This is a genomic window from Caulobacter sp. AVps18 (genome assembly GCF_058681425.1).
In genome coordinates, this window is sequence record NZ_CM178737.1 from 3,120,048 (window position 1) to 3,345,662 (window position 225,615).

The following is a 225,615-nucleotide window of genomic DNA, read 5'->3' on the forward strand; positions in this document are numbered from 1 at the left end:
CTGCGCTGCAGAAAGGTGCGGGTCGAAACGACCTGTTGGGAGCGGACTGGCTGCCATCGCACTTTGTCGATCTGAACGACGAGATCCGGGATTTCGCGGATACCGCTGCCATCATGACCAATCTCGACCTGATCATCACCTCCTGTACGGGACCAGCCCATCTGGCCGGTGCGCTCGGGCGACCGACCTGGACGGTAATCCCGTTCTCGCCTGACTGGCGATGGATGGAACAGCGGGAGGACACGCCCTGGTATCCCACCATGCGGCTGTTCCGACAGGATCGGCGGGGCGATTGGACCGGGGTGGTTCAGCGGCTGGCAGCGGCGCTCAGTCGCCGGTCCATGGAATGAACGGCACGATGCGCTGCGTCGCGATGTCCGGTTGTACCAAGATCCGGGCGCGCTGGTTCAGGCGCGCGGCAAGCTGGCTGAAGCCGCTGGCGGCGCTGACCCCCACGACGTCCGCTTCGCTGAGCACATGGAAATCCTGCAGATAGTCCAGATCGGGCCAAGGAGGCGCTACATCGGCCAGCGTCACCGGCGCAAATTCGGCAAAGTCGCCGCGCACCGCTTCCAGATCGTCGCTCGCCAGATACAGGACCGGCCGCTCGAGCTTTGGCCATAGGTCGTGCAGCCACTCCACATAGCGATCGGTTCGCGTAACCGGATACCCATATTGAACGAAATCGCCGCGACGAATGTGCAGCGCCACGACCGTTCGACCACCGTCGCGCAGCGCTTTTACGGCTGGCTCGATCTTTGGCAGCCATTCCCTGCGCGGCTTCAGCCAGTGCTGTACGCGATCCCGGAACCGCTCGGGATAGTCGAACAGGAACAGCGGCGAGAGCACATCGCGGTCGGCGCGCGGCTCACCTTTTCCGTCAACCAGGTCGTTCAGCGCGTGCCGCGCAAATAGCCAGGGCGGCAGCGCTCCGCTGGGCTTTGGATCGTCCACGTCGAAATAGAGCCCCCCAACCCAGTCCGGTGTTTCCAGGACCAGGCCGTAGCGCTCGGCATAGAGCCGCAGCATCACATATTCGAGGACGTTGTGCGCGAACCGCCCCCGCGTGCCGAGCGTGCTCGATCCGATGCGTGGCCGGGCCGGATCGGGGTTCGCACAGCGCTCCACCGTCTGCCCCTGCTCATCCAGGGTGGCCCGCAGAGCGGCGAGCGACCGTGTCGTGAACAGCCAGCAATTTTCGCTCGGAATTCCGCTCAGACGCTGTGCCGCCGACGCATGTTCGCCGGTGGCCAGATCAAGTGCCGCCAGTGCCGTGCGACATTCGGCGGCATAGATCCGCCCGCCCAGCGGAGTCGTCGACAGGTTCGTGAATACACTACGCGCTTCTGCCAGCCGACCCTGGGCGACCATCGTCGTATGCAGCAATTCGATGCAAAGGCTGACCTCCGTACCGGGCAGCGGCAGGGACCGAAGCAGCGCCGCCTCCGCCTCCGCGTGATGGCCTAACTCCACCAACATCGCCGCGTGGCGGGTGCGCGCGATCGGCAGGTTCAGTTGCTCCGAGCGCGCATAGGCCGTCAACGCCGCCGCAGCGTTCCCGCTGGCGTAGAGAGCGTTGCCGTAATTATACCAGGCCTCCCGGCTGTCGGGCGCAATCGATAGCGCCGTCTTAAACGCGGCAACCCCGGCCGCCTCCTCGCCCTTGCCGAGCAGGCTGTTACCCAGGGCCATATAGGCCCCCGGTCCCTCCATGCCCTTGGCGATGGCGAGGCGCTGGCTCATGATCGCCTCGTCGACCCGCTCCATCTGGCGAAGGACGATGCCGCGCTGGTAATGGGCTTCGCCATGACCGGGATCGAGGGTGATGGCGCGGTCGAGAAGTTGCAGCGCGCGCGCATGGCCGGCGCTGCCACTCTCCAGCGCGGTGCTGCCAAGCACCTGCCAGGCCAGTGCCACAGCGGGATCGAAAGCCACCGCGGCCCGCAAATGCGCTGCCGCCTGATCACTTTCACCGCGCGTCTTCAAAAATGTCGCAAAGTTCAACCGCGCATCGGACATCTCCGGGCGCAGCCTTAACGCCCTTTCGAACAGCGCCCGCGCTTCCGCATGACGTTCCGCGCCCTTGTGCACCAGCGCCAGCAGATGCAGCGCGTCCGTCTGATCGGGATCAGCGTTCAGGATATGGCGATAGATCGCCTCGGCTTCGCCAGGCCTGCCTCCGCGATATCGGGCAAGACCTTCGGCCAGCAGGTTGTCCACTGTCGGCATCGAAGCGGGCGCGGCGTCAGATATTGGCCTCGTCCGTCAAATCGATCGCGCTGTGCCGGAACGGAATCCAGTCCTTGTGATCGGCACGATACTGAAGGCCATAGGGGGAGTGCAGGAACACCCGTTCGAACTGCGGACTTTCGCGCAGCGTGCGGTCGATATCGACCAGGGGCGAGGCCGAGAACACCCTTTCCCACATCTCGCCACGTGCCACGTCACGTTCGGCAGCCTTGACATAGTCGCGCGCTGCCTCGCTCAGGCCCCAGCATTGCTCGACCATATCATAGTAGCCCATATGCGCTTCCCTCCGCGTGGCGTTGAAATCAGGCGGTGGCAGGCACTGGAAGTGCGCCGACGGCTAGCGCCTTGGCCTGATCGATGTCGGCTTCGCTCATGCCGTCCGCCAGAGCGTCCAACATCGCATGCGCATCGTCGCGCTGTCCACCAGCGTCGAGCCCTTCAATGGTGCGCCACAGCCAGCCATAGGCCCGACCTCGTTCAGCGGGTGCGACGCGGCCCTCGACGACCAACCGGGCGAACGCGATGGACGCGCCGGCGCTACCCTTCTCTGCAGCGAGTTCAAACAGGCGAGCAGCCTCGGCATCGTCGCGAGGGACGCCATTTCCGGCAGCATAGAGCGCGCCCAGATTGAACCAGGCCAGGGCATTGCCGGTCTCGGATGCGCGCTGGAACCAAAGGGCTGCCTCTCCCGCGTCGCGCGCGGGATTGGTCCTCTCGAGATAAAGGAGCCCGAGATTGACCTGCGCTGCATCGCTGCCCGCAGTTGCCGCCTTGCGATACCAGATAGTCCCTTCTGCAATGTTGCGCTGGCAACCAATGCCATTGGCGTAAAGCAGTCCCAGGTTGAACTGCGCGGAGACATTGCCCCGCTCGGCCGCCTTGATGAAGCAGGTGATGGCCGCGGCATAGTCATGCTGGCCCGCAAGGCCGTTGGCATGAATGAGGCCCAGATTGAACTGCGCATTGGCCTCGCCTGCGTCCGCAGCTTTCTTATACCATAGGATCGCTTCAGCTATGTCGCGTTCGCAGCCATAGGCATTGGCGTGCATCAGGCCCATGTTGAACATGGCGACGACATGTCCCTGCTCAGCGGCCTTGCGGAACCAGCCAAGCGCAGCCGTCAGATCTTGCCTGGCCTCATGCCCCCGGGCATGCAGTACGCCCAGACTGAACTGGGCATCCACATTGCCCTGCGCCGCTGCGGCCCGATACCAGGACAGCGCAGCATCCAGATCCTGCACACCATAGGCGGCGTCTGCATAGACGCTTCCCAAACGCAGCTGCGCCGATACCACGTCTCGGGCAGCGGCAGCCTCCAGCAATGCCAGGCCTCTGGCGACATCGCGCTCAAGGCCCAAACCATTGGGGTGCAGCAGGCTCAGATTCGCTTGGGCGACCTGACCATGAGTCTGGGCCGCGATGCGTTGCCAGCGCATAAGGCTGCCGTCCGGAGCAGGGGCGGCGCTGCCAGTGATGTAGGCCATGCCCAGTTCGCTCTGCGCCTCGCCATGTCCCTGCTGTGCCGCGCGGCTCAGCCAGAACACGGCGTCACCAAGGTCTTGAACCAGCCCGACGCCATGGAGACAGAGAATGCCCATCCGATACTCGGCCTCGGCCACGCCCTGCAGCGCCAAGGGGCGCAGGTGCAGAAGGGCATTCTGGACCTCACCGGCATCGAGTGCAGCAAGGCCACTCGCCAGATCGGGCATGACGAAGATCCGCGCGCTCGCAAAGCGCGAAGGCAGCAGCCGCATCGCCAAACGCCTGGCCGCAGGCGGAAGCCTGGTGCGTCGCAAGCGGCGCGCGATACCTAGCGCCGGCAGGACAAAAGGGATGGATGGCCTGATCACGGTTCCCGCATGCTTTCGTCGACGGTGCGTGTAATCGGGCGTGTGAGATAGGATAGCACGCTGCGCTTGCCGATCTTGATCTCGGCCGTCAGCGGCATTCCGGGGGTCATCCGAAACTGTGTCGGTACATCGCGCAGTCCCTCTGCAGAGACGGTGATGCGCACACGGTAGAAACTTCCCTGCGGCGCTTCCGACGATGTCCGTTCGTTGGTGAAGGAATCGCCGCTTATCGTGGAGATCTTGCCCGTCAGCATCCCATGCTCCTGATAGGGGTAGGCATCGAGCTTGATCTGTACGGTATCGCCCACGGCCACGCGTGACAGCTGGCTGGCCTCGACGGCGGCTTCTACCTCCAGCTTGGCGTCGGCGGGCACGAGTCGAAACAGCGGCTCTGCGCTGTTGATGACCGACCCTACAGAGCGTGGTGCCACTTCCAGAACCACCGCGTCCACAGGCGTGCGGAGTTGCACCATGTCCTTGATGCGCTGCGCCTTGGTCAGCTGCTCCTGGAGACTATCGCGCTCGTTACGTTTCACGACCAGTTCCTGCACGATGTCTGTATCCCACCCACGGCTGAAGACGTCGCGCTCGGCACGCAACGCAGCCAGTCCATGTTGGGTCTCGATCCTGCTGTTTTCGGACGCAATCAGGTTTGATTCGACGCCGATGCGGGCGTCGCGCGCGGCGAGAGCGCTCAGTTTGCTGCCATATCCGCGCTGTACGAGCTCGGTGCGCATGGCTTCTACTTCTTGCGACAGGGCCAGCCGACTACGAAAATTCTCGGATTCCCGATCACGAGCGGAGATACCGGCCTTGGCTGCGTTCATGCGCTCCTGAAAACTGGAGATTTGGGCGGCGTACTTCGTACTCCGTTCCAACCAGATCGCCTGCTCAAGCTGCTGATACGGCGTCGCACCCTGCGCGGGAATGACATAGCGGCGCCCAGCCTGCTCGGCCTCCAGTCGCGCGATGGTGGCGTTCAGGCTATCCACCTTCGTCTGGATCTGGCCTATGTTGGCCAGAGCGAACGTGGGATCGAGGTGCGCCAGCACCGTATTGGCCTTCACCACATCGCCGACCCTGACGTCGATGCTCTTGATCGTCGCAGATTCAAAAGGCTGCACCACGATGGTCGGGGCCGCCGTGACGATTTTGCCGCGCGCCGAGACGATCCGGTCGAGTGTGGCAAAGGTCGCCCACAACAGGCCCACGACAACCAGAGCGCCCATCATCCAAAGCGTCATGCTCGCGAGGCGAGGTTCGGGTTCGGCATCGATCGTTGTGACAACCGGCAGGAACTGATTGTTCGTGAGCGCCGGGCTGTTGCCAGGTCGGGGGATGGGGGCAAGCTGGTTCATGCGGCGTCCCGACTATCGTCGAGCTCCACGGCGTGGCGGTTCTGCTGGTTCCAGAGATTGCGATAGATGGCGCAGCGGCGCATCAGTTCGGCATGGGTGCCGATGTCGTCGACCCGCCCTTGGTCGATCACCATGATCTTGTCAGCCGACGCCAGGGACGACAGGCGGTGCGATACGATCACCAGCGTGCGCCCCCGCGCGATATTCGCCAGGTTGAACTGGATAATCGCCTCGCTCTCGGCGTCCAGCGCGCTCGTCGCCTCGTCCAGGATGAGAATCGGCGGATCGCGCAGCAAGGCGCGGGCGATGGCCAGGCGCTGGCGCTGGCCGCCGGAGAGGTTGGACGAACCTTCCTCGAGCCGGGTGTTGAGACCCGCCGGAAGGCGTTCCACAAATTCGTCCGCACCTGCCATACGCAACGCCCGCAGCACGTCGCTGGTGGTGGCGCTGGGCCGACCGATCACGATGTTTTCACGGATCGTACCCGTGAACAGGAAGCTCTCCTGCAACACCACACCCATCGACGAACGAAGGTGGTTCAGGTCCACTTCGCGCAGGTCGTGCCCGTCAATCTTGATCAGGCCTTCGTCAACGGTATGCAGCCCCTGCAACAAGCGGGTCACCGTGGTCTTGCCCGATCCGCTTTTGCCGACGATACCAAATATCGTGCCTGCGGGAATTTCGAAGCTCACGCCATCCAGCGCGGGCGTGGCCGCGCCATTGTAGCTGAAACGCACCTTGTCGAACGTGATGGTGCCATCCATTGGCCCCTGAATGCCTTCACCGCTCTTACGGTCCTCGCTGGGATGATTCATGATCGTACCGAGCATGTTCACCGACAGGGATACCTCCTGAAGCTGTTGAAGAAGCTGGGATATCTGCACTAACGGATGGGTCACGCGCCAGCTCAGCATGTTGAAGGCGATCAGACCGCCGACCAGCATCTGGCCGTTCAGCACCAGATAAGCTCCGCCGCCGATCACCGCGATCTGCATCAGCTTTTCCAGCGGCGTCGTCAGCGCGTTGAGCAGGATAGCGAGCTTGGCGACATTGAACCGGGTGCGGATCGTGCGATCGACGCGGGCATCCCATTCCTGTCCCTGATAGGCATCGAGCGCCAGCGCCTTGACGGTGCGCATGCCCTGTACCGACTCGACCAGGAACGACTGCTGCTCGGCCTCCACTTCATAGACTTCGCGCAGCCGTGAACGGATGATCGGAATCGTCATCAGCGAACAGCCGCAGATCGCTGCCGTGAACGCCAGCACCACACAGGCCAACAACGGGCTGTAGAAAAACAGCAGCGGCACGAAAAGCAGCAGCATCACCATATCCAGCAGTGACGCAAAAAGTTGTCCTGTAAGGAAGCTGCGAATTCGGTCGCTTTGCGCCATATTCTTCAAGATCATGCCGGACGCATTGCGTTCGAAATATTCGATCGGCAGGCTGGTTAGCTTGCGGAATATCCTGACATTGACGTGGGCGTCGATCTTGCTCGTGGCAAATAGGGTCACATATTGCCGAAGATAGTTGAATGCAGTGTCGAAAAACACGACGAACAACATGCCGACAGTCAGCACCACAAGCGTGTCGACGCTGCGATAGAGCAAGACACGATCAATCACGAGTTGCGTGAACACCGGCAGCGCCAGCGCCATGATTCCCATCAGAAGCGACGCGACCGCAATATCGCGAAACAGCCGCTTGTGACGGCGTATCTCTGGTAAAAACCAGGCGAGGTTGAATGGCCGTTCGGGGTCCGACGCCTCAAACCGGCGCTTCACGAAAATGACGGTGCCGTCCCAGGCTTGCGTGAAGCGCGCTTCGTCCAGCACCAGCGCGTCGGCACCGTCGGCTATCGGATCCTGCAATGTCAGCAGTTGGGTGCCGCCGCGCTCGGCCACGCCCGTCGCCACCATGATATTGCCGTTGCTCAAGCGCACCAGCATGGGGAAAGCGTCGCCCATCCGGAACAGGTCGGTCCAGTCAAGCGTGCTCACCTTGGCGCGCAGGCCGATCGCAGTGGCGATTGCGATGAGCTGCGCGTTAGACACCTCTGCATTGCCGATCACATGATCGTGCAGCAGTTGTTCCAGCGATAGATGCAGGCCGTTGAAGCGCCCGACCGCGATCAGCCCCCGCAACCCGGTATGGGCGCAGGCAAGGTCAGGATCGGTCGAGCGGGGGTCGCCGATGTCCTTTGGCGCGGGCTGACTCACCACTCGATCCGAAGCTGGGCGGTAATGGCGTGACCGGTGCGGTTTTTAGCCAGCTCGGCGTCGTAGGCCGCAGCAAGGCGGAACCTGCCAGGCAACTGCGCACCAATACCGACGCCCAGCAAAGCGGCGTCCCGGCCGGGCGTACCGGCTTCGACCACGAAGGACTGGCCGGCGAGCGACTGGGTGAGCGCGTAGCGCGGATCCTTAAACTCGTGGCGCCAGCTTGCATGCGCCTCCGGTTGGATCACGGTGCCACCCGAAGTGGCCAGATCGGCCCGCAAGCGCGCGCCAAAGCCCGCAGCCATGCGGGTATAGCGCTTGTTGCGAACCGTCAGTGCGAAGACGTCGGCACCCTGTTCGATGAAATCATCGACCTTCACCGTGTCATAGCGGACAAACCCGATCGGTTCGATCGAGAGCTTGCCGGCATCAATTTGATAGCCGATGTCCAGCGCTGCACTGGTGTTGTTACCGTCGACATCCGCAGTCGCGGTGCGGCTCAGCGCGCCCACATTCACCGAGCGGCTGCTATCGAAATTGTTGAAGGTTCCGCCGAACTGGCCATTCACCGATAGCGCATCCTTCTGGATGCCCAGATAGGCACCGGCGTAATAGCTCTTCAGATCTGCCCGCCCACCGCCATCCGCGCTGCGTACGTTTCCGTCACCAAATCCGCCCGCTACGCCGCCACGCAGCCCGCCGGCGGAGGCAAAGCCGATACCCAGAACGCCACCCGCGATCCGGCTGCGAAAGCCCGGGTTGTTGTCGCCGTCACTGGTCCGCGCGGTGTTGCCGAACGCGCGACCCCAGGCCTGCAGCCCGTCGGTTGCCTCAGCAAATTGCGATCGCCGCGCGCTAATCTGATTTGTGAACACATGGCCGGCCTCGACTGCCGCCAGCGGCAGGTTGGCATTGCCCTGGCCAGACAGCGAGGCAAGCGCAGGGGCAATGGCGGTCGCGCTCAGCGGAACGATCGCGCTGACCAACGGTCGCGACGCCGTAGTGCCAGCCAGGACCACGGCGTCGATCGCACTGCCTGTCGCCGCTTGATTGCGGGTCAACCCGGCGTAGTTCGCATAAGAGGCCGGCGCGACGTACAGATCCACACTGTTGGTCGCATACACAGGGACAATTCGCGTGCCCGTCGGCAGACCGTCGGTCGGCTGCGTCACCGTGGCGAAGGTGCCAAATACGCCGCCCTCTGCCTGGATAATGCCTTGCAGGCGTTGGCCCAGCGTCAGGTTGTAGCTGTTGGTTCCAGGCGTCTCGCCCGCCGAATAGGTGATTCCGCGAAGCACCGGGGTCAGGATCGCGCCATTCGCGATGGTATAGCTGTTGCCCGCGCCCGTCACGATCACGCGGGAATAGTTGCCCGCGCCATTCCCGGTACCCGGACCGTCGATCTCGATCACCAGATTGCTGCCCGTCGCCTGCGACACTGGCGCGGCGAAATGCAACGTACCTGGCGAGTTGCCGGGGCGCAGCGTGCCGGAAACCGTGGTCGCGCCGGAGATTGTGCCACTGCCCCGCAGCACACCGTTGCTTGCAACGTTGACCAGAGCGGCGACGGTGCCGTCGACGGAAAGCTGGCCGTTCTGCACGATAACGCCGCCGCCCGTCACGCTGCCACTGACCCGGGCGGTGCCGCCGGCGTTGACGACAAACTGGCCGCTGCCATTGTTGATGATCGGTGCCGTAAAGTTCGTCGCACCGGTCGTGGTCACGACCAATGTACCATTGTTGGTAATGGAGCTGCCGACGGTGCCACCGCTCGACCCAGCAATAACAAACGGGGTAGTTGAAGCGGCAGTGTTCACGATCTGACCGGTTAGCGCAAAGCCTTGCCCGTTATTGTTCAGGGTTCCGCCGTTGGTCGTGACCTGTAGCTGCGCGACGAGGGGACTGGCTGCCGTGCCGAGGGCTCCAGGATCAGCGGGACGCAAAGTGCCGCCATCGAAGGTAACGATACGGGTAGCCCCCAGGTTGGTGCCCTGGCCGGCCTCATCCTGCGTCGTGAAAAAGGGCCGGGTGGCGTCGATCACGGCCCCCAGATTGTCAGGTTCGTTCCCAGCGCAGGAAGCGCATCGGATGACCGAAACCAAATCTACGTTCTGTGCGGCACCGGAAGAATTCGCCACGAAGCGCAACGTCGTGTTGGTGTCGAAGGCTTGGGTGTTGAAGCTATAACTGGTCCAGTCGATTGGACCTGCCTCGTCACCCGAATATTCGAAAACTTTCACATCGCCGAAATAGGCTGCGAACCCCTGTCCGCCTTCGCTGCGATATTGGAAGGCCACCTGGTATCGATCGCCGGTTGCCGTCGACAAATTCTGGCTGAAGGGAGCCGGTGAGAACAGGAACTCGACGCTCGAATTGGTGCCGTTCGCCCCCGGTCCGACACGGACGGACGAGGGGTCGGTGCTTACCCATCCATCGAACTCGACTTCGTCGCTGCCCGCTACCGGACGATAGACCTCGAAATCACCGTTGCGCACGATGTTGCTAACAGGTTCGCCATCGGCAGCCTTCGCTTCGCTCGACATCACCGTGATGGCCGACATGGCCGAGCACAGTAAAAGGCTCGCCCGGCGCACACGTTTACCGGAAAAAATGGCAGTCCTCAGACCTGTTTGAGGTGAACGATGCACAACAAAACCCCGCTAATTGGCCTTCGACCGGATGCGTGCCTCGCATAGCCTATCATGACCCAACCATCCACCAGAACCGAACCGGTTTTTGGATGGGATCAGCTACTCCAGTCCTGCCTTGAGTCAGCCATCCGGATTTTTATCCAGTGTCAAGTATGGGTTGGCGGGCAACAGGCTTGCTGTCCCGATCAATGGATCGCGGATGGCTGATAATGTCTCTTCGACAGGGGCTGGCCGAACCGCGTTTGCCCGGCCTTTGCAAGACTGCCGAGCGTTGTAAAGTCGGAGGCAGTGTACGTAGGTCTCGTCGGGACGGGACGGGACGGGACGGCCGATCCGCTCTCTAGGATCGTGCGCGAACAGAGGTAATATCGCGGAATGATTGATCCCGCGCCTCATGTTCAGCCCAGCAGGGCCGAGATACTCGCCTTTGCCCGAGACGCCCTCGATCAGGACCCCGGCAATGCCTATGCGTGGAGCTTGCTGGGGGTTTCGATGCGCGGTGCCGGGCGTCTGTCGGACGCCATTGCGGCCCATTGGCGCGGACTGGAACTGGACCCGCACGACGGCAATATCTGGTCGAACCTCGGCAATGCCCTGATGGACGCCGGTCGCCTGGACGAGTCACTGGTCGCCCATGCGCAGGCGACGACATTGGACCCTGGCAATGCGTTGTTTCGCTTCAACCGTCTGGTCGCGCAACGGCGCGCGGGCGATTTCCACGGCTCGCTCGAATCATTGGCCGTGATGGAAGGGCTCGATCCCGACAAAACCGCCGTTGCCTGGGAGCGCGCCCTCGTAAGGCTTCAGTTGGGCGACTATGCGACGGGGTTCCAGGACTATGGTGCTCGCCGCCACCTATCGAGCTTCCGGATAAGTTCCCTGCCCGGAGAGGAATGGGATGGTCGGCCGCTGAACGGTCGCCGCATTTTTCTGGCCACGGAACAAGGCTTTGGCGATGCGCTGCTGGTGGCTCGCTATGTCGCGCAGGTGAAGGCGTTGGGCGGCTACGTAATCTACCAGTACCACCCGGAACTGCGGCAGGTGCTCGACGGGCTGCCGGCGGACGAGTTTCATGTGCGCGGCGCCCCGTTTCCTGACTATGATGTATGGTTGTTCCAGATGGATCTGCCCGTCGTACTGGGCGCGCGAATCGACAATGTGCCGCCGCCGGTTTCACTCCATGTGCCGGAGGCATCCCGCGCCAAGATGGCTGCACTGATCGGTGCCAGCCGCCCCGGCATCCTGCGTGTCGGGATCGTCTGGTCCGGCCGCGTGACCTTTGGCGAGAACAGCCTGCGCGCCACCAGCCTGGAGGCGTTCATGCGGCTGGCGGAAGTGCCCTCGGTGCGCCTGTACAGCCTCCAGAAGGATGTCCCTTCGGCCGAGCTGGATGATGCAGACGCCCAGCGCCTCGTCACGCCGCTTGGCCCCCACCTCGACGATTTCGCTGACACCGCCGCCGCGATCGAGCTGCTTGATCTGGTCGTGATGACGGATAGCTCGGTGGCGCATCTCACCGCATCGCTGGGCAAGCCGGTCTGGAATCTCGTTCAGCACGTTCCGTACTGGATTTACGGCGACAGGAAGGACAGCACGCCTTGGTATCCGACAATGCGGCTGTTCCGTCAGGGCGCGGACCGCGATTGGAACAAGGTATTCAAGCGTGTCGCCGAAGCGCTTCACCGCGAAGCATGGCTGCGCGGGGTCTAGCTGAAGTGCGATGGAGAGCCCGGACAGGCTGAAGGGGAGGGGACCTCTGCGCCGCGCACCCCCGCTTGGCCAGGCCAATATCGCCCGCTATAAACAAGAGGCGATGAGGAAAAGGCATAAGCGTTGACGGACCAGCGGGACCGATCCGCCAGCGCCTTTTCCCAGGGGCTTGCCCATGGCAGCGCCGGTCGGCACGAACAGGCGCGGGACTGTTTCGAAGAAGCCGTCAGGCACAACTCAGACAATGCTGCGGCTCGTCTCAATCTGGCCCTGGCGCTCCGCCATTTGGGCCAGAAACCGGAAGCCGCCGAGATGCTCCGGGCTATCCTCGACCATCTTCCCGATCAACCCGACGTGCTGCTCTGCCTCGCGGAGATGCTGGGTGAAATGGCCTGCTTTTCAGAGGCGCTCACGCATCTTTCGCGTCTGAAGGAGGTCGCGCCGTGTCATGTCGGTCTCGACGAAGCGCTCGGCCTGGCTCTGTTGCGTACCGACGCCCCAGATCAAGCGGAGTTCCCGCTGCGACGCGCCATAGTCCAGAATCCCGCTGGCGCGCCCCTGCTCAACAATCTTGGCGCCGCCTTCATGGCCCAGCGCCGTCCCGCTGACGCGGAGCGCCTCTATCGCCGCGCAGCGGTCGTGGACGAAGGGACGCCAGCCTATCGAAAAAATCTGGGGGTCAGCCAACTGCTGCAAGGCAAGCTAGCCGCAGGGTTCCGCAATTATGAGGCGCGACGCGAACAAAAGGTCTGGAGCTGGAACCGGGATTTTTCAGGCAAGCCCGAATGGCGCGGCGACGCCATCGCCGGCCGTACGATCCTGGTCTATTTTGAGCAGGGCCTGGGGGATACCGTACAATTCGCCCGATACTTCCTGGTCCTCAAGGCCATGGGCGCGCAGACGATCTTCCTGTGCCAGCCGGAACTCGTGACACTGCTAGCCCGCGTGCCGGGCATCGACCGGTTGATCACTGTCGGCGATCCACTGCCGGACTTTGATTGTCACACCTCGCTCATGAGTCTGCCCAACCGGCTAGGCACAACTGTCGCGACCATTCCCGGTGGAATTCCGTACCTTTCCGCTGACCCCGATCTTGCGCGATGGTGGGCCAGTCGCATGCCAGGTGAGGGCCTTCGCGTGGGCATCCATTGGCAAGCGCGCGGGCCGGAGCGGTCCATCCCCTCCACGGCGCTGGCGCTGCTGGCGGCGATCCCGGATGTCCGCCTTTACAGCCTCCAACCGGAAACCGGGACCAGCCGCAACCTGTTGAGCGAGATGGGCATAGTCTTGCTGGAAGATATCGCACCAGGGCGCACTAGCTTTGAAGACACCGCAGCGTTGCTCGCCAATCTCGATCTCGCCGTGTGCTGCGATTCATCCGTGGCGCACATTGCCGGTGCGATGGGTGCCGCTGTGATGATGATTCTGCCCTGGTTGGGGGACTGGCGCTGGATGATGGATCGCGATGCAACACCTTGGTATCCGCACACGCGTTTGTTCCGCAGTCCATCCGGTGGTGACTGGGACACGCCGATCCGCGCCGCCGTATCGGCGATCGGGGCGGTGAAACACTGAGTCCTAAGTCCTTGGGACATTCGGAAATCTGCATCAGCCGCTCGCTCCGATAGGAGCCTGCCCCCCGAACGAGCGGTGTTTGACGGTCCACCGGTTTCCCATCCAGTTCGAGGATGAGTATCGGTCGTAGATTCAGCGGCGATCTTGGCCGCAACAGCCGCTTTGAGCTGTAATTCGTGAGACTGATGCGCATCCGTATCGAGTGGGAATAGGTCAATGGTCACCCGCTTGATCCCTAGACGACGGTGAAGACCTCACGTCGGCCCGGCGGAGTCGCGTAGTCCACCAGGGTGATGATCTGGGGTTTGGCTTCCAGCATCGCGACGCTGTTGGCACCGGGGTGTGGGGTGAACCCGGGCTCTTGCGGCAGCGCCTGGATCGTCTTGTTCAGGCGCTTGATCAGCTCGAAGTCGCGAACCTCGGTGGCATGGGCGGACATAGACAGGCTGTAGGGCCCTGCCGCGCCGCCGCCGATCGCGATCGAGAGGCGAGGGTCGCGACTGATGTTGGCGAACTTCTGACTGTCGGTGGCGACCACGAAGTAAAGGGCCAGTTCGCGGCGGAAATAGTTCACCAGCGTGACCTGTGGCCAACCGTCGGGCCGGTTCGTCCCCAGAGCCATCAGATGGCGGCTGTCGAGGACCGAGATGATCCGCGCCTGAAGGTCAGCTTGATCGACGCCCTGCGGATTCGCGCTCGAGGGCGAGGGCTTGAGAGACATCAGGGTCTTCCTTTCTGGGGGCATGGGTCAGGATGCTGGCCGTACAGGCCGGCGTGCGCGCAGGGTGCGGACCAGACCAAACCAGCCGCCACTGGCGAGTGCGACGAGCAGGGCGCTGGCCAACAGGCTGGGTGAGGGGGGCGCGACCTTGAAAATGACGTCCAGGCTCGGCACAGCGAAGATCAGCGCCAGGAAGCCCGCTGCGGCCGAGGTGATCAGCCAGTAGATCTTGCGGTGCGGCGCGAACAGACGGCCCCCGGACGAGGAGGCGTCGGCCAGGGCCAGGGTCAGGTTGCCGGCGACAAGGGTCAGGAAAGCCGCGCCTCTGGCCTGCTCTTCCGGATGATGACCGAGCGACCACAGATAGACACCCAGCACGCCGGCCAGGACGCCGCAGCCCTGCAACAGGGCCAGGCCAAGTTGTCGGGGGCCGAAAAGCGGCTCGTCACGCGGTCTGGGCGGATGCTTCATCGCTTCAGGGCCGCCCGGTTCGGCCTCGAACACCATGGCGCAGACCGGGTCGATGACCAGTTCCAGAAACACCACGTGCATGGGGTAGAGCAGGGGCGGCAGGCCCATGACGATCGGGATTAGCGCCACGCCAGCGATCGGAACGTGAATGGCGGTGATATAGACCAGCGCCTTGCGCAGATTGACGAAGATCCGTCGGCCCAGTCGCACGCCGCCGACGATCGAGGCGAAGCTGTCATCGAGAATGACCAGGTCGGCCGCCTCGCGGGCCACGTCGGTGCCCTTCTGACCCATGGCGATGCCGATATGCGCGGCCTCAAGGGCGGGCGCGTCATTGACGCCGTCGCCGGTCATGGCGACGACATGGCCGCCGGCCTTGAGAACCTGGACGATGCGCAGCTTCTGCTCGGGCATGATGCGCGCAAAGACCCGGGTCCGCGCGAGGCGCTGTGCCAGGGCGGTGTCGTCCAGAGTGGCCATTTCGTCGCCGAGCAAAACGCCGCCCGTGACATCCAGGCCCGCCACCTTGGCGATGGCCAGGGCCGTCGAGGGGTGATCGCCCGTGATCATCAGCACCGAGATCCCGGCCTCGCGCGCCTCCTTCAGGGCTGTGGGCACGTCTGCCCGGACGGGGTCAAGAAAGCCGACCAGCCCTGCCAACGCGAAAGGCGCGTCGCCCGGGTCATCGGGAAAAGCGGTCTTCGTCTGGCAAGAGGCCACGCCCAGAACCCGCAGGCCCTGAACGGCGAATGCTTCGACAACGGCGGTCAAGCGCATGATCTGGTCGTCGGGCAAGCGGCAAAGCCTGAAGATGGCCTCGGGCGCGCCCTTGGCAGCGGCTACCCACTCACCGCCTGGCGCTGACCAGACCTGGATCATGGCCATCATTTCAGGACGTAGCGGCCAGGTCCTGCTCGGCTCAACTTCGGCGGTGGGCGAAGCCGCGCTGTCCGGAGTCAGGAGCGCCCGGACAGCCTTGTCCATCGGATCGACCGGGCGGACCGCGCAGGCCCGCCCGGCAATCTCCAGCAGTTCCTTCGCAGAGCCGCCGGGCGCGGAATCCAGTTCGACGAGGCAGTCGCCGGCCTCCGTCCATAGTCGGGCGACCCGCATCCTGTTTTCGGTCAGGGTGCCCGTCTTGTCGACGCAAAGGAAAGAAGCGCCGCCCAGCGCCTCGATCGCGGCGCTGCGACGGACCAGCACGTTTTTCCGGGCCAGCCTCCCGGCGCCCAACGCCAGGAAAACAGCCAGGACCATCGGGAACTCCTCGGGGATCAGGGCGATGGCGACGGTGATCCCGGCCAGCACGCCGCCAATCCAGTCCTGGCGCAGCAGTCCGTAGGCGATGGTGATGAGGCCGCAGAAGGCTATGGCGGCCAGGCCCAGAAGCGTGACCAGTCGTCCGGCCGTCTTCTGCAGTGGCGTCTGCTGATGGACGATGGTCGCCAGCGAGACCCCGATCTTGCCGAGGGCTGTCTGGGGACCCGTCTTGGCGATCTGCGCCACGGCCTGTCCGCGAACCACCAATGTCCCGGAAAACAGATAAGGCCCTGCCTCGGCGCCGGGCTGGGTCTCGGCATCGGCGGCTTCCCCATCGGTCAAGGGCTGTTTGGAAACCGGCGCGGACTCGCCCGTCAGCGCAGACTCGTCGACACTCAGCACATCACCGGCCAGCAGAGCGCCATCGGCGGGCAAGCGCTCGCCTTCGCCGACCAGCACGATGTCGCCCGGGACAAGCTCGGATGCGGCCAGGCGCGCCTCGACCCCATCGCGGATCACCCGGGCGTGCGGCTGCGAGAGGTCCCTCAGCGCCGCCAGCGCGCGCTCACTGCGGGCTTCCTGCAAGATCACCAGGCCGATGGTGGCGACGGCCCCCGCCATCAGGAAGAGGCCCTCGCCCAGGTCCCCAAGCACCAGATAGAGGCCAGCGGCACCGATCAACAAGAGGAACATCGGCTCGCGCAGGGTATCGAGGATGATCCGCGCCAGGCCTCGGGCCGAGGCCTGCGGCAGGGCATTGGGACCAAACTCGGACAGGCGCTTTTCGGCCTCGATTTTGGTCAGTCCGCTCAGGATGTCGCGCGTCATCGTGCAGGTCCGATCCGCCGGCGGGCGCCGGCCCTGGAGGCTAGTGCGACAGAAGGACGGGGCACGGCGGGCGCGCCAGAATAGGCAGGGTGGTGCCGCACAGCAGGAGTTCCTGAGCGCCAAGGGCGGCGCATTCATGCGGTGACGTCGTCATGCCGCTTGCCTGGGACTGGGTTCCTGGGAGGTGAGCTCGGCGGTGACCGGTCGCCCGGGACCAAGGTCGTGCCGTTCGCCATCGACCCAGAGCGCCATCGCAGCTCCGGACTCCAGCGTCGCCTCCAACTGACGGGCCCCGGGCTCGATCCTGATCCGGATATGGCGGCCGCGCCATTGGACGGGAAAGGTCAGGCTCTGCCATGCGGTGGGCAAGCGGGGTTCGAATGACAGGCCGTCGTCGTGCAAACCCAGCCCCGCCAATCCAAGGACGGTGATCATCCAGACCCCGCCCTGGGCGGCAGTATGAAGACCGCCGGCGATGGCCACATGGGTGTCGCCAAGATCGATCGCAGAGGACTGCCGCAGATAGGCCAACGCCTTGTCGGCCTGTCCCAGTCGAGCGGCGACCAGACCATGCAAGGCGCGGCTGAGCGAACTCCCGTGGCCGCATCTGGTCTCATAGTAGGCGAAGTTGGTCTGTGCGGCTTTGCGCGTGAACTGGTCCGGCAGCAGCGCCATCAGGGCCACGACGTCGGCCTGTTTGATCACCTGGGACCGGGCGGTGCGATCGCGTCCCAGCACCACATCCATAGGTACGGATCGCCCGGCATAGGCGGCCAGATCGATGTCCTCCAGATCAAAGAAACCCCGAAACTGTTCCGTCAGGCCTGTCACCGGGTCCTCACCCGTGGCCATTGTGTCAGCGACACGGGACCAGTTGCTCATCTCGATCTGCGTCAGATCAAGCCGACCCGAGAGCGCCGTCCAGTCCACAGGCCACCGTGCGGAGAACAGGGCTGCGACCTCCAGGGCCCGGCGGATGTTCCAGCGCGCCATGAGGTTGGTGTAGGCGTTGTCATCGACGCCTTCGTGATACTCGTCAGGCCCGATCACGCCCCGGATATGGTGCAGGCCGTCCGTGCCCGGAGCGGCGCGGCTAACCCAGAAGCGCGCCGTCTCAAGTAGAATCTCTGCCCCGGCTTCGCGCAGGAACGGCTCATCATCTGTCGCCCGCCAGTATTGCCAGACGGCATAGGCGACGTCGGCGCTGATGTGCTGTTCCTGCTGACCAGTGAGGATATGGAGGACGCGTCGATCTGGGCCGACCCACTGCGCGGGGGTCATTTCCTCGCCGGTGTCGGCCGACTCCCAGGCATAGAGCGCGCCGCGCCAGCCCATGGCCGCAGCCTTGGCTCGCGCCGCATCCAGGGTGTGGAAGCGGTACATCAACAGGGCCCGCGCCGCGCTTGGCCAGGTGAAGGTGTAGAAGGGCAGCAGGAAGATCTCGGTGTCCCAGAAGGTGTGGCCCATATAGTCCTCACCGGTCAGGGCTCGCGCGCCGATGGAGATGTGCTCGTCCGCGGGGTTGGCTGCGCCGTTCAGGTGGTGAAGCGCAAAGCGTAGAGCCTGCTGGGCGGTGGGGTCGCCGTCGATCTGCACATCGCTCAAGGCCCAGCGCTCGGCCCAGGCGGCGGTATGGTCTGCGATCAGGCCCTGAAAGCCACATCGGACGGCTCCGGCCAGGATTGACTGCGCCACCTCGCCGGCATTCGCGTCCGGGGCGGCTGTGTCCGTGCGGACAAAAGTGACGATCCGCTTGAAATCGATCTGCTGTCCTGGCGCGGCCTTCCAGGTCCAGCGCCGATGGAAGGGGCCCAGAGCTTCGCCCTCCAGCGTCTTGCCGTCGATCACCAGAGACATCGTCGAGGCGATCACCAGTCGCTTGGCCGTACGCCGCGTACGCCACACGCCCAGCTCCGGCTCCAGCTTTTCCGTGACGAGCCCCAGGTCCAGCCCCTCGAAGTCGGCCTCCAGCGTGACCACCGCTTGGCCTGCCTCTATGCAAAGTCGCAGGCCCTGCAGTCCAATCTCTCGCTGGCTCAGCGATACGAGGCGCAGCGACTGCAAATGCAGGCGCAGCCCCTGGGCTCCGACATGGCGACAGTCGCTCGCCACGAGGCCGCGCCTCATGTCGAGCGTCATGCCATGCTCAGAGACGTCCTCTGGGTCGTGGTTCAGGATCCCGGCGGCGGTGGTAAGCCGAATGCGCAGCCAATCGGGGGCAGGGGCCAGGGCTGAAACCGACCCCTCCACTGAGCTAGTGTCGAACAGCCCTGCGACATAGGTCCGGCCCGGGGCGACCCGGCCTTCGGGGCGGTTCAGGCCAGGGACGCCCCTCACGCCCAGAAAGCCGTTGCTGATCGTCAGGCGTGTCTCGCGGCTGCTCTGGCGAACAGGGTCGCAGCCCGTCTCTTCCCATAGCCAGGCCGGATCAGTCGTGGGCGTGAACGTATCGGTCATGTCTCGAGGCCCGATCCTGCAGAGCGAACACGAATTCGGCCCTGCTTGAGGCCGCTCAGGCTGATCTCATCAAGGCTTGAGACCACCAGGTCAGCGCCTGCGGCGGCGAGTGGTTCCGCATCGTTCAATCGCGCGACGCCCAGCGCCGTCATGCCGGCGGCCCGCGCCGCCATGATCCCGGCCGTCGCGTCCTCGATCACCAGGCATTGATCGGGGGCGACGCCCAGTTCGGCCGCTGCGAGTCGGAAGATCTCGGGGTCCGGCTTTCCCCGCGCCAGGTCGCGGCCGCAGATCTCTGCTGCAAAGGCGTCGGCGAGGCTGCCGCCCTCCGGCAAGGAGACCGCCCGGAGCATGGCGCTCGCGTTTTTGGAGGCCGATGCGACGGCCATCGGAAGGCCGAGGCGCGCCAGGGCCGCCACCAATCTCAGGGCGTCAGGAAAGGCGCGCACACCGCCCCCTGCGATCAGGGCTTCGAGGCGGCCCTGCTTGGCTTTGGCATAGGCGCTCGCCTGGTTTTCCCAGTTGGCCACGCCCAGGGCTCCAAGCGCGGCTCTCGCTCCATCCAGGCGAGACTTTCCAGCCACTTTGGCCTGATAGAGCGCGGTCGTAAACTTCACCGGATCGCCAAAGCCCGTCAGCGCTTCCCGCCAGGCCCGCTCATGTGGCGAAGCCAGCAGCACACCGTCGACGTCGAAAATGAAACCGGTCAGCTTGCTGGGTTCGGGCCCAACGATGGGGTGGGGCGGCAATCCCCGGGCTGTAGGCGGGGGTGCCATGCGGTCCTTCAGGCCGCCGCCCGGCAGTAGGGCCGGGTGTTTTGCAGAACGCGAAAACGCCGGGCCCCGTCGAACACCATCAAACCTTCTGCCTGAACCTGGCTGACCATCCGGGAGACGGTTTCGATCGTCAGGCCCAGATAGTCGGCAATGTCCTGGCGGCTCATGGACAGCCGGGTCCAGGCCCCTCGCGCCGGGGCGCCGATCTCCAAAAGGAAGCCCGACACTCGCTCAAAGGCGCTCGTTCGGGTGAGAAGCATCATGTGATCCTCGGCCCGCTGAAGTTCGAGCCCCGTGGCGAGCCAGCTCATCCGCTCAATGCGGGCACCGTCTTCGCCGTAGTATTTGAGCGCCGAGCGCTGGATGACGAGCACCTGGGCCGCGTCCAGGGCTTCTGCCGAGGATCGGTGTTGGCTGCCGATTTCGAGGCCGAAGAAGTCGCCGGGGAAATAGAAGCCACCCACTTGCCGGCGTCCGTCTTCAAGCAGGCGTGTCCGGCGAACCGAACCCGCCAGCACTCGATAGAGAAGATCGGCGTCTTCCTCCTGGGCATAGATTTCCTCGCCGGCATCAAAGCGCAGGTGCACGCCGATGGTCTCGAACGGGTCTTGCGGGGTGTGACCGGCGATCGGGACAGGCGCGCGATCGGGCGTGAGGGTGCAGAGGGTCATCCGGCGTCTCCTGGTGCGCCGTCATGGTTATGGCGTCTGGGGGATCGGTGACATTGGTGACAATACTTAGGGTACCGCCGCCTATGGCGTCGGTTGAACCGCCAGGATCGAAGCGCTCACCCGCTGGAGAAGGTCGTCTGCGGCGTCCTGGCGCATTGGGGCGACAATGCCGCCCAGGTGCTCATGTCCCAGGACCCGAAGGCCAGTCACCGCCGCCAAATGCAGATCGAACACGCTCATCAGGGCGTTGAGGGCCCCGGTGGTGTCGACCCAGTGTTCCGTCGCGCCAGAGGTCGAGAAGGTCATCAAGGTCTTGCCGACCAGTAGAGGATCGCCGCCATGGGGCCCGGGCTGGTAGCCGAATCCCATGCTCAGCACCCGATCAACATAGCCCTTGAGAATGGCTGGTGGGGCATTGAACCAGAAGGGGTAAACGAACACGAAACTGTCGACATCGGCCAGGCGCGCACGCTCGGCGGTGACGTCAGCCGCCATGGTCCAGCCTTGCGGCGTTGGGAGTTCGGCAGCCTTCAGGCACGGATCGAAATCCATCGTATAGAGGTCCCGCAGCAGGACCTCCGCGCCTGACGCCTCGAGCGTTTCGACACAGGTGCGGGCAATCGCGGCGCAGAAGCTCGCGGGATTGGGATGGGCGAGGATGACGGCGGTCGTCATGACGAGATCTCCATGGGCCGGACGGGAGAGGGGCCAACCCTAGCGACATAGAGGCGTCTCACCTTGATCCGGATCATGTGTCTTCGAGATCGTGGCGCGGGAGAGGTCCTGCCGACCCCATCTACGGGAAATTGCGGATGTCGGCTTTGATCAGGGTGGCCGACAATGAGCTGTGCCGCTGTGGGAGGTCTCCATGCCCGTCTCAGATCCGGAGTTCCAGATTGCTGGAAGCGCCTATCGAGAGGCTGTTCACGACCTGCGCAACATCTTCTCGGTGATCGTTTCTGCCTGCCGCCTGTTGAGCAGGGACGGCGACTTCGAACGCGGCGAAGATCTGGTGGCGGCTTTTGAAGACGCGGCCCTTCGAGGCAACCTGCTGACGGCGGACCTGCTGGCGTGCGACGCATGCGCGGTGGTTCACGCCCTGGAGACGGCCTTTGCCCACGGCACGGGCCCTGGCCACATTGAGCGGCCCGCCAAATAGGCTTGCGGAAATAGCCGCATCAGACGACGCCAGCCTCGAGCGCCGCCGCCCTGGTTGGGCCCTGAGCCCCCACTGCCGTGGCCGCGACCAAGCGCGTTCTTGGGTTTTCCGGCGAGCTTACGGCCGCACCTCCAAACCAGATAACTGGGGGCGGCCATGACCGCCCGGCCGGCTACTTCATGGGGTCGGATGAGAGAACCAGGCGTGAGCCCTTGCCGGCTTGCGCCGTTATGACGATCCGGGCGTCGAGCGCCAGGGCACCTTGGCCGTTGACCAGCAGAGGATTGATGTCGAGCTCCAGAATATCGGGCAGCTCGATGGCGATCGCCGACAGCGCTTTCAGCACGGCAGCTACGGCCGGGATATCGGCAGGCGGCTCGTCGCGATAGCCCGCCAGAAGCCGTGAAATGCGGGTGCGTCCGATCATGGCGCGCGCCAGTTCATCATCAAGGGGCGGCAGGCCGAGCGCCTTGTCGCGCAGGACCTCGACGGCCTTGCCACCAGCCCCGACCATGATCACCGGACCGAAGGTGGCGTCGTTGGCGATGCCGACGATAAGTTCATGGCTTCCCGCGCGCACGGCCATGGTTTCGACGGCGAAGCCCTGGATGGCAAATTCCGGATGCTCCTGGCCGATACGCTCCGCCATGGCCCTTGCCGCAGCCACGGCGTCCTCGGCGCTGGCGAGGTCGAGGATTACGCCGCCGACGTCCGACTTATGGCTGATCTGCGCAGAGACGATCTTGATGGCAAAAGGCGCCTTGAGGCCCTTGCAGGCCTCGCCGACATCGTCGGCGGTGGTGGCGAAGCGGGTCGCGACCACGGGAACGCCATAAGCTGCGAGTATCGCCTTGGCCTCGACCTCATTGAGCAGGGTACGGCCTTCGGCGCGTGCGGCGGCGATCAGCTTCTGGGCCGTGATCGGGTCGCCGGCTCTTTCGACATGACCGGTCGGCGCATCCGTCAGGCGTGCGCGGGCCTCTTGCGCCGCGATCAGATACCCAAACCCGCGGATCGCGGCGTCAGGCGTGTCGAACAGTGGTATCCCGGCCGCAGCAAAAGTCGGGCTGACGGCCTGTCGATTGGTGTCGCCCAGCCAACAGGCCAGGATCGGTTTGGCCGAGCCGCGCGCCGGGATCCTTGCCAGGCCGGCCACCAGGTCCTTGGCGATTTCGTCGGGGGCGGAGAGGGCGGTAGGACAGTTGATCAGCAGCACCGCATCGACCCCTGCATCTTCGAGTACAATGTCGAGCGCGACGCGATATCGGTCGGCATGGGCGTCGCCCATCACATCGACCGGATGGCCGTGCGACCAGCCATCGGGAAGTACAGCATTGAGTCTGGAGAGCGTCTCTGGCGACAGCTCGGCTGGTCTGGCTCCGGTGGCGGTCATGGCGTCGAGCGCCAGTATGCCCGCTCCCCCGCCATTGGTGACGATCGCCAACCGGGACCCGGGTAGCGAAGGGCGTGACGACAGGGCGGTGGCGGCGTCGAGCAGGTCACTCAGCGACTCGACCATGACGATACCCGCGCGCTCGAATGCGGCAACGTTTACGTCATAGGCTCCTGCCAGCGCGCCGGTGTGGGAAAGCGCCGCCTTGCCGGCCGCTGCGGTCTGGCCGGCTTTCAAGGCGATTACCGGCTTGATCCGCGCCGCCGCTGCCGCTGCCGACATGAATCTGGCGGGGTTGGTCACGCCCTCGACGTACATCAAGATAGCGTCGGTGTGGGGGTCTGCGGCGAACAGATCGATGAGGTCGCCCAGATCGACCTCGGCCATGTCGCCCACCGAGACGATCCCGGAAAAGCCTATGTTCCGTGTCGAGGCCCAGTCGACAATGCCGCTGATCAGCGCCCCGCTCTGGGAGATCATGGCCAGGCCCCCGGGCGCTGCCGCGCCGCGTGCGAAGGAGGCGTTGAGCTGGACCGGCGGCACCAGCAGGCCCAGACCGTTTGGGCCGATGATCCTCAGACCTGAAGGTTTTGCCGCCGCCAGCATCGCCTCGCGCAGGCCATTGGCGTGGGTGATCCCGGCGGAAATCACCACAGCCACCTTCACTCCGCGCGCGGCCAGCTGGGCGATGACCTCGGGGACGGCGTGGCCCGGCGTGATCACCACGGCCAAGTCGGGAACCGAAGGCAAACTGGCGATGGTGGGCGACCACAGGGCTCCGGCGATCGCCACCTGACGGGGATTGACGACGTGTACAGTCCCGGCGAAGCCACCCAGCATCAGGTTGGAAATCACCACCTGTCCCACAGAGCCGGGACGGTCCGAACCGCCGATGACGGCCACGGCGTTCGGCGATAGCAGCTTTGACAGGTTGTGCAGGGACATGGTGGCCTTGGGGCGGCGTACGCACGGGGCGCGGAAGCGACAACACCCTACCTGAAGCAGGCTCGGCGCGGCTATCCGTAGAGTCCCTTGATCGCTGGCCGCAGGACTGTTCCCGTTTGCGCCCGGCGCTCTAGGCGCGCATGGTCGATCTCTGGTGCGCTGTCAGGGGCGTCCCGTCTGCGTCGCGCGCCAGCGCCGTCTGACGGAGGGCCCATGCCAGATATCCGTCATCAAACCCAGATCGTCGCGCAGGGCTACGGTGTCGCGTTCTTCGCGGTCGTGCTGGCGGCTCTGGTCGGCTGGGTGCTGGAAGTCGGGTTCGGGCTTCGTGCGTCCTACCTGCTGTTCATGGTTCCCGTCGTGGCAGCAGCGGCCTTGGGCGGGGTCGGCGCCGGCGTTTGCGCTGCTATCCTGGGCCTGTTGGCGAGCGTGCTGATCAGGGACGGACTGTCGCCACAAGGCGAAGGCCTGATCGAACCGATCAGCTTCGTGATCGCCGCCGGGGGCGTAATCTTCATCGGAAGCCGCATCGAGCGTCTTCGCCAGCGCGCTACGGCCAGCGAGCGCGGTGCCGAGCTTCGCGCCCAGGACGCGGCCAGGGTGGCTCGCGAGCTTAGCCTCTTGATCGACGGCGCAACGGAATACGCGATCTACATGCTCGATCCGCAAGGCCGCGTGGTGATCTGGAACGCGGGCGCAGCGCGCCTGAAGGGCTGGACGGAGGAGGAAGCGATCGGTCTGGACCTTTCGACATTCTATCCAGAGGACGCTCGCCAGTCTGGAAAGCCTCAGGCCGATCTGGAGCGAGCCCGGTCGCAGGGCAAGTTCGAGGAGGAGGACTGGCGGCTGCGAAAGGATGGCTCGGAGTTTCTGGCCCATGTCTCGATCACAGCCCTGCTGGACGAGGCCGGCGCGCTGCAGGGGTTCGCAAAGGTCCTGCGCGACATCACCGACCAGAGGGCCAGTGAGCAATCCTTGAGCGCCGGCGCCAGCCACCTGCGATCCATCCTTGCGACGGTCCCGGACGCCATGATCGTCATCGACCAGGGCGGATCCATTCTGTCGTTCAGCGCTGCGGCGGAGCGATTGTTTGGAAGCTCCGAAGCCGAGATGCTGGGCCTCAATGTCAGCTGCCTGATGCCGCAGCCGGACCGCGGACGGCATGACGGCTATCTCGAACGTTACGTAAGAACGAGCGAGCGTCGGATTATCGGCATCGGCATCGGCCGCGTCGTGGTCGGCATGCGGCGGGATGGATCCACCTTTCCGATGGAGCTGTCGGTCGGCGAGGCCGTCGGGAACGGGCAGAAGGTGTTTACCGGCTTCATTCGGGATCTCACCGAAAAGCAGCAAATCCAGGCTCGGGTGGAAGAACTGCAGGGCGAACTCATTCATGTCGCCCGGGTCAGCGGCATGGGGGCCATGGCCTCGACCCTGGCCCATGAGCTGAACCAGCCGATCACCGCCGTCACCAACTATGTCCAGGCGGTGCGGGATCTGCTCGCCACGCCCGATCCGGACGACATGCCGATGATCCGCGAGGCTCTGGACGACGCCGCCGGCCAGGCCCTTCGGGCCGGACACATCGTCAGGCGACTGCGCGATTTCGTCGCGAGGGGCGAGGTCGACAAGACCGCCGAGGATGTCGAGGCCCTGATGCGGGAGGCCGCAGCCCTGTGGCTGATGGGCGCAAGGGAAAGCGGCGTGGCGCTCGAGTTCGCGCTCGATCCGGACATCGGTGCCGTCCTTGTGGACAAGGTGCAGATCCAGCAGGTGCTGATCAATCTGGCGCGCAACGCAACCGAGGCGATGGGGGATCGGCCCGACCGGCGATTGTGGCTAAGTGGCGAACTGGACGGTGAGGGTTTCGTGAGGATCACCGTCGCGGACAATGGACCCGGCGTGCCGCCGGCCGTCGCCGAAGGGCTGTTCACCGCCTTTGTCAGCACAAAGAGCGATGGCATGGGCCTGGGGCTGTCGATCTGCCGCACCATTGTCGAGGCCAACGGTGGCCGCATCGGGTTTGACGCGCGTCCCGGTGGGGGCGCGCAGTTTCACTTCACGCTGGTCAGAGCAGAGCTGGAGCCCGTCGATGGCCGGTAGCCGAATGATCCATATCATCGATGACGACGAGGCCATCCGGCGTTCGGCCGGCTTCATGCTCAAGACATCGGGCTATGCGGTGACGTGCTTCGCGTCGGGCGTCGCCTTCCTGCGTGACGCCAAGACAGTCGAGCCGGGGTGCGTGCTTCTGGATGTACGGATGCCGGACATTGACGGCCTGGAGGTGCAGCGGCGATTGGCCGAAAGCGGCGTGGCCATGCCTGTCGTGGTTCTGACCGGCCATGGCGACGTTTCCATCGCCGTAAAGGCGATCAAGGCCGGCGCGGTCGACTTCATTGAAAAGCCGTTCGAGAAGAGCGTTTTGTTGAGCGCCATCGTGGCGGCCTTCGAGCGGCTCGACGACGTCGGTGGACGGTCAGCCCGTGCCACCGATGCTGCAGTCGCCATCGCGGCCCTGACGGCTCGCGAGCAAGACGTCCTCAGAGGCCTGGCTCAGGGCCTGCCCAACAAGACCATCGCCTTCGATCTTGGCATCTCCCCCAGGACGGTTGAGGTCCATCGCGCCAATCTGATGACCAAGCTTCAGGTCCACAGCCTGTCTGAGGCCCTGCGGATCGCCTTCGCCGCAGGCCTCCATGGGGCGGACTAGGACCTATACGTAGCGACGGCCTAGACCCCGCCGTGTGACAAGGCCTTCAGCGTTACCTTTGGTAGGCCGCGTCCGACAGGCCCTGAAATGACACACGATTTGATATCGTCCCAGCGGGGGCGTCCACACGTGTTGCTGGTCGAGGATGACCACGGGGTCCGACGTTCGCTTCAGTTGCTACTGCGCGGCCGGGGCCTTGATGTTGTTGCCTATGCCTCCGGCGCAACCCTGCTTGCCGACCCCCGCGCGCTGTCAGCCGCCTGTCTGGTGGCCGACTACAGGATGCCGGGGCTGAGCGGCTTCGACGTGCTGCAAGGGCTGCGTGATCTGGGCTGGAGGGGTCAGGCGCTGCTGATCACGGGCTTTCACGCCGCCGAGCTCGTGGCGCGCGCTCACCAGGCCGGCTTCGCCGATGTGCTCGAAAAGCCACTGGTGGACAGCGTGCTGATCGAGGCCGTGGAGCGGCTGGCTCGACCGACTGAGCCTGTTGTCTAGGTAATTGCCCCAAATAGCGCGCGAGACGGCCCGGCGATATCCAGGATGCGGCCACACGGCGGCGCTGAGGCTTCGGCGATCGCACCTTTGGAGCAATGCCATGGACAAGACCATGAGGACCGCCTTTGCCCGGTCGTTCGGTCGCCCGCCGGGGCCACTACACAGAACCCTATGCCAACTTCAGGATCGGGCCGGATGAAGACGCTCCATGTCGCAACGCAGGCAACTGGCCTGGTGTTGGCTAGCTTGATCGGAGCCAGCGCACTGGCTGGTCCGCAGGTTCAACGGGAGCCGCCCGTGATCTCCGGCGGTCAACGGATCGCGGAGCGCAACTGCGGCGGCTGTCATGCTGTGGCAGCAGGCGACAGCAAGCTCCCCGCCGCACCACCCTTCCGCACGCTGCAGGATCGCTATCGGCCCGGTGGCCTCGACGCCATCTTGCAGGAGGGCATGTTGCGACCCAGCCGCATGCCTGAGGAAGGTTCACCGCCGTCTCACCCGCGCATGCCGATGGCCGATCTCGACGATGACGAGGTGGCTCAGCTCAAGGCCTATCTCAGAAGCCTCGATCTGCGCTCTTCAGGCGTTCAACAACCGGGCCCCTAAAGGCTCGACACCGGGCGAAGACCTGTTTCACCGCGCAAGCGGCCCGAACTCGCCTTCGCGCCGGAAGCGCACTGGAGACGCCATGAATTCGCACCTGATCCGATCGTCCGCACCGGTCGCCGTCAAGGATCCGGTCTGTGGCATGCGTGTGGATCCGGCAACCGCGCGTCACCATGTCGAGGCACGCGGCGAAACGGTCTATTTCTGCTCAGCCAAGTGTCTGGGCAAGTTTGTCGCCGATCCTGAAGGCTACCAGGCCAAGCGTGCGCCCCCTCCGGCCAAGGTGTCGGACGGAACGCTCTACACCTGCCCGATGCACCCGCAGATCCGCCAGGCCGGTCCTGGCGTCTGTCCAATCTGCGGCATGGCACTGAAGCCTGTGACGGTGACGGCCGACAGCGGCCCAAACCCCGAACTGGCCGACATGACCCGGCGGTTCTGGATCGGTCTGGCCCTGGCCTTGCCCGTCTTTGTCCTGGAGATGGGCGCTCATATCATGGGTCACGGCCGGTGGGTTCCCGCCCAGACCTCCAACTGGATCCAGTTCGCGCTTTCGACCCCGGTGGTGCTGTGGGCGGGCTGGCCCTTCTTCACCCGTGGCTGGACATCGTTGGCGACGGGCAAGCTCAACATGTTCACCCTGGTCGCCATGGGGGTGGGCGTCGCGTACGGCTACAGCCTGGTCGGCTTGTTCCTGCCCAGCCTCTTCCCGCCCGCCATCCGCGACGCCATGGGGGGCGTGCCGGTCTATTTTGAAGCCGCCGCAGTGATCACCGTCCTGGTGCTGCTGGGCCAGGTGCTGGAGTTGCGGGCCCGCGAGCGGACGTCCGGTGCGATCAAGGCCCTGCTGGACCTCGCGCCCAAGACCGCGAGGCGGATCACCGCCGACGGGGCGGATGAAGAGGTGACGCTGGATCAGGTGGTGGCAGGCGATCGACTGCGCGTGCGTCCCGGCCAGAAAATCCCCGTGGACGGCGAACTGATCGAGGGCCGGGTGTCGATCGACGAGTCGCTGGTCACGGGCGAGTCGATGCCCGTCACCAAGCAGGCCGGGGCCAAGGTGATCGCCGGCTCGATCAACAAGACCGGGTCCTTTGTCATGCGGGCCGAAAAGGTCGGGGCCGAGACCCTGCTGTCACGCATCGTCCAGATGGTCGCCGAGGCCCAGCGTAGCCGGGCCCCGATCCAGCGCATGGCCGATCAGGTCTCTGCCTGGTTCGTGCCGGCGGTGATTGGCGCGGCCTTGATCGCTGCGGTGGTTTGGTCGCTCGTCGGACCCGAACCGCGTTTGGCCTATGCGCTGGTGGCGGCGGTGTCGGTGATGATCATCGCGTGCCCCTGCGCCCTTGGGCTGGCGACGCCGATGTCGATCATGGTCGGGATCGGCCGGGGCGCGCAGATCGGCGTCCTGATCAAGAACGCCGAGGCGCTGGAGCGCTTCGAGAAGATCGACACCCTGGTCATCGACAAGACCGGCACCCTGACCGAGGGACGCCCGGCGGTGACGGCGATCAAGCCAGTGGCGGGTTTCGACGACGTCGAACTGCTGCGCCTCGCCGCCAGTCTGGAGCGCAGCAGCGAGCACCCCTTGGCCGATGCCATCCTGCGGGCCGCCAAGGATCGCCAGATGGTGCTCTCTGAGGCCTCGGAATTTGATTCACCGGTCGGGAAGGGCGTTGTCGGCGTAGTCGATGGCCGGCGTGTAGCCCTGGGCGGCGCCCGCTTGATGGCCGAACAGGGCGTGGATCTCTCGCCGCTGGAGGCCGTGGCCGACGCCCTGCGCAAGGACGGGACGACAACCATCTTTGCGGCCGTCGACGGCAGGCTGGGCGGTGTCCTGGGGATCGCCGATCCGATCAAGGCCACGACGGCCGAGGCTGTCCGCGACTTGAAGGCCGAGGGTGTACGGCTGGTGATGATGACGGGCGACAACCGCACGACGGCCCTGGCCGTGGCCGCCAGGCTGGGCATTGACGAGGTCGAGGCCGAAGTGCTGCCGGAAGACAAGGCCAACGTCGTGCAAAGGCTGCGCGCTGCGGGGCGTTCAGTCGCCATGGCCGGCGACGGTGTCAATGATGCGCCGGCCCTGGCCGCCGCCGAAGTGGGCATCGCCATGGGCGCCGGCGCCGATGTCGCCATCGAGAGCGCCGGCGTGACGCTGTTGCAAGGCGACCTGCAGGGGATTGTCCGGGCCCGGCGGCTATCGCGGGCCGTGATGCACAATATCCGCCAGAACCTTGTTTTTGCCTTCGCTTACAACGTCGCGGGCATTCCGATCGCGGCGGGCGTTCTCTATCCGACCTTCGGATGGTTGCTGTCTCCGGCCATAGCCGCCCTGGCCATGGCCCTGTCCTCGGTCAGCGTGATTGGTAACGCCCTGCGCCTGCGCACGGTGAAACTCGGCGTATCAGAGGCCTCGCGATAGCCTGGCCTCGCTGGGCCAATCCCTGCCCATCCAAGGGCCTGTGCTTTCCAGCCTCGTCACCTCCCGGATAGGGGAAAATCCGCGCCGTGTGCCTGCCGAAGTCGGGCACCGTGACATCTGTGCGCGCTCGTCGAGCGCATACAGGGCCTTCAGGGGCGGAACCTTTGCAAGGTTCGTTGTGTCGCTGCCTCGCCCCGCCGATGATGGCCGCGATAGTGGCGGTGACAGGCGGGGCGGGCGATGTTGAAGCGATGGGTGGCTATGGGTCTGGCGGGCCTTTTCCTGCTGATGGTGCCGGCAAGCCTTTGGGCGGGGGAACTTGACGAAGCGGCGCTTAAAGCCATCGACCGCAGTGTCGAGCAATGGCGGCTCGATTCCCACGTTCCGGGTCTGGTCTATGGCGTCGTCAAGGATGGCCGGCTGATCGTGGTCAGAGGGCAGGGCGTCCAGGACACGACGTCGAAACGTCCGGTGGACGCCCGGTCGCTGTTTCGCATCGCCTCGATGAGCAAGGCGTTCACCGCCCTGGCGATCCTGAAGCTGCGCGACGAGGGCAAGCTGTCGCTGGACGCGACGGCCGAGACCTACCTGCCCGAGATGCGCGGCTGGACCTATCCCAGCGGCGACAGTCGCAAGATCCGGGTGCGCGATCTGCTCAACCATACCGCCGGCTTCGTGACCGACGACCCCTGGGGCGACCGCCAGCAACCGCTGCCGGAAGCCGACTTCACCCGGATGCTGAAAGCCGGAGTGCCCTTCGCCCGGCCGCCTGGCATGGCGATGGAATACTCCAATTTCGGCTATGCCGCTCTGGGCCGCATTGTCAGCAACGTCTCTGGCAGACCTTACTAGGACTATGTGCGCGACAGCATCCTGACGCCGCTTGGCATGGCCTCGACCGGCTACGACATCGCCAAATCGCCGCCTGAGCGGCGCGCCATCGGCTATCGCTGGCAGGATGACGCCTGGCTTCGCGAACCCGACATGGCTGACGGCGTGTTCGGGGCCATGGGCGGGATCGAGACAAGCGCTGAAGACTATGGGCGCTGGATCGCCTTCCTGCTGTCGGCCTGGCCACCCCGTGATGCAGCCGATACCGGCCCCGTCGCTCGGGCCACTGTGCGCGAGATCGTCGAGGGCTCAAATTTTCCCAGGGGCCTTATGCGGGCGACGTCGGCCGGCGGCGCACCCTGCCGGACGGCTCGCACCTATGGCATGGGCTGGTGGGTGGTCGACGACTGCGACCTGGGCCGGGTACTGACCCACGGCGGCGGCTATCCGGGCTACGGCTCGAACATCGTGATGCTGCCCGACAGGGGGATCGGCGTCTTCGTGCTGACCAACCGCACCTATGCAGGTCCGTCAGCCCTGGCCTTGAAGATCGCTCTGGCCTTGCAGGCGACCCAGGCCTTTCCTGAACGGACGGCTCCGGCCAGCCCGGGCGTCGCGGCGGGCTATGAGATGGCGCGTGCGGTCTGGGCGGCAGGATCGATCTCTGTCGCCGACAAGGGGCTGGCGATGAACATGCTTCTGGACCGCGACGCGCCACACTGGGCGCGCGAGCTGTCGCGCCTCAAGGCCGAGGTCGGAGCCTGTACGGCGACTGAGGGCGTGGTGCCGGTGACGGCGATGCAGGGCGCCTTCACCTGGACCTGCGAACACGGCCGTATCCTGGGTAGCTTCCTGCTGGCCCCGACCCAAGCTCCAAGCCTGCAGAAGCTGGACTTCGAGGTTGCCCGGCCATGATCCAGGCCGGGATGGCGGTTGCCTGTCGTCTCGGCGCCTAAAGCAGCGCCGCGCGCATCGCCGCGAAGAAGCCTTCGCGGTCGATGGCCTTGATGACCCGGGCGTTAGGCGGTTTGCGCTTCAGGGCCGGGTCGGCCAGTTCGATATCGGGCAGGATGCCGTGCGAAACGCTGAGATAGCCGCGCGTCAGCTCGCCCACGGTCTCGACATCGACCACGGCCTGCTCGGCCTCGAGGATCAGGCTCTCGTCCAGGGCCAGGGCGCAGGTGAGGGCGTCTGGATGCAGGCTGCCGTTCAGGCCCTCAGTCTCCTGGGCGAAGGCCAGGGAGGCGCGATTGACGGCGGTGAAGAACCGGGCACGGGTTGTTCCCAGGGCGTCGAGGGCCGCCAACTGCTCCAGATCCAGCAGGCCGTCCTTCAGGGTCAGCGTCCAGGTGACGATCGTTAGATTGAAGCCGGCATTGATCACGATCCTGGCGGCTTCTGGATCGGCATAGAAATTGTACTCGGCCGCCGGCGTCACATTGCCCACGCCATTGTCGGTGCCGCCCATCACCCAAAGATGCTTGACCGCCGTGGCGATGCGCGGCTCGCGCAGATAGGCCAGGGCGATATTGGTCAGGGGTGCCTGGGCGATCAGCGTGATCTCGCCGGGCGCGTCCATCACACGGCGCACGATCTCATCGACGGCGTGCCCCGCGGCGGGACGCTGTGCGGCGCGTGCAAAGCCGCTGTCGCTCATGCCGTCGGCCCCGAACACATAGGCGGCATCCAAGGGCGCGCGCGAAAAGGGGGCCTGGCCGCCCAGATAGACCGGAACCCCGCCGGCCCTGTCGCAGGCCTCCAGTGTGACCAGGGCGTTCTCGGCGTGCTGGACGAAGCCCACATTGCCGTGGGCGATGGTGATGGCCTCAACGCTGACGCCGGGGCGGGTGAGGGCGAGCATCAGGGAGAAGACGTCATCCCCGGCGGTGTCGGTATCGATGATCAGGCGCATGGGCCGATTTGACCTGATCCGGGGCGGAGGACCAGAGGGCGCACCGCCGGATTTCTCGGCGTTGGACGACGCGCGTGAAAAAATGCCGGGGATTGATTCAGAACATCTTGTGAACAGAACAAAAGCGGAATATGGAACAAACAAGCAACGACTATGGAGGTTCCTGTGATCCGTTTAGCGCGTGAGTCTTTGGCCCTTGTGTCCGTGGCCAGCTTCGTCTGGATGATGTGCTCGGTCGCCCAGTTGGTGGCCTGAGTCGAGACAGCGGAGACCGGCCATGGCGAACGATGAAGGGCAGGGGTTCGTCCATCTTCGGGTTCGCTCGGCCTATTCGCTGCTGGAAGGGGCCATCAAGGCTGATGTGATCGGCAAACTGGCCGAGGCAGCGGGCATGCCGGCCGCAGGTCTGACCGACCGGGCCAATCTTTTCGGGGCACTAGAATATTCGTCCTATGCCAAGGACGCCGGAATACAGCCGCTGATCGGCTGCGCCCTGCCGGTGTCAGGCGTTGGAGCCGGGCCGACCGAGCGCTGGGCGCGGGCACCGACCATTACCTTGCTGGCCCAGAACGAGCGGGGCTATCTCAATCTCTCCGAGCTCTCGTCGATTGCCTATCTTGAGAGCGGCGAGCTGGCCGAGCCGATTGTGCCCTGGTCCAGGGTGGTCCAGCACGCCGAGGGGCTGATCCTGCTGTCGGGGGGAACTGATGGACCGGTCGATGCCCTGTTTGCGTCTGGCAAGACGGGCGAGGCCACTCAGGCCCTTGCCGAGATGAGCCGGGTGTTCGGCGACCGCTTCTATGTCGAGCTCCAGCGCCATGGCCTGCCGCGCCAGGCCGCCGCCGAGCCGGGCCTGGTCAACTGGGCCTACGAGCACGACGTGCCTCTGGTGGCCACCAACGACGTCTATTTCGCCAAGCGCGAGCTTTACGACGCCCACGACGCCTTGCTGTGCATTTCCGACGGGGCCTTCGTGGGGCAGGACGAGCGGCGGCGGGTGACGCCCGAGCACTGGTTCAAGCCGGCCGCTGACATGCGCAAGCTGTTCGCCGACCTGCCCGAGGCCTGTGACAACACCCTCGATATCGCCCGGCGCTGCGCCTTCCTGGTCAAGAAGCGCGATCCCATCCTGCCCAGCTTCCCCACGACCGGTGGCCGCAGCGAGCCGGAGGAGCTGGAGCACCAGGCGCGCGAGGGGCTGCGGGCCCGCCTCGACGGGCTGGAGCTGGCGGTCGAGGAGCAGGTCTATTGGGACCGGCTGGATTTCGAGCTGGGCATCATCAAGAAGATGGGCTTTCCCGGCTACTTCCTGATCGTGTCGGACTTCATCAAGTGGGCCAAGTCGCACGGCATTCCCGTCGGCCCCGGGCGGGGCTCGGGCGCGGGGTCGCTGGTGGCCTGGGTGCTGACCATCACCGACCTTGATCCGCTGCGCTTTGGCCTGCTGTTCGAGCGCTTCCTCAATCCCGAGCGGGTCTCCATGCCCGACTTCGACATCGACTTCTGCCAGGAGCGTCGGGAAGAGGTCATCGTCTATGTGCAGGAGAAGTATGGTCGGGACCGTGTAGCCCAGATCATCACCTTCGGCAGCCTGCAGGCCCGCGCCGTGCTGCGCGACGTCGGCCGGGTGATGCAGCTGCCGTTGGGCCTGGTGGACCGGCTCTGCAAGATGGTGCCCAACAACCCGGCCGCGCCCGTCACCCTGGCCCAGGCGATCGAGATCGAGCCGCGGCTGAAACAGGCCAAAAAGGAAGACGGCAACGTCTCGGCCTGTCTGGACGTGGCCCTGCAGCTGGAGGGGCTATTCCGCAACGCCTCGACCCACGCCGCCGGCGTGGTGATCGGCGACCGGCCCCTGACCCAGCTGACCCCGCTCTACAAGGATCCACGCTCGGATCTGCCGGCCACCCAGTTCAACATGAAATGGGTCGAGAGCGCCGGCCTGGTGAAGTTCGACTTCCTGGGGCTCAAGACCCTCACCGTGCTGGATCGCGCGGTGAAGCATCTGAAGAAGCGCGGCGCTGAGGTGGACCTGGGCCGGCTGCCCTTCGACGACGCCAAGACCTACGAACTGCTCGCCTCGGGCCAGACCGTTGGTGTGTTCCAGCTGGAAAGCCAGGGCATGCGTGACACCCTGCGCAAGATGCGCTGCGGCTCGATCGAGGAGATCACCGCGCTGATCTCGCTGTATCGACCCGGCCCGATGGACAACATCGACACCTTCGTCGACTGCAAGTTCGGCCGCAAACCCGTCGACACCCTGCACCCGTCGCTTGAGGCTGTGCTCAAGGAGACTTACGGCGTCATCGTCTATCAGGAACAGGTGATGCAGATCGCCCAGATCCTGGCGGGCTATAGCCTGGGCGAGGCTGACCTTCTGCGCCGGGCCATGGGCAAGAAGAAAAAGGAGGAGATGGATCTCCAGAAGATCCGTTTCGTCTCGGGGGCCAAGGAGAAGAATGTTCCCGAGGAGCAGTCGGGGTCGATCTTTGAACTGGTGGCCAAGTTCGCCGGCTACGGCTTCAACAAGAGCCACGCGGCCGCCTATGCCCTGATCGCCTATCAGACCGCCTGGCTGAAGGCCAATACGCCGGTCGAGTTCCTCGCCGCGTCGATGAGCCTGGATATTTCCAACACCGACAAGCTGGCTGTCTTCCATCAGGACGCCCGCCGGTTCGGGATCACGGTGCGGGCACCCGACGTCAATCGCTCGGGAGCCGACTTCGAGGTCGAAAACGGTGAGGTGCTCTATGCTCTGGGCGCCGTGCGCAATGTCGGCCTGGAGGCGATGAAGCATCTGGTCGCCGTGCGCGAGGAGGGCGGGCCGTTCCGCGACATCTTCGACTTCGTCGAGCGGGTCGATCCCAAGCAGGTCAACAAGCGGGCCATCGAAAACCTGGCCCGGGCAGGGGCCTTTGACAGTTTCCACAAGAACCGGGCCCAGATCCTGGCCTCGTCCGACGTCCTGATCAGTCACAGCCAGAGCGTGGCGGCCGACCGCCAGGGCGGGCAGCACGCGCTGTTCGGCGCCGATCCGGCTGCAGGCCGTCCGCGTCTGAAAAAGACCGATCCCTGGAACCAGGTTGATCTGCTGGATGAGGAACTGGCCGCTGTCGGCTTCTACCTGACCGGCCATCCGCTGGAGGACATGGTGGGCATGCTGCGCCGCAAGCGCACGGCCATGCTGACCGAGGTGATCCCCCAGGCCGAGGCCGGTATGGAAGCCTTCCGGATGTGCGGCGTGGTACGTCGACGCCAGGAGCGGGCGTCACAGAGCGGCGAACGCTTTGCCTTCGTGTCGCTGTCCGACCCGACCGGTGAATATGAGGTGCTGTTCCCGCCCGAAGCCCTGCGCAAGTGCCGCGAGGTGCTGGAACCCGGCAAGTCGGTGGCCATCAAGGTTCGGGCGAAGGCGCGTGACGGCGAGGTGCGGTTCTTCGGCGACGATGCTGAGCCCATTGAAAAGGCCATCGAAAACGTGGTGGCGGGATTGCGGGTTCATCTCTCGCCCTCGGCCACCGAGATCGAGGCCCTGCGCAAGCGTCTGGAGCCGGCCGTCTCGCAGCGGGGCGGCGAGGTCAGCCTGATCGCGGCCATCGGTGGCGGCCGGGAGATCGAACTGAAGCTGCCCGGCCGCTACACCCTCGATGCCGCTTTGCGCGGGGCCCTTAAGACTGCGCCTGGTGTCGCCCTGCTTGAGGACGTCTAGGCGCGGCCGGTCCCGTAGCCTTCAAACTGGAGAAGACCATGGCCTTGCATCAGGGCGGCTGTCAGTGCGGCAAGGTTCGCTTCGAGGTCGAAGTTGGGCTTGAAGACGTAATCACCTGCAACTGCTCGCGCTGCGGTCGGCTGGGGTCGATCCTGGCCTTCGCGCCAGAGGAGGACTTCAGGCTGGTGTCGGGGGAAGACGCCCTGACCGACTATCGCTTCAACACCGGCAAGATCGCCCACCTGTTCTGCGCCGACTGCGGGATCGAATCCTTCGGACGCGGGGAGGGGCCGGGCGGCGTGCGGATGGCGGCGATCAATGTGCGCTGCCTGGACGATGTCGATGTTTTTGCGCTGTCACCGACCCCGGTGAACGGCAAGGCGTTCTGATGAGACACGCGCCGAGACTGTGAGGAGCTCAGTCGCAGCCTTGTCGATGGCAAACCGGGCTGGATCGATCGTCAGCCGGCCTTCGTCATCACGCCCTCAGGTCAGGTCAAGCTCAACGCCATGAGGTCAGAATGGATGCCCGTGCAATACCCCCGGCGGCCCTTCGCGACGCCAACGCTGTAGAACTGGCGCGCGTCTGGATCGCGGAGCAGGGGCTGCATTGCTCGCTCAAGTTTGGGCTATACGCCCATGACGGGGTGGATCGGGAGATCTCAGCCTGGGGGATCATTCTGGCGGACCTTGCGGGTCATATCGCCGATGCGCTCAGCGCCGAAGGCATGGGCGCCAAGGCCGCCTTGTTTGAGTCTATCGTCGAGCGCTTCAACGAAGAGGTTTCTGCGCCATCCTCCGAGCGGACGGGCAAGGTTGGTTCCGAGGCCAACTAGGCTGCTGCATCCGCCAGGCGGGGGCAATCTTCCGCCTGAGACCATCTGCAAGGGCCAAGCTATCCGGGCTGACGCCCTGCATAGGGCGCAAATTGCGTCTCTAGCGGCTGGATCCGGCCGACAAGGCTTGCATTTTGATCCGTTCGCGCCTATCTGCCGCGCCATTCCACACGTGGACGTTCGGTTGCTTCGGGGAGAAATCCCGGGGTCACCGTTCCGGTCCCGCTCCGAAATCGTTCGGAACGGGGGTGTCCGCGGAGGTTCAACCGGAAAAAGGATACAGGCCCGATGGCTCTTCCCGAATTCTCCATGCGTCAGCTCCTGGAAGCTGGTGCCCACTTCGGTCACCAGACGCACCGCTGGAACCCGAAGATGGACCGCTACATCTTTGGTTCGCGCTCGAACATCCACATCATCGACCTGTCGCAGTCGATTCCGCTCCTGCACCAGGCTCTGGTGAAGGTGCGTGAAGTCGCCGCCGCCGGCGGTCGCGTGCTGTTCGTCGGCACCAAGCGTCAGGCTTCGGATCCCGTCGCCACCGCTGCCAAGCGCTGCGCCCAGTACTATGTGAACCACCGTTGGCTCGGCGGCACGCTGACCAACTGGCGCACCGTCTCGGGCTCGATCGCTCGCCTGCGCGAACTCGAAGGCATCATGAGCGGCGAAGGCCAGGGTCGTTCCAAGAAGGAACTGCTGCAGCTGACCCGCGAGCGCGACAAGCTGGAGCTGTCGCTGGGCGGCATCAAGGACATGGGCGGTATCCCCGACATCATGTTCGTGATCGACACCAACAAGGAAGCGATCGCGATCCTCGAAGCCCGCAAGCTGAACATCCCGGTCATTGCGATCCTGGATACCAACTGCGATCCGGACGGCATCACCTATCCGATCCCGGGCAACGACGACGCCGCCCGCGCCCTGCAGCTGTATTGCGACCTGATCGCTGACGCCGTCCTCGACGGTCTGGCCGCCGGCCAGGCCTCGTCGGGCGTCGATCTGGGCGCCTCGGTGGCTCCGATGGAACCGACCCTGGCTCGCGAACTGACCCCCGAGCCGGTGGCTGAAGCCGCCGCCCCGGAAGCCGCTCAGGAAGCGACCGCCGAATCGATCGAAGCCGTCGCCGAAGAGCCGGCCGCGAGCTGATTTTCCAGCTTCCGGTTTTCGGACCGGTTGTTGTGACCCTGACATGCGACCGGGCTATCAAGCCCGGTCGTAATTTTGTTTCCCGCGTTTCTCCTGGCGAGCCGGCTTCGGCGGCGGTGGGGAGCGCTCTGATGTTAGATGGAGGAACTCATGGCTGAAGTGACCGCTGCGCTGGTGAAAGAGCTGCGCGAAAAGTCCGGCGTCGGCATGATGGACTGCAAGAAGGCCCTGGTCGAAAACAACGGCGACATCGACGCGTCCATCGACTGGCTGCGCGCCAAGGGCCTGTCCAAGGCCGCCAAGAAGGCTGACCGCGTCGCCGCTGAAGGCCTCGTCGGCATCGCCGTGCGCAATGATGGTGCCGGCATGACCGCGTCGGCCGTCGAAGTGAACGCCGAAACCGACTTCCTGGGCCGCAATGAACTGTTCCAGAACGCCGTCCGCAAGATCGCGGCTGTTGGCCTGGACAGCGAATGCGTCGAGGCCATCAATTCGGCCAAGACCGCCGATGGCGAAGTCGTGTCTGACGTGCTGACCAACCTGATCGCCACCATCGGCGAGAACATGCTGCTGCGTCGCTCGGCCCAGTTCACCGTCGCCCAGGGCGCGGTGTCCTCGTACATCCACAACGCGACCGCGCCCGACCTGGGCCGCATCGGCGTTCTGGTGGCCATCGAAGGCGCCGGCGACCAGGCCAAGATCCTGGAGCTGGGCCGCAAGATCGCCATGCACGTGGCCGCCACCGCGCCGCTCTCGCTGTCGCCGGACGATCTGGACCAGGCCGCGATCGAAAAGGAACGCGCCATCTTCACCGAGCAGGCGCTGGAATCGGGCAAGCCCGCCGCCGTCGTCGAGAAGATGGTTGAAGGCCGTATCCGCAAGTTCCTGGAAGAAGTCGTGCTGCTGAAGCAAGCCTTCGTCATGAACCCGGATCAGACCGTCGAGCAGCTGGTCGCCGAGACCGGCAAGGAATTGGGCGCGCCGCTCACCGTGAAGGGCTTCGTTCGTCTTGCCCTGGGTGAAGGCGTCGAGAAGGCCCCGGAAGGTGACTTCGCCGCTGAAGTCGCCGCCATGGCCGGCCAGGCCTAAGACCCGAGATCCGGGCGTCGCTTTGCGGCGGTCCGGCTCTCAAGCCTTTAAGGGCGCGGTGCGTTTGACGCGCGCCGCGCCCTTCTTGCGCCTTATTGGAACGCGTTTCGCCATTGAACGAGCGGATGTGCGTCTGATCGAAGGTTTGTGAAGTCTTCCGCCCGTCGGACAGGCTTCGATGCAAAACTGATCCCACTTTTGACGAACGCGCACTATGTTGCGTGCCGACGACTCAGGAAGAGCCCGGTCCCATGTCCGCACCCCGCACCATCACGTCGAAGCCTTTCCGCCGCGTGCTCCTGAAGGTTTCGGGTGAAGTGCTGATGGGCGATACGCCCTACGGCATCGATACCAACACCGTGCAGTCGGTGGCTGAGGACATCGCCGAGATCGTCAAGTCAGGCGTTGAACTGTGCCTGGTGATCGGCGGGGGCAATATTTTCCGCGGCATGGCCGGCGCGGCCAGGGGCATGGAGCGATCCAGCGCCGACTATATGGGCATGCTGGCCACGGTCATGAACGCCCTGGCCATGCAGGACGCGCTGGAGCGCATCGGTGTCTCCACCCGCGTGCAGTCGGCTATCCCGATGGCCACGGTCTGCGAGCCTTACATCCGCCGCCGCGCCCAGCGTCATCTGGAAAAGGGCCGGGTGGTGATCTTCGCCGCAGGCACCGGCAATCCGTTCTTCACCACTGACACCGCCGCCGCCCTGCGCGCCGCCGAGATGCAGTGCGACGCCCTGTTCAAGGGCACCAGCGTCGATGGCGTCTATACCGCCGATCCCAAGAAGGATCCGACTGCCGAGCGCTATGACCGTCTGACCTATATGGATGTGCTGGCCAAGGACCTGCGGGTGATGGATGCTTCTGCCGTCGCCCTGATGCGTGACAGCAATATCCCCATCGTGGTGTTCTCCATCAAGGGACGCGGCAATCTGCTGAACGTCCTGAGAGGCGAGGGCACCTTTACCGTCGTCGCACAAGACGCCGCCGCCTAAGACCAGCGAAGAGAGCCCACGCCATGGCCGCCGCCGAAAAGCCCGTCCTGTCCCGCTACAAGGATCGCATGGACAAGTCCGTGCTCGCCCTGAAGGAAGATTTCGCCGGTTTGCGGACCGGCCGCGCCTCGTCCAGCCTGCTCGACCAGATCGTGGTCAACGCCTATGGCTCGATGGTGCAGCTGAACACGGTCGCCTCGATCAGCGTGCCGGAGCCTCGCCAGATCAACGTCAATATCTGGGACAAGGGTGTTGTCTCGGCTGTCGAGAAGGCCATCCGCAATTCCGACCTGGGCCTCAACCCCGTGGTCGAGGGCAACAACCTGCGTATCCCGATCCCGCCGCTGACCGAAGATCGCCGCAAGGATCTGGTCAAGATCGCAGGCAAGTATGCCGAGGCCCAGAAGGTGGCCGTGCGCAACATCCGTCGCGACGCCAATGACGACCTGAAGAAGGCCGAGAAGGCCAGCGTCATCAGCGAGGACGAGCTGAAGAAGATGGAGACGGAGGTCCAGAAGATGACCGACGCGGCCATCAAGCAGGTCGACGAGGCCTTGAAAATCAAAGAACAAGAGATCATGCAGGTTTGATCGTCCGACCGGGGTTCGGGGGAGACGGTAGGGAAGGCTTGAAGCGAATGTCGCCGACGACCGGCCTGCAGGATGTATCGGCGCGCGCTGGGGGCGAGGCGCCGAGCCACCCCCTGCACGTGGCCATCATCATGGACGGGAACGGCCGCTGGGCGAAGCGACGTGGCATGCCGCGCGCGCTGGGCCACCGTGCGGGCGTCAATGCGCTCAAGCGCACGGTCGAAGGCGCGCCAGACCTGGGCGTCGGCGTCCTGACGGTGTTCGGCTTCTCCACCGAAAACTGGCGTCGGCCTGCTCAGGAAGTTTCCGAGCTGATGGGTCTGCTGAAGGCCTATGTCGAATCAGACCTGGAGCGCCTCGCGCGTGAGGGCGTCCGGGTTCGGATCATTGGTCGCCGGACGGGTCTGGCCCCGGATATCCAGGACATCATCGAGCGGGCCGAGCGCCGCACCGCCGACAACAACAAGTTCATCCTGCAGGTTGCCTTCAACTATGGTGGCCGGGCCGATATCGCCGACGCAGCCCGGGCCTTCGCCGAGGCCGTCGAGCGGGGCGAGGCCAAGGCCGCAGACCTGGACGAGGCCGTCTTCGAGGGACTGTTGTCCACCTCGACCGCGCCGGCGCCCGACCTGATCGTTCGCACCAGCGGAGAGCGGCGGATTTCCAATTTTCTGCTCTGGGAATGCGCCTATGCCGAGCTCGTCTTCCAGGACGTGCTGTGGCCTGACTATGGACCTGAAGCGCTTGCGGCGGCCATCGCGGACTATCGCGGCCGCGACCGACGCTATGGAGGCATTGCCGCCGATGACGTCGCCGTCGCCGGCTAAGCGTTTCAACTGGGTCAATCTTCGGGTGCGTGTGGCTTCGGCCACCGTGCTCGTACCCACAGTCGTGGCTGCCGTCTGGTTTGGCGGCGTGTGGTTCCTGGCCCTGATCGCGGTGTGCATTGCGCTTCTGGCCCGCGAGTGGGGTCTGATGAGCGCGCCCAAGGCGCCGATCGGTGTGGCCCTGTCCATCGGCGTGGCTGTTCTGGTCGCGGTCGTGGCGGCTTTCCTGAGACATTACTGGGCGACGTGGCCGCTGCTGGCGGCAGGCGCCCTGGCCGCAGGCCTGATCGCCCGTGGTGCGGTCGAGCGACGGGCCGACGCAGCCTATGGCGTGATCTATATCGCCCCGGCCTGTATCGCCCTGATCTGGCTGCGCCTGCTGCCGGCGGGCCTGAGCTGGACCCTGTTGCTGTTCGCCGTGACCTGGTTTGCCGACATCTTCGCCTTCGTGTTCGGCAGCATTTTCAAGGGGCCCAAGCTGTGGCCCCGGTTCTCGCCCAACAAGACCTGGTCGGGCTTTTTCGGCGGACTGTTCGCGGCCTCTCTGGCGGCTGTCGGCATTGACGCCCTGTCGGCCTGGCTTCCAGCCCTGCCTGACATGAACCTGACATGGCCGATCGCGGCGGTGATCGGGTTCCTGGGCGGCCTGTCGACCATGATGGGCGACCTGTGGGAATCGATGCTCAAGCGCCGGTTCGGCGTGAAGGACTCGGGTGATCTGATCCCGGGTCACGGCGGGTTGCTGGATCGGGTGGACGGCCTGATGTTCGCGGCCATCGTCATCGCCGGCGTGCGGTTCATCTACCTGGCCGGATGGGCCCATTGACGCTCCCCCGCAAGGTCGTGATCCTGGGCTCGACCGGCTCCATCGGCGTTTCCACGCTCAGCCTGTTTCAGGAATCGGGCGCTGCGGTCGAGATCCTGGCCCTGACGGCGGGACGTAATGTCGAGCGGCTGATTGAGCAGGCCAGGCTCTGGCGGCCGCAGGTTGCGGTGATCGACGACGAAAGCCTGCTTGAAGCTCTGCGTGCAGGCCTGGCCGGAACGGGCGTCAAGGCCGCTGCCGGGACGGGCGCCGTGATTGAAGCCGCCGCCATGGGCGCGCAGTGGGTGATGTCGGCCATTGTCGGCGCGGCGGGCCTGGCACCCACCCTGGCCGCCGCACGAACCGGTGCCGTGATCGCCCTGGCCAACAAGGAAAGTCTGGTCTGCGCCGGTCCGGCCTTGCTGCGCATCGCCCGCGAGGCGGGTGGCTCGGTGATCCCCGTCGATTCTGAACATTCGGCGATCTTCCAGGTGCTGCAACCGGCCTGTATCAGCCGGGTGTCGCGGCTGATCCTGACGGCGTCCGGCGGGCCTTTCCGCACCTGGACGCGCGACCAGATGGCCCTGGCCACGCCCGAACAGGCGGTCGCCCATCCCAACTGGTCGATGGGCGCCAAGATTTCGGTCGATTCTGCGACGATGATGAACAAGGGCCTCGAGATGATCGAGGCGTCCTATCTGTTCGACACGCCCGAAGATCGCATCGACGCCGTGATCCATCCGCAGTCCGTGATCCACAGCCTGGTGGAATATGCCGACGGCTCGACCCTGGCGCAGCTGGGGCCGCCCGACATGCGCAGCCCGATCGCCTGCGCCTTCGCCTGGCCCGACAGGCTCCCCTGGCCCGCACCGCGCCTGGATCTGGCGGCCTACGGCCAGCTGACCTTCGAAGCACCCGACCTTGAGCGCTTCCCCTCGATCGCCATCGCCCGTGAGGCCATGCGGCTGGGCGGTGGCGCGCCGGCTGCCATGAACGCCGCTAATGAAGTGGGCGTCGCCGCTTTCCTTGACCGTCAGATCGGCTTTCTGGATATTGCCGCCGCAGTCGCGGAGACCCTGGAAAGCATGAACGGCCTGGGTTCCCTTGACGACGCTGGCGGTGACCCGCTTGAAAGCGCCATGATGACGGATGCCAGCGCCCGCCGCATTGCGGCCGAGGTTGTCGCGCAAAAGCGTCGGCGGAACTGAGTCCGGAGAGCCCAGCCTAGATGATCGATGTCCTGATCTTTGTCGCCTCCACGTTGTTCGTGCTGTCGATCGTCGTGACGATCCACGAGCTCGGGCACTTCTGGGCGGCGCGCGCGTGTGGCGTGGCGATCGACTGCTTCTCGATCGGCTTTGGCCCGGCCATCGCCTCCTGGCGCGACAAGTCTGGCGTCGAGTGGCGGATCGCGTCGATCCCGCTGGGCGGCTATGTGCGCTTTTCGGGCGACGAAAACGCCGCCAGCGTGCCCGATCAGAACGATCTGGCGGGCATGAAGCGCGCCATTGTCGAGCGCGAGGGCGAGGCGGCGGTAGATCGCTACTTCCATTTCAAGCCGGTCTGGCAGCGGGCGATCATTGCCGCCGCCGGCCCGATGGCCAATTTCGCCCTGGCCATCGTCATCATGGCCGCCTTCCTGCTGCTGATTGGCAAGCCTCAGGGCGTGGCCACGGTCCGCAACGTCATGCCCGGCACCGCCGCCGAGGCCGCAGGCTTCCGCCCGGGCGACGTATTCGTCTCGGCCGACCGCGTGGCGGTCAAGAGCGCCCAGGATCTGAGTGCCTACGTGTCTCTGCGCGCCAACATGCCGATCAATTTCCTGATCGAGCGCGACGGTGCCCGTATGAACCTGATCGCCACCCCGCGCTTCGTAGAGGTGAAGGATGAGATTCGAGGTCGCGTTAAGGAAGGCCGGCTGGGCGTTGAGAACGTCAGCGTCACGCGCTTCCAGAAGTCGACGCTGATCCGCGCCGTGCCTGACGCAGTTGTCGATGTCTGGGGCATGCTCAAGACCATCGCCTTCTATCTGGGACGCCTGGTCACGGGGCAGGTGCCTGCTGATCAGATCAGTGGCCTGATCGGCATCGGCCACACCGCCGGCGCGGTGACCAAGGCCAGCGTCGCCGATGCGCCCGATACCCAGACCCTGCTGCTACGTCTGGTTATCAGCCAGATGCTGCTGATCGCCAGCCTGTCGGTCAGCATCGGCTTCATGAATCTGCTGCCAATCCCGGTGCTCGATGGTGGTCATCTGGTGATGTACGCCTATGAAGCGCTGTTTCGCCGGCCTCTGCGCGCTGAATTCCAGGCGGCGGGCTTCCGGGCGGGGCTTGCGCTGCTGCTGGGTTTCATGCTGTTCGCGGCGTGGAACGACCTCAACCGATACGACGTGTTCAAATTCATCGGCGGTCTGTTCACGTGAACGCCCGCTCTTCGTCCATGAATGGTCCCATGAACAATCTTCGCGCCCACAGCGCCGCGTTCGCCACCGGTATGGCGCTTCTTCTCGGCTCCACCGCGCTGGTTGCGCCGCAGGCCGCGTTCGCGCAGGCCGCCGCGCCATCGGGCGTGGTGCAGCGGATCGTCATCCAGGGTAACGAGCGGATCGAGCAGGGGACCGTGATCTCCTATCTCCCGATCCAGCTGGGCGACACGGTCGACGCCGCGCGCCTCGACCTGGCGCTGAAGACCCTGGCCCGCACCGACCTGTTCGCCGACGTGAAGATCGAGATGCTGTCGGGCGACCTGATCGTGAAGGTCGTTGAGAACCCGATCATCAACCAGGTGGTCTTCGAGGGCAATTCGTCGCTCAAGGAAGACAAGCTGAAGGACGAAGTCCAGATCCGCCCGCGCGGCATCTTCACCCGCGCCAAGGTCCAGGCCGACGTCCAGCGTATCATCGAGCTGTATCGCCGCTCGGGCCGCATCTCGGCCACCGTGACGCCCAAGGTGGTGGAACTGCCGCAAAAGCGCGTCGACCTGGTGTTCGAGATCAATGAAGGCCCGAAGAGCGGCGTCCTGGGGATCAACTTCCTTGGCAATTCGGAATATTCGGACAACGAACTGCGCGATGTGATCGTGACCAAGGAGTCGCACTGGTACAAGTTCCTGACCAGCAACGACAATTACGACCCTGACCGGATCGAGTACGACCGCGAGCAGCTGCGCAAGCACTATCGCAATCGCGGCTATTTCGACTTCCGCGTCGTCTCGTCGGTGGCTGAACTGGCGCCGGACAAGAACGGTTTTGCGGTCAGCTACACCCTTGAAGAGGGCCCCAAGTACAAGTTCGGCAAGATCACGGTCGACACTGAGCTTAAGAAGCTGGACGGCACGCTGCTGGCCCAGATCCTGCCCATCCGCACCGGCCAGCTGTATGAAGACGAGCGGATCGAACAGGCCACGGACGCCCTGACTTTCGCTGCCGGTGCCGCCGGCTTCGCCTTCGTGGACGTGCGTCCGCGTTATGTGCCCAACCGCGAGACCAATACGGTCGATGTGGTGTTCCAGGTCCGCGAAGGGCCGCGTGTCTATGTCGATCGCATCGACATCGTCGGCAACACCCGGACCCTGGATTACGTCCTGCGCCGCGAACTGGAAGTCGCCGAGGGCGACGCCTACAACCGTGTGCTCGTCGACCGGTCCAAGAACAACATCCGTCGCCTGGGCTTCTTCAAGGAAGTCGAGATCGAGGAAATCCCCGGTGGCGCGCCCGACCGCACCGCCTTGCGGGTCAAGGTCGAGGAGCAGCCGACGGGCGAGCTGTCGTTCAGCGCGGGCTACAGCTCGGTCGACAAGCTCGTGCTCGACGTGGGCATCACCGAGCGGAACTTCCGCGGGCGTGGCCAGAACATGCGGGGCCGGATTTCGGTGGGCTCGCTGCGTCAGCAGATCGACTTTGCCTTCACCGAGCCACGCTTCCTGAGCCGTAACCTCGTGGCCGGCGTCGATATCTATTCGTTCCGTTATGACCTGAGCGATTTCGCCGCCTATGACACCAGCTCGGTGGGCGGCAATGTTCGCATCGGCTTCCCGCTGACCCAGAACGCCTCGATGAGCATGCGCTATACGCTGCGTCGCGATGAGGTGAGCGTGTCAGACAATCTCTGCACCAGCGGTTCGGTCTCGCAGATCCTTTGCCTTCAGCGTGGCGCCTACATGACCTCGCTGATTGGCTACGGCCTTCGGATCGACAAGCGCAACGACCCCATCCAGCCTACGCGCGGCTGGTTCGCCGACCTGAACCAGGATCTGGCGGGCTTCGGCGGCGACGTGAACTACCTCAAAACCGAAGCCGACGGCGGCTGGTACTGGGGCTTCAACAAGGACTTCATCTTCAGCGCCACCGGTTCGGCCGGCTATATCGAGGGCTGGGGCGGCGACAACGTGCGCATCAACGACCGCTTCTACAAGGGCGGCACCAGCTTCCGGGGCTTCGAGACGGCCGGTATCGGTCCGCGCGATACCTCGACGGCCAGCAATTCGATGGGCGCCAAGCTCTATGCGATCGGGTCCTTCGAGCTGACCGTTCCGACCCTGTTGCCGGAACAGTACGGCATCAAGGCCGCACTGTTCAGCGACGTCGGCACCGCCGGTCTGCTGGACGATGTCGATCGCCAGTCCTCGACCGGTGTGTTCGATCCCAACATCGCCGACAATCTGGGGCTCCGCGCATCGGCGGGCGTCAGCATCGACTGGAAATCACCCATGGGGCCGATCCGGTTCGATTTCAGCAAGATCCTCTCCAAGGAAGACTATGACCGGACCGAAACGTTCCGGTTCTCCACCTCCACAAGGTTCTAATGATCATGAATTCGAAGTTCCTGACCGCGACCGCTTCCAGCCTCGTCGCGCTTGCCATGGCGTCCAGCGCCATGGCCCAGACCGCTCCCGCCGCTGCTCCGGCGGCTCCGGCCATCACGCATGGCCCCGCCACTCCCGGCGTCTGCATCCTGTCCAGCCAGCGCGCCGTCGGTGCCTCGCAGGTGGGTCAGGCCGTGGATGCGCGCCTGAAGGTCATCATCCAGCAGGTCAATGCCGAGCTGACCGGCGAGCGCACCGCGCTCGACAATGAAGCCAAGGCCCTCGACGCCAAGCGCGCCACCCTTGACCAGGGCTCGCTGGAGCAGCAGGCTGCGGCCCTGCAGGTCAAGGCCAACGCCTGGCAGCGCAAGGGTCAGCAGCGCCAGAAGGAAGTTGAAGCCACCGAGCAGAAGGCGCTGTCGCGCGTCTATCAAGAGCTCGATCCGGCCATCAAGCAGGTCTATCAGCAGCGCACCTGCGGCCTTCTGGTCGACCGCGAGTCGGTTCTGCTGGCCAATCCGGCCATGGACATCACCGATGCCGTCGTCGTGGCCCTGAACGCCCGCATCAAGACCCTGACCTTTGATCGCGAACGTCTGGACCAGGCTCTGCCGGGCGCTCAAGCTCTGCAGCCGACCAAGAAATAAGCGAGTCGCTGGCCCGGGCCCTAGCCCGGGCCGCTCGCCCCAAGAGGACCTGATGCCGGACCCACGCTTCTTCGACGACCTGGGTCCGGTGTCGCTCCGCGAGCTGGCGCGCCTGTCATCCGCCACCCTGGCTGACCCGGCGGTTTCCGAACGGTCCATCGACCACGTTGCCCCGCTCGACGGGGCCGGTGAGGGGGCCGTGGCTTTCTTTTCCGATCCCAAGCGCCGCGAGGCTGCCGCCGCCACCAAGGCCGGCGCGTGCTTCGTCAGGCCTGAGCATGCCGACCTGCTCGGGCCGGGCTGCGCGGCGCTGCTGACCGCCCATCCGCAAGCCGCTTGGGCCGCTGCTGCCGGTCGACTGCACGCCCAGCGCCGTCATGATCCCGCAGCGCCGTTGATCCATCCCGACAGCCAGGTCGAAGCCGGTGCCCGGCTGTCGCCCGGCGTGGCCATCGGCCAAGGGGCCCGGGTCGGTCGCGGAACCGCGATCGCGCCCGGCGTGGTCATCGGCCCCGGCGTCTCCATTGGTCGCGACTGCGTCATCGGTGCCAACGCCGTGATCGGCTTTGCCCTGATTGGTGACCGGGTGTCGATCCACGCCGGTGCCGTGATCGGCGAGGCGGGATTCGGGGCGGCGGCAGGACCGCGTGGCGTTGTTGATCTGCCGCAGCTGGGGCGGGTGGTGATCCAGGACGGCGTGACCATCGGGGCCAACAGCTGCGTGGATCGAGGCGCCTTTGACGATACGACCATCGGCGAGAACACCAAGATCGACAATCTGGTCCACGTCGCCCACAACGTCCGTGTGGGGCGAAACTGCGTGCTGGCGGCCTATACCGGAATTTCGGGCAGCACCGTCGTCGGCGACGGGGTGGCGTTTGGCGGCAAGGCCGGCGTCGCCGATCACCTGACCATCGGCTCGGGCGCCAGCATCGGCGCCTCGGCCTCGGTGTTCAAGCCCGTGCCGGCGGGCGAAACATGGACTGGATTTCCGGCGCGGCCGCTGAAGCGGTGGCTCCGGGAGACCGCATGGCTGTCGCGCATGGCGGGCGGCCGGGGAACAAGGGGCTAAGTATGGGCCAGGACATCGCCGAAACGGCGCAATCTGCAATCGACATCAGTGAGATCCTCGCCAGGATTCCGCACCGCTATCCGTTCCTTCTGGTCGACAGGGCCGAGGACTATCAGCCGCACAAGTCTATCGTCGGCATCAAGTGCGTGACGATGAACGAGCCGTTTTTCCAGGGCCATTTCCCGGGCAATCCGGTGATGCCTGGCGTGCTGATCATCGAGGCCATGGCCCAGACCGGCGCGGTGCTGATGAGCAAGTCGCTGGAAGTCGACACCGAGGGCAAGACCATCTTCTTCATGTCGGTCGACAACGCCCGTTTCCGCAATCCCGTGCGCCCCGGTGACGTGATCCGCATGGAGGTCGAGGTGACGCGCTCGCGCTCGACCATCTTCAAGTTCAAGGGCGTGGCCAAGGTGAACGACAAGGTCGCCGCCGAAGCCGAATTCGCCGCCATGGTCGTGGAGACGCCGACCAAATGACCCAGATCCATCCTACCGCGATTATCGCCCCCGGCGCGAAGCTGGCCCAGGATGTCGAGATCGGGCCGTTCTGCATCGTCGGCGCCGACGTGACGCTGGAAGCCGGCGTGCGGCTGATGTCGCATGTGGTGATCGAGGGGGCCTCCACCCTGGGCGAAGGCTGCGTGGTCCACCCCTTCGCCAATTTGGGCGGACCGCCCCAGCACCTTGGGCACAAGGGCGAGCGCACAGAACTTCTGATCGGCCCGCGCAACATCATCCGCGAGCATGTCACCATGCATACCGGCACCGCTTCGGGCAAAGGCGTGACTACTGTCGGTAGCGACGGCCTCTATATGGTCGGTTCGCACATCGCCCATGACTGCGACGTCGGCAATCATGTGGTGATGGCCAAGGGCGCGACCCTGGGCGGGCATGTGGCCATCGGCGACTATGTGTTCATGGGCGGTCTGGCGGCGGCGCACCAGTTCACCCGTATCGGCCGTTACAGCTTCATCGGCGGCCTGGCCGCCGTGACCAAGGACGTCATTCCCTACGGCTCGGTGTGGGGCAACCACGCCCATCTCGAAGGCCTCAACCTTGTCGGTTTGAAGCGTCGTGGCTTCAGCCGCGAGACGATCAACGCCCTGCGCGCCGCCTATCGCCTGATGTTCGCCAACGAAGGCACCTTCCAGGAGCGCCTGGAGGACGTGGCCGAGATCCACGCTGGCAATGCCGAGGTGATGGAGATCGTCGACTTCGTCCGCGCCGACGCCAATCGCCCGCTCTGCCTGCCCGAGCGCGAGGTCTAGGCTCTCCCACATGCGTAAGCTTGGTCTGATCGCCGGCGGGGGCGCGCTGCCCGTCGAACTGGCGGCTCACTGCGAGGCCGCCGGACGTCCCTTCGCGGTGATGCGCCTGCGCAGCTTTGCTGACCCTGTCCTGACCCGATATCCCGGCGACGAGGTTGGGCTGGGCGAGTTTGGCAAGGTGTTCAAGGCTCTGAAGGCGCAGGGCTGCGAGGTGGTCTGCTTCGCCGGCACGGTCGAGCGGCCCGACTTCGCCGCCCTGATCCCCGACCTGCGCGGCGTCACGGTTATTCCCGGCCTGATCAAGGCCGCGCGCCAGGGCGACGACGCCTTGTTGCGTCGCGTTCTGCTGGAGTTCGAGAAAGAAGGCTTTGCCATCGAGGGCGCGCATGAGGTCGTCGGTGAGATGACCCTGCCGCTGGGCCCGCTGGGCGCACACGCTCCGCGCGCCCAAGACGCTTCGGACATCGAGCGTGCTCTGCTGGTGGCCCGCGAGATCGGCAAGCTGGACGTGGGGCAGGGGGCTGTGGTCTGCGAGGGCCTGGTGCTGGCGGTGGAGGCCCAGGAGGGCACCGACGCCATGCTGCGGCGGGTCGCCGACCTGCCTCAGGCTATTCGCGGCAGCGCTGAACAGCGTCGCGGCGTATTGGCCAAGGCCCCCAAGCCCATCCAGGAAACCAGGGTCGATCTGCCCACCATCGGCGTCGCCACCCTGCAACGCGCCGCGCGGGCGGGTCTGGCGGGTGTGGTCGGCGAGGCCGGTCGCCTGCTGGTGGTGGACCGCGAGGCGGTCATCGCCTGCGCCGACGATCTTGGCCTGTTCGTGCTGGGAGTCGAACCCCGGAGCCAGCCGTGAAGCGGCCCCTGGTCGTGATGCTGGTGGCGGCCGAGGCCTCGGGCGATGCGCTCGGCGCAGGCCTGGCCCGGGCGCTGAAGCAGGAACTGGGCGAGGATGCCGTTCGCTTCGTCGGCGTGGGCGGTGCCAAGATGGCGGTGGAGGGCGTGCACAGCCCCTTCGACATCGCCCAGCTGTCGATCATCGGCATCGTTGAGAGCCTGAAGGCCTATCCCCGGGCCATGGCGCGCTTGAAGGATACCCTGGCCCTGGCGGCGCGGGAAAAGCCCGACGTGGCGGTTCTGATCGATAGTTGGGGCTTCAACATCCGCCTGGCCCAGGCGCTGCGGCGCGCCAGTCCCGATCTGCCGCTGGTCAAGTATGTGGCCCCGCAGGTCTGGGCCTATCGCCCGGGGCGGGCACGCGCCCTGGCCAAGGCGGTCGACTTCCTGATGTCGATCCAGCCCATGGACAAGCCGTTCTTCGACGAGGCCCGCCTCGAGAACGTCTTCGTCGGCAATTCGGCCCTGGCCAAGAGCTTCGCCAAGGCCGATCCGGCCCGGCTGCGCGCCGCCATCGGCCTGACGCAAGACGAGCCGATTCTGCTGGTCCTGCCCGGCAGCCGGCCTTCGGAGATCGAGCGGGTCATGCCGGTGTTCGAGGACGCCGTGCGTCGCCTCAAGGACCAGCGCCCCGGTCTGGCCGTCGTGGTGCCGGCCGCGTCGACTGTAGTCGAGGCCGTGAGGGCGCGCGTCGCCGGCTGGCCGTTCCGCGCCCATGTGATCGAGGACGAGGCCCTGAAAGACGACGCCATGGTCGCCGGCACGGTGGCCCTGGCCTGCAGCGGCACGGTCACCACTGAACTGGCCTTGGCCGGATGCCCCATGGTGGTCGGCTATCGCACCGGGGCGATCACCTACGGCCTGCTGAAGCTGCTGTTCAAGCCGCGCTGGGTGACGCTGTTCAATATCGCAGCCGGGCACACGGTCGCACCGGAGCTTCTTCAAGGTGATCTCGAAGGCGCTGCCCTCGCTCGGGAAGTGGCGATGCGCCTTGACGATCCGCTGGCCCGCGCCGCGCAGATCGCGGCCCAGAACGCCGCCTTGGAGCAGATGGGACGCGGCATGCCTGATCCATCGCAGGCTGCAGCCCGGGCCCTGCTGGCCTTCATGGGCCGCGCGCGCCCAGGTCAGGTTTCCTAACCCACCGCGCGATCAAGGGCCTCGAACAGGTGTCTCACGTCGATGGGCTTGCTGACATGGTCGTCCATGCCGGCTGCCAGCAGGTCGGCAACCTGGTGGCTCATGGCACTAGCGGTGAGGGCGATAATCGGCGTGCGCGCCAGACCGCCTTCGGTCTCGCGCCGCCGGATCTCGCCCAGCGCCTTCAGGCCGTCCATCACTGGCATGTGGATGTCCATCAGGATGACGTCCCAGACCTGGTCGCTCCAGGCCTGAACGGCCTTGGCGCCGTCATCTACGATGACTGGATCGACCCCGGCCTGTTGCAGCATGGCGCGCAGCACCAGTTGGTTGACGGGATTGTCCTCGGCGGCCAGGATTTTCAGCGTCGACCGCGCCACCGGCGGCGTCTCAGCCTTGTCCGTCTGCGCGGAGGGTTCGATTTGGGCCAGCGGTTGCAAGGGCAGTTCCACCGTGAAGGTCGAGCCCCGGCCCGGGCGGCTCGTCACGGAGATTGTGCCCCCCATCAGCCCGCACAGTTCGCGGCAGATCGCCAGGCCCAGCCCTGCGCCGCCATGCTGTCGGGTTGTGGAGGCATCCAGTTGTACGAACCGACCAAACAGCTTTTCGTGCTGGTGTTCGGCAAATCCGGGTCCGGTATCGGTCACGAAGATCCGCACGCCGGTCGCACCGGGCGCCGCGCCCAGGGTGATGACACCCCTGGCCGTAAACTTGACGGCGTTGGACAGCAGATTGTGGATCACCTGGCGCAGGCGCCCAGGGTCGCCGCGATAGGCGCTGGCCAGCCCGTCAGAGATCTCGAGCTTCTGGACCAGACCCTTCTCTGTGGCCAGCATGGCGAAGGTCTGCTGGCTGCGGCCAAGCAGTTCGGCCAGGTCGAACGGGATGGACTCCAGCTCCAGCCGCCCAGCCTCGATCTTCGACAGGTCGAGCACGTCGTTGAGGATCGCCGTCAGGGCCTCACCTGATTCGCGCACGACCTTCAGCCGGTCGCGCTGCGCTTCTGACAGGGCGTCCAGTTCCATGACCTGCACCATACCCAGCACGCCGTTCAGCGGGGTACGGATCTCGTGGCTCATCGTGGCCAGGAAGGTGGTCTTGGCCTGGTTGGCAGCCTCGGCCTCGGCTTCCTTGTCGCGGGCCAGACTCAGGGCGGCGGCCATCTCGCGGTCGGCGCGTTCGCTATGGATGGCGTACTGGACCACATAGGTCAGGAAGGCCAGTGAGGCGACCATGGACAGCAGGGCCTGGTCGATGGGTGTGGTGGGGATGGCCAGGACGGCCGACGTCAGAATGATCAGCAGCAGGGCCAGGAATGAAGCGGCCCCGATGCGTCGGGAGATCACATATTCGGCGGTGCTGGAAAGCGCCACGGCGCCGAGCATGGCTGCGCCGGCGACTACAGAGGTGCGTGTGCCGTGCAGCACCAGCGCCACGGGCAGGGTGCAGTAAAGTCCCGTATACAGCACCGTGAAGGCGGCCAGCAGCACCTCGTGCCGAGGCTTGGGTTCGGTCTGTATCCCGACCCAGCGACAGATCAGATAGTTGATAGCGATCAGGAGCGAGACCCCGGCCAGCCAGGCGATCGGCGTCCCGGGGCCCAGCCAGATCGACGACCCGACAGCCGCCAGCAAGGTCATCGGCAGGATCGACATCAGGTCACGCCGGCGATGCCCGACAATGTCGGTCCAGCGCATCGATCCTCGGCCGCTGTTCACTGTGAAGCACTCCTGCACGCATACCGGGATGACATTGTAGTTACTACTGAACCATGAAGCCCGCGTCGCCATCCATTCGGCTTGACTGGCGCTGCTCGCGGTTTGGCGTAGGGTTGCTGCATTCTTCACGGTCCGCAGCCTGGCTGGAGACTGCACGTCTTGGCGATTGATCCTGCAGCGCCGCTCACGCCCGTTCATCCCGTCCTCTCGGCCGTCGGGACGCCGGCTGATTCGGCTGCCGCCCTTCTGGCCCGCGCCCGGGCGGCTCTGACCGAGGGCGTGGCGACCCTGGGCGAGATGATCGACGGGACCAGCGGGGTCGATGATGCCGCCAGAGCGATCGCGAAAAGCTCGACTGGCCAGGCGGCGCACGGCGCAGCGGAGACGCCGACCGTTCCGATTCCAGATCGGCTTGTCGCCGCAGTACGGGCAGTGGTGGCCCAGGCGGCACCGCGTCAGGCGGGTCTCGCGCCTCTGATGGCCGACCTCGTGGTGGCGCTGGACAGGCCCGATACGCCGCCGTCGGTGCGTCAGGCCGCCCGGACCCTGCTCGACCGGGCGGTGCCGGCCGATGCCCCCGTCACGTCCGCCGTCCTGCGCGAGGCCGTGCGGCGCTCGGGGACGTTTCTGGAATCGGATCTGGCGCGCAATCTTGCGCCCGATCGCGCTTCGCCTGCGCCGGCGCCGCCGCGTGACATGAAGGCCGCGCTGCTGGTCTTCAGGGCGGTTGTATCGACCTGGCTGGCCGAGGTGCCGCCCCCGGCGCCGGACGCGCCAGACCCCGGTCCGGCCAAATCGGGCCTCGCCTTGTCGTCCGCTCCGGCCGGGGCTGCGCCTGCCGGGCAAGCAACGACCCATCCGGGGTCTGGGTTGGCTACCGACACCCCGTTTGAGCCCACGACTGTAGCGGCCCGCCCCGGCGGCGGCGCGCCGCCATCGCAGCCGCCGCCAACGCCGCCGCCAACGCCCTCGTTGCAGCCACTGGCGAACAAGCCGGTTTCAGCCCCTGCGTCGAACGCATCGCCCGGCGCTGTATCCACCTCGATGGTGGCCAGCAACGAAGCTGCGCCCTTGGTCTCTGGACCGGATGAGCCTCAGCCGACGCTGCCGGCCCGGTCGCTCGCGCCGCCGCCGCCCGCCTCGCCGCCAATGGCGACGGTCACGGGACCTGCGCCCCCGCCGGGGGCGGCTCCTCCAGCCGCCGCCATGATGCTGATGGTCGGGATGATCGAGGAGGAGCCCCTGGCTGACCTGCCTGCGGCATACGCCGGCAGGCCGAAGCCGGATGATGCGTCCGCGCCGGGGATCAGGCCCGCGTCAAGACCGCCGCCGCCCTATGCCGGCGGTCCAACTACGGCCCAGCCGGTTGCCGCTTCCGACCTGCGAGACGATACCCCGCCGCTTGTTCTGGCACGGCGGCTCCTGGCGGATGTCAGCGGCGCCATCGCCCGTCAGGAACTGCTGCAGGTCGCCTCCCTGCCCGAGGGGCGCGCCGACCCGGAGCGACCGGCCGAGGCACGGCCGACCCGCGTTGTGATCGACCTGCCGTTCCAGACCCCGCAGGGCGTGGCCGTGGCCCAGTTCGAGATCAGCCGCGATAGCGGCGGCGGCGGAGCCTCGGGCGGCGGCGAGGTCGAACGCACATGGCGGGCGCGCTTCTCGCTGGATGTCGAGCCGCTGGGGCCGGTCCATGTGCAGGTGGCCCTGACGGGCGTCCAGACCCGCGTCAGCTTGTGGGCCGAACGTCCTGAGTCGATGGCGCGCCTGCAGGCGGGGGAGGAGACGTTGAGCGCCGCCCTGCGCCAGGCCGAACTGACGCCGGAGGTCGCCTTCCATGCCGGCGTGCCACACACCGCGCCCAGCGCGCCAGGGCGTTTCGTGGATCGCGCCTCGTGACCGGGCCCCTGGGACCCGTGCGGCCCCGCATCGCCGTCGCCCTGCACTATGACGGCGCGGATGCCCCGCGCGTGGTGGCCTCGGGCCAGGGCTGGATCGGCGAGAAGATTGTCGAGACCGCGCGCGAGCACGGCGTGCCCATCGAGGAGAACGCCGCCCTGGCCCAGGCCCTGTCGACGATCGAGATCGACGAGGAAATTCCCGAGGCCCTGTATCGCGCCGTCGCCGAGATCCTCAGCTTTTTGCTAAGGCCCTGAGCCCCGGAAAAGAAAAGGCCCCGTCTTGCGACGGGGCCTTGCTTGATCAGGCAAAGCCGAGGGCTTAGCCGCGGGTTTCGACCGGGGCGTAGTCGCGCTGCGTGGCACCGGTATAGAGCTGGCGCGGGCGGCCGATCTTGCGCGAGGGATCCTCGAACATTTCCTTCCACTGGCTGATCCAGCCCACGGTGCGGGCCAGGGCGAACAGCACGGTGAACATGTTGGTCGGGAAGCCCATCGCCCGCAGGGTGATGCCCGAATAGAAATCGATGTTCGGATAGAGCTTGCGGTCGATGAAGTAGGGATCGCTGAGGGCGACCTTTTCCAGCTCCATGGCCACCTGCAGCAGGGGATCGTTGATGCCCAGCTGTTCCAGGACCTCGTAGCAGGTCTTCTGCATGACCTTGGCGCGTGGGTCGAAGTTCTTGTACACGCGGTGGCCAAAGCCCATCAGCTTGTACTTCTTGTCTTTCACGCCCTGCACATAGGCGGGGATGTTCTCGACCGTGCCGATTTCCTCGAGCATCTCGAGGGCTTCCTGGTTGGCGCCGCCATGCGACGGGCCCCACAGGCAGGCGATGCCGGCGGCGATACAGGCGAACGGGTGAGCGCCCGACGAACCGGCCAGACGGACGGTCGAGGTCGAGGCGTTCTGCTCGTGGTCAGCGTGCAGGATGAAGATGCGGTCCATGGCGCGCGTCAGGACGGGGTTGGGAACCCAGTCCTCGGCCGGCACCGAGAAGCACATGCGCAGGAAGTTTTCCGAATAGCTCAGCTCGTTGCGCGGCGTCACGAACGGACGGCCGACGCTGTACTGGAAGGCGCGCGCGGCGATGGTCGGCATCTTGGCGATCAGGCGATGGGCGCTGATCTCGCGTTGCTTGGGGTCATCGACGTTCAGGCTGTCGGCATAGAAGGCCGACAGGGCACCGACCGCGCCGGTCATGATCGCCATCGGGTGGGCGTCGCGGCGGAAGCCCTGGAAGAAGCTGTCGAACTGGGCGTGCAACATCGTGTGATAGGTGATGTTGTGCTCGAACTTGGCGAATTCGGCGGCCGTGGGCAGTTCGCCGTTCAGCAGCAGGTGGCAGACCTCGAGGAACGAGGACTTTTCGGCCAGTTGGTCGATCGGATAGCCGCGGTGCAGCAAAACGCCGGCATCGCCGTCGATATAGGTGATCTTGCTCTCGCAGGATGCGGTCGAGGTGAAACCCGGATCGAAGGTGAAGTGGTCGCTGTCGCCATAGAACTTCCGGACATCAACAACGTCGGGACCCGTGCTGCCCTTGAGGATCGGCAGGTCGTAGCTCTTGTCGCCGATCGTCAGCGTGGCTTTATCGGTCATGCGGGAAACCCCTTCATCGATGGAACGAGCAGTCCAAGTTTCATTTCGCGAGTGCGTTATAGCGCCTCATGCGCGCACAGCCAGCGCGTCGTCAAGGCGGCCAAGACTCTCTTCGCGACCCAGGGCGGTCATGATCTTGTTGAGGTCGGGCGCCTGCGACCCACCGGTGAGGATGCCGCGCAGCGACGGGCCGAACTTGCCAAAGCCCACGCCCTCGGATTCTGCGAAGGATTTCAACAGTGTACCCAGCTCGTCGACCTCCCAGGTTGGGGTCTGGGCCAGGCGATCGCGCAGGCGTGCCAGCCGCTCGACGGTCTCGGGCAGCAGTTGCTTGACTGTCTTTTCCTCAAGCGTCACCGGGCGGATTTTCAGCGCGAATGCGCAATGCTCGGCCAGTTCGAGGATGGTCTTGGCACCTTCCTTGACCTGCGGGACCACGGCCAGCAGCCGAGCGAGCGCATCGGCCGGCAGGCTGGTACCCTGGGCCTGCAGCGCCTTCAGGGTCAGGTCGGCCAGGCGCGCGTCGTCGGCGACCCGCAGGTGCTGGCTGTTGATGTGGTTCAGCTTGGCCCAGTCCAGTCGGGCGGGCGCCTTGACCACGTCCTTGACGTCGAACCAGTCGATGGCCTGGGCGTCGTTGAACACCTCGTCGTCGCCGTGGCCCCAGCCCAGCCGGGCCAGGTAGTTGCGCAGGCCTTCGGGGATATAGCCCATGTCGGCGAACTCGCCGACCGCCTGGGCACCGTGGCGCTTGGACAGCTTGGCACCGTCGGGGCCGTGGATCAGCGGGATGTGGGCGAAGGCCGGCAGGTCCCAGTCCATCGCCTGATAGATCAGGGTCTGGCGAGCGGCGTTGTTCAGATGGTCGTCGCCCCGGATCACGTGGGTGACGCCCATGTCGTGGTCATCGACCACCACGGCGAGGTTATAGGTCGGCGCACCGTCGGCACGCAGCAGCACCAGGTCATCGAGATCGGTGTTCTTGAACGTTACCGGACCCTTGACCAGGTCATCGACCAGGGTCTCGCCGTCGGCGGGGCCCTTGAAGCGGATCACGTGCGGCGCAGACGGGTCGGCCGGCGGCGGGGCGTCGCGCCAGGGCGAGCGGATGGCGTGGCCTTCGGCGCGGGCCTTCTCGCGGGCGACCTCAAGCTCCTCGACGCTCATCCAGCAGCGATAGGCGCGTCCGCGCTCCAGCAGTTGTTGAACAACCTCGGCATGACGCGGCGCGCGGGTGTGCTGGAACACGGGTTCCTCGTCGGAGGTCAGGCCCAGCCAGTCCAGGCCTTCGAAAATTGCGGCGACGGCGGCCTCGGTCGAGCGCTCACGGTCGGTGTCTTCAACGCGAAGAAGGAACTTCCCACCCGTATGGCGTGCATATAACCAGTTGAACAGCGCGGTGCGTGCGCCGCCGATGTGCAGGAAGCCGGTGGGCGAGGGTGCAAAGCGCGTGACGACGGCGCGGTCGGTGGGGGAGGGGTTCGACATCGAACTCAATGCTGAAAAGCTGGACGCCGCCGAGACGGCCGGGATCGCGCGCCGGGGCGCAGCGTTTGCGGCGCGTCTTAGCACGGCGTTTCGGGCGCGGCCTAGCCCGGCGGCGATGTTCCGCGCCGGGCGCGATCAGGTGGACGCCAATCTGGACCGCTGGGTGCTGTGGAGTCCGGTCTGGTTCGGCTTGGGCGCCGCCGCCTATCTGAACGCGCCGGTCGAACCGCCTCTGGTCCTAATGGCTGGTCTGGCCCTGGTTGCAGCGATTGCGGCGTTGCTGGCGCGCCGGTCGGTTTCGCGCTTCCTGGTGGTCGTGACCGCCCTGCTGGCCTTTGGCGCGGGGGGCGGCCTGGCGGGCAAGATTCGCAGCGACAGGGTGGCCGCGCCGGTCATCGACGGTGAGCGCGCGCCGCGCCGCGTCGAGGGTTTCGTCGTCGATGTGGTCAGTCCCGGAGCCGGCGGGCCGCGCCTGCTGATCGCTCCCGTCTGGATCTCAGGCCTTTCGCCCGAACAAACGCCAAGGCGAATCCGCGTCACCGTCGATCCCTATCAGGTGCCCGATCCCGGAGATCCGATCCGGCTGAGGGCGATTCTGGGTCCGCCGCCGCCGCCCGCTGCGCCAGGTTCCTACGACTTTGCCCGCGACGCCTGGTTCGACGCAGTGGGGGCGGTTGGCTTCTCGCTGGGCGATCTGCAGCCGGTTCGCCTGGAGCCGCCGCCCTGGCGTCTGCGTCTGACCCTGGTGATCAACGCCTTTCGCTGGCGGCTGGCCGAGCGGATCCTGGGCCAGATGGGGCCGCAAAGCGGCGGCATCGGCGCGGCAATGGTCACGGGGCATGAGGCCTGGATCACGCCCGAGCAGACCGAGGCGATGCGTGCGTCGGGCCTGGCGCATATCCTGTCGATCTCGGGCCTGCACATGGCCATCGTCGGCGGCTTCGTGTTTGGCCTGGCCAGGCTGTCCATCGCCGCCTGGCCCTGGCTGGCCCTGCGCGCGCCGGGCAAGAAGATCGCCGCCGTCGCCGGCCTCGCGGCCGTGATCGGCTATCTGGTGATCTCGGGCGCGCCGCCGCCGGCCGAGCGCGCGGCGATTACCGCCTGTGTCGCCTTCGCCGCCATCCTGTTCGACCGTCAGGCTGTCACCCTGCACGGCCTGGCCCTGGCGGCGCTGATCATTCTGGTCATGCAGCCCGAGGCGGCGGGCGCGCCGGGCTTCCAGATGTCGTTCGCCGCCACCGCCGCCCTGATCGCCCTGGCCGAGGCCTGGCCGCGTCCGATCCGGGAACTGGCCGTGCCCTGGCCCATCCGGGCCATCCAGGCCGCCGTCGGCTGGTTGGCGGTCAGCGTCGGGGCCAGCTTTGTGGCAGGCCTGGCGACAGGGCCCTTCGCCATGCAGCACTTCAACCGTGTGGCCGTCTGGGGGCTGCCCGCCAATCTGATCGTCGCGCCGCTGTCGTCGTTCGTCATCATGCCGTTCCTGGCCCTGGGGACGGCCCTGGAGGGGCTGGGCTGGGGCGGGCCGTTCCTGCGGATCGCCGGGTGGGGCGTCGACGCCATGGTCGCCGTGGCCCGGCAGTTCGAATCCCTCGGCGGCCAGGCCGTCGTCGCCAGCGCGCCGTCCTTCACCCTGGTCGTCGCCTTTGTCGGGGTGATGTTGCTTTGCCTGTGGCAGGGACGGCTGAGATGGCTGGGTCTGCCCCTGGCCATGGCCGTGCTGGTCTGGCCCCGTCCGCCGGCTCCGCAGATCTGGGTCGCAGCGGACGGCTCGGCCGCCGCCGTGCGCCGCGAGGGTGACGCCATCGCCCTGCGACCCGACGCCCGCCGGTTCGGCGTGGAGCTGTGGGCGCGCCGTCGTGGTCTGAGCCTGACCGATGGAGGGGATTTCATCTGCGACCGCTGGACCTGCCGTCCCGGACCGGGCGCGGCGGCACCACTGTCGCTGTCCTGGACGCGCAGCAGTCCACAGGGCGAGGCCCTGGCCCTGCTGTGTCGCGACGCCGAGGTCGTGGTTCTGCGCGGCCCGACCCCGCCGTCCATGCCGCGCGCCTGCGCGGGACGGGTAATGCTGACGGCCGGAGACTTCATGGCCGGCGGCGCGGCCGAGCTCTATCGCCGAGACGGCGGCTGGTGGGTGGTCTGGGCCCAGCCCCTGCGGGGCCGGCGGCCGTGGTCTGCGCCCTGAGCGATCAGGGCCCCTGAGCCCCAGGAACCAGCGGTTTATGTACTTCGCGGAGAACCAGACCTTAGAATCCCTCAGGCCAAGCGGCCACGCTGGCCTGCAGGTCGTCGGTTTTCGCCTATCGAAGCCGGAACGCGACAGGCGCGATCCGGCACGGGGCCTTAGTCTTCCGACCGCGCCTTGGCCAGCTTGGGCGGGGCGCGCATAAGGAAGGCGGGGGTGTCGGAGCCGAAGCCGATCACGCGACGGTCATCGTCGTCCTCGCGGCCCCGGACGGGCTGGACGCCACGAACGGGCTGGGCCGGACGGGTGTCGCGCTCGGGGCGCGCATCCCGCTCTGGCCGGGCTTCGCGCTCAGGACGGGCCTCACGCTCTGCGCGTTCGGGACGCGCTTCGCGCTCTGTACGCTCGGGACGCGCTTCGCGCTGGGCGCGCGGCTCGCGTTCGGCGCGGGGTTCGCGCTCGGGGCGGCTGCGTTCGCGGGGCGTGGCGGCGACAGGCGCGGCGTCTGCGGTTTCGACCGGCACGGCGGCCTCGGTACGCGGGGCGCGTTCGGCCTTGTCGCCACGCGGCTTGCGTTCGCGACGACCACGCGGAGCGCGTTCCTCGCGGGCTTCCACGGGAGCGTCGGGAGCTTCGCCCGCCACCACTTCGGCTGCGGCATCCGTCGCAGGAGCCTCGGCTTCGATCTCGCGGACGCGCGATCCACGGCCGCCACGGGCCGAGCGTTCGCCCGACTCGCGCTCGCCGCCGCGATCACGGCTGGGCGGCGCACCGCGACCGCCACGCTTCTTCTCGCCATCGCGATGGACGGTGACCGCCTGCGAGTAGTCGAGCTCGAGCTTTTCTTCGTCCGGAGTCGAGCCGATCAGCTTGACGACCTTGTCGAAACCCTTGTCGTCGGCCGGGGTGACCAGCATGTAGGTGATGCCCGAGCGCCCGGCGCGGCCGGTGCGGCCGATACGGTGCACATAGTCGTCGGCATGGTGCGGGACGTCATAGTTGAAGACGTGGCTGACGGCCGGGATGTCCAGACCGCGCGCGGCGACGTCGGAGGCCACCAGGATCTTCAGCGAGCCGTCGCGGAAGGCCGCAAGGGTCTTCATGCGCTGGCTCTGATCCAGGTCACCGTGGATCGCGGCGGCGTCGAAGCCATGCGAGCGCAGCGACTTGGCGACCACATCGACCTCGGTCTTGCGGTTGCAGAACACGATGCCGGTCTCGATCTGGGCCTTCTCGATCAGGGCCCGCAGCGCCAGGCGCTTGGCCTTGGGATCGGAGGAGGGCACCTTGACCAGCAGCTGGGTGATGTTCTCGTTGGTCGTCGCCGGGCGCGCCGCCTCGATCCGCACGGGATCCTTGAGGAACTGCTTGGTCAGGCGGGTGATTTCCGGCGGCATGGTCGCCGAGAAGAACAGCGTCTGCTTCTTGGGCGGCGTCATCTTGAAGATGCGCTCGATGTCCGGAATGAAGCCCATGTCCAGCATGCGGTCGGCTTCGTCGACGACCAGGAACTGCACGCCGGTCATCAGCAGCTTGCCGCGCTCGAAATGGTCGAGCAGGCGGCCGGGGGTGGCGATCAGCACGTCGACGCCGCGATCCAGCTTCTTTTCCTGGTCGCCGAACGACACGCCGCCGATCAGCAGCGCCCAGGAGAGCTTGGTGCCCTTGGCGTACTTTTCGAAGCTGGAAGCGACCTGGTCGGCCAGTTCGCGGGTCGGCGCGATGACCAGGGCGCGCGGCATGCGCGCCTTGGCGCGGCCGGTCATCAGCTTGTCGATCAGGGGGAGGGTAAAGGCGGCGGTCTTGCCGGTGCCGGTCTGGGCGATGCCCAGAACGTCCTGTCCTGCCAGGGCGACCGGGATCGCTGCGGCTTGAATGGGGGTGGCCGTCGTATAGCCGGTGTCTGCGACCGCTTGCAGGGTCGTGGGCGACAGCCCGAGTTCGGAAAATTCTGTCATGTCATTCTGGCTGAAATTCAGAGCCACCCGGTTTTGGGCGAACGGGTGGCGCGGATTCGCCTGACCTGCTCCGAAGTTTGGGATCAATAGGCGTAAGCTGTGGAAAGTCAATTGAACTCAGGGTTGCGGCCTTGCTAACTCTTGCCCACGTCGTGGAGATCCAGGTGCCTGGTCCGGTGAAAAGAACGTTCTTCGTGACGCTTGTCCTGGCACTGATCACCGGCGGGTCAGCAGCCTTTGCGGCCGTCGAGGTTACGCCCTGTGAGGGGCGCTACCTGGCGGGGAGAGCGATACCCAAACAGGTCGAGCATTGGGTTTGCGCCGATCCCGCCCTCGCAGCACTTGAGCGCGCCGTCTTCAAGACCTTCGTCGATGGCCGCAAGGCCGACGAGTGGAGCACAATCGGCGACGAGGACGATCTCCGGATTGAACTCGAGAAGTGCCGGGACGCTCAATGTGTTCGCTATCGCTACCAGGGCCGTCTTGATGAAGTGGCGCAAGGCACACCTTTCCCATTGTCGCATGGAAAGGCACTTCGCCGTGTTGGCCATGGTCCGCGTGCGACGATCTGGAGCCGCGATTTGGGCGGTGGCTGGCGCCTCTTCAAATTCGAGATCGACAATGGGCCCCTCCCGGAATCGCCTCCGGGCAGCGGTTACGTGCCGGGTTTCTATGAGGGGCTAGAGATGTTCGTCGCCGAGACGGTGGACGGCAAGACGCGCTATCGGCGTTCCGAAGGGCACGGTTTTGACATCGAGATCCGAAAGAATGGATCTTGGACGATCACGCAAATTGGCGAATGTGAGTGCGGCGGCGGCCTCAGCTATACCGGCATCTATCGCTGAGCATCGCTAGCGTCCGGGAGCAGGGCACTCTATATCCGCCCGCACATGACCATCGATCACGACTCCCGCCTTCGGCGGCTTCGGTTCCGCGCCTGGCATCGCGGGTTTCGGGAAGCGGACCTCATCCTGGGGCCGTTTGCGGACAACCGTGCCCAGAACCTGACGCCGGAACAGCTGGATACGCTTGAAGCGCTGCTGGAGAACCCTGATCGCGAGATCTATGCCTGGATCGTCGGTCAGGAGGCCACGCCTGCCGAGTTCGAGACCGACGTGTTGGCCATGATCCGCGAATTCCGGTTCGAGGCCCATGCCGTGCGCCCCATCGGCGACGGCGCGTAAGAGGGTCTCATGGCCTACGACGCCAAGCAGATCGCCAAGGCCGCCGGCGGCCTGACCCTGGCCGGCGCGCCTGAGGGCTTCGACGCCCTGGTGATGGCCGATATCGCCCGTGCGCGCGGCGGGCTGACCGCTTTCGTCGCCCGCGACACCGCCCGCGCCAGCGCCTTCATCGAGGCCCTGAAGTTCTTTGCGCCCGAGATCGAGGCCGTGCTGTTCCCCTCGTGGGACTGCCTGCCCTATGACCGGGTCGGCCCCTCGGCGGGGGTTGCGGCCCAGCGCATGGCCACTCTGTCGCGTCTGGCGCGCGGTCTGGGTACTGCCAAGCCGGCCATGCTGGTGATCGCCGCGCCGGCCCTGCTGCAACGCGTGCCCGACAAGAGCGTGCTGATGCGCGCCAGCTATTCGGCCAAGGTCGGAAACAGCGTCGATATCAAGGACCTGGAGCGCTATTTCGCCGTCAACGGCTATACCCGCGCCTCCACCGTGTCGGAAAAGGGCGAGTTTGCGATCCGGGGCGGCGTCATCGACGTCTATCCCTCGGCCGCCGAAGAGCCCGTGCGGCTGGACCTGTTCGGCGACACGCTGGAGAGCATCCGCGCCTTTGATCCCGAAACCCAGCGCTCGACCAAGCAGCTGAAGGAAATCGATCTGCTGCCGGTCAGTGAGGCCCTGCTGGACGCTGACGGCATCTCGCGGTTCCGCCGGGGCTATGTGGCGACCTTCGGGGCGCCGGGCGACGACGCGCTCTACAACACCGTCAGCGAAGGCGGGCGCCGCGCCGGGCTGGAGCACTGGCTGCCGCTGTTCTACGAGCGCATGGCGACTCTGTTCGACTACCTGCCGGCCGGCGCGCTGGTGGGCGTGGATCACCAGGCCAGCGAGGCCCGCGACGAGCGGCTGGCGATGATCGCCGACGCCTATGACGCCCGCGCCAGCGCCGACCGCAAGGCGGCCTATCGCCCGCTGGACCCCAAGGCCCTGTATCTGACCGCCCCGGAGTGGGACCAGGCGCTGGGCGACCGGCCCCATCGCCAGTTCACGCCCTTCCAGCCCCAGGGCCTGGATGTGGTCGATATGGGTGCCAAGATCGGCCGGGTCTTTGCCGCCGAACGGGCCCAGGACAGCGTCAACCTGTTCGAGGCCACCAGCGACCACGCCAAGGCCCTGGCCGCCGCCGGCAAGCGCGTGCTGTTCGCCTCGTGGTCGGAAGGCTCGTCCGAGCGTCTCGGGACCATGCTGGCCGATCATGGCCTGACCAAGATCCCCTATGCCGCCTACTGGCAGGCCGCCAAGGCGGCCGATCCCAAGACGCCGCAGCGCGCTGTGCTGCCGCTGGACAACGGCTTTGAGACCGAAAACCTGGCGGTCATTTCAGAGACCGACATCCTGGGCGACCGCCTGGCGAGGCCGCGCAAGAAGCGCCGCGCCGCCAATTTCCTGGCCGAAGCCAGCGCCCTGACGCCGGGCGACCTGGTGGTCCATATCGACCATGGCATCGGCCGCTATGCCGGGCTCAAGACGCTGGACGTGCAGGGCGCGCCTCACGACTGCCTTGACCTGCAATATGGCGGCGAGGCCAAGCTCTATCTGCCAGTCGAGAACATCGACCTTTTGACCCGCTACGGGACCGACGGCGAGAACGTGCAGCTGGACAAGCTGGGCGGGGCTGCCTGGCAGGGGCGCAAGGCCAAGGCGAAAGAGCGCCTGCGGGTCATGGCCGAGGGCCTGATCCAGATCGCCGCCGCCCGCCAGCTGAAGTCGGTCGAAGAAACCGACGCGCCGCAAGGCGTGTTCGACGAGTTCTGCGCCCGCTTCCCCTACGAGGAAACCGACGATCAGCTGTCGGCCATCGCCGATGTGCTCAGCGATCTGGGCTCGGGCAGGCCGATGGACCGCCTGATCTGCGGCGACGTGGGCTTCGGCAAGACCGAGGTGGCCCTGCGCGCCGCCTTCGTGGTGGCGATGAGCGGCAAGCAGGTGGCCATCGTCTGCCCGACCACCCTGCTGGCCCGCCAGCACTACAAGACCTTCAAGGAGCGCTTCCAGGGCTGGCCGGTCAAGGTGACGCGCCTGTCGCGCCTGGTCACCGGCAAGGAAGCCGCCGAGACTCGCGAAGGCCTGGCCAATGGCCAGCTGGAGATCGTGGTCGGCACCCACGCCATTCTGTCCAAGCAGGTCTCGTTCAAGGACCTGGGTTTGGTCATCGTCGACGAGGAGCAGCACTTCGGGGTCAAGCACAAGGAGAAGCTGAAAGAGCTTCGCGCCGACGTGCACATGCTGACCCTGACCGCCACGCCCATCCCGCGCACCCTGCAGATGGCGCTTAGCGGCATTCGGGAGATGTCGATCATCGCCACGCCGCCGGTCGATCGCCTGGCGGTGCGCACCTATATCAGCCCGTTCGACCCGGTGACCCTGCGCGAGGCCCTGCTGCGCGAGAAGTATCGCGGCGGCCAGGCCTATTACGTGGTGCCGCGCATCAAGGACCTGGAGGAGATCGAGAAGTTCCTCCGCACCCAGGTGCCCGAGGTGAAGTATGTGGTCGGCCACGGCCAGATGGCTCCGACCCAGCTGGAAGACGTGATGACGGCCTTCTACGAGGGCCAGTACGACGTGCTGCTTGCGACCACTATCGTGGAAAGTGGGCTGGATATTCCGTCGGCCAACACGCTGATCGTCCACCGCGCTGACATGTTCGGCCTGGCGCAGCTGTATCAGATCCGCGGCCGGGTCGGGCGCTCCAAGGCCCGGGCCTATGCCTATCTGACCACGCCCAACGAGAAGACCATCACCCTGTCGGCCGAAAAGCGCTTGCAGGTGCTGCAGTCGCTGGACAGCCTGGGGGCCGGCTTCCAGTTGGCCAGCCACGACCTGGATCAGCGCGGCGGCGGCAATCTGCTGGGCGACGAGCAGAGCGGCCACATCAAGGAAATCGGCGTCGAGCTGTATCAGCAGATGCTGGAAGACGCCGTCGCCGAGCTGCGCCAGCGCCAGGGCGCCGAGGCCCTGCTGGAGGATCGTGGCTGGTCGCCGCAGATCAACACCGGCGCCGCCGTGATGATCCCGGACGAGTATGTGCCGGACCTGAATGTGCGCCTGTCGCTGTATCGCCGCCTGTCGGAAGCCGAAAAGTCCGCCGACCGCGAAGCCCTGGCCGCCGAACTGATCGACCGCTTCGGCCCGCTGCCGCCCGAGACCGACTCCTTGCTCAAGGTCGTGGCCATCAAGGGCCTGTGCCGCGAGGCCAATGTCGCCAAGATCGACGTCGGCCCCAAGGGCGCGGTGGCCAGCTTCCGCAACGACACCTTCGCCAATCCGCTGGCCCTGGTGCAGTTCGTGGCCAAGAACAACATCGTCTGGAAGGTGCGTCCCGACCAGAAGGTGGTGATCAAGGGCGAGTGGGACACGCCGGCCCAGCGGCTGGATGCGGCCGAGAAGATCCTCAGTCAGCTGTCGAAATTGGCAAAGACCTAAATCCCGCTGCGGGCTGTCCGGGCAGGCCGGCAAGGTGCAGACGCACGTTCGGCTGGAAGCGCTGGCGATGAAGTGAAATAACAGTTGAACCGTCCGATTCCCGGGCGGACAGCTTGTATCCATGGCCGACACGACACAGCTCGCGACCGGTAAGCATAACGACATCGCGCGGACGGTGTCCGCCGCGCTCGTGGCGGGCCTGGGGTTCGCGCTTCTGGCCTATGTCTGTGTCGAACTTCCTCGGGCCCACGATCAGGTTACGCCGATCTGGCTGTCGAACGGTTTCGTCGTCGCCTGCCTGTTGTCGGTGGATACGCGCCGCTGGCCCTGGATGCTGGCCGCTGCCTTGGTCGGTGCCCTTGTCGCGGGCGTCCATGCCGGCGATGCTCTTCTGGTAAATCTCGTCCTGGCGCCGGCCAATATTCTTCAAATCTGGCTCTGCGCGTGGGCGACACGGCGCGTTGTGGGGCGTGAGATCGATCTTGGTCGCCCCCGGCACATGATTGTGTTCGTGGCGCTGACCGGCTTGGCCATCCCGTTTCTGGTGGGCGGACTGGCGTCTTTCTTCCATACCTATGCGCGTGGCGGCGATATCTGGGTCAATATGTGGGTCTGGGTGCTGGGCGACAGCCTGGGCATCCTGACCCTGACCCCCTGCATGCTGGTTCTCGTCAAGGCCAGGATGTACCTGGCCGAGCAGGGCCTGTCGCGCGATGGCCTGTTGTCCATGCTGGGCCTGATCGTGGTGAGCCTGCTGGTCTTCACCCAGAACCGCTACCCGCTGCTGTTCCTTGTGCCGCCGATGATGCTTCTGGTCGCTTCGCGGCTGGAGGTGCTGGGCGGGGTCGTCGGCGCGGCCCTCGTGGCCGCCATCGCCATTCTGGCGACCATGGCCGGCACCGGGCCGGTCGTTCTGATCGAGGGCAGTGCCACCGAGCACTCCATTGTGCTGCAGGGGTTCCTGGCGGTGTCGATTTTCGTCAGCCTGCCGGTCGCGGCCTTCCAGCGCCAGCGTCGCTACATCCTCGATCGCATGGCGCGAGCCAGCGAAGCGGTGGCGCGAAGCGAGGCCGGTTATCGCATGCTGACCGAGAACGCGCTGGACCTGATCATCCACAGTGATCTGACCGGCAAGGTCACCTACATGTCGCCCTCTTCGCTGGCCATGCTGGGCTATCGTCCGGAAGACATGATCGGCCATCGGGCGATCGAACTGGTCCACCCCGACGATTTGGATCGCGTCACCCAATTCAGCGTCGACCAGGTCAAGGGCGGCCCGGCGCGGACCGATCGCATCGACTATCGGGCCTTCCGCAAGGACGGGGAGATCGTGTGGCTCGAGTCGCGCCCGACCCTGGCCCGCGACCCCGTCACGGGCCGCAAGATCGGCATTACCGACGTCGTGCGCGATGTCACTGAACGCAAGGCCATGGAGCAGGACCTGCGTGAGGCCCAGGCGCGAGCCGAGGCCGCCGCAGCGGCCAAGGGCGAGTTTCTGGCCAATATGAGCCACGAACTTCGCACCCCGCTGACGGCGGTGATCGGTTTCGCCAACCTGGTTGAGGGACAACCCGAACTCAGCGACGCCACGCGTCGGCATGTGGGGCGGATTATCGACGGCGGCCGTTCGCTGCTGACCACAATCAACGACATCCTGGACTTCTCCAAGCTCGACGCCGGGCTGATGGAGATCAAGCTGCGCCCGGTTTCGGTGGCGGACCTGGTTGGCGAGGTGTTGGACATCTTCTCGGGCCTGGCGGCGTCAAAAGGTCTGACCCTCACGGCCCTTGGCCTGGAGGCCCTGCCTGAAGAGGTGATGCTTGACCCCGAGCGGGTTCGCCAGGTGCTGCTCAATCTGGTCGGAAACGCGATCAAGTTCACCGACCAAGGCGGTGTGGCGGTGGATGTCCGTTATGACGGGGCGATTCAGAGCCTGCATATCGGCGTCACCGATACGGGGCAGGGTATCTCGCCCGAGGACGTGACACTGCTTTTTGCCCGTTTCTCGCAGATCGACGCGTCGATCACGCGCCAGCATGGAGGGGCCGGCCTGGGCCTGGCCATCTCCCGGGGCCTGGTCGAGGCCATGGGCGGAGAGATCGGAGTCGAAAGCCGTCTGGGCGAAGGCTCGCGCTTCGCCCTCAACCTGCCCGCGCCGCCCAGGGTCGAGCCCGCCCCGGACGACGCCCTGACCTTGCCCAGCCTGCCGCCGGGCTGTCGCGTGCTGGTGGTCGACGACAATGCCGCCAATCGCGAACTGGTGCGCACCGTGCTGGAAGCTTTCTCGGTAGACGTCTCCGAAGCGGTTGATGGCGAGGAGGGGGTCCTGGCGGCTGAGGCCGGCATGTTCGACGTGATCCTGATGGACCTGCGTATGCCGGGCCTGGACGGAACCCAGGCGGCCGAGCGCATCAAGGCCGGCCATGGGCCCAGCGCCGGCGCGCCGATCATCGCCTTTTCGGCCGATGTCCGCACCGGGCCGACCGCTGCCGTGTTCGACGGGGCGGTGCCCAAGCCGATGACTGTGGCCTCGCTGGTGGGGACCATCGCCGCAGCGCTGGCGGCCTGACGTCAGGTCGACGACCCGAGAGCCAAGATTGCCCAAAAGGTTGTCATCCCGGACAGCCGTTTTCGGCTCAAATCCAGAGTGATAGCCCTACCCGTCAGGCCTCGGCCGCCGCCAGTTCCTCAGCCAGGCCCATCCACGCGCCTTCGGCGTCGTCCAGCTTGGTCTGGGCGGCCTCGCGACGCTTGGTCAGTTCGGCCAGCTTGGTCGGGTTCTTGTAGAGTTGCGGATCGGCCAATTGAGCGTCGAGCTCGGCCACCTGGCGGGTGGTGCGGGTGACGACCTGCTCAGCAGCCTCGATCTTGCGCTTCAGGGGCTCGATGGCGACCTGCTTGCGCGGCGCTGCGGCGGCGGGCGCGGCGGCCTTGGCCGGTTCCCGCGCCACCTGGGTGGGCTTCACAGACTGTTTGGCCCGGTCCAGTACGAACTTGGCATAGTCGTCCATATCGCCGTCGAAGGGTTTCACGGTGCCGTCGGCGGCCAGCCACAGGCGGTCGGCGACCAGCTCCATCAGCGAGCGGTCGTGGGTGATCAGGATCACCGCCCCCTCATAGTCGTTGAGGGCGTCCAGCAGGGCCCGGCGGCTGTCGATGTCCAGGTGGTTGGTCGGCTCATCGAGGATCAGCATGTGCGGCGCGTCCATCGCCACCATGTTCAGCAGCAGGCGGGCCCGCTCGCCGCCGGACAGGTTGGCGACGGTGGTTTCCTGCTTTTCGAACCCGAGCCCGAACTGGGCCAGCTTGGAGCGGCGCGAGGATTCCGAGGCGTCCGGCATGGCCCGGCGGATGATCTCCAGCGGCGTGTCGACGGGGTCCATGGCCTCGATCTGGTGCTGGTGGAACCAGCCGACCCGCATCTTGCGATCGCGATGGAATTCGCCCGTCTGAACGCCCAGCGCGCCGGCGATCATCTTGGCGAAGGTCGACTTGCCCGCGCCGTTGACGCCCAGCAGACCGATGCGGTCGTCCAGGTCCATGCGCAGGTTGAGGTTCTTGAGGATCGAGCGGCCTTCCTCATAGCCCACATTGGCCCGCTCCAGCCGGATCAGCGGTGGCGGCAGGGGGCGCGGCGGTGAGGGCAGGGTGAAGGGCGCGACGCGCTCTTCGATGGTGGTGGAGACGGGCTCCATCTTGGCCAGGCGCTTCATGCGCGACTGGGCCTGTGCGGCCTTGGAGGCCTTGGCCTTGAAGCGGTCGACGAAGGATTGCAGGTGGGCGCGCTCGGCGTCCTGCTTGGCCTTGGCCGACAGTTGCAGGCGGGCCTTCTCGGCGCGGCGCTTTTCAAAGTCGTCGTAGCCGCCGGTGTAGAGCTCCAGCTTGCCGCCGGCCAGGTGCAGCATGTGGGTACAGCTGTTGTTGAGCAGTTCGCGGTCGTGGCTGACGATCAGGGCGGTGTGTGGATACTTTTGCAGGCGGGCCTCAAGCCACAGGGCGCCTTCCAGGTCGAGATAGTTGGTCGGTTCGTCCAGCAGCAGCATATCGGGTTCGGAGAACAGCGCCGCAGCCAGGGCCACGCGCATTCGCCAGCCGCCCGAGAACTCGGCCATCGGGCGTTGCAGGTCGTCCTGCGAGAAGCCCAGGCCCGACAGGATTTCCGACGCCTTGGCCGGCGCGGCATCGGCGTCGATCTCGATCAGGCGGGACCAGATCTCGCCCATCTCCTCGGGCTCAGCGGTCTCCAGGCGGGTCAGCAGGCTGTGGCGCTCCTCGTCGGCTTCCAGCACCGTGTCGAGCAGGGATACGGGCGTGGCGGGGTGCTCCTGGTCCACCGAACCGATGCGCGCGGCCTTGGGCAGGCTGATCTCGTCGTCGCCGGCGTGAAGTTGGCCCAGGACCAGCTTGAACAGCGTGGACTTGCCCACCCCATTGCGACCGATCAGGCCGACCTTGGCGCCGGGCGGCAAGCTGACGCTGGCGCGGTCGAAGAATTTCCGACCCCAGGCGTTGAAGGTCAGGTCTTTGATCTGAAGCATTTGATTTTGAAGGTACGCGGCGGGTTGGCGGGGAGGGAGCGCCCGGCTATAAGCCCGCAACCTCCCAATTCACAACTTTATGTGTGAGATATCTTCGTGACCGAACGCACCTTCTCGATCATCAAGCCGGACGCCACGCGTCGCAACCTGACCGGCGCCATCAATGCGGTGATCGAGGCCGCTGGCCTGCGCATCGTCGCCCAGCGCCGTATTCAACTGACTGAAGCCCAGGCCAAGACCTTCTACGAAGTCCACGCCGAGCGTCCGTTCTACGGCGAACTGGTCGGCCAGATGATCGCCGAGCCGGTCGTCGTGCAGGTCCTGGAAGCCGAAGGCGCCGTGGCCAAGTATCGCGAAGTCATGGGCGCCACCAACCCGGCCGCCGCTGACGAGGGCACCATCCGCAAGCTGTTCGCCCTGTCGATCGGCGAAAATTCGGTTCACGGTTCGGACAGCCTGGAGAACGCCGCGATCGAGATCGCCCAGTTCTTCAAGGATGAAGACATCGTCGGTTAAAGACCTTTGTGCCGGCAAGTCTTGCCGGTCCTAGTAGAGCTTGAGAAGCGGCGTGGTCCTGGGCCACGCCGCTTTTCTTATGCCATATCGGTCTCATTTGGCGTATGCAGTGCCATCTTAAGCCCCGGCAACGCCGGGGGCAAAATGGATACGGACAACGTGACCGAAAACGGTGAGCAAATAGATCAGCTGCTCAAGACGCGCGATCTTGCCGGCGTCTTGGAGAGCGACGGCTTTCGACAGTTCCTCGACCAGGTTCCCATCGCCATCGCCGTTTCCGAACTGCACCCGGTCGAACGTATCGTCTATGCCAATATCGAATTCGAGCGACTGAGTGGTCACTCCGGTGCCGATCTGGAGGGCAAGGCCTGGGACGCCTTGCTCGGCCACTCGGCAAACGGCGCCGATGACGGCGCGCTCAGCGAGGCCGTCGTCGGAAGCCAGGACTATATCGGTGTGTTTTCCTTTGCACACAGCCAGGGTAGCGAGGCTGTGGATGCTTGGTCCAACATCATTCAGGACCACGCTGCGCAGCCGGTGTTCCGGATGCTCGCTCTGGTCGGCGCGACCAGCCGTGATGCCGATCACGGCGAGTTCGAACAGCGGATGCTGGACAAGGACGTCCTGCTCCGCGAATTGCAGCACCGGGTCGCCAATAATCTACAGATGGTCACTGCCCTGATCCGCATCGAGGCGCGTAATGTGCCCGAGGACGCCAAGGATGAGCGATTCAGCCGCCTGGCCGGCCGGGTGGAGGCGCTGGGGCTGCTCTATCGCTCACTCTCTGAGGAAGGGCAGGCGGAGACCATCGACCTGGGCGTCTATCTGAGCGAGATCGCATCGGCCGTCATGCGGGCCCATGCGATAGAGGGCATCCATCTCAATTTGCAGGTCGATACCTGGCCGGTCTCGATCAATGTGGCGATGCCGACGGGCCTGGTAGTCAACGAGCTGCTCACCAACGCCCTCAAGCATGCGTTCAAAGGCCGAGATGGCGGGACGATAACCCTGCACAGCCTGGTCGATGATGAAGGCTGTCGGGTGGTAGTTTCCGACAACGGTGTCGGCCTTGATCCGGGCCATGTCTGGCCCCGGCCCGGCAAGCTCAGCAATATGATCGTTCAGTCGCTGCGGCAGAATGCCAATGCCAAGGTTGAGGTCGGTGCAGAGCCTGGCGGCGGTATGCGCGTGACGATCATCTTTGCCCGCGCAGACGCGTTGTCCTGATGCCGGGCCAGGTTATTGCCCGGGCTGCCTAAACCGCCAGGCGCGCTGGTCGTGCCGAGCCGGGTCCAAAGCGCTTCCAGGCGACATAAGCCGCGATGGCCAGGATTACGGCACCGATCGCCAGGGCAGCGCCGGTGGCTGGATCGGTCTGGAAAATGTGCAGGTTGCGCGCCGCCAGATAGCCGGGTGCCAGCATCGAGATCACCCACAGCGGCGCGGTCGCGGCGCTGGCGGCCTGGAACGCCCACGGGCGTGCGCGCGACATGCCCGCGACGATCGGAATGAAAGGCCGCACCGGTCCCATGAAGCGCGCGGCCGCAATGGCGATGACGCCATGACGACGCGACATCAGGCGGGCGCGGGCGAACAGACGGCGGTGGCCGGCCAGCAGGCCTCGGGCCAGTCGACGCGCGCCCAGGCCGCGGCCCAGCATGTAGGAGATCGCGTCCCCCACGATGGCGCCGGCGCTGCACCACAGTATGGCCTCGGCAGGGTTCAGCACGCCCTGGGCGATCAGGGCCCCCGCCATGACCATCACCGCGACGATCGGGATCAGCAGGCCGACCAGCAGCAGCGCCTCCAGCAGCGTCAGGGCGAACAGGACCAGGCCCGCCCAGAGGCTGTTCTGGGCGATCATTTCGGTGATTTGGGGCAGGAGCGATTCCATAGTCCCCATCATGCTCTGGAAAAGTGACAACACTCTGATCGTGCGTGGTTACCAGAAGGTGCGCGACAATCGGCCCCACCTCTGTACCCACTTGGGTGGGTGTGTCGCCGGGCGCAAGGAGCGGACTTGAAAGACTATGCACGACACGACATCGCTCTGGCGGCCGTGCTTTCGGGCGTGGCGGGCTATGTCGACGCCATTGGCTTCCTGAAGCTGGGCGGGTTCTTCGTCTCGTTCATGAGCGGGAATTCGACCCGGCTGGGCGTGGGGCTGGCCACGGGCCACATCGCGGCGGCGCTGACGGCCTTTGGTCTGATCGCCCTGTTCGTTGCGGGCGTGGTGCTGGGGGCCCTGGTCGCCCGTCGGGCCGGCGAGGATCGGCGTTCGGTGGTGCTGGCGCTGGAGGCGCTTTTGCTCGCTAGCGCGGCCCTGCTGATCATGGCCGGCTTCGACGGTGCGGGCGTTGCGGCCATGGTGCTGGCGATGGGGGCTGAGAATTCCGTCTTTCACCGCAACGGCGATGTCGGGGTGGGGCTGACCTATATGACAGGAGCCCTGGTCAAGGCGGGGCACCGCATCGCCGCGGCCCTGACCGGCGGCGACCGCTGGGCCTGGGGACCTTACGTGCTGCTGTGGGCGGGGCTGACCGTGGGCGGCGCGCTGGGGGCCCTGGCCTATCTGAGGCTGGGCGTGCTGGCGCTGTGGGGCGCGGCGGCGGTCGTGGCCGTGCTGACCTTGGCGCGCTTTGTCCAAGAGCGACGGCTAGTTTAGCGTCCTGACGAAATCGGCCAGTGTGGCCGCATAGAGCCGATGCTCCTGCTCCAGAACGCGCAGGGCCAGGGCGTGTTCGTCGTCGCCCGGCAGGATCGGCACGGGGGCCTGACCCAGGATCGGGCCTTCGTCGACCCCGGCTGTCACCAGATGCACCGTGCAGCCGGCCTCGGCCTCGCCGGCCGCAAGGGCGCGGGCGTGGGTGTCGAGGCCGGGGAATTTCGGCAGCAGCGAGGGGTGGATGTTCAGCATCCGGCCGGCCCAGGCGTCCACCAGGAAGGGCGTCAGGATGCGCATATAGCCGGCCAGGGCGATGACCTGGATCTCGCGCGCGCGCAGGGCCGCGTCGATGGCACGCTCGTGGGCGTCGCGGTCCTTCCCGAACGCCTTCTGGTCGACGCAGAGGGCTTCGATCCCGGCCTCGGCTGCCGTGGCCAGACCGCCGGCGTCCGGCTTGTTGGCCAGCACCAGGCTGATCTCGAACGGGCAGTCATCGGCCTGGGCCGCGCGGACCAGGGCGTCCATATTGGAGCCCCGGCCCGAGATCAGGACGGCGACCTTGGTCTTAGAGGTCATTTAGCCGGCGACCAACTGGCCGCAGATGAAGGCATCTTCACCCGCGTTCAGCAGAGCGGCCAGCACCGGCTCGGCGTCCGAGGCGGCCACCACCAGGATGAAGCCGACGCCGCAGTTGAAGGTGCGGCGCAGTTCGTGGTCGGAAATGCCGCCCACGTCCTGCAGCCAGGCGAACACGGGGGGCAGGGGCCAGGCGTTCCAGTCGAACTCGGGCACCAGGCCCTTGGCGATGCAGCGCGGCGGATTTTCGATCAGGCCACCGCCGGTGATGTGGGCACCGCCCTTGACGCGGCCCGACTGCAACAGGGGCAGGATCGACTTCACATAGATGCGGGTCGGAGCCATCAGGGCCTGCGCCAGGGTCTTGCCGGCCTCAAACGGGCAGGGGGCGTCCCAGGCCAGGCCCGAACGCTCGACCACGCGACGCACCAAGCTGTAGCCGTTGGAGTGCGGACCCGAGGAGCCGATGCCGATGATCATGTCGCCGGCCCTCTGGCGGTCCAGCTTGGGCAGGACGCCGTCACGCTCGACCGCGCCGACCGAGAAGCCGGCCAGATCGTATTCGCCGTCGCTGTACATGCCCGGCATTTCGGCCGTTTCACCGCCCACCAGGGCCGCGCCGGCCAGCTTGCAGCCCTCGGCAATGCCGGTGACGACGCTCTTGGCCGTCTCGATGTCCAGCTTGCCGGTGGCGAAATAGTCAAGGAACAGCAGGGGTTCTGCGCCCTGGGCCAGCAGGTCGTTGACGCACATGGCCACCAGGTCGATCCCGACCGTGGCGTGCATCCCGGCATCGATGGCGATGCGCAGCTTGGTGCCGACGCCGTCGGTGGTGGAAACCAGCAGCGGATCGTCGTAGCCGGCCGCCTTCAGGTCGAACAGGGCCCCGAAGCCGCCGAGGCTGCCGTCGGCACCAGGCCGGCGGGTCGCCTTGGCCAGGGGCTTGATCGCCTCGACCAGGGCATTGCCCGCATCAATGTCTACGCCCGACTGGGCATAGGTAAGGCCGCCTTGCTGATCGCTCATTGGTTCGCTCGGGTCTGCGGGAAGCGCGTGGAACGCCTCGACGCGCGGAAAAATACGGCCCGGGCCTGCTTGACGCTTGCAGACTCGGGGGTGCGCGAGGCTATTAGCAGCCGATGAAGCCGATCACCACTACCGCCGAGCTGGCGGCGTTTTGTAATGCGTTGCAGGGTCAGCCCTTCGTCGCCGTGGACACTGAGTTCATGCGCGAGACGACGTACTGGCCAAAGCTCTGCCTGATCCAGGTGGGCGCCCCCAATATCGAGGCGGTCATCGATCCGTTGGCGGATGGCATCGACCTTGGCCCGCTGCTGGACCTGATGCGCGACCAGAGCGTGTTGAAGGTTTTCCACGCCGCCCGCCAGGACGTTGAAATCTTCAACAATCTGGGCGCCATGCCCACACCGTTGTTCGACACCCAGGTGGCCGGCATGGCCGCAGGCTTTGGCGAACAGATCGCCTACGACGCCCTGGTGCGCCAAATGCTGAAGATCGAGCTGGACAAGTCCAGCCGCTTCACCGACTGGGCCCGCCGCCCGCTGTCGGAAGCCCAGCTGACCTACGCCCTGGCTGACGTCACCCACCTGGCCTCACTTTTCCCGACTCTGCGTGACCGTCTCGAGTCCGCCGGCCGCCTGGCCTGGGTGGAGGAAGAGATGAAGGCGCTGTGTGATCCGGCCGCCTATGACGTCGATCCCGAAAAGGCCTGGCGTCGCCTGCGTCCTCGCAAGACGGCCCAGAAGTATCTTGCGGTGTTCAAGTCCGTCGCCGCCTGGCGCGAGCGCACCGCCCAGCAGCGCGACCAGCCGCGCGGCCGGATCCTGAAAGACGAGGCGATCGACGAACTGGCCACCCAGGCCCCGACCTCGCTGGACGGGCTCAATACCCTGCGCGGCGTGCCCAAGGGCTTTGGTGGCAGCAAGTTCGGCCCCGACCTGCTGGCGGCCATCAAGGCGGCCCTGGCTGACCCGGAGGGCTATGCCCCCGTCCTGGACAAGCCCGGCCCGCCGCCGCCCGCCTCGGCCGGCGCTGTGGTCGAACTTCTGAAAGTGCTGCTGAAGGCCCGCGCCGAAGAAGCCGGCGTGGCGTCCAAGCTGATCGCCACGGTGTCCGATCTTGAAAAGATCGCCGCTGACGACAATGCCAGCACGCCGGCACTCGTCGGCTGGCGTCGCGACGCCTTCGGGGCCGACGCCCTGAAGATCAAGCGCGGCGAGCTGGCCCTGGTGCTGGACGGCGCCAAGGTACGCGTTGTCGAAGTGCGTCGCGCGCCCAAGCCAACCGAATAGCTTTGCTGTTAAAGTCGCCTCAGGCGTGCGATAGCGCACGCCTGACGGATGGCGCGGGCGATTTCAGCCCCATAAAGGCGCCGGGTTCGCTTGGAGGGCGTCGGTGGCTCTATTCTGGGATAGTCTGGCGGTCGCCTATCGGCCAGCCGCGATTTCCCGTCGCCATCAGATTCCGCTCCGCATTTTCGTCATACTGGTGCTTTGCGCTGCCATGGCCTGGCGACCGGGCTACCAGTTCCTGCTGGTCTGGTCGGCGGCCTATCTGGTCGTGCAACTGGCCGAGCATCAGGCGCTCAAGCGTTTCCTGACCCATCAGAATCCCGCGCGCACGGTCGGATTCAACCTCGTCACTGATCTGGCCATGGCCACCGTGTTTGGCTGGGTGGCCATTCCGCTCTGGCAACTGGGTACACCCGCCTCGGCAGCGGCGGCGGTCTTGCTGATCTCCGGCTCCATCTTTACGGCCCTGATGGGCGCGGAAGGTTGCTTTACCGCCTTCATCTCCGCCGTAGCGCCGCATCTGGTCTATATGTTCATCCTGCCGCTGGTGGGCGGGTCCCAGGACGATCCCGTCACGCCCTACTATCTGATCGGGGTTGGCCTGCTGACCCTGGTGCTGGTCATGGTGTTCAACTGGTCGCGACGCGCCATGGAGGCCGAGCGCTCGGCCCGGCTGGCGGCCGAAGCCCAGACGGCGGCCAAGTCGGCCTTCGTGGCCATGGTCAGTCACGAGCTGCGCACACCGATAAACGCCCTGCTCAACGGGGCGGCCGCGCTGGAGCGCCAGACCGGCGCTGATCGCGGCGCAGCCAGCCTGATCGCTGACGCCGGCGCGCTGATGAAGACCCTGCTCAACGATCTGCTGGACTATTCCAAGATCGAGGCCGGGCGGATGGGCGTGGAATGCGTCGACTATGATCTGCGCCTGGTGGTGCGCGACACCGTGCTGCTATGGCGGGGCGAGACGCGGGCCAAGGGTATCCGGCTGGACGTGAAGGGCGCCCGCGCCCTGCCACAGTGGGTGCGGGGCGACCCGATGCGGCTGCGCCAGATCCTCAACAACCTGCTGTCCAACGCGATCAAGTTCACCGATCACGGCGGGGTGACGCTGTCGCTGGCGATGCGCGAGGGCCCAGACGGGCGTGAAGTCGTGATGGACATCATCGACACTGGACGCGGCCTGGACCCGACCCAGGCCGACAAGCTGTTCAAAGCCTATGACCAGCAAGGTGCCGAAACGGCCCGGAGTTTCGGGGGCACCGGCCTTGGTCTGGCGATCAGCCGCGATCTGGCCCGGCTGATGGGCGGTGATCTCTCGGCCGCCAGCGATCCGGGCGGTGGCGCTCGGTTTACCCTGGTGCTGCCGGCCCGCACCGGCGCAGCGCCGCCGTCAGAAACCGCCGACGTTTCCCGGCTGCAGAGCGTGGCCGATGCACCGCTCATTCTGGTGGTCGATGACCATGACATCAACCGGCGAACCCTGCGCAGTCTGCTTGAGGCGATGGGCGCGCGGGTCGAGACGGCTGAGGATGCCCAAACGGCGCTCGACGCGGCGGACAGGCAGCTGTTCGACGCGATCCTCATGGATGTGCGTATGCCGGGTGTGGATGGCCTGGAGGCGACCCGGCGACTGCGCAGCGGCGGATTGAACGCGTCCACGCGGGTAATCGCCGTCACGGGCGACGTGAGCGCCAGCGACATCCAGGCCTGTCTTGCGGCTGGAATGTCGGGCTGGGTGGAAAAACCCGTGAATGCGGGCCGTCTCTTTGAGGCGCTGTTCAGCGGCAGATAGGCGATAGCCCTTCCCTCGCCGAGGGAAGGGGCCGGTTCGATCTAGTGGGGCAATTGGCTGATCGCGCCGCTGGCGGCCAGGCCAAGGGCGCAGAACACCCCGATATGGAAGGCGACGCCGATGGCGACTGTTCGGCGGACTGACCAGGTGTTCTCCTGGGCGAAAACGCGGGCGATGTCGTGCTGGAGTCCCCGCGCGGCGCTTTCCACCGGGGCGTCGTCGTCATTGACCAGGCGAAGGTGTGTCTGCGCCTTTTCCGGGGCCTTCTCCGCAGCCGGCGCAATGGCGTCGAGGTAGTCCACTTTACGCTTCAGCATCACTGACCTCCTCATGTGTTTCCAGGCACAGTAGGGAGGTAGGGCTAACAAACTGTGCTCTTTGAGCAATGTTATTGCTGGTTAGCTTTGCTGAAGGCCCAATTTGGGTAGTTTTATTCTATGTTAAGCACGTTTCGACCTGAAACTTCTCCGTCAGGCGATCTTTAGCTTCAGGCCCAGAAGCTGGGCCGCCGTACCGGCGCGCTTGCTGGTCTGCTCGCCCAGCAACAGGTCGGCATAGCCGGGCTCGGCGGTCAGGGTCAGCTGGCCCTTGTCAAACGACAGGCGTGAGCGGGCCAGTAGCGCGGCGCTGCGACCCGAAAGGTCGCAACCCAGGCGGATTGCGGCACCCAGGGCCCTGGCGCGCTTGACGCGAGCCGGGGACAGCAGTCGCTCCAGCACGGCCAGTTCGGGTGGGTTGAAGCTCATGGTGTGGCGGGCATAGGCCGCGGTGGCCAGGAAGGCGCGCTCGGCGTGGCCCTGACCGGCGATCGGCGCGCGCAGCACCTGCTCGAACACCAGATCGGCACGGTGGTCGGGATGCAGGCGGGCGCCCAGGTCGGCCAACCGGCAGGCGGCGGCCACCAGCACCGGATCACGCGCCTCGAACAGTGGCGGCAGGCTGGCGAAGGCCGGGGCGAGCCAGCGCTCCAGCGCTGCGCCCAGATCATCGGCCACACCCTGGCGGGCGCCCAGCGACGCGCACCCCTCGATCAGGGGATCCAGGCCCCGCACGCGCGGCGGCATGGCCTCGAACAGCAGGCCCTCGCGCACGCCGAAGGCCGAGATCTCGATGTGCTTGACGCCCAGCTGCTCGATCAGCGCTTCCAGCACGACAGCGGCGTAGGGCAGGGTCTCCGAGCGCTTCTTGCTCATGCCCTCAATGCGTTCCAGCGAGCTTTTCGACTGGTGCGACACCAGGCGCGCGGCGTCCAGGGCCTCGCTGGCGCTGATCTCGTACTGATGGACGACGTGAAGCGGATAGCCTGAAAGCCGCATGTGCAGCAGGGCCAGGTTGCGCCAGGCCCCGCCCACCGCGTGGAAGCTGTCGGTCCTGAAGGCGCTGGCCACGGGTGCCAGGCGCTGGGCGCAGAGCCGGCGCACCTTCTCGCCGTCGAAGCCGTCCGACAGGCCCAGGCTGAAGGGCCCCAGAGGCAGGGTGACGCCAAGGCCTGCGCCGGTGGCCTCCAGGCGGATCAGTTCGAGGCTGGCCCCGCCCAGGTCGCCGACTACCCCGGTGGCCTGTGGCGCGCCGGCCAGTACGCCCAGGGCGGCATAGCGGGCCTCTTCCTCGCCCGAGAGCACCCGCACGGTCAGGCCGGTCTCGGCCTTGACGCGTTCGACGAAGGCCGGGCCGTCGCTGGCCTCGCGGGCGGCGGCGGTGGCCACCACGAAGATCTCGGCCGGGGCCACGGCCTCCAGCACGGCGCGGAAGCGCTTCAGCGCCGCCAGGGTCTGCTGCACGCCTTCGGGCGACAGGCGGCCGTTGTGGCCCAGGTCACGGCCAAGGCCGGCCAGCACCTTCTCGTTGAAGACGGTCCAGATGGCGCGGCCTTCCAGGCGGTACACCACAAGGCGCACCGAGTTGGAGCCGATATCGATCACGGCCGCGTCGCGCGGCGCCGGAAAAGGCATGAGTCTGGTTTAGCCTATTGAGACGCAGGAGAAAGCGGGGCCGGACGAAAATCGCTCGGGACGTCAGGACGCGCCATTAATCCGGCAAGCGAGCAAGCGCCAGCGGGTTTCGGTTCTTACGTAGAAGCAGGTGCCGAAAGTCTTCTGCGCGCCGTTCGCCCGCACCCCGCCCTTGGTCACCGCGTGGTTGCCGTCCAGCAGCAGCATCTCGACGGTCGGGGCGTGTTTCGGGCAGGACCCCCATGAGCGGATCTGGCCCAGCCGCAGGCCTGGGCCATAGATTCGGCCCTTGGCCTGCAACTGGCGATCCACCGGGGCCAGGGCTTCGCCGTCGCCGATTCGGTCGATGCCGGGCACCCCGGGCTGGGCCAGGATGGCGCAGATCTGGGCCTGCTCCGTCCGTCCGGGACCGCAGCCCGCCAGGATCAGGACCGCCGGGACCGTCAGAAGGACAAGACGCCTCAAGCCTTGCCTTTGCGCGGTCCGACATGGTCGAAGGCCGCCGGCAGGTCTTTGACCTTGTGGCCCCGGCCCGACAGGCTGGGATTGTTCATGAAATAGTCGTGGGCCGAGAAGGCACCCTTCTTGTCCCAGGCCGGGTCGCGGGCATAGTGGCCTTCGCTGTCGAGGTTCCAGCTCTGGGCCTCATCATTGAGGTTGGCGACCATGATCTGGTTGAGCACCTGCTGGTGAACGGTGGGGTTCTCCAGCGGCACCAGGCTCTCGACGCGGCGATCCAGGTTGCGCGGCATCCAGTCGGCGGAACTGATGAAGACCCGCGTCTGGGCGCTGGGCATCTCGGCCCCGTTGGCGAAGGCCACGACGCGGGCGTGCTCCAGGAAGCGCCCGACGATGCTCTTGACCCGGATGTTCTCTGACAGGCCCACGACGCCCGGACGCAGGCAGCAGATGCCGCGTACCACCAGGTCGATGCTGACCCCGGCCTGGCTGGCCGCATAGAGGGCGTCGATGATCTGGGGATCGACCACGGCGTTCATCTTGGCCCAGATCGCCGCCGGCTTGCCGGCCCGGGCATTGTCGGCCTCGACCGCGATCAGGCGCAGCAGATCCGGCTTCAGCGTCTCGGGGCTGAACGACAGCTTTTCCAGCCCGTGCGGCTGGGCATAGCCGGTGATGAAGTTGAACAGCTTGCCGCCGTCACGGCCCAGGGCCGGATCACAGGTGAACAGCGACAGATCAGTATAAACCCGCGCCGTCTGCGGGTGATAGTTGCCGGTGCCGAAGTGGCAGTAGGTGCGCAGGGCCTCGCCCTCGCGGCGCACCACCACCGACAGCTTGGCGTGGGTCTTCCAGTCGACGAAGCCGAACACCACGTGCACGCCGGCCCGTTCCAGGTCGCGGGCCCACTTCAGATTGTTCTCTTCGTCGAAGCGCGCCTTGATCTCGACCAGGGCGGTGACGTTCTTGCCGTTGTCGGCCGCCTCGATCAGGGCCGCCACGATCGGGCTGTCTTTGGAAGTGCGATAAAGGGTCTGCTTGATCGCCAGCACATTGGGATCGCGCGCCGCCTGGCGCAGGAACTGCACCACCACATCGAAGCTCTCGAACGGGTGGTGGACCAGGATGTCCTTCTCGCGGATCGCCGCAAAGCAGTCGCCGCCGTGGTCGCGCACCCGCTCGGGGAAGCGGGCATTATAGGGCTTGAACTTCAGGTCGGGGCGGTCGGGCGGGATCAGCTCGCTCATCTGGGCCAAACCGAGCTTGCCGTCGACCAGGATCACATCGTCTGGCTCGGCGCGCAGACCCTCAAGGATGAACTCGCGCAGGTCCAGCGGCATCGAGGTCTGGATCTTCACCCGGACCACGCGGCCCAGGCGACGCTTCTTCAGCCGCGCCTCGAACTCGCGGACCAGGTCTTCGGCCTCTTCCTCGATCTCAAGGTCACTGTCACGGACCAGGCGGAACAGGCCACGGCCCTCCACCTCGTAGCCGGGGAACAGGTGGTTCAAGAACAGGATGATGAAGCTTTCCAGGGCCACGATCTTGCGCGTGCGCTTGCGGCCGCGCGTCACCACGCTGGACAGTTCCCAGAACCGCTGCACCTGGCTGGGCACCGGCACCAGGGCATACAGGTGCTTGTCGTCGGCGATGCGGCGCAGCTTCAGGGCCAGGCAGAAGCCCAGGTTCGGAATGAACGGGAACGGGTGGGCCGGGTCGATGGCCAGGGGCGTCAGCACCGGGAACATCCGGGTCAGGAACAGCTCCTCGGCCTTGGCCTTGTCTTCGCCCTCGATGTCCTTGGCGTCCAGCAGCTTCAGGCCCTCGGCCCACAGCTCGGCCCGCACCTCACGCCAGATCTTCTGCTGCTCGGCCATCAGGTCGAAGGCCGAGGCGTTGATCTTGGCCAGCTGCTCGCCCGGGGTCAGGCCATCCTGGCTGACCACCCGCACGCCCTCGCGCACCTGGCCCTTCAGGCCGGCGACGCGCACCATGTAGAATTCGTCGAGATTGTTGGCCGAAATCGACAGAAACCGCAGCCGCTCCAGCAGCGGATGGCGCGGATTGGCGCTCTCTTCCAGCACCCGCTCATTGAAGGCCAGCCACGAGGTCTCGCGATTGATGAACCGCTCGGGCGAGGCCAGCAGCGCCTTGTCCAGCCGGCACACGGGCTCGGCGGCGTCATGGGGGCCGTGAGGGGCGGTGGCAGGGGCCGAGGCGGGCAGGGTGAGCGTGTTTGGCATCGGACAAACCTAGACGAACTTCGTTCCGTCATGGTGAACGCGCCAGGTGACAGGGGCAAGACAGCAAGGCTCTGCACACAAACTAACCTTGTCATCCCGGCTGGAGCGCGTAGCGCGGAACGCCGGGACCCAGGGGCAAACGCAGTGCACCGGCCCCTGGGTCCCGGATAGCCTCTGCGAGGCTTCCGGGATGACAAGAATTTTGAGGCTGGAAAGGACCCTGCCCCCCTCACTCCCCCTCGAGATCCAGCTCCGGATCGCTCTGCTCCAGCACCTGGCCGGCCAGCAGCCGGTTGACCGGCCGGCCCTGGGCCGAGGCGGCCTCGTCCAGCAGCTCGACCACGGCAATGGCTTCGAGCGCCGAGCGGGGGATGCGGCGCAGCAGGTAGGGATAGACGTCATGGGCCGGGGTGATGGCCCGGGCGGTGAAGGCCCGGCGCAGCACGGCCTCCAGCACGAGGTCGTCGGGGGCCTCGATGCGGGCCACGGGCAGGGCGTTGAGGCGAGAGCGCAGGTCGGGCACCGCGCTGTCCCAGGCCACCGGAGCGAGGCGCGCGGTCAGCAGCAAGCTGCCGCCGTCGACCCCGGCCATGTTGATCAGGTGAAACAGCGCTTCGTCGTCCAGCGCCGAGCCTTCGGCGCGGCGGTCGGCGTCCTCGACCAGCACGGCCCGGCCGCGCAGGGTCGGCAGGTCCAGCGGCGCGGCGCCCGGATCGGCGGCCTCGACCACCACGGCGTTCGCCTGCCGGGCCCAGCTGCGGGCCAGATGGGTCTTGCCCGTGCCCGCCGGCCCCACCAGGGCCAGCCGCCCCTCGGCCCAGCCCGGCCAGGCGTCCAGCCGGGCCACCGCCTCGCCATTGGTGGGCGACACGGCAAAGTGCGCCCGCTCAAAGGTCTGAGGGCTGATCAGCGGCAGTCTGAACTGACGGGACAAGGGGCAGGGTCCAGCGGGGTTTACGGCTGGGGTGGATATAGGCCGTGTGCGGCGTCAGGGCGAGCGGGGCGGGTGGTCGAAGGTGGGGATGAGGGGCGGGGAGGTGTGGATGGGGCGCACCTCAGGTCGTATGGCTTGTCACTTTAAGCGCCCTGAGGTCCCTGCCAGCGAACAGATTCCTCTTCTGGAGATCGCCAAGGCAAGAAGGCTAGGATCATCTCTCTATTCGCTCTCACAAGTCCCTTCTTATCTTTCGTAACCAGGCCCTCATCAACCAGCCAGTTCACATCCCGCGCAACTGTTTTGGGCGTTTTGTCATAGTATTCGCGAGCAAGTTGGGGCGTCATGTTGGATATTTTCGACATGGATGTAGGTTCTGCATGTTCCGACAGTGCCAAAACTAAATGCCTTCTCCGAACATCTGCAGGACTATTAAGGTCGTGAAACTGCTCATGGACATAATTTAGCCAAGCAACTTGCCATTGCTGTCGGCGAATAAAGTCAATTTGCTCACGCAATCCGTCAACGAAACCCTCAACGGAATAGCGAATAAAATTCACAACACCCATTTCTTCTCGAGCACTATCAAGTTTGTCGTAATATCTAGGTCTGGTTCGGTTGTAATGGTTGCTGAGCAAGTGGCCAGTTGGCTGCGCGAACCCGGCTGAAAGAAGAATGTATAGCTCTAAAAGGCGAGCGGTTCGTCCATTGCCGTCACCAAATGGATGGATCCACACAAAATATAGATGTGCAAATATCGCCTTTATAATACAAAACTGGCTCTTCTCTCCTCCCGGCGCAGGAAAGTCATTTAAGATATCGCAGAGTTGTTCCAGAAGATAATCGCAATCTTCCGCAGGGGCGCAACGGTATCGCCCTACAACGACGCTGTGATGCCGAATTTCTCCTGGAACTACGTCCTTCTCGACCTCAAGGTCGCGCAAAACCATGCGGTTCATCTCCTTCAAGAGATCAACCGTGATTTTATTTTCTGCAGATCGATCAGCAATCTTTCCGACAAGAACGTTCACGGCCTCGACGATGTTATTTATTTCATCGGCCATATACTGCTGAGATGGCGGCAGTTTGAGCGTGCCGTCGATGATCCGCTCAGCTTCTTCCTCGGAAAGTGTGTTTCCTTCAATTGCAGTCGTCGCGACTACCCCCTTGATGAGATAGAGGCGATGCATTTCCTTTGCGATCCGGGGAGCCAATGGCACCCCTGCGATGTGCTGGCATTTGGACGACGCTTCGCCAAGCGCCATCCAGAGATGGTAATCAAACTTAGTCGTGTCGAGTCCAAAAGTTATCCACGGATGTGTCGCTTCATATGTCCGAGCCATTGTCCGCCAAAATCCCTTATTTATAAGGGTAATTACAAGATGTGGACGATTTGATGTCCATCAGAATGGTGTCTCACGTGGGACAGCTGCCGTCTAGGGATCTTTTCGACGCGTCTCCGTGGCGATAGAAGAAAACGCTTGAATTTCACCCTCCCGACCTCGCCGCCCGGCTCGCCCAGATGACCAAGCCGGCCGGCCCACTCGGCGGTCTGGCCCGGTAGGCCCAGCAGCGCACCAACCGGATCATCCCTGAAAAGGTCCATGCCGCCATCACCACGACGATGGAGGGCCTGACGCGGGGCATTCTGTCCGGGGCAGATTTCGCTCTCCGATCCTTCTCCCCTTGCGGGAGAAGGTGGGCCGCGTAGCGGCTCGGATGAGGGGTTGAAGGCGAGGGCCGCTGCGAAGGGCGGAACGACGGGATGAGGCGCCCCCGTGCGACCCCTCATCCGGCGCTTCGCGCCACCCCGGCCTCCGCCGGGGCAGGCTCTTCTCCCGCAAGGGGAGAAGGACTATCTCACTCCCATGACCTCACCCCCTCCCGACCTCGCCACCTGGCGCGCCCAGATGACCAAGCCGGCCGGACCGCTGGGCGGTCTGGCCCGGCAGGCGCAGCAGCGGATCAACAGGATCATCCCTGAAAAGGTCCATGCGGCGATCACCACGGCGATGGAGGGGCTGACGCGGGGCATACTGACCGGGGCCGATTTCGCCACCGGCTCGCCGATGCACGGCCTGACCCTAGACGAGCGCCGCGCCAAGGCCGTCGCCGCCATCGACGGCTGGAAGAAGACCGCCAGTGTCGAGGGCGGGATCACCGGGGCAGGGGGCTTTCTGGCGGCGGCGGCGGATTTTCCGCTGCTGATGAGCTTCAAGATCAAGCTGCTGTTCGAGATCGCCGCCATCTTCGGCCATGACGGCACCGACCTGGATGAGCGGCTCTATATCCTGCACATCTTCGAGCTGGCCTTTTCCGACAGCGCCCACCGCGCCCGCGTGCTGGCGGCGATGGAGAATTGGGACGCGCGGCGGCCCGAAAGATGGGGGGAACGCCCGGCCAGCCTGGAGGCCTTCGACTGGCGGGCCTTCCAGCAACAGTATCGCGACCACATTGATCTCGCCAAGCTGGCCCAGCTGCTGCCCGTGGTCGGCGCCCCGGTCGGGGCCATCGTCAACTGGCGACTGGTCGAGTGGCTGGGCCAGACGGCGGTGATGGCCTATCGGATGCGGGAGGAGGGGGCAGGGGGCAACCGGCCGGCGCCGCTGGCCCCCTCCTGACCGGCTTGCGCCGGTCGTCCGCCCCCAGCGGGGGCGGATGATCTCATCTTCCCCCTCTGGGGGAAGACGGTCGCGAAGCGACCCGTAGGGGGCAAGTGCGGGGATCCAGCGTCCCCCATCCCCGGCGTATCGCCCACAAAACCCTACCCAATCAACGCCCTGCAGAAATCTCGCACCGCGCCGTCAGACGCTGTCAAAACCCCCTGCATAATCATCCCACCTCGTCGCAGGGGAAGGGCGCCAGGCCAGCGACCGAAGCGGCGGCGGGGTGTGGTCGAGCGGGAAGCTCAAACGATGGCGGGTCAGAACCGCCAACCCTTTCGTGTCTGGCGGCGGTCGGCCGTGGAACACTAAAACGACGTCACGTCAGGGGTCGGGCGAGCAGCAGGCCGGTTCGGGAGAACCGGCAGTCCGGGTCAGGGTCGCTCCCTGGTCCGCCCGTCGGAGGCTTCAAGGCGGCGAGGCTCTAACAGGGCTCAAGCGCCGCAGGCTTCTGAAAGAACGGCTGCGCGGAGCGTCTGATCTTCGTCGAAACGGTAATCTCTATCTCTCATCCGGGCGAGGCCCGGGCGCTCTGCAGCCCTTCCCACACCATCGCAGCGAAAGCGCGAGGGGGCCGACACTTGCTCTGCCCCCTCAGTCGCTCCGCGACAGCTCCCCCAAAGGGGGAGCATCTGCTCGGCGTAGATCCTCCCCCTCTGGGGGAGGTGGCCCGGAGGGCCGGAGGGGGCCATCGCCGACGCCTACAGTGAAACCCCAAACAGCCGGCAGTCCCGGCGCTCGCCTTCGCGGTGGATATGGCCCTTTTGATAGCCTTCCTCGATGAACCCCACGCGCTTGAGCAGGGCCTCGGCGCGGTTGTCGCCGACATGGGTGCGGGCGTTCAGGCGCTTGAGGCCGATGGAGGCGGCGTGAGCCAGGACGGCGCTGACGGCCTCCAGGCCATAGCCCTAGCCCCAGCGGTCGCGGGCCAGGATGAAGCGCAGCTCGGCGGTGTGGTGGCGCAGGTCGATATCGACCAGCTCGCACGAGCCCAGGAAATCGCCGGTCTGGGTTTGCCGCAGCGCCCAATAGTGAGCCTGGCCGTTTTCCATCGCCTCGACCTGGGCGGCCACGCAGGCCTCGACCTCTTCAGGCTCCTCCAGGGCGTCATGGTCCCAGTGGGCCATGACCTCCGGATCGCTGAGAAACGGATAGACCAGCGGGGCGTCGGCCCGGGTCAGGGGCGCCAGGGTCAGGCGTTCGGTTTCAAGGATCATTCGGTTTGTTCGGTTCCCGCTGGGGTCTTGAGTTGCCGCTTGCCCTTCCCAGCTATGGCGTGCGCGCGCCGCTAGTGGTAGAGGGGCCGCTTCGTTTTTCACGGCGGAACGTCCCGTCGCCCGGATCGAGATCAGTTTACTCATGCTCATCGGCATCCTGCTGGCCATCAACATCGTCGTCTGCCTCGGTCTGATCGGCGTCGTCCTGCTGCAACGTTCCGAGGGCGGGGCCCTGGGCATGGGCGGCGGCAACACCGGCTTCATGACCGCGCGCGGGGCCGGCGACCTTCTGACCCGCATCACCTGGATCCTGTTTTCGCTGTTCCTGCTGATCAGCCTGACCCTGACGATCCTGACGGGGCGCATGGGCGGCGGCGGTTCGGTGACCGAGCGCCTGAACATCCAGAACCTCGACACCAAGACCCTGAACGCGCCGATCGCTCCAGTGGCTCCGGCCGGTGGCACGCCTTCGACCGCACAGCCGGGCGCGATCACCGCCCCGACGCCGCAGTTGAACGCGCCCCTGACCTCGCAGCCCCAGCCGGCGGCTCCGGTGACCGCCCCGGCCCCCACGCCGGCCCAGTAAGCCTCGGCTTTTTGAGGCTCCCTTTTCGCATCATCGACGGCTTTCCATGCGAAAGCTGTTGATGAACGTTGGTCTTCTCGCCGCGAGCGCCGAATCGCGGCTAATCTGAGCGCCCATGACCCGGTACATCTTCATCACCGGCGGCGTGGTTTCCTCGCTTGGAAAAGGCCTCGCCTCCGCAGCGCTCGGAGCGCTCCTCCAGGCTCGTGGCTACAAGGTCCGCCTTCGTAAGCTCGACCCTTATCTCAACGTCGATCCCGGCACGATGAGCCCGTATCAGCACGGCGAGGTCTTCGTGACCGACGACGGCGCCGAGACGGACCTCGACCTTGGCCACTACGAGCGCTTCACCGGCGTTTCGGCGACCAAGGCCGACAACATCACCACTGGCCAGATCTACAAGACCATCATCGAGAAGGAACGCCGCGGCGACTATCTGGGCGCGACCGTCCAGGTGATTCCGCACGTCACCAACGAGATCAAGGACTTCGTCCTGTCTCCCGCTTTGGATGAGACGGGCGAAAAGCCGGTCGACTTCGTGCTGGTCGAGATCGGCGGCACGGTGGGCGACATCGAGGGCCTGCCGTTCTTCGAGGCCATCCGCCAGCTGCGCCAGGACCTGCCACGCGGCCAGAGCTGCTATGTCCACCTGACCCTGCTGCCGTTCATCAAGACGGCCGGCGAGATGAAGACCAAGCCGACCCAGCACTCGGTCAAGGAGCTGCGCTCGATCGGCATCCAGCCCGACATCCTGCTGTGCCGCTGCGAGCAGGACATCCCGGTCGAGGAAAAGCGCAAGATCGCGCAGTTCTGCAACGTGCGGCCCAGCGCCGTGATCCAGGCGATGGATAGCTCGTCGATCTATGCGGTGCCGATCGACTATCACAAGGAAGGTCTGGACGCCGAGGTGCTGGACGTGTTCGGCATGAGCGATGCGCCCAAGCCGGACCTGAGCCGCTGGGAAGCCATCGACGCGATCGTCAACCACCCCGATGGCGAAGTGACCATCGCCGTGGTCGGCAAGTACACCGTCCTGAAAGACGCCTACAAGTCGCTGATCGAGGCCCTGCACCACGGGGGCCTGGCCAACAAGGTCAAGGTCAATCTGGACTGGGTGGAAAGCGAGACCTTCGAGGGCGACCCCGGCGCGGCTGCGGCTCGCCTGGAGAATGCTCACGCCATCATGGTGCCCGGCGGCTTTGGCGAGCGGGGCGCGGAAGGAAAAATTCGGGCCGCCCAGTTCGCCCGGGAACGCAAGGTGCCGTATTTCGGCATCTGCTTCGGGATGCAGATGGCGGTCATCGAGACCCTGCGCAATGTGGCCGGCATCACCGATGCCAGCTCCAGTGAGTTTGGCCCCACCGACCGCCCGGTCGTCGGCATCATGACCGAGTGGATCAAGGGCAATGAGCGGGTCGAGCGTCGCAAGGGCGACGACCTGGGCGGCACAATGCGCCTGGGGGCCTTCGACGCCGTCCTGACGCCCGGCAGCAAGGTGGCGGCCATCTATGGCGATACGGCCATCAGCGAGCGCCACAGGCACCGCTACGAGGTCAATATTGGCTACAGCCACCGGATGGAGGAGTCCGGCCTGAAACTGACTGGTCGCTCGCCTGACGGCGTGCTGCCTGAAATCGTCGAACGCGAGGACCATCCGTGGTTCATCGGCGTGCAGTTCCACCCGGAACTGAAGAGCCGTCCGTTCGCCCCGCACCCGCTGTTCGCCAGCTTTATCGCCGCGGCGAAAGAGCAGGGGCGGCTGGTTTAACAGGCGCTGTTGCATGTCTGAAGAGATTCAGGCATAAGCGCGCCCTCACACGGCGGCTTGGGTCATCCCGAGTCGCCGTCTCTAATTTTCACGCTCAGCGCGCAGAGTCACTTCGATGGCCGTTCCCAAAAGAAAAACTTCGCCTTCTCGCCGGAACATGCGCCGGTCGCACCACGCCCTGGGCGCCAACTCCTTCGTGGAAGACAAGGACTCGGGCGAACTGCGTCGCCCGCACCACGTCGATCTGAAGACCGGCCTCTACAACGGCAAGCAGATCTTGACCCCCAAGGAAGACTAAGCGCTTCCTCTCTGGTCGCTGAATTCGAAAACGCCGCCCGGTTCGCCGGGCGGCGTTTTTCGTTGCGGGCGCCAAAAAAGTGCTAGCCTCCTCCGACAGGGAGGTCCGCCCATGCTCACACGCCGAATCCTGACGGCGGGACTGGGTCTATCGCTATTGCCCCAGATCGCGCTGGCCCGGCAGACGCCGCCTGCGCCGCCCGAACCCCTGTTCATCCTCGATGCCTCGCTGGACGCCGATGATCGCCTGACGGTCGAGACGCAGGTGAACGGGCAGGGGGCTTTCGCGTTCATCGTCGACAGCGGCGCTGGTCGCAGCGTGCTCTCCGTGGCCCTGGCCGAGCGCCTTGGCCTGGCGCGGGGTCCTGACGTGCTGGTTCACGGGATCAGCGGCTCGCAGCTGTATCCTACGGCTCGCATCGAGCAGCTTCTGGCCGGTGAGGCGCGGTTGTCGCAGGTGAACCTGCCGGTGCTTCCCAACGACCGGGTCGGCGGCGACGGCCTGCTGGGCGTCGACATTCTGGAAGACCGCAACGTGATCATGGACTTCGCCCGGCGAAAGCTCGAGGTCCGCCGCAGTCGCTCGGCTTTCGACACCGTCCGGATGCCCCGCGAGGTTTCGGTGATGGCAGACGAGCGGTTCGGCCGTCTGACCGTTGCCGACTGCCGGGTGGCCGGTGCCCGGGCCCTGGCCTTCATCGACACCGGCGGCGGGGTCAGCATCGGCAACATGGCCCTGTCGCAGGCTATCGCTACCCGCCGGCGGCGCACGATCGACGACGTCAAGCCCGCACGCCTGCTGACGGCCTCGGGCGAGATGGGCATCGGCGAGTTTCGCGTCGCGCCGTCCCTGACCCTCGGCGAACTGCGGGTCACCAACCTGCCCATCGCCTTCGCCGACCTGCATGTTTTCGACGTCTGGGGCCTGCAAGAGCGTCCGGCCGTGTTGCTGGGTGTCGATGTGCTGCGGATGTTCGCCCGGGTCGAACTGGATTTCGGGGCCGGCCGCATCCGCTTCCGGGTGGGCGAGGTCAAGGCCCCGCCGCCCCTGTTCAGCGCCTGAGACTACTGGCCACGACCCCTGGCCTGGATCTGGGCCCGGCGGGCCTCGACCGACTCCGGGGTCACATCGCGGTTATGGGCGCTGGAGCGCTTGTGTTCGATCTCCAGCCCCTTGTTGAACGACCGGCCATAGCCCTCGTCGATCAGCGACTTGTAGAACGAAAGCGTTTCCACCGGGATCGAGGCCATGTCGGCGGCCAGCTTCAGCACGGTGGGCATCAGATCCGCAGCCGGGACCACGCGATTGACCAGCCCCCAGGCCTCGGCGGTGGCCGCGTCGATGAAGTTGCCGGTCAGCGACAGCTCCTTGGCGCGATAGATGCCGATCAGCCGCGACAGCTTCTGCGACAGACCCCAGCCGGGCATGATGCCGACCCGGGCATGGGTATCGGCGAAGCGGGCATTCTCCGACGCAATCAGCACGTCGCAGGCCAGGGCCAGCTCGAAGCCGCCGGTGATGGCCACGCCGTTGATCGCTCCGATGACGGGCTTGCGGCACAGCTCGATGGCCCGGACGGGGTTGGACTCGGCGTCCTGATCATTGGCGGCGCTCATGGCCTTGGGGTCGCTGCCCAGTTCCTTCAGGTCGAGGCCGGCGGTGAAGGCCCGCTCGCCGGCGCCGGTCAGCACCACCACGCTGATGGCCGGATCGGCGTCCAGCTCGAACATTACTGTGTGCAGGGCGGCGCGTAGCGCCTTGGACAGGGCGTTCATCGCCTCTGGTCGGTTTAGCGTCACGACGGCGATCGGGCCGCTCTTTTCGACGGTCAACATGGCGTTCTCCCTTTGTGTGACCGATGATCAGTCGGTCTACAGCGGGGAAGTCAAGTTGCGCCGGGCCGCAGTGACGGCTAAGCCTCCCGCGCCTTTCGCCTTGAGGAGCTGCCATGACCGAGATCGTCGACATCATCGCCCGCGAAATTCTCGACAGCCGGGGCAACCCGACTGTTGAAGTCGACGTCGTCCTGGAAGACGGCGCGTTCGGCCGCGCCGCAGTGCCCTCGGGTGCCTCGACCGGCGCCCACGAAGCCAGCGAAAAGCGCGACGGCGACAAGAGCCGCTATCTGGGCAAGGGCGTCCTGCAGGCCGTGGACTCGGTCAATGGCGAGATCTTCGACGCCCTGTCGGGCGTGGACGCCGAAGACCAGCGCCGGGTCGACACGCTGATGATCGGCCTGGACGGCACGCCCAACAAGGCTCGCCTGGGCGCCAACGCCATTCTGGGCGTGTCGCTGGCCGTCGCCAAGGCCGCCGCCGAGTCGGCCGGCTTGCCGCTCTACAAGTATGTCGGCGGCGTCAATTCGCGGGTCCTGCCGACCCCGATGATGAATATCATCAATGGCGGTGCCCATGCCGACAACCCGATCGACATCCAGGAGTTCATGATCCTGCCGACCGGCGCGCCGACCTTCAGCGAAGCCCTGCGCATGGGCGCCGAGATCTTTCATGGCCTGAAGAAGGCCCTGAAGGACGCCGGTCACAATACCAATGTCGGTGACGAAGGTGGCTTCGCACCCAACCTCGGCTCGGCCGAGGACGCGCTGGCGTTCATCGTCAAGGCGGGTGAGGCGGCAGGCTACAAGGCCGGCGACGACTTCGTCCTGGGCCTCGACGTGGCCGCCACCGAATTCTTCAAGAACGGCAAGTACGAGCTTGAAGGCGAGGGCAAGAGCCTGGATCCCGGCCAGATGGTCGACTATCTGGCCGGCCTGGCTGACAAATTCCCGATCCTGTCCATTGAGGACGGCATGTCGGAAGACGACTTCGAAGGCTGGAAGCTGCTGACGGACAAGCTGGGCAAGAAGGTTCAGCTGGTCGGTGACGACCTGTTCGTGACCAATCCCAAGCGCCTGCAGATGGGTCTGGACAAGGGCCTGGCTAATTCGATCCTGGTCAAGGTCAACCAGATCGGCACCCTGTCGGAGACCATCGACGCCGTCGATATGGCCCACCGCGCCGGCTATACCAGCGTCATGAGCCACCGCTCGGGCGAGACTGAGGACAGCACCATCGCCGACCTGGCCGTGGCCCTGAACTGCGGACAGATCAAGACCGGTTCGCTGGCCCGCTCTGACCGGCTGGCCAAGTACAACCAGCTGCTGCGCCTGGAGCAGATGCTGGACGACCAGGCCATCTATGCCGGTCGCTCGGCGCTCAAGGGCCGCTAATCGCCCTTTAAGGTCTGAAACTCAGGAAGGCGCGGCTTCAGACAGAAGCTGCGCCTTTTCCTTGACGTAGCTGAGTGGGGCGTCCTTTTTCATAACCATGTAGCCGGTGATCGCGCGATAGGCCGGTTCGCCCACCGATCCGCCTTCCGGAACCTCCGCCAACGCGCTGGAAACCTCATCGACCGTTGGCATGACTGGTCGGCCGGGCAGGGCTATATCGCCCATCACCAGATCAGCCGTGTTCCCCGACTTCAGCTTCCAGCCGCAGGTTTCGAACCGCACCAGGCGCTCGGGGGCGAAGGCCAGGGTCATCAGCATCAGCTTCATCGACCCTATGGCCGCCGTTTCGGCCTGTCCCATGGCGCGTGCCTTGCGCGGCGAGACCGCCCGGCCGTAGGTGACCCAGCGATCCTCTCCTTCCCAGAGCGTGCGAAAGATCGTGGCGTTCATGGGGATCAGGAGGCCCCCGCCGAAATCCAGACGGGGTGGATCGCCCTTGATCATGTTCGGGCCGCCGCGGCGCCCCTTCACGACCCCCTCTTCGGCGAGGCCGGTCCCTGGCAACGGCGCTAAAACCGCTGCTGCGCCAACACCGATGATCACACGACGTCGATCCTGCATGGTCCCCACCGCGTTTCCACAACCTTTGCACGATAACACGGAACGCAAGCATGGCGATTCTCGGGCGCCGGTGCCTTTTGGGGAGGCGAATGCGGAGCGATGCTGCACAATTTTTCTATAAGCGCCCGAACGGCGCAATCGTAGCGTCGTTCGGCGGGGTTTCGCAGCCGCGAACAGGGCGCCGCGATGCGGTATCTAGATGCCGATGAAACCATCTCATATGAAACATCGTCGGGCACCGCGCTTCGCACGAGCAGCGCGTCTCGCGACCCCTGAATTTAGAAGGCGTTAAGCACGATCTGCGACTCTGGTGGTCCCTCTCCGGGAATTCCAGATGTTCGCCCGACTGCAACCGATCCTGCCGACCGCAGCGATCCTTTTCCTGATCTTCTACTTCGTTTTTCACGCCCTGACGGGTGAGCGAGGCCTGCTGTCGATCTCTCAGCGCACCGCTGATCTTGCTGCCAAGACGAAGGAACTCAAGAAGATCCGCGCGGAGAGGATGGACCTGGAGGCCCGGGCTCGTCTATTACGCAACGGCAGTTTGTCAGCTGATCTCCTTGAGGAACGTGCGCGTTCACTTCTGGGATATGCCGACCCTAGGGACTACGTGATCCGCACCCGGCGTTAACGTTGGGGCGGCTAAGTGTTCCGGGAGCGAGCTGTCGTTTTCGCCCGGATCATCCGAACCGGGATCGGTCTTGGCGGTGCATGACGGGCATTTCCTTAGCGGAACCGACGACTCGTTCGGCTGGATATGGTCTGAGATGAAGGCCGCGATGAAGATTGGCCAGGGAGATTTGAATGGCGCGTTCGCGCAAGGTTGAGGCCTCCGAGGGCAAGGGTAGTGACACCGGTGTCAATACATTTGTCAGCAAGGAAGAGCTTCTCAAGTTCTATCAGAGCATGCTGCTTATCCGTCGCTTCGAGGAGCGGGCCGGACAGCTGTACGGCATGGGTCTGATCGGCGGGTTTTGCCACCTCTATATCGGCCAGGAAGCCATCGCGGTCGGCATGCAGTCGATCTCGACTAAAGGCGACCAGATCATCACCGGCTATCGCGATCACGGCCACATGCTGGCCGCCGGGATGGACCCCAAGGAAGTCATGGCCGAGCTGACCGGTCGCGCAGGCGGCTCGTCGCGCGGCAAGGGTGGTTCGATGCACATGTTTGACATCGAGACCGGCTTCTACGGCGGCCACGGCATCGTCGGCGCCCAGGTGGCGCTCGGCACCGGCCTGGCACTGGCCAACCACTACAAGGGCAACGGCAACGTCTCGTACGCCTATTTCGGCGACGGCGCGGCCAACCAGGGCCAGGTCTACGAGAGCTTCAACATGGCCCAGCTGTGGAAGCTGCCGGTCGTGTACGTGATCGAGAACAACCAGTACGCCATGGGCACCAGCGTCGAGCGCTCGGCCTCGGAAACCGCCTTCCACAAGCGCGGCGTTTCGTTCCGGATCCCGGGCGAAGAGATTGACGGCATGGACGTTGTGGCCGTGCGTGAAGCCGGTGCCCGCGCCCGCGAGCACGCCGCCAGCGGCCAGGGTCCCTACATCCTCGAGATGAAGACCTATCGCTATCGCGGCCACTCGATGTCCGACCCGGCCAAGTACCGCACCAAGGAAGAGGTCGATGAGGTCAAGCAGACCCGCGATCCCATCGACCACCTCAAGGAGCGCCTCGCCAAGGCCGGCGTCACCGAGGATGACCTGAAGGGCATCGACGCCGACGTGAAGCGCATCGTCGCTGAAGCCGCTGAATTCGCCCGGACCAGCCCCGAGCCGGATCCGTCCGAACTGTACACTGACGTTTATCTGGAGGCCGCCCAGTGAGCCTGGACATCCTCATGCCCGCCCTCTCGCCGACCATGGAAGAGGGCACCCTGGCCAAGTGGCTGGTGAAGGAAGGCGACACCGTCAAGGCCGGCGACGTGATCGCTGAGATCGAGACCGACAAGGCGACGATGGAAGTCGAAGCCGTCGATGAGGGCGTGGTGGAGGCCATCCTTGTGCCCGGCGGAACCGAGAACGTGAAGGTCAACACGCCTATCGCGCGTCTGGCCGGTGAGGCCGGCGCTGCGCCGTCGGCTCCCGCGCCCGTCGTCGTCGAGGCGGTTGTTTCCGCTGCGCCCGTCGTCGCTGCCGCTCCTGTGGCCTCTGCGTCGAACTTCGCCGATCCGGAAATTCCGGCCGGTACGCCGATGAAGAAGATCACCGTGCGCGACGCCCTGCGCGACGCCATGGCCGAAGAGATGCGTCGCGACGACCGCGTCTTCCTGATGGGCGAGGAAGTCGCCCAGTATCAGGGCGCCTACAAGGTCAGCCGCGACCTGCTGCAGGAGTTCGGCGACAAGCGAGTCATCGACACCCCGATTACCGAGCACGGCTTTGCCGGCATGGGCGTCGGCGCGGCGATGGCGGGCCTCAAGCCCATCGTCGAGTTCATGACCTGGAACTTCGCCATGCAGGCGATCGACCACATCATCAACTCGGCCGCCAAGACGCTCTACATGTCGGGCGGTCAGATCAAGTCGTCGATCGTGTTCCGCGGCCCCAACGGCGCGGCCTCGCGGGTCGGCGCGCAGCACAGCCAGGACTATGCGGCCTGGTATGGCAATGTGCCCGGTCTGAAGGTCATCGCGCCCTATGACGCAGCCGATGCCAAGGGCCTGCTGAAGGCCGCGATCCGCGACCCCAACCCCATCGTCTTCCTCGAACACGAGATGATGTACGGGCTGGAGTTCGATATCCCGGATGTCGAGGACTATGTCGTGCCGATCGGCAAGGCCAAGGTCCGCCGCGAAGGCACGGATGTCACCCTGGTGGCCTATAGCCGCATGGTCGGGTTCTGCCTGAAGGCCGCCGAGGCGCTCGCCGCCGAAGGCATTTCGGCCGAAGTCGTCGATCTGCGGACCATCCGCCCGATGGACCACGCAACGATCCTGGAAAGCGTCAAGAAGACCAACCGTCTGGTCACGGCCGAAGAAGGCTGGGGTCCAATGGGTGTGGGTGCCGAGATCGTCGCCCGCATCACCGAGCACGGCTTCGACTACCTCGACGCCCCGCCGCTGCGGGTCCACCAGGAAGACGTGCCGTTGCCCTATGCGGCTAATCTGGAAGCCCTGTCGCTGCCGTCAGTCGAGAAGATCGTCACGGCCGCCAAGAAGGTCTGCTACCGCTGATGAAGACTCGGCTCACGTCTGGCGGGAACGCGGCGATCGCTGCATACCTGTCGGATGTGGGCCGTTTCGAATGCGGCCCTGAACAACGCCTCGCCCCGGCGCGAGATCGAGCGGACGACGGCCCGGCCGAAAACGTCCCGAACGCTTGAGGAAGACACTCAATGTCGATCGACATCCTGATGCCCGCCCTGTCGCCCACCATGGAGGAGGGCACCCTCGCCAAGTGGCACGTGAAGGTGGGTGACACCGTCAAGGCCGGCGACGTGATCGCCGAGATCGAGACCGACAAGGCGACGATGGAAGTCGAAGCTGTCGACGAAGGCGTGGTCGAGGCCATCCTGGTCGAGGCCGGCACTGAAAACGTCAAGGTCAACGCCCTGATCGCCAAGCTGGCGGGTGAGGGCGACAGCCCCGCGTCGGCTCCGACCGCAGCCCCTGCCGCGCAAGCGCCCAAGGCCGCTGCGCCGGCTGCTGCGGCACCGGTTGCGGCCGCTCCGGCTCCGGTCGCGGCGGACGGTTCGCGCGTATTCGCCTCGCCACTGGCCCGTCGCCTGGCCCAGGCCGCTGGTCTGGACCTGAAGTCCATCAAGGGCAGCGGCCCGCACGGTCGCGTCGTCAAGGCCGACGTTGAAGGTGCCGGCAAGGGCGCTCCCGCCGCCGCTCCGCCCGCCAAGGCTGCGCCGGCTCCGGCTGCCGCAGCCGCTCCGCGTCAGGCCCTGTCGCTCGAGCAGATGGGTATTCCCGCCGGCTCCTATGACCTGATCCCGCTGGACGGCATGCGCAAGACCATCGCCCGTCGCCTGACCGATAGCTTCCGCGACGTGCCGCACTTCCCGCTGACCATCGATCTCGAAATCGACGCCCTGCTGGCGGCCCGTGGCAAGATCAACAGCCTGCTGGGTGACCAGGGCGTGAAGGTGTCGGTCAACGACATCATCATCAAGGCCGTGGCCGTGGCCCTGAAGCGCGTGCCGGAGGCCAATGCCTCGTACACGCCCGAAGGTATCGCCATGCACAAGCATGCCGACATCGCCGTGGCCGTGGCCATCGACGGCGGCCTGATTACTCCGATCGTTCGCGCCGCTGAGACCAAGGGCCTGGCCCAGATCTCGGCCGAGGTGAAGGATCTGGCGGCCCGTGCCAAAGGCAAGAAGCTGAAGCCCGAGGAATTCCAGGGCGGCACCTTCTCGGTCTCCAACCTGGGCATGTTCGGGATCAAGGCCTTCGCCTCGATCATCAACGAGCCGCAGGGGGCGATCATGAGCGTCGGGGCCGGCGAGCAACGTCCGGTGGTCAAGAACGGCCAGCTGGCCGTGGCCACCGTGATGACCGTGACCCTGACCTGCGATCACCGCGTGGTCGACGGCGCGATCGGTGCCAAGTTCCTGGCGGCCTTCAAGCCGCTGATCGAAGAGCCGCTGACCCTGATCGTCTGATCAACGGAAAGGGCAGGAGAGCGCCATGTCGGTCTATGACTACTCGGCCAAGACGCTGGACGGCCAGGAAGTGAGCTTGGCCGACTATCGCGGAAAGGTTCTGCTGATCGTCAATACGGCCAGCAAGTGCGGGTTCACCCCGCAGTTTGAAGGCCTGGAAGCGCTGTTCCGCGAATACCAGGACCGGGGCCTGACGGTGCTGGGCTTTCCCTGCAACCAGTTTGGTGCGCAGGAGCCCGGCAATGCCGAAGAGATCGCGAGCTTCTGTTCGCTGACCTACGACGTGACCTTCCCGATGCTGGCCAAGATTGACGTCAACGGCCCCTCGGCACACCCGCTCTATACCTTCCTGAAGAAGGCACAGAAGGGCGTTCTGGGGACCGAAGGCATCAAGTGGAACTTTACGAAGTTCCTGATCGATCGTGACGGCGAGGTCGTCGAGCGCTTTGCGCCGACCACCAAGCCGGAAGACCTCAAGGCCGCAGTCGAGGCCTTGCTTTAACTCCCGGACCGGCCTTGCGGCCGATCGAACGAGGCCGCCCGGCTCCCCTCGGGCGACGTCCAAGCTAGGGTAAGATGAACATGTCCACCGAATTCGATGTCGTCGTCATCGGCGCTGGTCCTGGCGGCTATGTCGCTGCCATTCGCGCGAGCCAACTGGGCCTGAAGACGGCGATCGTCGAGCGCGAGAACCTGGGCGGGATCTGCCTGAACTGGGGCTGTATCCCGACCAAGGCCCTGCTGAAGTCCGGCGAGATCTTCGAGCAGCTGTCGCACCTCGACAGCTATGGCCTGTCGGTCGAGAAGCCGGCCTTCGACTTCACCAAGATCATCGAGCGCTCGCGTGGCGTGGCCAAGACCATGTCGGGCGGCATCGCCTATCTGATGAAGAAGCACAAGATCGAGGTCATCGAGGGCGAGGCCAAGCTCGAAAAGGGTGTGCCCGCTCCGAAGGTCGTCGTGGCCCTCAAGGCCGGGGGCAGCCGCACCATCCAGGGCAAAAATGTCATCCTGGCCAGCGGTGCACGCGCCCGCAACATCCCCGCCATCGGTGCGGTGTCGGACGGCGATAAGGTCTGGACCTATCGCGACGCCCTGGCGCCCAAGAGCATGCCCAAGTCGCTGGTCGTGATCGGCTCGGGCGCCATCGGCATCGAGTTCGCCAGCTTCTATCGCGCCCTGGGCGCCGAGGTGACGGTGGTCGAGGCCGTTGACCGCATCATGCCGGTCGAAGACGCCGAGGTGTCCAAGGCGGCTCAGAAAGCTTTCGAGAAGCGCGGCATCAAGTTCCGCATCGCCGCCAAGGTGACCAAGATCGACAAGACCGCCACGGGCGTGTCGGTCTCGGTCGAAGTCGGCGGCAAGGCCGAGCAGCTGACCGCCGAAAAGTGCATCGTCGCCATCGGCATCGTGCCTAACACCGAGGGGACCGAAGCCGTCGGCCTGACCACCGATCGCGGCCATGTCGTCACCGGCAAGCACGGCGAGACCAATGTGGCCGGCCTCTACGCCATCGGCGACGTCGCCGGCGCGCCGTGGCTGGCCCACAAGGCGAGCCACGAAGGCATTCACACCGCCGAGTTCATCGCCGGCTTCAAGAGCCCCAACGTCCACTCGCCTATCCCGGGCTGCACCTATGCCAACCCGCAGGTTGCCTCTGTGGGCTACACCGAAGCGGGTGCCAAGGCCGCTGGCATCGAGGTCAAGGCCGGTCGCTTCCCGTTCAAGGTCAACGGCAAGGCCGTGGCGGCTGGCGAGACCGAAGGCTTCGTCAAGACCGTGTTCGACGCCAAGACCGGCGCCCTGATCGGGGCGCACATGATCGGTCACGAGGTCACGGAAATGATCCAGGGCTTTGTGACGGCGATCACGCTCGAGGCCACTGAGGAAGACATCTTCGGCATCGTCTATGCCCACCCGACCATGTCGGAGGCCATGCATGAGGCCGCCCTGGATTCCTACGGGCGCGTCCTGCACATCTGATCCAGGTCTGGGCTTAAAACGCAAACGCCGCGCCGGGTTCTCACCGGGCGCGGCGTTTTTCGTTCGTGGTGGTGAACTGCCTTAAGCCGCGCGGGCGTCCTGATCAGCCATGCGCTGGATGGCGACATAGTCGGTCTTGCCGCTGCCCAGAACCGGCACTTCGGGCACTTTCAGGATCTTGCGCGGCACCGCCAGTTCCGGCGCGCCGATGGTCTGGGCATGGGCCACCAGTTGCGAAACGGCAGCGTCTTGGCGGTCGGTGACCAGCACCAGCTTCTCGCCCTTCTTCTTGTCCGGCATCGAGATCACGGCGTGGCGGCCATCGGGCCAGACGGCGGCCGCCAGGTCTTCTGCGGCGGTCAGAGAGACCATCTCGCCGCCAATCTTGGCGAAGCGCTTCACCCGGCCCTTGATGGTGATCCAGTTGTCGCCGGTCATGATCACCACGTCGCCGGTATCGTGCCAGCCGCCGTCGGGCGCATCCACGCCGCCGTCCTCGCGCAGATAGCCCAGCATCACGTTAGGCCCGCGCACCAGCAGGCGACCGCCTTCGGGAATGCCCTCGACCGGCTCGATACGGTAATCTTGGCCCGGCAGGAGTCCGCCGACTGTACCGCGCCGATTGTCGTCAGGCTTGTTGACGGCGATGACAGGCGAGGCCTCGGTCGCGCCATAGCCCTCCAGAACCGGTACGTTGCCGAACTTTTCGTTGATCAGGTTGTGGGTTTCTTCCCGAACCTTTTCAGCGCCGCAGACGATAAACCTCAAACCGGAAAGCTCGTCGCTGTCCGAGGCCCGGGCATAGTGGTTGAGGAAGGTGTCGGTGGCGAACAGCACCGAGGCACCGGTGTCCTTGACCAGGGGCGGGATCTGCTTGGTGTGCAGCGGCGAGGGGTACTGGAAGGCCTTCATGCCTTTCAGCAGCGGCAGGATGACACCGCCGGTCAGGCCAAAGCAGTGGAAGACGGGCAGGGGGTTGAAAAACACCCAGTCCGGATCCAGGGCGATATGGGCCGCAACCTGTTCTGCGTTGGTGACCATGTTGGCCTGGCTCAGCACCACACCGCGCGGCGCGCCGAAGCTGCCGGAGGTGAACAGAACCACCCCCCGGTCCGACGGCTTGGCCGGTGCCCGGAACTGGCGTGGAAAAAGGCCGGCGGCGGCGGCGAAGAGCTTGTCGCTCAGGCCGATCGTGCCACGCACGTCTTCCAGATAGGTGATCGTCGCCTGGCCCTCCAGCGCATCGACGATGTCGTGCAGATTGCCCAGCTCGATGAACTTGTGGGCGGTCAGCACGCGCTTGACCTTTGCGAGCTCGCAGGCGGCTTTCAGGTTTCGCAGGCCTGCGGTGAAGTTCAGCATGGTCGGCACGCGCCCGAAAGCGTGCAGCGCAAAGAACGTCACCACGGCTGCAGAGCCCGAAGGCAGCAGTACGCCGACGTTCTCGCCCGGCTTGGTCATAGCCGCGATCTTGCGACCCAGGGCGAAGCTGGCCCGGATCAGATCGGTGTAGCTGAGCGGGTTGCGATCCTGGTCCTCAAGGATGGGTTTTTTCGCGCCATAGGTATCGCGCGCGTCAATGAGGGCGTCGAAGAGTGCCTTTTGGCCGTCTTCCGCTTTGAAAACTACCGGCATTCCGGCGAAGCCTCCCCGAAAAGCGTCATCGCTTTCGTTCTTGAGTGACGGACTCTGCCGGGGACGGTCCAGCTTTGCAAGGAAGAGTCACAATTGGTGAGGTCGCGCCTTGAGGGGTCGATTGCCGGCCTCGATCCGCGAGCGAATGAAGCCCTCTACCTGCGCTATCCAAGGATTGCGAACGGCGTCGGCCTCCAGATGCAGGGCATGACGCCCGGCCGGCAGGCGGATCTCATGACAAGTGGCCATGGCCTTGCAGGTTCTCGTCTGGGGTGCCGGGCGAACCACGCCGTCCTGACCCGCCGTCAGCATCAGTACAGGCGTCCTCACCCTGGCGGCGTCACTCTGGGCCCATCGTGAGGCCTCAGAGAAGGCCGCCAGCCATCCCAGCGAGGGCGCGCCCATCCGCAGGTCGGGATTGGCCAGCATCCAGGCCTGCCGGACGGCGCCGCGCTGTCGGTCGCTTGTCTGGCCTGCTGCATGGTCATCGGGCCCCTCGCGTTGCCAGCCAGGCTCCGCCGGTGCTTTCAGCCAGCCCAGCTTCAGGCGGCGCGCCCAATCGGCCATCCTGGCCGTCTCCTCGGGCGAGCGCGGCAGGTGGGCCAGTTCCAGTGCCGGTGATGACAGGATCAGGCCATCAACAGCGAGTCCGGTCTGAACCGCACGCAGGGCCACCAGCGCCCCTTCGGAATGGCCCAGCACCACCAGCGGCGTCTCGCCGTTCGGGCGGATCACCACCTTGACCATGGCGCGCACGGCGGCGGCGTCGGGATCGAAGCTGTCGACGTGGCCAAGATCGCGCCAGGGCGTCGCGCGCTCGGAACCGCCCTGGCCCTGCCGCTCCAGCAGCCAGACCGTATAGCCGTCGCTGTTCAAGCGTCGGATGGTCTCGAACCAGGCCTCGGCGGGTTCGCCATAGCCCGAGAGAATCAGCACCGTCGCGCGCGGACCTACGGCAGGGGCGGAGACGCCGTAGCGCTGCACCAGGTCATCGCCGACCCTCACATAGCCCCAAGCCCAGTTGTCCGGGGCATAGAACCTCGGCGCAAGGGCCGGCGGGGACCGGCTATCGGCGAACGGCGCGCGCGAGCCGGCGTCTCCGCAGCCCGCAAGGCACAAGATCAACAGAAGGGCGAGGCGGCGGAGGTGCATCTGAGCCAGTCATTTCGCGCCTTTGCGCGCTATGCAAGATCGCGTGCTTGATCCGGAGGCCAAGACGTCCGATTTAGGCCCTATGGCCACGGTGATCGACACACTGAAGGCACGCAACCCGGATGACCGGGCCGCGCGCCATCCCGAAAAGCAAAACCGCCCCGATACGCCGGTGCTGCGAAAGCCCGAGTGGCTGCGCGTCCGTGCGCCCGGCTCGCCCGGCTACAACGAGACCAAGGGCATCGTCCGCGACCACAAGCTGACCACGGTCTGCGAAGAGGCGGCCTGTCCCAACATTGGCGAGTGCTGGAGCCAGAAGCACGCGACCATGATGATCATGGGCGAGATCTGCACGCGGGCCTGCGCCTTCTGCAACGTCACTACGGGCCTGCCCAACGCCCTGGACGCCGATGAGCCGCGCCGCGTGGCCGAGGCTGTCGCCAAGATGGGCCTCAAGCATGTTGTCATCACCTCGGTCGATCGCGATGACCTGGCTGACGGCGGTGCCCATCACTTCGCCCAGGTCGTGTTGGCCATCCGCGCTGCTGCGCCGGGCACGACCATCGAGATCCTGACGCCGGACTTTCTGCGCAAGGACCAGGCCGAGAACGTCGTGATCGACGCCCGCCCGGACGTCTTCAACCACAACCTTGAAACCGTGCCGCGCCTCTATCTGAAGATCCGCCCTGGAGCCCGCTACTACCAGTCCCTGCGCCTGCTGGACCGCGTCAAGCAGCGCGACCCCACCCAGTTCACCAAGTCGGGCCTGATGGTCGGGCTGGGCGAGACCAAGGAAGAGGTCATGCAGGTGATGGACGACATGCGCAGCGCCGGCGTCGACTTCATCACCATCGGCCAGTACCTGCAGCCCACCCGCAAGCATGCCGCCATTGACCGCTTCGTGACGCCTGACGAGTTCAAGGCCTATGAGGCCATCGCCCGCGCCAAGGGCTTTCTGATGGTCTCTGCCAGCCCCCTGACGCGCTCGTCGCATCATGCCGGCGAAGACTTCGCCAAGCTGCAGGCCGCGCGCCGGGCGCTGGACGCGCGGACAGCTTAGGGCCTTGCATCGCCACGTCGTCACGCGGGTTTTGCCCTACACGCCCGAGCAGCTTTTTGCGCTGGTTGGCGATGTGGAGGCCTATCCGCGGTTTGTGCCCTGGATAACCGCCATGCGCACATGGAACGGGCGGGAGGACGGCGCGGTCAGCACCATCGATGCTGAAGCCCAGGTCGGATTCTCGTTCCTGCGGGAAAAGTTCGCCACCCGTGTGCATCGTGACGCCGAGCATCTGACCGTCGATGTCAGTCTGCTGTATGGGCCCTTCAAGCGGCTTTCAAACCAATGGAAATTTTCGCCACAAGGTGATGAAACCCTTGTCGAATTCGTCATCGACTTCGCGTTCAAGTCGCGGATGCTGGATGCTCTTCTGGCCGCAAATCTCGACCGGGCGGCCGACAAGTTGATCGCCTGTTTCGAGGCTCGGGCGCGCGCAATCCACGGCGCGCCCGGGGCCTAGTCAGCGGTTTCACTGCGCTCTTCAAGGCGGTCAGCCAGATCGCCCAGATTGGCGTGCAGATTCTCGATGGCGAACACCAGTCCGAACACGCGCGCTGCATCGTCGAACGCCAGATCGCGGATCGCGCCTTCTGCTCTCAAGGTCTCGATGGACGCCTGAAAGCGGTTGTGCGCTTGCGCCAGGGCCAGCCTGTCGGGGCGAGGGCCGTCGGCGATCAGGCCCGTGGCCTGGGTGAGAAATGTCGTTGCGGCCTCGATCATGGCGGCTGCGGGCTCGACCAGGTCCGGGATGGCCACAGGCTGGGCCAAGGCCCTGCCGATCATCACGATGTCGTTGCGCTGTCGCCATAGGGTGCGGGGCAGGGCCTCGGGCGCCGATCGATTGCTCAGGTGCGTCGCGGTCTCGCGGTCGGACTCGGTCATCGCCGTTTGCAGCCTGGCCATGGCGGCGCGGTTGGCGTCGTAATGATCGGCCGTCGACAGGTTACTGGGCTGGCCGCGCAGCACCTTGGTGTAGTGGGTCAGCAGATCGGTGTTCAGCGTCGTGATCTCGCGGACACAGGCCACCACGGCACCATGGGCGCGGGCGGGAAAGATCAGCAAGGTCGCAGCGACCCCCACGAGACTGCCGAGGGTGATCTCGATCACGCGATAAAACGCCGCCGTCAGGGGCTCGATATGGGTGGTCGTGCCGATCAGCATGATCACCACCGTGACCGGGGCCACCTTGAACGCCGGGCGGACGGCCGCCAACAGTGCCGTGAGGGCGACCGTGGCGCACAGGATCAGACCGCCAAATTGCGGCCAGCGCGTATGAAGATAGGCCGCGCCGGCGCCGGCCAGCGCCCCGACGACCGTGCCCATGAAGCGTTCGATGGAGGCGGTGATGGTGCCGCCCAGGCTGGCCTGGACCACGATCACCGCCGTGAACACCGCCCAATAGCCCTGCGGAAGCTTCAGCAGGGTGGCCAGGGCGAAGGTCGCGCCGACGGCGGCGGATACGCGGAGGGCATGACGGATCTCGCTTCGGCGTCGGGCCGCAGCAGCCAGCGCCGATCGCGAAAGGCCCTTGCCGACGAAGCGCCGCCAGTCGAAGGGGGGCGCTTCAGGCACGGTCAGGCCACGGCCTCGCGCAGCATCTCCAGCGCCGTTCGGATCGCCGCCAACTGGACGTCTTCGCGAGTCTGGCCATCGAAGCCCTCATGGCGATGCACGACCGAACGGTTGGCGCGCGCCACGGCGAAGTGAACCGTACCGACTGGCTTCATCGGCGAGCCGCCACCTGGACCGGCCACCCCGGTGATCGAAACAGCGACATGGCCATTGCTGTTTTCCAGAGCGCCCTCGGCCATCATCCGCGCAACAGGTTCGGAAACCGCCCCATGGTCGGCGATCAGGTCACCGGGCACGCCCAACATCTCGGACTTGGCGCGGTTGGTGTAGGTGACGAAGCCGCGCTCGAAGACGTCAGACGCGCCGGAAATGGCGCAGATCGCGCCCGCCACCAGGCCCCCGGTGCAGCTTTCAGCCGTGACGATCCGCAAAGACTTGGAGCGCGCCTCGTCGATGAGCAGGCGGGCCAGGGTCTGGATTTCGAGCGGGAACATCGGCGTCTCCTGCGGGGTGGGGGCAGCCTACACGGCTCAGGCGGGAGTCTCGACCGCAACAATGGCCTGGGCCGCCAGGCCCTCGCCCCGACCGGTGAAGCCCATCTTCTCGGTTGTTGTCGCCTTGACGCTGACCCGGTCGAGCGGAAGCGACAGAATCTGCGCCAAACGTTCGCGCATGGCCGCCCTGTGCGGTTTGATCTTGGGGCGCTCGCAGATCAGCGTCACATCGACATTGATGATCACGCCGCCCTTGGCGCGCACCAGATCGGCGGCGTGAATCAGGAATTTGTCGGACGCCGCGCCCTTCCATTGCGGGTCGGTCGGCGGGAAATGGTCGCCGATGTCGCCCTCGCCGACAGCCCCGAGCAGGGCGTCGGTCAGGGCGTGCAAGCCGGCGTCGGCGTCCGAATGGCCGATCAGGGTCTCATCGTGGGCGATCTCGACGCCGCAAAGCCAGACCGACTCGCCGGGACCCCAGCGATGGGCGTCGAAGCCCTGGCCGACCCGGGTGATCCGGGCCGAGCCCGCAAGCAGTTCGGCCATGGCGAAGTCCTCCGGATAGGTCAGTTTCATCAAAAGCGGATCGCCGGGCACGAGGGCCACGACGCCGCCCATGGCCTCGATAACCTGGGCGTCGTCGGTCGGTTCGGCGGGGCTGGTCCAGGCGGCGTAGGCGGCCAGCAGACGGCTGCGCGAGAACGCCTGGGGCGTCTGGGCGCGCCACAGATGTTCGCGCGGTGTCGTCAACGGACGCTCGCCGGGCACGGCGCGCTTGAGCGTGTCGGCGACGGGCAGGGCGGGGATGGCGCCGTCCGCGCCCTTCAAGGCGTCCAGCAGGGCCGCTATGATGGTCTCGCGCGCGAACGGCCGGGCGGCGTCATGGACCAGAACGGGTTCATCGGCTGGACGTTCAGCCAGGGCGCTCAGGCCCGACTGGACCGAGAGGGCGCGGGTGGTCCCGCCACGCGCTACGCGCCAGCCGCGCAAGCCGGAAAGGACGTCCGGCAGGGCCATCTCACCGTCTTCGGTGGTGACCACCACGATGTCTGTGGCGCCGGCGGCGAGGAAGGCCTCGACGGACCAGCGCAGAACCGGTTTATCCGCCAGCCTGCGCCATTGCTTGGCCTGGCCGGGGCCTGCGCGGCTTCCGGAGCCGGCGGCGACGATCACAACGGAGAAGCTCATGACCGGTGTCTTAGTCGCGTCGATGCGGTTGTCCAGCGATCAAGGCTTTACTGCGCTGCACAATGTGCCTAAAAAGATGGCGGTGGGGATGATCACAAAATGAGCAATGCGCTCGATGTCGGTGGAGTGGAGGTTCGTGGGCGCGTCTGGATCGCGCCCATGACGGGAGTCTCCGATCTGCCCTTCAGGGAAACGGCCACGGCGCTCGGTGCGCCCTATGTGGCAACCGAGATGGTGGCTTGCGCTGAATTTGCGCGAGGCCGGCCCGATGTGGTGCGCCGCGCCGCTGTGGGCGAAGGCTTGCCGCTGATGGTCGTGCAATTGGTTGGTCGGGATCCCGATTTGATGGCGCAGGGCGCACGCATGGCCGCGTTGGCCGGTGCGCAGATCGTCGATCTGAATTTTGGCTGCCCCGCCAAGGAAGTCTCCGCCGGTCAGCAGTCGGGCTCAGCGATCATGCGCGAGCCCGAACTCGCCTCGGCTCTGGTCGCTGCGGCGGTCGCCGCTGTCGATGTGCCCGTTACAGTGAAGATGCGTCTGGGGTGGGATGACAATCTGCGCAACGCCGCCGACATCGCGCGCCGCGCGCAAGCGGCCGGCGCCAAGGCGATTACAGTCCATGGCCGCACGCGCAGCCAGTTCTACAAGGGTGTCGCCGACTGGTCGGCCGTCGCCGAGGTCAAGGCGGCGGTTTCCGTTCCCGTGCTGGTGAATGGCGACATCATCGACGGCGACAGCGCGCGCAAGGCGCTGGATCAGTCGGGCGCGGACGGGGTGATGATCGGTCGCGGAGTCTATGGCCGCCCCTGGATTGCAGGAGCTATAGAGGCCGCGCTCGAGGGGCGCGCCTTCGTCGAGCCTGATGCCGAGGAGCGCCTCGCGATCGCCCTGACACACTTCCGGCGCAGCCTCGACTTCTACGGCGAAGGGCTGGGCCTGAAGATGTTCCGCAAGCACCTGGCCTCTTACATCGATGCTGCGCCCTGGCCTGATACGCCGGAGGCGCGCCGCGCGGCGCGAGCCGAGCTGTGCCGGCTGGAGGCACCAGACGCGATCGAGCGGGGCTTGAAACGACTTTGGCTGGAAGATCGGAGGGCCGCCGCATGAGCGACCGTGCGCGTGTTCTGGGCGGCAAGGCGCCCGATGCGCTGAAATCCGCCGCCTTCGACCTCAATCCCGAACCGGCCCTGGTGATCGATCGGGAAGGTGGGCTTGTCGCCGTCAACGAGGCGGCCGAGGCGCTGTTCGGGCATGGGCTGTCGCTGCTGGCCCGGGGCCGCTTCCGCGCTGCCCTGCCGCCAGGCTCGGTTCTGGTGGCGCTTCTGGACCGGGCCATCTTCGAGGGTTCGCTGGTTCGCGAGCACGGCGTCGAGGTCAATCTGTTCGGCCAGCCGCCCTTTGAGGCCGACGGCGCGGCTGCGCCGCTGGGCGACGGCTCGGTCCTGCTGACCCTTCACGTCAAGGGGGTGCTCAGCGTTGAACGCGCCTCTGACGCCGCCGGGCTGCGCTCGGTGGTCGGGCTGGGCAAGATGCTGGCTCATGAAATCAAGAATCCTCTGGCGGGTATCCGCGGTGCCGCGCAGTTGCTGAAGACCGGCGCATCGGCGGTCGACCAGCCGCTGGCCCAGCTGATTGTGGACGAGACTGACCGGATTCGCCGCCTGGTGGACCGCATGGAGGCCTTCTCTGACGACGCGCCGACCCCGCGCGAGCCGGTGAATATCCACCAGGTGCTGGACCGCGTGCGCGCCCTGGTCGCCAACGGCGTGGCTGACGGCCTGTCTTTGCGCGAAAGCTATGACCCCTCGCTGCCGTCGGTTTGGGGCGATGAGGATCACCTGATCCAGATCTTCCTGAATCTGGTCAAGAACGCCGCCGAAGCCGCCCATATGCGCGGCGACGGGCGCGGGGCGATCTCGATCAACACCGCCTGGCGCCCCGGCGTTCGCGTGCGCGGCGCCGACGGCAAGACCGCCGCGGGCGCGCCGATCGAGGTGCGGGTGCAGGACAACGGTCCGGGCGTGCCCCAGACCCTGCGCGATCACCTGTTCCAACCCTTCGTCACCACCAAGGCCAACGGCACCGGTCTCGGCCTGGCGCTGGTCACCAAGCTGGTCACCGCCCATGGCGGACTGATCGATTTTGAATCCGAGCCCGGCCGTACCGTATTCCGCGTGCTGCTGCCCGTGGCCCCTGAACCCTCCTCTGGAGACGCGTGAGTATGAACGCCGCCAGCAAGAAGATCCTGATCGCCGACGACGATTCCTCGATCAGGCTCGTGCTCAGCCAGGCCTTTACCCGCCTGGGCTACCAGGTCCGGGCGACGGGCAACGCCACGACCCTGCTCAAATGGGTCACCGACGGTGAAGGCGATCTGGTCGTCACCGACGTGATGATGCCCGACGAGAACGTCTTCGACGTGCTGCCGCGCATCCGCAAGGAACGGCCCAAGCTGCCGATCATCGTGATGAGCGCCCAGAACACCCTGCTGACGGCGGTCAATGCCGCCGATGCCGGGGCGTTTGAATACATCTCCAAGCCCTTTGACCTGGATGATGTCACCGCTGCAGCCCGCCGGGCCCTGTCGCGTCCAGCCGATGCGGAGGCGTCCAAGGCCCAGGCCCGGGCCATGCGTGACGAGCGCCTGCCCCTGATCGGTCGCTCGGCACCGATGCAGGAGGTCTATCGAACCATCGCCCGCCTGGTCGGCGCCGACCTGACGGTGCTGATCCTGGGCGAAAGCGGGACCGGCAAGGAGCTGGTCGCCCGCGCCCTGCACGAACTGGGTCGTCGTCGCGACGGCAAGTTCGTGGTCATCAACCTGGCCGCCGTGCCTCGCGAACGGGTCGAGACCGAGCTGTTCGGACGCGGCGAGGGCGATCTGGGTCGCCTGATCGAGGCCGATGGCGGCACGCTGTTCCTGGACGAGATCGGCGACATGCCGCTGGACGCCCAGACCCGTCTTCTGCGCGTAATCGACGGCACCGAGCCCGTGATCAATCCGAAGACCGGCCGTCGCCCCAATGTGCGGATCATCGCTGCCACCAATCGCGACCTGCGCGGTCTGATCCAGCAGGGCCTTTTCCGCGAGGACCTGTTCTTCCGCCTCAATGTCGCGCCCGTGCGCCTGCCGCCCCTGCGCGACCGCACCGAGGACATCCCGGACCTGGCCCGCACCTTCCTGCTGCGCGCTAATCGCGAGGGCCTGCCCGCCAAAACGATCGATTCCAGCGCCCTGGATCGCCTGAAGGCCCACTCCTGGCCCGGCAATGTGCGCGAGCTGGAAAACCTGATCCGACGGATGTGCGCCCTCTATGCCGAGGAGCTGATCAACGCCCGCATCGTCGATCGAGAGTTGCAGGACCACACCCCGGCGGTGCGCTCCGACGAGGGGCCGGTCACCCTGTCGATGCTGGTCGAGCGGCATCTGGCGGCGCATTTCGCAGACCAGCCGGACGGCGTGCCATCAGCCGGCCTGTACGACAGGGTGCTGCAGGAGGTGGAGCGTCCCCTGATCCAGCTGACCTTGTCGGCTACGCGCGGAAACCAGGTGAGGGCCGCCGAAATTCTGGGCCTGAACCGCAACACCCTGCGCAAGAAGATCCAGGACCTGGGCGTGGAAATGACTCGCGGCAGGCGCTGAAGCTTTATTGGCACATAGCTGTTGAGTTTGGGGCACACCCCCATCTAAACTAGCGTCATGGCGTCAGTCCTGTCCGCGTCCGGGTTCGAGGGGCCGCCGACCCGTTTCAGTCGGGCCTGGTGGCGAGAGCTCTTGCGGTCGCGCTCGGTAATCGGCGGGGCCTATGCCCTGGCGGCGCTTCTGACGATCACCGGCGTTGCCTTGGCCTCGTCGCCGCCCAAGAGCGGGCCCATCAGTCCGGCCAGCACGGCGATCCTGATCGTGCTTGGCTTCAACCTTGTCCTGATCCTCGGGATCGCGACGGTGGTCGGCCTTCGGCTGTTCGAGATGATCGATGCGCGGGCCAACGATGCCGGCGCGCGCCTGCACCTGCGGTTTGTCGGGCTTTTCTCGTTCGCCGCGGTGGCACCGGCTGTGATCGTAGCGCTGTTTTTCGGCGTGCTGGTCAATCGCGGTGTCGAGGGGTGGTTCAGCCAGCGGGTGCGCACAGTGGTCGAGAACTCGGCCAAGGTCGCCAATTCCTATGTGGCCGAGCAGATCAAGTACATCAGCGAGCACATCCGCCCGATGGCCGCCGAACTGAACAGGGCTGCTCCGGCGTTGTCGCAGGCTCCGGTGGCGTTCGGCCACTTCCTGTCAGATCTGACCGAGGACAACGGCTTTTCCGCTGCCTACCTTCTGGACCGGGACGGCCGCATCCTGGCCCGCGCCGAAACCAAGGGCGCGCCGCCCTTCCTGGCGCCGCCGCCGTCCAGCTTTGCGGGCACCGACACCGGCGAGGCTATCGCCCAGCGCTTTGTGTCCGCAGACCTGTTCCGGGCGCTCTATCGCCTGAAAGCCTTTCCTGACGCCTATCTGTATGTCGTCCGGCCCGTCGACCCGGGCATACTGAGCCACCTGATCGAGACCGAGGAATCGCTGATCTCGTATCGCGACGCCGAGCGAAGTCGGGTGCGGATCCAGGCGATCTTTGGGTTGAGCTATGTCGAGACCGCTCTGCTGGTGCTGGTTGCCGCCGTGTGGGTGGGCATCGCGGCCGCCAATTCCATCGCGGGACCAGTGGCAGGGCTGGTCGAGGCGGCGGGCCGGGTCTCGGCGGGTGATCTGGACGCGCGGGTCGACACCACGGTCGGACCAGACGAGATCCGGGCCCTGTCCAACGCCTTCAACATGATGACCACGGATCTACAGGTCCAGCAGGCCGCCTTGCGTACGGCCAGTCTGGACGCCGAGACGCGCAGGCAGTTCATCGAGACAGTGCTGTCGGGCGTCAGCGCCGGTGTGGTCAGCCTCGACGCCCAGGGGCGGATCTCGGCCCTGAACCGGCGGGCTGTCACCCTGCTCAGCCTGCAGGAGGATGCGGTTGGTCTGAACCTGATCGAGGCCGCACCCGAGTTCGACGTGGTGATCGAGCGCGTGCTGGAAGGCCGCTCGGATGCTGAGGTCGAAGTGGATCTGATGCGCGAGGGCGAAACCCGCCGCCTGCGGGTGCGTGGGGCCGGTCAGGTCGCCGAGGGGCTCGTCCTGACCTTCGATGACATTACGCGTCTGGTTGCCGCCCAGCGCAACGCTGCATGGAAGGATGTTGCGCGCCGCATCGCCCATGAGATCAAGAACCCGCTTACCCCGATCCAGCTGTCGGCCGAGCGGATCAAGCGCAAGTATCGCAAGGAGATCACCAGCGATCTGGAGACCTTCGATCGATGCACCGAGACGATCATCCGGCAGGTGGGCGACATCGGCCGGATGGTCGACGAGTTCTCGGCGTTCGCGCGGATGCCTGCTCCGCGTTTCGAGCCGGCCAACCTGACAGAAATGGTCCGCCAGGCCGTGTTCGCCCAGCGCTTCGTTGATCCCGATATCGATGTGGTGTTCGAGGGCGTCGAGGCAGACGTCATGATCACCTGCGACGCACGCATGATCGGCCAGGGCCTGACCAATATTCTCAAGAACGCAGGCGAGGCGGTCGGAGCGCGGCGTCTTGTGTCGCCGCAACCGCTAGGCCGGATCGTCGCCACCCTGGTTTCCGACGCGCAGGACCTGTGCGTGATCATCGAAGACAACGGGGTGGGCCTGCCGGCGCGCGACCGCGACCGGCTGACCGAGCCCTATGTGACGACCCGCGAGAAGGGCACGGGCCTGGGCCTGGCCATCGTCAAGCGGATCATGGAAGACCACGAGGGCAGCCTTGTCCTGAACGATGCACGCGAGGGCAACGGCGCCCGCGTAATCCTTAGATTTCCGACGACCGCACGCTTGTCCGTGGCGGCCTTGGGTAGCGTAGAGGAAATGATATGAGCGCTGATGTGCTTGTCGTGGACGACGAGGTCGACATCCGCGACCTCGTGGCCGGCATCCTCGAGGACGAGGGTTACGCCGTGCGGACCGCAGCCGACGCCGACCAGGCCCTGGCGGCTCTGCGCGCGCGCAAGCCGGCCCTTCTGGTGCTCGACATCTGGATGCAGGGCGGGGGCATGGACGGGCTGGAGCTGCTCGACATGGTCAAGGCGCTGGATCCGGACCTGCCGGTGATCATGATCTCGGGTCACGGCAATATTGAAACCGCCGTCAGCGCCATCAAGCGCGGGGCCTACGAGTTCCTGGAAAAGCCGTTCAAGTCCGATCGCCTGCTTCTGGTGGTCGAGCGGGCGCTGGAGGCTGCGGGTCTGAAGCGCGAAAACCGCCGGCTGCGGGCCCAGAGCTTCACGTCCGACGGCTTGATGGGCAAGTCGGCCGCCGCCCAGGCGCTGCGCCAGATGATCGCCAAGGTCGCGCCGGCCAACAGTCGTGTGCTGGTTTCAGGACCGCCGGGGTCGGGCAAGGAGCTGGTGGCCCGCCTGATCCACACCGCCAGCGCCCGCACCCGGCAGGAGTTTGTGGCAGTCAGCGCAGCCGGCATGGCGCCCGAGCGCCTGGACGTCGAACTGTTCGGCGAGGAAGGCGAGGGCGGTCGTCCACGCAAGATCGGCGTGTTCGAACGTGCCCACGGCGGCACCCTCTATCTGGACGAAGTGGCTGACATGCCGCGGGAAACCCAGAGCCGCATCCTGCGGGTTCTCGTCGAGCAGCGCTTCCGGCGTGTGGGCGGCGACAACGACGTTCAGGTGGATGTGCGGGTAATCTCCTCGACCTCGCGCGATCTTCGCGACGAGATCGCGGCCGGGCGTTTCCGTGAGGATCTGTTCCACCGCCTGAACGTCGTGCCGGTGCGCGTGCCTGGCCTTTCGGAAAGGCGGGAGGATATTCCCGAGCTGATCGGCTTCTTTATCGACCGCATTGTGGAGGCCACAGGCCTTCCGCGCCGCCGGCTGGGCGACGATGCCCTGGCCACGCTCCAGGTTCAAACCTGGCCGGGCAATGTTCGTCAGCTGCGCAACAATGTGGAGCGGATGCTGATCCTGGCCGCCGGCGAGCCTGGCGACGTGATCACGGCCGAAATGCTCGCGGGAGCCGAGCAGCCTTCGGCCGGGCATGCGGGGGCCATCGGAGCCGAGCGGATCATCGCCTTGCCGCTGCGCGAAGCTCGGGAGCTGTTCGAGCGCGAGTATCTCAACGCCCAGATCCTGAGGTTTGGCGGCAATATCTCTCGCACGGCCAATTTCATTGGCATGGAGCGCTCGGCGCTGCACCGCAAGCTGAAGTCCCTGGGCGTGGCCGGCGCCCGGGTCGAAGAGGAAGAGTAGATGTCGCGTTTCGCCTATGTGAACGGCCGCTTCGTTCGGCACGGCGAGGCTGCCGTCCATATCGAGGATCGCGGCTATCAGCTCGCCGACGGGGTCTATGAGGTCTGGGCTGTGTTTGACGGCAAGCTGGCCGATGCGGAGGGCCACTTCGCACGGCTTTGGCGCAGCCTCGATGAGCTGCGTATCGCCCATCCGATGGGCGAGGCGGCCCTGACCTGCGTGCTGCGCGAGGCCGTTCGTCGCAACATGGTTCGCAATGGCTTGGTCTATCTGCAGGTGACGCGCGGCGTGGCCCGGCGCGACCACGCCTTCCCCAGTCCCGCTGTACCGCCGTCGATCGTGGTGACCGCCAAGTCGGTTGATCGCAAGGCCGCAGAGGCTAGGGCAGCTGTGGGAGCCTCAGTGATCTCGGTTCCCGAGAACCGCTGGGGTCGCTGTGACATCAAGTCGGTCGGCCTGTTACCCAACGCCCTGGCCAAGCAGGCGGCGCGTGAGCGCGGCGCCATCGAGGCCTGGTTCGTCGACGACCTGGGTCTGGTCACCGAGGGCGCGTCGTCCAACGCGTGGATCATCGACGCAGAAGGAAATCTGCGCACCCGCGATACCAATGCCAACATCCTGCGTGGCGTGACCCGCTCGACCCTGCTTGAGGTGATCCGCGAGGCGGGCCTGCCGATCAACGAGAAGCCCTTCACCATCGCCGACGCCCAGGCGGCGCGCGAGGCCTTCATCACCGGCGCCGGCACGCTGGTGATGCCCATCGTCAAGGTGGATGGCGTGACGGTGGGAAATGGTGCGCCCGGACCGGTGGCGACACGGCTTCGGGACCTCTATATCCGACGCGCCTCGGAGAAGGCGGTCTAGGTTCGGTCCGTAACGGCGTTTGCCGTCATGGTCGGAATCGCTGCGCATCCGACCTTTGCGAGCATTTGTCGTCGAATGTTGAGTGCGTTCGACGAAAAATGAACTAGCATGAGCTTGTTTGTGTGGAGGGCGTTCTGCCCTCCGAAACAATAAGAGGGGAACCCCCATGTCTGCCGAAAAGAAACAAAATCTCCAGGACACGTTCCTGAACAGCGTGCGCAAATCCAAGACGCCGCTCACCATTTTCCTCGTCAATGGCGTCAAGCTTCAGGGCGTTGTCAGCTGGTTCGACAACTTCTGCGTCCTGCTGCGTCGCGATGGCCAGTCGCAACTGGTCTACAAGCACGCCATCTCGACCATCATGCCGGCCCAGCCCGTCCAGCTGTACGAGCCGAGCGCCGACTCCGACGATTGATTAGAGACGCTTGTCCAAATCCCATTCCAAATCCGTAGATCACGCCACGCCGGTTCTTAGGGCGTTTGTCATCCACCCGGTACGGCCTCTGCGAGGCCCGGCCGCCGCCTTGGCGCGTGACCCGCAGTCACGCCTGGAGGAAGCGGTCGGGCTAGCGATGGCGCTTGACCTGAACGTTGTTGAAACGGCGATCGCCCCCCTGCGCGTGGTCACGCCCGCCACCCTGTTCGGCAAGGGGAAGATCGAAGAGTTTGCGGCCATCTGCGAGGTCGAGAAGATCGACGTCGCGGTGTTCGACGATCAGTTGACGCCAGTCCAGCAACGAAATCTGGAGAAGGGCCTCAACGTCAAGGTCGTCGACCGGACGGGGCTGATCCTGGAGATCTTCGCCCGCCGGGCCCGCACGCGCGAGGGCAAGCTGCAGGTCGAGCTGGCGCGACTGGACTATGAGCGCTCGCGCCTGGTTCGCACCTGGACCCACCTTGAGCGCCAGCGCGGCGGCACCGGAAACACCGGCGGCCCCGGCGAAACCCAGATCGAGCTCGATCGCCGGCTGATCGCTGACAACATCATCAAGCTCAAGCGCGAGCTGGAAGAGGTGCGCCGCACCCGCACCCTGCATCGCAAGGCCCGCAAGAAGGTTCCGTACCCGACCGTGGCCCTGGTCGGCTACACCAATGCCGGCAAGTCCACGCTGTTCAACCGGCTGACCCAGGCTGAAGTCCTGGCCAAGGACATGCTGTTTGCGACGCTGGATCCGACCCTGCGGACGGTGAAGCTGCCCGACGGGCGTCCAGCGATCCTCTCCGACACCGTGGGCTTCATCTCCGACCTGCCGCACGAACTGGTCGAGGCGTTCCGCGCCACGCTGGAGGAGGTGCAGGAAGCAGACGTCGTGTTGCATGTGCGCGACATCGCCAATCCCGACAGCCAGTCCCAGGCTCGAGATGTCGAGACTGTGCTGGCGGAACTGGGCGTGACATTCGACGAGGGCAAGACCGTCGTTGAGGTCTGGAACAAGTTCGACCTGGTGCCCGAGGACGACCGCGAGGAGGTGACCGGCCGCGCCCGTCGGGTCGAGGCCTCTGCGGTTTCGGCTGTTACCGGCGAGGGTTGCGAGGCCCTGCTCAAGCGGATCGCCACGCTGATCGATGATGCGCCGCCCGTGGCCGTGCGCTTGACCGCCGGCGATGGCGAGGCCCTGGCCTGGATCTATCGCAATGGCCGGGTTCTCAGCCGCGAGGACGAGGCGGAGGGCGGCGTGCTGCTGGTCGCCCGCATGGACGCCCAGGCCTTGGGGCGTTTCGAGCGCCAGTTTCCCGACGCCTTTGTGATCACCGCCGCCGAATAGGAACGGACGCTCTACCGGCTTTTTTCAGCCACCTTGGCGGCGTCCCACAGGGCGTCCATCTCGGCCAGGTCGGACTGGTCGGGCGTGCGTCCGTCGGCCGCCAGCGCCGCCTCGATGAAGGCAAAGCGACGGCTGAACTTGGCGTTGGTGGCGCGCAGGGCGTCTTCGGGCTCAACGTCCAGCTTCCGGGCCAGGTTGGCGCAGACAAACAGCAGGTCGCCCAGTTCCTCGCGGGCCTTGGCCTGATCGCCGGCCGCGATTTCGACCTCAAGCTCGGCGATCTCCTCGCGCAGCTTGTCCAGCACCTGGTCGGTCGAAGGCCAGTCGAAGCCGACCCGCGCGGCGCGCTTGGTCAGTTTCACGGCGCGGGTCAGGGCGGGCAGGCCGGCGGGAACATCGTCGAGCACCCCGGTCTTGGCCTTGGCCTTGCGTTCCTGCGCCTTCAGGGCCTCCCAGCCGGCGATCTGGGCGGCCTGGTCATCATAGGCATGGTCGCCGAAGACGTGCGGATGCCGGCGGATCATCTTGTCCGAGATCGCCGCAGCCACATCGGCGAAATCGAAGACGCCCTGTTCCTGGGCCATGCGGGCGTGGAACACCACCTGCAGCAGCAGGTCGCCCAGCTCTTCCTTCAGGTCGGTCAGATCGCCGCGCTCGATGGCGTCGGCCACTTCGTAGGCTTCCTCCACTGTGTAGGGCGCGATGGAGGCGAAGGTCTGCTGCTGGTCCCAGGGGCAGCCGCCATTCGGATCCCGCAGCCGGGCCATGATCTCGATCAGGGCCGACAGCGGATGGGCGGTGTCATTGGGCGGGGGCGGCAAGGGCGACATTGGGGTCCGGTTCCGGCTCGGGCGTTGGCGCGTCCAGGGCGTCCCGAGCGGCAAGCTGGCGCTGGATCTCGGCGACGCGAGTCGCATCGAGCGGATAGCGCAACATGACGACTGCGACCACAAGGCCCATGGCGGCCGGCACGACCGAATAGAGCGCGATCAAGGCGGTCTGCCCTACCGCCGTCGGCAGTTTGGGGTCAAAGCCAAACAGGGCCAGCAGGGGGAAGGCGCCAATCGCCAGGGCGTGACCCAGTTTCACGGTGCCATTGACGATGGCGTACAGCAGGCCCGTCCGGTCGGCGCCACTGGCCAGACGCTCTTCGTCGCCGATATCGGCCATCATCGAGCGAACCAGAAGGGGGGCAGCGGAATAGGGTATCCCGGCCAGGATCAGCACCAGCATGCCGGCGATGACGTTACCGGCGGGCGTCAGCACGGCGCAGACCTGCACGATTGCGTAGATCACTGAGGCGACAGCCAGGGCATGATGCTTGCCGATCCGCCTGGCCAGCATGGGCCACAGGGGCGCGCCGGCCAGTGCGGCGACGAAATAGATCAGCAGCATCAGACCGGCTTGCGTCTTGTCGAAGCCCTTGATGCGCTCAAAGAAAAAGAAAAACAGCGCGCCGGCGATTCCGGGGGCCAAGCCCATCAGCAGGTCGGCAATCAGCAGTTTTTGCACCGAGCGGCGCTTAAGCAGCGCGAAGTATTGCGGCAGTCCGGACTTGTGCAAAACGACCGGTGCAGGGCGCTCGCTGACCGTCCTGGTCGCCAGCAGCACCGTCAGCGGGATCAGCAGAACGATGAACCAGCCCATCAGGCGAATGCCGGCGGCATGGTCGCCCTTGAAGACCAGTGAGATGAGCGGCGGCAGGGTCAGCACCAGGATCATCCCCAGCACATTGCCGGCCTGCCACCAGCCATAGACGCGCGAACGCTGCTGATAGTCATTCGAAAGCACCGCCGCCCAGGCGGTATGCGACAGCACCATCATCGAATAGCCCGCATAGACGATGATCAGGCAGGCCCACAGATACAGTGGACCTATCCCCGGCTGGGCCATAAACAGGCCGAACGCCCCGATCATCACCAGTGGTGAGCCGGCGACAAGCCAAGGCCTGAACCGCCCCCACCGCGTTCCGGTGCGGTCCATGACCCCGCCTATGAATGGGTCGAAGATGATGTCGATCAATCGGACGATCAGGAAGGCTGCGCCTACAACGCCGAGCGAAAGGCCCAGCTCGCTGACATAGAATTCCGGCAGATAGACGACCAGGGGCAGTCCAAGGGCGGCCAGCGGTAGACAGGGCGCGGCGAAAGCGGCCAACGACCAGGACGATCGCTTTTTCTCGATCATGCGTTCCTATCTCCCCAGCGGCGAGTTGAGTCCCGCCTTACAGTTCTAAGTCAGCGCCGCAGGACGTGATCTTTGGCTACTTCGAGTCGCCCTTGGCCAGCTTGTCGGCCAGACGTTGAAACGCCTGGTCAGCGTCGGTCCAGGTGCCATAGTAGGGCGTGCGGCGGATGTCGGTTTCATACCAGCTGTAGCTCACAGGCGTGGTGGTGCCAGACGGTGCGCGGTACTCGCCGCTGATCTTGGCCCCGCCGACGCCGAAGCTGGAATAGGACAGGCCGGGCCTGCCGCTCATCTGTCGCATCGTGGGGCGATTGGGCGTGGCGTCCTCGATTACGAGATACAGTTCGCCGCCCTCCGGGTTTAACGCGCCGGACCGGTCGAGCCGCTTCTCGACCGTGCGCTTCAGTTCGCGGGTCAGGTAGTCGAACTCGCGCGTATCCAGCGTCTGGGTCTTGCTGGCCAGTTCCGGCCCGATCACCACCTGAACCCTGGCCACATCGGGCGCGGGCGCAGCCCAGACGGGCGACGCCGCCAGCGCCAGGATGGAAACGATCATTGAGGTCTTCATCGCCAGAACTCCGAGCTTGGTATCCCTCGACGCCAAGTGTGCGGCGATCAGTTGCAAAACGCCAGCGTCGGTTCAGTCCGCGTGTTCAGGATCAGGAATTCGCGCGATGAAGTGCCCTTTGACCCCTTCGGGCCACTGACCATAGGGCACGGCGCCGTCGTCGGAGCTTGCGTGTGCGGCGGCAAAGTCGAGGATGGCTTCAGCAGCGTCGCGGCCAGGCTCGAACCGGCCGGCGATATAGCCCGTCTTGCCTGGTGCGCGGATGTGAACCGCGCAGGCATGGGTGCAGGCCCATAGGCAGGCGACTGAAACAACCTGCACCTGGGCATAGGCGGCATGGTCTCCAACCAGCGCCGAGGCCTGCGCCAGAAGGGCGGCGCCGCAGCTGGGCCCGTCCGGGTTTGTTGATGCGCGCGAAGGCGTCAGGCAGGTCGAACAGATCACCACCTGCGAGACCGGTGAAAGCGGCAGAGCGCTCAAGGCTGAAAATCCTGGAAAGTCGCCCTGGCCGACATGGCCAGGGTGGCGTCGCACCTGATCGCCTGAGCCTCGCCATCGACATCGGTCAGGCTCACAGGCTGCCCTACGAAGAGCGGTGCGCTGGCGCGAAACTCGAATGACGCAAGCCTGCGTTCAGGCTGCCGGCGTTGCGCCCGGGCCGCCAGCTTCACTGCGGTAAAAGGCCCCTGCACCACAAGGTCGGGATAGCCCTCGATCTCCTGCGCATAGGCGCGGTCATAGTGGATCCGGTGCGCATTGAAGGTGACGGCGGAGAATCTGAACAGGTCGGTTGGCGTTGGCGTCCAGACCTCGTCATGGGCCCGGTGCGGCGTCACTGCTGACTCGACGCTGGCCATCGGAGGGCCGGCGTCGCGATAGACCAGGGTCTGTTGTTCACTGACGCACAGTTGATCGTTCTGGGTCAGCGCGCGGTCAAGCTGGACGAAGACCAGGTCGCCAGTCTTTCCTGTGCGCGGCAGGACATCGGTCACCGTGAGCTTCAGCTGCGCGTCCTCGTCCAGTGTCAGCGGCGCGCCAAAGCGCATGCTGCTGGAGGCGAACATCCGGCGGGGCAGGGTGATCGGCGGAAGCAGGCCCGGCCCTCGACGGGGATGTCCGTCTGGCCCGAGGTCGGCGTCCGTCGGGGTTTCGAGGAAAAAGGCCCAGTGCGCCAGAGGCGGTGGGCTGCGCTCGACGTCCAGATTGCCGCCCACAGCCGCCGCAAAGCGTCTGAGAGCCTCGACGTCCAGCCGCTGGCGCCGCACTTCGCTGCGGCCGATATGACTGCGCCAGCAGGCGATGTCGTCGGGCGACAGGGTCATACGGCGCAGACCGGGAGGGCGGGGACAAAACTGGGGGTAAGACGAGGCGACATCACGCCATTCGACGAGAAACCCCGCCCGCCGTCCAGAGCCCGTTTCACCAAGTCTGCAAAGGACAGCGTCAACGCCCTTTGAAGCCCTAAGGGAACCCTGTCTAGGATAGCGCGGCAGAGGAGCCCGCATGTCGATCGCCCAAGACCAGAGCTTTCCGGAAATCCGTGACGCTGTTCGCAAGCTCTGCGCCCGCTTCCCCGGCCCTTACTGGCAGGCGCTGGATCGCGACCGCACCTATCCGACCGCGTTTGTGGACGCCCTGACTGAGGCGGGCTTCCTGTCGGTCCTGATCCCGGAGGCCTATGGCGGTTCGGGCCTGGGCCTGGGCGCAGCGACGGCGATCCTCGAAGAGGTGCATCGCTCGGGCTGCAATGGCGGCGCGTGCCATGCGCAGATGTACACCATGGGGACGCTGCTCAAGCACGGCAGCGAGGCCCAGAAAGCGGCCTATCTGCCCAGGATCGCCACGGGCGAGCTGCGTCTGCAGGCCTTCGGCGTCACCGAACCCGGCGCGGGCACCGACACCACGCGGATCAGCACGTTCGCACGCCGCGATGGCGACCACTATGTCGTCAACGGCCAGAAGCTGTGGATTTCGCGCGCCGAGCATTCCGACCTGATGGTCCTGCTGGTCCGAACCACCGCGCGCGATCAGGCGTCGAAGGCCAGTGATGGCATGAGCGTTTTGCTGGTCGATCTGCGCGAGGCGGTGGGGAACGGCCTCACCATCCGCCCGGTGCGCACCATGCTCAACCATGCCACCACCGAGCTGTTCTTCGAAGATCTGCGGGTTCCGGTGGAAAACCTGATCGGCGTGGAGGGCCAGGGTTTCCGCTACATCCTCGACGGCATGAACGCCGAGCGGATCCTGATCGCCGCAGAATGTATCGGCGACGGCAAGTTCTTCGTTGATCGGGCCAGCGCCTATGCGCTGGAGCGTGAAGTGTTTGGGCGGCCCATCGGCCAGAACCAGGGCGTCCAGTTCCCCATCGCCCGGGCCCATGTGCAGATCGCAGCGGCCGACCTGATGGTCCAGCATGCAGCGGCGCTGTTTGATTCGGGCCAGCCCTGCGGCTCGGAGGCCAATATGGGCAAGATGCTGGCGTCCGAAGCGTCTTGGTTCGCCGGTGACACCTGCCTGCAAACCCACGGCGGGTTCGGATTTGCCGAGGCCTACGATATCGAGCGCAAGTTCCGCGAAACGCGGCTGTATCAGGTGGCGCCGATCTCCACCAACCTGATCCTCAGCCATGTGGCGACCCATGTTCTTGGCTTGCCCAAGTCGTTCTAGGGGGCGTTGAATCAGAGCGCTTGCGGGACGGGGGCGGATCACTCCATTTTAGCGCTTCAGCGTCGGTCCCGAAAGGACGCGACGAGGCGCGCGATGTCGCGGCGCCCGCAGACGGGGGAACCACATGAGTGAGATTCAGGACTCGGGCTCGAGCGTAGCGGCGATCCTGGCCGCGGTGTCGGCCGAGATGGCGATCGCGGCGCAAGCCTGCGGCGAACTCGACAACGCCCTGGGCCAGATCCTCGCGGCGACGCCGCCTGAAGGACAGGGGCGCGTGATGCAGGAACTGCACACGGTGGACCTTCTCGCCCAGCACATCACCGCCGTCACCGATTTCACCCATCGGCTGGCCCTGATCGCTTCGACCGAAGATCACCTGGGCGTGGACGAGGCCCTGTCGGCCATCACGCTGGGCGCTGTCGCCGAGCGTCTGCGCAATCATCTGGCCCAGGCCAAAACGGCCTGATCAGGCCGCGCAGGTCGTGGAGTTTGTTCGGACGTCCGGGATTGGCCCCTGGACGTCGCTTTGACGCGCCATCCACGGATGGGCTGACTTGCGCGGCGCTGAACGCGGGGCTAGGCCTCGCGGCTAAACTGGATGAGGAGACGAGGTCTTGAGCGTCACGATCTACGGCATCAAGGCCTGCGACACGATGAAAAAGGCCCGCGACTGGCTCGACAGTCGCGGCGTGGCCTATGGCTTTCACGACTACAAGGTTTCTGGAATCGACCGCGCCAGACTGGAGCTCTGGGTGGCGGAGCTGGGCTGGGAAACCGTGCTCAATCGGGCTGGAACCACATTTCGCAAGCTGTCTGACGCTGAAAAGCAGGATCTGGACGCCGTCAAGGCGGTGGACCTGATGCTGGCCCAGCCCTCGATGATCAAACGCCCGATCCTGGATATCGATGGGCGGCTCAACGCAGGCTTCAAGCCTGATGTCTATGCGCGTGTGGCCGAAACCGGCGTTTGACGTCCGGCGACTTTCCTCTATTTGCGAGTCGGCCGACTTTAAGGCGACAAACCGGGCCAAGCGGGGTTAGTTCCGCTCAGGCCTCCCGAACCGAAGCCAGCGAGCGCAGGAACCATAGCTTGGGAGCCCATCCCGTCCCGTCGTACGACATGGTCATTTTTGACTTCGACGGCACGCTGGCTGACAGCGCGGCCTGGATGATCAGTGCCATCAATCCGATGGCCCGGCGCTTCGGCTTCAAGACCGTCACCGACGAAGAAATCGACATGCTGCGGGGCCGCAGCACCCGCGAGGTGATCCGTTATCTGGGCATCTCGGCCTGGAAACTGCCGATGATCGCTGCGCACGGAAAGAAGCTGATGGAGGCCGATACAGCCTCGATCCCGCTGTTTTCCGAAACACCAGGCATGTTGAAGGCGTTGCACGACGCCGGCCTTCGCCTGGCGGTTGTCAGTTCCAACAGCGAGCGGACCATTCGGGCTGTGCTGGGGCCAGATCTTTCGGGCCTGATCAGTCAGTTCTCCTGCGGAGCCTCGCTGTTTGGCAAGGCGCGCAAGTTTCGCAAGGTCACCTCGGGCGTCGTCTCGCGTGACCGGGTGATCTGCATTGGCGACGAGACGCGCGACATCGAGTCGGCGCGGGCCCTGGGCCTGGCCAGCGGCGCGGTGACGTGGGGCGCCGCCAAGCGCTCGATCCTGGTCGAGCACCGCCCAACCATCGTGTTTGAATCGCCCGCCGAAATTATTTCGCATCTCACCGCATCCGCCGCGCCAGTCGGCGGCGACTAACCTTCAGAAGACGGGGCCATGGGGCACCGCACTGGAGACAAGACGATGCTGGCGCTGATCTTCGATTTCTGGTGGCTGGCTTTCCCGCTGAGCTGGATCGCCATGTCCGGCTGGCGCAACTGGCTCGACCAAAAGACTCGTCGTGAGACCCTGGACCTGATCCAGACCTATGTCCGCAACGGCCGTGAGGCTCCGCCTGAACTTGTGGCCCGCCTGAATCGCGCCTGATTGATCCCGGTCCGCATTTCTTTTTTGCTGCCTGCATCCAGCCGATGCCCTGGCGGCGACGACCACTCAAACGCGCGCTTTGGTCGCGCTGGCCTTTGATGGGGGCAATTCGATGGAAGACCTGTTTCGTTCGTTCTGGTGGCTGATCTTTCCGCTGAGCTGGTTCGTGGCTGGAGCCTTTCGGAGCTGGCTGTCCTACAGGGCCAACCGTGACACCCTGGACCTGTTGAAATCCTACGCCGCCAGCGGACGCGAGCCGCCGCCCGAACTGGTGGCCAAGCTCAACAAGCGCTGGAACGAGGATGACGAAGATGATGACCGTCCCGCACGGCGGTCGCGTCGCCACTATCGCAGTGAGCACCCCGCCTACCAGGCCGTACTGTTCGGCGCGCTCTGTGCGGGCTTCAGCTATGCCTCGTTCGCCGACATCTATGGGGCCGGCGAGGCCTTTACCATTGTCGCCTTCGTGATGGGCGCGCTCTGTCTGGCGTCGCTCGTGTCGCTGGTGATCAGCCGGGGCCCGAGGATCTGATGGATGCGCCGCTCGTTCGGGCGGCGCGCGGCGGATCCCAGGCGGCGTTCGCCCGACTGGTCGCGATGCACGAAAAGCCGCTGAGAGGCTTTCTGCGCAAGAGTGGCTGGATGGACGCTGACGACATCGCCCAGGACGCTTTCGTGGCAGCCTGGACGAGCCTGGGAAGATTGCGCGCCGATGAAGGCTTTCGGGCCTGGCTCTATGGTATCGCCTGGCGCAAGGCCCTGGATCACCGTCGCGCCGCCAGTCGTTCGGCCCGCCGCGACGAGGATTGGCGCGGTCAGGAGGCGCAGGAGGCGGCCGCAGGGGGCGCCACCGAGGATCGCATGGCCCTTGAGGCTGCCCTTTTGACCCTGCCGGAAGATCAGCGTGCGTGTGTTACGCTTTGCTTGGGGCAAGGCTGGTCGCACGGCGAGGCCTCGCAGGTCCTGGATCTGCCGCTGGGCACTGTGAAGTCGCATGTTGCACGCGGTCGTGAGAGACTACTGGCCGTATTGGGAGACGCGTCATGACACCCGATGATCGCCTGTCCGCCTTTCTGGGCGAAGCGCCGCAGCCCGCCACCTCCGATATCTTCGTCGCCGAGGTGATGGAGGCTGTGGAGCGACGCATCCTGCGGGATCGGCTTTTGACCGGCGGGACTGCGGCCCTGGCCGCCAGCGCCGTGCTTTGGGCGTGCTCGCCGATCCTGAATCTCGCCGTGGCAGCCCTGGCTCCGACCCTGATTCCGGTGGGCGGAATCCTGGCCCTGGCCCTGGCGTCAGCCATGCTGGGCAACCGGATTCTTGTTCGGCGCTAGCCTTACGAAAGTTTCATCCCGCCGGGCGCCTCCAAATGACGGTGCTCGCGCCTCTTATAGTCAGAAGGCGGCGCTCACGGGGGCGCGCCCACCAAGAGGAGTTTCGCCATGGACGGTGCCTGGGTTCCGATCATCATGTTTCTGGTCATCGGCGCGATCGTGATCGTGCCGATCTGGCTGAAGAGCCGCGAGCGTCTCGAGATGCAAACGACGCTCCGCGCCGCCATCGACAAGGGCCAGCCGGTGCCGCCCGAAGTCATCGAGGCCCTGACGCGTACCGTGAAAGCGCCCCCGACCTCGCTCAGCGACATGCGTACCGGCGTAATCTGGCTGGCCGTCGGCATCGGCTTTGCGCTGCTGAGCTTTTTCTCCGATTTCGGCGACGGCGAGCTGCATTCGTCCGGCCTGGGCATCGCCTGCATCCCCGCTGTCATCGGCCTGGCCTATATCGCCCTGAGCTTCTTCAACCCCAACAAGCCCAAGTCGGCTTGATCGCGAAACCTGGGGAGGGGGCGACATCATGGGCATCGATCGCCCACCCACCGGCCATGACGTCGAACTCGCCGCCCTTGCGGCGGCGGGTGACCGGCGGGCCTATGGCGAGCTTGTGCGGCGGCACGGTTCGGCGGTCCGCGGCCTCCTGCGCCGGATGGGCGCCGATTCAGCGACCGCCGACGACATTGCTCAGGACGCTTTCCTGACCGGGTTCGAGCAGGTGGCCGAGTATCGCGGCGAGGGGGCCTTCGCCGGCTGGATCAAGCGGATTGCTGCGCGCCTCTACCTGCGCAAGGTCAAGCGCGAGGCTCGCATGGTGTTCACCGACGAGGCCCAGGACGGCGACGATCCCGCTGCCCTGAATGAGCCCCGCACGGCCAGCCGTATCGATCTGGACGAGGCGCTCAAGGCCTTGTCGAAGGGCGAGCGGCTCTCGGTTTCGCTTTGCTATGGCGGTGACTGGTCTCATGCCGAGGTCGCCGAGGCGTTGAACATCCCGATCGGCACGGTAAAATCCCATGTCAAACGTGGTTTGGATAAACTCAGGGCCCGACTGGCCCAACCGCCGGAAGGCGCGAGGAGGGAAGCTCATGGCTGAACCCGATTTCGAAGCCCAACTCAACCGGCTCTATGGTGAGGCTCCCTCGTTTCCGGATGCCGATCTGTTCGCCATCCAGATTTCGGCGGCACTGGACCGGGGCTGGGCCTTGCGGCGCCTGATGATCGGCGCTGCGGGTGTGGCGGTTGGGGTGATCGCGGCGGTGCAACTTGTGACCACGCGATTCTCGGCCGAACTACAGGCGCTCTCGCGTGATGGCGCGCGCGATGCCTCCAGCGAGGTTGATGCGATCCTGGCCAGGGTCAACCATATGGTCACCACCCCCGCCAGCGTTGAGGCGCTGTGGCTGGCGGCGGGGCTCGCCGTCCTGGCCATAGGCTTTGCCGTAACCCGGGCTATGGAAGAGTTCTGACGCGCCTGAGCGTGGCGTGATCATTGTTCATGTTGCGATGCGGCGCGATCTGACCGACAACAGCCCGCCCTCGCTCACGCGGGGGCCTGTTCAGGAGCATCGTTCTGTCCTCGCATCGTGAAGAGGCGGTCCGCCGTCTGGCCGCCCCCGACATCGCCGCTCGCAAGGGCGGCGTGCCTATCGTTTGCCTGACCGCCTACACCGCCCCGGTCGCGGCAGCCCTCGATGACGCCTGCGATCTGCTGCTGGTGGGCGACTCGGTGGGCATGGTCGTGCATGGCCTGCCCAATACCGTCGGCGTGACGATGGAGATGATGATCCTGCATGGCCAGGCAGTCATGCGCGGCTCGCGCAAGGCCATGGTCGTGGTCGACATGCCGTTCGGCTCTTATGAGGGACCGCCTGAGCTCGCCTACGCCAACGCCGTGCGGATCATGAAGGAGACGGGCTGCCAGGCTGTAAAGGTCGAGAGCGGCCTGACCGTGCCCGACACCATCGCCTATATGGTCCAGCGTGGCATTCCGGTGATGGGGCATGTGGGCCTGCGGCCCCAGGCCGTTCTGGTCGACGGCGGCTTCAAGGCCAAGGGCAAGGACGAGGCGGGCAGGGCGGTGATCCTCGATGAGGCCCGCCGAACGGCTGAAGCCGGTGCCTTCGCCGTTGTGATCGAGGGCGTGGCCGAGAGTCTGGCACGCGATATCACCGCCGCCATTGCGCCCCCCACCATCGGCATCGGAGCCTCGGCGGGTTGCGACGGACAGATCCTGGTCACCGACGACATGCTGGGCCTCTTCGACTGGACGCCCAGGTTCGTGCGGCGCTACGCCAATCTGAAGGGCGAGATCGAGCGCGCGGCGCGCGACTATGCCAACGACGTCAAGGCGCGCACCTTTCCTGGCGAGGCTGAGACCTACTACGCCAAGAAGGGCTAGACTCCCGAGGGCATTGGTGGGCTTTCCGGCCGTTGCGGCAGGCCCGGACACGCTATAGGTTCCCCGCCTGCGCCGGCGGCCCCCCGCTGGACACATTCTGTTGTAAACCATGCGTCGCTGCCGGCCCTGCCGGCGTCGGCGCGCAAGGGGCGCGTCGGACGCGCCCGTTTCGGAGCCTCGTTCGTGGTCGATGTATTTGACGAGGTCGAAGAGCAGCTGCGCTCCGACCGTTACAAGACCCTCGCGCTGAAGGCGCTGCCTTGGATCGGCGCCGTGACGGTCGCTGTCGTCATCGGAGTCGGTGGCTACTGGGGTTGGAGCTCCTACCAGACCCGCGAGGCGGTCAAGGCATCTGAGGCCTATCAGGCGGCGCTGGAGGCCATGGGCCGCGACGGCACCGCCAAGGGCTTCCCCGCCATGGCTGCGATCTCCAAGGGCGGCGCGCCGGGCTACCGCGCCCTGGCCCTGATGCACATGGGCGGCATCCGACTGGAAGAGGGCAAGACCGCCGAAGCCGTGGGCTATTTCGACGAAGCGGCCAAGCTTTCGAGCGATCCGGTGCTGGGCGATCTGGCCCGCCTCAAATCCGCCTTCGCGCTCATGGACACAGCCTCGTTCAAGGAAATCGAGTCGAGGTTGACGCCATTGGCGGGTGAAAAAAGTCCGTATCGCGTGAAGGCCAAGGAAGCGCTGGCGTTCGCCAAGCTTCAGGCCGGCGACACCAAGGGCGCGCGCGAGGACTTCTCTGTCCTGGCCAACCTGCTCGACAACAGATCCGACGACGTGCGCCAGCGCGCGCAGGCGGCGATGCAGGTCATCGATTCCGGCGCGGCTGCCAGCTTGCCGGCTGCGGTCAAGGCCTCGATCGCCCTGCCGCCTGCCGCCCTCCCGACCGGTCCGCAACTCGCGCCAAACGGCGCCCAATGAGCCGCCCCATGATGTCCAAGCGTTCCGTGGCGCTGATCGCGCTGATGTCAGCTGCGGTGACGGTGACCGGCTGTTCGACGATCTCCAACCTCAATCCATTCGACAAGTCCGAGAAGGACAAGGCGACGGCGACCCAGGGCCAGCGGATCTCGGTCATCGCCTTCGACCAGAAGGTGGAATCGTCAGAGGCCCTGAAAGGTACGGACTTCTTCCTTCCCGAGCCGGCCGTGCAAACCGATTGGCGGCTGCCCGGCGGCAATGCCGAGCAGGCGGTAGAGCATGTCGATGCGGCCAAGGCGTTCGAGATCGCCTGGCGCAAGGGCTTTGGTCAGAAGGCCAACCGCAAGTTTCACATCACGGCCCCGCCCGTGGCGACCGCAGATCGCATCTTCGTGATGGACGGCGAGTCGACTGTCGCGGCGCTCGACACCAAGACCGGCTCGGTGGACTGGCGGCGCGATCTGCGCCCGTCGGCCGGTCCGGGCAAGGGCGGTTTCTTCGGCTTTGGCGGCGTCAAGAACGACCGCGTCGGCTTCGGCGGCGGCCTGGCCCTGGGGCCTGACAACAAGCTCTATGTCTCGTCGGGCTTCCGCTTTGTGGCCCAGATCGACGCCGCCACGGGTGCCGAGGGCTGGCGCCAGACCACCTCCACGCCGATCCATGCTGCGCCGACCATGGTCGACGGTCGCGTCTTCGTTGTCTCGACCGACAACGAACTGCTGACCTACGCGGCGTCCACCGGAACGCCGGGTTGGACCTATCAGGCCCTGATCGAGCCGGCGCGCATCCTGTCTGCCCCGAGCCCAGCCGTCAGCGGCGACACGGTGGTGACCGGTTTTGCCTCGGGCGAACTGGTCGCCCTGCGCGCCACCAACGGCAACGACCTGTGGAGCGAGGCGCTCTCACGAGCCAGCCGCACCAACGCCCTGTCGGAAATTCGCGACATTCCCGGTCGCCCGGTGATCTACAAGGGGGACGTGTTCGCCGTCAGCCACTCGGGCGTCTTCTCGGCGACGGACCTGCGCACCGGCCAGGCGCGCTGGAGCCTTCCGGTCACCGGGATCACCAGCCCCTGGGCTGCGGGCGATGTGGTCTACGTGGTCGACAAGAGCGGTCAGGTCATCTGCGTCGCGCGCGAAAGCGGCGCGGTTTACTGGATTCGTGACCTCAACGAGGGCCTGGGCCAGACCAAGCGTCAGAAGAAGAAGCTGGCCAAGCATCCGCGCCTGTGGTCGACGCCAATCCTGGCCTCGGGTCGCCTGATCACGGTGTCCAGCGACGGCGAGGCCGTGGCCCTGAACCCCAAGACGGGTGAGACGCTCAAGAAGCTCAAGATCGGTTCGCCGGTGCTTCTGGCGCCGATCGCCGTGGGCGAGATGGTCTATCTGGTCACCGACGACGCCCAGGTCGTGGCCATTCGCTAAAGCCTTCCGCCGGACCGTTCGGTCCGCCGGCCATCAACCCAACGTTCCCGAGACCCGGGTCGGCGCAAGCCGGCCCGGGTCGTCGCTTTGCGGGAATGCGAAAAATCGACTACTGCAAGCCCATGCCTTTGAAACTCGCCATTGTCGGACGCCCCAATGTGGGCAAGTCCACGCTGTTCAACCGTCTCGCCGGTAAGAAACTGGCCATCGTCGATGACCAGCCCGGGGTCACGCGTGACCGCCGCTACGCCTCCGGTCGCCTCGGCGACCTGGATCTGGAACTGATCGACACCGCCGGTTTCGAGGATGTCTCGGACGAGAGCCTGGAAGCGCGGATGCGCGCCCAGACCGAGCTGGCCGTCGAGGAAGCCGACGTCTCGCTGTTCATCTACGACGCCCGCGAAGGCGTCACGCCGCTGGACGAGGTGTTCGCCACCCTGCTGCGCCGTCGCGGCAAGCCGGTGATCATCGCCGCCAACAAGGCCGAGGGCAAAGCCGGGCAATCGGGCATCGGCGAGGCCTACAGGCTGGGCCTGGGCGAGCCGATCCCGATCTCGGGCGAGCATGGCGAAGGCATGGCCGAGCTGTATGCTGCCATGCTGGCCGCCTTCCCCGAGGATCAGTACTCCGAGGAAGAGGAAGACGACGACAAGCCGATCCGCATCGCCATTGTCGGTCGTCCCAACGCCGGCAAGTCCACCCTGGTCAACCGCCTGATCGGCGAGCAACGCCTGCTGACTGGCCCGGAGGCCGGCATCACCCGCGATTCGATCTCGGTCGACTGGCTGTGGGACGGTCGCAAGGTTCGCCTGGTCGACACCGCTGGTCTTCGCAAGAAGGCCAAGGTGCAGGAGAAGCTGGAAAAGCTCTCCACCCAGGACTCGATCCGCGCGGTCACCTTCGCTGAGGTGGTCCTGCTGGTGATGGACGCGACCCATCCGTTCGAGGTCCAGGATCTGCAGATCGCCGACCTGACCGAGCGTGAAGGCCGGGCGCTGGTGTTTGTGCTGGCCAAGTGGGACCTCGTCGAGGACCCCGTTGCCCAGCTGAAGGATTTCCGCGAGCACGCCGAGCGCATGCTGCCCCAGCTGCGCGGCGCGCCGGTGGTGGCCCTGTCGGGCGAGACCGGTAAGGGCATTGAAAAGCTGATGCCGGCCGTGATGAAGATCCACAAGGACTGGGCGACCAAGGTCAAGACCCGCGACCTGAACGACTGGCTCCAGATGGCCATGCAGCGCCATCCGCCGCCCGCTGTCAGCGGCAAGCGGGTCAAGCCCAAGTACATGGCGCAGATCAAGGCGCGTCCGCCGACCTTCGTGCTGTTCTCGACCCGCGCGGACCAGATGCCCGAACATTATCGGCGCTATCTGATCAACAGCCTGCGCGAAAGCTTCGACCTGCCGGGGGTACCGTTGCGCATCACCATCAAGTCGGGTGCCAATCCCTATGCCGACGGTGAGGCCAAGGGCCACAGCGGCCGGGGCAAGCGCGAGTTCGAGCGTCGGGAACGCGAAGAGGAACGCATCCGCGCCTCGCGTAACACGGTCAAGAAGTCCAAGCGCATCGCCGACGAGGCCGCAGCAGCCGCTGCGGCTGAAGCAGGCTTGCCTCCGCCGGAAAAGGCGCCGGTTCGGGGGCCCAAGAAGCCGGTCAAGGCTGACGCCAAGACCACCAGCGCCGCTGTCACCGCGCCCGCTGCTGAACCCGGCAAGGCTGCGGTTAAGTCAGTGAAGAAGCAGGGGCCGCGCGCCCAGAAAAAGGTGTCCAGCACGCCCAGCTACAAGGTCGGCTTCAAGGCCGCCGGCGGCAAGGCGGCTACGGGCCCCAAGCGCCCGGTGGCAGGCTCCAAGATCGTTCGCGGCAATAAGGGGCCCGGGAAGCCCAATGGGCGATAGGGGCAGGGAGCCTGTGGGCATCGCTCTGGATCGCCGGCTGCTGCTGTGCCAGGGGGCTGCGTTTGGCGCTGTTGCCCTCTCGGCTGGGCCGGGCTCGGCCCGGGCCGCCACCGGCACTCGGCTGATCCTGCTTGGAACCGGCGGCGGGCCTACGCCCAAGAAGAACCGGTCAGCGCCGGCCCAGGCGATTGTTGTGAACGGCGTAACCTATGTGATCGATTGCGGCGACGGTGTTGCCCGGCAGATCGTGGCGGCCGGGCTGAAGCTTGGATCGATCCGCAGCGTCTTCATCACCCATCACCATTCGGATCACAACGCCGACCTTGGCAATCTCCTGCTATTGGCCTGGGCCGCCGACCTGGATCACAGGGTCAACGCCTATGGTCCGCCGCCCCTGGCGGCCATGATCCGGCAATCGCTGTCGCTGAACGCCTTCGACATCAAGACCCGCATCGCCGACGAGGGGCGCCCGCCCTTGGCACCGTTGATCCACCCGCATGAGTTCGCCAAGCCCGGCCTGGTCATGCAGGACGCCAATGTGAAGGTGACGGCCGCCCTTGTGCGCCATCCGCCTGTAGAGCCTGCGTTCGCCTATCGTTTCGACACGGCCGACCGGTCGATCGTCATTTCCGGCGACACCGCGCCGTCCGAGGCCCTGATCGGTTTGGCGAAGGGCGCGGACGTGCTGGTCCACGAAGTGATGTATCTTCCGGCGCTGGAAAAGCTGCTCGCCACCGAGGCCAACGCCACCCGCCTGAAGGACCATCTGCTGGCCAGCCACACCACGACCGAGCAGGTGGGCCGCATCGCGACGGCGGCGGGGGTCAAGACCCTGGTGCTGTCCCACTTCGTGCCCGGCGGCTATCCGTTCATCGAAGACAGCGTCTGGCGGGACGCTGTGCGGCCTCACTTCGCCGGCGAGATCATCGTCGGTCGCGACCTTCTGGAGATCTAGGCTGGCATCAGCTGACGCTGGCCGACTCCTGGCCGCGTTCCTTGAAGCGCGCGACGCCGCGCGGCGGATCGCGGTCTGGCCGGACCAGATCGACGATATAGGGCACGATGGTGTCCGGCGCGGGCACCGTCTGGGGATCTTCGCCCGGGAAGGCACCAGACCGCATCTTGGTGCGCATGGCCCCTGGATCAACGCACAGGGCGCGGACGCAGGTGTTTTCCATCTCGTCGGCATAGCATGCGACAATGGCTTCCAGGCCCGCCTTGGAGGCCGCATAGCCACCCCAGAAGGCCCGGTGCGTCCTGGCGACGCTACTGGTCAGGAACAGCGCCCGACCGGCGGCGGAGGCGCGCAGCAGCGGGTCCATGGCCCGGATCAGTCGCCAGTTCGCTGTCAGGTTGGTGGCCATGATCATGTCCCAGCCCTTGGGGTCCAGGTGGCCTACGGGCGTCAGGGCGCCCAGCACCCCGGCGGCGCCGACCAGGATGTCCAGCTTGCCCCAGCGCTGGTAGAGGGCCGCGCCCAGCTGGTCCAGGCCATCGGGTTCGCGCAGGTCCAAGGGGACCAGGGTGGCGTGCTCGCCCGTGGCGGTGAAGATCTGGTCGTCCAGAGCCTCCAGAGCGCCCTGGGTTCGACCCAGGGCGACGACCTGGGCTCCGGCCTGGGCGAGGCCCAGGGCGATGGCTGCGCCGATACCACGCGTCGCGCCGGTGACCAGGGCCAGGCGGCCCGCGAGAGGTTTTTGAGAGTCGGAAGTCATGCGGGCGTTCTAGTCCATGCTGGCCGGAAACTGAACCACGGTGCAGCGTCTCCGGGTTGATGCTTCGCTGAACCCGCTCAGGCCTCGTCAGCGGCCCGCTTGGCGTAGTGCTGGGCGATCACCGAGCAGGCCATCAGCTGGATCTGGTGGAAGATCATCAGCGGCAGCACCAGCACCCCGGCCGTGGCGCTGGGAAACAGGATGCCTGCCATTGGCACGCCGGTGGCCAGGCTCTTCTTGGAGCCGCAGAAGACGATGGCGATCTCGTCGGCCTTGACGAAGCCCAGGGCGCGAGCCCCGAAGGTGGTGGCCAGCAGGACGGCGACCAGCAGCGCACTGCAAACCAGCAGCAGGGCGGCCAGTTCCAGCGGGGAGACGCGGCTCCACAAGCCGCCGAACACCGCCGCGCTGAAAGCCGAATAGACCACCAGCAGGATGGAGCCCCGGTCGACATAGCCGATCAGCGGCTTGTGGCGTTCGATCCAGCGGCTGATCAGCGGTCGCGCCAGTTGGCCGGCGATGAAAGGCAGCAGAAGCTGGACGACGATGTCCTGGATGGCCTTCCAGCCGCCCGCGCCGGCCTGGGCGTGCATCAGCAGGCTGACCAGCACCGGCGTGAGGAAGATGCCCAGCAGGTTGGAGGCCGAGGCCGCGCAAACCGCTGCCGCCACATTGCCCCGGGCGATGGACGTAAAGGCGATGGACGACTGCACGGTCGACGGAAGGCAGGCCAGGAACACCATGCCCGCCGCAAGGGTCGGCGACAGCACGCCGCTCTTGGCGGCCAGCACGCCGAGGGCCGGAAACAGCACATAGGTGAAGGCCAAGATGGTCAGGTGCAGGCGCCAGTGAGTGACGCCGGCGACGACCGCCTCGCGCGACAGCTTGGCACCGTGCAGGAAGAACAGCAGGGCGATGGCTAGCTTGACCACAACGCCCAGCATCACAGCGGGCTGGCCGTGGACCGGCAGGACCGTGGCCAGCACCACCATGCCGATCAGCGCCAGGATGTAGCCGTCGATCTTCAGCTTGGTGAGAAGGGACTTCAGCAAGGGCGGTGCCTGAGCAATCTCCCTTCCCCTTGTTGGGGAAGGGGCGGGATGGGGTGACAGCGGTTGGGGATGTGGCCTGGTCGGTGAGAAGTCGACCAGCGGCGTCGCCCCAACCAATCCTCCCCCATCAAAAGGGGAGGGCTCGGGAGGCTAGGCGCTGAGCAGTGACAGTTGCTTGTCGTTTGACTCGTTTCGACCTTCGGCCACCTCGCGGTCGGTGAGGCGGGTGGGATAGTCGCCGGTGAAATAGTGGTCGGTGAACTGCGGGGTGACTGGATCGCGCGGACCGGCTTCAAGGGCCTGATAGAGCCCGTCGACCGACAGGAAGCCCAGGGAATCGACCTCCAGGAACCGGGCCATCTCTTCCAGCGACTTGTTGGCGGCCAGCAGTTGTTCACGCTCGGGCATGTCGATCCCGTAGAAGTCGGGCCACTTGATCGGCGGGCTGGCCGAGCGCAGGTGAACCTCTGCGGCGCCCGCCTCGCGGACCATGCGCACGATCTTCAGCGACGTGGTGCCGCGCACGATCGAGTCGTCGATCAGGATCACCCGCTTGCCTTCCAGAACGGCGCGGTTGGGGCTGTGCTTCATGCGCACGCCCAGTTCACGCACGCCCTGCGTGGGCTGGATGAAGGTGCGGCCGACATAGTGGTTGCGAATGATGCCCAGGTCGAAGGGCAGGCCGCTCTGCTGGGCGTAGCCGATGGCGGCCGGAACGCCGCTGTCGGGGACGGGCACAACGACGTCTGCTTCGACGCCGGTCTCGATGGCCAGGCGCTGGCCCATGCGCTTGCGCACATCATAGACCGAGCGACCGTTCACCACGCTGTCGGGGCGGGCAAAGTACACGTACTCGAAGACGCAGGGGCGGGCGGCCAGGCTGCTGAAGGGCTTGAGGGATTTCACGCCGGTGTCGGAGATGATGACCATCTCGCCGTGCTCGATGTCGCGGACGAAGCGGGCACCGATCATGTCCAGGGCGCAGGTTTCCGACGCCAGGATCGGCTGGCCGTCCAGGTCGCCCAGCACCAGCGGGCGGATGCCGAGAGGATCGCGAACTCCGATCATCTTCTTGTTGGTGATGGCCACGATGGCGTAGCCGCCTTCGATCTGGGCCACAGCGTCGATGAAACGGTCGACGATGCGCGCCTTCCGTGAGCGGGCGATCAGGTGAAGGATCACCTCGCTGTCGCTGGTGGACTGGAAGATCGCGCCTTCCTGCACCAGGCGCTCGCGCAGGCTCAGGAAGTTGGTCAGGTTGCCGTTGTGGGCGATGGCCACGCCACCGGTTTCCAGATCGGCGAACATCGGCTGGACGTTGCGGATGCCGCTGCCGCCGGCCGTGGAATAGCGGGTGTGGCCGATGGCCATCGCGCCGGGCAGGCGCTCAACCAGATCGTTGCCGGTAAAGGCGTCGCCTACATGGCCCATATGGCGTTCGGTGTGGAAGCGCTGGCCGTCGAAGGCGGCGATGCCGCAGGCTTCCTGGCCTCGATGCTGCAGGGCGTGCAGGCCGAGCGCCGCGACGGCGGCGGCGTCACGTACGCCGAAAACACCGAACACCCCGCATTCCAGGCGCAGCGTGTCATCCTCGGGATCGCGCCAGGGGGCGGAGGAATATCGATCGGTCGATTGGCCGATAAAGCTCATCGCGATGTCTCCACCAGATCGTCGAGATTCTGACGCTGGTTCTTATCATAGCCGGAGTCGGCCGGTTTGCCGTCCGACGTGTTGTCGCTGCCTTCGCGCACCGCATCCTTGATCGCGGGAGCCAGCTTGCCCGCCAGGGCGGTGCCCTTGGGTGCGAAGACTTTCAGTACCTGGGCGCTGGCCTCGGAGACTGGGTAGAAGATCGACTTGCCCACCCAGCCGGGCACGCGCTCGGGCGGCGTGGCCAGGTGGAACAGCAGGTTGAAAACGCCCAGGATCACCAGGGCGCGCATCAGGCCAAAGCCTACGCCCACGGCGCGATCAACAAGCCCCAGGGCGCTGTCGTGAAGCCCGGCGGTCAGGTGCCCGGCGATCAGGCGCAGCAGGATGAACGCGACGACGAACACCACGATCAGGGCGCTGGCCGTGGCCGCCCAGTCCGGGTCCATCAGGGACCGGAAGAGCGGGCCGCTGATCCGCAGGCCAAACAGCGCGATGGCTGCCGCAAAGATAAACGAAAGCGCCGAGGTCAGTTCCCGCGAGGCGCCACGTGCGAAGCCCACGGCACCGGACACCAGGAGCAGCAATCCGGCGATGATGTCGAAAGGCGTCACGTCAACTGGCCCCAGATCTCGTCGCCGATCCGGCGCACGGCGTCGGCGAGCCGGGCGACCCCCGCAACGGGCAAGGAGCCACCGCCTTCAGGCAGGCCGGAAAGCGATGACAGCGCCCGGCCAAACCCCAGTTTTGCGGCTTCCTTCAAACGTGTCTCCATCCGGCTGACCGGCCGCACCTCGCCCGACAGGCTGACCTCGCCGAACACGACGCAGTCCTGGGGCAGGGCGATATCGAGGGCTGAGGAGGCCAGGGCCGCCGCCGCCGCGAGATCCGCCGCCGGCTCGGTGATGCGCAGGCCGCCAGCGACGTTCAGATAGACGTCCTTGTCGCCAAAACCAAGGCCACAACGCGATTCCAGCACAGCCAACACCATGGCCAGCCGTCCTGAATCCCATCCGACGACGGCGCGCCGGGGTGTTCCGTACGCGGAGGGCGCGACAAGGGCCTGGAACTCGACCAGAACGGGTCGCGAGCCTTCAATGCCGGCGAAGACTGCAGCCCCGGCCGCGCGCTCGCCGCCCTCGTTCAGGAACAGGGCCGAGGGGTTCTTGACCTCGCGTAGGCCCACATCGCCCATCTCGAACACGCCGATCTCGTCGGTGGCTCCAAAACGGTTCTTGGCGCCGCGCAGGATGCGGAACGGATAGCCCCGCTCGCCCTCGAACGACAGCACTGCGTCGACCAGGTGCTCGACCACACGGGGACCGGCGATCTGGCCGTCCTTGGTGACATGGCCGACCAGCAGGATCGCCACGCCCTTCTTCTTGGCCAGCCGCACCAGCTCGGTGGCGCAGGCGCGCACCTGGGTAACCGTGCCGGGCCCCGCCTCGTGGGCGTCGCTCCACATGGTCTGGATCGAGTCGATGACCACCAGGTCGAAGTTGTCGCGTTTCAGACCATCCAGGATGTCGCGCAGGCTGGTCTCGGCCGCCAGCTGCACATTGGCCTTTGCCAGTCCCATGCGGTCAGCGCGCGAGCGGATCTGCTCGACCGCTTCCTCGCCCGAGATATAGGCGCAGGAGGCTCCGCGCATCGCGGCGCTGGCGCAGACCTGCAGCAGCAGGGTGGATTTGCCGACGCCTGGATCGCCGCCGATCAGGATGGCCGAGCCGGGCACGACGCCGCCGCCACAGACCCGGTCGAACTCATCGACGCCGGTGACGATGCGGGGAGGCGCGGGGGTGTCGCTTTCCAGGCCCTGGAACTGCAGGCCGCGCGTGCGGCTGGCCTTGGTGGTGGACAGGGCACCGGGCGGGCGTGCGCTGACCTCCTCGACCAGGGTGTTCCAGCCCTGGCAGGCCGGGCACTGCCCCGCCCACTTGGTCTGGACCGCCCCGCAGGACTGGCAGGCGTAAACGGCACCGTCTCGGGCCATGGGGTCTCCTGATTCTCGGATGGCTGGAGACTACAGGGTGGTGTGTCCCTGCGCCAAAGGCGGTCGTCGGCTCAGGGTTTCACGACCCGCTGCGCGCGGGGCGCGATCCGGGTCAGAAGTTCATAGGCCGTCGTGCCCGCCGCGGTCGCCGCGTCGTCGACCGAGCGATTGGGGCCGATGATCTCGACCATGGCCCCCGGCCGGGCCGCGTCGCAGTCTGTGATGTCGATGGCGATCAGGTCCATCGAGACGCGACCCAGCATCGGCCGCAGCTTGCCGTCGAACCAGACCGCTCCGCGTGGATGGGCGGCGCGCGGCACGCCGTCGGCATAGCCTGCCGCCACGATGGCGACGCGGGTGTTGTCGGTGGCGGTGTAGGTCGCGCCGTAACCGATGCTCTCGCCGCGCGGCACGTTGCGGGTCTGCAGGATCGGCGCTTCCAGCGTCGCCACGGCCTTGATCCGTGCATCGGTCAGACCTTGTGGACCACCGCCATACAGGCTGATCCCCGGCCGCGCCTGGTCGAAGCTGTAGGCCGGACCCAGGAAGATCCCCGCCGAATTGGCAAGGCTCCGACGGGCGTCGGGGAACTGCGCCGTCGCTTCGGTGAAGCGCTCCAGCTGAAGGGCGTTCAGCGGATGGTCCGGGGTATCGGCGCAGGCCAGGTGGCTGATGACCTGCACGATCTCAACGTGTTTAAGGCGATCCATGGCCCCCAACAGGACGCGGATTTCTTCCAGCCGTAGGCCCAGCCGGTTCATGCCGGTGTCGACATGCAGGCTGGCGGTCAGCCGGCCGCCGCGCGCATGGCTGTTCCAGGCCTCGATCTGCGGCAGGCTGTTGAGCACCGGCGTCAGGCGGGCAGCCTCAAGCGTTGCCGCCGAGCCTGGCGTCACCCCGTCCAGGACGTGAATGGCGGCGTCGCGGTCGCCCAGGCTGGCTCGCAGGGCCAGCCCCTCGGAGAGCCGGGCTACATAGAAGCTGCTAGCACCCTGAGCCCACAGACAGTCTGCGACCAGAGCCGCGCCCATGCCATAGCCGTCGGCCTTGACCGCCGGCGCGATCTCGGCGCCCGACGCGGCCGCCTTGAGGGCGGCATAGTTGGCGGCCAGGGCGTCCAGGTCGAGGGTCAGTCGGGCGTCTTGAAGGTCGGTCACGAAGGCTCCGGTGAGGCGCGCCCCGGGCGTAGCGGAGGCCGGGCGGCTTTTCTAGTTAGAACAGGCCCGGATGCGCAGCGAGGAACACCGAAACCAGGTTCTCGATGCCTGAGGCGGTGATCTGCACCCCGATACACAGGAGCAGGAAGGCCACCAGCCGCGACATCACGCGGGCACCCGACTGACCCAGCAGGCGCGTCACGCGGTCTGAGGCGCTGTAGAGCAGCCAGACCAGCACGGCCACCCCCGCCGCCGCAAAGCCCGCTCCGAGGAAGAAGCCTGCGGCGCTACCTTCGGTCGGACGCTGGGACGACAGGGCGATGGCCACCGAGATCGAGCCTGGGCCGGTGGTGAACGGCATGGTCATCGGGAAAAAGGCGATGTCCTCGTGCCGCTTGGCCGGTTCGGTATGGCTGGTCTTGCGATCTTCCTGCTCCTGCGGGTCCATCAGCAGGCCCCAGGCGCGGATCGCCACCACCAGTCCCCCCGCCACCCGCAGGGCACCCAGGCTGACTCCGAAGAAGTTCAGGATATAGCCGCCCAACAGCAGCGAACCGAGCAGTACGAGGAAGGAGTAGAACCCGATGGTCCGGGCCAGGGTCAGGCGTTCGGCCCGGCTACGGGCACCCATCGCCTGGTCGAAGATCAGAGACGCACCGACCGGATTGACGATCGAGAACAGCGCCGGAAACGCCAGCAGGAAGGCGCCGACGAAGCTGGAGACGGGCAGGGGGCTGAAGTCCACGGGGCCTACTCGTCCGACGGAATGTTCCGCGCCTGGGCGAAGAAGTGGTCGCGGGCGAGGTTGCCAAAGCGCGTGGTGTTGCTGTCGAACGACAGGCGGACCGTGCCGATCGGTCCGTGACGCTGCTTGGCGATGATCACTTCGGCCAGGCCCTGCAGACGGTCCATGTCTTCCTGCCAGGTGAGGTGCTCGGGCGTGCCCTCACGCGGCTCGGCGCGGCCGACATAGTAGCTTTCGCGATAGACGAACCAGACCATGTCGGCGTCCTGCTCGATCGAGCCGGATTCGCGAAGGTCGGAGAGCTGCGGCCGCTTGTCCTCGCGCTGCTCGACCTGACGCGACAGCTGCGACAGGGCGATGACTGGGCACCCCAGTTCCTTGGCCAGGGCCTTCAGGCCCATGGTGATCTGGCTGACTTCCTGGACGCGGTTGGCGTTGGAGCCCAGATCCGAACCGGTGACCAGCTGCAGGTAATCGACCACCACCAGGTCCAGGCCGACCTGGCGCTTCAGGCGGCGGGCCCGGGCGGTGAGCTTGGCGATCGAGATGCCGCCGGTGGCATCGATATAGAGCGGGGCTTCTTGAAGCTCCATGGCCGCGTCGCGCACGCGTCCAAACTCGCTGGCGTCGATCTCGCCCTTGCGGAGGCGGTCGCCCGAAACGCCCGAGGCGTCGGCCAGCATCCGCAGAGCCAGCTGTTCGGCGCTCATTTCCAGGGAGTAGAAGGCCACGACACCGCCCTGGACGGTCTTTTTGGTGCCGTCGGGCTGGATTTCGTAGGCGTATTTGCGGGCGATGTTGAAGGCGATGTTGGTCGCCAGGGCGGTCTTTCCCATCGATGGACGGCCGGCCAGGACCACGAGGTCGGACGGGTGCAGGCCGCCGATCTTCTGGTCCAGGTCCATCAGTTCGGTCGCGACGCCAGACATGCCGCCGTCACGGCTATAGGCCTCGGCGGTCATCTCGACCGCACCGCGCAGGGCGTCGCCGAAGGTGACAAATCCGGAAGAGGCCGTGCCGCTTTCGGCCAGGGTATAGAGCTGCTGTTCGGCCGCCTCGATCTGGTCGCGGGCCGGCTTGATCTCGTCGCCGCCGCCATGCGCCACCGAGGCGATCTCGCCACCGATGCGGATCAGGTCGCGACGCAGGGCCAGGTCGAACACGGCCCGGGCATAGTCGCCGACATTGGCGGCGGGTGGGGCGCGATCAACCAGATCGGCCAGATAGCGCAGGCCGCCCAGTTCCTCGAACGCTGGATCCTTCTTGAACTCGTCGGCCAGCAGGATGGGCTCGGCCAGTTGACCCTTGCGGATATGGGTCTCGATCGACTGGAACAGCCGCTGGTGGAAGGGCTCGTAGAAGTGTCGGCCATTGAGCGCGTCGGTCAGCCGCTCATAGGCCGCGTTGTCATACAGAAGTACGCCGAGCAGCGCCTGCTCGGCTTCCAGGTTGTGCGGAGCCACCGCGATGGTGATGTCCTGAAAGGGCGGACGCAGATCGAGCGCAGGGACGATAGACATCCCTACAGGTTAACGCGGGCCGCGTTTTCGCGCGCGTGCGGCTTTGTCGCGCCCCTCAGATGGATGGGGATGTTTTGTGTATGTTCCAACGCAGCCTGAACCCGCGAAAAAGGCGCGGGGATTGCTCCCCGCGCCTTGCTCAGACAGGTGTCGGAGGCTTTACCAGGTCAGGCTGATGCGGCTGTAGACAAATCTGCCGTTGAAGCCGAACGGCGAGAAGCTCGACCAGGGATTGCCACCGCTGGTGTTCAGGTTGGGCGGGATCTGGTCGGGATACTGGTCGAACAGATTGTCTGCGCCGACCGAGATCGTCAGGTTGTCGCCCAGGCGCCGGCGGCCTTCCAGATCCACCAGGCCCTGTACGCCGGTCCGCCAGTCACCGCTGCCGTCGGCGGCGGTTCCGGGAGCCAGGACGTCGCCATAGAAGCTGGTCCGCAGGGTGGCTCCCCACTGGTCCTTGTTCCAGTCGCCCTGCAGGGTGACCTTCTGGCGAGGCGTTCCCTTCTCGAAGCGCAGGGTGGCCTGGCGGGCAAACAGCGACACCGGCGTCGGCAGGACACTGGTTGAAGGCGTCCGCTTGACTGAGAGATCGTTGACATTGGCCGCAGCGGTCAGGTCGAAGGTGCCGGCCTGCTCGTCGACGATCCGGTAGCGGGCCACGACATCGAGGCCTACGGTCTTGGTGTCGACACCGTTGGTGAAGAACCGGCCAGCCGAGGCCCCGAAGGGCGAAAGCAGGTCAAACACCACCCGCGCATTGGTCCCGGTTGCCGCAGTTGCGCTGCCCGTGAGGGTTTCAGTCAGGACGATCCGGTTGTCGATGTCGATGCGATAGGCATCAACCGTCAGCTCGAACCGACCCTTGTGATAGACGCCGCCGAGCGAGAAGTTCTTGGACTTCTCGGGTTCGAGAGGCTTGCCACCCAGGGCCTTGCCGATGGTGCTGACCGACGGGAAGGTGCCGGTCTCGAAGGGAACCGCCGTCGTGATCCCGCCCACTGTCTGGTTGATGTAGAGGATCGAGGTGGCGGTGAAATATTGCTGCTGCAGGCTGGGGGCGCGGAAGCCGGTCGAGGCTGCGCCGCGGATCGCAAAGGCGTCGGTAAAGTCGTAGCGGCTCGACAGCTTCCAGCTCGTATTGGTGCCGAAGTCCGAATAGTCCTCATAGCGGATGGCCGCCGAGGCGGTCAGCTTGTCGGTGACCTTGCCTTCTAGGTCCAGATAGACCCCGACGGCATCGCGATCGACATCGACCTCGTTGCTGGGCGTAAAGCCTGTGAAGCCGCGCGAGCCGAACGCCAGGGTGGGTGAGACCGTACCGCGTGCGTAGGAGGCGACCTCGCCGGCATTGATCTGGAAGGTCTCCTTGCGGGCCTCAAGACCAAAGGCAACGTTCAGCGGGCCGGCCAGGCCGACCTCGACCTCGCGGCTGACATCCACGCCCAGGGCCAGTTGATCATAGTTCAGGCCACCGGCCTTGAAGCTGGTCGGCGAGGTGGGGCCGTACGAGGGGTTAAGGGTGTTCTTGACCCCGAAGTCGATGTCGTTGCTGCCATAGACAAGGTTGGCGTCGATCTTGAAGCCATTCCAGTCGCCGCGCAGCCCGCCGGCGGCCGTGACGTCCTCGGTGTTGGTGGTGATCAGCGGCAGATAGCCGTTCGGATAGACGCTGGTGATGTTCTGGGTCGCGTCGGTGGGCAGGCGGTAGGTCGCCGAGGCCTCGGCGTCGCGCTGTTGATAGCCGTACCAGCCATAGGCCTCCCAGCTTTCGCCGATCGGCTTGCCGGCATTGGCATAGAAGGTCACGTCGGTAACTTCGGGATCGCCGAAGCGCGAGGTGATGCGCTGCGGTGTGACGCGGCGGTCGATGTCGCTGCGGTTGGTGAAGTCCCGGTCGCGATATTCGGCCGAGAGGGTCAGGAAGCCGTCGGCACCGAGCTTTAGGCCCTGCCAGCCGGCGACGGTTACGGTCTGACCATCGGTGATGTCGCGCTTTTCGCCGGTCTGCAGGCCGCGGAACTGCGTGACATACTGGCCGGCCGTGACGGTTGCGCCGCCGCCGTGGTCGGCTTCGCGCAGGCGCAGGTTCACGACCCCGGCAATGGCGTCCGAGCCGTACTGGGCGGCCGCGCCGTCACGCAGGACTTCGATGCGGTCCAGAGCCACTGACGGGATGGCGTTGAGATCGACAGCGGCCGAGCCACGTCCGACCGAGCCGTTGACGTTGATCAGCGCACTGGTGTGGCGGCGTGCGCCATTGACGAGGACCAGGGTCTGGTCCGGACCCTGGCCGCGCAGCACGGCGGGGCGGACCGAGTCGGTGCCGTCGGTGTTGGACGGGCGCGGGAAGGTGATCGACGGGACGGTGGCGGACAGTGCCGCAGCCAGTTCGGTCGTGCCGCGCTGCTGCAGCGTCTTGGCGGTGACGACATCGACAGGGGCCAGGGTGTCGAGACGCGAGCGTCCGACGACCCGCGTACCGGTCACGACGACTTCGTCGACGGCGACTGAGTCATTTCCCCCGGCCGGGGCCGGGGTCTGGGCGTGTGCGACGCCCGAGAGGGCGGCCGCCGAAGCCGCCGCGAGCAGAAGAGTTCTGTAGGTCATGGATCTATCCCCTCAGTGAAGACCGGGGGCGATGACCGCTCTTGTCCCGGCCGAGGCTGGCCTGGGCCATCCGCGAGCCTACAGATGGGGGGTGCTGCAGATGCCTACAAGCTAAGCATTTCTGCGGCAAAATGCAGAAAAAAACGGCGCGGATTGCTCCGCGCCGTTTCAATCGTCACAAATCCGATTGGGATCAGGACTCGTAGTGATCGCCTTCGAACGAACCGGCGCCACCGGCGGCCATGTCCGAGGCCGCTTCGGCGTCAGCCGCGCGGTCTTCTTCGAATTGAGCGGCGACGACGTCTTCGCCGCGCGACTGGCGCTCGGCTTCGTCGGCGCTGCGTGCGATGTTGAGCGTGACCGTGACGGTCACTTCAGCATGCAGCTTCACCTTCACTTCGTGAATGCCAAGCGTCTTGATCGGCTTGTCCAGGACGATCATCGAGCGATCGACCTTGCCGCCTTCGGCCTTGATGGCGTCGGCGACGTCGCGACCCGCGACCGAACCGTACAGCTGGCCGCTTTCGCCAGCCTGACGGATCATCACGTATTGCGTACCGTCGAGGGTTTCGCCGTTGGCGCCCGCAGCTTCGCGGTTCTTGACGTTACGGGCTTCGATTTCAGCGCGCTGAACTTCGAAGGACTTCATGTTGGCGGCGTTGGCGCGCAGGGCCTTGTGACGCGGCAGCAGGAAGTTACGGGCGAAGCCGTCCTTCACCGTGACGACGTCGCCAAGGACGCCAGTGCCGTCCACGCGTTCGAGCAGGATAACTTTCATCGTGGGGTCTCCCTTACTTCACGACGTAGGGGAGCAGAGCCAGGAAGCGGGCGCGCTTGATGGCCTTGGCCAGTTCGCGTTGCTTCTTGGCCGACACCGCGGTGATGCGCGACGGCACGATCTTGCCGCGCTCGGAAACGTAGCGCTGCAGGAGCTTGACGTCCTTGTAGTCGATCTTCGGGGCGTTGGCGCCGGAGAACGGGCACACCTTGCGGCGGCGGAAGAACGGACGGCGAGCGCCGCCAGCGGCGGGCGCGCCAGCGCCGGCTTCGGGAGCAGTGGTATCGGTCATGATCTCTCTTCTCCCTTACGCGGCCGCGAATTCGTCGCGCGGACGGTCCGAACGCTCGGGGCGCTCGCTGCGTTCGCGGTCACGACGGGCCAGAACCGGCGACAGTTCCAGGTCCAGCTCTTCCACGCGGATGGTCATGAAGCGCAGAACGTCTTCATTGATCAGCAGCTGGCGCTCGACTTCCTTGACCGCCGGCGCCGGAGCGTCGATGGCGAGCAGGGAATAGTGGCCCTTGCGGTTCTTCTTGATGCGATAGGTGAGGTTGCGCAGGCCCCAATATTCGATCTTGGCGATGTGACCGCCGCCTTCTTCGATCAGGGTTTTGATTTGCTCATTCAGAGCTTCGGCCTGTTGCGGCGAGATATCCTGCCGCGCGATGACCACGTGTTCGTAGAACGCCATGTTTTCCTTCTTCCGGCTTGGACAGCGGCGCGGCCGACGGCGGAAGTCCGACGACCACGATGGTTCCAGAGCGCCGAGCGGGAAATCCCGTACCCGTGAGGGCTGCGCTAAAGACCGCCATCCGTGAGAACGCGCGCTATTACAGGAGACCTCTTTGAAAAACAAGGATGCTTTGCGGTGGCCCTTGGGTGTCGTGCGTCCTTGGGCCCGGGCCCGGCAGGCGAGGCCCCGCGCGACAGACTGATGTCCGACCTGATGGAAAATCATCGTCGGCCATGCGACGGTTTCGTCCGAGGACGAACTTCTGGCCGTAGTCGAGTTCTATGAAAGTCCGGTCGGCCAGGCCGTAATGCTCAAGATGCCGCTGCATGGTCCGGCTTCACCCAGGATAGCCACCAAGGAATTGCCCAGGATCCAGGCGGAAATTCGCAAGCGATTCGAAACGAAGATCGAAGGCATGGCCGCGTCGGAAAAGTAGCCTTGCCGAAGCGAGCTTGAGCTTGCCGGAAGGGAAGTCTGTGCTAGGACAGAAATCATGTGGACTAGCGCTGTCATACGCGCCGGCGCGGTTTTGGGTGTTCTCGCGATCTCGGCGGGGGCCGCAGCCGCCCAGGCGATCCAGAAGCCGGACCTTTGGGTGTCGGCCAATGACGGCCGCTTTGCCGGCTATTCGGCGGCCTTGCCGCTGGACCTGTCCAGCGACACCGAGTCTGCCAAGCTGACCGCCAAGGTCGAAGGCAACCTCGAAAACCCGACCTACGACCTGGATCTCAACCTCATCCAGAAGCCTGACGCTGAGCGGATCGGCAAGCGGTCGGTGGCGCTGGGCGCATCGTGGAACGACCGCGAGGCCCGGTTTCGCTCATCAATGTCCAAGGCCTTCGGCTTTGGCCTGTTGCCACGCGCCAACTTTGTCAGCGTCTCGATGGACATGAACGCCAGCCAGGTCATCGCCGTGCCGGGTCAGATCCCGGTGGCGCGAGCCAATGTTCGCTCGGCCCTGACCCTGGACGGCAAGCCCATTGGCTCGATCGCTGTGGGCGGTGGCTCGATGGGCGACGAGGGTGTTGATCTGAGCCTGACGCGGCCCTTCGATATTCCGGCTGAGTTCACCGTCAGCGTACGCGCTGCCGCTACCCATGAAGAGTGGCGGGTTCAGGACAGCCGCTTCATGGTCAAACTGGTGAAGGCGAACTGGTAGCCAGCCGCTTGCGCGCCGTTACGGCGGCAAATTTCGCCAGGTAGTCCGGGTGCTCTGTGCCCATCCAGCGATCCCACCAGGTAAAATAGAGCCCATAGTTATAGCCCGCCTGCGCATGGTGCAGGTCATGGTGCGTTACCGTGGTCAGCCAGGGCAGCAGCGGGCGGCCATCCCGGCGCGCGGGGAACAGCTCATAGCCGCTGTGGCCCAGCGTGTTGCGGGCGATCTGGTGCAGCATGAACAGCCCGGCCACCGGCCATTGGGTCGGAACGATCAGCATCCACAGCGGCACGAACAGCGCGTTGATCGCCGCCTCGCCCAGGTCGAAGCTATACGCGGTGAAAGGCGAGGGGTTGTTGGACCGGTGGTGGCGTCGGTGAAAGCGCCGGAAAAGCCGCCGGTCGTGGATCAGCCGGTGGGTCCAGTAGAACCATGCGTCATGGCCGATGATCATCAGGATCAGGCTCGTCCAGAACCAGACAGGACCCCAGCCTTGCGCGATGTAGGGACCCGGCATCCACCCAGCGCGAAACAGGGCGAAGGTCAGCAGGCCCACGGTCGAGAAGATCATGATCGAACGGATCGAGCAGGCGAATTCGATCAGCATCTGCAGGGCAGGCGGGCGCTCGGCGCGGATCTTGCGAGTAACCAGCACAGGGGCAAGGATCACCCACAGGAGCAGCCAGACGCCAACCGCGAACATGACATATCGCGTGACATCGACCTGGGTGGCGACCAGCCAGTTGAGCAGGAAGGGTTTGATGGCCTGGACGTTCATGGAGCGCTCCTCGGTGTGAACGAGGCGTTCTCGCCGCACTTCCGCGGGGCGGTCGCGCCGAAACCCGAAATCAGGCCGACTTGTTTGAATTCGACGCCGCTTGACCAGTTTCGACCAGCCTTAGCCCGGGCGATGGGCCTGAGCAGTTTTCCTGGCGCCAGGCGGTCGGCGTTACGCCGGTTTCGGTCCGGAAGGCGCGGTTGAACGGACCCAACGAGGCGAAGCCCAGCTCATAGGCGATGGCCGACACCGGCTTGAGCGCCTGTTCGGGATCAGCGAGAGCTTGCCTGGCGGCCTCGATCCGCCGCCGATTGATGTAGTCTGCGAAGTTGCGGTGGCCGAGCACGCCGTTGATCAACCTGCGCAGGCGGTGTTCCGGCGCACCGACCAGGGCGGCCAGGGCGCCGATGGACAGGTCCTCGCCGCGCCAGACCTGAGTTTCGTCCATGGCCTTTTGCAGACGGGCCAGGACCAAACGGTCGGCCGGACCAAGCTCCATGGGCGAGGGCGCTGGCGCCGGCCCGGCCAAGGCTTCTGTCTGCGCCTCGACCAGTTGGGGTTCGGCGCGCAGGAGCGCCAGGGTCGTGCCCAGCGCCAGGATTGCCAGGGCGCTGGCCTGGACCAGAGCCATGGTTCCTGCGGGAAGGAAGGGCAGCAAGCCCATGTCCTTGGCGGCGACCACCAGGACATAGCCGCAAGCGGCGGCCGCCAGCAGGGGACGCAGCCGCCGGCGCTGGGCCACTAGATCGCCGCGCCATCCGCGCCAGGCCACCAGCAAAAGGTGGCCGACCAGCAGGATCTGACAAGCGACATAGCCGCCCCAGATTGCCTCGCACCAGGCGCGGGGCGCGACTTGGGCGGCCAGCCAGAACATCAGGGCACCGGCCGGCGCAGCCCATCGCCAGGCTGGGGGGCGAGGCGCATCTTCGAGAAGGTCGAGGGCGAACATCCAGAACAGGCCGGTTCCGGCGACCGACGCCGCCCATATCGGATCGAACCTCTGGAGCTCGGGCCGCCAGCCGGTGATCACATGGGCGATAGCGCAGACAAAGAAGGCCGCGCCCAGCCAGCGGGTCGGGCTTGGGCGCGGCGTTGCCGCCAGGGCCAGGCCAGCGGCCGCGAAACCGCCAATGGCGATCCCGCGAACCGAGGCCTCAAGGTGAGAAGGATCAATCATGACCCATGGTTCTCACAAGCCGCGCGTCCATCAAGGCGCAAGGCTGGCCGATTTCGAAATTGGCTCGTCGAACCTATTTGGCCGCCTTGTAGGCCTTTACGGCCTCCATCGTCTTGGTGACGTGGCCAACGAAGTTTCCGTCGGTATAGGCCATCAGGATCTTGCCGTCGGGCGCGATCACATACGAGGTCCGGTTGGACCAGCCGCCCGGCATGGGCAAGGCTACGTCATAGGCCTTGACCAGTCCGGCCGGTGCAGCAGCGACGGCGAACTTGTCGCGGCAGTGCTCCTTGGAGAAGGCCTTGATCTTGTCGACATTGCCGGCCGTCACACCGATCACGGTGGCCCCGAGCTTTTCAAAGTCCGGCGTGGCTTCGGCGAATTCGTGCGCCTCGGCAGTGCAGCCGGCGGTGTAGGCGGCCGGGAAGAAGTAGAGCACCACCGGCCCCTTCTTCAGCGCCTTGGACAGGGTGAAGCTGTAGTCATTGCCGGCCAGGGCTGCGGGCGCGGTGAAGTCGGGAGCCTTGTCGCCCGGCTTGAGAGCGGCCAGGGCGGGTGTGGCGGCGAGCACGGCGAGGGCCGCGAGGCCGGCGGTCAGGCGGTTCATGTTAGGCTCCTGGGGGTTCTTTCGCCCAGCTACGGGCCAGAGGGTAATTTGGACGCCCGCTCCAGGAAAGCAAGCGACGGCCGCCGCCTGAGTGTAAGGCCAGCGCTCCACCTTGCCGCCCGGCGACCTTTGGCCTAACCCTCCGCGTCCAAGAACGACGTGAATCTCCAGCAACGGAGCGGGCTTCCATGAGCATCGCCTTCATCTTCCCCGGTCAGGGCAGTCAGTCTGTCGGCATGGGTGCCGACCTCGCCCGGGCGTTTGCCGCCGCACGCGAAGTGTTCCAGGAGGTCGACGACGCCCTGGGGCAGAAGCTGTTTTCGCTGATGAACGAAGGTCCCGAGAGTGACCTGACCCTGACCGAAAACGCCCAGCCGGCCCTGATGGCCGTCAGCCTGGCGGTCACGCGCGTGCTGGAAAAGGAATTCGGGATCGGCATCGACCGCGCCGCATTTGTCGCGGGCCACAGCCTCGGCGAATACTCGGCACTGGCCGCCGCCGGCGCCATCACCCTGGCCGACACCGCTCGGCTGCTGAAGCTGCGCGGCCAGGCCATGCAGCGCGCCGTGCCGGTGGGCGAGGGCGCGATGGCCTCGCTGATTGGACCCAAGACCGACCTAGCCTTGGCCGAAGCCGCCGCTGCGGCGGGCTCGGAAGTTGGCGTCTGCGTCGTGGCCAACGACAACAACAACGGCAACGTCGTGATCTCCGGCGACAAGGCCGCCGTCGACAAGGCCATCGAGAAGGCCAAGGAACTGGGCGCGCGCGCCATTCCGCTGAACGTCTCGGCACCCTTCCACTGTCCGCTGATGCAACCGGCGGCCGACGAGATGGCCGAGGCCCTTGCCAACACCACCATCATCTCGCCGCGCGCGCCGCTGGTGGCCAACATCACTGCTGGTCCGGTGCATGATCCGGACGTTATTCGCGGCCTGCTGGTTGAGCAGGTCACGGGGCGGGTGCGCTGGCGCGAAAGCATGATCTGGCTGGCGGGCGAGGGCGGTGTCACCCGTTTCGCCGAGGCGGGCGCCGGCAAGGTGCTGTCCGGCATGGCCAAGCGGATCGCTCCGGACTCCGAAGCTGTTCCCCTGAACAGCCCAGCCGATCTGGAAGCGTTCGCGGCCAGCCTTTGATGCCAATCCCGGCACTATCGCGAGGGATGTTCGACATGAACGGCTGGGGCCTGGCGATCGAATTCCTCGATCCGCCGGACACTGGCATCGTGATCAAGCTGGCGAAGGACGCCCTAGAAGGCGAGGATTTCTTTGGCGCAGGCCACTACGTGGAGGTCGGCGACCAAAAGTTCGGACGGTATGACGGGATCATCAATGTCGCCGTTTCGGCCGACCGCCTAGCGTGCGATTTCGATTTGGGATTCGAGGTTCCCCCATGGGGTTCGAAAATCCAACTGACCTTCGATGAGCCTCTGTCAGACTTCGATGTTAGCTATCTGAAGCAGATTAAGAACGAGAAAGACCGCTAGAATGTTCGATCTCACCGGCAAGACCGCCCTCGTCACCGGCGCCACGGGCGGCATCGGCGGGGCCATCGCCAAGGCCCTGCACGAGCAAGGCGCCCACGTCGTGCTCTCGGGCACCCGCGAATCGGCTCTGTCGGAGCTGGCCGCCCAGTTCGGCGAGCGCGTCTCGTTCGTCGCGGCGAATCTGTCGGACGCCGCCGCCGTGGACGGCCTCGTGGCCAAGGCCGAGGAAGCCGCCGGCGCGCCGCTGGATATCGTGATCGCCAACGCCGGAATCACCCGCGACGGACTGATCGTGCGAATGAAGGATGAGGACTGGGACACCGTGATCAAGGTGAACCTGGAGGGCTATTTCCGCCTGGCCCGTGCGGCCGCCAAGGGCATGATGAAGCGCCGGTCGGGCCGCATCATCGGCATCACCTCGGTGGTGGGCGTCAGCGGCAATGCCGGCCAGACCAACTATGCGGCTTCAAAGGCCGGAATGATCGGCTTTTCCAAGGCCTTGGCCCAGGAACTGGCCAGCCGCAACGTGACTGTGAACTGCGTCGCGCCCGGCTTCATCGCCAGCCCCATGACCGACGCCCTCACCGACGCCCAGAAGGCCGGCATCCTGTCGGGCATACCTGCCGGACGGCTTGGCGAAGGAAGCGACATTGCCGCTGCCTGCGTCTACCTGGCCAGCGACCAGGGCGCCTATGTGACCGGTCAGACCTTGCACGTGAATGGCGGTATGGCCATGATCTAGCCCCGCCATGTTTCTTGATGGGGGACCCGCTGGTCACCCGAAAAGGAACGTGATAGGCGGAGGCCGACAATTCCCGTGAATGGCGCGGCTTCGGCCAAACCGTTGGCGGACAACAGATTCAAAACTGAGGGACTAACAGAATGTCCGACATTCTCGAGCGCGTGCGTAAGATCGTCATCGAGCACCTGGATGCCGATCCCGAGAAGGTCACCGAGAAGGCCAGCTTCATCGATGACCTGGGCGCCGACAGCCTCGACAACGTCGAGCTGGTGATGGCGTTCGAAGAAGAGTTCGACATCGAAATTCCCGACGACGCCGCTGAGCACATTCAGACGGTTGGCGACGCCGTGAAGTTCATCACGGAAAAGACCGGCGCCTAAGGGCTCCGGGTTCGCTGTCTGACGCGAACAGGACTATCACCGCCGCGCCGCACGAGCTCTTGCTATCGTGCGCGCGGCGGTTTTCGTATGTGGCCAGGATTCGCGCCGCGCGGACCGACGGGCTCGCCCGTCCTGTCCAGCGGCGGGCGAGAAGGTTGGGAGTGATCCATGCGTAGAGTTGTCGTCACCGGGCTGGGTCTGCTGACCCCACTGGGCCATGGCGTGGAAGTGTCATGGAAGAACATCCTGGCCGGAAAGTCGGGTGCGAACCGCATCTCGGCCTTCGACCCGACAGACTATGCCTGCAAGGTGGCTTGCGAAGTGCCGCGCGTCGATGGGCGCGGCGGCGGCGGCCCCGATGTCGAGGGCGCGTTCAATCCCGACCTGACCATGAGCCCGCGCGACCAGAAGCGCGTGGACGACTTCATCCTCTATGGCATTGCTGCCGCCGACGAAGCCGTGAAGGATTCGGGCTGGGTCCCGGAAACCGAGGAAGACAAGTACCGCACCGGCGTGATCATGGGCTCGGGCATCGGCGGACTGTCCACCATCGCCGACACGGCCCTTGAGCTCGAGGCTCGCGGCCCGCGCAAGGTCAGCCCGTTCTTCATCTCTTCAGCGCTGATCAACCTGATCTCTGGCCAGGTTTCGATCCGCTACGGCTTCAAGGGGCCCAACCATTCGGTGGTCACCGCCTGCGCTACCGGTGCCCACGCCATCGGCGACGCGGCCCGCATGATCAAGTATGGCGACGCCGACGTGATGGTGGCCGGCGGGGCCGAGGCAGCGGTCTGCAAGGTCGGCATCGCCGGCTTCATCGCCTGCCGCGCCGTCTCGACCGACTGGAACGACAGCCCTGAAAAGGCTTCGCGCCCCTATGACAAGGACCGCGACGGTTTCGTGATGGGCGAGGGCGCCGGTGCCCTGGTTCTGGAAGAATACGAGCACGCCAAGGCGCGCGGTGCCAAGATCTATGCCGAGGTGGTCGGCTATGGCCTGTCGGGCGACGCCTATCACATCACCGCGCCTTCCGAAGACGGTGACGGCGGGTTCCGCGCCCTTTCATCGGCCGTGAAGGACGCAGGCCTGCAGCCGTCCGACATCGACTACGTCAACGCCCACGGCACCTCGACCATGGCCGACGGCATTGAAGCGCGGGCCGTCGAGCGCTTCCTGGGTGACCACGCGAAGAACGTGGTGATGTCCTCGACCAAGTCGATGACGGGCCATCTGCTGGGCGCGGCGGGTGCGATTGAGGGGATCTTCTCGATCCTGGCCATCCGCGACCAGATCGCGCCGCCGACCATCAATCTCGACAACCCGGACGTCGAGGTGGCCATGAACCTGGCTCCGAACAAGGCGGTGCCGATGAAGATCGACGTGGCCGTGTCCAACAGCTTTGGCTTTGGCGGCACCAACGCCTCCGTCGTGTTCCGTAAAGTCTCGTGAGCCGCAAGGCCGCTCCCCCGCGCAAGCCGCCGACCCGCAAGCGGGAGTCGGCCTCTTTCGGTCGGCGACTGGTCGCCATGATCCTGGCCGGCGGCGCGACGCTGGTCGTTGTGGGTCTGGTCCTGATCGTCGGGGCCGTCTGGCTCTATCAGGGGCCAGGTCCAGTAGCGAAGGCGGGCGACAGCACCTCGGTTGTGCTGCGCAAGGGGGCCGGCCTGCCGGAGATCGCCTCCAGCCTTGAGCGTGGCGGCGTGATCCGCTCTTCGTCGATCTTCATGACCGCAGCCCAGGCCACCGGGGCGGCGCGGTCGCTGAAGGCCGGCGAATATGCGTTCAAGAGCCGGGCCTCGATGGCCCAAGTTTTTGAGGCCATTCGTCGGGGCAGGATCGTTCGGCATCAGGTGACCATCCCCGAGGGGGTGACCTCAGACATGGCGGTCGAGATCCTGATGCGCTCGCCGGTCCTGACCGGCGTGGCCCCGACCCCGCCTGAAGGTGCCATCCTGCCCGAGACCTATCAGGTCGAACGCGGCGAGGACCGCTCGGCGGTCCTGCAACGCATGATGGACGACCGCGATCAGCTGCTGGATCAGCTGTGGGCGGGACGCCAGCAGGGACTGCCGTTCTCGACCAAGGAAGAGGCCGTCACCCTGGCCTCCATCGTCGAGAAGGAAACCGGCATCGCCTCGGAGCGTCCGCGGGTGGCCGCGGTCTTCGTCAACCGCCTGCGCACCGGCATGCGGCTGGGCAGCGACCCGACCATCATCTACGGCCTGACGCGTGGACGGCCGCTTGGACGCGGCATCCTGCTGTCGGAACTGCAGCGCCAGACGCCCTACAACACCTATTTCATCAACGGCCTGCCGCCGACGCCCATCGCCAATCCGGGTCGTGAAGCCCTGGCGGCGGTGTTGAATCCGCCGAGCAGCGACGAGCTCTATTTCGTGGCCGACGGCACGGGCGGTCACGTCTTCGCCCGGACCTATGCCGAGCATGAGGCCAATGTGGCGCGCTGGCGCCAGGTTGAGCGGTCGCGGGCGGCCAAGTCCGCCAAGACCGGAGGCTGAGATGGCGCTGTCGGGCATGACCGGCTTCGCCCGTGTCGAGGGCGTGCTGGGGGCCTGGTCTTGGGCGGTGGAAGCGCGCAGCGTCAACGGCCGCAACCTCGACACCCGCTTTCGTGGACCGCCCGGATTTGAAGCGCTGGATCGCGTCGCCCGGGACGGGGCCCAGGCCCGTTTCCAGCGGGGTCAACTGACGGTCAATGTCCAGGCCAAGCGCAGCGAGGCCGCCGGCCAGACCCAGGTCAGCGTCGAGACCCTGGAGCGCTATCTGAAGGCCGGCGCGCCCTATGTGGCCACAGGCATGGTCGCCAAGCCCTCGCTCGACGGGCTGCTGGCCCTGAAGGGCGTGATTGAGGCCCGCGAGGAAGACGACGATACCGAAACCCGCGCCGGCGTCGAAGCCGCCATGGCGGCCTCGATTGCCCAGGCGCTGGACGGGCTGAAGGCCGCAAGGCTGGAGGAGGGCGCGGCCCTGTCACCGGTCCTGCAGGCGCAGATCGACACCGTCGAGCGCCTGACCCGCGAAGCCGGCGTCGAGGCTGCCGGCCAGCCCGCCGTGCTAAAGGACCGCTTCGCCCGCCGCATGGCCGAACTGCTGGGCGAAGCCGCCTCCGAAGAGCGGATCGTTCAGGAAGCCGCCGCCCAGGCCATCAAGGCCGATGTGCGCGAGGAGCTGGACCGCCTGGCCGGTCACGTGACCGCCGCCCGCACCCTGCTGGCCGCCGATGCGGCCGCCGGCCGCCGCCTGGACTTCCTGTCTCAGGAGTTCATGCGCGAATCCAACACACTCTGCTCGAAATCGGCGCTCAGCAGCCTGACCGCGATCGGTCTGGACCTGAAGGCCGTGATTGAGCAGTTCCGCGAACAGGTTCAGAACGTTGAATAAGTCTCACCACAGAAACCGTGGCCTGCTGCTGATGGTCGTTGCGCCGTCCGGGGTCGGCAAGACCTCCCTGACCCGCCGCCTCGTGGCCGACCATGGCGACCTGCACCTGTCGATCAGCGCCACCACGCGCGCCCCACGCCCGGGCGAGCATGACGGCCGCGACTATCACTTCGTCACGCGAGACGCATTTCAGGAGATGATCGAGGCCGACGCCTTCCTGGAATGGGCCGAGGTCTATGGCAATTTCTATGGCAGCCCCAAGCCGCCGATCATGGCGGCTCTGGAGCGCGGCGAGAGCGCCCTGTTCGATATCGACTTCCAGGGAGCCATGAAGGTTCACAAACAGGCCGGCCCCGACAGCGTGCTGGTCTATATCCTGCCGCCGTCGCTGGCCGAGATGAGCCGTCGCCTGCACGCCCGCAGCCAGGACAGCGAAGAGGTCATCCATCGCCGCCTGTCGCGCGCCAAGGATGAGGTCGCCGCCTGGGAGCAGTTCGACTACGTCATTCTCAATGACGACTTCGACAAGGCCTATGCGGACCTAGCCCACATCTACCACGCTGAACGCCAGAAACGTTCGCGCAACCCGTGGATCGGCGATCTGGTGCAGGACCTGCTCAAGGAAGAGATTTAGACGTCCGCTTGACGAACAACGCCAATGCTCGGATTTTACGGCCATGGCCGATGGTGTGATCACTCTGACCCTGGATCATGCCTTGAGCGAGAAGCTCGAGCGCCGTGCCGCAGCTGCGGGCCTGAGCCAGCAAGAATTCGCTCAGCAAGCCTTCGAGCGGTCGCTATTCGACTATGACGACTACACCTGGATCGGGGACGATCCACGCGATCGGCTGAGCGACGCGCCAAAGGGAGAAGCGCCTGAAGGACGCCCGTGGGAAGAGGTCAAGCGCGATCTTAGAGCGCAACTTGAGGCGCGCCTCGCCACCAAGGCATGAAACTGATCATCGAGAGACGCGCAGAGCGCGATCTCAGCGATTTGGTCAATTGGCTCGTGGAGTGGTCGCCGTCAGCGGCTGAGCGCGCTTTGGAGCTGTTCTTTTCGCGGGTCGACAGACTGGTCGATTTTCCCGCCTGCGCGCCTGAAGTCGAAAACGGCAAGCGCGAACTGTTCGTCGACTTCGGCCGCGACGGCTTCGTCGTGCGTTACCGCATTTATCAGGAGACGATCTTCGTCGAACGTGTCTTTCACGGTCTGCAGGACCGCCGCTGATCACCCCGCCAAGGTCGCCCGCGCCAACGCCAGGAAGCCTTCGATGGGCACGTTCTCGGCGCGGATATCTGGGCTGATGCCCGCCTTCTCGCAAAGTTCGCCGCCGCCCATGGCTTTGAGGCTGGAGCGCAGCATCTTGCGGCGCTGGCCGAAGGCGGCGGCGGTGACGCGTTCCAGGGCTGAAAGCTCTTCGGTCGGCGGGATCACGGCGCGGGGGATCAGGCGAACGACGGCCGAATTGACCTTGGGCGGGGGTGTGAAGGCGCGAGCCGGCAAGTCCATGATCACCTTGGCCTCGCACACCGTCTGGGAAATCACGGCCAGGCGGCCGTAGGCGTCATCGTTGACGCCGGCGGCGATACGCTCGGCCACTTCCTTCTGGAACATCAGGGTCATCGACAGGGGCCGGAACGGGCCCGTCAGCCAGTTGATCAGCAACTGGGTGCCGACGTTGTAGGGGAGGTTGGCGACCACATGGGCCGGGACGCCGCCGACGGCCTTGGCGGCGTCGACCTTCAGGGCGTCGCCCTGCACAATCTCCAGCCGCTGGTCGGCGGCCTCGGACAGTTCTGCCAGGATCGGCATGAACCGGGTGTCCATCTCGATGGCCACGACGCGGGCGCCGGTCTCCAGGAGGGCGCGGGTCAGTCCGCCGGGCCCGGGGCCGACCTCGACCACCACGTCATCCGGGCCGATTCCGGCCAGTCGCGCGATCTTGCGGGTGATGTTGAGGTCGAGCAGGAAATGCTGACCGAAGCTTTTGCGGGCCAGCAGATCGTGACGCTCCAGGGCGTCGCGCAGCGGCGGCATATCGGCCAGGCTCATGGTCTTCAGGTCTCGAAAAAAGAGTGTCTTAAGCGAAAGTCTGGGTCGCGCGACGGGCGGCGATCTGGTCGGCCAACTGGATAGCGGCGATCAGGCTATCGGCTCTGGCCAGACCGCGTCCAGCAATGTCGAACCCTGTGCCGTGGTCCGGCGAGGTGCGCACGATGGGCAGGCCCAGGGTGACATTCACCCCGCCCCAGAAGTCGAGCATCTTGACCGGGATCAGAGCCTGGTCGTGATACATGCACAGCACCGCGTCGTAGCGGGCCCGAGCCTCGTCATGGAACAGGCTGTCGGACGGCGAGGGGCCGCTGACCTCGACGCCCAGCTCGCGCAGGGCGGCGATGGCGGGGCCGATGATCTCGATCTCTTCGCGGCCCAGGGCCCCGCTTTCGCCCGCATGGGGATTGAGGGCCGCCACGGCCAGCCGGGGGTGTGCGATCCCGAAATCGCGCTTCAGGGCCTGGGCGGTGACCAGACCGGCCTTGACGATGCCGTCGAAGGTCAGGGAGCCCGGAACGTCCGACAGGGCCTTGTGGATGGTCACCAGCGTGGCGCGCAGGTCGCCGGCCGTCAGCATCATCACCGGACCGCGCTCGCCCTCGAAGCGGGCGGCCGTGGTCAGGTCGGCCAGAAACTCTGTGTGGCCGGGAAAACGGAATCCGGCGTCATAGAGCGGTGCCTTGGCGATGGGCGCGGTTACCAGGCCACTGATCGCGCCCGAGAGCGCCAGGCCCACGCAGGTTTCGATACAGCGCAGGATCTGGCCGGCATGGGCGCTGCTGGGTTGGCCGGCGATCACCGGGGTCAGCAGCGGTATGTCCAGCACCGGCATGGCCTCGGCAAACACCGCATGGGCTTCGACCGGGCCGGTGACTGCACGGACCCGCACGCTCGAGCCGGCGGCCGCAAGGGAGCGGGCGTCGCCGACCACCATGAAGGGCGGGCCGTCCTGGCGGAGGGCCGCCCAGGCCTTGGCGATGATCTCCGCGCCGATACCGGCAGGATCACCCGCGCTAAGGGCCAGAGGGCGCGGCTTCACCGGGTTTCGATGGTCGCCGAGTTGCGCAGGTCCCGCAGGTAGCGCTTGGCAATCAGCGCCAGTTGCTGGCCGCGCAGGCGGTTCTCGATCTGGTCGTGCGAGGGCGCGTTGCCGCCCGACTGGCGCTTGCCGCAGATGGCGATCAGGTGAAGGCCGGCGTCAGTGCGGATCGGGTCGGACACCTGGCCGACGGTCAGAGCCGTCGCGGCGCTCTGGAAGGCGGGGGCCAGGTCAGTGATCTCGGCCTCGCCCAGGTCACCGGCCACCAGACCGTCCACCTTGCCGGCGGCTGCCTCAAGGGTGGAACAGGCGGTGATCTGCGGCTTCAGGGCCAGCAGGGTGCGGGTGGCGGCTTCAACCTGCTCGGGCGTCGCATCGGCGGCCAGCGGATAGGCGACCTGCTTGAGATCTACGAGGGCGGCCTTTGCCCCGGCGCGCTTCTCGCGCAGATAGATGATGTAGACGCCGTCCTTGACGGGGATCGGGCGCGACAGCTGGCCGGGGCGCAGCTGCTCCAGAGCAGCGTCCACCTCGGCCGGCATTTCGCCGGGGCTGATCCAGCCGGCGTCGCCGCCGTTTGCGGCGGTCGCGGCGGCCGAGAACTGACGGGCCACGGCGGGGAAGGGGGCTCCCTGCTGCATCTGGGCGACCAGCTGGGTGGCACCGTTCACGGCCGTTTCCATGCCGCCGACGCGGGTAGCGTCGATGAACACTTCGCTGACCTGGTACTGCGGCTTGCTGGCCGACTCGGCCAGGCGGCGCTCGTAGGCCTTGATCTGGTCTTCGCCAACCCGCAGGCGTGAGCCGTAGCGACCGCTGATCCAGTTGTTCCAGCTGCTTTCGGCACGGATCTGGGCGCGGAAGGTTTCCGCGCCGACGCCTTGGGACGCCAGCTGAGCCAGCAACTGCTTGCCGGTCATGCCGGCATTGTTGCCCTTGGCGATATCGTCGATCTGCTCGTCGACTTCCTTGTCGGTCGAGAGGATCGTGATCTTCTGTGCCTTCTCGACGCGATAGAGCTCCTGGATCTGAACCCGCTCGTCGATCAGAGAGCGCAGCGCTTCCTGCTCGAGTTGCGGCAGGTTTTCCTCGGTCGGCTGCAGGCCAGAGCTGGCCATCAGCAGACGCATACGCTGCATCAGGTCGTAGCTGGAAATGATGTCGTCATTGACGACCGCCGCGACGCTTTCCGACAGCGGATTGACACGAGCGGCTGCGGCGGCCGGCGGCGCGGCGACCACGGGAACGTCGGCGGCCTGGGCCAGGGCGGACGAGCCAAGGCTCGCCACGGCCAGGGCGATGATGGACGCGGCTCCAGCCGCGGCAAAGGTCTTCACGCTACGCGCAGGCCGCATGGGTAGTGTCGTTCCTCTAGAGGCTGTTCGTCGAACAGGCTCGTTTCCAATATTCAGGGCCCGCTGGTCGCCCAAACCGACGCCCGTTTCGTTCATGCCGCCCAGGGGTGACAGGTCGATCACGTGCGAAGACTGCCACGCGCACAGGCGAAGCCGCAGATAATTCAGTCGCTGTAACCTGTATCACCCAATGTGGCGAGCGTTAGGCGCAACACCACGGATTCGTCGGCCTGGAGCTTGAGGCCACCGGTCGATGCCTGGCTGAATCGGTCTTCATTCTGGTAGATCACGTCGATACGGATACAGTCGTCGGTATAGACCACGCCCAGATCACGACGCCGCCAGACGCCGGCCTCCAGGTCATGCTGACCGTAGGCGGTCAGGCCCCAGCGCTTGGTCAGGTTCAGCTGCCCCCGCATTTCGAAGGTTTCCAGTGGCGCGCCGTTGGCGTCCTGATTGTCGCGGACATAGCGGGCCGAGCCGAAGATGTACTGGCTGCTGGCGTCGATGCCGGCCTCGATGCGGCGGAGCTTGTTGTCGGTTATGTCGGGTGCGTAGCGGGTGCGGACAAAGGCGTTCACCCCTCGGATTGGTGTGACCGTGGCGGCCACAATCCAGTCGGACGACTTGGTCTGCAGGCCTGATCGCGACGGCAGCAGGGGGTCGACTTCCGAGCGGAAACTGCGGCCCAGCAACACGCTGGCACCGCGGCCGTCGTCATAGGTGACGGTGGCGCGGCCGCCGACATTCATCCGCTGGCCACCTTCATACAGGTCAAAGCCCGGCGACTTGTTGGCGCGGAACAGGTTGGTCTCGTCGAACTCGAACGAGGTGCTGTCCTCGTTGTAGAGGTTGGGCTTCGCGCCCGACGCGCCGACGACGACCGGTATGTTGCGGCTGCCGGAGCCCGTCGCCAGTTGCGCCAGGGGCTCAAGCACCACGGTCCCGCCCTTCAGGGCTTTGAGGAAGGGCCAGCTGATATCCACCCCGGTGACGCCCAGGGTGCGGGAATAGGTCTGGCTTTGGTCGGCGCCGGGGAGATCGGAAATGCGATAGGCGTCGGCCCGGGCCTGGGCGAATGGCGAGACCCGCAAGCCCGAACGCAGGGTCAGGTTGCTGCGCCAGTCCAGGTTCAGACTGCCGCGCTGGCTGTCCACGCCATCGGCTCCGGTGGTGTAGGGCGACTCGGTGCGGGTCAGGACCACGCCCGAGCCCTGCAGGCGCAAGCGGCCGCCAAGGATCGGGGTTTCGGGCTGCCAGCGACCTTCGACCAGCGGGCCGATCAGCGGGAAGACGTCGCTGTTTTCGAAGCTGGCGAAGCCGGTGATCGGATCCACGGCCGAGACCCGCAGACCCTGCACCGTGACCGCCGAGACCGAGAGGAACGAGCGCGCATCCTGGCGTGTAGTGTAGAGTTGTGAACTCAGTCGGCGGTCTTCACTCGTGAACAGGCCGCGCTGCTGATAGACGTCGTTGATGTCGTAATTGTCGAAGATCAGCTTGTCGGACGCGCGCTCGGCGCTGAAGCCCCACGTCCATTTGTCGTTGATGTCGAACTTGCCCCTGGCCAGAATGTAGCTGCGGGCCGTGTTCTCACCGAACCGCTCGCCGCGGTTGTCGATGTCCTTTTCGTAGGTGAAGCCCGAACGGATTTCGGCCGAGCCCGAGTAGAACCGCTTGCGCCAGTTCACATTCAGAAACGGGTTAACACTCGAATTAATCTGAGGACTTAGGATGATATCCTGAGACGGCGAAATGACCTGCAGATAGGGCTGTTGGTAGGACATGCCACGGCGTTTCGAGGCACCCAGCTTGGGCGTCAGGAAGCCGGAACTGCGGGTCGCCTGCGGGTCCGGGTGCCAGAACACCGGCAGGTACATCAGCGGCGCGCCCCACAGGCGAATGACCGCCTTCTTGTAGTAGACGAGCTGACGTTCCTTGTCCTGGACCACCTTGTCGGCCGACAGCGACCAGGTCGGCGTCGGCTTTTCGGCGCACACCTCACACGGGGTGTAGATTGCCTGGTTCAGTTCCTGGATGTTCTCGTTGCGGCGAATGGCGGAGGCGGCGGCGATCCTGACATTCTGGTCCATGCGGGCGGCGAAGCCCAGGGCAAAGCCGGCGCGCAGGTCCTTGTCCAGCGTGAGTTCATCGGCGAACTGGGCCGTGCCATCGGCATTGATCAGCACCACCTTGCCCTTGGCGTGGATCACGCCGGACTTGGTGTCATAGACCACTTCCTCGGCCCGCAGGGTACGGCCCTGATAGCGCGCTTCGACATCGCCGCGGGCCGTCAGGACCTCGGTCTTGTCATCGCGGATCAGCAGGTCGGATTCGAGGTAGTAGCCATCGGTCCCCAGCCCGTCGTCGGGCGCGGGGGCCACCTTGGGGACCGGCGGAATGTCGGCCAGCGACTGGGCGTGCGCGGCCGAGGCGGCCAGCACGAGCCAGGCCACGCCACCAAGCAGACGCAAGCGCCCCAGGGGCGAAGCGCCATGGCTGTGATCCTTCATGAACGACCTCGGAAACACGGACTCAACCATCCTCGGTATAGCAAAGCAGGGTGAAGCCCGCCAAAAGCGCGACGAGCGGTGGCGTCCAGGCTGCGAACGCCGGTGACAGTACATCCGCCTTCGCCAGAGCGCTGCACAGCTCATTGAAAAAGAAAAAGCCAAAGCCAAGGGCCACGCCAGATCCAGCCAGGGCCGCCAGGCCGCCAAGGCGCATCAGGCGCAGGGAAAAGGCCGCAGCCAGCACCGACATGGCCGCAAACAGCAGCGGCGTCGCCAGAATCTGGTGGAAACGCAGGCGGAAGGCCGTGGCCGAAAATCCAGCCTGTTCGGTGCGCATGATCGTATCGGGCAGCCGCCAGAAGGCCACGGCCTCAGGCGAGGTGAAGTTCTCCGAGGCGGTGCGGTCATCCAGGTTCGAAGAGATCGACTGGCGTTCAGAACGAATCGCTCCGGCGCCAGGTGTCGCTTCGCGCACGTCGATCAGGCGCCAGAAACCCGGCTCAAGCCTCGCCTCGCTGGCCTCGATCCGGCGCGAGAAGTCCATCACCCCCTTGGCGTTGAGGGTGTAGATAAACAGCGAAACGCCCCGCAGTCGCACAGAGCCGTTGACCTGGTCGCGAGCCCGCGCGTGGATCACGATCTGGGTCTTGTCGTCGCCCTGACGCAGCCATGTGCCCTTGGGCGCGGCCTTCAGGTAGTTTTCCATCATCGCGTCGCGCGAGACTTCATACTGGGCGGTCAGGGCGGTGCTCAGCGGGTTGAGCAGGGTGACGGTCAGCACGCCCATGACGAGGGCCGCCGTGGCCGCCGGGAAGATGAAGCGCCAGGCCGAGACGCCGGCGGCGCGCATGGCGATCAGTTCGCTGCGACGGTTCAGGCCAACAAAGGCACCCAGGGTGCCAAACAGGAAGATGAAGGGCGTCAGCACCAGGATCGTGGCCGGCGCCTGCAGGACGGTCAGATACAGCAGCTCGCCAAAACCGACATCGGCCCGAGTTCCCACATTGCGCGCGATGTCGACGAAGGCGATCAGCATCACCATCGAGCCCAGCACGGCCAGGGCGGCCCCCAGCGAGGCCAGGGTGCGCTTGAGGACGTAGCGCTCCATCATCCCGATGCCCAGGCTCATAGGGCCCCCTGGGCGTGGCCCAGCGGCTCGCCGAACCTGCGATGATCGCTCTGACCGATGGCCACGTAGCGGTGAATTTTTTGCCGGAAGATTTGTGCCAGGCCCCACCAGGTGGCGGCCACGGGCACGGCGTACTGCAGGATGTTCAGCCAGGCCGAGTCTTCACACGCCGCCTGGACGCCAAAGCCGATGATCCGCACCACCGCTGCGGCTGCGCCCACGGCGGCGATGCGCTTGCCATAGCCCATTCGGCTGAACGAGCCGCCGATCACGGCCGCCAGGGCCATGGCCATCAGGGCGATATTGTAGAGGGGGCTGGCGAACCGCGAATGTCCTTCGGCCAGCAGGCCGGTGCGGTTGCGCTGTTCCCACTCCTGGGTCAGGTCGGGGAAGAACAGCTCGTGCGGATAGCGGTCGGCGATCTTGTAGTGCAGCAGCTCGTCGCTCTGGAACAGCGACGACAGGTCGAAGGCATACTCGTCGAACGAGGTGTATTGCAGCACGCCGTCGCTGGAAAACTGCTGGTTGGACCCCTTCATCATGATCAGCACCGGCGCGCCGTTGCGGGTGGCGATCACCGCCTGCCGTGATGAGTAGGTCGAGGCACCGCCACCGGGCTTGTCCTGATGGATGAACAGGTTGTGGATAAGATTATCGCGGTCGATGGACTGCGCATAGACGGTCAGGCCCGGCCCTGGCTCGGTGAACTGTCCGGGTTTGACGAGGGTGGAGGCGACGTCGGTCTTGACCGCAAACGCCGTCTCGCGAATTTGACGGGCGCTCCAGGGCTGAACCCACAGGCCGAGGGCCAGGGAAAACAGGGTGGCGAAGACGGCCAGGCGCATGGCCGGCGAGATCACCCGCCAGCGGCTCATGCCGCCCGCGAAACAGACCACGATCTCCTGTTCGGTATGCAGCCGGTTCAGCGCCACCAAAGCCGCCACAAAGAGGGCGATGGGCAGGATGATGTTCAGTAGCTGGGGCAGGGCCAGGGCGATGATCTTGAGGAAAACCAGCGCGCTCTGGCGCTGCTCGATCAGGATGTCGAATTCCGACAGGCTGCGGGCCAGCAAGGCAAGCGCCGCCAGGGCCGCCGTCGCCAGAAGCGTCGGACCCAGCAATTGTCGGAAAAGGTAGCGTTCTATCAGGCGCATCGAAAAGGGGGTTCGGGCGAGCGGATTCGGAAAACGCGAACCCCCACTGAGGAGGGCTGTTCTACACGGGGGCTCCGCATGGGCACAACCGAAGACCGCGCGCCGCGTCGCCGGAAGTCTTTTCTCGCGACAAGGGTTGGACTATGCCGCCAAGTAAGGGCGCATGGCCGCGTGAGCGGCGGTTGCGCCAAGATCGATCAAGGAGCCTGCGATGCGTATCGAATTCGTCCCCGCTGACATCCAGGCGGGCGCCACGGCTGCCCTCGCGGTTCTGGCCCATGAAGCCGCCGCCCTGTCGCCTGAGGCGCGGGTGGTTGACCAGGCTACCGGCGGGGCCCTGAGCCGCGCCATCGCCAGCGGCCGCTTCATCGGGTCCAAGGGCCAGATCCTTGACCTGGTCGCTCCGCACGGACTGGAGGCCGCTCGCGTGGTGCTGGTGGGCGTTGATGGCGTCGGGGCTGTTGAGCCCGAGGCGGTCGAGACCGCCGCAGCCCACGCCTTTCAGGCCGTGAAGGCCTCCGGCGTCACTGAACTGGTTCTGAAGCTGGGTGCCGACGCCGAAACCGCCGCCCGGGCCGCCTTCGGCGCCAAGCTGGCCGCCTATCGTTTCGACAAGTATCGCACCACTGAAAAGGCCGAGAAGAAGCCGTCGGTCACGGTCGTCAAGGTCGCCGCCGCCGATCCGGTCAAGGCCGCCAAGGTGTTCGAGGGGCTCAACGCCCTGGCCGACGCCATAATCTTCAGCCGCGATCTGGTGTCCGAGCCCGCCAACATCCTGCATCCCGAAGAGTTCGCCGCCCGCGCCAAAAGCCTGGAAAGCCTGGGCCTGGAGGTCGAGATCCTCGGCGAGGCCCAGATGGCGGCCCTGGGCATGGGCAGCCTGCTGGGCGTGGGCCAGGGCAGCGTGCGCGAAAGCCAGCTGGTCATCATGAAGTGGAACGGCGCGGCCGACAAAACCGCCCCGCCCATCGCCTTCGTCGGCAAGGGCGTCACCTTCGACACCGGCGGCATCAGCATCAAGCCGGCCGACGGCATGGAAGACATGAAGTGGGACATGGGCGGCGCGGCCGCTGTGACCGGCCTCATGCACGCCCTGGCCGGCCGCAAGGCCAAAGTCAATGCCATCGGCGTGCTGGGCCTGGTCGAGAACATGCCCGACGGCAACGCCCAGCGCCCCGGTGACGTCGTGACCTCCATGTCGGGCCAGACCATCGAGGTCATCAATACCGACGCCGAGGGCCGCCTCGTCCTGGCCGACGCGCTCTGGTACACGCAAGAGCGTTTCAAGCCGCAGTTCATGATCGACCTGGCCACCCTGACCGGCGCGATCATCATTTCGCTGGGTCATGACTACGCCGGTTTGTTCAGCAATAACGACGGCTTGTCAGAAAAACTTCTCGCGGCTGGCAATGCAGAGCGCGAGAAGCTGTGGCGCATGCCCCTACCGGCGGCTTACGAAAAGCAGATCGAAAGCCCCATCGCCGACATGAAGAACATCGGCGGGCGCCCGGCCGGTTCGATCACGGCGGGACTGTTCCTGCAGAAGTTCGTCAACGGCGTGCCCTGGGCGCACCTCGACATCGCCTCCGTCGCCTGGCGCAAGCCTTCGACAGACCCGACCGTTCCCGACGGTGCGGTGGGCTTCGGCGTACGGCTGCTGAACCGACTGGTCGCCGACGCCTATGAGAGCTGATCGCGCCCATGGCTGAAAGCCCTTGCGAGGTCTGGTTCTACCATCTGGAGCGGAGCAGCGCCGATCAGGTGCTGCCCGAACTGCTGGAGAAGACCCTTGGCCGGGGCTGGAAGGCCCTGGTGCGGGGCGTCGATGCCCGCCGGCTGGAGGCGCTGGACGCGCATCTTTGGACCTTTCGCGACGACGCGTTCCTGCCGCACGGTCTGGCCGGCGAACCGATGGCCGAGCGCCAGCCGGTCCTGCTGACCACGGCCCTGGACAATGCCAATGCCGGCGACGCCATTTTCCTGATCGACGGGGCAGAGCCCGGCGACCTGGCGGGCTATGCGCGCTGCATCCTGCTGTTTGATGGCCGTGACGAGGCCGCCCTGGGAACCGCACGGGGGCGCTGGACGATCTTCAAGAAGGCCGGTCATCCGGTGTCGTACTGGCGCCAGGGTTCTGAACGCGGTTGGGAGAAGCAGGCATGAAGCGATCGATCCTGGCGGGCCTTGGCGTCGCCGTGCTGCTGGGCGCTGCCTCGTGCTCCAGCACGCCGCCTCCGGCTCCCTTGCCGCCGCCCGAGACGCCCGTTGCCCCGCCGCCGGTCGCCATTGCGCCGCCCCAGCCCAAGGACCAGTGCGGGATGAATGAGGCCAATGCCTATGTCGGCAAGATCCGCACCGACCTGCCGGCCCCCGTTGATCCCACCCGCTGGCGTGTGGCCTGCACCACCTGCCCGGTGACCATGGATTTCCGGCCCGACCGCCTGAACATCCTGTTCGATGCCGACACGGGCATCGTCAAAGAGGTCAAGTGCGGGTAGGGCGCTTCCAATCGTCCTGACCCGGAACGCAAAACGCCCCCGACCTTGGCCGGGGGCGTTCTGTTGTCAGACTGTCAGCCAGGATTAGTGATAGCGGCGGATCAGACCCACCAGCTTGCCCTGAACCTCAACCTGGTCCGGACCGAAGATGCGGGTCTCGTACTTGGGATTGGCGGCTTCGAGGGCGATGGAGCCGCCCCTCTTGCGCAAGCGCTTGAGGGTGGCCTCCTCGCCGACCAGGGCAACGACGATCTCGCCGGAATTGGCGGTGTCGCCCTTCCTGATGATCACATAGTCGCCGTCAAGGATGCCGGCCTCGATCATCGAGTCGCCCTGAACCTCGAGAACATAGTGCTCGCCGCCGCCCAGCATGGATTCGGGTACCGGCAGGCGATCGCGCTCGTGCTGGATGGCGTCGATGGGCGTACCGGCGGCGATCTTGCCCAGGATCGGCAGGTCGCGGCTGTCATTGGCCGGTGCAGCCGAGGGCGCAGCGGCCGGCGGCGCGCCGCCACCTTCGAAGACCTGCGGCTTGAACGTGCCTCGCCCCTTGGGCGGCGCCGCGGTCGTGGCCTGTTGCGGCAGCTTCACCACCTCCAGCGCCCGGGCCCGGTGGGCCAGGCGTCGGATGAAGCCGCGTTCTTCCAGCGCTGTGATCAGGCGGTGAATGCCCGACTTGGACGCCAGGTCCAGGGCTTCCTTCATCTCGTCGAAGGAGGGCGAAACGCCGCTCTCCTTGATGCGTTCGTGAATGAACATCAGCAGTTCGTGCTGCTTGCGCGTGAGCATGTCGGCCTCGACCAAGACGCGGAACAAACCGCAAACCGTTGGAATGTTCTCTAGGCGTTCTTCCTTAATGTCAAGTTGACGCAACAGACCGCCGCGACGCGGTCCCGGAACGCCCCTGCCTGCGCGTATAGGCGGGGCGCGCCACGGGACACTTGCAGAAGCAGTGCGGCGAATTTAGCTGTTAAATCAGAAGATAGTGCCCGGAACATCATCCGGCTGTCGGGTGCGCAAATCACCTTTGCACAAACATCCTGTCAGGCGTGGTCCTGGCGTTTCTAGCGAGGATCAACGGGGCTGCAGAGCCATGCAATCACGCAGCCGCCCGGGCTCGCACCCAGGCGTCACGACCCGGAAGCGGCGAATCGGCGCGCTTTCCGACTCGATTCGCTTCAGGCCCGGGGAGCCCCGGTGCCCGCCGAAAGGCTCTTGAAGGTGCGGCTCCAGCGCGGGCCCTGGCCGCTTTGCCAGGAAAACAGCACACGCTCGGCCCGGCCCACCAGGTTCTCGGCCGGGACGAAGCCCATCCCGGTCTCGGGCGGCAGATATTGATCCAGGGCGGTATCCCAGGCGCAGCGGGCGTCGCCGGGCCGGATCGAACCCGGATCGAAGCGGCTGTCGACCGAGTTGTCGCGATTGTCGCCCATCATGAAATAGCAGCCTGCCGGCACCTGATAGACGCCGGTATTGGCCGCCGCCGTGCGCGGGCCTTGCGAGTGGGTCAGATAGGTTCGGCCATTGGGCAGGGTCTCGGCGGCCTCCTCGACCACAACGGGGTAGCCGTGATCCGACTTGACCCGCACCGCCATCGGCGTCTGCCCGACGGGCGCGCCATTGATCGTCAGAACACCGCCGCGAACCTGGATGCGGTCGCCCGGCAGACCGACCAGCCGCTTGATGATGTCGGTTCGGCCATCGCCCGGTCGCTTGAAGACAACGATGTCGCCGCGTGCAGGCTCTCGCCCTGCCAGGCGTCCATGGCCCAGCGGCGGGCTGAAGGGCAGGGAATGGCGGCTCCAGCCATAGGCGTATTTCGACACCAGGATCCTGTCGCCAATCTCCAGGGTCGGCTCCATCGAGCCTGACGGGATCATGAAGGGCTGGGCCAGCACCGTGCGCGGCACCAGCAGGATCGCCGCCGTGAGCGCGAAGAAACGCGCCCAATCCAGGACTTCGGCCAGCAGGGTCGGTTTGCGGGCAGTGTTTGTGTCGTCGCTCATCGGATCCCCCTGGCGTTCAAGCCTGCAGTAGAACCGGCGCAGCTTGGCCAAATCGTGGCGCTTTACGTCTTCAGGCTGGTCGCCAGTTCCGGATGTTTGGGGCTGCAACTGCTGTAGATTGCCGCCAGCAGCGCCATGTCCTTGTCATAGTCGCCTGACGGCATGATCGCTTCGCCCAGGCTCACAACCTTTCGCCGATAGTCCATCATCCCGCAGACCATCGGGACCTGCGCCTTCAAGGCGATGTTGTAGAAGCCTGTTTTCCACTGCCGCGCCTTGCCGCGCGTCCCTTCGGGCGCGATGGTCAGCATGAATTCGTCGCGTCGCGCGAACTCATCCGCCATGGCCGATACGGTGTCGCGCGATTGCGAACGGTCGATAGGCACGCCGCCCAGGTCGCGCATCACCCCGGCAAATGGCCAGCGGAATAGCGAGGCCTTGCCCATGAAACTGAGATTGAGGTCCAGGGCGTCGGTTGCGCCGATGAAATAGACAAAGTCCCAGTTGCTGGTGTGGGGCGCCGCGATGATCACACACTTGCGTGACGCAGGGGCCTGGCCCTCCACCGTCCAGCCCTGAAGCCGGAAGAAGGTGGCCAAGGCCCATTTCACCAGTCGAGCGATAGGGCTCATCGGCTTGTCCTCTCCCTGGGCGCGTCTCTGTACGCGCGCGGCGTCGGGACGTCTTGAGTCGACAGGTTGGCTGGACCGAAGGCTCAGCGCCAGCCCTTATGGAACCGGCTCAGCCGATCAGCGCGCGGGTGGCCCCGGCCACATCGGCCTGACGCATCAGGCTTTCGCCCACCAGCATGGCCTTGGCACCGGCCGCTTCCATGCGCACCACGTCGTCGAGGACGAAAACGCCGCTTTCGGTCACCAGCAGGGCGTCGGCCGGAGCCTGCGCGGCGAGGCGCTCGGTCACGGCCAGATCGACGACGAAGCTCTTCAGGTCGCGATTATTGATGCCCACCAGGGTGGAGCCCAGCTTTCCGGCCCGGTCCATCTCGGCTTCGTCATGCACTTCGACCAGGGCGTCCATGCCCAGGCGCTCGGCCTCGGCCATCAACTCGGCGGCCAGGGTGTCGTCGATCATGGCCAGGATCACCAGAATGGCGTCGGCACCCAGGGCGCGGCTCTCGGCCACCTGCCAGGGATCAACCAGAAAGTCCTTGCGGATACAGGGCAGGCTGACGGCGGCGCGGGCGTCGATCAGATAGGGATCAGCGCCCTGAAAGCTGGGACCATCGGTCAGCACCGACAGGCAGGTGGCCCCGCCGGCTTCGTAGTTCCGGGCCAGGGCCGGCGGGTCGAAGTCGGCGCGGATCAGGCCCTTGGAGGGCGAGGCCTTCTTGATCTCGGCGATCAGGGCCAGCTTGCCGGGCGTGTGAGCGGCGCTTAGCGCCGCCCTGAAGCCGCGCGGCTTGCTGGCGGATCTTGCGGCGGACTCCAGTTGCGCCACCGTGCGGCGCCGCTTGCGGTCGGCGACCTCGTCACGCTTGTAGGCGGCGATGGTCGCGAGAATGTCGGTCATGCTTCAGCCAGCTCGGTGTTGGTGGCGGCGACCAGGCCGGCCAGGGCAGCCCTGGCCTTGCCGGTGTCGATAGAGGCGGCGGCCGCCTCGATGCCTTCACCCAGGGTCTCGACGGCGTCGGCGACCAGGAAGGCGGCGGCAGCGTTCAGCAGGACAATGTCGCGATAGGCACCCCTTTCACCGTCCAGCAGCCGGGTGAGGGCGGCGGCGTTGAACTCGGGCTCGCCGCCGGTGATGTCGGCCAGCGACGCGCGCGGCAGGCCGACAGCCTCTGGCGTGATCGTGAACAGCCGCACCGCGCCGTGACGCCATTCGGCGACCTGGGTTTCGCCCGTGGTGGTCAGCTCATCCAGGCCCGAGCCGTGCACCGACCAGGCGCGCTCGGCCCCCAGCAGGCCCAGGGCCTTGGCGATGGGCTCAACAAAACGCGGGGCCGAGACCCCGACCACCTGGCGCTTGGCGCCGGCCGGATTGGTCAGCGGGCCCAGGATGTTGAAAATGGTGCGGAAACCCAGTTGCTGACGGATCGGCGAGACGTGCCGCATCGCCCCATGGTGGGCCTGGGCGAACAGGAAGCAGATGCCGGCCTCGTCCAGGGCCTTGCGCTGCTGGGCGCGGCTGGCGTCGATATTGACCCCCAGCGCGGTCAGGACGTCGGCCGTGCCGGATTTCGAGGTGATGGCCCGGTTGCCGTGCTTGGCCACCTTCAGCCCGCCACCTGCCGCCACGAAGCCGACAGCGGTGGAGATATTGAGCGTATGCAGGCCATCGCCGCCCGTGCCGCAGACATCGACGACGTCGTAGGGGTGCTCCAGCATCACGGCGGCGCGGCGCATGGCGCGCGCGCAGGCGGCGATCTCGCCCACCGTTTCGCCGCGCAGGCGCATGGCCGTGACGGCGGCGGCCACCTGGGCGGGCGTCGGCTCGCCGCGCAGGCAGGCGCTGAAGAACACCTCGGCGTCGTCTTCCGACAGGGTCTGACCGTCGGCCAGCTTGGCCAGCAGGGGCTTGAAGGCGTCGGACATGGCGCGCCCCTAGACCCAGATCGCCGCGTCGCGCTTGACGCCGGCCAGGTCGAGGAAGTTGGCCAGCATCTGGTGACCGCCCTCGGTGGCGATGGATTCGGGGTGGAACTGCACGCCGTGGACCGGGCGGGTGCGGTGCTGCACGCCCATGATCTCGCCGTCTTCGGTCCAGGCGGTGACCTCCAGCTCGGCGGGCAGGTCTTCGCGACGGACGGCCAGGCTGTGATAGCGCGTGGCGGTGAAGGGGTTGGGCAGGCCCTTGAAGAGACCCTTGTCGGCGTGGTGGATCGGGCAGGTCTTGCCGTGCATCACGGCCTTGGCGCGGATCACCTCGCCGCCATAGGCCTGGCCGATGGCCTGATGACCCAGGCAAACACCCAGGATCGGCATGTCGTCGGGCGCGCCGCGCAGCAGGGGCAGGCAGATACCCGCCTGGTCCGGGGCCTTGGGGCCGGGCGACAGCAGGATCGCCGCCGGACGCAGGCCCAGCGCTTCCTGAACCGTCAGGTCGTCATTGCGGTGCACGACCGTCTCGGCCCCTAGCTCGTTCAGATAGTGAACGAGGTTGTAGGTGAAGCTGTCGTAGTTATCGATGACCAGGATCATGACGCCGCCTTTCGCGGGTTCAGCTTCTAGAGCGCGTGAGGCAAAAGTGTAAGCGGTTTTGCCGCCTGATCGCGCACGGTTTCAGAGCCCAACCGCCGGTCGCGCCATGCCTTGGACTGGGCGCAAGGCTCTGGCATAGGTCTCGGGATGAACAGGGTGCGACATCTATGACCTCGCCAGGAACGGCCGATGAGCGGATGCTGCGGTTGATGGCCCTGACCGATTCCGCCCTTGATCCGATCGCCTTGGCCTATGCGCGCGCCCTGCTGCGACCGCGCGACCGGCGCCAGAAGATGGGACCCGTCCTGGCGGCGGCGGCCTTTGCTGCGCTGTGCGCTGTCAGCTTCGCCACGGTGATGGTGCTGGCCCCGCCGGCGGTCACCCAGCATCTGCCGAACGACCGCCTAGGGTATTAGCAGGCCTAGGCGAAGCGCCAGGCTTCCTCGGCCGCGCGCTTGAGGGCGCGGGACTTGTGCAGGGTCTCGTCATATTCGGCGTCGGCGTCGCTGTCGGCCACCACCCCGCCGCCGGCCTGCACGTACATCATGCCGTCCTTCAGCAGGGCCGTGCGCAGCACGATGCAGGTATCGACCGAGCCGTCGGCACCGATGTAGCCGACCGCCCCGGCATAGCCGAGGCCGCGCTTTTCGATCTCGAGTTCGTCGATGATCTCCATGGCCCGCACCTTGGGCGCGCCCGAAAGCGTGCCGGCGGGCAGGGCGGCCATCAGCACGTCGACGGGATCCACGCCTTCGGGCGCGACGCCCTCGACGTTGGAGACGATGTGCATGACATGGCTGTAGCGCTCGACCTTGAAGCTCTCGGTCACCCTGACGCGCGGGCCCTTGTGCGGCTTGGCCGGTTCATTGCGGCCCGGCTCCTTCAGCATCGAGACGCGGCCCACATCGTTGCGGCCCAGGTCCAGCAGCATCAGGTGCTCGGCGCGTTCCTTGGGATCGGCCAGCAGTTCGTCTTCCAGGGCCAGATCCTCTTCCGGCGTGGCACCGCGCGGGCGGGTTCCGGCGATCGGGCGGATGGTGATCTTGCCGTCGCGCAGTCGCACCAGAATCTCGGGACTTGAGCCCACCAGGTGACAGCCGTCCAGGTTCAGGAAAAACAGGAACGGCGAGGGGTTGGTCCGGCGCAGCGAGCGGTAGAGCGCGAACGGATCCAGGTCGAACGGCGCGCGGAAGCGGTGGCTGGGCACCACCTGGAAGATGTCGCCGGCCCGGATGTAGTCCTTGGCCTTCTCGACCACGACCGCATAGTCCTCGCGGCTGACGGGCGTGGTGAATTCGATGGGCGCGTGGCCACGACGCGGGGCCTCATGGGCCAGGGGGCGGCGCAGGTCGGCCATGACCGTCTCGATGCGCGCCCGGGCTGCATGATGCGCGTCCTGGGCCGAGACGCCAGCCAGAGGCCGCACGGTGGTGACCAGGATGATCTCCTGGGCGATGGCATCAAACACGGCCACGATCGACGGCCGGGTCATGATCCCATCGGGCAGACCGCCCAGGGTGTCTTCGTTGATGTCGGGCAGGCGCTCGGCCAGTCGCACCATGTCGTAGCCCAGCGCGCCGAACACGCCGGCGGCCATGGGCGGCAGTCCGGCCGGCAGATCGATCCGTGAGGCGGCGATCAGGTCGCGCAGACTATCCAGCGCGCCGCCGGCCTGGGGCGTGAAGTCCCCCCTGGCGATGGCGTCACCCTCGGCGACCTCGGCCTGGTCGCCGCGACAGCGCCAGACAAAGTCCGGCTTCATCGCCACGATGGAATAGCGGCCGCGCCAGGCGCCGCCCTCGACGCTTTCGAACAGAAAGGCATAGGGCTTGCCCTGTCCGATCTTCAGATAGGCCGAGACCGGCGTCTCCAGATCATCAATCAGCCGCGTCCAGACAACCTGGGGCCGTCCGGCGTCATAGGTCTGGGCAAAGGCGTCGAAGGCGGGTTCCAGGCTCATTTGCTCTTGCCGCTCTTGGCCGCCTCAGCCTTCGCAAGGGCGTCGGTGTCGACCCCGATGGCCTGGCGCGCCAGGGTCAGGTTGACGGTGGTCTTCAGCTGCGTGCGGGCGGCCGTGCGGGCGGCTTCGCCCAGGTCGCGCATCATGCTGGCATCGGTCTGCTGCTGCAGCGCCTGGACAATGCGGGCCATGTCGGCGGTCTTGCCGGGCGTGACCTTTTCCAGCTGGGCCACCACATAGGCGCCCTGACCGGCGCGGGCGGTGAAGACCTCGCCGGGCTTGGCGCTGAAGGTGGCGACCAGCAGTTCGCGGCCCAGGGCCTGATGCTCCTGGGCGTTCTGGCGGCTGATGCCGGGAACGCGCTGCACCCTGGAGCCCGAGGCGGCGGCGACGCTTTCCAGCGACTTGCCCTTCTTGACTTCAGCGGCCAGGGCCAGGGCCTTGGCGCGCAGACGCTCGGTCATCTCGTTCTGCAGCCACACCTGGGCCAGTTGCGGCCGGATCTCGGCCAGGGGCGGCAGGGCGGGCGCAATGACCTTCTCGGCCTTTACGGCGTAGTATTCGCCCTTGCCGATCTCGACCAGTTCGCTCTCGCCGCCCGCCGACAGGGCGAAGGCGGTCTTCAGGATGTCGGGCGTCAGGCCCGGGATCGGCTGGCCGGTTTCATCGGTGCCCTGGGCGGTGATCGGGGCCGTGGTCATCACCATGGCGCCGGCCTTGCCGGCGGCGGCGACCAGATCGGTGCCGGCGTCGTGGGCGTCCTGATAGGCCTGGGTCTGCTCATAGGCCTTGGCCTGGGCGTTCTGGGATCGAAGTTCGGCCTCGATGGCCGGACGCATGCTCTCCAGCGTGGCGGACGAGCCGGGCGTGATCTTGGTCAGCTTGACGACCGAGACACCCAGATCGCCGGCGATCGGCCCGCTGACCTGGCCGGCGGCAAGGGCGAACGCGGCGTCGGCCATCTTGCGGTCGGGCAGGGCTGAGCGGGGCTTGTCGCTGATGATCACCGGCTTGGTGCCATAGGCGCTGGCCACGACAGCGGGCTGCTCGCCCTTGCCCAGGCGCTGGGCGATCACGGCGGCGGCCTTGGCGTCGGGGGCGACGATCTGGACCAGCGAGCGGGTCTCGGCCGAGCCCAGCGTGTCCTTGCGGAAGTCGAAGGTCTTCTGGACCTGGGCCGGATCGACCGAGACGGACGGCTCCAGCGCCTGGGCGCTGACCCGCATGATCGACAGCACCCGGGTTTCGGGGCGGGTCAGGCGCTCGGCGTTCTGCTTCATGAATGCGGTCAGTTGGGCGTCGGTCGGATCGGCGGGGCGCTGGATCGAGGCCGGATTGACCGCAAAGGCGGCCAGGTCGCGGCTTTCCAGGCCATAGGCGGCTTGCAGGGCCGAATAGATGCGCGGCGCGTGCAGGCCATTGGCAACGCCGGTGAAGAACTGGGTCTGGGCGATGTCGTCGCGCAGCGACTTCTCATAGGTCTCGGGCGTCAGGTCGTTCTGGGCCAGCAGGGCCGCATACATCTTGGGATCGAACTTGCCGGTGATCGGGTCGAAGGGGCGCTGGTTGGGGTGCAGGCCGCTCATCTGCTGGCGCACCACATCGCCGATCAACTTGTCGGACGGGCGCACGCCGGCCCGGTGGATCATTTCGGCGATCGACTCCTGAAGGGCGACCTCTTCAAGGATCTGGCGATCAATGCCGCGCTCAACCGCCTGGTCGGCCGTGATGATCTCGCCCGAGCGGCGCTCGGTTTCCTTGCGATAGGTGTCGAAACGGACCTTGAAGTCCTGCGGCGACACGCTGCGCGAACCGGCTGAGATAACGCTGGAGCTTGATGGCCCCTTGAACACGTCGCTGATCCCGAACACTGCAAAGCTGATGATCAGCAGGGCGAACAGGACGACCGCGAAGGGCGATTTGGCGAAGGTGCGGAAACCGGCGAGCATGATAGCGAAAAACCTTCCTGACTTGTCGCGGGCGGGCGCGGCCCTTCGGCGACGCGACGCGCGCGAGCAGCGGGTATAGTAGAGCGGAAGGTAGGGGGGCAAGCCACGCCGGTCTTGACTTCCCAAGGGACGACGGGCTCAAAACCCATTCATGACCCTTTTGAGCCCGACGCCCCGGCCGCTGATCGCCGGAAACTGGAAGATGAACGGCCTTTCGCAGGCCTTGGATCAGGGCCGTGCCGTTGCCGCAGGCCTCGAATCCCACCCGCCGGCCGCTCGTGTGGCGATCTGCCCGCCGGCCACCTTATTGCACCGTCTTTACGAGGCCCTGGAGGGCACAACCGTGCTGACGGGCGGACAGGATTGCCACGTCAAGACCAGCGGCGCCCATACCGGCGATGTTTCCGCCGCGATGCTGGCCGACGCCGGCGCGGCCCTGGTGATCCTGGGCCACTCCGAACGGCGCGACGATCACGGGGAAACCAGCGCCCTGGTCTCGGACAAGGTCGAGACGGCTCTGGCCGAGGGCCTCGAGCCCATCGTCTGCGTCGGCGAGAGCCTGGCGCAACGCGAAGCCGGATCGGCCCTGGAAATCGTCACCGGCCAGGTCCGCGACTCGCTGCCCGCCAGCCTGGGCGGCGTGGCGTTTGCCGTGGCCTACGAGCCGATCTGGGCCATCGGAACCGGCCGCACGGCGACGGTCGATGATATCGCTGAAATGCACGCCGCGATCCGCGCCCAGCTGGTCACCGCCTTTGGCCAGCATGGCGCGACGGTTCCCATCCTCTATGGCGGTTCGGTAAAGCCCGACAATGCCGCCGAAATCCTGCGCACGCCTGAAGTCGGCGGAGCGCTGGTCGGCGGCGCTTCGTTGAAGGCGGAAGACTTCCTGGCGATCATCGCGGCGGCGTGATCGGGCGGGACGGAAACAGATCCTCCCCCTGAAGGGAGAGGTGTCGCCCCCGCGAAGGCGGGGGAGACGGAGGGGGTAGTGGCTGCTGACTCGGTGCGGTCTTCCCCCTCCGGCCCTTCGGGCCGCCTCCCCCTTCAGGGGGAGGATTTATGGGGATACAGCGCCCTCCATCCCCGGCGCATCGCCCGCGAACACCAACAACTTCAACGCTCTGTAAAAAGAACGAGCGGGCCCATCAGACGCGCTCAAAACCACCCCCATAATCGTCGCTGTCCCCGTCGCAGGGGGAGGGCGCTTGGTACCGGCCCGAAGCGGCGATGGGGATGGAGCTGAGCGGGGCCGCGCGGTCACGCGGGCAAGACTGATAGTGGCCTGTTCGTTGGATTGATCCGGGGCCACCGGAGGTCTTGCTTTCGAGACAGCGCGGAACGACAGGGCGGTGATCGTAAAGCCGTCTATCGCGACCCGTCGGACCCCTCACGGATACACCGCAGGGGTTGGGCGCGCCCGTCCGGGGGACAATTGGGGGCCAGAGCTGAAACAGCGCTCGCGAGCTCGCCATCCTCACGGTCAGAACAGCTTCTGCGAAGCGGAAGAGACGAGCCGAAACGCACACAATACACATCACGGTCCCCGGGTTCGCCCCGGCCGCTTCGCGCCTCCCCAACCCCTTCAGCGGCATCCGCCGCGTGATGCAGAGAGCCCGTGTCTTCTCCCTTTCGCCATCGGAGGAGAAAGGGAGCCCCAGGCTCAGAATCCTTGACAGAACCGCCCCCCCATGCGCCTTTCCGCGCCTTGCAATTCCTCGCTTTTTCAAGCTTTCCAAAGATCCTGCCATGACGACGATGCACGCCTACCGCACCCACACCTGCGGCGCCCTGCGGGCCACCGACACCGGCGCGAACGTCCGCGTTTCGGGCTGGATTCACCGCAAGCGCGACCATGGCGGGCTGGTCTTCATCGACCTGCGCGACCACTACGGCCTGACCCAGCTGGTGCTGCACCCCGAAACCCCCGGCTTCGCCGTGGTCGAGCGGTTGCGTGCCGAGAGCGTGATCAAGGTCGACGGCAAGGTGCTGGCCCGTGACGCCGCCGCCGTGAACCCCAACCTGCCGACCGGCGCGGTCGAGATCCACGTCACCGCCGTCGAAGTGCTGTCGGAAGCCGCCGAGCTGCCGCTGCCGGTGTTCGGCGAGCCCGACTATCCCGAAGAAATCCGCCTCAAGCACCGCTATCTGGATTTGCGTCGCGAGACCCTGCACAAGAACATCGTGCTGCGCAGCAAGGTGATCCACTCGATCCGTCACCGCATGGTCGAGCAGGGCTTCCTCGAATATCAAACCCCGATCCTGACCGCCTCGTCGCCGGAAGGCGCGCGCGACTTCCTGGTGCCCTCGCGCCTGCATCCCGGCAAGTTCTATGCGCTGCCGCAGGCTCCCCAGCAGTTCAAGCAGTTGCTGATGGTCTCGGGCTTTGACCGCTATTTCCAGATCGCCCCGTGTTTCCGCGACGAAGACCTGCGCGCCGACCGGTCGCTGGAATTCTACCAGCTCGACGTCGAGATGAGCTTCGTCACCCAGGAAGACGTGTTCGCGGCCATCGAGCCGGTGATGCACGGCGTGTTCGAGGAGTTCTCGGGCGGCAAGCCGGTGTCGCCGATCACGGGCACCCACACCTTCACCAACGATTTCGGCGCCACGCTGGAGCACCAGGGCTTTGAGCGCCTGACCTATGCCCAGTCGATGGCCTGGTACGGCAGCGACAAGCCCGACACCCGTAACCCGATCAAGATGCAGGATGTCTCGGATCACTTCCGGACCGGCGGGTTTGGCCTGTTCGCCAAGATCCTGGGCGCGGACGAAAAGAACGCTGTCTGGGCGATCCCGGCTCCGACCGGCGGAAGCCGCGCCTTCTGCGACCGCATGAACTCTTGGGCCCAAGGCGAAGGCCAACCCGGCCTTGGCTATATTTTCTGGTCAGAAGACCAAGGTGCGTGGGGCGGCCCGATCGCCAAGAATCTCGGCCAGGAGCCCACGGAGTTCCTGATGAAGTCGTTGGGCCTGGGCCAGGGCGACGCCGCGTTCTTCGTGGCGGGTCTGCCGGCGACCTTCGCCAAGTTCGCAGGTCTGGCCCGCACCCGCGTCGGCACCGAGCTGAAGCTGGTCGACGAGAACCAGTTCAAGTTCTGCTGGATCGTCGACTTCCCGATGTTCGAATGGAACGAGGACGAAAAGCGCGTCGACTTCTCGCACAACCCGTTCTCGATGCCGCAGGGCGGTCTGGAGGCCCTGGAGACCCAGGACCCGCTGACCATCCGCGCCTATCAGTACGACATCGTCTGCAACGGCTATGAGCTGTGCTCGGGCGCGATCCGGAACCACAAGCCCGAGATCATGCTGAAAGCCTTCGAGACCGCCGGCTATGGTGCCGAAGTGGTCGAGGAACAGTTCGGCGGCATGCTCAACGCCTTCCGGTTCGGGGCCCCGCCGCACGGCGGTCTGGCCCCCGGCATCGACCGGATCGTCATGCTGCTGGCCGAGCAGGTCGCCATCCGTGAAGTCATTGCCTTCCCGCTGAACCAGCAGGGCCAGGACCTCCTGATGAACGCCCCGGCCGAGGCTCAGGACCGCCAGTACAAGGAACTGCACATCCGCTCGGCACCCCCCATCAAGGTGTAGGCGATCAAGGTGTAGAGCGACCACGAAAAAGGCCCCGGTTTCACACCCGGGGCCTTTTGATTTTCAGGACCGGCCGCCCTCAATAACGCGGCGGAGCCGGGGGTTTGGGGGGCTTGGGGTTGGCGGCGGCTGCAGCCTTGGCGGTTTGCGCCTGGGCCTTGGCGGCCTCGGCCTGGGCGCGGCCGAAGTCGACCACCACCCGGATGTCGCGCCGCCCGCCGTGGCAGGGCTTGATGGTCAGTCCGCGGGGCAGGCGGGTGGAGTTGTCGCCGCAGGCTTCGTCCAGCTGCTCCTGGTTTAGGCCCTTTGCGCCCGACAGGTCGGCTCCGCCCAGCATGGCACCGCCCAGATCAGCATTGCGCATGTCGGCACCATGAAACACCGCCCCGCGTAGATGGGCTCCGTTGAACTCGGCGTTGCGGAAGTCGGCCATATCAAAGCGGGCGCCGGTCAGGTTAGCGGCGTTCAGTTCGGCGTTGCGGAAATCGACGTCACGGGCATTGACTGATGCCAGGTTGGACCCGGTCAACTCAGCGTTCGAGAGATTGGCCCGGCTCATGTTCGCCCCGACCATATGGGCCCCGTGCAGCTCGGAGGACGAAAGGTCGACCCGCAGCAGGATGGCGTTCTGGAAATTGGCACCGCTGCTCTCGACGCCCGACATCCGCGCATCGGTGAAGTTGGCATTGGCGAAATTGGCACCGCGCATTTCGGCGCCGCGCAGATCGGCACGGGTAAGGTCGGCATTGGCGAAGTTGGAGCCGTAGAACACCGCGCCGCGCAGGTCAGACCCGATCAGAGTGGCACGGCTGAAGTCTGCGCCCGTGAATTTGGCACCGGTCAGCTTGCGGCCCGACAGCGCGCAATTGGCGCAGGCACCGCCGAACGAGACGAGGCGGGCCACGTCCTTGTCCTCGGCGCGAGCCTGGGCCTGGCCGGCCACGGCCGTCAGAACCAGCGTCAAAACCGCTAAGGAAACGCCCATACGGGACATCGAACTCTCCGATCAGCCAAGACGTGACTGCATGAGTCACGATTTGGCCCCGCGACAGCATCAGCGCCACTTAAATCGCGGTAATGACAGGAGCTTAACGGCAGGCGGGAACGCTCAGACCCCGTGGCAGGCGGGTCGAGGCGTCGCCACAAGCGCGGTTCAACTGGGCCTGGGTCAGCCCCTGAGCGCGGTCCATTTCCGCCCCGGACAGATTGACGCCCGACAGGTTGGCCCCGGCAAAGCTGGCTCCTTCGAGAAAGGCTCCGACGAAGCTGGCATTGGTCAGGTCGGCGCCGGCGAAGCTGGCCCCGCCAAAGACGCCGCCATAGGCATTGACGTCGCGCAGGTCGCCGCCGGCGAAGCGCGTCCGGTTCATCACGACGGTTGACAGGTCGGCCTGACGAAGACGGGCCTTGGCCAGGTTCTTGCCGGGCAAGGTCAGGTTGGCGAGATCGGCCTGGAAGAGATTACAGCCTGGACAATGGGCACCGGCCCGGACCTTGGCGATCTGGCCGGCGTTCTGGGCGAGGGCCGGCGCGGCGCTTGCGACGACGGCAGCGCTCAAGGCCAGGGTTGCGAGACGGGCGATCGGGGACATGGCGGAGCGCTTCCTGGAGATGTTCGGCGTCAACAGCCTAGGCTCGCAAGCTTAAGGTGAGGCAAACGCTCAGGTGGCGACGCCGGGGCCCGCCCGGTCGGCCTGCACGCCGCAACGATCACAGACCGTGATTGCACCGCGCTGGGTCAGGGCGCTGTCGCCACAGGCCGGGCAGACATCGGCATGGTCGGCGGTGTTGCGAGGATCCTCCTCGCTCTTGCGTCCACCAAACGGCAGGAACACCAGATTGTCGGGGGCCGCGCCGCGCGAAAAGCCCTTGGAGATGAACTTGCTGGCGGGCAGGGGCTCTGGCTCGGCTTCCGCATCGGCCTTGCCGTGCCCCAGGCCGTCGGCGTTGAACTCCTGCGGGTCTGCATTGGCCAGGTCGTCGCGGCCCAGATACGAAACGCCCAGTTCGCGGAAGATGTAGTCGAGGATCGAGGTCGCCGACTTGATCGAGTCGTTTCCCGTGACCGGCCCGGCCGGCTCGAACCGCGTGAAGACGAAGGCGTCGACAAACTCGTCCAGCGGCACGCCGTGCTGCAGGCCCAGGGATACGGCGATGGCGAAATTGTTCATCAGGCTGCGGAAGGCGGCACCTTCCTTGTGCATGTCGATGAAGATCTCGCCGACCTCGCCATCATCATACTCGCCGGTATGCAGATAGACCTTGTGGCCACCGACGGCGGCCTTCTGGATGTAGCCCTTGCGCCTGTCGGGCAGCTTGCGGCGCGACCGGTCGCGCTCAATCACCTTCTCGACCACGCGCTCTGTGACGATGGGCTCGGGCGTCCGCAGACGCGGCGCCTCAACAGGCGGTTCCGGGAGGTCCAGCTGGAAATCAGCCGGGGGCGGCGCACGACGCAGCGTGAGGGCGCGAACCCCGGCCCGCGCTGTTGCGGCCTGCAGTCGTACGGCGTCCAACGGCCTGGCGTCGAAGGGCAGGGGCAGAACGACCGGCGCGGCCTGGCAGGTAAAAACCTCGACGGCGGCAATCATGGCCAGCCGGTCGGCGAGGGTCGGCGCCTCTATGGCCAGAAACACCGCCCGGATGGCTGGCTCCAGGGCGTCGCAGTCGGCCAAGGTTCCAGCGCCCATGGCATGGCGTTGCGCCGCAAGGACCTCGTCCGGCGAGAATCCGGCAAAGGTCAGGGTGTCGAAATCTGCCTTGGCCAGAGCGCTGGCCGATGCGCCCAGGACGTCGCCCAGAAAGCCCGCCCCGACAACGGACGGTGCGAAGGCCGCTCGCAGATCGGGCGCGGTTCGCAGCACGTCCTCGACCCGCTCGATCTCATAGGCCGTAAAGCCTCGGGCCTGCAGGGTCAGGTGGTCGATAGCCGGCGCTTCGGCCAGCGAGCCATGCCCCAGGGCATGACGCCGGGCCGCGTCGATATCGGCCTGCGCGTTGCCCAAACATTCGAAAGCGGCCACGCTGAACGATGGCACAAGCAGGCCATCGGCGGTCTGGACGATGGAAACCGGCGTCTCGACACCAGCGTGGCCCAGGGGGCGCCCGCTCAGACGCAAAGCGGCTTCGGCGTCCTCGAAGGCGGCGACCAGGCGGGGCGAGCGCAGTCCGTGCTTGCGGGCCAGGCCGTGGGCCATGGCCAGGGCGGTCGCCGCCTCGGTGGCCAGGGGCGACTTCAGGGCGGCGGCGCGAACCCGGCGCTCGGCCATGCCACGAAGGACGGACTGACGATCCTGAATGAAGGCGGGATCGGCCCCCAGCGAAGCTGCGGCCTCGGCGCTGGCGGATAGGGCGGCGCCGGCCGTCAGAGCCCACAGGGCCGCAGCGCCGTCCCGGCCCTCGGGGCTGGCCGGGGAAAGCCCCTGGGCCAGCAGCCAGTCGCCGACGCCGGCCAGGGCCAGCGCCGCCGGGCGGTCACCCCGCTCGATCTCCAGGGCCGTCGCCCACAGATGGACCACATAGGTGAAGCCCTGCAGGTCGAAGGTCTGCCCCGACTGAAAGGCCGAGGCGTCGATAACGGCGCGCACGGCGCTGCCTTGTGCGAGGGCTTCGGCGTCTTCCGGCGAGAAGGCCAGGGTCAGGGCGCTCGTCTCCCAACCGATCTGCGCAGCGAAACTGGCGCTGTCGTCTCCGGCCGCGACGACCTGGCGTGAAGCTGAGGCGACCATTGTCGGATCGGCACAGGTCTCTTCGTCCATCAATGCCGGGCGCGGCGTACCGGCCAGGGCGATGGCGTCGAAGATCATCCGGTCATTCGCGCCAAGGTCACGGGCCCGACGAGCCGCCCGGGCCAGGGCGCTGTTCTTTCGCGGATCGGCGCAAGCCCTGGCGTCGCCATGACAGCGGGCGACAGCGTCGCCGACCTGGGCCAGCGCGGCATCCAGAATTGCGGCCGCGTTGCGGGCCAGAGCCTGAGTGCGGCGGCGGGCTAGACGGTTGTCGACCTCTGCCTGAAACTCGATCTCGGCGAGGTCGGGCAGTTGATCGAGGGCGGCCGCAGGGCCGGCTGGACAGGCGACGCCGGCAAGCAGGGTGGTGAGCAGGGCGTCCTTGAATGCCCGAGCGTCGCTGCCGTCGGCGAACACGCCGTCGTCAAGGCCCAAAGTGGCCAACCGTTCTGCATAGCGGGCGGGTCCGCCGCCCAACGGCGCTTCGATATCGAGGTCGCCGCTGGCCCAGTCGAGCCAGCTTTCGACGCGGGCGTCCGTCCAGTCGGCGGGAGCCAGGACGTCCACCACGACATCGGTGCGTTCAAGTGCGCGACGTTCCAGTCTGGAGGCCGGGCCGACATATCGAGATTGGATGCGCATGGGCGATTCCGCTTCTGAGCGCCACGAAGGCCTAAGGTTAGATCGTGCGCCATCACCCTTCAATAGATGTTGGGGGGCGGCGCCCGCTCGTCCACAAGATGTTGAAGTTTCATCGGTGGCACACGCGCTGGACGCTTACCCCGTGCGGCCCTATAGTCTCGCCGCTTCGTCGCGCTGGTCGCGATCCATGGAAGTCCTAGCAAATTCGGGTGTCGCAGAGTGCTGAAAGCGATCTTCACGTGGTGGAACGGCGCGACCTTGGGTCAGCGCTTCCACATTGGCCGTCGCGGCGTGTTCGTCGGCCAAGACGACTTCGGCAACCGCTATTTTGAGGCTCGCGACGCCAGCGACAGCTATGACGCTCACAAGCGGCGCTGGGTGATCTATGACGGTTATGCAGAAGCCTCCAAGGTGCCCGCCGAGTGGAGCGGCTGGCTGCACTATACGCTCGACGAACCGCCGACCACGGCCCCCCTTCTGCGTCGCGGCTGGGAAAAGGACCATATTCCCAACCTGACCGGCACTGTTCACGCCTGGCGGCCCAAGGGCTCTCTGACCCGTGGCGGCAAGCGCGCCGTGGCGACAAGTGATTACCAGCCCTGGAAGCCGGAATAGGTCTGATGCGCAGGGCGGCGATCCCATGCGCAGCGGCGCTGATCGCAGCCCTCGCTGCGGGCGGGGCCGCTATCGCTCGGCAGTCCAATACACTTGGCGCACCACAAGTCCCCGCGGCGCCCGTCGCTGCGTCGCCGGAGGCTCAGCCGGCGCGTCCGGCTGTCGCGGCTCCTGCGGTTACGACCCCTCAAGCTGTGCCGGTCGACAAGCCGGCGGCGCCGGCCAAGGCTGTGACCGTGCCCGACAAGCCTGCGGAGCCAGCGAAGCGGGCCCGGTCGTCGGTCGCCATTATCCAGGCGCTTGATAAGGTGACTACCGAAACCATGCGTTTCGAGGTCCCGATCGGCCAGCCAATTCGCTACAAGACCCTGATCTTCACCGTGCGGGCTTGCGAAACCTCCGCGCCGGATGAGATTACGCCGGAGTCTGCCGCCTATCTGGTGGTCGACACTCAGCCCAAGGCGATCGCCGGCCGTGTCGCGCCGCCAGGACGTCAGATCTACAAGGGTTGGATGTACGCCAACTCACCGGGTTTGAACCCGTTGCAGCATCCGGTCTATGATGCCTGGCTGATCGCTTGCAAGGCATCCTCGCCGGTCGCCCCGGTCGCCAGCCGATAGAAGTCGGCATGGCGTGGCCAAGCCCGAGCCAGCCGCCGCCGATAGTCGGCGCGCGCTATTTCCCGGGTTCCGAACTGCATCAGGTGGTCGGTGATGAACTGGGTGTCGAGAAGCTCGAAACCACCCGCCCTGAGCCGCGCCACGAGATGCACCAGCGCAACCTTGCTGGCGTCGCGCCTAGTCGAGAACATGCTTTCCCCAAAGAAAGCGGCACCTAACGAGACGCCATAGAGCCCCCCGACCATCTCACCGTCACACCAGCATTCTACGCAATGGGCCAGGCCGCGTGCGAATAGCTCGCCGTACATCCTCTGAATGGGCGTGTTGATCCAGGTTTCGATGCGGCCCGGGCGCGAAGCCGCGCATGCCTCGACCACGGCGTCGAAAGCCGTATCGATTCTGACCTCGAAGATGTCGGCACGCACTGTGCGGGCCAACCGGCGAGGGAGGTGAAAGCCGTCCAGTGGCAGCACCCCCCGTCGCTCGGGATCGATCAGGAAAATACTCTCGTCTTCCCGGGCGTCGGCCATCGGAAAGACCCCCCGCTGATAGCAGGAGATCAGATCCTCGACCGTGAAGGCGTCCATTCGCGCCCTCCGCCGATCAGCCCTGCGCCTTGATCCAGCGCTCGAGCCAGTGGATGTCGTAGTCGCCGGCCAGGATATCAGGCTGAACCAGAAGGTCCTGGAACAGCGGGATCGTGGTCTCAATACCGCCAACCACCATCTCGCCCAGGCAGCGCTTGAGGCGCGCGATGCACTCCTGGCGGTCGCGACCATGCACGATCAGCTTGCCGATCAGGCTGTCGTAATAGGGCGGGATCGCATAGCCGGTGTAGATCGCCGAATCCAGGCGAACGCCCAGACCGCCCGGGGCGTGGAAGTCGGTGATCGTGCCAGGCGAGGGCGTGAAGGTCCGCGCATTTTCGGCGTTGATCCGGCATTCGATGGCGTGGCCTTCGAACACCACGTCGGCCTGGGTGAACGACAGCGGCAGACCAGCGGCAATGCGGATTTGCTCGCGCACCAGGTCGATGCCGGTGATGGCTTCGGTAACCGGGTGTTCGACCTGCAGGCGGGTGTTCATCTCGATGAAGAAGAACTCGCCGTTCTCCCAAAGGAACTCGATCGTACCGACGCCCAGATAGCCAATGGCCTTTACCGCATCGACGACGATCTTGCCGATCTTGGCGCGATCGGCGGCACCGAGCGCGGGTGAGGGCGCCTCTTCCAGCACCTTCTGGTGGCGACGCTGCAGGGAGCAGTCGCGTTCGCCCAGATGCGCCACGTTGCCGTGGCTGTCAGCGATGACCTGGATCTCGATGTGACGTGGCTTTTGAAGGTAGCGCTCCATATAGACCGTGTCGTCGCCGAACGCGGCACGGGCTTCAGAACGCGCTGTAGATACGGCCTCTGCCAGGTCTTCGCGTGTCTGGGCCACCTTCATGCCGCGACCGCCGCCGCCCGATGCCGCCTTGATCAGCACTGGGAAGCCGATTTGGTCGGCGGCTGCGAAGGCCTCTTCCTCGGTCGCAATGCCTCCGTCGGAGCCGGGCACCACGGGAATGCCAGCATCCTTGACAGCCTGTTTGGCCGTGATCTTGTCGCCCATCATCCGGATATGTTCGGGCTTGGGACCGATAAAGGTGAAGCCGTGGGCATTCACGATCTCGGCGAAGCGCGCGTTTTCCGAAAGAAAGCCATAGCCGGGGTGAACCGCCTGGGCACCCGTGATCTCGCAGGCCGCGATAATCGACGGAATATTCAGGTAGCTCTTGGCCGCAGGCGCCGGGCCTATGCAGACGCTTTCATCCGCCAGGCGCACCCACATGGAATTGGCGTCGGCCTCGGAATGGACAGCCACCGTGGCGATGCCCATTTCCTTGCAGGCGCGGTGAACCCGGAGCGCGATCTCGCCCCGGTTCGCGATCAGGATCTTGTCGAACATGATCTCTACTCGATAACGACGAGAGGCTCGCCGAACTCGACGGGCTGGGAATCACCGACGAGAATCTCGACGACCTTGCCGGCCTTGGGGGCCGAAATCGGGTTCATCGTCTTCATGGCTTCGACGATCAGCAGGGTCTGGCCGGCGGCAACAGTATCGCCCACCTGCACGAAGGCGTCGGCACCGGGCTGGGGCGACATATAGACCGTGCCCACCATCGGGGACTTGACGATGTCACCGGCGGCGCGGGCGGCCGGCGCGGCGGGCGCAGCAGCAGGGGCGTCGGCAGTAGGCGCCGCAACGGCGGCGGCCGGCTGGGCTGCGTAGGCTTGCGGGGCCTGAACATAGGTCGTCGGTGCTGCGGCTACTGTCAGCTCGCGGGCGACGCGGATTTTCAGACCAGCGTGCTCGACCTCGATCTCGGTCAGGCCGGTGTCCTTCAGAATGTCCGCAAGCTTGCGAACCAGGCGGGCGTCGATCGACGGAGTTTCGACCGGATCGGCGGGAGCCTTGGAATTGGACATGGAAGCGTACCTTGTTCTCTTGGGCGCCGGATCTTTGGAGCGGATCCGGGCCGGGACCTATTTCACGCCGATCAGGCCGATAGCGGCATCGATCGCCAGTTCATAACTCGCTGCACCGAAACCGGAGACGATCCCCGTGGCGGCCAGCGAAACGTAGGTGTGGCGGCGGAAATCTTCCCGCGCCGCCGGGTTGGACAGGTGGCACTCGATCACCGGAATGCTCAAGGTCTTGAGCGCGTCCAGCAAGGCGATCGAGGTGTGGCCATAGCCGGCCGGGTTGATGATCAGCGCAGAGGCAGACTCACGCGCCTCCTGCACCCAGTCGATCAAAACGCCCTCATGGTTGGTTTGACGAAAGACCACGGAGAGGCCGCGCGACTCCGCGCGCGCTTCGCAGCGCGCCCGGACATCGTCGAGCGTGTCCTTGCCGTAGATCTCGGGCTCCCGCGTTCCCAACAGGTTGAGATTGGGGCCGCTCAGCACATGGATCGGTTTTACCATTCGGCTCCGCCGTCGATTCCGAAGGTCTTGTATAGCCGGTTCCCTCGGGTCACAAGCAGGGCTCGCTTAGGAGGAGACATGAGGCTTTTGCTGAATGGGGAAGAGCGCGACCTGGCGGGCGTTTCCAATGTCGCCGATCTGGTCGCATCCCTGGGTCTCGACGCCCGCAAGGTCGCCGTGGAGCACAATCTTGAGATCGTGCCCCGGTCCATTTATGCAGCGACCGCCCTCGCGGAAGGTGATCGCATCGAGATCGTCACCTTTATTGGCGGCGGCTAGGTCGCGAGGTTTGAACAGGCGCGTTTGCAGGCGTAAACCAACCTTATGAACGCGCCCGTCTCCCCCGAATCCGTCACCGCCGCCGAAGACACCTGGACCGTTGCCGGCCGCACATTCCGCTCGCGCCTGATCGTGGGCACCGGGAAGTACAAGGATTATGCGACCAACGCCGCAGCGGCTCGCGCGGCTGGGGCCGAGATCGTGACCGTAGCCGTGCGTCGCGTGAATCTGACCGACCCCAGCCAGCCGCTGCTGGTCGACTATGTCAAACCCACAGAGTTCACCTATCTGCCCAATACGGCGGGCTGTTTCACGGGCGAGGACGCCGTGCGCACCTTGCGCCTGGCGCGCGAGGCGGGCGGCTGGGACCTTGTGAAGCTGGAGGTCCTGTCCGACCCCAAGACCCTCTATCCTGACATGGAAGAGACCCTCCGCTCGCTGAAGCTGCTGGTCGCCGAGGGCTTTCAGGTGATGGTCTATTGCTCGGATGACCCGGTTTATTGCCGCAAACTGGAAGATGCCGGTGCAGTGGCGATCATGCCGCTCGGTGCACCGATCGGCTCGGGCCTGGGCATTCAGAACCGCGTCAACCTGCGAATCATCATCGAGAACGCCGGCGTGCCCGTACTGGTCGACGCCGGGGTCGGTACAGCATCGGACGCTGCTATCGGCATGGAGCTGGGCTGCGACGCCATCCTGATGAACACGGCCATAGCCGAGGCCAAGGATCCGATCCGAATGGCGCGGGCGATGAAACATGCCGTCATCGCTGGCCGCGAGGCCTATCTGGCGGGTCGCATGCCCAAGCGGATGTATGCCGATCCCAGTTCGCCGCTGGCGGGCCTTATCTAGCCCTTCTTGGCCTGAGCGAGCCGGACCTGAGCGATCGCCAGGTTCAGGGCGTTCATATCGGCTCCGGGGATGATCTGGTCGCCGACGATGAAGGCCGGCGTGCCCTCTATAGCTAGCGACTGGGCCAGGCCCCGGGTATCGGCCAGATGCTGGGTTGTTGTGGCTGAAGCTCCAACGGCGCGGGCCTTTGCGACATCCAGTCCCAGATCGGCGGCGATGCGAAGCGCGCTGGCTTCGTCCAGGCTCTTCTCGGCCATCATCGCCTTGTGAAGCGCGATCGACTTGCCCTGATCGCGAGCGCCCAGGAACAGGCGAGCAGCGGCTTCAGAATCGTGGCCAAAAATCACGAAATCCTTGAACACGAAACGGACGTCGGGGTTCTCGGCGATCAGCTTGACGATCTCGGGCGTTGCCTGCTTGCAGTAGCCGCAGCGGTAGTCGAAAAACTCTGTGACGGTGATCGCGCCGTCTGGATTGGCCACGAAGTCGCGCGGATCGCGTTCAATGGCCTGTCGGAACTGCGCCAGCGCCGCGCGTCCGTGCTCTGCCGCCTTGGCGGCCTGCTTTTGCTCCAGCTTGCTGCTGACTTCCAGCAGCACCTCCGGGTTCTCCAGCAGATAGGCGCGCACCTTCTCGCCGAACGCCTTGTCAGGCTTGGCCGGCGCGCAACCGACCAGAAGCGCTGAAGACAGGCTGAGCGAAGCGGCGGCGACGCCGAGAGTGCGGAGGAGGGACATGCTGTATCTCGAAAAAATGGGGGTCAGCGACGGAAGACGGACTGGGTCGCGCCTTCCTTGGCCAGATCCTTCAGGTCCTGGTTGCTGGGGCGCGAGGCCAGCACGATGTCGGTGGCGCGCCGCCACTCTGGCGTGTCCTTGGTCAAAAGTTCGCGCGCGCGCATGGCGAAGACCCGGGCCTCCTGAGGTGCGCCCATCGAGAAATACTGCTCGGCGGTAGCCAGGCGGGCGTCGCCGTCCTTGCCTTGGGTATCGTAGGCCTGGGCCAGAAGGCGCCAGGTGACGGCGTTGTCGTTGTCGTTCAGAAGAGCCCGCTTCAATTCCTGAACGCCTTCCTCGACCTTCTTGGGATCCTTGAGACCAATCAGGGTCTGGCCCAGATTGATCCTCAGCAACGGTGCATCGGGCTTGAGCGCTACCGAACGGCGTTGGGGCGCCTCTGCCAGTTCGACGCGGTTGAATTCGAACAGAACCTGGCCCTTCAGCTCCCACAGATAGGGATTGTCGGCGTTCTCGCTGATGAGCTCGTCTATCAGCTTCAGGGCCCGGTCGGGCTCCTTCATCTGGTAGTAGGCGATGGCGCGAGCGTAACGGGCGGGGAAACTGCGGTCGGTTTCCTTGTACTTCATCAACGCGGTTTGCGGATTGAGGAAGCCCTCAAGCTTGGCGCGCATGATCTGGTGCTCGGCCAGATCCTCGGGGCTGTCGACGGCGTCATAGTGAGACAGCCGCTGGACCCTGCTGCGCAGGGTTTCAATCCGTTCCGAGGACAGCGGGTGGCTACGGAAATAGGCGAAGCGGCGCGCCTGATCGAACACTTCCTGATAGCGAAAATTGTCGAAGAACTCGACGAGGCCCCGTCCCGACTGACCTGTGGCTTCCAGGAAGCCTGCAGCCGCCTGGTCGGCGCGCGACTCCTGATCGCGGCTGTAGCCCAGGGCGCCCAGGGTCCCGAAATAGGAGGCGTTGCCCAGCAGAACAGCGCCTGCGTCGGGCGCGCCTGCCAGGGCCGCCAGGACACCGAGGCCCATGGTCAGGATCATCGGCTTGAGGCCCGCGCGCATCATCTCGGCCGAGCGTATGGGGTGGCCGCCGGCCAGGTGGCCGGTTTCGTGGGCGATAACGCCCTTCAGCTGGTTGGGTGTCTCGGTCTGCAGGATCAGGCCGGTATTGAGGCCCATCTGCAGGCCCTGGGTCGCAAAGGCATTCAGCGACTTGTCGCCCACCAGCAGGATGCGGACAGTTTTCGAATCCAGACCCGCCGCCTCAAAGAGGGGGTCGGAATCGCGATGCAGGATTTCCTCGATCTCCGTATCGCGAATCAGCGACGGCCCGTCCTGAGCGACCGCAGGAGCCGGGCTGGAAACGCTGATTGCCGCGATCAACGCAACAGAGCAAAGGGCGCGGAACCTCTTGTCAGCCCACTGCGTGCGGGAGGTCATGCACTATCTCCTAGTCGCGCCCCCGCGATAGAAGGCCACTCTAACGCGGATCTTCGCGGGGTGTGAACCATACGCTGCCGCCCTGATGGCCATATAGTCATCATGGACGGTCGGGACAGGCCCGACCGTCTATGATCTTTCGTCAGCCCCGACGCCACCAGCCGCGACGCGGCTTGGCCGGCGGTTCGGAGATCTCGGCCGGATCAGGCTGGGCGGCGACCGGCTCAGGGTCCTGAGCGGGCTCGGCAGCGGGTTCGGGCGTGGCTTCCACAACAGGTTCGGCCGCAATCACCGCCCCCTCGGGTTCAGGCGCAACCGCAGCCATCGGCTCTACCGCCACGGGCGCTTCGACCGCAGGTTCGGCGACGGGCCCCTCGACGTCGGCGATCACTTCAACCGGGGTCTCGGCGACGGCCTCCGCAACCGCTTCAGCTGCATCTGCCTTGCGACCACGCGAGCGGGGGCGACGGGCCTTCTTCGGCGCGTCTTCCGACGGAGCGGGCAATTCGACCCACATGTCGGTAGGAGGACCCTCGATCACGGCGGGTGCGATCATCGGAGCCTCGACCTCAACCACTACGGCTTCAGCAGCGACGGGGCGGGGCTCGCGCTCGGGACGGCGTTCGGCTCGTTCGGGACGCACGCGATCAGGCGCGCGGTCCGCCGCCGGACGACGCGACTCGCCGCCACGCGCGTCAAGCTCTGCCGGATCATGCCAGGCAAAGGCGCTGTCGCCGAACGGGACGCGCGGACGGGTCCAGACGAAGGCATCCGCCGGACGGTCACCGTCCTCGCGACCACCACGACGTCCGCCACGGCGACCGCGACGGCGGCGGCGACGACGGGCTTCTTCGTCTTCGCCCTCGATGGCGAAGTCGCCGCGATCAGCGTCACCGTCGAGATCGCCTTCGGCGTCATCTTCGGCCTCAGGTTCGGCCCCGGCATCGACGGGGGCATCGTCGCGACGTCCGCGCCGACGGCGCTTGCGCTTGCGATTACGGTCGCTGTCGTCTTCCGAAGCTTCGACGCGCGGCTTGGTCCGCGGCGCAGCGCGTGCCGAAGCGTCATCATCGTCGCTGTCTTCGCGCTCGATAGCCTCTTCGTCGATGATCTCCTCGTCCTCGTCTTCATCCTCGTCGTCGAAGATGTCGTCGTCGGCAAGGTCGGGCTCGGAAAGCGGAGTCGGCGTGAAGGCGATGCGTTCGCCCAGTTCGGTGCGCTCAATCTCGCTGTCGGCGGCGTGCAGCGTATCGTCGACCAGCACCGTCACAAACAGGCCATGGGTCTGCTGCAGGCGCAGCAGATAGGCGCGCTTTTCGTTCAGGATATAGATGCCGACCGGGCGCGAGACCTTCAGAGTGATCGCGCCGCTGCCTTTCAGGGCCTCGATCTCGACGGCGCGCAGGGCGGCCAGGGCGCTGGACTCGACCGAGCGAACCCGACCGGTGCCTTCGCAGTGCTCGCAGATGTGGGTCGTGCCTTCCAGCACGCCGGTGCGGCGGCGCTGCCGGCTGATTTCCATCAGGCCAAAGCCGCTGATCTTGCCCATCTGGATGCGGGCGCGATCGTCCCTGAGAGCGTCTTTCAAGACCTTCTCGACGGCGCGATTGTTCTTGGCCTCATCCATGTCGATGAAGTCGATGACGATCAGTCCGGCCAGGTCGCGCAGGCGAAGCTGACGTGCAGCTTCCTCGGCGGCCTCGGTGTTGGTTTTCAGCGCGGTGGCTTCAATGTTGCGTTCGCGCGTCGCCTTGCCCGAGTTGACGTCGATCGCGACCAGGGCTTCGGTCTGGTTGATGACCAGATAGCCGCCCGAACGCAGCGGCACGACCGGCGAATAGATTTGCGCCAGATGGTCCTCAATGCGGTGCTTGACGAACAGCGGCGCCGGATCCTGGTAGTGGAAGACCTTCTTCGACTGGCTGGGCATCAGCATGCGCATGAAGTCGCGCGCCTCGCGATAGCCGGCCTCGCCCTCGACCCAGATGCCTTCGAGGTCCTTGTCGTACATGTCTCGGATCGCGCGTTTAACGAGGTCTTCTTCCTCGTAGATCAGCGCGGGGGCGACCGAGTGAAGGGTCGTCTCGCGGATGTTCTCCCACAGGCGCAGCAGATAGTCGTAGTCGCGCTTGATCTCGGCCTTGGTCCGCTTGGCGCCGGCCGTGCGGACGATCAGACCCATGCCTTGCGGCACATCCAGGCTCTGAACGACGCTCTTGAGGCGCTTGCGGTCGGTCACCGTGGTGATCTTGCGGCTGATGCCACCCCCGCGTGCCGTATTGGGCATCAGCACGCCATAGCGGCCGGCCAGAGACAGGTAGGTCGTCAGGGCCGCGCCCTTGTTGCCGCGCTCTTCCTTGACGACCTGAACCAGCATGATCTGCCGGCGGCGGATCACTTCCTGGATCTTGTATTTGCGCATCAGGCGACGCTTGCGGCGCGCCAGTTCTTCTTCGACGGCGTCATCCTCGTCATCGACATGATCGCCGTCGTCGTCGTCTTCGCCGCGACGACCGACCGGATGGTCATCTTCGTCGTCGTGCGAATCGTCACGCATCAGCGCTTCACGGTCAGCGACCGGGATCTGATAGTAGTCGGGATGGATCTCGTTGAAGGCGAGGAATCCGTGGCGATTACCGCCATATTCGATGAACGCAGCCTGCAGGCTGGGCTCAACGCGGGTCACCTTTGCGAGATAGATGTTTCCGCGAAGTTGTTTGCGGGTCTGGCTTTCGAAATCGAATTCTTCAACCCGGGTTCCGTCCACGACGACCACACGCGTCTCTTCGGCGTGTGCTGCGTCGATCAGCATCTTCTTCGACATAAAGGGAATCTCCACGGCGCACTGCGGGACTTGAGCCCGGTCGCCGATATGAAAGACAGGCGCGCGCGTCACCGCCCGTCGCTCCGCCAGTGCGGTTGCGAGAGGTCGGATGCCAATGGCGGACGGGTGCGGCGCAGCCCATGAGGTTTCTGTTTTCTCTACCGCACTGTGGGGCGCGGACTGGATGTTTGACCGGGTCGCGCCGGGGTGGCGCGGATCGGATGGCGCGTCGTCGCCGGGAAGGCGTGGAGCCCGACGCGGGCCCCTCAGGCCGTTCTCGCGGCAGGCGTCTGGCCTGCGAACGAGGGTTCGACCCTTGATCACTATCTAGTCTGCGACGCACGAGGCGAAAGAAGCGAAGGCTTCTAACGACGCGAGCCGCCCGCGCGAGCGGCCATGACGATCACGGCACCCACACAATTTGAATACTAGCAACATAGCGCAGCAAAAGGAAAGCGCTCGACAACAGGCTCCTGTTTAACCCTTTTGCTACCGCGCACGGTGGATATTGACACTTGGTTCACCGTTCCGGGGAGGCGTGGGCGATAGATGCGTAGCCTTATCATCGGTTTAGCTCGTGCCGGTTGGCTGAAGGCGGCGTTAATCGTCGGCGGCCTGACGGTGGCTGGCGTGGCCGTGGCTACGGCTCAGGGGCCCGCGCCCGCCGCCGGCGTGCAAAAGGTCCGCTTCGGCGGCGACCGGATGGAAACCCGCATCGTCATCGATCTGGACCGCGCTGCGGCTGGCCGGCTGGTTGCCGACGGCGCTCTGGATCAACGCATCGTCATCGGCCTGCCCAATGTTTCGGTTTCTGGTGACCTGCAGGGCGCGGGCCAGGGCCTGGTCAAGCGCTGGGTTATCGATGAGGCCGGTGGCGGGGCCCGTCTCCGGTTGGACCTGACCGCACCAGCAGAAGTTCGCCGCCGCTTTCTGTTACCGCCCGGCGACGGTGCCATGGCCTATCGCTATGTCATCGATCTGAAGGCCACCCAGACTGCTCCCGCCGCGCCGAGGGGCACGCTGGCCTCCACTCCTGTGAAGGCCGCGCCGCTTCGCCTGAAGCGCGTGATCGTCATTGACGCCGGCCATGGCGGCAAAGACCCCGGCTCAGTGGGCGCTTCAGTGCACGAAAAGGATGTCACCCTGGCCGCGGCCAAGTCCCTGAAGGCCAGGCTCGAAAAGACCGGTCGTTTTCAGGTGGTGATGACCCGCGAGACCGACACCTTCGTGCCTCTGGAAGCGCGCGTTCAGGTCGCACGCCGGGCCGACGCTGATCTCTTCATCTCCATGCACGCAGATTCCGGGCCCGACGTCACCACGCGCGGCGCCAGCGTTTACACCTTGTCGGAAAAGGGCGCAGAGCGGTTTGCGCGGGTGCTTGAGAAGGATGACTGGCTTATGAAGGCCAGCCTGCCTGGACGTGACCGTGCGGTCAGTCAGATCTTGCTCGACCTGAGTCAGCGGGCCACCAAGAATCGCTCAGCCGCCTTTGCGCAACTCTTGCTGGAGCGGGTAGGGGAAGAGACACCGCTGCTTCGCCGCAGTCATCGCGATGCGGGCTTTATCGTGCTGCTCGCGCCGGACGTACCTGCCGTGTTGCTGGAAATGGGCTTCATCACCAATGCCGATGATGAGCGCCTGCTGAGCAATCCTGCCAGCCGAGCCCGGATCGTCAATGCGGTGGGCGACGCCATCGAATCCTACTTCGCCCCACAGGTTGGGAAGTCCTGATCGTTGCGGCGCCGTTGGCGCCTGACGCGATGCAGGCTAGAGGCTTCTGATCGAGCCTGGACGCCTCTATGGCTGCAAAGCCGCTTACACTTTTGCGCGCCGGGCTCTAATTGAAACGAAGGCGGGCAAGGGTGCGTCGCCCGACGGAGGCCGCGTGGATCTGAAACCCACCGAACGCTGGATGGCCATCGCGGGCGTCGCGGTGCTTTCCGTGATCGCCGTGGCGGGCTTCGCGATCGCGATTTATGCAGCCTGGCTGTTCCACGACATGCCCGATGCGGGCGAGTTGCAGGACTATCGTCCGCCGACGGCAACGCGTGTCTATGCCTGGGATGGCACCCTGATCGGTGAATACTCCAAAGAACGCCGGATCTTCGTTCCATACGACCAGATTCCCCCACAGCTGGCCCAGGCCTTCATGGCTGCCGAGGATCGTAATTTCTTCCGCCATAGCGGCGTCGATGTGGGTGGCTTCTCGCGCGCCATGCTCAAGAATGTCGGCAATGCCGCGCGCGGCCGGCGACTGGAGGGTGGCTCGACCATCACCCAGCAGGTGGCCAAGAATGTGCTGCTGACCAGTGATGCTACAATCGGCCGCAAGTTCAAGGAAGCGATCCTGGCCCACCGCCTGGAGCAGTCGCTGGACAAGCAGCAGATCCTTGAGCTGTACCTGAATGAAATTTGGCTGGGCTACCGCTCGTTCGGCGTGGGCGCCGCCGCTTACAACTATTTCGGCAAGGCCCTGCCGGATCTGACTCTGGCGGAGAGCGCCTATCTTGCGGCTCTGCCCAAGGGGCCTGACAACTATCACCCGGTCCGCAACAAGGCCAAGGCCCTGGTCCGTCGTAACTGGATCCTGGGGCAGATGGCCGAACTCGGCTGGGTGTCCCAGGCCGACGCCCAAAAGGCCATGGCCGAGGATCTGGTCGTCCAGGCCGCCCCCAAACGCGCCGCCTATCGCGACGCAGACTACTTCGTCGAGGAAGTGCGTCAGCGCGGCGTCGCCACCCTGGGTCCGCGCCTGAGTGAGGGCGGCTACTATATGCGCACCACGCTCGATCCGCGCCTGCAGACAGCGGCGCGGGTGGCGCTGATGGACGGCCTTGAGCGCTACGACCGTCGCCATGGCTGGCGCGGTGCCTGGGGTCATGTCGAGCCGACCGATACCAATTGGGAGAAGGCCGCGCGCGCCAAGTCTCCTCCCGCCGAGCGCACCAACTGGCGGGCGGCGCTGGTCACCTCGGCTGATGGACGGGTTCGGCTGATCCGCGGCGAGGGCGAAGGCTCCATCGCCGGTGAGGACATGGCCTGGGCTCGCGCGGGTAAGGGACTGAAGGCCGGCGACCTTGTTTTCGTGGAAAGGTCGCCCAATTCCGCCGCCTACCGGCTGCGTCAGCCCCCGGCGGTGAACGGGGCGCTGGTCGCCATCGAGCCCCATACGGGTCGGGTCATCGCCATGGTCGGGGGCTACAGCTTCTCGTTGTCGAATTTCAACCGGGCGACCCAGGCGATGCGCCAGCCCGGTTCGGCGTTCAAGCCGTTCGTCTACGCGGCGGCCCTTGAGAACGGCTACACGCCGGCCAGTGTGGTCGTCGACAGCGCCATTACCTTGAAGGGGGCAAATGGCGAGGACTGGAGCCCGGAGAACTATCACAAGGAATTCTACGGCGCTCAGCCCCTGCGCAAGGGGCTGGAGCAGTCGATCAACGCCATGACCGTGCGCCTGGCGCAAAGCGTGGGCATGAAGAAGATCATCGCCTTTTCCAAGCAGACGGGCGTAGTCGACGACATGCAGCCGGTACTGGCCATGGCCCTGGGAGCCGGCGAGACGTCGCCGTTCAGGCTGACGGCCGCCTATGCGCCGTTCGTCAATGGCGGGCGCCGGATCGAGCCTCACCTTATCGAGCTTGTGCAGGACCGCGAGGGCAAGGTGATTTTCCGCGCCGACAAGCGCGACTGCATAAAGTGCGACGCCGGTTTCAACGGCGACGAGAGTCCGCGCTTCCAGGCTTCGGGCGAGCAGGTCATGGACCCTGTCACCGCCTACCAGATCACTTCGATGCTGCAAGGCGTCGTTCAGCGCGGCACCGCAGCGGCCGTCAGCTCTCTGGGCCGCCCTCTGGCCGGCAAGACCGGCACCACGAACGAGTACCGCAGCGCCTGGTTCGTGGGCTACTCGCCCAACCTGGTTGTCGGAGTCTTCATCGGCTTTGACGACAACCGGTCTCTGGGCGAGGGCGAGACCGGAGCAACCGGCCCTGTGCCTATCTTCATGGATTTCATGAGAGAAGCCTTGAAGGGCGAGCCGGTTGTCGATTTCAAGCCGCCTAAGACGGCCAAGTTCGCCATGGTGCGCGGAGTCCGGGAGGCTTTCCGTCCGGGAACCGAGCCGAAGGTCGAAGTCCAGGCTGTGCCCGTCGGCCCGCAACCCTATTCTGACGCCTGGCCCAATGGCGTTCCGACAGGTGCGCCCAGCGCCGCCGAGGCCGCCAAACAGCCGCCCAAGGCTCCTGATCCGCTCAGTGGTCTCTACTGATTGATCTGAGGCGTTGCGCCGGCCGGCGACGCGGGGTATCTCCCGCGCCCTTAAACACTGTCACGGAGTTACGTGATGAGACCGGATGTCGAGGCCTCTGCGGCTGACATCGAGCAGTCCGTAGGACTGCTCAGGAGGCGTCTTTGACTGGGATGCCGCACTCCGAAAGCTCGATGAGCTGAACGCTCGGGTCGAAGACCCGACCCTTTGGGACAAGCCCGCCGAAGCCCAGGCCGTGTCGCGCGAGCGCGCCGCACTCGCCACACGGGTTGAGGCTGTTCAGGCCCTGGAAACGGGCCTGAAGGACGCGCTGGAATATGCCGAGCTGGCCGACATGGAGGGTGACGACGCCCTGCTGGAGGACGCCCGCGCCCAGCTGAAGGACCTGAAGGATCGCGCCGGCCGCGCGGAACTGGAGGCCCTTCTTTCCGGCGAGGCCGACGGCAACGACTGCTACGTCGAAGTCAATTCTGGTGCCGGCGGCACCGAGTCCTGCGACTGGGCAGGGATGCTGCTACGGATGTACTCGCGCTGGGCCAACGCACACAAGATGAGCGTTGAGCTGGTCGAGGAAACCTCGGGCGATCAGGTTGGCATCAAGTCGGCGACCCTGCTGATCAAGGGCCAGAACGCCTATGGCTGGTTGAAGACAGAAGCCGGCGTCCACCGCCTGGTGCGCATCAGCCCTTATGACGCCGCCGCCAAGCGCCACACCAGCTTCGCCTCGGCCTGGGTCTATCCGGTGGTGGACGATACGATCGAGATCGAGATCAATCCGTCCGACGTGCGCACTGACACCTACCGCGCCAGCGGCGCCGGCGGCCAGCATATCAACAAGACCGACTCGGCCGTGCGTCTGACGCACATTCCGACCGGTATCGCCGTGGCCTGCCAGGCCGGTCGCTCACAGCACCAGAACCGCGAAGAAGCCTGGAAGATGCTGCGTGCGCGGCTGTATGAGGCCGAACTGCAAAAGCGGGAAGCCGCCCAGCAAGCGTTGGAAGACCAGAAGACCGACATCGGCTGGGGTCACCAGATCCGCAGCTACGTGCTTCAGCCCTATCAGATGGTCAAGGACCTGCGGACCAACGTCGAGACGTCGGACACCCAGGGTGTGCTGGACGGCGATCTTGACGCCTTCATGGGTGCCTCGCTGGCCCAACGGGTCGGCGTCACCCGCGACGCCTGATAGACTCTGTTGCACCGCCCAAGACTCAAAACGCCCCGGAGTGATCCGGGGCGTTTTTCTTGTTGGGGCAGTTACTTCAGGCCGTTTGGTTTAGGTTTCCACCGGGCCAGCCAGAACTGGTGTCGGCGCGGCGACGGGCTGCTGCACGGGGCGCTGGAACTTCAGGCTGCGCCCCTGGAAGAACGCTCCGGTCTCCATCGCCAACTGTTCGTGGGTGATGTCGCCGTCGATATAGGAGGTGCCATAGAGGCGCACCTGCTTTGAGGTGATGGCGCCGACGATACGGCCCCGAACCTCAACGGTTTCAGCAAAAACCGAGCCTTCGACGTGCCCTGTCTCTCCGACCATCAAACGGGCGACCCGAACATCGCCACGTACGACGCCGTCGATCTGGAGCTCACCATCGCCGGTGACGCTGCCTTCGATGGTGATATCAGCGGAAATCAGCGAAGCGACCTTCGGCGGAGCCTTGCGAACCGGCTCAATAGTGGCGACAGGCGCGGGAAGGGGCTCGATCCGGGCAGGCGCGCGCGACGACGTCTTAGTGTGCTTGCTGAACATACTCACCAGCCTTCAGGAACCGATTGGGATTCTGGGCGCGACCATTGGCCCAGACTTCGTAGTGCAGGTGCGGGCCTGTGGACCTTCCGGTCGAGCCCATGGCACCGACGCGCTGGCCGATAGCAACCCGCTGCCCCACGCGAACCGCAATGCCTTGCAGGTGGGCGTACCGGGTCTTGAACCCGCCGCCGTGGTCGATCTCGACGGTGTTGCCATAGCCCGAGCGAACGCCGGTAAACGAGATCACACCGGGCGCGGTCGCCATGATCGGGGTATGGAATGCGCCGGGGAAGTCGAGACCCGAATGGAAGGCTGGCCGGCGGGTGAACGGGTCGAAGCGCACGCCGTAGCTGCTGCTCATCGCCGGATTGCTGGTCGGCCGGTAAAAGGGCAGCTTTTTGGTCGCCGCGCTCAGGGCGCGCATGTCGGACATGTCCGTCGCCGCACGCTGAATACGCGTTGCGAAATCTTCGTCGACATCCAGGACGACAGCCAGCGCGCGAGGGTCCTTGGCTTCAATCAGCGGGCCGCCCAGGGATGCGCCGCGGCTGGTATAGTTGCCCGAATCCAGCCCCGCCATGCGCATCGCCAGGCGCAAGCGTTCCGCGCGGCTCTTGGCAAAGGTCTCTGCGGCGTCGATCAGTCGCTCCTGATCCATGCGCGTGGCCTGGATCCGTTGGACGGGCGATGCCGCGAGAAGGCGCGGCTTGTCAGTCTTCAGTGCCTCAGCCGCGCCAGGTACGCCCTTGAAATCACTGACCAGCATGGATAGGGCGGCATGTCGCTTCTCAACCGAGGATGCCAGTTCGTCGAGTGAGCCGTTGGTGGCCGAAAGCTGGGCGACGGCACTGTTGAGGCGCGCCTGCCTGTCGGCGTTGAGGCGCTCGTAATAGGCGCGCTGCTTGATGACCATCTGGTCTGTCGAACTTACCGACAGCGCACTGACCATCATAGCGGCCGTGCAAACCCCCATCCACAGGGCTGCTACACCAACAGCGCCAGCGGCCATGAGTTGCTTGTTGGTCGAAAAGACATAACCCCGCATCTCGCCGCCTGAGCGAATGTAGAGATGCCGTTCGGGGAACAAACCTTCGAGGGATTGCCGCAGCCGCGTAAAGCGCTTGATCGCCATTTGCCTAAGAAACCCCCGTTTTCAGGACAAGGGGGATATGCAACGAGATAGCCGCAGCACGCAAGACTCTTCGCCCCCAAAGAGAGCGCGAGTCGAAAAAATGACCATGTGGTCGCAAACCTTAACGCGCGCTGAACAGGATCGCCACGGATCAGAGCGCATCTGCAGCGAGAAGGTTGCGGGCGCGGCTGAAATGCAACACCGCGCGTTGAGTGCCGTCAGGATGCGGCTTATCGCAGGGCGCGGGTCGCGGTCAGCACAGCCTTGATGTGGCCGGGGACCTTCACCTTTCGCCAGACCTCGCGGATCACGCCCTCGGCGTCGATCAGGAAGGTGGAGCGATCAATACCCATATACTTGCGGCCATACATGCTTTTTTCCACCCAGGCCCCGTAAGTCTCGACGATCTCCCCAGTCGTGTCGGCAGCGAGGTCAACCGTCAGATCGTGTTTCTTGCGAAACTTGGCGTGAGACGCGGCGCTGTCCTTGGATACGCCGACGATCACCGCGCCGACCTTGGCGAATTCCTCGACCTCGGACGAGAATTGCAAGGCCTCAGACGTGCAGCCCGAGGTGTCGTCCTTGGGGTAGAAATAGAGAACGATCTTCTTGCCCTTCAGGCTGGCAAGACTGACCCGGCCAGTGTCGGTGGGCAGGTCGAACGCGGGAGCCTTGTCGCCAGCTTGAAGCATCGTCTCTCTCCTACAACTCGTAGTTTCGCCCCGACCCAGCGCGGTCGCGAGTCGGGACGACTGATAGCCTAAACCGGTTTGACCAGAACGATCTTCTTCTTGCCCGCCGCCAGCTTGACGACGCCGTCGATCAGGTCTGCTTCGGTGACGACCCGGTTGGCGTCGGCCTCGGTCTTGTCGTTGAGCTTCACGCCGCCACCCTGGGCTAGGCGGCGCGCCTCGCCGCGCGATGCGGCCAGGCCGGCGTCGGCAAACAGGTTGGCCAAGACGATCCCGGCCTTCAGGTCTGCGGCGGGCACTTCGAAGGTCGGCAAGTCGGCCGAAGTCACACCTTGCTCGAACGCCTTTTCGGCCGCGTCGCGCGCGGTCTTGGCGGCTTCTTCACCGTGTGCCATGCGCGTCGCCTCGTCGGCCAGTACCTTCTTGGCGTCGTTGATCTGGGCACCGGGCAGGGATTCCAGGCGGGCGATCTCATCCAGGGGCAGGTCGGTAAACAGCTTCAGGAAGCGGCCTACGTCGGCGTCCTCGGTGTTGCGCCAGAACTGCCAGTAGTCGTAGGGGCTCAGCTGTTCGGCATTCAGCCAGACGGCACCCGACATGGTCTTGCCCATCTTGGCGCCAGATGCGGTAGCCAGAAGCGGCGTTGTCAGGCCGTAGGCGGCCTTCTGGTCTACACGGCGGGTCAGTTCGACGCCGTTGAGGATGTTGCCCCACTGATCCGAGCCGCCCATCTGCAGCACGCAGCCGTACTTTCGGTTCAGCTCCAGGAAGTCGGTGGCCTGCATCAGCATGTAGTTGAATTCCAGGAAGGTCATCGGTTGCTCGCGCTCGAGCCGCAGCTTGACCGAGTCGAAGGCGAGCATTCGGTTGACCGTAAAGTGCACACCGTAGTCGCGCAGGAACTGCACGTAGCCGAACTTGCTCAGCCACTCGTCGTTGTCGACCATGATGGCGTCGGTCGGGCCGTCGCCAAAGGTCAGGAACTTGGCGAACACCGATTTGATGCCGGCGATATTGGCCGCGATGTCGGCGTCCGACAGTAGTTTGCGGCTCTCGTCCTTGCCCGTGGGATCGCCCACCTTGGTCGTGCCGCCGCCCATCAGGACGATCGGCTTGTGGCCGGCCTGCTGCAGGCGGCGCAGCATCATGATCTGGATGAGCGAGCCAACATGCAGGCTGGGCGCGGTGGCGTCGAAGCCGATGTAGGCCGTGACAATCCCCCCTGCCGCCGCTGCGTCGAGCTCGTCCGGGTGAGTGATCTGGTGGATGTAGCCGCGCGCCTGCAGAGTCTGCAGGAATTCCGACTTGAACGAGGCGGGCGCGGACATGGATCGACTCTCTGGATGCAACGACTCTTGCGTAGACGGTGGGCCGTCTAGCACGGGCGAGCCTGGATGTGACGAGGGTTTCATAAGGGGGGTCTCCGGATGGGGCCGGAGCGCTATGATCTTGTGAGACGCGACCCCGGCAGGGCGGGGGCGTAACGACGTGTCAGGCCGGTCTCCCGCTATTTGAGCGGGCGGTAATAGGCGCGGACGGGGAAGCGAGCGTCGATCATGGCTCTAGCTACAGCTCCACGACCATGGCAGTCAACGCAGATGCGCATCCTTGGATTCATGACCGGCACCTCGCTTGACGCTGTCGATATGGCGGTGCTGGAAACCGATGGCGAAGACATTCAAGCCTTCGGACCGTCAGGCGAACGTAAGCTGCGCGAGACAACCCGCGACCTTTTGCTGGCCGCCACCGATCAGGCTCGCGCCTGGCCGCGCGGCGAGCCCGAGCCGGCAATTTTCGAGCAGGCCCGTCGCGCGGTGGCCGATGAACATTTTTACGCAGCTAGCCAATTCCTCGCGGAAAATGGCCTGGACTGGGCGGAGTTCGACCTTCTGGGCGTCCATGGACAGACGGTCCTTCACGAGCGGCCTCAGCCGGGCCGGATCGGTCGCACCATCCAGTTGCTTGACGCCGAGCGTCTCGCCAGGGCCACGGGCTGTCCGGTCGCCTTCGATTTTCGCACGGCTGACGTGGCGGCCGGCGGAGAGGGGGCCCCTCTCGCTCCGATCTATCACGCGGCCCGGGCAAGGGCCTCGGGCCTCGCTGTGCCCGTGGCGGCGCTAAATATCGGCGGCGTCGCCAACATCACCCTGATCGACGCTGACGGAGTGCTGCTGGCCTTCGACACTGGCCCAGGCAACGGCATGATCGACCTGATGCTGCAGGGGCGCGGGCTGGGCCGCTTCGACGAAAACGGGCGGTTGGCGGCGGCCGGAACGGTCGACGAGACGGCGTTGCGGACGATGTTGGCCGCCGCCTATTTCGATGCCCCCGCGCCCAAGTCCCTGGACCGCTACGACTTCACGCTGGATGCCGTCGCGCATCTGTCAGCCCAGGACGCAGCCGCAACCCTGGTGGCGTTCACGGCCGAGGCCGTCGTCAAGGCTTTCGACCAAGGCGCGCGGCCCAGCGCCCTGATCGTCTGCGGCGGCGGGAGACACAATCCAGAGATCATGCGGGTGCTGACCGCCCGCGCACCGGTGCCCGTGAAAACTGCCGAGGCGGTCGGCTGGCGCGGCGACGCCATTGAAGCCGAGGCCTTCGCCTATCTCGCAGCACGGACGGCCAGAGGTCTGCAGATCAGTTTCCCCGGCACCACCGGAGTGGCCAACCCCATGACCGGTGGTCGTATCGTCCATCCCTGAACGAAAAAGGCCTCCCAGAAGGGAGGCCTTTGAAGGATCAGATCGGGTTCATCTCGATCCGCTTGTCCAGGTAGTCGCCGACGCTCTTTTCCACAAAGGGCAAGTGCTCGGTCCAGAAGTGGCTGGCCTTGTCGATGACTTCGTAGTCGATGATGATGCCCTTCTGGGTGCGCAGCTTGGAGACTACACGCTCCACCTCAACCGGTGGCGTGATGGTGTCGGCTGAGCCGGTCAGGAACAGGCCTGAGGCGGGGCAGGGCGCCAGGAAGCTGAAATCGTACATATTGGTCGGCGGCGAGACGCTGATGAAGCCGTCCGTTTCGGGGCGGCGCATCAAGAGTTGCATACCGATATAGGCACCGAAGTCGAACCCGGCGACCCAGGTCTGGCTAGCGGCCGGGTTGGAGGTCTGCAGCCAGTCCAGCGCCGTGGCGGCGTCGGCCAGTTCGCCGATGCCGGCGTCGAACTCGCCCTGACTGCGGCCCACCCCACGGAAGTTGAAGCGCAGGGTCGCAAAGCCGCGCTTCATGAACAGGTGATAAAGCTGCACCGAAACCGGATGGTTCATGTGCCCGCCCGCCTTAGGGTGCGGGTGCAGGATCAGGGCGATGGGCGCCGTCTCGGTCTTGCCCGGAGAATAGCGACCTTCGATCCGTCCGGACGCACCGGCCAAAATCACATCAGGCATATCGACCCCATCGGTTCGCCAGGCTGCGGACGATTCCAGGCCTTTCGACCGACGGAATACTTGACCACTGCGCTTGGTCTTCCTAAATCCAATCAGCGACGCGGACTTTTGGGTCCGGCGCGAAGTCGCGGCTTGTAGCACACGCAAAAGCCGATGCGCGCGGAATCTGCAAGGAGTAAGGCGCATGCGCCTGAGCACCAAGGGACGATACGCCGTCATGGCGATGATCGACCTGGCCAAACGCCAGGACGATGGCGAAGGTCGGGCTGTGGCTCTGGCCGAGATCGCGGCGCGTCAGCAGATCTCTCTTTCCTATCTTGAGCAGCTTTTCGCGCGCCTGCGCCGCAAGGGTCTGGTCAAGAGCGCCCGCGGTCCCGGCGGAGGCTATCGCCTTGCTCTGGAGGCCGAGAAGACCCTGATTTCCGATATCGTTCTGGCCGTCGATGAGCCTCTGCGCGCCACCCGGTGCGGGCTGACCAAGGGTGGTCCCAAGGGCTGTATGGCCGGTGGCGAGCGCTGCATGACCCATGACCTTTGGGAAGAGATGGGCAGGCAGATTCACGGCTATCTGGCTTCTGTATCGATTGCCGACGTGCTGGACGGACGTTTGCGTCCCAACGTCCAGCCCCTGGAATTCGCGGCAGAGTGAGCTTGACCCGCACGCCCGCCTATCTGGATTACAACGCCACCGCCCCGATCCGTCCGGAAGCGCGGGATGCCTTGCTGCGCGCCCTTGCAGCGCCTGCAAATCCCTCATCGGTTCACGCGGCCGGCCGCGCCGCGCGCGATCTGGTCGAGACGGCTCGCGCTCGGGTCGCAACCCTGGTCGGCGTGCCGCCCGGCTCGGTCACCTTCGTCAGCGGCGGCACTGAGGCCAACGCCCTGGCGATCGAAAGCGCAAAGGCCGCCGGGTTTGAGCGGATCATTGTCGGCGCCACAGAGCATGATGCCGTAGTTGAGACCGCCAAGGTCAGCGGCCTACCGGTCGCGACGTGGCCTGTGGATAACTTCGGCGTCGCCGATCTGGCCTGGCTAGAAGTCGAACTCGCCAAGCCCGGCCGCGCCTTAGTCTGTCTGATGCTGGCCAATAACGAGACCGGCGTCATTCAGCCGGTGGCCGAGGCTTCGGCCCTGGTTCGCGCCGCCGACGGCTGGCTGCATGTCGATGCGGTGCAAGCCGCCGGCAAGATCGCGATCGACTTCTCGGACCTTGGTGCCGACACGATGGCGCTGTCTGGGCACAAGCTGGGCGGGCCGCAGGGCGTAGGCGCCCTTGTCGCCGGCACGCGCGCCACCCTGCATCGCCGCCAGCATGGCGGCGGTCAGGAGCGCGGTCGTCGGGCCGGCACTGAGAACGTCGCAGGCATTGCCGCCTTCGGCGCTGCGGCGGAGGCGGCTTCTCGCGACCTTGCCTCGCTAGCCGAACAGGGCCAATGGCGCGACGCCTTGGCTTTGAGGGTCAAGGCGGAAGGCGCGGTTGTGATCGGGGAGGGTGCTGATCGCCTGCCTCAAACCCTGTGCTTTGCCGGTGAAGGCTTCGGCTCCGAAATCCAGGTGATGAACCTGGATCTGGCGGGCGTGATGGCAAGCGCCGGCAGCGCCTGCTCGTCAGGCAAGGTCAAGGCCAGTCGGGTGGTGGAAGCCATGGGCCGGCCAGATCTCGCCCCCTACGCCCTGCGGGTCAGCGGCGGCTGGGCGAGCACGGAAGACGACTGGATCAAATGCGGCGACGCCTGGATCGCCGCCTGGAAGCGTATCGGCGCACGTCGCCGGGAGGTGGCATAGTGGCCGCAGTTAAAGAAACCGTCGAAGCTGTTGCGTCTCTTGAGAAATATGAGCACGGCTTCACCACCGAGATTGATCAGGAGTTTGCCCCCAAGGGTCTCTCCGAGGACATCGTGCGCTTCATCTCGGCCAAGAAGGACGAGCCCCAGTGGATGCTGGACTGGCGCCTTGAGGCCTACCGTCGTTGGCTTGAGCTGGAAGAGCCGGACTGGGCCAAGGTCAGCTATCCGAAGATTGACTACCAGGACTCCTACTACTACGCCGCACCCAAGACCAAGGAGGGGCCCAAGAGCCTGGACGAGGTGGATCCCGAGATCCTGGCCGTCTACGCAAAACTGGGCATCCCGCTGAAAGAGCAGGAAGTTCTGGCCGGCGTTGAAGGCGCGCCGCGCTATGCCGTGGACGCCGTTTTTGACAGCGTGAGCGTGGTGACCACCTTCAAGAAGGAACTGGCGGCGGTCGGCGTGATCTTCTGCTCAATGAGCGAGGCTATCCGCGAACACGGCGATCTGGTGAAGCAGTATCTGGGCACCGTGGTGCCGACCTCTGACAACTATTTTGCCTGCCTCAACAGCGCGGTCTTCAGCGACGGCAGCTTCGTCTACATCCCACCTGGCGTGCGCTGCCCGATGGAGCTGTCGACCTATTTCCGCATCAACGCCAAGGATTCCGGCCAGTTCGAGCGGACCTTGATCATCGCTGATAAGGGCGCCTATTGCTCCTATCTGGAGGGCTGCACGGCCCCGATGCGCGATGAGAACCAGCTGCACGCAGCCGTGGTCGAACTCGTGCTGCTGGACGACGCCGAGATCAAATATTCCACCGTCCAGAACTGGTATCCGGGCGATCCGGAAACCGGCAAGGGCGGCATCTTCAACTTCGTCACCAAGCGCGCCGACTGCCGGGGCGATCGCTCCAAGGTGTCGTGGACGCAGGTTGAAACCGGCTCGGCCGTGACCTGGAAATATCCGTCCTGCGTACTGCGCGGCGAAGGCAGTTCGGGCGAGTTTTACTCGATCGCCGTGACCAACGGTCACCAGCAGGCCGACACCGGCACCAAGATGATCCACCTGGGCGCCAACACGAAGTCGCGGATCGTCGCCAAGGGCATCAGCGCGGGCAAGTCGACCAGCACCTATCGCGGCCTGGTCAGCGCCCACCCCAAGGCCAAGGGTGCCCGCAACTTCACCCAGTGCGACTCCTTGCTGATCGGCAAGACCTGCGCGGCCCACACCATTCCTTACATTGAGGCCCGCAACGGCCAGTCGGTCTTCGAGCACGAGGCCACCACCACCCGCCTGTCAGACGACCAGCTGTTCTATTGCCAGCAGCGTGGCCTGAGCCAGGAAGAGGCCGTGGCCCTGCTGGTCAACGGTTTCGTCAAGGACGTCCTGCAGCAGCTGCCGATGGAGTTCGCGGTCGAGGCCCAGAAGCTGGTCGCGATCTCGCTGGAAGGCTCGGTTGGATGATCTTTGCTAAGCCACTTCCGCCTGTCATCGGTCTGCTTGGCGCATTGTTTTGCAGCTTAGCAATCGCTGTCGAGTTTGCGTTGGGGTTCCATGTTCGCGGCCTGTCGCTGAACTTGGTGCTCGGCTTGTGTTGGCTGCTCGTCGTCGGGTTCGCGGTGCTCAGCTACAGGGCACGAGGACTTTGGGTCCTGGTGAGCGCGCCTCTAGGCGCCTACATGCTCACGAGCTCGTCGGTACAAATCGCCGTGGCCTGCTCCCTGAATTCCCAGAGTTGTCCGTAGATGCGCTCGATCCAGAAACTCTGTACCGCAGTTAGCTTGGAAGGGAGCGTGGGATGACCCCTGTCCGCTTCGGGCTGAACGACAAGGAATACAAGTACGCCCGCCAACTGGCCTACCAGGCCGCGCACGGCACGTGGATCAATCCGTATGGCGACGAGGCCCCGCTGATCGACCGCTGCGCCAAGCTGCTGGCGAAGGGCAATGCCGACGCGGCCGCCGAACGCGCCCTGCTGACTGAATTGCTGAAACTCGCCGCTTACAGCCCCGAACATGAATGGGAGGCGCCGGCCCTGACCGGCAAGCCGACCACCTTCGCTATCCAGACGCTCGAAAAGATCACGGCTTTCAATGCTTAATATCCAGAACCTCCACGCCCGCGTCGAAGACAAGGCCATCCTGAAGGGCGTCACCCTGAACGTGCCGGCCGGCGAGGTCCACGCCATCATGGGCCCGAACGGGGCGGGCAAGTCGACCCTGTCCTATGTGCTGACCGGCCGTGGCGGCTATGAGGTCACCGAGGGTTCGGCCAGCCTCAATGGCGAGGACCTGCTGGCCCTGGAAGCCAATGACCGGGCCGCCAAGGGCCTGTTCCTGTCGTTCCAGTATCCGCTTGAAATCCCCGGTGTTCCGGCCCTGACCTTCATCCGCACCGCCCTCAACGCCCAGCGCCGCGCCCGCGGCGAAGATGAGATCGCAGCGCCGGCCTTCCTGAAGCTGGCCCGCGAAAAGGCCGCCTCGCTGAAGATCGATTTCGAGATGCTTAAGCGCGGCCTGAACGTCGGCTTCTCGGGTGGCGAGAAGAAGCGGATGGAAATCTTTCAGATGGCGATGCTTTCGCCGAAATTCCTGATCCTCGACGAGACCGACAGCGGCCTGGATATCGACGCTCTGAAGATCGTCTCCGAAGGCGTCAACGCCCTGCGTAGCCCCGAGCGCGGCATGCTGGTGATCACCCACTATCAGCGCCTGCTGGACTACATCAAACCCGACCGCGTCCACGTGCTGGCCGCCGGCCGCATCGTCGCCTCGGGCGGTCCGGAACTGGCCCTGCAGCTCGAAGCTGAAGGCTACGACAAGTATGCGAGCGCTGCGGCATGAGCCTGGCCTCCGCCCTGAAGACCGGCGACCTGACCGAGCTGCCCTCGCGCCGTGATGAGGACTGGCGCTGGACCGACCTGCGCGGGCTGATCCGCACCTTGCCGCCGGTGTCGCCGAAGTTCGAGGGTGACATCGGAACGGGCCCGTTCGAGGCCGACGAGACGCTGATCATTGTCAACGGCCAGGGCGGCATCGACCTGGCCATCGCTGACGGCGAGACCCGCGTCGTCGCCTTGCGCCTGATCGCTGCAACGGACGCGACGGCCCACGCCGGTCGTGCCCGGATCACGGTGGGTGAGGGCGCGCGCCTGACTTTGCTGGAAAGCCACGAAGGCCTCGCCGAGGGCTATCTGTCCGAGACGGCCCTCGATATCCGCGTCGCCAAGGGTGCCAGCGTCGAACGCATCGTGCTGGCGTCCGATGCGGCGGACGCCGTTTCGGTGGTTGATGGCGAGGTCGTCCTGTCGGCTGGGGCCAAGTTCGCCCAAACGATCCTCACCTCCGGTGCCCGTCGCCAGCGGATCGAGACCCGCGTCGCCCATCCCGGCGCCCATGCCGACTTGCGCCTCGACGGGATCTATCTGCTCGACGGCCAGCGCCATGCCGACCTGACCACTCAGGTCACCCACGGCGGCGTCGACGGGACCACCTCGCAGCTCACCAAGGGTATGGTCGCCGACCAGGCGCGCGGCGTGTTCCAGGGGCGGATCATCGTCCAGCCCGGCGCCGACCAGACCGACGCCCGGATGGGCCACCATGCCCTGATCCTGTCGGACAGGGCCGAGGTCGACGCCAAGCCCGAGCTGCTGATCTTCGCCGACGACGTTTCCTGCGCCCACGGCAACACCATCGGCGCCCTGGACGAGCAGGCGATCTTCTACGCCCGCCAGCGCGGCATTCCCGAAATGGAAGCCCGCGCCATGCTGACCGAAGCCTTTGTCGGCGAGGTGGTTGAGCGGATCGAGCATGAACCCGCTCGCGAGATTGCCCGCGCCTGGGTGGCCCAGCGCCTCGGACGGAGTATCGTCTGATGGCCCTCGATAACGCTGTTGGTGACGCCCGCTTCGACGTTGAGGCGATCCGCGCCCAGTTCCCGATCCTTGGTCGAACTGTTCACGGTAAGCCCCTGATCTACCTGGACACTGCTGCCAGTGCGCAGAAGCCCGAGATGGTGCTGGACGCCATGATGGACCTCGCGCGTACGTCTTACGCCAACGTCCATCGCGGTCTGCACACCTTGGCTAACGAAACGACGGAGGCTTATGAAAAGGCACGGGAAACCGTCGCCAGGTTCATAAATGCCGAGCCGGCCGAAATCGTATGGACCAAGAGCGCCACCGAGGCGATCAATCTGGTGGCTTCGACGATCGGCCTGTCGCTAAACGCCGGCGACGAGATCGTGATCTCCGAGATGGAGCACCACGCCAACATCGTGCCGTGGCACTTCCTGCGCGAACGCAAGGGCGTGGTTCTCAAGTTTGTGCCGGTCACCGATGATGGCCGCTTGGACATGGAGGCCTACAAGGGCCTGTTGTCCGAGAAGACCAAGATGGTCGCCTTGACTCACATGTCCAACGTGCTCGGCACGGTCAACGACGTGGCCGAGATCGTCCGCCTGGCCCACGCAACCGGCGCGCCGGTGCTGCTGGATGGCTGCCAGGGCGTGGTCCACACCCGGGTCGACGTGAGGGCGATGGATGTCGATTTCTACGTCTTCTCTGGGCACAAGCTGTACGGCCCCACCGGCATCGGCGTGCTGTACGGAAAGGCCGAGCGCCTTGCCGCGCTGCCGCCTTATCAGGGCGGTGGCGAGATGATCGGCTCAGTGTCGATGGACGTCATTACCTACGCCGACCCGCCGCACCGCTTTGAGGCCGGCACGCCGGCGATCCTGGAGGCCGTCGGCCTGGGCGCGGCCATCGCGTGGCTGAACGGTCTGGACCGAGATGCCGCCTTCGCTCACGAGCACGCGCTCTATGAGCGGGTCGCCGAGCAGTTGCGTGGTGTCAACGGCTTGAGAATCCTCGGCGAGGCACCAGGCAAGGGCGCAGTCCTGTCTTTCACGGTCGAGGGAGCCCACGCTCACGATATCGCCCAGGTGCTGGACCGGTACGGCGTCGCCGTCCGGGCCGGGACCCATTGCGCCGAGCCCCTGATGCGACGCTTCGGCGTCACCTCGAGCGCTCGTGCGTCATTCGCCCTATATAACACCGAGGCAGAGGCCGACGCGTTCGTGGACGCGCTGGTCAAGGCCCGCAGTTTCTTCAGTTGAGCCCGCAATGACCGACGCACTAGCGCCCGTTCCCGAGACCGCCTCCGCCCTTCCCAAGGAAGAACTGGCCAAGCTGACCGATCTGCTGATCGAGAAGCTGAAGTCGGTCTATGACCCGGAGATCCCGGTCGACATCTATGAGCTGGGCCTGATCTACAAGGTCGATGTCTCCGACGAAAAAGACATCGCCATCGACATGACCCTGACCGCGCCGGGCTGCCCGGTGGCCGGGGAAATGCCGGGCTGGGTCAAGGACGCGATCATGGAGATCCCGGGCCTGAAATCCTGCACGGTCGACCTGGTCTTTGAGCCCCCGTGGGACGCCTCGCGGATGAGCGACGAGGCCAAGCTGCAACTGAACATGTTCTGATCGGACATCTTGCCATGGACATCGCCGTCACGCCTCGCGCCCGTCGCCCCCGTCCCAAGGTCGTCACCTTGACCGACGCTGCGGCTATGCGGGTGAAGGAGATCATGGCCCGCGCCGACCAGCCCTATGCGGGCCTGAGGGTCGGCGTGAAGAACGGCGGCTGCGCCGGTTCGGAGTACATCTTCGAATATGCCGCCGAGAAAAACCCGCTCGACGAGGTGGTCGAGGACAAGGACGTCACCATCCTGATCGAGCCCAAGGCCGTGCTCTTCCTGATCGGCACCGAGATCGACTACGAGATCACCAAGCTGTCGTCGAAGTTCGTGTTCCACAATCCCAACGAAACCGACGCCTGCGGCTGCGGCGAGAGCGTGACGATCCAGCCGGCTCCCGAGGGACTGGACTGAGGCTGGCGCGGACGCTCAAGGCGGTCCTCCTACCTGACGTTCATCGAGATTTCGTTGGATGGTCCGATTGACGCTGGAGTCACTTAGATCCAGCTGCCGGTAACTTGCATGGTCGCGAAGAATGCAATGAGCAACGTCGCCGGAATTTGAATCACAGCGAAGGCCGCCGCCGGAATCCGGAAGCCCTTCGCGAGCACTGTGATCGCGACACCTAAGGCGATGCTGCTGAAGAAGAAGACACCCAGCGCATCAACGACCCATGACGGACGGCTTGTCGTGGCTGGTGATACCCAGAAAATCGCGCCCCATATCGCACAAACAATGAGTGGAGTGGGCAGCGCTAAAAGGATCAAGCTTTGGCGAAGCGTCGCGCCAACACGCTGAGCAAGCCATACGAAGGCCGCAGTAATCAAGGCCTCAATGGCGAGGAGCGTCACGATGACCTGCACGGGCCTAAGCCGCCGGTGCTGGCGTAGCCGTCACGTTCTTCCGCCCGTTCCATTCCACCAACACCGACGGCCTCACCGGCTGCCCCATGGCCTGGGCGATCAGTTCGTTGGTCCGGGTCTCAACGACGGTCTCCAGCCGTCCCATGAACTCGTCCTTCGACAGCCCCGGCATGATCGGCGGCAGGAACTCGACGGTCGCTTGACCTGCGGTCTTTTGCTTGTCGGTCTGCTTCCAGAAGCAGCCGAGGTTGGTCGCCACGGGAACGACCGGCAGGTCGAAGTCCTTGCTCATATAGAAGACGCCCAGTCGATAGCGGAACCGCTCGCCGGGCGCGGCCAGGTGGCCCTCCGGATAGATCAGGATGCGGCGGCCCTCAGCGGCGACCTGCGCGGCGCTTTTCGACAGAGCGGCACGCGCTTCGGGACCGCCGCAGCTGTCGACCACGATGGCGCCGAATTTCTTCAGGATCGCGCCGACCAGAGGGAATTTCTCCAGATGGTCGCCCGTTACGAAGCTTAGGTTCTCCACATTGGCGAACATCACGAAGCCATCGCCCCAGCTGTGGTGCTTGGCGGCGATGATGAAGGCACCTTTGGGCAGGTTTTCCTGGCCCTTCAGGTCGATCTTCACCCCGGCGAACGTGCGCAGCGCCCACAGCATCCGCTGGCTATAGAGCCGCAAGGCGAAGGCGATGGGCTTGCGCCCCGGGAGCAGGGCGGAAAGGGCAGCCGACAGGCCGTAGAAGATCGAAAGAACCCAATAGTAGGCGTTGAACAGCGCGCTGCGCATGGTTCGAAAATCCTGTGAGGGTTAGCGGGCGAGGAGCACGGCCTGGACGGCCGCGGTCATCAGGGAAGCATGGGCGGAGAGGGCGTCTTCGCCCAGTCGGCCATAGGCCTTGTTTTGGGCTGTCTGGGTGATCACGCCGATGGCCATGGCGGCGATCACGCGTGGATCGCCTGGCGGCAGTTCGATGCTCATCATGGCCTGCTTGATGATCGCCTCGACCATGCTGACCGGGTCGCGGCCATCCTCCTGATAGTAGGGTAGGAAGTGGTGCAGGTGCAGCAGGTGGAACGAGAACAGTAGCCAGTCCTCATCTGCGACCGTGCAATAAGCCTGGACCACGGCGGCGGCCTTGGCCTGAACGCTCTGGCTCATGTCGGCATTGACGGTGATGAGGTCGGACAGACGCCTATGCGTGGCCATGAACAGGCCCACCGCCAGCTCGTCCTTGCTCTTCCAGTGGCGATAGATCGCACCTTCCGATACGCCGGCGCGGGCAGCGATGGCCTTGGTCGTCGCCGCGCTGACTCCGTCCTGGACGAAGACTTCAAGGGCGGCGCGTTCGATGCGGGGTTTGGCGCTCATGTCGTGACGATAGCAAAGCTCCGAGCTTATGCAAGTGAGTAATCACTTCCATTCGTCAGCAGGTTGACCGCTAGGCCGGAGCCGGCCTAATCGGGTCCATGATCCAATCCATCCTGGTCTATTCGATGGGCGAGGTGATCGGCGACGGCCTGATCAAGTTGCCTTTCATCGCCGGTCTGCGCACCGCTTTTCCAGACGCCAGGATCAGCTGGTGCGCGGCCAAAGGCGAGACCGTTTATGCCGGCCCACTGAAAGCCGTGGTCGAAGGCTATATCGACGAGCTCATTCTAGAAGGTCGGATGGGCGCCAAGCTTCTGGACGTCCTGCCCTGGGTGAAGCCGTTCGGCGGCCGGCGTTTTGATCTGGTCATCGACACCCAGGAGAACCTGCGGCGCAGCATCGTGGCGCGGCGGGCCGCTGGCGGATCCTTCGTCTCCGCCGCCAGGCTGGCGCGAACCCGGGACTGGCCCGCCGCCGTTTCGGATCGGCTTGCGCGCTTGCTGTCGCTGGCGTCGGGCGGGCAGGGTGCGCTGCGCGCCATCACCCTGGCTCGCACCGACGCGCTTGATGCCGCCAAGGCGCTGCTACCCGATGGTCCGCTCTATGTCGGTCTCGCGCCCGGCGCGGGTGGCCAGGACAAGCGCTGGCCCCTGGAACGCTTCATCGCCCTGGCTCAGGCGATCAAGGCCGAAGGCGCAACGCCGGTGTTCTTCTTCGGTCCGGATGAAGGCGAGGATGCCGCCACAGCACAGGTCGCGGTTCCCGAGGCGCTTTTCCCCGAGCGCGACCGAAGCGACGCCTTTGCTCAGGTGAAGGGACCCTTGCTGGTCATCGCCCTTGCGAGCCGGCTAACCGCGGCGATCGCGAATGATGCAGGCCCGGGCCATATGCTGGCGGCGGGCGGCGCGCCGCTTCTGTCCCTGCAAAAGAACCGGCGCAAGGCGGTGAAGTTTCGTCCTGCAGCCGAACGGCTTGAGATGCTGGTCGCTGAGGACTACGGAAGCGACATGGTCGCCCTTCCTCTTGAGGCGGTTGAGGCCGCGCTCTCTCGCCTGACCCGCCGCGCCTGATTTTGGAGTCGTCCATGCCTATCCTTGCGCCGATCTCGGCCGGCGAGCTGATTGACAAGATCACCATTCTCCGCGTGAAGGCCCAGCGGATTGGCGATCCCGCAAAGGAAGCCAATGTCCGCAAGGAACTGGCACTGCTGGAGGCTACAGCCGCAGAGCACGTCCCGGCCTCTGAAGAAGTTGACCGGCTTACCGCCGCGCTGACCGCCGTCAACGCCGCCCTTTGGGACGTCGAGGACGGCAAGCGTGATTGCGAGCGCCGCCAGGACTTTGGGCCCGATTTTGTTGCCCTGGCGCGGCGCGTCTACATCGAGAACGACCAGCGCGCGGCCCTCAAGCGGTCAATCAATGCAGCGGCAGGCTCCGAGATCGTTGAGGAAAAGAGCTACAAGCCCTACCTCGGCTCGGCGATGTCTTGACTGAAGTCGTCCATGATGTGCGCGAGATGTTGGCGGGCATGACGCCGACGCTTCATCCGCATCGATTTGTGTTCGTTCAGGCCGCCGGTGACGATTGGGCGCGGCTAAAGCCCATGGGAATGTTCCACGAGGCCGAGGGCGTCAGCCTGATCCTCGACCTAGCGACGGCGACCGCCGAGGGCTTTGCGACCGACAGCCCCATGGCGCTGATCACGCTCAATGTCTATTCCGCGCTTGAAGGTGTGGGGCTGACCGCCGCAGTAGCGTCAGCTCTGGCCACAGCTGCAATCGCCTGCAACATGGTCGCGGCTCTTCGCCACGACCATGTTTTTGTACCAGCCGATCAGGCGCAGGCGGCCCTGAGGATCTTGCTGGACCTGCAAGCGCAGGCGCAGATCAGCGCCCCTTGAAGGCCGCGACGCGCTTTTGCAGGAAGGCGCTGACACCTTCGATAAAGTCTTCTGTCTTGCCCGCGAATTTCTGAGCCTTGCGCTCAGCGTGGAGTTGTCCGTTCCAGTCAGTGTCGAGACTGTCCCAGACCAGTTTGCGGATGGCACCCAGGGCGATGGGGCCATCGGCCAGCTCCCTGGCGATGGTGGTTGCGGTCGCCATGAGCTCGCCATCGGGTACGCAGCGATTGACGAGGCCCCACTCAAACGCCTTGGCGGCCGAAATCTTGTCACCCAGCAGCATCATTTCCATGGCGCGCGCCTTGCCCACCAGGCGCGGCAGCAAATAGGTCGAGCCGCCGTCCGGCACCAGGCCGATGCGCCGGAAGGCTTGCAGGAAATAGCCGCTTTCGCCGGCCACGATCATGTCGCCCATCAGGGCCAGCGAGCAACCGATGCCGGCCGCCGCGCCATTGACGGCCGTCACGATAGGCAGCGGAAAGTCGCGCAGGGCGGTCATCATCGGATTGTAGACGGACTCCAGCGCCGAACCCGCGTCTGGCTTGCCGTCGACGTCCAGTTCACGTCCTGCAGCGCCACCACCCGAGAGGTTCGCGCCTGAACAGAAGCCCCTGCCTTCGCCTGTGATCACAAGGGCGCGGGCCACCACCTTGCCGGCGGAGACCGAGGCCAGCGCATGGGTGATCTCCCTGGCCAACTCCAGGCTGGCGGCATTCAGGGTGCCGGGGTCATTGAGGGTGATCGTTGCGACGCCATCCTCGGCAGTCAGGCGAATTTTCTGATAGTCCATGGCGTCCTCCCAAGGCCTTACGCTCTTGTCTGCAGCTAGGCGCCGCTCACCCTGCGGAAGACCAGAGGATTTTTCACAACAAAACGCCGCCGTTCGCGAAAACGGCGGCGCTTTAATGTTTCAGGGGCGCGAGGATCAGGCGGCGTTTGCCGACGTTGGCTTTCCATCGGCGCAGCTGACCTTGTTGCGGCCGCTGCGCTTAGAGGCGTAGAGCGCGGTGTCGGCTCGCTCCATCAGCGAGTGACCGCTTTCTTTCGGGCGACGCTCGGCGAAGCCGGACGAGATGGTGATGGTGCCGAGATCTTCGTTGGTCGAACGGCGCTTGAGCATGCGCGAGGAGACCTCGACGCGAATTTCCTCAAGCGTCGCGGCGACAATGGCTGACGATTCGCGAGGGAAAATCATCGCAAACTCTTCGCCGCCGTAGCGAGCCGCGAAGCGGGGCATGGCGGCGACCCGGCCGATTACCGAGGCGACATAACGGATGACCTGATCACCCGTCTGATGGCCCCAGGTATCGTTGAAGCCCTTGAAATGGTCGATGTCGAGAACGGCTAGGCAGATCGTGGAGCGGGCCTCGTCCGCTTCCGAGCAGGCGCGGTCCAGTTCCTCGTCGAAGGCCTTGCGGTTGGCCAGGTTGGTCAGGCCGTCGGTCGTGGCGTCGCGGCGCACCTGCTCCAGATGCTCGCGCAAACGATCCACCTCGGCAGTCGACTCGGCTAGGCGCGTTTCCAGCGATTGGTTTTCCTTGTGAACGCGGCGTGTCGCGTCGGCCAGGTTGCTGACAACGATCTTTATCGCCTCTACGTCGGCGGGCGTGCTCAATTCCCTGGTGACGCCGGCCAACTGCTTGCCGAAAGCTGCGTTGGATTTCTGGGCGTGCTGGATGGCCTTGGAGACAGAGTCCAGTTCCTTGGACAGCAGGTCGCCGGCGTCCCGGATCTGTTCGTTCAGGCGTGCCTTGGGCAGGTATGTCGCGGCGAGTTCCTCGCTGACCAACTCCGTCAGTGGCTCGCCGGTTGCGATGAGACGCGTCAGTTCGCGCGCCAAGGCTCCGTCGGGGTCAGCGACATAGTGCGTCCAGAGTTCGAAGTTCAACGCCGTTGGCCACACCTGATGACGCTCCATCAGGTCAATGGCGCGCCGAGCGATCTTGTAGGCGTCAGGGCCGCGAAGCGTGGTTTCAACGTCGGACATTATCTCTTCCCCCAATCGGCGCGCTCAGCAGCGAGAACACCGACCGCTTGCAGGAGCACTCTAGCTCCAAGAGTTCAAACGACCGGTTAAGGTCGAACGACGTTCTCTTGCGTTAAGCGCGCATGGCTATCATTGTGAACGGTGATAAGATGAGCCCATGAGGGCCGGCGGGAGGATTTCGAGAATGAATGCGCCTGTGAACCTGACTCTCGACGCCCACAGGGCGCAGATGAACCACGTTCTGGATCGACAGAAGGCAGCGCACCTGCGCGACGGTCCACCCAGCGCCGAAAAGCGCGTGAACCGCATCAATCTTTGCATCGATCTGTTGATCGGCCATCAGGCTGAAATCGCTCGGGCGATCAATGACGATTTCGGATCCCGTTCGCCAGACGCCACGGCATTGACCGATGTCGCAGGCTCCATCGGGCCGTTGAAATTTGCCCGCGAGGGCCTGACCAAGTGGATGCGACCGCAGAAGCGCAAGACGACCCCGGCTATTCTGGGGCTGTTTGGCGCCCGCGCCGAGGTTCAGTACCAGCCTAAGGGCGTGGTTGGGATCATCAGCCCCTGGAACTTCCCTGTAAACCTGACGTTCGCGCCCCTGGCTGGCGTTCTGGCTGCAGGCAATCGCGCCATGATAAAACCGTCTGAGTTTACGCCTGCGACTTCGGAGCTGATGAAATCCATGTTCGCCAAGGCGTTCGCCGAGGAGGAGATTGCTGTCTTCACCGGTGGCCCCGAGGTGGGGCAGGCTTTTTCCGGACTCGCCTTTGACCATCTGGTGTTCACTGGCGCGACCTCGGTAGCGCGGCACGTTATGCGGGCCGCGGCCGAGAATCTGGTGCCGGTAACCCTGGAACTGGGAGGGAAGAGCCCGGTAATTCTCTCTCGCGGTGCCGACATGGCCACCGCCGCTGCCCGCATCATGAATGGCAAGACGCTCAATGCCGGCCAGATCTGTCTCGCGCCGGACTATGTCTTTGCGCCGGCGGACCAGGTCGATACGTTCGTGGCCGAGGCCAAGTCCGCCGTCGGCCGGTACTTTCCGACGATCAAGGACAACCCCGACTACACTGCCGTCGTCGCCCAGCGTCATTTTGACCGGATCACGGGATATATCGACGATGCGCGCGCCAAGGGCGCGACGATCGTCGAGATCAATCCTGCAGGCGAGGATCTATCCCAACAGCCGCATCGCAAGATCGCTCCGACCCTGATCCTCAACCCCACTGACGACATGGCCGTGATGCGCGAGGAAATCTTCGGACCGGTTCTTCCGGTCAAGACCTACGAGCGGGTTGCGGAGGCGGTGGACTATATCAACGCCAATGATCGTCCGCTGGCGCTCTACTGGTTCGGTACCGACGAGGCCGAGAAGGATCGCGTTCTTCAAACCACGACCAGCGGCGGCGTCACGGTCAATGACGTGATCTTCCATGTCGCCCAGGAAGAACTGCCGTTCGGTGGCGTGGGCCCGGCCGGGATGGGAGCCTATCACGGTCACGACGGCTTCCTGGAGTTCAGCCACCGCAAGGCAGTTTTCCATCAACTCAAGAAGGATATCGCGCCGATGTTGGGCCTGCGGCCGCCTTATGGGGCGGGCATCCGCAAGTATCTGGCGGGGCAGATCAAGCGATAGTCAACGCTACAAGATCAGGCGGCGGGAGCCGTCGCCTGATTGAGGGCCGCCAGGATATTCTCTGGCGACTCGGCACCCACAACGGCGACCTTGCCTGCGAAGATCACGAATGGCACGCCCGTGACGCCACCTTGGACTGCCATGCCATGCTCGCGGGTGACAGCATCCTTATCAGTGCCTTCGGACAAAAGCTGCAGCACGGTGAGGCGCTCCATACCGGCAGCTTCAGCGATGTCTGCAAGCACCATCGGGTCGCCGATATCGCGGCCTTGCGTGAAGTAGGCAGCGAACAGCGCTTCTACGACGACGTCCTGAACCCCCGCACTCAAGGCCCAACGGATTAGCCTATGGGCGGCGTTGGTATTGGGAGACTTCTCGATGGCTTCAAAATCGAACACGATGCCATCGTCGGCCCCGCCTGCGACCAGAGCGTCATGCACCTCGCGCAACCGGGAGGGATCCTTGAACTTGGCGGCCATATAGGCTTTTCGCTCAACACCATCTTCTGGAAGCGACGGATCCAGCTGATA

209 protein-coding genes and 1 pseudogene (2 of these 210 running past the window's edge) are annotated in these 225,615 nt (G+C 65.6%); 118 read left to right on the top strand and 92 right to left on the bottom strand.

Features of this window, described 5'->3' with window-relative positions:
* Positions 1-350: the final stretch of a tetratricopeptide repeat protein gene (locus ACW179_RS14230; RefSeq protein WP_492060131.1), read on the top strand. Its footprint begins 1,435 nt before the window's first position; the window shows 350 of its 1,785 coding nt (coding positions 1,436-1,785); its start codon lies beyond the left edge, outside the window; the stop codon is at positions 348-350.
* Here ACW179_RS14230 and ACW179_RS14235 read toward each other — a convergent pair.
* From ACW179_RS14235 to ACW179_RS14260, 6 genes are all read right to left on the bottom strand, one after another.
* Positions 328-2,220 carry a tetratricopeptide repeat protein gene (locus ACW179_RS14235; RefSeq protein WP_492060132.1) on the bottom strand — a complete coding sequence of 631 codons (1,893 nt, stop codon included), beginning with the start codon at positions 2,218-2,220 and terminating at the stop codon, positions 328-330. The two genes, ACW179_RS14230 and ACW179_RS14235, sit on opposite strands and share 23 nt — an antisense overlap.
* A gap of 25 nt (positions 2,221-2,245) precedes the next feature.
* A complete protein-coding gene (locus tag ACW179_RS14240) occupies positions 2,246-2,524 on the bottom strand; it encodes a hypothetical protein (RefSeq protein ID WP_492060133.1) in 279 nt (92 codons plus the stop codon).
* 28 nt (positions 2,525-2,552) lie between these two features.
* Entirely contained in the window at positions 2,553-4,004 is a 1,452-nt protein-coding gene (locus ACW179_RS14245) for an SEL1-like repeat protein (protein WP_492060134.1), read from the bottom strand.
* 92 nt (positions 4,005-4,096) lie between these two features.
* Positions 4,097-5,458, bottom strand: a complete 1,362-nt coding sequence (locus ACW179_RS14250; protein WP_492060135.1) for an HlyD family type I secretion periplasmic adaptor subunit — start codon at positions 5,456-5,458, stop codon at positions 4,097-4,099.
* Positions 5,455-7,677 carry a peptidase domain-containing ABC transporter gene (locus ACW179_RS14255; RefSeq protein ID WP_492060136.1) on the bottom strand — a complete coding sequence of 741 codons (2,223 nt, stop codon included), beginning with the start codon at positions 7,675-7,677 and terminating at the stop codon, positions 5,455-5,457. Before ACW179_RS14255 ends, ACW179_RS14250 begins: the two co-directional genes overlap by 4 nt.
* Positions 7,674-10,238 (bottom strand): autotransporter outer membrane beta-barrel domain-containing protein, encoded by a 2,565-nt coding sequence (locus ACW179_RS14260; RefSeq protein WP_492060137.1) that lies wholly within the window; start codon positions 10,236-10,238, stop codon positions 7,674-7,676. Before ACW179_RS14260 ends, ACW179_RS14255 begins: the two co-directional genes overlap by 4 nt.
* A 465-nt stretch (positions 10,239-10,703) precedes the next feature.
* On the opposite strand from ACW179_RS14260, the gene ACW179_RS14265 reads away from it, so the two are divergent.
* Together ACW179_RS14265 and ACW179_RS14270 are read left to right on the top strand one after the other, a co-directional pair.
* On the top strand, positions 10,704-12,038 hold the full coding sequence (locus tag ACW179_RS14265; protein WP_492060138.1) for a tetratricopeptide repeat protein: 1,335 nt from the start codon (positions 10,704-10,706) through the stop codon (positions 12,036-12,038).
* Positions 12,039-12,161: 123 nt separating this feature from the next.
* Entirely contained in the window at positions 12,162-13,613 is a 1,452-nt protein-coding gene (locus tag ACW179_RS14270; protein WP_492060139.1) for a tetratricopeptide repeat protein, read from the top strand.
* Between the two features lie 235 nt (positions 13,614-13,848).
* Here the strand turns inward: ACW179_RS14270 and ACW179_RS14275 are convergent, their stop codons facing one another.
* The 6 genes from ACW179_RS14275 to ACW179_RS14300 all read right to left on the bottom strand — a co-directional run bounded on the left by ACW179_RS14275 (position 13,849) and on the right by ACW179_RS14300 (position 21,472).
* A complete protein-coding gene (locus ACW179_RS14275; RefSeq protein WP_492060140.1) occupies positions 13,849-14,334 on the bottom strand; it encodes a pyridoxamine 5'-phosphate oxidase family protein in 486 nt (161 codons plus the stop codon).
* A 27-nt stretch (positions 14,335-14,361) separates the two neighbouring features.
* Positions 14,362-17,031: a cation-translocating P-type ATPase gene (locus ACW179_RS14280; RefSeq protein WP_492060141.1), complete on the bottom strand. Its 2,670-nt coding sequence runs from the start codon at positions 17,029-17,031 to the stop codon at positions 14,362-14,364.
* A 12-nt stretch (positions 17,032-17,043) separates the two neighbouring features.
* Entirely contained in the window at positions 17,044-19,350 is a 2,307-nt protein-coding gene (locus ACW179_RS14285; RefSeq protein ID WP_492060142.1) for a glycoside hydrolase family 65 protein, read from the bottom strand.
* Positions 19,347-20,126: an HAD family hydrolase gene (locus tag ACW179_RS14290; RefSeq protein WP_492060143.1), complete on the bottom strand. Its 780-nt coding sequence runs from the start codon at positions 20,124-20,126 to the stop codon at positions 19,347-19,349. The genes ACW179_RS14285 and ACW179_RS14290 overlap by 4 nt, the downstream gene beginning before the upstream one ends.
* A gap of 8 nt (positions 20,127-20,134) precedes the next feature.
* Entirely contained in the window at positions 20,135-20,797 is a 663-nt protein-coding gene (locus ACW179_RS14295) for a cyclic nucleotide-binding domain-containing protein (RefSeq protein WP_492060144.1), read from the bottom strand.
* An 81-nt stretch (positions 20,798-20,878) separates the two neighbouring features.
* The gene (locus ACW179_RS14300) at positions 20,879-21,472 is read right to left on the bottom strand and encodes an NAD(P)H-dependent oxidoreductase (protein ID WP_492060145.1); all 594 of its coding nucleotides are present in this window, start codon (positions 21,470-21,472) and stop codon (positions 20,879-20,881) included.
* Positions 21,473-21,665: 193 nt separating this feature from the next.
* Here ACW179_RS14300 and ACW179_RS14305 point away from each other — a divergent pair, with 193 nt between their 5' ends.
* Positions 21,666-21,956 (top strand): hypothetical protein, encoded by a 291-nt coding sequence (locus tag ACW179_RS14305; RefSeq protein ID WP_492060146.1) that lies wholly within the window; start codon positions 21,666-21,668, stop codon positions 21,954-21,956.
* A gap of 172 nt (positions 21,957-22,128) precedes the next feature.
* Here the strand turns inward: ACW179_RS14305 and ACW179_RS14310 are convergent, their stop codons facing one another.
* On the bottom strand, positions 22,129-24,294 hold the full coding sequence (locus ACW179_RS14310) for an acetate--CoA ligase family protein (RefSeq protein ID WP_492060147.1): 2,166 nt from the start codon (positions 24,292-24,294) through the stop codon (positions 22,129-22,131).
* 213 nt (positions 24,295-24,507) lie between these two features.
* On the opposite strand from ACW179_RS14310, the gene ACW179_RS14315 reads away from it, so the two are divergent.
* From ACW179_RS14315 to ACW179_RS14340, 6 genes and pseudogenes are all read left to right on the top strand, one after another.
* The gene (locus ACW179_RS14315; RefSeq protein ID WP_492060148.1) at positions 24,508-26,397 is read left to right on the top strand and encodes a sensor histidine kinase; all 1,890 of its coding nucleotides are present in this window, start codon (positions 24,508-24,510) and stop codon (positions 26,395-26,397) included.
* Positions 26,387-27,007, top strand: coding sequence for a response regulator transcription factor (locus ACW179_RS14320; RefSeq protein ID WP_492060149.1), 621 nt, complete (start codon positions 26,387-26,389; stop codon positions 27,005-27,007). Before ACW179_RS14315 ends, ACW179_RS14320 begins: the two co-directional genes overlap by 11 nt.
* Before the next feature lie 129 nt (positions 27,008-27,136).
* On the top strand, positions 27,137-27,502 hold the full coding sequence (locus ACW179_RS14325) for a response regulator (protein WP_492060150.1): 366 nt from the start codon (positions 27,137-27,139) through the stop codon (positions 27,500-27,502).
* Between the two features lie 195 nt (positions 27,503-27,697).
* Entirely contained in the window at positions 27,698-28,108 is a 411-nt protein-coding gene (locus tag ACW179_RS14330; RefSeq protein WP_492060151.1) for a c-type cytochrome, read from the top strand.
* Positions 28,109-28,190: 82 nt separating this feature from the next.
* Positions 28,191-30,533 (top strand): heavy metal translocating P-type ATPase, encoded by a 2,343-nt coding sequence (locus ACW179_RS14335; RefSeq protein ID WP_492060152.1) that lies wholly within the window; start codon positions 28,191-28,193, stop codon positions 30,531-30,533.
* Positions 30,534-30,821: 288 nt separating this feature from the next.
* A pseudogene (locus tag ACW179_RS14340) lies at positions 30,822-32,279 on the top strand (serine hydrolase domain-containing protein).
* Positions 32,280-32,316: 37 nt separating this feature from the next.
* Here the strand turns inward: ACW179_RS14340 and ACW179_RS14345 are convergent.
* Positions 32,317-33,276, bottom strand: a complete 960-nt coding sequence (locus ACW179_RS14345) for a nucleoside hydrolase (protein WP_492060153.1) — start codon at positions 33,274-33,276, stop codon at positions 32,317-32,319.
* 153 nt (positions 33,277-33,429) lie between these two features.
* Between ACW179_RS14345 and sidA the strand changes: the two genes are divergently transcribed.
* The 19 genes from sidA to lpxB all read left to right on the top strand — a co-directional run bounded on the left by sidA (position 33,430) and on the right by lpxB (position 53,101).
* Entirely contained in the window at positions 33,430-33,531 is a 102-nt protein-coding gene (gene sidA, locus ACW179_RS14350; RefSeq protein ID WP_492060154.1) for a cell division inhibitor SidA, read from the top strand.
* Positions 33,532-33,553: 22 nt separating this feature from the next.
* Positions 33,554-36,985, top strand: coding sequence for a DNA polymerase III subunit alpha (gene dnaE / locus ACW179_RS14355; RefSeq protein ID WP_492060155.1), 3,432 nt, complete (start codon positions 33,554-33,556; stop codon positions 36,983-36,985).
* Positions 36,986-37,023: 38 nt separating this feature from the next.
* The gene (locus ACW179_RS14360) at positions 37,024-37,374 is read left to right on the top strand and encodes a GFA family protein (protein ID WP_492060156.1); all 351 of its coding nucleotides are present in this window, start codon (positions 37,024-37,026) and stop codon (positions 37,372-37,374) included.
* Positions 37,375-37,505: 131 nt separating this feature from the next.
* Entirely contained in the window at positions 37,506-37,820 is a 315-nt protein-coding gene (locus tag ACW179_RS14365; RefSeq protein ID WP_492060157.1) for a DUF5076 domain-containing protein, read from the top strand.
* Between the two features lie 288 nt (positions 37,821-38,108).
* Positions 38,109-38,963, top strand: a complete 855-nt coding sequence (rpsB, locus tag ACW179_RS14370) for a 30S ribosomal protein S2 (RefSeq protein ID WP_492060158.1) — start codon at positions 38,109-38,111, stop codon at positions 38,961-38,963.
* A 150-nt stretch (positions 38,964-39,113) separates the two neighbouring features.
* Positions 39,114-40,052 carry a translation elongation factor Ts gene (tsf, locus tag ACW179_RS14375; protein ID WP_492060159.1) on the top strand — a complete coding sequence of 313 codons (939 nt, stop codon included), beginning with the start codon at positions 39,114-39,116 and terminating at the stop codon, positions 40,050-40,052.
* Between the two features lie 251 nt (positions 40,053-40,303).
* Positions 40,304-41,050 carry a UMP kinase gene (gene pyrH / locus ACW179_RS14380; RefSeq protein WP_492060160.1) on the top strand — a complete coding sequence of 249 codons (747 nt, stop codon included), beginning with the start codon at positions 40,304-40,306 and terminating at the stop codon, positions 41,048-41,050.
* A 23-nt stretch (positions 41,051-41,073) separates the two neighbouring features.
* Entirely contained in the window at positions 41,074-41,640 is a 567-nt protein-coding gene (frr, locus tag ACW179_RS14385) for a ribosome recycling factor (protein ID WP_492060161.1), read from the top strand.
* 47 nt (positions 41,641-41,687) lie between these two features.
* A complete protein-coding gene (uppS, locus tag ACW179_RS14390; protein WP_492060162.1) occupies positions 41,688-42,467 on the top strand; it encodes a polyprenyl diphosphate synthase in 780 nt (259 codons plus the stop codon).
* Positions 42,445-43,293: a phosphatidate cytidylyltransferase gene (locus tag ACW179_RS14395; protein ID WP_492060163.1), complete on the top strand. Its 849-nt coding sequence runs from the start codon at positions 42,445-42,447 to the stop codon at positions 43,291-43,293. Before uppS ends, ACW179_RS14395 begins: the two co-directional genes overlap by 23 nt.
* A complete protein-coding gene (dxr, locus tag ACW179_RS14400) occupies positions 43,281-44,480 on the top strand; it encodes a 1-deoxy-D-xylulose-5-phosphate reductoisomerase (RefSeq protein WP_492060164.1) in 1,200 nt (399 codons plus the stop codon). Before ACW179_RS14395 ends, dxr begins: the two co-directional genes overlap by 13 nt.
* A gap of 20 nt (positions 44,481-44,500) precedes the next feature.
* On the top strand, positions 44,501-45,697 hold the full coding sequence (locus tag ACW179_RS14405; RefSeq protein WP_492060165.1) for a M50 family metallopeptidase: 1,197 nt from the start codon (positions 44,501-44,503) through the stop codon (positions 45,695-45,697).
* Between the two features lie 17 nt (positions 45,698-45,714).
* Positions 45,715-48,078, top strand: a complete 2,364-nt coding sequence (gene bamA, locus ACW179_RS14410; RefSeq protein ID WP_492060166.1) for an outer membrane protein assembly factor BamA — start codon at positions 45,715-45,717, stop codon at positions 48,076-48,078.
* Positions 48,079-48,083: 5 nt separating this feature from the next.
* Positions 48,084-48,725 carry an OmpH/Skp family outer membrane protein gene (locus tag ACW179_RS14415; protein WP_492064320.1) on the top strand — a complete coding sequence of 214 codons (642 nt, stop codon included), beginning with the start codon at positions 48,084-48,086 and terminating at the stop codon, positions 48,723-48,725.
* A 52-nt stretch (positions 48,726-48,777) separates the two neighbouring features.
* Positions 48,778-49,797 (top strand): UDP-3-O-(3-hydroxymyristoyl)glucosamine N-acyltransferase, encoded by a 1,020-nt coding sequence (gene lpxD / locus ACW179_RS14420; RefSeq protein ID WP_492060167.1) that lies wholly within the window; start codon positions 48,778-48,780, stop codon positions 49,795-49,797.
* A 2-nt stretch (positions 49,798-49,799) separates the two neighbouring features.
* On the top strand, positions 49,800-50,276 hold the full coding sequence (gene fabZ, locus ACW179_RS14425) for a 3-hydroxyacyl-ACP dehydratase FabZ (protein WP_492060168.1): 477 nt from the start codon (positions 49,800-49,802) through the stop codon (positions 50,274-50,276).
* The gene (gene lpxA, locus ACW179_RS14430) at positions 50,273-51,067 is read left to right on the top strand and encodes an acyl-ACP--UDP-N-acetylglucosamine O-acyltransferase (protein ID WP_492060169.1); all 795 of its coding nucleotides are present in this window, start codon (positions 50,273-50,275) and stop codon (positions 51,065-51,067) included. The genes fabZ and lpxA overlap by 4 nt, the downstream gene beginning before the upstream one ends.
* 10 nt (positions 51,068-51,077) lie before the next feature.
* A complete protein-coding gene (gene lpxI / locus ACW179_RS14435; RefSeq protein WP_492060170.1) occupies positions 51,078-51,920 on the top strand; it encodes a UDP-2,3-diacylglucosamine diphosphatase in 843 nt (280 codons plus the stop codon).
* Positions 51,917-53,101 (top strand): lipid-A-disaccharide synthase, encoded by a 1,185-nt coding sequence (gene lpxB / locus ACW179_RS14440; protein ID WP_492060171.1) that lies wholly within the window; start codon positions 51,917-51,919, stop codon positions 53,099-53,101. Before lpxI ends, lpxB begins: the two co-directional genes overlap by 4 nt.
* Here lpxB and ACW179_RS14445 read toward each other — a convergent pair.
* Complete coding sequence (locus ACW179_RS14445; RefSeq protein WP_492060172.1) at positions 53,098-54,819, bottom strand: ATP-binding protein; 1,722 nt, start codon at positions 54,817-54,819, stop codon at positions 53,098-53,100. The two genes, lpxB and ACW179_RS14445, sit on opposite strands and share 4 nt — an antisense overlap.
* Positions 54,820-54,978: 159 nt before the next feature.
* Here ACW179_RS14445 and fliK point away from each other — a divergent pair, with 159 nt between their 5' ends.
* Both fliK and ACW179_RS14455 read left to right on the top strand, forming a co-directional pair.
* On the top strand, positions 54,979-56,715 hold the full coding sequence (gene fliK, locus ACW179_RS14450; protein ID WP_492060173.1) for a flagellar hook-length control protein FliK: 1,737 nt from the start codon (positions 54,979-54,981) through the stop codon (positions 56,713-56,715).
* The gene (locus tag ACW179_RS14455) at positions 56,712-56,972 is read left to right on the top strand and encodes an EscU/YscU/HrcU family type III secretion system export apparatus switch protein (protein ID WP_492060174.1); all 261 of its coding nucleotides are present in this window, start codon (positions 56,712-56,714) and stop codon (positions 56,970-56,972) included. Before fliK ends, ACW179_RS14455 begins: the two co-directional genes overlap by 4 nt.
* A gap of 64 nt (positions 56,973-57,036) precedes the next feature.
* Here ACW179_RS14455 and gltA read toward each other — a convergent pair whose 3' ends face one another.
* Both gltA and gltX read right to left on the bottom strand, forming a co-directional pair.
* The gene (gltA, locus tag ACW179_RS14460) at positions 57,037-58,317 is read right to left on the bottom strand and encodes a citrate synthase (protein WP_492060175.1); all 1,281 of its coding nucleotides are present in this window, start codon (positions 58,315-58,317) and stop codon (positions 57,037-57,039) included.
* Positions 58,318-58,383: 66 nt separating this feature from the next.
* The gene (gene gltX / locus ACW179_RS14465; RefSeq protein ID WP_492060176.1) at positions 58,384-59,805 is read right to left on the bottom strand and encodes a glutamate--tRNA ligase; all 1,422 of its coding nucleotides are present in this window, start codon (positions 59,803-59,805) and stop codon (positions 58,384-58,386) included.
* A 115-nt stretch (positions 59,806-59,920) separates the two neighbouring features.
* Here gltX and ACW179_RS14470 point away from each other — a divergent pair, with 115 nt between their 5' ends.
* The gene (locus ACW179_RS14470) at positions 59,921-61,990 is read left to right on the top strand and encodes a ComEC/Rec2 family competence protein (protein ID WP_492064321.1); all 2,070 of its coding nucleotides are present in this window, start codon (positions 59,921-59,923) and stop codon (positions 61,988-61,990) included.
* A 158-nt stretch (positions 61,991-62,148) separates the two neighbouring features.
* On the opposite strand, the gene ACW179_RS14475 is transcribed toward ACW179_RS14470, so the two are convergent.
* Positions 62,149-63,948 carry a DEAD/DEAH box helicase gene (locus ACW179_RS14475; RefSeq protein WP_492060177.1) on the bottom strand — a complete coding sequence of 600 codons (1,800 nt, stop codon included), beginning with the start codon at positions 63,946-63,948 and terminating at the stop codon, positions 62,149-62,151.
* Between the two features lie 194 nt (positions 63,949-64,142).
* Between ACW179_RS14475 and ACW179_RS14480 the strand changes: the two genes are divergently transcribed.
* From ACW179_RS14480 to ACW179_RS14495, 4 genes are all read left to right on the top strand, one after another.
* Positions 64,143-64,793, top strand: coding sequence for a lysozyme inhibitor LprI family protein (locus ACW179_RS14480; protein WP_492060178.1), 651 nt, complete (start codon positions 64,143-64,145; stop codon positions 64,791-64,793).
* A gap of 45 nt (positions 64,794-64,838) precedes the next feature.
* A complete protein-coding gene (locus ACW179_RS14485) occupies positions 64,839-65,132 on the top strand; it encodes an FAD assembly factor SdhE (protein WP_492060179.1) in 294 nt (97 codons plus the stop codon).
* Between the two features lie 9 nt (positions 65,133-65,141).
* On the top strand, positions 65,142-68,606 hold the full coding sequence (gene mfd / locus ACW179_RS14490; RefSeq protein WP_492060180.1) for a transcription-repair coupling factor: 3,465 nt from the start codon (positions 65,142-65,144) through the stop codon (positions 68,604-68,606).
* Positions 68,607-68,727: 121 nt separating this feature from the next.
* Positions 68,728-71,175, top strand: a complete 2,448-nt coding sequence (locus tag ACW179_RS14495; protein WP_492060181.1) for an MASE1 domain-containing protein — start codon at positions 68,728-68,730, stop codon at positions 71,173-71,175.
* A 94-nt stretch (positions 71,176-71,269) separates the two neighbouring features.
* On the opposite strand, the gene ACW179_RS14500 is transcribed toward ACW179_RS14495, so the two are convergent.
* On the bottom strand, positions 71,270-73,144 hold the full coding sequence (locus ACW179_RS14500; protein ID WP_492060182.1) for an ABC-F family ATP-binding cassette domain-containing protein: 1,875 nt from the start codon (positions 73,142-73,144) through the stop codon (positions 71,270-71,272).
* A gap of 96 nt (positions 73,145-73,240) precedes the next feature.
* Between ACW179_RS14500 and ndk the strand changes: the two genes are divergently transcribed.
* Together ndk and ACW179_RS14510 are read left to right on the top strand one after the other, a co-directional pair.
* Positions 73,241-73,660, top strand: a complete 420-nt coding sequence (ndk, locus tag ACW179_RS14505) for a nucleoside-diphosphate kinase (RefSeq protein WP_492060183.1) — start codon at positions 73,241-73,243, stop codon at positions 73,658-73,660.
* A 144-nt stretch (positions 73,661-73,804) separates the two neighbouring features.
* A complete protein-coding gene (locus tag ACW179_RS14510; protein ID WP_492060184.1) occupies positions 73,805-74,887 on the top strand; it encodes a sensor histidine kinase in 1,083 nt (360 codons plus the stop codon).
* 28 nt (positions 74,888-74,915) lie between these two features.
* On the opposite strand, the gene ACW179_RS14515 is transcribed toward ACW179_RS14510, so the two are convergent.
* Positions 74,916-75,554 (bottom strand): DedA family protein, encoded by a 639-nt coding sequence (locus ACW179_RS14515; RefSeq protein WP_492060185.1) that lies wholly within the window; start codon positions 75,552-75,554, stop codon positions 74,916-74,918.
* 126 nt (positions 75,555-75,680) lie between these two features.
* On the opposite strand from ACW179_RS14515, the gene ACW179_RS14520 reads away from it, so the two are divergent.
* The gene (locus tag ACW179_RS14520) at positions 75,681-76,325 is read left to right on the top strand and encodes a YoaK family protein (RefSeq protein WP_492060186.1); all 645 of its coding nucleotides are present in this window, start codon (positions 75,681-75,683) and stop codon (positions 76,323-76,325) included.
* Here the strand turns inward: ACW179_RS14520 and purN are convergent.
* Entirely contained in the window at positions 76,317-76,901 is a 585-nt protein-coding gene (purN, locus tag ACW179_RS14525) for a phosphoribosylglycinamide formyltransferase (protein WP_492060187.1), read from the bottom strand. The two genes, ACW179_RS14520 and purN, sit on opposite strands and share 9 nt — an antisense overlap.
* Entirely contained in the window at positions 76,902-77,927 is a 1,026-nt protein-coding gene (gene purM / locus ACW179_RS14530) for a phosphoribosylformylglycinamidine cyclo-ligase (protein ID WP_492060188.1), read from the bottom strand.
* A 113-nt stretch (positions 77,928-78,040) separates the two neighbouring features.
* Between purM and rnd the strand changes: the two genes are divergently transcribed.
* The gene (rnd, locus tag ACW179_RS14535; protein ID WP_492060189.1) at positions 78,041-79,213 is read left to right on the top strand and encodes a ribonuclease D; all 1,173 of its coding nucleotides are present in this window, start codon (positions 78,041-78,043) and stop codon (positions 79,211-79,213) included.
* Positions 79,214-79,424: 211 nt separating this feature from the next.
* Positions 79,425-81,005: an ATP-binding protein gene (locus ACW179_RS14540; RefSeq protein ID WP_492060190.1), complete on the top strand. Its 1,581-nt coding sequence runs from the start codon at positions 79,425-79,427 to the stop codon at positions 81,003-81,005.
* 41 nt (positions 81,006-81,046) lie between these two features.
* On the opposite strand, the gene ACW179_RS14545 is transcribed toward ACW179_RS14540, so the two are convergent.
* The 6 genes from ACW179_RS14545 to ACW179_RS14570 form a co-directional block, all read right to left on the bottom strand.
* On the bottom strand, positions 81,047-81,322 hold the full coding sequence (locus ACW179_RS14545) for a hypothetical protein (RefSeq protein WP_492060191.1): 276 nt from the start codon (positions 81,320-81,322) through the stop codon (positions 81,047-81,049).
* A gap of 153 nt (positions 81,323-81,475) precedes the next feature.
* Positions 81,476-82,957 (bottom strand): Ppx/GppA phosphatase family protein, encoded by a 1,482-nt coding sequence (locus ACW179_RS14550; protein WP_492060192.1) that lies wholly within the window; start codon positions 82,955-82,957, stop codon positions 81,476-81,478.
* Between the two features lie 63 nt (positions 82,958-83,020).
* A complete protein-coding gene (locus tag ACW179_RS14555) occupies positions 83,021-83,422 on the bottom strand; it encodes a hypothetical protein (protein WP_492060193.1) in 402 nt (133 codons plus the stop codon).
* The gene (locus ACW179_RS14560) at positions 83,419-85,659 is read right to left on the bottom strand and encodes an RNA degradosome polyphosphate kinase (protein ID WP_492060194.1); all 2,241 of its coding nucleotides are present in this window, start codon (positions 85,657-85,659) and stop codon (positions 83,419-83,421) included. The genes ACW179_RS14555 and ACW179_RS14560 overlap by 4 nt, the downstream gene beginning before the upstream one ends.
* A gap of 229 nt (positions 85,660-85,888) precedes the next feature.
* Positions 85,889-86,593 (bottom strand): DnaA regulatory inactivator HdaA, encoded by a 705-nt coding sequence (hdaA, locus tag ACW179_RS14565; protein WP_492060195.1) that lies wholly within the window; start codon positions 86,591-86,593, stop codon positions 85,889-85,891.
* A gap of 143 nt (positions 86,594-86,736) precedes the next feature.
* A complete protein-coding gene (locus ACW179_RS14570) occupies positions 86,737-87,936 on the bottom strand; it encodes a Fic family protein (protein WP_492060196.1) in 1,200 nt (399 codons plus the stop codon).
* Positions 87,937-88,461: 525 nt separating this feature from the next.
* Between ACW179_RS14570 and ACW179_RS14575 the strand changes: the two genes are divergently transcribed.
* Positions 88,462-89,214, top strand: coding sequence for an EcsC family protein (locus ACW179_RS14575; protein WP_492060197.1), 753 nt, complete (start codon positions 88,462-88,464; stop codon positions 89,212-89,214).
* A gap of 950 nt (positions 89,215-90,164) precedes the next feature.
* Here ACW179_RS14575 and ACW179_RS14580 read toward each other — a convergent pair.
* On the bottom strand, positions 90,165-90,473 hold the full coding sequence (locus ACW179_RS14580; RefSeq protein WP_492060198.1) for a GNAT family N-acetyltransferase: 309 nt from the start codon (positions 90,471-90,473) through the stop codon (positions 90,165-90,167).
* Positions 90,474-90,615: 142 nt separating this feature from the next.
* On the opposite strand from ACW179_RS14580, the gene secG reads away from it, so the two are divergent.
* The 4 genes from secG to ACW179_RS14600 all read left to right on the top strand — a co-directional run bounded on the left by secG (position 90,616) and on the right by ACW179_RS14600 (position 94,187).
* A complete protein-coding gene (gene secG / locus ACW179_RS14585; RefSeq protein WP_492060199.1) occupies positions 90,616-91,059 on the top strand; it encodes a preprotein translocase subunit SecG in 444 nt (147 codons plus the stop codon).
* A 115-nt stretch (positions 91,060-91,174) separates the two neighbouring features.
* A complete protein-coding gene (gene pyrG / locus ACW179_RS14590; RefSeq protein WP_492060200.1) occupies positions 91,175-92,827 on the top strand; it encodes a CTP synthase in 1,653 nt (550 codons plus the stop codon).
* 115 nt (positions 92,828-92,942) lie between these two features.
* The gene (gene rpmF, locus ACW179_RS14595; protein ID WP_007671126.1) at positions 92,943-93,125 is read left to right on the top strand and encodes a 50S ribosomal protein L32; all 183 of its coding nucleotides are present in this window, start codon (positions 92,943-92,945) and stop codon (positions 93,123-93,125) included.
* A gap of 111 nt (positions 93,126-93,236) precedes the next feature.
* Positions 93,237-94,187 (top strand): aspartyl protease family protein, encoded by a 951-nt coding sequence (locus ACW179_RS14600; RefSeq protein WP_492060201.1) that lies wholly within the window; start codon positions 93,237-93,239, stop codon positions 94,185-94,187.
* A gap of 2 nt (positions 94,188-94,189) precedes the next feature.
* Here ACW179_RS14600 and ACW179_RS14605 read toward each other — a convergent pair whose 3' ends face one another.
* Positions 94,190-94,960: an enoyl-CoA hydratase gene (locus ACW179_RS14605; RefSeq protein WP_492060202.1), complete on the bottom strand. Its 771-nt coding sequence runs from the start codon at positions 94,958-94,960 to the stop codon at positions 94,190-94,192.
* Between the two features lie 113 nt (positions 94,961-95,073).
* Between ACW179_RS14605 and eno the strand changes: the two genes are divergently transcribed.
* The gene (gene eno / locus ACW179_RS14610) at positions 95,074-96,354 is read left to right on the top strand and encodes a phosphopyruvate hydratase (protein ID WP_492060203.1); all 1,281 of its coding nucleotides are present in this window, start codon (positions 95,074-95,076) and stop codon (positions 96,352-96,354) included.
* Positions 96,355-96,375: 21 nt separating this feature from the next.
* Here eno and ACW179_RS14615 read toward each other — a convergent pair whose 3' ends face one another.
* The gene (locus tag ACW179_RS14615; protein ID WP_492060204.1) at positions 96,376-96,885 is read right to left on the bottom strand and encodes a hypothetical protein; all 510 of its coding nucleotides are present in this window, start codon (positions 96,883-96,885) and stop codon (positions 96,376-96,378) included.
* 424 nt (positions 96,886-97,309) lie between these two features.
* Between ACW179_RS14615 and ACW179_RS14620 the strand changes: the two genes are divergently transcribed.
* The 6 genes from ACW179_RS14620 to lpdA all read left to right on the top strand — a co-directional run bounded on the left by ACW179_RS14620 (position 97,310) and on the right by lpdA (position 103,579).
* Positions 97,310-97,606, top strand: a complete 297-nt coding sequence (locus tag ACW179_RS14620) for an FtsB family cell division protein (RefSeq protein ID WP_492060205.1) — start codon at positions 97,310-97,312, stop codon at positions 97,604-97,606.
* A 173-nt stretch (positions 97,607-97,779) separates the two neighbouring features.
* Positions 97,780-98,811, top strand: coding sequence for a pyruvate dehydrogenase (acetyl-transferring) E1 component subunit alpha (gene pdhA, locus ACW179_RS14625; RefSeq protein ID WP_492060206.1), 1,032 nt, complete (start codon positions 97,780-97,782; stop codon positions 98,809-98,811).
* A gap of 2 nt (positions 98,812-98,813) precedes the next feature.
* Positions 98,814-100,160, top strand: a complete 1,347-nt coding sequence (locus tag ACW179_RS14630; RefSeq protein WP_492064322.1) for a pyruvate dehydrogenase complex E1 component subunit beta — start codon at positions 98,814-98,816, stop codon at positions 100,158-100,160.
* 161 nt (positions 100,161-100,321) lie between these two features.
* On the top strand, positions 100,322-101,596 hold the full coding sequence (locus ACW179_RS14635; RefSeq protein ID WP_492060207.1) for a pyruvate dehydrogenase complex dihydrolipoamide acetyltransferase: 1,275 nt from the start codon (positions 100,322-100,324) through the stop codon (positions 101,594-101,596).
* Between the two features lie 25 nt (positions 101,597-101,621).
* Positions 101,622-102,098, top strand: a complete 477-nt coding sequence (locus tag ACW179_RS14640; protein WP_492060208.1) for a glutathione peroxidase — start codon at positions 101,622-101,624, stop codon at positions 102,096-102,098.
* 80 nt (positions 102,099-102,178) lie between these two features.
* The gene (gene lpdA / locus ACW179_RS14645) at positions 102,179-103,579 is read left to right on the top strand and encodes a dihydrolipoyl dehydrogenase (protein WP_492060209.1); all 1,401 of its coding nucleotides are present in this window, start codon (positions 102,179-102,181) and stop codon (positions 103,577-103,579) included.
* Between the two features lie 81 nt (positions 103,580-103,660).
* Here lpdA and ACW179_RS14650 read toward each other — a convergent pair whose 3' ends face one another.
* Positions 103,661-105,214 (bottom strand): AMP-binding protein, encoded by a 1,554-nt coding sequence (locus tag ACW179_RS14650; protein ID WP_492060210.1) that lies wholly within the window; start codon positions 105,212-105,214, stop codon positions 103,661-103,663.
* Positions 105,215-105,301: 87 nt separating this feature from the next.
* Positions 105,302-106,366 carry an alpha/beta fold hydrolase gene (locus ACW179_RS14655; RefSeq protein ID WP_492060211.1) on the bottom strand — a complete coding sequence of 355 codons (1,065 nt, stop codon included), beginning with the start codon at positions 106,364-106,366 and terminating at the stop codon, positions 105,302-105,304.
* Positions 106,367-106,448: 82 nt separating this feature from the next.
* On the opposite strand from ACW179_RS14655, the gene lipA reads away from it, so the two are divergent.
* Both lipA and ACW179_RS14665 read left to right on the top strand, forming a co-directional pair.
* On the top strand, positions 106,449-107,426 hold the full coding sequence (gene lipA, locus ACW179_RS14660; RefSeq protein WP_492060212.1) for a lipoyl synthase: 978 nt from the start codon (positions 106,449-106,451) through the stop codon (positions 107,424-107,426).
* Positions 107,427-107,430: 4 nt separating this feature from the next.
* The gene (locus tag ACW179_RS14665; protein ID WP_492060213.1) at positions 107,431-107,886 is read left to right on the top strand and encodes a type II toxin-antitoxin system RatA family toxin; all 456 of its coding nucleotides are present in this window, start codon (positions 107,431-107,433) and stop codon (positions 107,884-107,886) included.
* Here the strand turns inward: ACW179_RS14665 and ACW179_RS14670 are convergent.
* Genes ACW179_RS14670 through ACW179_RS14680 form a run of 3 tightly spaced genes read right to left on the bottom strand, consistent with a single transcriptional unit; the run spans position 107,883 to position 110,680 of the window.
* Positions 107,883-108,998, bottom strand: a complete 1,116-nt coding sequence (locus ACW179_RS14670) for an FUSC family protein (protein WP_492060214.1) — start codon at positions 108,996-108,998, stop codon at positions 107,883-107,885. The genes ACW179_RS14665 and ACW179_RS14670 overlap by 4 nt on opposite strands.
* A gap of 2 nt (positions 108,999-109,000) precedes the next feature.
* Positions 109,001-109,492 carry a CinA family protein gene (locus ACW179_RS14675; RefSeq protein WP_492060215.1) on the bottom strand — a complete coding sequence of 164 codons (492 nt, stop codon included), beginning with the start codon at positions 109,490-109,492 and terminating at the stop codon, positions 109,001-109,003.
* Between the two features lie 36 nt (positions 109,493-109,528).
* Positions 109,529-110,680, bottom strand: coding sequence for a bifunctional 2-C-methyl-D-erythritol 4-phosphate cytidylyltransferase/2-C-methyl-D-erythritol 2,4-cyclodiphosphate synthase (locus ACW179_RS14680; protein ID WP_492060216.1), 1,152 nt, complete (start codon positions 110,678-110,680; stop codon positions 109,529-109,531).
* A gap of 99 nt (positions 110,681-110,779) precedes the next feature.
* On the opposite strand from ACW179_RS14680, the gene dusB reads away from it, so the two are divergent.
* The 8 genes from dusB to hflX all read left to right on the top strand — a co-directional run bounded on the left by dusB (position 110,780) and on the right by hflX (position 120,636).
* Positions 110,780-111,787, top strand: coding sequence for a tRNA dihydrouridine synthase DusB (gene dusB, locus ACW179_RS14685; protein WP_492060217.1), 1,008 nt, complete (start codon positions 110,780-110,782; stop codon positions 111,785-111,787).
* The gene (locus tag ACW179_RS14690; RefSeq protein WP_492060218.1) at positions 111,784-112,899 is read left to right on the top strand and encodes a two-component system sensor histidine kinase NtrB; all 1,116 of its coding nucleotides are present in this window, start codon (positions 111,784-111,786) and stop codon (positions 112,897-112,899) included. The genes dusB and ACW179_RS14690 overlap by 4 nt, the downstream gene beginning before the upstream one ends.
* Positions 112,900-112,901: 2 nt before the next feature.
* Positions 112,902-114,323 (top strand): sigma 54-interacting transcriptional regulator, encoded by a 1,422-nt coding sequence (locus tag ACW179_RS14695; RefSeq protein WP_492064323.1) that lies wholly within the window; start codon positions 112,902-112,904, stop codon positions 114,321-114,323.
* A gap of 57 nt (positions 114,324-114,380) precedes the next feature.
* On the top strand, positions 114,381-116,621 hold the full coding sequence (locus ACW179_RS14700) for a sensor histidine kinase NtrY-like (protein WP_492060219.1): 2,241 nt from the start codon (positions 114,381-114,383) through the stop codon (positions 116,619-116,621).
* Positions 116,618-118,006, top strand: a complete 1,389-nt coding sequence (gene ntrX, locus ACW179_RS14705; protein WP_492060220.1) for a nitrogen assimilation response regulator NtrX — start codon at positions 116,618-116,620, stop codon at positions 118,004-118,006. The genes ACW179_RS14700 and ntrX overlap by 4 nt, the downstream gene beginning before the upstream one ends.
* Positions 118,007-118,870, top strand: coding sequence for a D-amino-acid transaminase (locus tag ACW179_RS14710; RefSeq protein ID WP_492060221.1), 864 nt, complete (start codon positions 118,007-118,009; stop codon positions 118,868-118,870).
* A 166-nt stretch (positions 118,871-119,036) separates the two neighbouring features.
* Entirely contained in the window at positions 119,037-119,285 is a 249-nt protein-coding gene (hfq, locus tag ACW179_RS14715) for an RNA chaperone Hfq (RefSeq protein ID WP_013079113.1), read from the top strand.
* A 10-nt stretch (positions 119,286-119,295) separates the two neighbouring features.
* Positions 119,296-120,636: a GTPase HflX gene (hflX, locus tag ACW179_RS14720; RefSeq protein ID WP_492060222.1), complete on the top strand. Its 1,341-nt coding sequence runs from the start codon at positions 119,296-119,298 to the stop codon at positions 120,634-120,636.
* An 11-nt stretch (positions 120,637-120,647) separates the two neighbouring features.
* Here the strand turns inward: hflX and mazG are convergent, their stop codons facing one another.
* The 5 genes from mazG to ACW179_RS14745 form a co-directional block, all read right to left on the bottom strand.
* On the bottom strand, positions 120,648-121,466 hold the full coding sequence (mazG, locus tag ACW179_RS14725) for a nucleoside triphosphate pyrophosphohydrolase (RefSeq protein WP_492060223.1): 819 nt from the start codon (positions 121,464-121,466) through the stop codon (positions 120,648-120,650).
* Positions 121,438-122,823: an MFS transporter gene (locus tag ACW179_RS14730; protein WP_492060224.1), complete on the bottom strand. Its 1,386-nt coding sequence runs from the start codon at positions 122,821-122,823 to the stop codon at positions 121,438-121,440. Before ACW179_RS14730 ends, mazG begins: the two co-directional genes overlap by 29 nt.
* A 76-nt stretch (positions 122,824-122,899) precedes the next feature.
* Positions 122,900-123,379, bottom strand: coding sequence for a hypothetical protein (locus ACW179_RS14735; protein WP_492060225.1), 480 nt, complete (start codon positions 123,377-123,379; stop codon positions 122,900-122,902).
* Between the two features lie 84 nt (positions 123,380-123,463).
* On the bottom strand, positions 123,464-123,871 hold the full coding sequence (locus ACW179_RS14740) for a DUF1636 domain-containing protein (protein ID WP_492060226.1): 408 nt from the start codon (positions 123,869-123,871) through the stop codon (positions 123,464-123,466).
* The gene (locus tag ACW179_RS14745) at positions 123,868-124,713 is read right to left on the bottom strand and encodes an HTD2 family dehydratase (protein ID WP_492060227.1); all 846 of its coding nucleotides are present in this window, start codon (positions 124,711-124,713) and stop codon (positions 123,868-123,870) included. The genes ACW179_RS14740 and ACW179_RS14745 overlap by 4 nt, the downstream gene beginning before the upstream one ends.
* A 181-nt stretch (positions 124,714-124,894) precedes the next feature.
* On the opposite strand from ACW179_RS14745, the gene ACW179_RS14750 reads away from it, so the two are divergent.
* The 16 genes from ACW179_RS14750 (at position 124,895) to ACW179_RS14825 (ending at position 136,978) form a co-directional block, all read left to right on the top strand.
* Positions 124,895-126,058, top strand: a complete 1,164-nt coding sequence (locus ACW179_RS14750) for an acyl-CoA dehydrogenase family protein (protein WP_492060228.1) — start codon at positions 124,895-124,897, stop codon at positions 126,056-126,058.
* 124 nt (positions 126,059-126,182) lie between these two features.
* The gene (locus tag ACW179_RS14755; RefSeq protein WP_492060229.1) at positions 126,183-126,524 is read left to right on the top strand and encodes a DUF8776 family protein; all 342 of its coding nucleotides are present in this window, start codon (positions 126,183-126,185) and stop codon (positions 126,522-126,524) included.
* Between the two features lie 148 nt (positions 126,525-126,672).
* A complete protein-coding gene (locus tag ACW179_RS14760; protein ID WP_492060230.1) occupies positions 126,673-127,029 on the top strand; it encodes an ArsC family reductase in 357 nt (118 codons plus the stop codon).
* A gap of 119 nt (positions 127,030-127,148) precedes the next feature.
* Complete coding sequence (locus ACW179_RS14765; protein WP_492060231.1) at positions 127,149-127,817, top strand: HAD hydrolase-like protein; 669 nt, start codon at positions 127,149-127,151, stop codon at positions 127,815-127,817.
* Between the two features lie 18 nt (positions 127,818-127,835).
* A complete protein-coding gene (locus ACW179_RS14770; RefSeq protein WP_492060232.1) occupies positions 127,836-128,045 on the top strand; it encodes a hypothetical protein in 210 nt (69 codons plus the stop codon).
* A 112-nt stretch (positions 128,046-128,157) separates the two neighbouring features.
* Positions 128,158-128,577: a hypothetical protein gene (locus tag ACW179_RS14775; protein ID WP_492060233.1), complete on the top strand. Its 420-nt coding sequence runs from the start codon at positions 128,158-128,160 to the stop codon at positions 128,575-128,577.
* Positions 128,577-129,092 (top strand): RNA polymerase sigma factor, encoded by a 516-nt coding sequence (locus ACW179_RS14780; protein WP_492060234.1) that lies wholly within the window; start codon positions 128,577-128,579, stop codon positions 129,090-129,092. Before ACW179_RS14775 ends, ACW179_RS14780 begins: the two co-directional genes overlap by 1 nt.
* The gene (locus ACW179_RS14785; RefSeq protein WP_492060235.1) at positions 129,089-129,379 is read left to right on the top strand and encodes a hypothetical protein; all 291 of its coding nucleotides are present in this window, start codon (positions 129,089-129,091) and stop codon (positions 129,377-129,379) included. Before ACW179_RS14780 ends, ACW179_RS14785 begins: the two co-directional genes overlap by 4 nt.
* A 108-nt stretch (positions 129,380-129,487) precedes the next feature.
* Positions 129,488-129,871: a DUF6249 domain-containing protein gene (locus ACW179_RS14790; protein ID WP_492060236.1), complete on the top strand. Its 384-nt coding sequence runs from the start codon at positions 129,488-129,490 to the stop codon at positions 129,869-129,871.
* A gap of 28 nt (positions 129,872-129,899) precedes the next feature.
* Positions 129,900-130,472, top strand: a complete 573-nt coding sequence (locus tag ACW179_RS14795) for an RNA polymerase sigma factor (protein WP_492060237.1) — start codon at positions 129,900-129,902, stop codon at positions 130,470-130,472.
* Positions 130,465-130,845 (top strand): hypothetical protein, encoded by a 381-nt coding sequence (locus ACW179_RS14800; RefSeq protein ID WP_492060238.1) that lies wholly within the window; start codon positions 130,465-130,467, stop codon positions 130,843-130,845. The genes ACW179_RS14795 and ACW179_RS14800 overlap by 8 nt, the downstream gene beginning before the upstream one ends.
* A gap of 104 nt (positions 130,846-130,949) precedes the next feature.
* A complete protein-coding gene (gene panB, locus ACW179_RS14805) occupies positions 130,950-131,777 on the top strand; it encodes a 3-methyl-2-oxobutanoate hydroxymethyltransferase (RefSeq protein WP_492064324.1) in 828 nt (275 codons plus the stop codon).
* 183 nt (positions 131,778-131,960) lie between these two features.
* Complete coding sequence (locus ACW179_RS14810; RefSeq protein ID WP_492060239.1) at positions 131,961-132,704, top strand: tetratricopeptide repeat protein; 744 nt, start codon at positions 131,961-131,963, stop codon at positions 132,702-132,704.
* Entirely contained in the window at positions 132,701-134,128 is a 1,428-nt protein-coding gene (locus ACW179_RS14815) for a PQQ-like beta-propeller repeat protein (protein WP_492060240.1), read from the top strand. Before ACW179_RS14810 ends, ACW179_RS14815 begins: the two co-directional genes overlap by 4 nt.
* A gap of 122 nt (positions 134,129-134,250) precedes the next feature.
* A complete protein-coding gene (gene der, locus ACW179_RS14820) occupies positions 134,251-136,023 on the top strand; it encodes a ribosome biogenesis GTPase Der (protein WP_492060241.1) in 1,773 nt (590 codons plus the stop codon).
* Positions 136,024-136,036: 13 nt separating this feature from the next.
* Positions 136,037-136,978 carry an MBL fold metallo-hydrolase gene (locus ACW179_RS14825; protein WP_492060242.1) on the top strand — a complete coding sequence of 314 codons (942 nt, stop codon included), beginning with the start codon at positions 136,037-136,039 and terminating at the stop codon, positions 136,976-136,978.
* A gap of 7 nt (positions 136,979-136,985) precedes the next feature.
* On the opposite strand, the gene ACW179_RS14830 is transcribed toward ACW179_RS14825, so the two are convergent.
* The 12 genes from ACW179_RS14830 to rpsF form a co-directional block, all read right to left on the bottom strand.
* Positions 136,986-137,738, bottom strand: a complete 753-nt coding sequence (locus ACW179_RS14830) for an SDR family NAD(P)-dependent oxidoreductase (RefSeq protein ID WP_492060243.1) — start codon at positions 137,736-137,738, stop codon at positions 136,986-136,988.
* Between the two features lie 77 nt (positions 137,739-137,815).
* On the bottom strand, positions 137,816-138,808 hold the full coding sequence (locus ACW179_RS14835; protein WP_492064325.1) for a bile acid:sodium symporter family protein: 993 nt from the start codon (positions 138,806-138,808) through the stop codon (positions 137,816-137,818).
* 132 nt (positions 138,809-138,940) lie between these two features.
* Positions 138,941-140,440: an amidophosphoribosyltransferase gene (gene purF, locus ACW179_RS14840; RefSeq protein ID WP_492060244.1), complete on the bottom strand. Its 1,500-nt coding sequence runs from the start codon at positions 140,438-140,440 to the stop codon at positions 138,941-138,943.
* Positions 140,437-141,054 (bottom strand): CvpA family protein, encoded by a 618-nt coding sequence (locus tag ACW179_RS14845; protein WP_492060245.1) that lies wholly within the window; start codon positions 141,052-141,054, stop codon positions 140,437-140,439. The genes purF and ACW179_RS14845 overlap by 4 nt, the downstream gene beginning before the upstream one ends.
* Complete coding sequence (gene radA / locus ACW179_RS14850) at positions 141,051-142,433, bottom strand: DNA repair protein RadA (protein WP_492060246.1); 1,383 nt, start codon at positions 142,431-142,433, stop codon at positions 141,051-141,053. Before radA ends, ACW179_RS14845 begins: the two co-directional genes overlap by 4 nt.
* Positions 142,434-142,504: 71 nt before the next feature.
* A complete protein-coding gene (alr, locus tag ACW179_RS14855; RefSeq protein WP_492060247.1) occupies positions 142,505-143,590 on the bottom strand; it encodes an alanine racemase in 1,086 nt (361 codons plus the stop codon).
* 55 nt (positions 143,591-143,645) lie between these two features.
* Positions 143,646-144,335: a MarC family protein gene (locus ACW179_RS14860; RefSeq protein ID WP_492060248.1), complete on the bottom strand. Its 690-nt coding sequence runs from the start codon at positions 144,333-144,335 to the stop codon at positions 143,646-143,648.
* 5 nt (positions 144,336-144,340) lie between these two features.
* Complete coding sequence (locus ACW179_RS14865) at positions 144,341-145,855, bottom strand: replicative DNA helicase (RefSeq protein ID WP_492060249.1); 1,515 nt, start codon at positions 145,853-145,855, stop codon at positions 144,341-144,343.
* Positions 145,856-146,014: 159 nt separating this feature from the next.
* The gene (locus ACW179_RS14870) at positions 146,015-148,462 is read right to left on the bottom strand and encodes a TonB-dependent receptor plug domain-containing protein (RefSeq protein WP_492060250.1); all 2,448 of its coding nucleotides are present in this window, start codon (positions 148,460-148,462) and stop codon (positions 146,015-146,017) included.
* Positions 148,463-148,655: 193 nt separating this feature from the next.
* The gene (gene rplI, locus ACW179_RS14875; RefSeq protein ID WP_492060251.1) at positions 148,656-149,240 is read right to left on the bottom strand and encodes a 50S ribosomal protein L9; all 585 of its coding nucleotides are present in this window, start codon (positions 149,238-149,240) and stop codon (positions 148,656-148,658) included.
* Positions 149,241-149,253: 13 nt separating this feature from the next.
* The gene (rpsR, locus tag ACW179_RS14880; protein WP_419255182.1) at positions 149,254-149,532 is read right to left on the bottom strand and encodes a 30S ribosomal protein S18; all 279 of its coding nucleotides are present in this window, start codon (positions 149,530-149,532) and stop codon (positions 149,254-149,256) included.
* 15 nt (positions 149,533-149,547) lie between these two features.
* Complete coding sequence (rpsF, locus tag ACW179_RS14885) at positions 149,548-149,934, bottom strand: 30S ribosomal protein S6 (protein ID WP_492060252.1); 387 nt, start codon at positions 149,932-149,934, stop codon at positions 149,548-149,550.
* Positions 149,935-150,199: 265 nt separating this feature from the next.
* Here rpsF and ACW179_RS14890 point away from each other — a divergent pair, with 265 nt between their 5' ends.
* Together ACW179_RS14890 and ACW179_RS14895 are read left to right on the top strand one after the other, a co-directional pair.
* Complete coding sequence (locus tag ACW179_RS14890) at positions 150,200-150,412, top strand: DUF2059 domain-containing protein (RefSeq protein WP_492064326.1); 213 nt, start codon at positions 150,200-150,202, stop codon at positions 150,410-150,412.
* Between the two features lie 57 nt (positions 150,413-150,469).
* The gene (locus ACW179_RS14895; RefSeq protein ID WP_492060253.1) at positions 150,470-151,135 is read left to right on the top strand and encodes a hypothetical protein; all 666 of its coding nucleotides are present in this window, start codon (positions 150,470-150,472) and stop codon (positions 151,133-151,135) included.
* Here the strand turns inward: ACW179_RS14895 and ACW179_RS14900 are convergent.
* From ACW179_RS14900 to ACW179_RS14910, 3 genes are all read right to left on the bottom strand, one after another.
* The gene (locus ACW179_RS14900) at positions 151,110-151,913 is read right to left on the bottom strand and encodes a sterol desaturase family protein (protein WP_492060254.1); all 804 of its coding nucleotides are present in this window, start codon (positions 151,911-151,913) and stop codon (positions 151,110-151,112) included. The two genes, ACW179_RS14895 and ACW179_RS14900, sit on opposite strands and share 26 nt — an antisense overlap.
* A gap of 70 nt (positions 151,914-151,983) precedes the next feature.
* On the bottom strand, positions 151,984-153,090 hold the full coding sequence (locus ACW179_RS14905) for a helix-turn-helix domain-containing protein (RefSeq protein WP_492060255.1): 1,107 nt from the start codon (positions 153,088-153,090) through the stop codon (positions 151,984-151,986).
* Positions 153,091-153,163: 73 nt separating this feature from the next.
* Positions 153,164-153,697, bottom strand: coding sequence for a peroxiredoxin (locus ACW179_RS14910; protein WP_492060256.1), 534 nt, complete (start codon positions 153,695-153,697; stop codon positions 153,164-153,166).
* A 188-nt stretch (positions 153,698-153,885) separates the two neighbouring features.
* On the opposite strand from ACW179_RS14910, the gene fabD reads away from it, so the two are divergent.
* The 10 genes from fabD (at position 153,886) to ACW179_RS14960 (ending at position 160,929) form a co-directional block, all read left to right on the top strand.
* Positions 153,886-154,830, top strand: a complete 945-nt coding sequence (gene fabD / locus ACW179_RS14915) for an ACP S-malonyltransferase (protein ID WP_492060257.1) — start codon at positions 153,886-153,888, stop codon at positions 154,828-154,830.
* A gap of 35 nt (positions 154,831-154,865) precedes the next feature.
* Entirely contained in the window at positions 154,866-155,180 is a 315-nt protein-coding gene (locus ACW179_RS14920) for a hypothetical protein (protein ID WP_492060258.1), read from the top strand.
* Between the two features lies 1 nt (position 155,181).
* A complete protein-coding gene (fabG, locus tag ACW179_RS14925; protein WP_492060259.1) occupies positions 155,182-155,922 on the top strand; it encodes a 3-oxoacyl-[acyl-carrier-protein] reductase in 741 nt (246 codons plus the stop codon).
* A gap of 140 nt (positions 155,923-156,062) precedes the next feature.
* Positions 156,063-156,302: an acyl carrier protein gene (locus ACW179_RS14930; protein ID WP_007672577.1), complete on the top strand. Its 240-nt coding sequence runs from the start codon at positions 156,063-156,065 to the stop codon at positions 156,300-156,302.
* Between the two features lie 168 nt (positions 156,303-156,470).
* Complete coding sequence (gene fabF / locus ACW179_RS14935) at positions 156,471-157,751, top strand: beta-ketoacyl-ACP synthase II (protein WP_492060260.1); 1,281 nt, start codon at positions 156,471-156,473, stop codon at positions 157,749-157,751.
* Positions 157,748-158,818: an endolytic transglycosylase MltG gene (mltG, locus tag ACW179_RS14940; protein WP_492060261.1), complete on the top strand. Its 1,071-nt coding sequence runs from the start codon at positions 157,748-157,750 to the stop codon at positions 158,816-158,818. The genes fabF and mltG overlap by 4 nt, the downstream gene beginning before the upstream one ends.
* A gap of 1 nt (position 158,819) precedes the next feature.
* A complete protein-coding gene (locus ACW179_RS14945) occupies positions 158,820-159,701 on the top strand; it encodes a YicC/YloC family endoribonuclease (RefSeq protein ID WP_492060262.1) in 882 nt (293 codons plus the stop codon).
* On the top strand, positions 159,694-160,335 hold the full coding sequence (gmk, locus tag ACW179_RS14950; RefSeq protein ID WP_492060263.1) for a guanylate kinase: 642 nt from the start codon (positions 159,694-159,696) through the stop codon (positions 160,333-160,335). Before ACW179_RS14945 ends, gmk begins: the two co-directional genes overlap by 8 nt.
* Before the next feature lie 43 nt (positions 160,336-160,378).
* Positions 160,379-160,654: a hypothetical protein gene (locus tag ACW179_RS14955; protein WP_492060264.1), complete on the top strand. Its 276-nt coding sequence runs from the start codon at positions 160,379-160,381 to the stop codon at positions 160,652-160,654.
* Positions 160,651-160,929, top strand: coding sequence for a type II toxin-antitoxin system RelE/ParE family toxin (locus ACW179_RS14960; protein ID WP_492060265.1), 279 nt, complete (start codon positions 160,651-160,653; stop codon positions 160,927-160,929). The genes ACW179_RS14955 and ACW179_RS14960 overlap by 4 nt, the downstream gene beginning before the upstream one ends.
* Here ACW179_RS14960 and rsmA read toward each other — a convergent pair whose 3' ends face one another.
* The 6 genes from rsmA to lptF form a co-directional block, all read right to left on the bottom strand.
* On the bottom strand, positions 160,930-161,754 hold the full coding sequence (gene rsmA, locus ACW179_RS14965) for a 16S rRNA (adenine(1518)-N(6)/adenine(1519)-N(6))-dimethyltransferase RsmA (protein WP_492060266.1): 825 nt from the start codon (positions 161,752-161,754) through the stop codon (positions 160,930-160,932).
* A gap of 28 nt (positions 161,755-161,782) precedes the next feature.
* Complete coding sequence (gene pdxA, locus ACW179_RS14970; protein WP_492060267.1) at positions 161,783-162,796, bottom strand: 4-hydroxythreonine-4-phosphate dehydrogenase PdxA; 1,014 nt, start codon at positions 162,794-162,796, stop codon at positions 161,783-161,785.
* Positions 162,793-164,151 carry a peptidylprolyl isomerase gene (locus ACW179_RS14975; RefSeq protein ID WP_492060268.1) on the bottom strand — a complete coding sequence of 453 codons (1,359 nt, stop codon included), beginning with the start codon at positions 164,149-164,151 and terminating at the stop codon, positions 162,793-162,795. Before ACW179_RS14975 ends, pdxA begins: the two co-directional genes overlap by 4 nt.
* Positions 164,152-164,315: 164 nt before the next feature.
* Positions 164,316-166,664 (bottom strand): LPS-assembly protein LptD, encoded by a 2,349-nt coding sequence (locus ACW179_RS14980; protein ID WP_492060269.1) that lies wholly within the window; start codon positions 166,662-166,664, stop codon positions 164,316-164,318.
* Between the two features lie 22 nt (positions 166,665-166,686).
* Entirely contained in the window at positions 166,687-167,793 is a 1,107-nt protein-coding gene (lptG, locus tag ACW179_RS14985; protein ID WP_492060270.1) for an LPS export ABC transporter permease LptG, read from the bottom strand.
* Positions 167,790-168,947 (bottom strand): LPS export ABC transporter permease LptF, encoded by a 1,158-nt coding sequence (lptF, locus tag ACW179_RS14990; RefSeq protein WP_492060271.1) that lies wholly within the window; start codon positions 168,945-168,947, stop codon positions 167,790-167,792. The genes lptG and lptF overlap by 4 nt, the downstream gene beginning before the upstream one ends.
* Positions 168,948-169,158: 211 nt before the next feature.
* Here lptF and ACW179_RS14995 point away from each other — a divergent pair, with 211 nt between their 5' ends.
* Genes ACW179_RS14995 through ACW179_RS15005 form a run of 3 tightly spaced genes read left to right on the top strand, consistent with a single transcriptional unit; the run spans position 169,159 to position 171,445 of the window.
* Complete coding sequence (locus ACW179_RS14995) at positions 169,159-170,640, top strand: leucyl aminopeptidase (protein WP_492060272.1); 1,482 nt, start codon at positions 169,159-169,161, stop codon at positions 170,638-170,640.
* An 8-nt stretch (positions 170,641-170,648) separates the two neighbouring features.
* Positions 170,649-171,110, top strand: coding sequence for a DNA polymerase III subunit chi (locus ACW179_RS15000; RefSeq protein ID WP_492060273.1), 462 nt, complete (start codon positions 170,649-170,651; stop codon positions 171,108-171,110).
* On the top strand, positions 171,107-171,445 hold the full coding sequence (locus tag ACW179_RS15005; protein ID WP_492060274.1) for a peptidase inhibitor I78: 339 nt from the start codon (positions 171,107-171,109) through the stop codon (positions 171,443-171,445). The genes ACW179_RS15000 and ACW179_RS15005 overlap by 4 nt, the downstream gene beginning before the upstream one ends.
* Positions 171,446-171,529: 84 nt before the next feature.
* On the opposite strand, the gene lexA is transcribed toward ACW179_RS15005, so the two are convergent.
* From lexA to ACW179_RS15035, 6 genes are all read right to left on the bottom strand, one after another.
* The gene (lexA, locus tag ACW179_RS15010; RefSeq protein WP_492060275.1) at positions 171,530-172,234 is read right to left on the bottom strand and encodes a transcriptional repressor LexA; all 705 of its coding nucleotides are present in this window, start codon (positions 172,232-172,234) and stop codon (positions 171,530-171,532) included.
* Between the two features lie 389 nt (positions 172,235-172,623).
* The gene (gene lepB, locus ACW179_RS15015) at positions 172,624-173,451 is read right to left on the bottom strand and encodes a signal peptidase I (protein WP_492060276.1); all 828 of its coding nucleotides are present in this window, start codon (positions 173,449-173,451) and stop codon (positions 172,624-172,626) included.
* Positions 173,452-173,513: 62 nt separating this feature from the next.
* On the bottom strand, positions 173,514-174,083 hold the full coding sequence (locus tag ACW179_RS15020) for a lysophospholipid acyltransferase family protein (RefSeq protein WP_492060277.1): 570 nt from the start codon (positions 174,081-174,083) through the stop codon (positions 173,514-173,516).
* Between the two features lie 109 nt (positions 174,084-174,192).
* Entirely contained in the window at positions 174,193-174,981 is a 789-nt protein-coding gene (gene trpC, locus ACW179_RS15025) for an indole-3-glycerol phosphate synthase TrpC (RefSeq protein WP_492060278.1), read from the bottom strand.
* Positions 174,978-176,006, bottom strand: a complete 1,029-nt coding sequence (trpD, locus tag ACW179_RS15030) for an anthranilate phosphoribosyltransferase (protein ID WP_492060279.1) — start codon at positions 176,004-176,006, stop codon at positions 174,978-174,980. The genes trpC and trpD overlap by 4 nt, the downstream gene beginning before the upstream one ends.
* Before the next feature lie 9 nt (positions 176,007-176,015).
* Complete coding sequence (locus ACW179_RS15035) at positions 176,016-176,612, bottom strand: anthranilate synthase component II (RefSeq protein ID WP_492060280.1); 597 nt, start codon at positions 176,610-176,612, stop codon at positions 176,016-176,018.
* Between the two features lie 209 nt (positions 176,613-176,821).
* Between ACW179_RS15035 and ACW179_RS15040 the strand changes: the two genes are divergently transcribed.
* Positions 176,822-177,028: a hypothetical protein gene (locus ACW179_RS15040; RefSeq protein ID WP_492064327.1), complete on the top strand. Its 207-nt coding sequence runs from the start codon at positions 176,822-176,824 to the stop codon at positions 177,026-177,028.
* Between the two features lie 5 nt (positions 177,029-177,033).
* On the opposite strand, the gene trpE is transcribed toward ACW179_RS15040, so the two are convergent.
* Both trpE and ACW179_RS15050 read right to left on the bottom strand, forming a co-directional pair.
* Positions 177,034-178,572, bottom strand: coding sequence for an anthranilate synthase component I (trpE, locus tag ACW179_RS15045; RefSeq protein WP_492060281.1), 1,539 nt, complete (start codon positions 178,570-178,572; stop codon positions 177,034-177,036).
* Positions 178,569-180,521 carry a peptidylprolyl isomerase gene (locus tag ACW179_RS15050; protein ID WP_492060282.1) on the bottom strand — a complete coding sequence of 651 codons (1,953 nt, stop codon included), beginning with the start codon at positions 180,519-180,521 and terminating at the stop codon, positions 178,569-178,571. Before ACW179_RS15050 ends, trpE begins: the two co-directional genes overlap by 4 nt.
* 151 nt (positions 180,522-180,672) lie before the next feature.
* Between ACW179_RS15050 and tpiA the strand changes: the two genes are divergently transcribed.
* Entirely contained in the window at positions 180,673-181,434 is a 762-nt protein-coding gene (tpiA, locus tag ACW179_RS15055; RefSeq protein WP_492060283.1) for a triose-phosphate isomerase, read from the top strand.
* 836 nt (positions 181,435-182,270) lie between these two features.
* Positions 182,271-184,112 (top strand): aspartate--tRNA ligase, encoded by a 1,842-nt coding sequence (gene aspS, locus ACW179_RS15060; RefSeq protein WP_492060284.1) that lies wholly within the window; start codon positions 182,271-182,273, stop codon positions 184,110-184,112.
* Positions 184,113-184,191: 79 nt separating this feature from the next.
* Here aspS and ACW179_RS15065 read toward each other — a convergent pair whose 3' ends face one another.
* From ACW179_RS15065 to ACW179_RS15075, 3 genes are all read right to left on the bottom strand, one after another.
* On the bottom strand, positions 184,192-185,106 hold the full coding sequence (locus ACW179_RS15065; RefSeq protein ID WP_492060285.1) for a pentapeptide repeat-containing protein: 915 nt from the start codon (positions 185,104-185,106) through the stop codon (positions 184,192-184,194).
* Positions 185,107-185,200: 94 nt separating this feature from the next.
* Positions 185,201-185,704 carry a pentapeptide repeat-containing protein gene (locus ACW179_RS15070; protein ID WP_492060286.1) on the bottom strand — a complete coding sequence of 168 codons (504 nt, stop codon included), beginning with the start codon at positions 185,702-185,704 and terminating at the stop codon, positions 185,201-185,203.
* 69 nt (positions 185,705-185,773) lie between these two features.
* Complete coding sequence (locus ACW179_RS15075) at positions 185,774-188,482, bottom strand: TSCPD domain-containing protein (RefSeq protein WP_492060287.1); 2,709 nt, start codon at positions 188,480-188,482, stop codon at positions 185,774-185,776.
* Positions 188,483-188,701: 219 nt separating this feature from the next.
* Between ACW179_RS15075 and ACW179_RS15080 the strand changes: the two genes are divergently transcribed.
* Together ACW179_RS15080 and ACW179_RS15085 are read left to right on the top strand one after the other, a co-directional pair.
* The gene (locus ACW179_RS15080; RefSeq protein WP_492060288.1) at positions 188,702-189,097 is read left to right on the top strand and encodes an NADH:ubiquinone oxidoreductase subunit NDUFA12; all 396 of its coding nucleotides are present in this window, start codon (positions 188,702-188,704) and stop codon (positions 189,095-189,097) included.
* Between the two features lie 194 nt (positions 189,098-189,291).
* Positions 189,292-189,717, top strand: a complete 426-nt coding sequence (locus tag ACW179_RS15085; RefSeq protein WP_492060289.1) for a DUF2155 domain-containing protein — start codon at positions 189,292-189,294, stop codon at positions 189,715-189,717.
* Here the strand turns inward: ACW179_RS15085 and aat are convergent.
* From aat to ACW179_RS15105, 4 genes are read right to left on the bottom strand one after another with little or no spacing between them, the layout of a single operon-like run.
* Positions 189,654-190,304 carry a leucyl/phenylalanyl-tRNA--protein transferase gene (gene aat, locus ACW179_RS15090; protein WP_492060290.1) on the bottom strand — a complete coding sequence of 217 codons (651 nt, stop codon included), beginning with the start codon at positions 190,302-190,304 and terminating at the stop codon, positions 189,654-189,656. The two genes, ACW179_RS15085 and aat, sit on opposite strands and share 64 nt — an antisense overlap.
* Positions 190,305-190,320: 16 nt before the next feature.
* Entirely contained in the window at positions 190,321-191,664 is a 1,344-nt protein-coding gene (gene accC / locus ACW179_RS15095; RefSeq protein WP_492060291.1) for an acetyl-CoA carboxylase biotin carboxylase subunit, read from the bottom strand.
* A 5-nt stretch (positions 191,665-191,669) separates the two neighbouring features.
* Complete coding sequence (gene accB, locus ACW179_RS15100; protein WP_492060292.1) at positions 191,670-192,188, bottom strand: acetyl-CoA carboxylase biotin carboxyl carrier protein; 519 nt, start codon at positions 192,186-192,188, stop codon at positions 191,670-191,672.
* A gap of 57 nt (positions 192,189-192,245) precedes the next feature.
* Entirely contained in the window at positions 192,246-192,689 is a 444-nt protein-coding gene (locus tag ACW179_RS15105; RefSeq protein WP_492060293.1) for a type II 3-dehydroquinate dehydratase, read from the bottom strand.
* A gap of 78 nt (positions 192,690-192,767) precedes the next feature.
* Between ACW179_RS15105 and thiS the strand changes: the two genes are divergently transcribed.
* Both thiS and ACW179_RS15115 read left to right on the top strand, forming a co-directional pair.
* Complete coding sequence (gene thiS, locus ACW179_RS15110) at positions 192,768-192,968, top strand: sulfur carrier protein ThiS (RefSeq protein ID WP_492060294.1); 201 nt, start codon at positions 192,768-192,770, stop codon at positions 192,966-192,968.
* A 45-nt stretch (positions 192,969-193,013) separates the two neighbouring features.
* Positions 193,014-193,820, top strand: coding sequence for a thiazole synthase (locus ACW179_RS15115; RefSeq protein ID WP_492060295.1), 807 nt, complete (start codon positions 193,014-193,016; stop codon positions 193,818-193,820).
* On the opposite strand, the gene ACW179_RS15120 is transcribed toward ACW179_RS15115, so the two are convergent.
* The 4 genes from ACW179_RS15120 to ACW179_RS15135 all read right to left on the bottom strand — a co-directional run bounded on the left by ACW179_RS15120 (position 193,817) and on the right by ACW179_RS15135 (position 198,965).
* The gene (locus ACW179_RS15120; protein WP_492060296.1) at positions 193,817-194,557 is read right to left on the bottom strand and encodes a DsbA family protein; all 741 of its coding nucleotides are present in this window, start codon (positions 194,555-194,557) and stop codon (positions 193,817-193,819) included. The genes ACW179_RS15115 and ACW179_RS15120 overlap by 4 nt on opposite strands.
* A gap of 23 nt (positions 194,558-194,580) precedes the next feature.
* A complete protein-coding gene (locus tag ACW179_RS15125; protein WP_492060297.1) occupies positions 194,581-195,999 on the bottom strand; it encodes a M48 family metalloprotease in 1,419 nt (472 codons plus the stop codon).
* A 142-nt stretch (positions 196,000-196,141) separates the two neighbouring features.
* Complete coding sequence (locus tag ACW179_RS15130; protein ID WP_492060298.1) at positions 196,142-198,823, bottom strand: Rne/Rng family ribonuclease; 2,682 nt, start codon at positions 198,821-198,823, stop codon at positions 196,142-196,144.
* On the bottom strand, positions 198,747-198,965 hold the full coding sequence (locus tag ACW179_RS15135; RefSeq protein WP_492060299.1) for a hypothetical protein: 219 nt from the start codon (positions 198,963-198,965) through the stop codon (positions 198,747-198,749). Before ACW179_RS15135 ends, ACW179_RS15130 begins: the two co-directional genes overlap by 77 nt.
* Before the next feature lie 407 nt (positions 198,966-199,372).
* Between ACW179_RS15135 and ACW179_RS15140 the strand changes: the two genes are divergently transcribed.
* The 3 genes from ACW179_RS15140 (at position 199,373) to prfB (ending at position 204,279) form a co-directional block, all read left to right on the top strand.
* Positions 199,373-200,554 carry an N-acetylmuramoyl-L-alanine amidase family protein gene (locus ACW179_RS15140; RefSeq protein ID WP_492060300.1) on the top strand — a complete coding sequence of 394 codons (1,182 nt, stop codon included), beginning with the start codon at positions 199,373-199,375 and terminating at the stop codon, positions 200,552-200,554.
* Positions 200,555-200,708: 154 nt separating this feature from the next.
* Entirely contained in the window at positions 200,709-203,090 is a 2,382-nt protein-coding gene (locus ACW179_RS15145; RefSeq protein ID WP_492060301.1) for a penicillin-binding protein 1A, read from the top strand.
* Between the two features lie 75 nt (positions 203,091-203,165).
* Positions 203,166-204,279, top strand: a protein-coding gene (gene prfB / locus ACW179_RS15150) for a peptide chain release factor 2 (RefSeq protein ID WP_492060302.1) whose coding sequence is annotated in 2 segments (ribosomal slippage) — positions 203,166-203,234 and positions 203,236-204,279 — 1,113 coding nt in all. Because the reading frame shifts where the segments join, the coding sequence is not laid out codon by codon here.
* 90 nt (positions 204,280-204,369) lie between these two features.
* On the opposite strand, the gene ACW179_RS15155 is transcribed toward prfB, so the two are convergent.
* The 4 genes from ACW179_RS15155 to tyrS form a co-directional block, all read right to left on the bottom strand.
* Positions 204,370-204,840, bottom strand: a complete 471-nt coding sequence (locus ACW179_RS15155) for a bactofilin family protein (protein WP_492060303.1) — start codon at positions 204,838-204,840, stop codon at positions 204,370-204,372.
* Positions 204,821-205,972: a M23 family metallopeptidase gene (locus ACW179_RS15160; RefSeq protein ID WP_492060304.1), complete on the bottom strand. Its 1,152-nt coding sequence runs from the start codon at positions 205,970-205,972 to the stop codon at positions 204,821-204,823. The genes ACW179_RS15155 and ACW179_RS15160 overlap by 20 nt, the downstream gene beginning before the upstream one ends.
* 230 nt (positions 205,973-206,202) lie before the next feature.
* On the bottom strand, positions 206,203-206,664 hold the full coding sequence (locus ACW179_RS15165; RefSeq protein WP_492060305.1) for a peroxiredoxin: 462 nt from the start codon (positions 206,662-206,664) through the stop codon (positions 206,203-206,205).
* A 68-nt stretch (positions 206,665-206,732) separates the two neighbouring features.
* Positions 206,733-208,076 carry a tyrosine--tRNA ligase gene (gene tyrS, locus ACW179_RS15170; RefSeq protein ID WP_492060306.1) on the bottom strand — a complete coding sequence of 448 codons (1,344 nt, stop codon included), beginning with the start codon at positions 208,074-208,076 and terminating at the stop codon, positions 206,733-206,735.
* Positions 208,077-208,262: 186 nt separating this feature from the next.
* Between tyrS and ACW179_RS15175 the strand changes: the two genes are divergently transcribed.
* Positions 208,263-209,366, top strand: coding sequence for an anhydro-N-acetylmuramic acid kinase (locus ACW179_RS15175; protein WP_492060307.1), 1,104 nt, complete (start codon positions 208,263-208,265; stop codon positions 209,364-209,366).
* A 37-nt stretch (positions 209,367-209,403) separates the two neighbouring features.
* Here the strand turns inward: ACW179_RS15175 and ACW179_RS15180 are convergent, their stop codons facing one another.
* A complete protein-coding gene (locus ACW179_RS15180; RefSeq protein ID WP_492060308.1) occupies positions 209,404-210,054 on the bottom strand; it encodes an alpha/beta hydrolase in 651 nt (216 codons plus the stop codon).
* Positions 210,055-210,238: 184 nt separating this feature from the next.
* On the opposite strand from ACW179_RS15180, the gene ACW179_RS15185 reads away from it, so the two are divergent.
* The 9 genes from ACW179_RS15185 (at position 210,239) to ACW179_RS15225 (ending at position 217,736) form a co-directional block, all read left to right on the top strand.
* Positions 210,239-210,703 (top strand): Rrf2 family transcriptional regulator, encoded by a 465-nt coding sequence (locus ACW179_RS15185; protein WP_492060309.1) that lies wholly within the window; start codon positions 210,239-210,241, stop codon positions 210,701-210,703.
* Positions 210,704-210,705: 2 nt separating this feature from the next.
* Positions 210,706-211,839: a cysteine desulfurase family protein gene (locus tag ACW179_RS15190; protein ID WP_492060310.1), complete on the top strand. Its 1,134-nt coding sequence runs from the start codon at positions 210,706-210,708 to the stop codon at positions 211,837-211,839.
* Positions 211,839-213,308 carry a Fe-S cluster assembly protein SufB gene (sufB, locus tag ACW179_RS15195; RefSeq protein ID WP_492060311.1) on the top strand — a complete coding sequence of 490 codons (1,470 nt, stop codon included), beginning with the start codon at positions 211,839-211,841 and terminating at the stop codon, positions 213,306-213,308. Before ACW179_RS15190 ends, sufB begins: the two co-directional genes overlap by 1 nt.
* A gap of 334 nt (positions 213,309-213,642) precedes the next feature.
* On the top strand, positions 213,643-213,945 hold the full coding sequence (locus ACW179_RS15200) for a hypothetical protein (protein WP_492060312.1): 303 nt from the start codon (positions 213,643-213,645) through the stop codon (positions 213,943-213,945).
* Positions 213,938-214,687 carry a Fe-S cluster assembly ATPase SufC gene (sufC, locus tag ACW179_RS15205; protein WP_492060313.1) on the top strand — a complete coding sequence of 250 codons (750 nt, stop codon included), beginning with the start codon at positions 213,938-213,940 and terminating at the stop codon, positions 214,685-214,687. The genes ACW179_RS15200 and sufC overlap by 8 nt, the downstream gene beginning before the upstream one ends.
* On the top strand, positions 214,684-215,718 hold the full coding sequence (gene sufD / locus ACW179_RS15210; protein ID WP_492060314.1) for a Fe-S cluster assembly protein SufD: 1,035 nt from the start codon (positions 214,684-214,686) through the stop codon (positions 215,716-215,718). Before sufC ends, sufD begins: the two co-directional genes overlap by 4 nt.
* Entirely contained in the window at positions 215,718-216,959 is a 1,242-nt protein-coding gene (locus tag ACW179_RS15215; RefSeq protein ID WP_492060315.1) for an aminotransferase class V-fold PLP-dependent enzyme, read from the top strand. The genes sufD and ACW179_RS15215 overlap by 1 nt, the downstream gene beginning before the upstream one ends.
* Before the next feature lie 7 nt (positions 216,960-216,966).
* Positions 216,967-217,329: an SUF system Fe-S cluster assembly protein gene (locus ACW179_RS15220; RefSeq protein ID WP_492060316.1), complete on the top strand. Its 363-nt coding sequence runs from the start codon at positions 216,967-216,969 to the stop codon at positions 217,327-217,329.
* Positions 217,330-217,343: 14 nt separating this feature from the next.
* Positions 217,344-217,736: a HesB/IscA family protein gene (locus tag ACW179_RS15225; RefSeq protein WP_492060317.1), complete on the top strand. Its 393-nt coding sequence runs from the start codon at positions 217,344-217,346 to the stop codon at positions 217,734-217,736.
* A gap of 83 nt (positions 217,737-217,819) precedes the next feature.
* Here the strand turns inward: ACW179_RS15225 and ACW179_RS15230 are convergent, their stop codons facing one another.
* The 3 genes from ACW179_RS15230 to ACW179_RS15240 are packed head-to-tail and all read right to left on the bottom strand — an operon-like array spanning position 217,820 to position 219,557.
* A complete protein-coding gene (locus ACW179_RS15230) occupies positions 217,820-218,185 on the bottom strand; it encodes a hypothetical protein (protein ID WP_492060318.1) in 366 nt (121 codons plus the stop codon).
* A 4-nt stretch (positions 218,186-218,189) separates the two neighbouring features.
* Positions 218,190-218,975: a lysophospholipid acyltransferase family protein gene (locus ACW179_RS15235; protein ID WP_492060319.1), complete on the bottom strand. Its 786-nt coding sequence runs from the start codon at positions 218,973-218,975 to the stop codon at positions 218,190-218,192.
* 21 nt (positions 218,976-218,996) lie between these two features.
* Positions 218,997-219,557 (bottom strand): TetR/AcrR family transcriptional regulator, encoded by a 561-nt coding sequence (locus ACW179_RS15240; protein WP_492060320.1) that lies wholly within the window; start codon positions 219,555-219,557, stop codon positions 218,997-218,999.
* Between the two features lie 98 nt (positions 219,558-219,655).
* On the opposite strand from ACW179_RS15240, the gene ACW179_RS15245 reads away from it, so the two are divergent.
* Genes ACW179_RS15245 through ACW179_RS15255 form a run of 3 tightly spaced genes read left to right on the top strand, consistent with a single transcriptional unit; the run spans position 219,656 to position 221,456 of the window.
* Positions 219,656-220,627, top strand: a complete 972-nt coding sequence (locus ACW179_RS15245; protein WP_492060321.1) for a glycosyltransferase family 9 protein — start codon at positions 219,656-219,658, stop codon at positions 220,625-220,627.
* A gap of 14 nt (positions 220,628-220,641) precedes the next feature.
* On the top strand, positions 220,642-221,046 hold the full coding sequence (locus tag ACW179_RS15250; RefSeq protein WP_492060322.1) for a DUF6165 family protein: 405 nt from the start codon (positions 220,642-220,644) through the stop codon (positions 221,044-221,046).
* On the top strand, positions 221,043-221,456 hold the full coding sequence (locus ACW179_RS15255) for an ACT domain-containing protein (RefSeq protein WP_492060323.1): 414 nt from the start codon (positions 221,043-221,045) through the stop codon (positions 221,454-221,456). Before ACW179_RS15250 ends, ACW179_RS15255 begins: the two co-directional genes overlap by 4 nt.
* Here ACW179_RS15255 and ACW179_RS15260 read toward each other — a convergent pair.
* Together ACW179_RS15260 and ACW179_RS15265 are read right to left on the bottom strand one after the other, a co-directional pair.
* Positions 221,443-222,246 carry an enoyl-CoA hydratase/isomerase gene (locus ACW179_RS15260; protein ID WP_492060324.1) on the bottom strand — a complete coding sequence of 268 codons (804 nt, stop codon included), beginning with the start codon at positions 222,244-222,246 and terminating at the stop codon, positions 221,443-221,445. The genes ACW179_RS15255 and ACW179_RS15260 overlap by 14 nt on opposite strands.
* 135 nt (positions 222,247-222,381) lie before the next feature.
* On the bottom strand, positions 222,382-223,443 hold the full coding sequence (locus tag ACW179_RS15265; RefSeq protein ID WP_492060325.1) for a GGDEF domain-containing protein: 1,062 nt from the start codon (positions 223,441-223,443) through the stop codon (positions 222,382-222,384).
* 184 nt (positions 223,444-223,627) lie between these two features.
* Between ACW179_RS15265 and ACW179_RS15270 the strand changes: the two genes are divergently transcribed.
* Positions 223,628-225,085 carry a coniferyl aldehyde dehydrogenase gene (locus ACW179_RS15270; protein ID WP_492060326.1) on the top strand — a complete coding sequence of 486 codons (1,458 nt, stop codon included), beginning with the start codon at positions 223,628-223,630 and terminating at the stop codon, positions 225,083-225,085.
* 14 nt (positions 225,086-225,099) lie between these two features.
* On the opposite strand, the gene ACW179_RS15275 is transcribed toward ACW179_RS15270, so the two are convergent.
* A protein-coding gene (locus ACW179_RS15275) for a DsbA family oxidoreductase (RefSeq protein ID WP_492060327.1) crosses the window boundary here: on the bottom strand, positions 225,100-225,615 show its 3' portion. The gene runs 129 nt beyond the window's last position; only the last 516 of its 645 coding nucleotides appear in the window; its start codon lies off the right edge, out of view; its stop codon occupies positions 225,100-225,102.

Bases quoted from the DNA above. Each gene is read 5' to 3' on its own strand.
- ACW179_RS14240 (WP_492060133.1), bottom strand. From the start codon at position 2,524: ATGGGCTACTATGATATGGTCGAGCAATGCTGGGGCCTGAGCGAGGCA.
- ACW179_RS14245 (WP_492060134.1), bottom strand. From the start codon at position 4,004: ATGCGGCTGCTGCCTTCGCGCTTTGCGAGCGCGCGGATCTTCGTCATG.
- ACW179_RS14250 (WP_492060135.1), bottom strand. From the start codon at position 5,458: ATGAACCAGCTTGCCCCCATCCCCCGACCTGGCAACAGCCCGGCGCTC.
- ACW179_RS14260 (WP_492060137.1), bottom strand. From the start codon at position 10,238: ATGTCGGCCATCACGGTGATGTCGAGCGAAGCGAAGGCTGCCGATGGC.
- ACW179_RS14265 (WP_492060138.1), top strand. From the start codon at position 10,704: ATGATTGATCCCGCGCCTCATGTTCAGCCCAGCAGGGCCGAGATACTC.
- ACW179_RS14275 (WP_492060140.1), bottom strand. From the start codon at position 14,334: ATGTCTCTCAAGCCCTCGCCCTCGAGCGCGAATCCGCAGGGCGTCGAT.
- ACW179_RS14280 (WP_492060141.1), bottom strand. From the start codon at position 17,031: ATGAATGCGCCGCCCTTGGCGCTCAGGAACTCCTGCTGTGCGGCACCA.
- ACW179_RS14285 (WP_492060142.1), bottom strand. From the start codon at position 19,350: ATGACCGATACGTTCACGCCCACGACTGATCCGGCCTGGCTATGGGAA.
- ACW179_RS14290 (WP_492060143.1), bottom strand. From the start codon at position 20,126: ATGGCACCCCCGCCTACAGCCCGGGGATTGCCGCCCCACCCCATCGTT.
- ACW179_RS14295 (WP_492060144.1), bottom strand. From the start codon at position 20,797: ATGACCCTCTGCACCCTCACGCCCGATCGCGCGCCTGTCCCGATCGCC.
- ACW179_RS14300 (WP_492060145.1), bottom strand. From the start codon at position 21,472: ATGACGACCGCCGTCATCCTCGCCCATCCCAATCCCGCGAGCTTCTGC.
- ACW179_RS14305 (WP_492060146.1), top strand. From the start codon at position 21,666: ATGCCCGTCTCAGATCCGGAGTTCCAGATTGCTGGAAGCGCCTATCGA.
- ACW179_RS14310 (WP_492060147.1), bottom strand. From the start codon at position 24,294: ATGTCCCTGCACAACCTGTCAAAGCTGCTATCGCCGAACGCCGTGGCC.
- ACW179_RS14315 (WP_492060148.1), top strand. From the start codon at position 24,508: ATGCCAGATATCCGTCATCAAACCCAGATCGTCGCGCAGGGCTACGGT.
- ACW179_RS14320 (WP_492060149.1), top strand. From the start codon at position 26,387: ATGGCCGGTAGCCGAATGATCCATATCATCGATGACGACGAGGCCATC.
- ACW179_RS14330 (WP_492060151.1), top strand. From the start codon at position 27,698: ATGAAGACGCTCCATGTCGCAACGCAGGCAACTGGCCTGGTGTTGGCT.
- ACW179_RS14335 (WP_492060152.1), top strand. From the start codon at position 28,191: ATGAATTCGCACCTGATCCGATCGTCCGCACCGGTCGCCGTCAAGGAT.
- ACW179_RS14345 (WP_492060153.1), bottom strand. From the start codon at position 33,276: ATGCGCCTGATCATCGATACCGACACCGCCGGGGATGACGTCTTCTCC.
- sidA (WP_492060154.1), top strand. From the start codon at position 33,430: ATGGAGGTTCCTGTGATCCGTTTAGCGCGTGAGTCTTTGGCCCTTGTG.
- dnaE (WP_492060155.1), top strand. From the start codon at position 33,554: ATGGCGAACGATGAAGGGCAGGGGTTCGTCCATCTTCGGGTTCGCTCG.
- ACW179_RS14360 (WP_492060156.1), top strand. From the start codon at position 37,024: ATGGCCTTGCATCAGGGCGGCTGTCAGTGCGGCAAGGTTCGCTTCGAG.
- ACW179_RS14365 (WP_492060157.1), top strand. From the start codon at position 37,506: ATGGATGCCCGTGCAATACCCCCGGCGGCCCTTCGCGACGCCAACGCT.
- rpsB (WP_492060158.1), top strand. From the start codon at position 38,109: ATGGCTCTTCCCGAATTCTCCATGCGTCAGCTCCTGGAAGCTGGTGCC.
- tsf (WP_492060159.1), top strand. From the start codon at position 39,114: ATGGCTGAAGTGACCGCTGCGCTGGTGAAAGAGCTGCGCGAAAAGTCC.
- pyrH (WP_492060160.1), top strand. From the start codon at position 40,304: ATGTCCGCACCCCGCACCATCACGTCGAAGCCTTTCCGCCGCGTGCTC.
- frr (WP_492060161.1), top strand. From the start codon at position 41,074: ATGGCCGCCGCCGAAAAGCCCGTCCTGTCCCGCTACAAGGATCGCATG.
- uppS (WP_492060162.1), top strand. From the start codon at position 41,688: ATGTCGCCGACGACCGGCCTGCAGGATGTATCGGCGCGCGCTGGGGGC.
- ACW179_RS14395 (WP_492060163.1), top strand. From the start codon at position 42,445: ATGACGTCGCCGTCGCCGGCTAAGCGTTTCAACTGGGTCAATCTTCGG.
- dxr (WP_492060164.1), top strand. From the start codon at position 43,281: ATGGGCCCATTGACGCTCCCCCGCAAGGTCGTGATCCTGGGCTCGACC.
- ACW179_RS14405 (WP_492060165.1), top strand. From the start codon at position 44,501: ATGATCGATGTCCTGATCTTTGTCGCCTCCACGTTGTTCGTGCTGTCG.
- bamA (WP_492060166.1), top strand. From the start codon at position 45,715: ATGAATGGTCCCATGAACAATCTTCGCGCCCACAGCGCCGCGTTCGCC.
- ACW179_RS14415 (WP_492064320.1), top strand. From the start codon at position 48,084: ATGAATTCGAAGTTCCTGACCGCGACCGCTTCCAGCCTCGTCGCGCTT.
- lpxD (WP_492060167.1), top strand. From the start codon at position 48,778: ATGCCGGACCCACGCTTCTTCGACGACCTGGGTCCGGTGTCGCTCCGC.
- fabZ (WP_492060168.1), top strand. From the start codon at position 49,800: ATGGGCCAGGACATCGCCGAAACGGCGCAATCTGCAATCGACATCAGT.
- lpxA (WP_492060169.1), top strand. From the start codon at position 50,273: ATGACCCAGATCCATCCTACCGCGATTATCGCCCCCGGCGCGAAGCTG.
- lpxI (WP_492060170.1), top strand. From the start codon at position 51,078: ATGCGTAAGCTTGGTCTGATCGCCGGCGGGGGCGCGCTGCCCGTCGAA.
- gltA (WP_492060175.1), bottom strand. From the start codon at position 58,317: ATGACCGATAAAGCCACGCTGACGATCGGCGACAAGAGCTACGACCTG.
- gltX (WP_492060176.1), bottom strand. From the start codon at position 59,805: ATGTCGAACCCCTCCCCCACCGACCGCGCCGTCGTCACGCGCTTTGCA.
- ACW179_RS14470 (WP_492064321.1), top strand. From the start codon at position 59,921: ATGTTCCGCGCCGGGCGCGATCAGGTGGACGCCAATCTGGACCGCTGG.
- ACW179_RS14475 (WP_492060177.1), bottom strand. From the start codon at position 63,948: ATGACAGAATTTTCCGAACTCGGGCTGTCGCCCACGACCCTGCAAGCG.
- ACW179_RS14485 (WP_492060179.1), top strand. From the start codon at position 64,839: ATGACCATCGATCACGACTCCCGCCTTCGGCGGCTTCGGTTCCGCGCC.
- mfd (WP_492060180.1), top strand. From the start codon at position 65,142: ATGGCCTACGACGCCAAGCAGATCGCCAAGGCCGCCGGCGGCCTGACC.
- ACW179_RS14495 (WP_492060181.1), top strand. From the start codon at position 68,728: ATGGCCGACACGACACAGCTCGCGACCGGTAAGCATAACGACATCGCG.
- ACW179_RS14500 (WP_492060182.1), bottom strand. From the start codon at position 73,144: ATGCTTCAGATCAAAGACCTGACCTTCAACGCCTGGGGTCGGAAATTC.
- ACW179_RS14510 (WP_492060184.1), top strand. From the start codon at position 73,805: ATGGATACGGACAACGTGACCGAAAACGGTGAGCAAATAGATCAGCTG.
- ACW179_RS14515 (WP_492060185.1), bottom strand. From the start codon at position 75,554: ATGGAATCGCTCCTGCCCCAAATCACCGAAATGATCGCCCAGAACAGC.
- purN (WP_492060187.1), bottom strand. From the start codon at position 76,901: ATGACCTCTAAGACCAAGGTCGCCGTCCTGATCTCGGGCCGGGGCTCC.
- purM (WP_492060188.1), bottom strand. From the start codon at position 77,927: ATGAGCGATCAGCAAGGCGGCCTTACCTATGCCCAGTCGGGCGTAGAC.
- rnd (WP_492060189.1), top strand. From the start codon at position 78,041: ATGAAGCCGATCACCACTACCGCCGAGCTGGCGGCGTTTTGTAATGCG.
- ACW179_RS14540 (WP_492060190.1), top strand. From the start codon at position 79,425: ATGGCCTGGCGACCGGGCTACCAGTTCCTGCTGGTCTGGTCGGCGGCC.
- ACW179_RS14545 (WP_492060191.1), bottom strand. From the start codon at position 81,322: ATGCTGAAGCGTAAAGTGGACTACCTCGACGCCATTGCGCCGGCTGCG.
- ACW179_RS14550 (WP_492060192.1), bottom strand. From the start codon at position 82,957: ATGCCTTTTCCGGCGCCGCGCGACGCGGCCGTGATCGATATCGGCTCC.
- ACW179_RS14560 (WP_492060194.1), bottom strand. From the start codon at position 85,659: ATGCCAAACACGCTCACCCTGCCCGCCTCGGCCCCTGCCACCGCCCCT.
- ACW179_RS14570 (WP_492060196.1), bottom strand. From the start codon at position 87,936: ATGGCTCGGACATATGAAGCGACACATCCGTGGATAACTTTTGGACTC.
- ACW179_RS14575 (WP_492060197.1), top strand. From the start codon at position 88,462: ATGACCTCACCCCCTCCCGACCTCGCCACCTGGCGCGCCCAGATGACC.
- ACW179_RS14580 (WP_492060198.1), bottom strand. From the start codon at position 90,473: ATGATCCTTGAAACCGAACGCCTGACCCTGGCGCCCCTGACCCGGGCC.
- secG (WP_492060199.1), top strand. From the start codon at position 90,616: ATGCTCATCGGCATCCTGCTGGCCATCAACATCGTCGTCTGCCTCGGT.
- pyrG (WP_492060200.1), top strand. From the start codon at position 91,175: ATGACCCGGTACATCTTCATCACCGGCGGCGTGGTTTCCTCGCTTGGA.
- rpmF (WP_007671126.1), top strand. From the start codon at position 92,943: ATGGCCGTTCCCAAAAGAAAAACTTCGCCTTCTCGCCGGAACATGCGC.
- ACW179_RS14600 (WP_492060201.1), top strand. From the start codon at position 93,237: ATGCTCACACGCCGAATCCTGACGGCGGGACTGGGTCTATCGCTATTG.
- ACW179_RS14605 (WP_492060202.1), bottom strand. From the start codon at position 94,960: ATGTTGACCGTCGAAAAGAGCGGCCCGATCGCCGTCGTGACGCTAAAC.
- eno (WP_492060203.1), top strand. From the start codon at position 95,074: ATGACCGAGATCGTCGACATCATCGCCCGCGAAATTCTCGACAGCCGG.
- ACW179_RS14620 (WP_492060205.1), top strand. From the start codon at position 97,310: ATGTTCGCCCGACTGCAACCGATCCTGCCGACCGCAGCGATCCTTTTC.
- pdhA (WP_492060206.1), top strand. From the start codon at position 97,780: ATGGCGCGTTCGCGCAAGGTTGAGGCCTCCGAGGGCAAGGGTAGTGAC.
- ACW179_RS14635 (WP_492060207.1), top strand. From the start codon at position 100,322: ATGTCGATCGACATCCTGATGCCCGCCCTGTCGCCCACCATGGAGGAG.
- ACW179_RS14640 (WP_492060208.1), top strand. From the start codon at position 101,622: ATGTCGGTCTATGACTACTCGGCCAAGACGCTGGACGGCCAGGAAGTG.
- lpdA (WP_492060209.1), top strand. From the start codon at position 102,179: ATGTCCACCGAATTCGATGTCGTCGTCATCGGCGCTGGTCCTGGCGGC.
- ACW179_RS14650 (WP_492060210.1), bottom strand. From the start codon at position 105,214: ATGCCGGTAGTTTTCAAAGCGGAAGACGGCCAAAAGGCACTCTTCGAC.
- ACW179_RS14655 (WP_492060211.1), bottom strand. From the start codon at position 106,366: ATGCACCTCCGCCGCCTCGCCCTTCTGTTGATCTTGTGCCTTGCGGGC.
- lipA (WP_492060212.1), top strand. From the start codon at position 106,449: ATGGCCACGGTGATCGACACACTGAAGGCACGCAACCCGGATGACCGG.
- ACW179_RS14675 (WP_492060215.1), bottom strand. From the start codon at position 109,492: ATGTTCCCGCTCGAAATCCAGACCCTGGCCCGCCTGCTCATCGACGAG.
- ACW179_RS14680 (WP_492060216.1), bottom strand. From the start codon at position 110,680: ATGAGCTTCTCCGTTGTGATCGTCGCCGCCGGCTCCGGAAGCCGCGCA.
- dusB (WP_492060217.1), top strand. From the start codon at position 110,780: ATGAGCAATGCGCTCGATGTCGGTGGAGTGGAGGTTCGTGGGCGCGTC.
- ACW179_RS14690 (WP_492060218.1), top strand. From the start codon at position 111,784: ATGAGCGACCGTGCGCGTGTTCTGGGCGGCAAGGCGCCCGATGCGCTG.
- ACW179_RS14695 (WP_492064323.1), top strand. From the start codon at position 112,902: ATGAACGCCGCCAGCAAGAAGATCCTGATCGCCGACGACGATTCCTCG.
- ACW179_RS14700 (WP_492060219.1), top strand. From the start codon at position 114,381: ATGGCGTCAGTCCTGTCCGCGTCCGGGTTCGAGGGGCCGCCGACCCGT.
- ntrX (WP_492060220.1), top strand. From the start codon at position 116,618: ATGAGCGCTGATGTGCTTGTCGTGGACGACGAGGTCGACATCCGCGAC.
- ACW179_RS14710 (WP_492060221.1), top strand. From the start codon at position 118,007: ATGTCGCGTTTCGCCTATGTGAACGGCCGCTTCGTTCGGCACGGCGAG.
- hfq (WP_013079113.1), top strand. From the start codon at position 119,037: ATGTCTGCCGAAAAGAAACAAAATCTCCAGGACACGTTCCTGAACAGC.
- mazG (WP_492060223.1), bottom strand. From the start codon at position 121,466: ATGTCGCCCTTGCCGCCCCCGCCCAATGACACCGCCCATCCGCTGTCG.
- ACW179_RS14730 (WP_492060224.1), bottom strand. From the start codon at position 122,823: ATGATCGAGAAAAAGCGATCGTCCTGGTCGTTGGCCGCTTTCGCCGCG.
- ACW179_RS14735 (WP_492060225.1), bottom strand. From the start codon at position 123,379: ATGATCGTTTCCATCCTGGCGCTGGCGGCGTCGCCCGTCTGGGCTGCG.
- ACW179_RS14745 (WP_492060227.1), bottom strand. From the start codon at position 124,713: ATGACCCTGTCGCCCGACGACATCGCCTGCTGGCGCAGTCATATCGGC.
- ACW179_RS14750 (WP_492060228.1), top strand. From the start codon at position 124,895: ATGTCGATCGCCCAAGACCAGAGCTTTCCGGAAATCCGTGACGCTGTT.
- ACW179_RS14755 (WP_492060229.1), top strand. From the start codon at position 126,183: ATGAGTGAGATTCAGGACTCGGGCTCGAGCGTAGCGGCGATCCTGGCC.
- ACW179_RS14770 (WP_492060232.1), top strand. From the start codon at position 127,836: ATGGGGCACCGCACTGGAGACAAGACGATGCTGGCGCTGATCTTCGAT.
- ACW179_RS14775 (WP_492060233.1), top strand. From the start codon at position 128,158: ATGGAAGACCTGTTTCGTTCGTTCTGGTGGCTGATCTTTCCGCTGAGC.
- ACW179_RS14780 (WP_492060234.1), top strand. From the start codon at position 128,577: ATGGATGCGCCGCTCGTTCGGGCGGCGCGCGGCGGATCCCAGGCGGCG.
- ACW179_RS14785 (WP_492060235.1), top strand. From the start codon at position 129,089: ATGACACCCGATGATCGCCTGTCCGCCTTTCTGGGCGAAGCGCCGCAG.
- ACW179_RS14790 (WP_492060236.1), top strand. From the start codon at position 129,488: ATGGACGGTGCCTGGGTTCCGATCATCATGTTTCTGGTCATCGGCGCG.
- ACW179_RS14795 (WP_492060237.1), top strand. From the start codon at position 129,900: ATGGGCATCGATCGCCCACCCACCGGCCATGACGTCGAACTCGCCGCC.
- ACW179_RS14800 (WP_492060238.1), top strand. From the start codon at position 130,465: ATGGCTGAACCCGATTTCGAAGCCCAACTCAACCGGCTCTATGGTGAG.
- ACW179_RS14815 (WP_492060240.1), top strand. From the start codon at position 132,701: ATGAGCCGCCCCATGATGTCCAAGCGTTCCGTGGCGCTGATCGCGCTG.
- der (WP_492060241.1), top strand. From the start codon at position 134,251: ATGCCTTTGAAACTCGCCATTGTCGGACGCCCCAATGTGGGCAAGTCC.
- ACW179_RS14830 (WP_492060243.1), bottom strand. From the start codon at position 137,738: ATGACTTCCGACTCTCAAAAACCTCTCGCGGGCCGCCTGGCCCTGGTC.
- purF (WP_492060244.1), bottom strand. From the start codon at position 140,440: ATGAGCTTTATCGGCCAATCGACCGATCGATATTCCTCCGCCCCCTGG.
- radA (WP_492060246.1), bottom strand. From the start codon at position 142,433: ATGGCCCGAGACGGTGCCGTTTACGCCTGCCAGTCCTGCGGGGCGGTC.
- ACW179_RS14865 (WP_492060249.1), bottom strand. From the start codon at position 145,855: ATGTCTATCGTCCCTGCGCTCGATCTGCGTCCGCCCTTTCAGGACATC.
- ACW179_RS14870 (WP_492060250.1), bottom strand. From the start codon at position 148,462: ATGACCTACAGAACTCTTCTGCTCGCGGCGGCTTCGGCGGCCGCCCTC.
- rplI (WP_492060251.1), bottom strand. From the start codon at position 149,240: ATGAAAGTTATCCTGCTCGAACGCGTGGACGGCACTGGCGTCCTTGGC.
- rpsR (WP_419255182.1), bottom strand. From the start codon at position 149,532: ATGACCGATACCACTGCTCCCGAAGCCGGCGCTGGCGCGCCCGCCGCT.
- rpsF (WP_492060252.1), bottom strand. From the start codon at position 149,934: ATGGCGTTCTACGAACACGTGGTCATCGCGCGGCAGGATATCTCGCCG.
- ACW179_RS14895 (WP_492060253.1), top strand. From the start codon at position 150,470: ATGTGGACTAGCGCTGTCATACGCGCCGGCGCGGTTTTGGGTGTTCTC.
- ACW179_RS14900 (WP_492060254.1), bottom strand. From the start codon at position 151,913: ATGAACGTCCAGGCCATCAAACCCTTCCTGCTCAACTGGCTGGTCGCC.
- ACW179_RS14905 (WP_492060255.1), bottom strand. From the start codon at position 153,090: ATGATTGATCCTTCTCACCTTGAGGCCTCGGTTCGCGGGATCGCCATT.
- ACW179_RS14910 (WP_492060256.1), bottom strand. From the start codon at position 153,697: ATGAACCGCCTGACCGCCGGCCTCGCGGCCCTCGCCGTGCTCGCCGCC.
- fabD (WP_492060257.1), top strand. From the start codon at position 153,886: ATGAGCATCGCCTTCATCTTCCCCGGTCAGGGCAGTCAGTCTGTCGGC.
- ACW179_RS14920 (WP_492060258.1), top strand. From the start codon at position 154,866: ATGAACGGCTGGGGCCTGGCGATCGAATTCCTCGATCCGCCGGACACT.
- fabG (WP_492060259.1), top strand. From the start codon at position 155,182: ATGTTCGATCTCACCGGCAAGACCGCCCTCGTCACCGGCGCCACGGGC.
- ACW179_RS14930 (WP_007672577.1), top strand. From the start codon at position 156,063: ATGTCCGACATTCTCGAGCGCGTGCGTAAGATCGTCATCGAGCACCTG.
- fabF (WP_492060260.1), top strand. From the start codon at position 156,471: ATGCGTAGAGTTGTCGTCACCGGGCTGGGTCTGCTGACCCCACTGGGC.
- ACW179_RS14945 (WP_492060262.1), top strand. From the start codon at position 158,820: ATGGCGCTGTCGGGCATGACCGGCTTCGCCCGTGTCGAGGGCGTGCTG.
- ACW179_RS14955 (WP_492060264.1), top strand. From the start codon at position 160,379: ATGGCCGATGGTGTGATCACTCTGACCCTGGATCATGCCTTGAGCGAG.
- ACW179_RS14960 (WP_492060265.1), top strand. From the start codon at position 160,651: ATGAAACTGATCATCGAGAGACGCGCAGAGCGCGATCTCAGCGATTTG.
- rsmA (WP_492060266.1), bottom strand. From the start codon at position 161,754: ATGAGCCTGGCCGATATGCCGCCGCTGCGCGACGCCCTGGAGCGTCAC.
- ACW179_RS14975 (WP_492060268.1), bottom strand. From the start codon at position 164,151: ATGCGGCCTGCGCGTAGCGTGAAGACCTTTGCCGCGGCTGGAGCCGCG.
- ACW179_RS14980 (WP_492060269.1), bottom strand. From the start codon at position 166,664: ATGAAGGATCACAGCCATGGCGCTTCGCCCCTGGGGCGCTTGCGTCTG.
- lptG (WP_492060270.1), bottom strand. From the start codon at position 167,793: ATGAGCCTGGGCATCGGGATGATGGAGCGCTACGTCCTCAAGCGCACC.
- lptF (WP_492060271.1), bottom strand. From the start codon at position 168,947: ATGCGCCTGATAGAACGCTACCTTTTCCGACAATTGCTGGGTCCGACG.
- ACW179_RS14995 (WP_492060272.1), top strand. From the start codon at position 169,159: ATGCGTATCGAATTCGTCCCCGCTGACATCCAGGCGGGCGCCACGGCT.
- ACW179_RS15000 (WP_492060273.1), top strand. From the start codon at position 170,649: ATGGCTGAAAGCCCTTGCGAGGTCTGGTTCTACCATCTGGAGCGGAGC.
- ACW179_RS15005 (WP_492060274.1), top strand. From the start codon at position 171,107: ATGAAGCGATCGATCCTGGCGGGCCTTGGCGTCGCCGTGCTGCTGGGC.
- lexA (WP_492060275.1), bottom strand. From the start codon at position 172,234: ATGCTCACGCGCAAGCAGCACGAACTGCTGATGTTCATTCACGAACGC.
- lepB (WP_492060276.1), bottom strand. From the start codon at position 173,451: ATGAGCGACGACACAAACACTGCCCGCAAACCGACCCTGCTGGCCGAA.
- ACW179_RS15020 (WP_492060277.1), bottom strand. From the start codon at position 174,083: ATGAGCCCTATCGCTCGACTGGTGAAATGGGCCTTGGCCACCTTCTTC.
- trpC (WP_492060278.1), bottom strand. From the start codon at position 174,981: ATGACCGACATTCTCGCGACCATCGCCGCCTACAAGCGTGACGAGGTC.
- trpD (WP_492060279.1), bottom strand. From the start codon at position 176,006: ATGTCCGACGCCTTCAAGCCCCTGCTGGCCAAGCTGGCCGACGGTCAG.
- ACW179_RS15035 (WP_492060280.1), bottom strand. From the start codon at position 176,612: ATGATCCTGGTCATCGATAACTACGACAGCTTCACCTACAACCTCGTT.
- ACW179_RS15040 (WP_492064327.1), top strand. From the start codon at position 176,822: ATGGCCCTGACCGATTCCGCCCTTGATCCGATCGCCTTGGCCTATGCG.
- trpE (WP_492060281.1), bottom strand. From the start codon at position 178,572: ATGAGCCTGGAACCCGCCTTCGACGCCTTTGCCCAGACCTATGACGCC.
- ACW179_RS15050 (WP_492060282.1), bottom strand. From the start codon at position 180,521: ATGCTCGCCGGTTTCCGCACCTTCGCCAAATCGCCCTTCGCGGTCGTC.
- tpiA (WP_492060283.1), top strand. From the start codon at position 180,673: ATGACCCTTTTGAGCCCGACGCCCCGGCCGCTGATCGCCGGAAACTGG.
- aspS (WP_492060284.1), top strand. From the start codon at position 182,271: ATGACGACGATGCACGCCTACCGCACCCACACCTGCGGCGCCCTGCGG.
- ACW179_RS15065 (WP_492060285.1), bottom strand. From the start codon at position 185,106: ATGTCCCGTATGGGCGTTTCCTTAGCGGTTTTGACGCTGGTTCTGACG.
- ACW179_RS15070 (WP_492060286.1), bottom strand. From the start codon at position 185,704: ATGTCCCCGATCGCCCGTCTCGCAACCCTGGCCTTGAGCGCTGCCGTC.
- ACW179_RS15075 (WP_492060287.1), bottom strand. From the start codon at position 188,482: ATGCGCATCCAATCTCGATATGTCGGCCCGGCCTCCAGACTGGAACGT.
- aat (WP_492060290.1), bottom strand. From the start codon at position 190,304: ATGGACGCCTTCACGGTCGAGGATCTGATCTCCTGCTATCAGCGGGGG.
- accC (WP_492060291.1), bottom strand. From the start codon at position 191,664: ATGTTCGACAAGATCCTGATCGCGAACCGGGGCGAGATCGCGCTCCGG.
- accB (WP_492060292.1), bottom strand. From the start codon at position 192,188: ATGTCCAATTCCAAGGCTCCCGCCGATCCGGTCGAAACTCCGTCGATC.
- ACW179_RS15105 (WP_492060293.1), bottom strand. From the start codon at position 192,689: ATGGTAAAACCGATCCATGTGCTGAGCGGCCCCAATCTCAACCTGTTG.
- thiS (WP_492060294.1), top strand. From the start codon at position 192,768: ATGAGGCTTTTGCTGAATGGGGAAGAGCGCGACCTGGCGGGCGTTTCC.
- ACW179_RS15115 (WP_492060295.1), top strand. From the start codon at position 193,014: ATGAACGCGCCCGTCTCCCCCGAATCCGTCACCGCCGCCGAAGACACC.
- ACW179_RS15120 (WP_492060296.1), bottom strand. From the start codon at position 194,557: ATGTCCCTCCTCCGCACTCTCGGCGTCGCCGCCGCTTCGCTCAGCCTG.
- ACW179_RS15125 (WP_492060297.1), bottom strand. From the start codon at position 195,999: ATGACCTCCCGCACGCAGTGGGCTGACAAGAGGTTCCGCGCCCTTTGC.
- ACW179_RS15130 (WP_492060298.1), bottom strand. From the start codon at position 198,823: ATGTCGAAGAAGATGCTGATCGACGCAGCACACGCCGAAGAGACGCGT.
- ACW179_RS15135 (WP_492060299.1), bottom strand. From the start codon at position 198,965: ATGGGCTGCGCCGCACCCGTCCGCCATTGGCATCCGACCTCTCGCAAC.
- ACW179_RS15140 (WP_492060300.1), top strand. From the start codon at position 199,373: ATGCGTAGCCTTATCATCGGTTTAGCTCGTGCCGGTTGGCTGAAGGCG.
- ACW179_RS15155 (WP_492060303.1), bottom strand. From the start codon at position 204,840: ATGTTCAGCAAGCACACTAAGACGTCGTCGCGCGCGCCTGCCCGGATC.
- ACW179_RS15160 (WP_492060304.1), bottom strand. From the start codon at position 205,972: ATGGCGATCAAGCGCTTTACGCGGCTGCGGCAATCCCTCGAAGGTTTG.
- ACW179_RS15165 (WP_492060305.1), bottom strand. From the start codon at position 206,664: ATGCTTCAAGCTGGCGACAAGGCTCCCGCGTTCGACCTGCCCACCGAC.
- tyrS (WP_492060306.1), bottom strand. From the start codon at position 208,076: ATGAAACCCTCGTCACATCCAGGCTCGCCCGTGCTAGACGGCCCACCG.
- ACW179_RS15175 (WP_492060307.1), top strand. From the start codon at position 208,263: ATGCGCATCCTTGGATTCATGACCGGCACCTCGCTTGACGCTGTCGAT.
- ACW179_RS15180 (WP_492060308.1), bottom strand. From the start codon at position 210,054: ATGCCTGATGTGATTTTGGCCGGTGCGTCCGGACGGATCGAAGGTCGC.
- ACW179_RS15185 (WP_492060309.1), top strand. From the start codon at position 210,239: ATGCGCCTGAGCACCAAGGGACGATACGCCGTCATGGCGATGATCGAC.
- ACW179_RS15200 (WP_492060312.1), top strand. From the start codon at position 213,643: ATGACCCCTGTCCGCTTCGGGCTGAACGACAAGGAATACAAGTACGCC.
- sufC (WP_492060313.1), top strand. From the start codon at position 213,938: ATGCTTAATATCCAGAACCTCCACGCCCGCGTCGAAGACAAGGCCATC.
- sufD (WP_492060314.1), top strand. From the start codon at position 214,684: ATGAGCCTGGCCTCCGCCCTGAAGACCGGCGACCTGACCGAGCTGCCC.
- ACW179_RS15215 (WP_492060315.1), top strand. From the start codon at position 215,718: ATGGCCCTCGATAACGCTGTTGGTGACGCCCGCTTCGACGTTGAGGCG.
- ACW179_RS15220 (WP_492060316.1), top strand. From the start codon at position 216,967: ATGACCGACGCACTAGCGCCCGTTCCCGAGACCGCCTCCGCCCTTCCC.
- ACW179_RS15225 (WP_492060317.1), top strand. From the start codon at position 217,344: ATGGACATCGCCGTCACGCCTCGCGCCCGTCGCCCCCGTCCCAAGGTC.
- ACW179_RS15235 (WP_492060319.1), bottom strand. From the start codon at position 218,975: ATGCGCAGCGCGCTGTTCAACGCCTACTATTGGGTTCTTTCGATCTTC.
- ACW179_RS15240 (WP_492060320.1), bottom strand. From the start codon at position 219,557: ATGAGCGCCAAACCCCGCATCGAACGCGCCGCCCTTGAAGTCTTCGTC.
- ACW179_RS15245 (WP_492060321.1), top strand. From the start codon at position 219,656: ATGATCCAATCCATCCTGGTCTATTCGATGGGCGAGGTGATCGGCGAC.
- ACW179_RS15250 (WP_492060322.1), top strand. From the start codon at position 220,642: ATGCCTATCCTTGCGCCGATCTCGGCCGGCGAGCTGATTGACAAGATC.
- ACW179_RS15260 (WP_492060324.1), bottom strand. From the start codon at position 222,246: ATGGACTATCAGAAAATTCGCCTGACTGCCGAGGATGGCGTCGCAACG.
- ACW179_RS15265 (WP_492060325.1), bottom strand. From the start codon at position 223,443: ATGTCCGACGTTGAAACCACGCTTCGCGGCCCTGACGCCTACAAGATC.
- ACW179_RS15270 (WP_492060326.1), top strand. From the start codon at position 223,628: ATGAATGCGCCTGTGAACCTGACTCTCGACGCCCACAGGGCGCAGATG.